Consider the following 230,686-nt stretch of genomic DNA (forward strand, 5'->3'; position numbering starts at 1 on the left):
GAACAATTTGAAGGACAAGTATTACCTGTACAAATGGATGTGCGCAATATTGAGGACATAAAAGGAATGATTGAAAAAATCGATAAAGAATTTGGACGCATCGATGTACTTGTAAATAATGCTGCGGGAAATTTTCTTTCTCCTGCTGAAGATTTATCGCCAAATGGTTGGAATGCTGTTATTAACATCGTGTTAAACGGTACATTTTATTGCAGTCAAGCTATTGGTAAATACTGGATTGAAAAAGAGATAAAAGGAACAATTATTAATATGGTTGCAACTTATGCATGGGATGCAGGTCCTGGTGTTATTCATTCCGCAGCAGCAAAAGCGGGTGTATTAGCGATGACGAGAACACTTGCTGTTGAGTGGGGACGTAAATATGGAATTCGTGTGAATGCAATTGCTCCAGGGCCAATTGAACGTACTGGGGGAGCTGATAAGCTTTGGATATCTGAAGAAGCAGCGAAGCGCACATTACACAGCGTGCCACTTGGCAGGCTTGGTACACCGGAAGAAATTGCTGGTCTTGCTTTTTATTTATGCTCTGAAGAAGCAGCGTACATAAATGGAGCTTGTATTACAATGGATGGTGGTCAACATTTGCATCAATATCCGTTTTAAAAGAGAGGGAATTTGTGACAGATTTGTGACATTTAGAAAGAGGACCTTTACAGAAAATTGTTTATAAGGTATATTTAAGACCTCTTTTTTCTTCATAGTAGAATTGCTAATTCCCCTTAGCATTTTACCCCTCTAATCCCTTCAGGAGAACTGAAGGGATTTTTTTATTATTTTTTCCACATAACGTGTTATAATCTTGAAAAGTAAAGGGGGGAGCACTATGGTAGATGCATTAGATGTGATGAGTAATTTGGATAAAGTCCTTCCTTATTATCAAGCTATTTTTAGTGCCGATGAACATACTGTAATTGGATATGAAGTAGTAGGACGTATACAAACAGAAGAAGGGATTCACAGTCTTGCTGCATTTTTTCACGATGATTCGATTCCATACGAGTTTCAACTTGAAGTTGATAATGTTATTTTAGGAAAAGCATTGGATCGGTATTTGGAAACAGATCAATCATTTTTATTATTTGTGCATCGTAATGCGCATATATTGATGAGTGATGAAAGTGAAAGTTTACTGCATTTATTATTAACGTATGAGAAGAAAGGGCTTTGTTTAAATCATATTGTGTTAGAAATAACAGAACATGATTTTAAAGAAGAAATTGAACAGTTTAACCATTTGCTTATGTATTACCGTACATATGGGATTCAAGTTGCGATTAATAAAGTAGGAACAGGCACAAGTAATCTCGAACGAATTAGTATGTTAACTCCTGATATTCTAAAAGTAGATTTAACAAACTTACGTCAAACGGCGTTGTTACAATCGTACCAGGATATTTTGTATTCATTATCACTCTTAGCGAGACGCATTGGAGCAACATTATTGTATGAAGATATTGATGCATTCTATCAGTTGCAATATGCGTGGAAAAATGGAGGGAGATACTACCAAGGGAATTATTTGAAAGAATCTTTGTCTAATTTTATTGATAAAGACATTTTGAAAGAGCGCCTTGGCAATGAGTGCCATCAATTTATTCAGCGTGAAAAACGAAAATTGCAGAAGGTTTATGAACTGACAGAAACGCTGCGAGAATATGTTGGGAATGTATTAGCAAAACAGAGAAAAATAGAAGATTTTAATAAATGGCTAATGAATTTTAGTCAACAAGTGACACATTGTAGCTTTCGTATTTTTATTTGTAATGAAGACGGATTTCAAAAATCAGGAAATGTTATGAAAAAAGATGGAGAATGGGTGTTAATGCCAGAGTATTATATGAAAAATTGGAGCTGGCGCCCGTACTTTTTAGAAAATATTATGAAGCTACGCGTTGAGCAAAAGGGGAGATTGTCTGATTTATACGGAGATCTTGAAACAGGTGAATTGGTTCGGACGTTTTCGTTTCCTATTGATGATGAACATTATTTATTTATTGACTTGTCTTATGAATTTTTATATGAAGAAGATGTTTTATTATGATGCACGAAATATTTCGTGCATTTTTTTGTTTGTTTTTATCATAAATTGGTAATAGTGACAACTATGATAAGAATGGTGTCTATCGTTGTAAACATTTTACGAACGAAAGCTACTCTTTCATTGCATAATCATTGCTACAATGAATAGTAGAAGGATAAGCTCTTTTTACAAGGAGGGTACGAAAATGAGGAAATACGGGATTTGGATTGTGCTATTTCTATTCGTTGCATTTGTAATTGGACAAAGTGTGACAACGGTTCTTGGAAAGGAAGAAACAAAAATTGATCAAAATGAAATATTTGAAACGATTCAAAAGGGATATGAGGCACAGTTTTCTATTCGTGATAAGAGACTACCAGTGGGAAAAATGTATGATATATTATCTCCTTATTTCACGGATAACTTTCTTCAAGTTTTTACGGACGAAAATAATCAGGATGTGAAACGGAGTGCTCAATATTTATTACCTACTAAAGAAGCACCATTTACTTTTTCATCAAAAACAAAAATTGTATACAATCAAGAGTATAATTTGTTATATGTGTATGAACGGAATATGAACACGGATGAGTATCAAATTATTACACTGCAAAAAAATGGTGATAAATGGAAGGTGGCGGGGTATCACGAAAATAAACAGCTCTTATCTGAAATTAAAAAATACGAAAAAGAGTAAAATGACAGGAGTTGCACTTTATGCTACCATTTTAGTGTCCTTCAAGTATTGAGATGAAGAATTTATCATTTGTGAATAGCGAAAAAAGTGACATATATACTGTCACTTTTTTTATTGTTCTAATTCTAAAAGCTGTTGTAATTTTTCAATTTGAAACCCAGCTACAACTTCCCCGTCTACAACAACAGTTGGGGTAGAATAGGACTCATAATCATAGAGAAGACGATTGCGAGCGGCAGCGTCCTTTTTGACATCGTATTCTGTAAAAATAACATGATTATGCTTTAAAAATTCTTTTATAATTTGACATGGTGGGCAATCAGGTTGTGTGTATATATCTACTTTCTTCATGGACTTCCTCCTCTTTAACTCATTTTCATTATATTCTCGTATATAAAAAACTTCAATAAAGTAAAATCTTCATTAACATGGAGATTTTTTTATCCCGCTATTCACGGGCAGTAAGACTCACACCTTAAGATTCGGCGAAAGCATTGTCCAGCTCTAGCGGCTAGAATCTCTGGTCGTTTCGCGCCCCCTCGGACGAGGAAAAAAGCGCCTCTCTGTCGGGTGCGTGGGCGTCCTGCGATTCTGAACGAGCCGCTACCGATTTTCTTAAGAAGAAAGGTGGAAGATAACTGCCCGTAAAAGCCCGACTGGTGAGGGCTAACCATCGGTGGGAGATGAAGAAAACCCCCGCCGATGGAAGTTTCACTTTATTGAATATGAATGTAATACCCCTTATATATCTTTATTTATAATATTGATATATAAATTCGTTTTGATATTTCAACATAAAGAGTGCTGCTATGTAGAAAAAGGAGCCTGTACTCGCTTTCTCTCTTTGTTTTTACTTCGCATGTGGCAGAAAAAGGACCTAACTGCTTCTATGCATAGCTAAATCTCCATCTAAAAAGAATGTTTTTATGTCGTTTTTGGCTATTGATATATATAATTTTTCTGTAAAATGTGCAAGAAAAGCAGTAGAAGTGTGTATTTCGGCTTTTTGTATGTTTTTTCGACAAATTTTAGTTGAGTTTCTTGCTCATAAGCATTATCCTAAGGTGTGTGACATTTTTTCAGTTATGACGGATAGAATGAGTATTGCTGTAAAACCTATTCGTAGGAACATTAGAGAAAGGGGAGATTTCATGTCTCTGCTCCAAGGAATTTTAACTCGTCTTGTTAGTCTAAAAGAACAAGCTGAAAGCGGCGAAGTAGCACAACGCTATTTTGAAGTGAACGGTGAACGCAAATGTAGCGTAAAATATTTTGATAAAAGCGATATGTATGAGCTAGAAGTGTATCAACAAGGAGAAAAACCACAAGTATATCAATTTGATAATATTGATATGGTTGCAATCGAAATTTACGACATTCTTTCTTGATACATAAAAAGAAGGTGCCTCAAAATGAAGGCACCTTCTTTTTTTTATGATGAATAAGATTCTCTCTCTGGCCCTAAACTGATAACACATTTTATAAAGTGTAGTTTTCATAAATCGAGCTCTTATGATCAGGTAGCTTTGAGGTAGAATCCTGCTCATAAGCAGTGACATGAAGAGGTGAGAAAAGTGGAAAAAATGCCTATTGTTGTGTGTCCAAAATGTCATAAACAGTCAGAGATTATACATGTGTTAACAGCGCAATCTAATCAAAATGTTATTTTCAAATGTCCATTTTGTACATATTTAATACGGAATATCGAAACGAGCAAAGGATAAGTAAGTCATATTTTGTTGCTTTGTCCCATACAATGATAATGCAAAAGTCTGTCTATGAGAAGGGACGTGACTGTATGGGCGGAGAATATCAATTTTATAATTTATCAGAGCGACACATGAGTTTCGAAACGGTATTCTCAAGAATTTGTCATTTTATTCAAAGCGCACCGCACAATATGTATCGATTGTCAATTGGAACAGATTCACAAGTACATCAAAAAGATACACGTTTTATTACAGCTATTCATCTGCATCGCGTTGGAAAAGGAGCTTGGGGGTGTTTATACCACCAAACGATAAAGCGAAAGCCCCCAAGTTTACGGGAAAAAATTTATTTAGAAACACAATTTAGTCAAGAGATTGCTTGTTTATTTACACCTGAGCGAATACAACAACTTTGGGATATTCTTTATCCATACTGCGAAGAAGGTGCTGAATTTGTTATGGAGATTCATCTAGATATTGGAAAATATGGTTTGACGAGAGAGTTTATTTCGGATATGACAAATAAGATTACAGCAATGGGATTAACACCTAAAATTAAACCTGATGCATATGCGGCGTCTAGCTATGCGAATCGGTACACGAAATGACTTTTGTAGTGAATTTTCAATCTATTAAATAAAGGGAATATTTTATATAATAAATAATAAGGACGGTTAAATAAGGGGAGGAAAAAATGAGTAGAGAAATTGATTTAACAAAAGAGGAGCAAAGCTTATTATTAGATGTGTTGTTTCGACAAAATTATGCGAGTGAAATACTTTCCGTTGAACTTTCTGATATCGAAAACGGGCGAAAGAAAGCAGATGTATCTCATTACAAACAAATTACAAGCTTATTTGCTCGTCTGAAAAACGAAGGATATTAAGGCTACCAGAATGGTGGTCTTTTCTTTTGTTTCTATGGTAAAATGAACTGTGATTATTTATTTTAAATAAGAAAATAAGGACAGATAATAATATGTAAACGCTGTCATAAACTGAAAATAGAAATGAGAAAGTAGAGCATTACTTGAACGAATTGTTTTTTTACGATTGGTTTACAATTGCTACTTGTTAGAATGAGTCAAAATGGGGGATATCAATATGATTAGCATTCCAAAAGAAGAGTTTCAGCAAGTTTTTGTAAAGGACTTAATGATTTCATCGGAAAAAGTAGCACATGTTCAAATTGGAAATAGTCTGGAGCACGCTTTGCTTGTTTTAGTAAAATCCGGCTATTCAGCAATTCCGGTATTAGATCCGATGTATAAATTGCATGGATTAGTAAGTACAGCGATGGTTTTGGATGGTATTTTAGGGCTAGAGCGAATTGAATTTGAAAAATTAGAGGATATGAAAGTAGAAAGTGTGATGAAGGAAGATATTCCACGCCTTAAGTTACAGGATTCATTTTCAAAAGCATTGGAGATGACGATTGATCATCCATTTGTATGTGTTGAAAACGAGGAAGGATGTTTTGAAGGGATTTTGACACGTCGTGCCATTTTAAAATTATTAAATAAAACAGTGAGACGATTTAATCGATAATGTTGGAAAAGGCGACTTCAACTGAAAAAAGAAGTCGCTTTTATCGTTCAGTTGTAACGAAAGAAGGGGAAAACATTGCAAATTGATGATTTTCAGATGATGGTTATCTTAGCACAAGAATTAAATATGAGGAAGGCTTCTGAGCGCTTATTTGTATCACAACCAGCGCTTAGTCAAAGGCTCCAATCGATGGAAAAACAATGGGGGATGAAATTTTTTATTCGCTCTCAAAAAGGATTAACGATTACACCAGAAGGTGAGAAAGTAGCGAATTATGCGAAAGATATGTTGGAAAGGGAGGAAGCAATTAAGAGTGAACTAGCAACTTTTCAAACGGAAACATATGGAACTTTAAAGATTGCTGTTGCCTCTGTTATTGGGCAATATTGGTTGCCACCGGTTTTAAAGATGTTTGTACAAAAGTATCCATTCGTAAAAATTTCTCTCTTTACAGGCTGGAGTAGTGAAGTGCAAAATCACTTTTACGAAGGCGATGTTCATGTAGCAATTTTGCGAGGAACACAGGAATATAAAGGGTATAAACAACAATTATTTGAAGATGAGTTGTATTTAGTTGATACAGAAATTAAGGATATTTCTATGTTAAAAGACACCAATAGGCCGTTTATTCAATTTAAAAGTGATTCAACATATTATGGACAAATCCAAAATTGGTGGTATGGTTTATTTTCTAATCCCCCTAAACGTACGATTGTTGTTGATCAGATTGAAACGTGTAAGCAACTTGTTTTAAATGGTATTGGTTATGCACTGTTGCCATCTACTGTTTTAAGAGAAGTAAGGGAAAAGACATATAAAACTCCGGTACAACTGACGAGAGAAACGTGGTTATTAACAAGTGAATCGGCTAGACAATTAAAACAAGTGCAGGCGTTTTTAGATATTATTGAAGAAATTCAAGCTGGAAAATAAGATTATTTTCTTGCGAGGAGTCTTCTCGTTTGGTAGAGTAACAGTATAAATGGATTTAGGAGGCAACAAGCATGAAAATGATGGATGCAAATGAGATTATCTCGTTTATTCAAAAAAGTGAGAAGAAAACTCCTGTAAAGGTATACATAAAAGGGGATTTAAAAGAAATTATATTCCCTGAAACAGTACAAGCATTTGTAAATAAAAAATCAGGCGTATTATTTGGGGAATGGTCTGAAATTAAGACGATCCTTGAAGAAAATAAAAAACATGTTGTAGATTACGTTGTAGAAAATGATCGTCGTAACTCTGCAATTCCAATGCTTGACTTAAAAGGCATTAAGGCACGTATTGAACCAGGTGCTATTATTCGTGATCAGGTTGAAATTGGTGATAATGCAGTTATTATGATGAACGCAACAATTAACATTGGTGCTGTAATTGGTGAAGGTTCAATGATTGACATGAATGCAGTTCTTGGCGGACGTGCAACAGTAGGTAAGAACTGTCACGTTGGTGCTGGAGCAGTGCTTGCAGGCGTTATCGAGCCGCCTTCTGCAAAACCAGTTATTGTTGAAGATGATGTTGTAATTGGTGCAAACGTAGTAGTTCTAGAAGGTGTTACAGTAGGTAAAGGTGCAGTTGTTGCAGCGGGTGCAGTTGTAACAGAAGACGTACCACCATATACAGTTGTTGCAGGAACACCAGCACGTGTTATTAAAGAAATTGACGAAAAGACTAAAGCGAAAACAGAAATTAAACAAGAGCTTCGTCAACTGAATCCAGAAGAATAAAATAAGAAAGCGTAAGGGCTTGTAGGCTCTTACGCTTTTTATCAATGGTGGTGAAACGATGATAATAAATAAATTTATTCAAATGCGTAGAGACTTACATCAAATCCCAGAGCTTGGTTTTCAAGAATGGAAAACACAACAATATATTATAAATTATATAGATACCCTTCCAAGTGAATATATGGAAGTAAAGACATGGAAAACAGGTGTCATTGTAAAAGTGCATGGCCGTAATCCCGAAAAAACAATTGGTTACCGTGCTGATATTGACGGACTTCCAATTACGGAAGAGACAGGGTATGAATTTGCCTCATTACATGAAGGGATGATGCACGCATGCGGTCATGATATGCATACAACAATAGGCCTTGGGTTATTAACAGGTTTTGTTACAGAGCGAATTGATGATGACCTCGTTTTTATTTTTCAACCAGCTGAGGAAGGACCGGGTGGTGCTCTTCCGCTATTACAAAGTGAGGAGTTACAAGCATGGAAACCAGATATGATCCTTGGACTTCATATTGCACCAGAATATCCAGTAGGGTCTATTGCGACAAAAGAGGGATTGCTTTTTGCAAATACATCCGAGCTATACATTGATTTGAAAGGGAAAGGTGGACATGCAGCATATCCGCATACAGCAAATGATATGATAGTTGCCGCAAGTCATCTTGTCACACAACTGCAATCTGTAATTAGTCGCAATGTCAATCCGCTAGATAGTGCAGTCATTACAATTGGGAAAATTACTGGTGGAACAGTACAAAATATTATTGCGGAAAAGGCTCGTTTAGAAGGAACAATTCGTACATTATCTGTTGAATCTATGAAACGAGTAAAGGAACGGATTGAAGCAATTGTTGCTGGAATCGAAATGTCTTTTGGGTGTACAGCGCATATTGATTACGGAGCGATGTATCATCAAGTATATAACGATGAAACGTTAACGAAGGAATTCATGTCGTTTACGGACGAACATACAGATATGAATGTGATCAATTGCACAGAAGCGATGACAGGAGAAGATTTTGGATATATGTTACGTGAGATTCCAGGTTTTATGTTTTGGCTTGGTGTCGAATCTGAATATGGCCTACATCATGCGAAATTACAGCCAGATGAATCAGTGATTGAAAAAGCGATTCTATTTTTAACAACATACGTAAAATGGAAAGGGAACAGAGCATAATGCTTGTCCCTTTTTTGTATAAGAAAATTTGTATAGTATTTCTATATATTCATTTTAATCTTGCATGTGTTAGAAAAAGAAACTGACCGGTTCTATGTATGGCCAGATGCTCTAACTCACTTAAGAAGAAAGAGGGTTTTTATATCCTTTTTTAACTTGTATATATAGTGCATTTTTTTTGAAATTCTAGCACAATGCTTTATAATGGTAGATGGGAGAAAGAGTTGATAGTTAGTTGTTTTGTATTAATTATTAAATGATATTGACTAAAAACCATTTTTTCCCATATAATATAAGAGTAGACAATATATGACTAAAAATTAACGGAGGTTGGTACATATGGCAGAACGTATGGTAGCAAAACAAGCTCCACGCTTTGAGATGGATGCTGTTATGCCAAACAAAGAATTTGGTAAGGTAAGCCTTGAAGAGGTTATGAAACAAGACAAATGGACAGTGCTTTTCTTCTATCCAATGGATTTCACTTTCGTATGTCCAACAGAAATCATCGCACTTTCTGATCGTTATGATGAGTTCGAAGATTTAGATGCAGAAGTAATTGGTGTATCAACTGACACAATCCATACTCATTTAGCGTGGATTAACACTGACCGTACGAAAAACGGTTTAGGCGAGTTAAAATATCCATTAGCTGCTGATACAAATCATGCGGTATCTCGTGATTATGGTGTATTACTTGAAGAAGAAGGAATTGCGCTTCGTGGTCTATTCATTATTAGCCCAGAAGGCGAATTAATGTATCAAGTTGTCCATCATAACAACATTGGACGGGAAGTTGACGAAGTACTCCGTGTTCTTCAAGCGCTTCAAACTGGCGGACTTTGTCCAGCAAATTGGAAACCAGGTCAAGAGACTTTAAACGTTTAATTTTTGAATGAGTGAACAAGGTCTAGCAAATTGTTGTTAGACCTTTCTCTACATATATAAGGGGGAAATGTTATGAAATTACGCGAACCAATGCCTTCCTTAGAAGGAGCAACGACTGTATTAAATGGAGAAGTAGTTAGAGAAGCGCTAATTGGCGATAAACCAACATTAATTCATTTTTGGTCTGTTAGCTGTCATTTATGTAAAGAAGCAATGCCGAGTATTAATGAATTCCGTGATAACTATAAAGATAAATTAAATGTAATTGCTGTACATATGCCGCGTTCAGAAGAAGATTTAGATCTTGAAAAAGTGAAAGCAGTGGCAGATGAGCATGGTATTGTACAACCTATTTTGGTGGACAATAAGCATGCGATTACAGACTCCTTTGAGAATCAATATGTACCAGCATATTATGTGTTTGATAAAAATGGTGTATTGCGCCATTTCCAAGCGGGCGGTAGCGGTATGCAAATGTTAACAAAACGAGTAAATCGCGTACTTGATGAAGCTGAAAAAGAAGCTGAATAAATAAAAACCTCCCTTGTAACAGGGAGGTTTTTATTTACATTTTATATGAAAATTGTGTAAAATCAATATGGTACATAGAGAAAAAAGGTAGGGGATAGTGTGCAGATTGGAAGTACTATACTATGTTTCTTTTTATATACATATGTAATTGTAGCAGCGATTTATTTTGGTGTTAGTTTTTATACATATTGTTTAGCAAAAAAAGAAAATTATACGAACACATATGAGTGGGTGAAAGAGTATTTATCACCTGTTGCCGAGATTATGAATGCATTTGCTCTATTCTTATTTGTTGGATTAATCGCTTTTTCGACGAGTTTAGTTGGAAATAAAATGACTTTATTTATCCTTGGCGCCATTCTTTTTATGCTATTAGGAATTCGAATTGGTAATATGGTATTTTGGAATAAGGCACTGGTGGAAGGTTATACTGGCATTTGTATTCCGGGATTGTTAGCTGCAATTGTTACTAATATAGAACATGAGTATTATCAGCTTCATTTTTGGTTAATTATTATTCTAACAATTGTCTCGCTCTTATACATAAGTGCGACTTTTTTAACGTATTGTGCACATAAACGAGAAGACAGGAATGCGGTATTACTCTTTCGAAAATGGGCTTTATTTTGGAGCGTTCCAACGATGGTTGTTATAGGAGCAATTGCAATTGCTGTGAACGGATATGAGCTAGTAAGCTGGCAAAAGATGATGGAAATGTGGTGGGTATTTATTGTTTCTTTTGCTGGTTTTTTAGGAGCAACTCATTATTTATTTCATCAGCATCACTATCAATTGGCGATATTATTTGCTTTTATAAATTTACTATTTGCTTTTTTTGGACAAGAAACATTAATGTTTGTATTTCAAACGTTTAGCTCGTTTGGAAATATATTCATCTTTGGTATGTTAGTATGTATGCTAGCTTTTTATTTACAACAATTTTTATATATTCAAAAACAAAAATAAGAGTGAAGGTGCGATTATTGCAGTGTTTGTCTGTTATACGCGTAGTGAAACTGCTGTTTTAGGAATGTGAGGAATTTTGAAAGTCCCAATGGGGGAATGATTTTATTTCTATTATTTGGAATTATATAGTAATGATGGAAGTTTCACTATATAAAATATGCTACAATGATAGTTGGTTCTGATGTATAGGGTACAAAGCCTTCGCATCAAGTTTTTGAAGAGTTAAAGAAGATGGGTGGAATATAAGGGAATTTCACTGATAAAAGTTTTACTTGATACGATTTGATATAACTGGAGGAATTTGTGTGAGCACGAGAGAAAAAGAATTTGCTATTATTGGTCTTGGGCGATTTGGTGGTAGTATTTGTCGAGAATTAGCGCAATTAGGAATGGAAGTTATGGCGATTGATATGGATGAAGATCGTGTAAATGAGTTTGCAAATATTGCATCTCATGCTGTAATCGCGGATTCTACAGATGAGATGGTATTAAAAAGTCTTGGTATTCGAAACTTTGAGCATGTAGTTATTGCAATTGGAGATAATATTCAGTCAAGTATATTAACAACGCTTATTTTGAAAGAGCTAGGTGTGAAAAATATTACTGTAAAAGCACAAAATGATTATCATGAAAAAGTTCTTCGTAAAATTGGAGCAGATCAAATTGTTCACCCTGAGCGTGATATGGGAAAAAGAATCGCCAATAATATTGCCTCAAGTAGCGTTTTGGACTATTTAGAGCTTTCAGATGAGCATAGTATTGTTGAGATTATTGCGAACGAAAAAATTAATGGTCATTCATTGATTGATTTAGATATTCGTGCAAAGTTTGGATTAAACATTGTAGCAATTAAGCGTGGGAAGGAAGTTCTTGTTTCACCGCGTGCCACAGAAAACATTCAAATGGGAGACATTTTAATCGTTATTGGTCACGATAATGACGTAGACCGTTTCGAAATGTTTTTAACGAAATGACAAAAAGGACAATGCCGACATAGCGGCATTGTCCTTTTTAGTTAAATTTCCATAATGATTGGTAAAATCATTGGTCGACGTTTCGTTTTTTCATATAAGAATGGAGCCAATGTATCTGTAATTTCATTTTTGATTTCAGACCACTGTGTCGTTTTGCGCTCCATTACTTTTTCTAAATGAGTTGTAATTAATGTTTGTGCATCGTTAATTAAATCGCTACTTTCGCGCATATAAACGAATCCGCGAGAAATGATATCTGGTCCAGCCGCTACTTTGAAATCCTTCATATCGATGCTAACAACAACGATAACAAGTCCCTCTTCAGAAAGAATACGACGATCGCGAAGTACGATGTTACCGATATCGCCGATGCCATTTCCATCGATATAAACAGAACCAGACGGAATTTTTCCTGCGATTGCTGCTTCATCTTCACGAAGTGCAAGTACATCACCGTTGTCAATTATGAAGCAATTTTCTTCAGGGATACCACAATCATTTGCTAATTTTGCATGCATACGTTGCATACGGTACTCACCGTGAATTGGCATAAAATATTTTGGTTTAATGAGACGTAACATTAGCTTCTGTTCTTCTTGTCCACCGTGTCCACTTGTATGAATATCAGTCAATGGTCCGTGAATGACTTCAGCGCCTGCACGATATAACATGTTAATAGTACGGCTTACGCTTACCGTATTTCCAGGGATTGGAGAAGAAGAGAATACAACAGTATCACCTGGGATGATTTGGATTTGGCGGTGTGTACCGTTAGCAATGCGAGATAATGCAGCCATCGGTTCCCCTTGACTCCCTGTACATAAAATCACAACCTGATTTGCTGGTATGCGATTTAGTTGTGCGGGTTCAATAATTGTCTCTTTCGGACAACGAATATAGCCAAGATTTTGTCCGATTTCCATTGCTGCTTCCATACTTCGACCAAAAACAGCAATTTTTCGATTGTTTGCTACTGCAGCTTCTACAACTTGCTGCAGCCTGTGAATATTAGAAGCAAATGTTGCGAATATAATGCGGCCTTCTACTTTACGGAAAATATCCTGAATGCTGTCACCAACGCGGCGCTCAGACATTGTAAAGTGAGGGACTTCGCTATTCGTGCTATCAGATAGCAAGCAAAGGACACCTTCTTTTCCGATTTCAGCCATCTTTGTTAAGTTTGCTGGCTCACCGACTGGTGTGAAATCAAATTTGAAATCCCCTGTATGCACAACCTGTCCTTGTGGTGTCTTTACGACGATACCATATGAATCAGGAATACTATGTGTTGTGCGGAAGAAGGAAACGGATGTTTTTTTGAACTTAATTACATCGTCTTCTTTAATTTCATGCAATTGTGCTTTTCGGAGTAATCCATGCTCTTCTAACTTATTTTTAATCAGTCCAAGCGCTAGTTTCCCTCCATAAATTGGAATGTTTACTTGGCGCAATAAATAAGGAATCCCACCGATATGATCTTCGTGACCATGTGTAATAAAGAGTCCTTTAATTTTTTCTTCATTACGTACGAGATACGTGTAGTCAGGGATGACATAATCAATCCCAAGAAGTTCGTCTTCTGGAAATTTGATTCCAGCATCAATAATAATAATTTCATCTTGAAATTGAACAGCATATGTATTTTTGCCGATTTCACCGAGTCCGCCAAGTGCGAAAACAGCAGTTTGGTCATTTTTTAAGAATTTCATAAATTAAACGTTCTCCGCTAATTTGAAATCTGCATATTGCTTTTCATATTCAAGATGAGCACCAGTAACAGACTGGACAAACTCAATATTATATGCGAACTTGTGTAATTTTGTGCGAACTTCTCTTTCAGACTCAGCTTCTAGATATAGCACCTTAGTATTTTCACGTACAGGTACTTCTAGCATTTTTTCTTGATAAAATACTTTAAAAATCATTAAAACAATCTCTCCTTGTCTATGTTTTAGGCTATCTTTTACCTATTATAAAGCAAACGGTTATGATTTTCATGTTTTTTCGAATAAGAATGAAGAAAAAAGCCCGAAATGGGCATGAGTTAAGCAATTGTTTTTTTTCGAAGTAAATCGTTCCAATATACTTTTAATTTTTTCTTCAATTTCTTTAGCACGGTTGTCCCTTCCTTTCTTCGCTCAAAACATGCAGATGGATCTTATTAGAATTTGAAAGAAGAATTAAGTTTCAAAAAAGAACTACTTGTAAGAAAATATCTCGTTCAACTTATAGTATGAGATAGAATAGAAAAGAAAATGCATATGTTGAACCGTAGTACTATTTTTATTTCAGTATATGCATAGTGAGGTAGGAAGGTTAGATAAGAAGCACCTTATACATCGATATGTTATACTTTTTTAGTATTTGAAAAAAATATTTAGGGTATAAAGCGATACGCTTGAATTGATGAAGTAGAGAGGGTTATGTAAATGAATGATAAAATTGTCTTTTTTGATATTGATGGAACACTACTAGATCATAACAAAGAAATACCAAAGTCCACAAAAGAATCTGTCCGTCGTTTGCAAGAAAAAGGTATACATGTAGCGATTGCAACAGGACGTGCCCCATTTATGTTTGAAGATATTCGTAAAGAGCTAAACATTCATAATTATATAAGTTTCAATGGACAGTATGTGGTGTTTGAAGATGAGGTTATATATAAAAATCCTCTACACGCTGATGCATTACGTGCTTTCACGAAATTTTCAGAGCAAGAAGGCTATCCGCTTGTGTACTTGAATCATAAAGAAATGAAGGCAACAGTAACATCGCATCATTATGTAACAGAAAGCTTTGCTAGCCTTCATATGGATCACCCTGCGTTTGAACCTAGCTTTTATGAGGAACGTGATGTTTACCAAACCCTTTTATTTTGCAGGGCAGGAGAAGAAGAAAAGTTTATTAACGACTATGCAAAGTTTCATTTTATTCGCTGGCATGCTTACTCTATGGACATTATTCCAATGGGAGGATCGAAAGCGAAAGGGATTGAAAAATTTATTGAAAAGCTTGGATTCACAAGGGAACAAGTGTATGCATTTGGAGATGGATTAAACGATTTAGAAATGATTGAAACTGTAGGTACAGGAATTGCTATGGGAAATGGACATGAAGATTTGAAAAAGCTTGCAAATTATGTAACTAAAGATGTTGCAGAAGATGGTATACTCCATGGACTGCAGTGGGCAGGGTTGTTATAAAGTGAAACTGGGAGTATTACTGCCAGTAAATAGCGGGATAAAGTATAAATATGAGATCCATTTTAATAAAAAGAGTCAGTTTTCACCAACTTCAGTGAAAACTGACTCTTTTTATCTTTCTAAAGGTGCTGCATTTTCTGGAGCCATAAATGGATTATCTTTATTTATATGGTCATAAAACATAACGCCATTTAAGTGATCAATTTCATGCTGGAATACAATTGCCGGTAATCCTTTTAAACGTAGCTTGACTTCTTGGCCATCCACTGTTGTTGCTTTTACAGTAATACGAGTGTAACGAGGTACATAGCCAGGGACTTCACGGTCCACTGACAGGCATCCTTCGCCCCCTGATAAGTATGTACGTTCAACAGAGTGGCTAATGATTTTTGGATTAAATAAAGCGTAGCTATATAATGTACCATCTCGATCTGTGACGTGAACAGCAATCATTCTTTTAGAAACACCGATTTGCGGCGCGGCTAAACCAATTCCAGGGCGTAAATTATATTTTTCAACCATTTCAGGGTTTTGACTGTTAATCACAAATTCGATCATCTTTCGTAATATATGAACATCTTCTTCGTTTGCAGGTAGAGCTATTTCTTCAGCCACTGCGCGTAAAATGGGATTTCCTTCACGAATTACATCATCCATTGTAAGCATATATAATCTCTCCTTTCATCATTAGTCTACCAAAGGTTATGAAAAAAGTCATGACAAAGAACAAGACGAACAAACGCCTTGTTCTTTTATAATTGTTTCATTTTACACTAACAGATGCAAGCAGCACCAACGATAATTAAAAGAATAAACAATACAACGATTAAAGCAAATCCGTGTCCAAAGCCTCCGCAACCACCACAACCACCGTAGCCATACGTAGGATATGCGCCAGTGCCAGTTGAGGGGTAACAAAAAGTGTATCCGTACATGGTGTGACCTCCTTTACCATTTCCGCGAATGCTGCGGTTAGTATAATGTATGGAACAAAGGAGAAAAATGTATAGTTATTCGCCTAAAAAGAAGGGAGATGCTGCATATTTTTATTAGGATGCGACAAAAGATAAGAGGGACATGAAACGTTTACATATTATTCTATGAGCAAAATATGTATGAAAAGGGAATAATATAACAGGAGGTTTTTGCTTACTGATACAGATAGTATTTTGAAAACTTGTATTTGTTAAGAAAATCTCTATAACCTTCGAAAAAAAACGGAATCAAAGTGATTGACATGATGATTAGAATAGTTGTAAACTTAAAAACGTGATCAAGATTGTATTAATTTGTTTAAATGAAAACATTAGTACAGATTGTTAGGTGCACAAATTATTCAATAACTGACGAATGATGCGTCAGTTTACAAACTTATGCTTTTATCATAGTGAAAGCGTTTAAGAATATGGTTCAAGAGAGGAAGAGGTGAACGGAATGGGTACTAAAACAAAAAAGGCCCTATTTAATGTTGATGAGCAAATGAAAGCTATCGCAGCTCAATTTGAAACATTACAAATTTTAAATGAAAAAGGCGAAGTTGTGAATAAAGCAGCTATGCCAGAATTAACTGATGAGCAATTAAAAGAATTAATGCGTCGTATGGTATATACACGTGTATTAGATCAACGTTCTATTTCTTTAAACCGTCAAGGTCGCTTAGGTTTCTATGCGCCAACAGCTGGACAAGAAGCTTCTCAATTAGCAAGTCATTTTGCTCTTGAAAAAGAAGACTTCATCTTACCAGGATACCGTGATGTTCCACAATTAGTTTGGCACGGCTTACCATTATATCAAGCATTCCTATTTTCTCGTGGACATTTCATGGGTAACCAAATGCCTGCTGATGTAAATGCACTTCCTCCACAAATCATTATCGGTGCACAAATCATCCAAACGGCTGGTGTTGCATTAGGTATGAAACTTCGTGGTAAAAAATCTGTTGCAATTACTTACACTGGTGACGGCGGTGCGTCTCAAGGTGACTTCTACGAAGGTATGAACTTTGCAGGTGCATTTAAAGCTCCAGCAATCTTCGTTGTTCAAAACAACCGTTATGCAATTTCTACTCCAGTAGAAAAACAATCTGCAGCAAAAACTGTAGCACAAAAAGCAGTTGCAGCTGGTATTTACGGTATTCAAGTAGATGGTATGGATCCATTAGCTGTATATGCAGCAACTGCTTTTGCTCGTGAGCGTGCAGTAAACGGTGAAGGTCCTACATTAATTGAAACTTTAACATTCCGTTACGGTCCACATACAATGGCTGGTGATGATCCAACTCGTTACCGTACAAAAGATATCGAAAATGAATGGGAACAAAAAGATCCAATCGTACGTTTCCGTGCATTCTTAGAAAATAAAGGCATCTGGTCTCAAGAAGAAGAAGAAAAAGTAATCGAACAAGCTAAAGAAGATATTAAAGAAGCGATTGCGAAAGCTGACCAAGCTCCAAAACAAAAAGTAACTGATTTAATGGAAATCATGTACGAAACAATGCCTTATAACTTAGCTGAACAATATGAAATTTATAAAGAAAAGGAGTCGAAGTAAGCCATGGCTCAATTGACAATGATTCAAGCAATCACTGATGCTTTACGCGTTGAAATGAAAAACGATCCAAACGTACTTGTATTTGGTGAAGACGTTGGTGTAAACGGCGGTGTATTCCGTGCTACTGAAGGATTACAAGCTGAATTTGGTGAAGACCGTGTAATGGATACTCCACTTGCAGAGTCTGGTATCGGCGGACTTGCAATCGGTTTAGCATTAGAAGGCTTCCGTCCAGTTCCTGAAATTCAATTCTTCGGTTTCGTATTCGAAGTAATTGATTCTATCTCTGGTCAAATGGCTCGTATGCGCTACCGTTCTGGCGGACGTTGGAATGCTCCAGTTACAATTCGTTCTCCATTCGGCGGTGGTGTTCATACACCAGAATTACATGCTGACAGCTTAGAAGGATTGATGACACAACAACCAGGTTTAAAAGTTGTAATTCCATCTACTCCATATGATGCGAAAGGTCTTTTAATTTCTGCAATTCGTGACAACGATCCAGTTGTTTACTTAGAGCATATGAAATTATACCGTTCTTTCCGTCAAGAAGTACCAGAAGGCGAATACACAATTGAAATTGGTAAAGCTGATGTGAAACGTGAAGGTACAGATGTATCTGTTATCACATATGGTGCAATGGTACATGCTGCATTAAAAGCTGCTGAAGAACTAGAAAAAGAAGGTATCTCTTTAGAGGTTGTGGACTTACGTACAGTTCAACCATTAGATATCGAAACAATTATCGCTTCTGTTGAAAAAACAGGCCGCGTTGTTGTAGTTCAAGAAGCTCAAAAACAAGCTGGTATTGCAGCTAATGTTGTAGCGGAAATCAATGACCGTGCAATCTTAAACTTAGAAGCTCCAGTTGTACGTGTTGCAGCTGCTGATACAATCTTCCCATTCTCTCAAGCTGAGAGCGTATGGTTACCAAACCATAAAGATATTGTTGAAGCTGTTAACAAAGTAATGAACTTCTAATTTGAATTTTATGTGCAAAAGAAATCAGCATGTGCTGACTTCTTTTGCAATTTCTAATAATAATGATATGAATCAGGGGGCTGAAATCCGTGGCATTTGAATTTAAACTACCAGATATTGGTGAAGGTATCCACGAAGGTGAAATCGTAAAATGGTTTATTAAACCAGGCGATGAAGTAAACGAAGACGATGTACTTCTTGAAGTACAAAATGATAAAGCGGTTGTAGAAATTCCTTCTCCAGTAAAAGGAAAAGTACTTGACATTCTTGTAGAAGAAGGTACAGTAGCAATAGTAGGAGATGTTCTTGTTAAATTTGATGCTCCTGGCTATGAAAACCTTAAATTTAAAGGTGACGATCATGACGAAGCTCCAAAAGCTGAAGAAGTAAAAGAGGAAGCTCCAGCAGCAGAGGCTACTCCAGCAGCCACTGAAGAAGTAGTGAATGAGCGCGTAATTGCTATGCCTTCTGTTCGTAAATATGCACGTGAAAAAGGCGTAGACATTCGTCTAGTAGCTGGCACTGGTAAAAACGGTCGTGTTGTAAAAGCTGACATCGAAGCATTTGCAAATGGTGGACAAGCAGCAGTAGCAGCAACTGAAGCTCCAGTAGTGGCAGAAACTCCAGCAGCTGCGAAAGAAGAAGCTCCAAAAGCACAACCAATTCCAGCTGGTGAATACCCAGAAACTCGTGAGAAAATGAGCGGTATTCGTAAAGCGATTGCAAAAGCAATGGTTAACTCTAAACATACAGCTCCTCACGTAACGTTAATGGACGAAGTAGATGTAACAGAACTTGTTGCTCACCGCAAGAAGTTCAAAGCTGTTGCAGCTGAAAAAGGTATTAAATTAACTTACCTTCCATACGTTGTAAAAGCGTTAACATCTGCATTACGCGAATACCCAATGCTGAACACTTCTTTAGATGATGCAAATCAAGAGATTGTTCACAAGCATTACTTCAACATCGGTATCGCAGCTGATACAGACAAAGGTCTATTAGTACCAGTTGTTAAAGATACAGATCGCAAATCTATCTTCACAATCTCTAACGAGATCAATGAACTTGCTGGTAAAGCACGTGAAGGTCGCTTAGCTCCAGCAGAGATGAAAGGTGCTTCTTGCACAATTACAAATATTGGTTCTGCAGGTGGACAATGGTTCACTCCAGTTATTAACCATCCAGAAGTAGCAATTCTAGGTATCGGTCGTATCGCTGAGAAACCAGTTGTGAAAAACGGTGAAATCGTTGCAGCTCCAGTATTAGCATTATCTTTAAGCTTTGATCATCGCTTAATCGACGGTGCAACAGCTCAGAAAGCATTAAACCAAATTAAACGTCTATTAAACGACCCACAATTATTAGTAATGGAGGCGTAATAAACAATGGTAGTAGGAGATTTCCCAATTGAATTAGATACAGTCGTTGTTGGTGCAGGTCCTGGTGGATATGTTGCAGCAATTCGTGCAGCACAATTAGGACAAAAAGTAGCTATTATTGAAAAAGCTAACCTTGGTGGTGTTTGCTTAAACGTTGGATGTATTCCTTCTAAAGCATTAATTAATGCAGGTCATCGTTATGAGAATGCAAAACATTCTGATGACATGGGTATTACTGCAGAAAACGTAAAAGTTGACTTCACAAAAGTTCAAGAATGGAAAAACGGCGTAGTTAAGAAATTAACTGGCGGTGTAGAAGGCCTTCTAAAAGGTAACAAAGTTGAAATCATTCGTGGTGAAGCTTACTTCGTAGATGCAAACACATTACGCGTAATGACTGAAGAAGCAGCTCAAACATATACGTTTAAAAATGCTGTTCTTGCAACTGGTTCTACACCAATTGAAATTCCTGGATTCAAATACTCTAAACGTGTTCTTAACTCAACTGGTGCTTTAAGCTTACCTGAAATTCCGAAAAAGCTTGTTGTAATCGGCGGTGGTTACATCGGTATGGAATTAGGTACTGCATATGCAAACTTCGGTACTGAAGTTACTGTATTAGAAGCTGGCGATGAAATTTTAGCTGGTTTTGAAAAAGCAATGAGCCAAGTTGTAAAACGCGCTCTTCAGAAAAAAGGCAACGTAACAATCCATACAAAAGCTATGGCTAAAGGCGTTGAAGAAACTGAAAACGGCGTAAAAGTTAGCTTCGAAGTAAAAGGCGAAGTACAAACTGTTGAAGCTGATTATGTATTAGTAACTGTAGGTCGTCGTCCAAATACGCAAGAAATCGGTCTTGAGCAAGTTGGAATTAAAATGACTGACCGTGGTGTAATCGAAATCGATGAGCAATGCCGTACAAATGTACCAAACATCTATGCAATTGGTGATATTGTTCCTGGACCACCATTAGCTCATAAAGCTTCTTACGAAGGTAAAGTAGCTGTTGAAGCAATTAGCGGTCATGCATCAGCAATCGATTACATCGGAATTCCAGCAGTATGCTTCACTGATCCAGAATTAGCATCTGTTGGTTATACGAAAAAACAAGCAGAAGAAGCTGGAATGGCAGTAGTGGTTTCTAAATTCCCATTCGCTGCTAACGGACGTGCATTATCGTTAAACAGCACAGATGGTTTCGTACAGCTTGTAACTCGTAAAGAAGATGGCCTTATTGTAGGTGCACAAGTTGCAGGTGCAGGCGCTTCTGATATTATTTCTGAGCTTGGTTTAGCTATCGAAGCTGGAATGACAGCTGAAGATATCGCTCAAACAATTCATGCTCATCCAACATTAGGTGAAATCACAATGGAAGCAGCTGAAGTTGCTCTTGGAATGCCAATTCACATTGTAAAATAATGATATACAAAAACAACCGTCTCCTATGTATTAGGAGGCGGTTGTTTTTATTTGGGAAAGGAATATGATAATGGAAATAGTAAACCAATTTGCTTCTTCTGTCAGTTTCCTCATATATATGTAATGATTTCTTTTAGCGCCCATATATTGTAATACAATAGGACGTGTGAAAGGAGGCAACAGCATGAAAATCACTTTCGTGGCTTTGTTTCATTTTATTATATGGAGCGGATTTTCCATTGTGTTATTGTTATCAAGTCGCGATAAATTTCATTACAAAGTACTGCTCTTTTTTGTGTTTTTTTATTTGGCTTATGTTATTGCTCATATGATGTTGCACTCCAGAAAAGAGGCAATTTTTTTCACTGTTACTAATAGTTTTCTCTTTTTTATGAGTAAGCTGCTCTTTTTTTAGTTAACGTTTATAAAAGTACATTGTTCTTCCATTGAAAAGCCGTAATTCTCCGTCTAATTTCTTTGCTATAAATCTGCAAAATTCATTGGCTTTTCCTTTATCTCCAAATGTTGCAGTGGACGGTAATGTAATTTGTACAAAATACTGTTCGTTTTCAACTCCTATTCCTAGATAAATAGAATGATAGCGTTCATGATTAGATTTCAAACAGAGTGTTGTATCGGAAGTATCAACGATTTCGTACGGAAAGGCAGTACTTGCATATGCAAAGCCGAGTTGTTGACCTGTTTGAGCTGTAATTGTTTTATAGTAATAAAATAGTTGTTTAACATCGTCTAGAGAAATAGATTGCTGTTTTGAATTTGGGACGAGTTTAATAAATGCATCTTGCATAATAAACCTCCTAAGGACATAATATATTACTATTTTAACATTGTTGTAAATTTTTTGACAATTAAAAGGAATCTTGTTTTTTTTGTTTAATATATACATTGTGGATAAATCAAGAAGAAAGGAGAGGGACGATGTTTGAAAAATTATATGATGAACATGAAAATACAAAAGTCCGCTTTCTTGGTTTTATGACAAATGAGACACGATATGATTTTGGTGTGGTGTACACAACTATGTTTTTTGGTAAACCGCTTGTTGTTTGTATGCAGACTGGTCGAGCAACTCTCCTTGGACAGGATGATATTGAAAATGTGCACTATTTACAAGATGTCTTTAAACTTAAAACGAGTGAAGAAGCAACGGATCTTGCACAGTTTTTTAAGTTTTTATTGCCAGCTACTTCTGTGCATGCTGAATATGAGGAATAATTGTGTAAAAGCAGTCGTAATAATAAATATACGACTGCTTATTACTTATAAATGTTTCATACTAATAAAATTTAAAAATAATTAATGTGTCACAATTAAAACTATTGACTAAAAAAGTATAACATATTAAAATAAAGACAGAAAGTTAAGCGGTTACAAAAGATTCTTTGGAATTACAATATTAGGGGGAATTAAAAAATGGGAACTATCGTATGTCAAATTTGTGAGAACACAATTGCGCATTTTGAGGATGAAAAAGTAACGGTATTATACGGAAAATGCGGTTCTAAATGTGAGTGTGAGCATAAAGAACATACTAAAGCCCAATAAATAAAAAAACGCCTGCATCAGCAGGCGTTTTTTAGTGGATTGAAGTCGTGTGGCCAATTGTTGCAATAATTGCATCATCTCGAATGGGAATGAGGTCAATTTCTGTTTGGATTTTCTTTGTAGAGGCAAATTGACTCATTATCCGACTATCTATTCGTGTTAGAAAATCTGTTAAATATGCTGTTAAAAAAGCGAAGGGAATACGTCGTTGATTGAGTACATCAATAATTTGACTTTCTGTTTTTACACCGACCCCATGCCCATAAAAAAAGAAATTTCCTAAATAAATTGCATTCTCTCCTTGCCATTCAATTGTTGCAGGGTTCACTTGTGGATTTTTAAAATAAACAAGGTCACCAGGAACAATTTCTCCTCCTGTTTTTGTAATGAGTTTCAAATCTTTATCATAGTCCCATGTATATAAGTAAAGATTTGCAAATAAACGATTAAAGGTTTCTTCATCATAAAATGCTAGTAGTGATTTATAGAAGAGAATAATCATTGCGGTTGCACATTCTGTTCCGTATTTTTTTCCGTTTAGAAAAATATCGCGAATAGCAAAAGAGGGTAACACATTAGGGCGAAGTTGAAAACCGCCTAAATGGGTTCTTTCCCAAAACTCAGGATTACAGTAAGATTGCTTAAATGTACGAAATTGTAGTCCGCTATTAAATAACTCTAAAGCAGAAGTAATAATATGAACACGGATATTTATATCAAAAGTTAACTCATGTAGTGATTGGAAATTGTATACTTCTTGGTTTCCAGTCATGATTTCTAAAATTTGTTGTTTTTCCGAAAAGAAAGGTTCGTTTTCATTTTTTATATATGGATGTACAATGGAACGGCCAATTACAATCATAAAATCCCACCTATATGTTTACATTCTTTTGATTTTGAATTAAAGGGCGTTGAGGCTCTCAGCTTAAAATTTAGAGGGAGTTAAGAAAAGTATTCTGAGATATCTAATTGATCATCACCAACTACTGTGACACGTATACGAACGTTTAGTGATTGCAAGGAGAGAACTATCCGTAAGAGCTGGGTTGGGCAGGCTTCTCACCTGATGGAAGTTTCACATTATATTGTATGAATAGGCGAATAAAGGGTGCATAGGAAAAAGAATATGAAGGCTGGAGAGGAATATTTGTGAATGAAAAGACCCACTCCAAAATATGAAGTGGGAAGGGAGTTATTCGCTAATCGCTTTATATTCTTTAATGACGCGTAAAGTTTGTAATGTCATATCTTCAGGACCTTGTACTGGTAGTCCTGCTTCTAAATTCTTTTGAATATAGTCTAAATTTTCTTTTGTAATAATTTCACCAGGAGCGAAAATTGGAATACCTGGTGGATAGACCATAACGAAATCGGCAATAATGCGGCCGGCAGCTTCCGCAAAAGGAACAACTTCTGTTTCAGAATAAAAGGCATCGCGCGGAGATAGCGCAAGCACAGGGATTTCTGGGATATCCACTTGCACTTGTACACCTTTTTCTGCTCTATGTTTAAAGGTAGCTGATAAATCACGCAGAGCGTGCACGAGTAGATTTGTTTCATCTTCTGTATCTCCAAGTGTAACAAGGCACAAAATGTTATATAAATCCGAAAGCTCAACCTCTATATTATAATGCTCTCTTAACCATAATTCTACATCGTGTCCTGTAATTCCTAATCTTTTTACAGAAATAATGAGCTTTGTTGGATCATAATCAAAAGTTGCATCTGTTCCTAGTAGTTCTTTACCAGGACAATAAAGATGTTCGATCTCATTTACTCGTTTTCGAACATCTTCTGCTAATTGAATGGTTTTTGCAATAAGTTCTCGTCCTTCTGTTGCAAGACGCTTCCTTGCAACGTCAAGTGAAGCTAATAAAATATAAGATGTTGAAGTTGTTGTCAGCATACTAATAATTGATTGAACATGCTTTACGTTTACAAGCCCTTCTTTTACATTCAAAATAGAGCTTTGTGTTAATGAACCACCTAGTTTGTGAACACTTGTTGCAGCCATATCGGCACCAGCCTGCATTGCTGACATTGGCATTTCGTCGTGAAAGTGAATATGAACACCGTGGGCTTCATCAACTAGTACCGGTATATTGTATGAATGAACTAACTTTACAATTTGCTCTAAATCAGCTGCAAATCCAAAATATGTTGGATTAATGACAAGGAGTCCTTTAGCATCAGGATGCTCTTCAAGCGCTTTTTTTACAGAAGGAATTGTAATTCCGTGTGAAATTCCTAATGTTGGATCAATTTCTGGATGAATAAAAATCGGTTTTGCGCCTGAGAAAATAATCGCTGACATAACAGATTTATGAACATTACGTGGTACAAGAATTTTATCTCCAGGACCACAAACGCTCATTACCATTGTCATAATTGCTCCACTGGTTCCTTGGACAGAAAAAAATGTATGATCCGCGTCGAAAGCTTTTGCTGCTAAATCTTGCGCTTGCTTAATCATACCTTTTGGATGATGTAAATCATCGAGCGGTGCAATATTAATTAAATCAATTGATAATGCATTATGCCCAATAAATTCGCGGAACTCAGGATCCATCCCTTGTCCTTTTTTATGACCTGGGATATGAAATTGAACTGGATTTCGCTTGCTGTGCTCTTTTAAAGCAGTAAACAATGGTGTTTCGTATTGGGACAATTTATACACCCCTTCTTTTGGTTAATATTTATTAGTTTTGTTTTATGTTTATTCTGTTCGACTAATCAATAGCAGAAGAGAAATTCTCACTACTATTCGAAGTATCACTTTATGTTCTATAAAACAAAAGCATTATATCACCTATAGGAGAAGATGTATAGAAAAATAATAATGGTAATTATCGTTTCTTCATGTTGGCAGGATTATTCGTAAAAAATGAATCACTGGATTGATGAGAATTCAAGGATAGGGCATCGACGAACGGAGCTTGAGCAAAATAAGTGACGGAAATAGTGAAAGCTATTTTGATTAACGGATGATATTTTTGCTGGATTCAAGAAAAATATTATTGATAAGATTTCGGATTGGTAAAACTATTAGTGAGTAAGCATACAGGTGGAAGTTTCACTCTATCTCGCGTATGATAATGAAGAAGAATAAATTAGAGTGTGCTGGAATAGATGAGGTGTTATTATGGAATATCAATATCCAATTCATTATGATTGGTCAACAGAAGAAATGATTGAAGTAATTAAATTTTATGAAGCGATTGAACAGGTTTATGAAAAAGGATTGAAAAGAGAAGATTTGATGAGTTTATATCGTCATTTTAAAGAAATTGTGCCAGGAAAAGCAGAAGAAAAGAAAATCGACAAAGAATTCCAAGAAGTGAGTGGTTATTCCATTTATCGCACAATTCAAAAGGCGAAAAATTTACAAGAAGAAGATGTTGTTAAAATGTAAAAATTTTTTGAAAAATCAAAATTGAAGTGTTATAATGGGATAACAACTAGAAACGGACAATACAAATATTGTCCGTTTTACTTTATCGATTACAAATTTTATATAAAGGAAGGAGTGAGTGCATCGTTTTTTCAATTTTTTGGATGAATTGTGCATCAGTAAGATTTGCAAATTCTTCTGGAGAAATGTGGATTCCTACTAATAATTCTGCTTTTTTAACAGTGCTTAACCGCTCAATCATTTTTTGTAGCTCTTCTAATTGAAGAGTGCTATGTAATTTTACATCAGGCTTAGTATGGTCAATGGACCAAACGAAATCATTTGGTATATTTGTTTTTAAATCATTTAAATGCTTTAAAAAGGCATGAGCCGCTTCCATTTTTTGTGGGCACTCATAAATTAATCCAAAGTATATAAAAGCATGTGTCCCCCATAGTCCAATTTGAAAATGTGGTAGCATTTTATATCCGCGTTTATTTGTTGAAAATGCAACCCAAGTATCGTTTGGTGGATTGACTTTACGACGTGCATGTTTCGCGACATGATAGAAAAAAGGTTCACCAGTTTCAGTTGTTAAGAAATGAGAAAATTGTTCGCCGAGAGCTTCTAACTTCGGGTGAATGTTCGTTTTAATTGCAGCCATTCTTTCTTCTAGACCATCCACAGAGAACACAGTGAAGTCTTTTTCTTTGAAAGTTTTTGATGTCATGGTTGTTCCTCCAACTCCTAGTTTGTTTTTATTCTAACATAGCTTGTACAATTCATAAAAAAGGACGTTTATAAAAAATTTTAAGATAAAAATGCAAATTAGTTGCATAGATGATTTATCCCACATAATATAGTATAAAACAAAAAATCAGAAAATTGAGTAAATTTAAAATCGAGGGCAAACGAATATTGGGAGGAGGCAAATGAATATGAGACAGGTAATTAACGCATTAAAAAGAACAGATGCGGAGAAGAGAATTCCGGTGTTACGTTTAGAATTAGATTATGAATTAGCAACGTTATATGATGCAATGATGGAAAAGGACGACATGAAAAAAGAAGAGTGTATGAAAAAATTAGAAGTGTTAAGACTTGAAATGATCCGGTTAGAGGCGTAATAATAGTGTATGTATAAAAAATTAGTTGGTGCGAACCTTATAAAGGGTTCGTTTTTTCTGTGAACTGTACAGATCGGAGTGTTTAAATATGCAAGAGGTATGGGAAGAAATTGATGCATACGCAAAACAATGGATAAAAGAAGCGGGGCAGCACCTTGTTTCATCAATGAAGCAGTCTCTTATTATCGAAACGAAGTCAAATGCCTCTGATTTAGTCACAAATATGGATCGAGAAGTTGAACAATTTTTTATTGAGAAAATTAAAGAGACATTTCCTAAACACTATATTCTCGGAGAAGAAGGATATGGCGATGAGTTGGCTTCAACGGATGGGATTTTGTGGTTAATTGATCCAATTGATGGAACGATGAATTTTGTTCATCAAAAGCGAAATTTTGCAATTTCAATTGGCATATATGAGAATGGTATTGGGAAAATTGGTCTCGTATATGACCCAGTTCATGATGAGTTATATCATGCGAAAATGGGTGCTGGGGCATTTTGTAATGAAATAAAAATCCCATCATTACAGCCGAGTGAAGTATCTTCAGGAGTTATTGCTGTAAATGCTATGTGGCTTACTGATAATCCTCGTCTTGATATGAGAAAAATGGCACAACTTGTAAAAAAAGCAAGAGGAACACGTTCGTATGGCTGTGCAGCACTTGAAATGGTATATGTAGCGACAGGACGATTAGATGCGTATGTGACGCCTCGTTTGTCTCCATGGGATTTTGGCGGTGGGAAGATTATTGTAGAAGAGGTTGGAGGGAAAGTAACCACTTTTACTGGAGAGCCGCTTCGAATTCTTGAGAAGAGCAGCGTTCTCGTTGCAAGACCAGGTGTGTATGAAGAGATGTTAGAATATGTACAATAGGTGTATAAAATCCATAGAAAAAACAAAAAAGTAAGAGGCATAGAAAATCGCTTCTTACTTTTTGCTGTTATTGTAGCTTACGCATTTTTCTTTTTGTTATAAATCCGTACCCGATTGTAAAAACTGTACCGACAATACAAATAATAACACCGACTGGGCTATTCTCAGCAATCATAATTCCAATGCCAATCATAAAAATAACGCCAATGATCGCTGTTAATAAAAAACGATATTGAATTTGTTCCATTTATTTCACCCTCCAATTTCATTGTACTTTCACAAAAGTTAGAATACAACTATATTTTCATTCTTGATTTTATTTTGATTGCTATTGCATCCCCATCGCTCTTATAATAGAGAAGGATTAAAAAGACACTAGGAGTTGGACATGTTGAAAAAACGAGAAGATTTACGAAATATAGCAATTATCGCCCACGTTGACCATGGTAAAACAACACTTGTTGACCAGTTATTACGTCAAGCGGGGACGTTCCGTGCAAATGAGCACGTGGAAGAACGTGCAATGGATTCAAATGATTTAGAAAGAGAACGCGGTATTACTATTTTAGCGAAAAATACAGCGATTCATTATGAAGATAAAAGAATTAACATTTTAGATACACCTGGACATGCTGACTTCGGTGGTGAAGTAGAACGTATCATGAAAATGGTTGATGGTGTTTTACTTGTTGTTGATGCATATGAAGGTTGTATGCCACAAACACGATTTGTGTTAAAGAAAGCACTTGAGCAAAACTTAACTCCAATCGTTGTTGTAAACAAAATTGACCGTGACTTTGCTCGTCCAGACGAAGTAGTTGATGAAGTAATCGACTTATTTATTGAACTTGGTGCAAACGAAAATCAATTAGAGTTCCCTGTTGTATTTGCTTCAGCAATGAACGGAACAGCGAGCTTAGATTCAAATCCAGCAAACCAAGAAGAGAATATGAAATCATTATTTGATACAATTATTGATCATATTCCAGCACCAATCGATAACAGTGAAGAGCCACTTCAATTCCAAGTAGCACTTCTTGATTATAATGATTATGTAGGTCGTATCGGAGTTGGTCGTATATTCCGCGGTACAATGAAAGTAGGACAACAAGTTGCATTAATGAAGGTTGATGGAAGTGTAAAACAATTCCGTGTAACAAAATTATTTGGTTACATGGGATTAAAACGTCAAGAAATTGAAGAAGCAAAAGCTGGAGACCTAGTAGCTGTTTCAGGTATGGAAGATATTAACGTTGGTGAAACGGTATGTCCAGTTGAACATCAAGAGGCATTGCCGTTATTACGTATTGATGAGCCGACACTACAAATGACATTCCTTGTAAATAACAGCCCATTTGCAGGGCGTGAAGGTAAGTATATTACATCTCGTAAAATTGAAGAACGTCTTCGTTCACAGTTAGAAACAGATGTGAGCTTACGTGTAGATAATACAGAATCTCCTGATGCATGGATTGTATCTGGACGCGGAGAATTACATTTATCAATCTTAATCGAAAACATGCGCCGTGAAGGATACGAATTACAAGTGTCAAAACCAGAAGTAATTATTAAAGAAGTTGATGGCGTAAGATGTGAGCCTGTAGAGCGCGTACAAATCGATGTGCCTGAAGAATACACTGGTTCTATTATGGAATCAATGGGTGCACGTAAAGGTGAAATGTTAGACATGGTAAATAACGGAAACGGCCAAGTTCGCCTTATTTTCATGGTTCCAGCACGTGGGTTAATTGGTTACACGACAGAATTCCTAACATTAACTCGTGGTTATGGTATTTTAAACCATACATTCGATTGCTACCAACCAGTACATGCTGGACAAGTTGGTGGACGTCGCCAAGGTGTTCTTGTTTCACTTGAAGCAGGAAAAGCATCACAATACGGTATTATGCAAGTTGAAGATCGCGGTGTAATCTTTGTTGAACCAGGTACAGAAGTATATGCTGGTATGATTGTTGGAGAACACACACGTGAGAATGATTTAACAGTTAACGTTGTAAAAATGAAACAACAAACTAACATTCGTTCTGCGACGAAAGATCAAACTTCAACAATGAAAAAACCACGCTTAATGACTTTAGAAGAGTCATTAGAGTACTTAAACGATGATGAGTTCTGTGAAGTAACTCCAGAATCAATTCGTCTTCGTAAAAAGATTCTTGATAAGAGTGAGCGCGAAAGAGCTGCTAAGAAAAAGAAATCTGTAGAAGCTTAAGTAATGTAGGGCTGCCTTTTAATAAAAGGCAGCTTTTTTATCGTGATTATTTTTTGAAAATTTGTTCTTTTTTGTGGACAGTATTTTTTTTGCAGGGTACTCTTATAGTAAGTAAATTGGAAATGAAATAGAAGGAGTTGTTATTCATTTGCGTGAGTAAGGGGGAGAAATGTAGTGCTTGAAAAAATGTCATTTTTTGCGAAGTTGTACAATGTAGATGTCAATCCAGAGGTGGGAATGTGGCTTCTTTACGGTACAATTATTATATTCAGCATTATTGTTTATAATTTAGGGTTTGCTAGAAAGTTATCTTTGTTAAAGAATGTAATAATTTATACTGTACTAATACTAGGTTGTACTATTTTAACCTTTTTTGCTGTTTTTCTGCCTGTAGGAGAAGGGCTCGTTGTAGCGATTATTATACTTGGTATATATAAATTACGTTTACGACAAGCGAAACATTCAAAAGCAAGCTAAAGGAGGAATGGAAGATGCATTCTGTGCAAGATGCATTATATAATTGGTTAACAATTAAAGTTGTTGCGGAGGCTCGTCCATATGATGAAGCTGCTCAAGAAACATATATGCTTTTTCATAATATGCTACATGAAGACCATCAGTTAAAACATATAACGGTAGAAAAAAGGGAAGATATGTATTTTGTTACATATGAAAGAGAAGGGGAAAAGAAAGCAGTTCGGTTTCCGCTTGAGCTAATTGATTGTTTTTTAGAACAGATAAATCGAGATCCAGAGAAATATAAATAAGCTCTTATCCTATTCGATAAGAGCTTATTTATACGTTACAATTATGTACATCATATCGTAGACGGCTGAATTTACTATACAGTAATATTTATTTGATTGCTTTCAGCGTTCAAATAAACGATATACCTATTAGCATATTACCATTCATCTTCAACCGTTTTATCACGATATAATCGGAAGTTACCAGTTGCGTGTCTTTCTAAAGTACGTTCTGAAATTCGATCCGTACATTGCTTACACATAAATGTATGAATAGGACGATTGCGAAGCCGTTTTGCAACGGGATTTTCGTCATTTAAATCTTCTCTTTTATCACAAAGAATACATTTAACTCTCATTTTGTCACCTCGGCACAAATTCTATCTTACTTTAGTATATCATGTGCTTTAGATATTTTTGAACTATAGGAGAAAAAATAAATATTTTCGCAATTCGAAAAATAGGTTATTATATAAGTGAAACTACTATCAACGTGGAATTATAATTTTTGCTGATGGTTAGTGGATCATAAGGGCAGGTTTCTTTTCTTAAGTTTTTACAGTTAAGTGCCTGGCAGAGCGAAAGTAATATAGATGCTTATGGAGGTGGAAACATGGCAAATATCGTAGAGCTAACATTAACAAATGCTTTAGTGAAAGCGCTGCGTGAAGAGCGTATTGTAACAATTGCAACGACTGATTTTGAGAAAGGCATTCCAAATGTAAGTGCGATTTCATGGGTATATGCAATAGATGAAAAAGTTATTCGTTTTGCAGTGGATCAACGCTCTCGCATTGTAGAAAATTTGCGTCATCATGCGGGGCTTGTTCTGACTGTTATGGCAGATGAGTCTGTATATTCTATAAGTGGTAAAGCGATTATAAAAACAGAGCGGATAGAAGGTGTTCCGCTGAAATTAACTTTAATTGAAGTTTCTGTGCAAGAAGTGCGTGACGTAATGTTTTATGGTGCGAAACTTGCTATTGAACCGAAATATGAAAAAACATATGATCTTCGTGCTGCGGCAAAGTTAGACAATCAAGTTGTATCTGCGATGAAGGATATGTGAAAAAGGATGGGCAGCAAAGAAAGTTGTTCATCCTTTTCTTTGTATTTTAAGTGATTTCTATTCTACCTCGTTTGTACAGTACATATAATTATAACAATGGTTCGTCCATAATCATGGATGAAACCCTTGTTCTACAAATTTAATGGTGGAGTCAGGGGGTAACAGGTTGAATAAAATTTATGTGCTAGACACGAATGTACTTTTGCAAGATCCGTTATCTATTTTTTCATTTGAAAATAACGATGTAGTCATTCCGGCTGTTGTGTTAGAGGAAGTAGATTCAAAGAAACGCTATATGGATGAGGTTGGCAGGAATGCACGCTATGTATCAAAACTAATAGATAAATTTCGTGAACTTGGGAAATTACATGATAGCATTCCTCTTGAGAATGGAGGGACATTTCGAATTGAATTAAATCATCGTTCATTTGTTCAATTACAAGATATTTTTGTAGAAAAAACAAATGATAATCGTATTTTAGCTGTGGCTAAAAATTTATCATTAGAAGAGCAAGAAAAAGAAAATGGAAAATCTGTCATCCTTGTGAGTAAGGATGTACTTGTACGAGTAAAAGCTGATGCTCTAGGTTTACAAGCTGAAGATTATTTGAGTGATCGTGTTACGGAAGTAGAAAACATATATACGGGCTTCTTAGAGTATTACATACAAAAAGAGATTTTAAACCGTTTTTATGAAAAAGGAGAGCTTCCTCTTTCTGAAATTGCGAATCATCCGTTTTATCCCAATCAATTTATTGTAATGAAAGATGCTTTAGGTGGATCAAGTTCGGCTCTTGGGATTGTAGATCATTCAGGGAAAAAGATAAAAAAGCTTATTTTTCCAAATGAGCAGATTTGGGGAATTCGTCCACGAAATGTACAACAAATTATGGGGATGGAATTGTTGTTACGTGAAGACATTCCTCTTGTAACATTGACAGGAAAAGCTGGAACGGGGAAAACATTAATAGCATTAGCTGCAGGACTAATGCAAACAGAAGATTTGGGAATGTTTAAAAAGTTACTCGTGGCAAGACCTATTGTTCCAGTTGGAAAAGACATTGGATATTTACCAGGAGAGAAAGAAGAAAAATTAAGACCTTGGATGCAACCGATTTATGATAATTTAGAATATTTATTCAATACAAAAAAGCCTGGTGAATTAGATGCAATCTTAGCGGGAATGGGTTCTATTGAAGTAGAAGCTCTAACATATATTCGTGGACGTAGTATTCCAGAGCAGTTTATTATTATCGATGAAGCACAAAATTTAACGAAACATGAAGTGAAGACAATTTTAACGCGTGTCGGAGAGAGAAGTAAAATTGTTTTAATGGGAGATCCACAGCAAATTGATCATCCATATTTAGATGAATATAATAACGGTTTAACATATGTGGTAGAGAAGTTTAAAGAACAAAAAATTAGTGGACATGTGAAGTTTGTAAAAGGTGAACGCTCTAACTTAGCGCAACTAGCAGCAGATTTATTGTAGGAAAGAGTGGCGATAAGCCACTCTTATTTGTTTTCTATGAACAAACAATAAGTTCTTTCACTAATAGAATATTCATTTTACACAATAGTAAATTTTCGAATATATCGAATAGGATTATTGACATTAGAGCCATCACCGAAATAAAGGTGAACAGGGCCATCTTCTTTTAGTGGCTTCCCTATACTAGAAAAACCGAGAATAGCATCCTTTGCTTCGTTTATTGAAATGGTTGTAATACCAGATTCAGTATGAATTTCTACAAGTGTTGCGTCATTAGAAATTTCTGCGTTTTCTAAAAAAGGTAAAAAAGGTATGCCGAATGTTCCGGTAATAATCTTTTCTTTTTCAAATCTTGCAACGCTTTTATTAACCGGTGGAAAAATAGCTCCTTCTCTAATTTCACGATCCCAATGTTTGGATGCTTCTTTAGTATATTGTGCTAACTCACTTATTTTTTCTTTTGGAGTTGTAAAGTATGTTGTTAAGTCAACTTTTCGATCATCAAAAATCCAGACACTTGGATCAATTGTAATTGGAAAGCGTACATTTCCGTTAATAAATAAGATTTCATTCATTGTTGTTCCCCCATTTGTCTTATACTCCCACTTTTCAGTATAATAGGACTAGGAACAATTGTCACAGAAAATGTTTCTATTGCAATTTATGAAAACTATCGCTAATATTAATAGATAGGATAGGAGAGTAGGACGGAAACGGAGGGAACCAATTTGGCGTCTGAGACAGTAACAAATCATCAGGAAAAGGCACTTGCCCTTCTACAAGCTGATGCAGAGAAAATTTTAAAACTTATTAAGGTGCAAATGGACCACCTTACGATGCCGCAGTGTCCATTGTACGAAGAGGTACTCGATACACAAATGTTTGGCTTATCCCGTGAAGTTGATTTTGCGGTTCGTCTTGGTCTCATTGCTGAAGAGCAAGGTAAAGAAATTTTAGGAGAATTAGAACGCGAGCTATCGGCGCTACATGATGCTTTTACAAACAAACAATAATAGCTGGTTCAAATAAGGGGCTCAAACTGAATCAGTTTGAGCTTTTTTTGTGGAAAAAAAACGATTTTTCCTGAAAAGCAGGAAGAATGCAAATATATATGGAATACAACTGTAAAAAAGAAGAGAGAAAGAGGATTTTGAATGAAAAGAGTCTGGAAGTCAATAGATTATTCTTTAGTGCTTCCTCTTGTTATCGTATGTGTGATCGGCGTTATTATGGTGTATAGTGCCAGCTCTATTGTTGCGATTACAAAATATTATCCGAAATACGGGTGGACGAGCGATCACTTTTTTCTATCACAGTTAAAAGCATTAATCGTCGGAACAATTGGATTGCTTATTGCTATGTTTGTTCCCTTTCAAGTTTGGCGAAAGCGTATCATTGCTGTTTTAATCGTTGTGGTTAGCGTAGGAATGCTGTTAATTGTTTTAAAATGGGGAATTGTTGTGAATCATGCGAAATCGTGGGTGTTTGGTGTACAGCCGTCGGAGTTTGTTAAATTAGGGATCATCATTGTATTAGCGCGTTTTTATGCAAAAAAGCAAGCAACAGATGGACCGATTTGGCATGGTGCTGGCCGAGTGTTTATTTTTTTATTGATTACAATTTATTTAATTTTAAAACAGCCTGATTTAGGGACAACATTATTAATTATATCAACGATTGGGATTATGACGTTCTGTTCAGGGATCCCCTTTCAAGTTTGGCTAAAACGAATTGTTCTTACATCTATTATATGGATTCCGCTCGGATATTTTATAGGGAAAAATGTTTTAACACCTGTTCAAATCGCACGGTTCACTACATTTTGGAATCCGTTTAGTGATGCGCAAGGAAAGGGATTTCAATTAATCAATTCGTTTGTTGGTATTGCTTCTGGTGGTGTAGGTGGTAGAGGTTTAGGAAATAGTATTCAAAAGTATGGGTATTTACCAGAACCGCATACAGACTTTATTATGGCAATTGTATCAGAGGAACTAGGGTTTGTTGGAGTGGCTATTATTTTAATAGGTTTACTAGTCATTGTCGTTCGTGCTTTTCGAATTGCACAAAAATGTAAAGATCCTTTTGGAAGCTTACTTGCGATTGGAATTGGGAGTATGATAGGGGTGCAATCTATTGTAAACTTAGGCGGCATTACGGGAATTATGCCACTTACTGGTGTGCCTCTGCCATTTGTTAGTTATGGTGGTACTTCTTTAGTGTCAACCTTAGCGGCAATGGGAATTTTATTAAATGTAGCTAGTTTTGTGAAACAGCAAGAAAAAAGAGAGCAGCGAGAGCGAGAGCAAGAGCAACAACAACAACCTAAACAAGAGAGACATCTTGTTATTGTTAAATAAAAGAAGCTTTGTACAAATGTACAAAGCTTCTTTTATTTGCATATCTTCAGAAAAAAGATGTTTATTTTGTTATTTTACAATAAAGAGTATGTCACATTTATTAAATGTGTTCTACAAAAAGAATGGTTGCTTCCTTCTTTTTATGCTATACTAATTTTGTCATATAATAATGGACAGAGTGCTTATCATTTGTCAAAAAATAAGGTATGATGAATAAAAATAAGGTGAAGCTTACACGCAGTGAAAAAGTACTGCTGAAAGTGAAATACTTACTCCCGCTAAAACGGGACAAATTTATAGTGTTTTGAATGGTAGGAAAATAGAGGGGGAAAATCATGAAAAGGCTGCAACGTATTCAGAAAGTATTAGTAGCTAACCGCGGAGAAATCGCAATTCGTGTGTTTCGTGCTTGTACAGAATTAGGGCTACGCACAGTTGCGATTTACTCGAAGGAAGATAGCGGCTCATATCATCGCTATAAAGCAGATGAAGCGTATTTAGTAGGAGAAGGTAAAAAACCAATTGATGCATATCTTGATATTGAAGGTATTATTGAAATTGCAAAAAGTAATCATGTTGATGCAATTCACCCTGGATACGGATTCTTGTCAGAAAATATCGAATTCGCAAAACGTTGCGAAGAAGAGGGGATTATTTTTATCGGTCCAAAGAGTAAGCATTTAGACATGTTTGGAGATAAAGTAAAGGCAAGAACGCAAGCGCAATTGGCGAATATCCCTGTTATTCCTGGTAGTGATGGTCCTATAAATGATCTTGAAGAAGTAGCCGATTTTGCGAAAAAGTATAGTTATCCGATTATCATTAAAGCAGCTCTTGGCGGTGGCGGACGCGGGATGCGGATTGTACGCAGTGCAGGGGAATTAAAGGAAGCGTATGATCGTGCGAAATCCGAGGCGAAAGCTGCATTTGGGAACGATGAAGTATATGTAGAAAAATTTGTTGAAAATCCAAAGCATATTGAAGTACAAATATTAGCAGATGAACAGGGAAATATTGTTCATCTATATGAACGCGATTGTTCTGTACAGCGTAGGCATCAAAAAGTGGTAGAAGTAGCACCAAGTGTGTCTCTTCCAGTTGAACTGCGCAATCGTATTTGTGAGGCTGCAGTTCAATTAACGAAAAATGTTAATTATGTGAACGCGGGAACAGTTGAGTTTCTAGTAAAAGGAAACGAATTTTATTTCATTGAAGTGAATCCACGTGTTCAAGTGGAACATACAATTACAGAAATGATTACAGGTATTGATATCGTTCAATCACAAATTTTAATTGCTGACGGATATGCTTTACATAGTGAAAAAATAAGTATTCCAAAACAAGAAGATATCATTACGCATGGATTTGCAATTCAATCTCGTGTAACAACAGAAGATCCGCTAAATAACTTCATGCCAGATACCGGGAAAATTATGGCGTATCGTTCTGGTGGCGGCTTTGGGGTGCGTTTAGATACAGGAAATAGCTTCCAGGGTGCAGTTATTACGCCATATTATGACTCATTACTTGTAAAAGTAACAACTTGGGCATTAACGTTTGAACAAGCAGCATCAAAAATGGTACGTAACTTAAAAGAATTCCGGATTCGTGGTATTAAAACAAACATTCCGTTTTTGGAAAATGTTGTAAAACACCAAAGCTTTTTATCGGGAGAATATGATACATCATTTATCGATTCCTCACCGGAACTATTCGTATTTCCAAAACGAAAAGACCGTGGTACAAAAATGCTATCGTATATTGGCACGGTAACGGTAAATGGATTCCCTGGAGTAGGAAAACAAGAAAAACCGATTTTTGCAGAAGCGCGCATTCCAAACATAATACATTCTGAACCAATCGAGGCTGGTACGAAACAAATTTTAGATGGGCGCGGAGCCGATGGATTAGTAAAATGGGTTCAAGAACAAAAACAAGTTTTATTAACCGATACTACATTTCGTGATGCGCATCAATCATTATTAGCAACGCGTATTCGTACAGAAGAGTTGAAACAAATTGCTGAACCAACAGCAAGAATGTTACCGAATTTATTTTCGACAGAAATGTGGGGCGGAGCAACATTTGATGTCGCGTATCGTTTCTTAAAAGAAGATCCATGGGAACGTTTATTACAATTACGTGAGAGTATGCCCAATGTATTATTTCAAATGCTTCTTCGCGCATCAAATGCAGTGGGATATAAAAACTATCCAGATAACTTAATTCAAAAGTTTGTAGAATGTTCTGCGCAGGCGGGTATTGATGTATTTCGTATTTTTGATAGCTTAAACTGGGTGGAAGGTATGCGTGTTGCAATTGATGCTGTGCGTCAAAGTGGTAAAATTGCAGAGGCAACAATGTGCTACACAGGTGATATCCATGATCCAATGCGCAGTAAATATGATTTAAATTACTATAAAAACTTAGCAAAAGAGTTAGAAGCATCGGGTGCTCATATTTTAGGGATTAAAGATATGGCAGGATTATTAAAACCAAATGCAGCATACGATCTAGTATCCGCATTAAAAGAAACGGTATCGATTCCGGTGCATCTTCATACGCATGATACTAGCGGGAACGGTGTATTAACATATGCGAAAGCAATTGAAGCTGGTGTTGATATTGTAGATGTTGCGGTAAGCTCTATGGCTGGTTTAACATCTCAGCCGAGCGCTAATACATTGTTCTATGCATTAGAAGGAAATGAAAGACAACCAAATGTGGACGTAAATTCATTAGAGAAACTCTCTCATTATTGGGAAGATGTTCGTAAATATTATTCTTCTTTTGAAAGTGGAATGAATGCACCGCATACAGAAGTTTACATGCATGAAATGCCAGGTGGCCAATACAGTAATCTACAGCAGCAGGCAAAAGCTGTCGGATTAGGAGATCGTTTTGATGAAGTGAAAGTAATGTATCGTCGTGTTAACGATATGTTCGGTGATATTGTGAAAGTAACTCCATCTTCAAAAGTGGTCGGTGATATGGCTCTATTTATGGTACAAAATCATTTAACAGAGAAAGATATTTATGAACGTGGTCATGCATTGGATTTCCCGGGATCAGTTGTGGAGATGTTTTCTGGTGATCTTGGACAACCATATGGTGGTTTCCCTAAAGAGTTACAAGAGATTATTCTAAAAGGAAAAGAGCCTTTAACAGTAAGACCAGGTGAATTATTAGAATCGATTGACTTTGAAGTATTAAAAGAAGAATTATTCCATAAACTTGGTCGTGAAGTAACGATGTTTGATATTGTAGCGTATGCGTTATATCCAAAAGTATTTATGGATTATCAAAAGGTTGCAGAGCAATATGGAGATATTTCTGTTCTTGATACACCAACATTCTTCTATGGGATGAGACTTGGCGAGGAAATTGGTGTGGAAATTGAACGCGGTAAAACGTTAATTGTGAAATTGATTTCGATTGGAGAACCACAATTAGATGGTACACGTGTTGTCTACTTTGAACTTAATGGACAGCCTCGTGAAATTGTTATAAAAGATGAAAGTGTTAAAGTGACGGTTTCGCAACGAGTGAAAGGGAATCGTGAAAATCCAAGTCATATTAATGCAACAATGCCGGGCACTGTAATTAAAGTGGTGGTAAAAGAAGGGGAGCAAGTGAAAAAAGGTGATACCATGGCAATTACAGAAGCGATGAAAATGGAAACAACTGTACAAGCTCCATTTACTGGCACGGTGAAAAAAGTGTATGTGAAAGACGGAGATGCAATTCAAACAGGTGATTTGCTGATTGAATTCGAGTGATAAAATAAGGCTATTACTCCAATTTTGGAAATAAAAAAGAGCTGCTTTTGTGCAGCTCTTTTGCTTTTTGAAAATAATAACTTGTCGAAGAGACAAGTTATTATGATAGTTTCGTTTGCTTAGTAGTACGATTTATTTCTGTGTTTTTCATGTTTGTTTTACTACGTGTTCCTAGCATCACTAAATAGCATAATACAGCAAATAAACATGATATAAAGAGTGAATGCAGAAGTGACATTGCTAAGCTTGCTTCTGTATATACAACTAAAATACCAGCGATTGCTTGACACGCGACAAGAATGAAAGCTGTAATCCATCCATAACAGACAACAGGTTGTTGCTTATAATGCCTAATAGCTATCAGCATTGCATATAAAATCCAAGCGGAAATTAATAGAGCTGCAATTCGGTGTCCCATCTGTACCCATTCATGAAACTGCATTGGAAGTGGGCTATTTTTACTGCATAATGGGAAACTCGGACATGCTAAACTCGCATGCTCATGACGCACTAACGCTCCAGTATAAACAACAAGATAACTGTAAATTGTTACACCGTAAATATGAAATTTCATCTTCTTATCAATAACAAGTGAATGGGCATCAAATTTCTTATCGATCTCAAAGATAAGAAGTGTTAATAAAATAACAGCAGCAAACGAAATAAGGGAAATACCGAAGTGAATTGCTAATACAGCCGGAACTTGCCCCCACACAACCGCAGCAGCGCCCATTAGCGCTTGCGCTATTAAAAACACAAAAGATAAAATAGCCAGTGCTTTTGTTTCACGAACGTGTCCATAATATTTCCAAGATAAGATACATAGTAGTGTAACGAGAATTCCTGCAGAACCTGAAGTAAGACGATGACTGAGTTCAATAATTGTTTCCATGGATAAATTCGAAGGAACAAGTTCTCCGTTACACAGCGGCCAAGATTTACCACAGCCTTGTCCAGAGCCAGTTTTAGTAACTAATGCTCCGCCAAGTAGTACAAATAATAAATCAAGACTTGTAATGACTGCTAACCATTTTATAAAGCGTTGCAATCTTTTTCACCAACTTTCAATTTCAAAGTTATTGTGCAATATTTTAATAAAATAAAGTAAAACTTCCCTCGCTGTTGTTTTTCATCCTAACCAAGGGCTAGTTAAACTAATTTGGCGCATACGAGCAGTTCCTAACCTATATTCTTTCTGTCTTTAGAATCTTGAGGTACAGGCTTAGCTACTTGTAAATAGCCATAAATGTTATAGAAACAGAAATGCACTACAGTCCTATGATATAGAAAATCTGATAAAATAGCAAAGGGGAGAGAAAGGGAGAAAGAAAGGAAAATAAATTGCTTATTTTAACAAAAAATAGTGAGTTTTATAAAGAAATACACGGAAATACATGCAGAATCTGACAAAATGGTTTATTATAAAAGATAATTACATTCTATACTTGATGAAGTAATGGGAAAACTTTTTAAGTCATAGACACAAAAAGTTCATGTTTTCTTCACAATTTCTTCGTGAAATATGTTTTAATATATTCTAGCAAGAAGTGTATATTAATAGTAAAATCATAAAACAACATTTCCACTGTAATAATATTGCTGTATAAAAGCATGCTGTTTTATTTTAAGTAAATAGGCAAAAGAAAGTATGGAAGTTTTAAGAGGGGGTTAAAGTGATGAACCATGCAACAAGTGAACTGCATGATGAGTCAGCTGTAACAAATGTACCGGAAACAACACGTGTACAAGATTTATTAGCGCTCGTTAAGATGGGGATTGTAAATTCAAATACACTTACTGTATTTACAGGATTATGGTTAGCTCTACATTTCAATGGATTGAATGTAATGGACCATTTAGATAAAATGTTTTTTACAATCGTCGGCTCTGCATTAATTATGGCGGGGGCATGTAGCTTAAATAACTATATTGACCGTGATATTGATCATTTAATGGAACGAACAAAAAATCGCCCAACAGTAACAGGGAAATATAAACCTGGATTCGCATTAACATTAGGTATTTCAATTGCGCTTCTGGGCTTTGTGTTTTTACTATTTACAACACCAATGGCAGCATTTATTGGTTTTATTGGTTTCTTTACGTATGTTGTTCTATATTCATTATGGACAAAGCGAAAATATACGTTAAATACAGTAGTAGGGAGTGTATCAGGTGCAGTTCCTCCTTTAATCGGTTGGGCAGCTATTGATCCTAGCTTGAATCATCCTATTGCTTGGATGCTATTCTTAATTATGTTTGTTTGGCAAATTCCACATTTCCTCGCACTTGCGATGAAACGTGTTGAAGAATATCGTAATGCAGGTATTCCAATGCTTCCTGTTGCGCATGGATTTGATATTACAAAACGTCAAATTATGATTTGGACAGTATGCTTATTGCCACTGCCATTTTATATGAATGCACTTGGAGTAACATTTATGGTAATTGCAACTTTGCTTAACATCGGTTGGATCGTGTTAGGGTTTTATGGCTTCCGTAAGAAAGATGACATCAAATGGTCCGTGCAAATGTTTGTATACTCCTTAAATTATTTAACAATCTTATTTATTTCAATGATTGTTGTAACTTTCTTCTAAGACAACGACAACAGGGGATTTCTTTACGTTGAGATTTACTTTACTTACTATAAAGTACAATCTAATTAACAAAGAAAGTGGGGGTTGTTTGCATGAAGAAACAGTGGCGATTGCTTTCGCTTGTTTCACTAGTGGCTTTACTGTTAGGGGGATGCGGTAAAGCCTTTCAATCTACTTTGATTCCACAAGGTGAAGTAGCAAAAATGCAATATGATTTATTGTTATTAGCTAGTGCAATCATGATTGGTGTCGTTCTTGTAGTTACGATTATTTTCTTGTATGTAATTGTGCGTTTCCGTCAAAGGAAAGGCCAGGAAAATTATATTCCGAAGCAAGTAGAAGGAAATCACAAGCTAGAAATTATATGGACAGTCATTCCGATTTTACTTTTATTGGTATTGGCTGTCCCTACTGTTACATATACGTTTAAACTTGCTGACGTAAGTGGAATGGAGAAAAAGAATATTGATAAAGATACAATCGTTGTTGATGTAACAGCGAATCTTTATTGGTGGGAATTTTCTTACAATAATGAAAAATTAGTATCTTCGCAAGATTTAGTCATCCCTACAGGTAAAAAAGTGTATTTAAATTTAAAAGGTGCTGATATCAAACACTCATTTTGGGTGCCATCTTTAGCTGGAAAAATGGATACAAATACAGATAATGTGAACAAGATGTGGATTAAAGCAGATAAGACCGGCACATATAATGGATTTTGTACAGAATTTTGCGGACCTTCTCATTCTTTAATGCAGTTTAAAGTGAAAGCTGTTAATGAAAGCGAGTACAGAAAATGGGTTGCTAGTATGAAAGAATTAGATGGTAAAAAGACTGTTGCTACTTCGAAAGAGCAAGAAGGAAAACAAATTTTTGAAAAGAGTTGTATCGGTTGTCATGCTGTTGGATCAAATGATAGCAGACCACCTTCTGCACGTATCGCACCTAATTTAGCAAATTTTGCAGACCGTGATATGGTTGCGGGAATTGCTGAAAATAATGACGAAAATGTAAAAAAATGGTTAAAAGACCCTGAAAGCATGAAACCAGGAAATAAAATGACTGGAAAATACGGTAATCTTACTGACGATCAAGTAGAGTCATTAAATGCTTACTTGAAAACATTAAAAGTTGAAAAGTAATGAGAAACTATTTGCGAAGGGGAGGTTGAAAACGTGAGTTCTGTAGCAAAAAAACAGGGAGTTGGCTCTGTGATTTGGGATTATTTAACAACAGTAGATCATAAAAAGATTGCCATTCTCTATTTAATTGCAGGTGGATTATTTTTTATCATCGGTGGAATAGAAGCAATATTTATTCGGTATCAGTTAGCGTTTCCAAACAATGATTTTCTTGTTGGAGATGCATATAATCAAGTTTTAACAATGCACGGAACAACAATGATTTTTTTAGCAGCAATGCCGCTTGTATTTGCAATGATGAACGCAGCTGTACCACTTCAAATTGGTGCACGCGACGTTGCGTTTCCATTTATTAATGCGCTTGGATTTTGGCTATTTTTCTTTGGAGGCGTATTTTTAAATTTAAGTTGGTTTTTAGGAGGAGCACCTGATGCAGGATGGACATCATATGCATCGTTATCACTTGCATCAAAAGGGCACGGCATTGATTTCTATGTTCTTGGTTTGCAAATTTCGGGTATTGGGACATTAATAGGTGGAATTAACTTTCTAGTTACCATCATTAATATGCGTGCACCTGGAATGACATATATGCGTATGCCGATGTTTACATGGACGACATTTGTAACATCTGCCCTTATTTTATTTGCATTTCCACCGCTCACAGTCGGTTTAGCTTTATTAATGTTAGATCGTTTATTTGGAACAAGCTTTTTTAACCCGGCCTTAGGAGGAAATACGATTATATGGGAGCATTTGTTTTGGATCTTCGGTCATCCAGAAGTATATATTCTTATACTCCCAGTTTTCGGAATATTCTCAGAAATATTTGCGACATTCTCTAAAAAAAGATTATTCGGATATTCATCTATGGTATTTGCAACGGTATTAATTGGATTTTTAGGATTCATGGTGTGGGCGCATCATATGTTCACAGTGGGTCTTGGACCGGTAGCAAATGCTATTTTTTCTGTAGCTACAATGGCAATTGCTGTTCCAACAGGGATTAAAATTTTCAACTGGCTCTTTACGATGTGGGGTGGAAGTATTCGTTTTACAACACCAATGATGTGGGCCGTTTCCTTCATTCCATCATTCGTTATGGGGGGGGTAACAGGGGTTATGCTTGCATCTGCTCCTGCTGATTATCAATTTCATGATAATTACTTTGTTGTCGCTCACTTCCATTACGTAATTGTAGGTGGGGTTGTGTTTGGATTATTCGCTGGGGCTCATTATTATTGGCCGCTTATGTTTAATAAAATCTTAGATGAGACACTTGGTAAAATTACGTTTTGGCTGTTCTTTATTGGTTTCCATTTAACGTTCTTTATTCAGCACTTCCTTGGTTTAATCGGTATGCCGCGCCGATATTTTACGTATTTGCCAGGCCAAGGATTAGAAACTGGAAACTTAATTAGTACAATAGGCGCAGCATTTATGGCTCTTGGAACAATTGTTCTTTTGGTTAATGTTGTAAAAACATCTTTTTCAAAAAAACAAGCCGGCTGCGATCCTTGGGATGGCCGCACGCTAGAATGGGCAATTCCTGCGCCGACACCTGAATATAATTTTAAACAATTACCATTTGTACGAGGGTTAGATCCATTATGGATTGAAAAAAGGGAAGGGAAAAATGAGATAACGCCAGCAGAGCCGATTGGTGATATTCATATGCCAAATTCATCGTTCTTACCGTTTGTTATCTCGTTAGGCCTGTTTATCGCAGCGTTTGGAGCGATGTATATGCAAGGTGGGAAAGAGAAAATGTGGTTAGTGGTAGCAATCGTTGGGCTTATTATTACGTTTGGAGCAATGTTCTTCCGATCTGTAATTGATGATCATGGATACCACATTCATAAAGAAGATTTAGATGATAAAGGGGGCAAGGCGTAATGCATGCAGAGGAAAAATTAACAAATGAAACCTTTCCAGCAGAGCCTGAAAAAGCAACCCTTGAAGGAAAGAATAAATTTATTGGATTTTGGTTGTTTCTAGGAGGCGAAACGGTACTGTTTGCTTCCTTGTTTGGAACATATTTAGCACTAAAAAATTCAACTAACGGCGGACCAACGTCACAAGAAATGTTTCAAATGCCGCTTGTGTTTATTATGACAATGCTTCTTTTAACAAGTAGTTTAACGAGTGTATATGCAATGTATCATATGAAGAATTTTAATTTTAAACAAATGCAGCTTTGGCTTATTATTACGGTCTTGCTGGGGATTGGCTTTTTAGGTTTTGAGATTTATGAGTTCAATCATTATACCCATGAATTTAAGCACACAATGAAAAGTAGTGCATTTGGTTCAGCGTTTTATGCATTAGTTGGTACGCATGGATTACACGTTTTATTTGGATTACTTTGGATTTTGACTCTAGTGGTTCGTAATGCGAAGCGTGGTTTGAATTTATACAATGCGCCAAAGTTTTACGTTGCATCAATTTACTGGCATTTTATCGACGTAGTTTGGGTGTTTATTTTCACTGTAGTATACTTAATGGGAATGGTGGGATAAACAATGGCGATAAAACAAACAAATATAAATAACCCTAAAGTGGATCTTGTTTACCGCAGAAAAAAAAGTGCAGAAGAAATGAAGCATCAAGTTGTTACTTTCGGATTAATGATTTTTTTGACAATTATCGCATTTGTAGCAGTTGCATATCCAAAAACATTTAGTCCACTTTTTTCTGTACCATTTATTTTACTGTTAGCTACCATACAAGTTATTTTTCAATTGTATTATTTTATGCATATGAGCCATAAGGGGCATGAAGCTCCGACATTTTTCTTATATGCTGGTTTACTAGTCGGATTAGTAACGATTTTAGCATTTATGACAATTGTTTGGGTTTAAAAAAAGAAAGGAGATTGAGGGTTTATCAATCTCCTTTTATTTATCCCGCTATTTGTGGGTAGTAAGCCCCCCCACCTCAAGATTGAGAAAGAAGCGTGTCCAACTCTAACGGCTAGAATTTCCGGTCGTTTCGCCCCCTCGGACGAGGCAAAAAGCGCCTCTCTGTCAGGGGCGCGGGCTTCCTGCGATTCTGACAGAGCCGCTTCCGCTTTTCTAAAGAAGATATGTGGGGGATAATTGCCCGTAAAAGCCCGATTGGTGAGGGCTGATAATCAGTGGAGGACACTGATTAAGGTTTCACTTTATGAAAGGGAGGGTGTGAAAAAAATGAACAACTTATGGATATTTAGTTTTGAAGCACTGTGGAGCCCAATCTTTTTTCTTTTTATACTAGCTGTCGTGATTAGTTATTTTTTAATTATTGGAAAATATCGATATCGTTTTCCGAACGGAGAGAAAGTAAGTAAACGGAAAATCTTTTATTTTACAAGTGGTATGCTCCTTTTATATTTGGTTAAAGGGGGCCCAATTGATTTACTTGGACATATTGTGTTTAGTGCACATATGTTAGAAATGGCAATCATGTATATTGCCGTACCTCCATTATTACTACTGGGGTTACCAATCTGGTTGTTTGAGTATATAACATCATTTCGATTGATTCATATCATGTTACGCATATGGGCAAATCCTATTATCGCATTAATTGTTTTTAATGGGGCATTTTCGATGTATCATTTACCAATTGTGTTTGATACGGTAAAGCAGAGTCAAATAGGACATCCGATTGTTCTTGCTGCATTGTTTTTTATGGCCATTATGTTGTGGTGGCCAATATTTAATCCGTTACCACAATATCAAACATTAAGTGATATTAAAAAGATTGGTTATATGTTTGCTAATGGGATGCTATTAACGCCGGCTTGTGCGCTTATCATTTTTGCGAATGAGCCGTTGTTTGTGACATATACAGATCCAAATGCATGGATGAAGGCGATGGAGCTTTGCGTGCCAGCTGGAACATTATCTAATTTAAATATTACAGGTCCTGATTTCTTACATTGGATTCCTGTTCTAGAGGATCAGAAAACAGGAGGGATTGTAATGAAGATTATACAAGAAATTGTATATGGCACGGTTATTGGATATGTTTTCTTCTCGTGGGCGCGTAAAGAGCGGAAAAAGGATGCTGAACAGATGCATGCATTACCTCCGTATTTGCAATCTCAATCACCCATGTCTGATGGAAAACTCTCATCTAAATAAAATGAAACTTCTCTCAGTAGGAAGGCTTACTGCGCTAAAGTAGCGGGATAAATTTACCAGACCAAAAGAAGGTGTACCATCGTGTACACCTTCTTTTGGTTTAGATAAATCCATTTTAATTTTTCGACATATAAGTCGCTGCTATGCAGAGTACATTATGATCGCTTCTATGTACGACTAGATGCTCTCGTCCTCTCTTAAAAAGAAAGTGATTTTTATGTCGTGTTTTAAATTGCATTTATAAAGGTTCTTTTTGAGAAGTACGATGTTCATAAAAGTATAGTAGTTTATCCCGGTGAAACTACTAGAAGTTTTCTTTATTCTATAATCGCTAAATCTTGCAACTCTTTTTCGATGTTTTGAAGTAACTGTTCGCTTTTTTGAAGAACATTTTTGGGGAAATTTTCGTTCTCTCCATACTCTACGCCATGTGGATAATAATGTTTACCAAGAAGAGGTTTTAATAACTTAATATGGGCATGTCGGCTGCCGATATCTCCTTCAATTGCAAAACCTTGTATACGTAAATAATATACATCTTTCAGCATTTCAAATTTATAGTCGTATGTTACTCGCTCGTAATCCCATTGCCCAGCTAGTACAAAGTGATGATTGTCCATTACCTCAGAAAGAAGTGTAAAGTCAACCACTAGGCCTTCAAGTTTCGTATTTGTAAATTGCATGAAATAACCTCCTTATTATAAACGTAGAACCGCTTGAATTTATAATAGTACGAATAGTGAGAAAACGCAATTCATTATAGAGAGAAAAGGGGGAATGTCTGATTTTATAAAAGAATTATGATATAGTGAACATAGTGTGGTACACACAAAATGGAGAAAACAGTTTTGTTTGTGTATACCTCAATTTCATGGTTATTCAGGAGGTATATAATTTGAAAAAGTTGTTTCGTATTATAGTAATTACTATTCTTATTTTAGCAATTGATTTATACGGGAAATTACTCGTTTCTCAATATATATTTCAATCTTCTCAGTTAAAAAAAGAGCATAAAATTGTGAAAACAAAAAAAGAAAAAGAGATTAAGGGAGTACCAGAAACAATTCCAGAGTTACTAGGTAGTGATTCTGAAATTTTATTAGCGAATTGGGGTGAACCGGCACGAATTGAGCCATCTGCATATGGTTATGAATGGTGGATATATAATCAAGACTTATCGAAATATGTGCAGTTTGGAGTTAAAGAGCACAAAATTGTTACGATTTATGTTGGCGGAGAGAAAGTGAGTGTTTCACCATTTCATATTGGTGAAAAGTATGAAGATATTTATAAAAAAAATCCATTTTCATATGAAATCTCACTTAAAATGGGAAAAAATAGCTATCAATTTGAATTATCTGATGTTGAACTAACAGAACAACCACTCGTTTCTAGCGAAGAGGGATGGGCGCAACTATATTTTGATCATTTTACACATAAACTTGTCGGTGTTCGTTATATGGATGATGAAACGTTAATCAAACAAAAACCGTATCAACTCGTTTCCTCTGGAGAATTAACGAATCCACAGCCGTTATCACCAGAACAAATGAAACAAGTGGAACAAGGAAATGCTCAGCAAATTTTAGATTTGACAAATGTTATTCGAATTCGTAATCATCTTCCATTATTAGTATGGGACCAGCAAACGGCGGTGGTAGCATATGAACATAGTAAAGACATGAAAGACAACAATTATTTTTCTCATGATTCACCTTCGTTTGGCACATTAGGAGATCGTTTGCACAAAGGAAATGTATCATTTCAGTTAGCTGGGGAAAACATTGCTGCGCAGCATAGTGATGCAATCGCGGCGGTTCAAGGATGGTTAAATAGTGAGGGGCATCGAAAGAATTTACTAAACGAACAATTCACTGGTTTAGGAATTGGCGTGTATGATAAATTTTATACGCAAAATTTTATTCAGAAGTAGGGTGTATGGATTGCCTAAAAATAGGCGAACCATGCGCCTTTTTTTTCTTACAATATAGTAAAAAGATACATCTGATGGGGTGGGTGATTGTAATGACAACAGTGAAAGGAGATTTACATCCTTCTATTCAAAAATTCAAAGAGTTTGTACGTCAGCATCCAAAGATGGTTCATGACGTTCGAAATGGAACGAAATCATGGCAACAGTTTTATGAAGAATGGTATTTACTTGGGGAAGGAGATGGTATATGGAATCGTTACAAAGTAAATGGAGAGATAGTTCCTCCTTCTGTACAAGAAGAGAGCGAAGAAAAGTCAGGGGATTTGATGGGACAAATGGTATCGTTTTTTAAAAAAATTGATGTGGAACAGGTGCAACAACATTTAGCGAATATGACGACAGCTATTGGGAGCGTACAGCAGGTTATTCAACAGTTTCAAGGGAATCAGACAACTAAACAACAGCGTAATGCCGAAAATAATCCGTTTTTCTTTCAAAAAGACTAGGAGGATGAGTGATGAGAGCAGAACTCATCGAATTTGTAAGGTCGAATGAAGATTTACAGAAATATATTCGCGAGCAGCCGTATTGGTATCGGAAGCTTTCTAGAAACCCAAGCGAAAAAGAAGCATTTGAATTAGCGGCCATGCAATATTTTAAAAAGACAATCCCAGATAAAGTGGCTAAATTTCAAAATCAATTATCCGTTGCTTCTCTTATGATAGACATGTTTCAATATATGAAACAACAAAACGTTGATTAAGTGGGAGGAAAAACTGTGTCCGTCATGCGAAACTTTTGTTACAATAAAAATGGATTATAGAAAAAGGAGTTGCAGCATGACGGAAATTTGTTTAGTACGACATGGACAAACTGATTGGAATTTTCAAGAAATTATTCAAGGAAGAGAAGATATTCCTTTAAATGAAATTGGGAAAAAACAAGCAAGTCAAAGTGCCGCAGCTTTAAAAGCTGAATCATGGGATATCATCGTTAGTAGTCCGCTAGTAAGAGCACACGAAACAGCACAAGCTATTGCTAATATGGTGAAAATAGACACTATTTACCTTGATGAACGTTTTATGGAACGGAATTTTGGAGTAGCATCAGGAAAGCCAGTTGCTGAAGTTAGACAGTTTATTGCAGATGGTAACGTAGAAGGAATGGAAACGGATCAAGAAATTGTTGAGCGGTGTTTTGCGGCATTAAAAGATGTTGCCCAAAATTATATGGGAAAACGTATTATTATTGTTGCACATTCCCATGCAATTAAAGCTATATTACATGCTATTTCTCCAAAAGAAATTACATTTCAAACTCCACTGCAAAATGCATGTATTAGTTATGTGAGAGAAATAGAAGGAACATGGGAAGTTGTAAAGTATAATATCGCTGAACATATTTGTTTGTAATTTATATCTGAATAAAGTCATAGAATTAGTAGTTCTGCTATAAATGTGATATGATTAATATTCGGAGGTGTCTCTCATGATTGTAGCGACGCTAGAGAGCGTAATGATTTTAGACAAGGCTGAACAACTTGCAAAGGCAGTTGTTCTTTCAGATATAGCAGAGCAGTACCGCAAGTGCTACCATACATTGCAACAAGACCCGGAAGTACAAATGCTAATAGGGCAATTTACAGCAATGAAAGAGCGTTATGAAGAAGTGCAGCGGTTTGGAAAATACCATCCTGACTATACAACTGTATCGAAACAAATGCGGGAGTTAAAACGAGCGATAGATTTGCATGAAAATATAGCTGCTTTTAAAAAAGCAGAAAATGATTTGCAAAAGTTATTGGATGAGATTAGTGTAATTATGGGAGCCGAAATCTCTCCTGCTATTAAAGTTCCGACAGGCAATCCATTCTTTGATGCAGGTGGTTGTGGAGGCGGTTGTGGCTCTGGAGGTAGTTGTGGGTGTAAAAAAACGGGGTAATCTGCCCCGTTTTTTAGAATATAGAAGAAAAAAGACTATAAGAAACGGCTTCCGTTTTTTTAAAATATTTGAAAATCGATAATGAAATTTTCAACGATGGGGGCTTAATATCAGTTAATACGGGATAAATTTCTGCGGCTTATTGTGAAATAAATGAATGATATTAAATAAAAGGAGAACATTATGTTTGGGCAACGACAAAGTATGATTGTCTATCTACATTCCTTAAAAAATGCTAAAATTTTAAGGAAATACGGAAACATTCACTACATATCAAAACGGTTTAAATATGCTGTTGTGTATTGTGATATGGAGCAATTAGAACATATGATGCAAAAATTAAATAAGCTTCCGTTTGTAAAAAAAGTCGATCCATCTTATCGGCCATTTTTAAAAACGGAGTTCGAAAATTCCAGACCAGATCGTGCAAAAGAATATGATTACAATAAGATGGATTAAAACCCCCACCAAATTGGTGGGGGTTTTTGTACTCTTCATCTTATCCCGCTATTTGAGGGCAGTAATACTCCCGCCTCAAAATTCAGCAAAATGTCCAGCTCCAGTGGCTAGAATGTTCGGTGGCTTCGCTTCTTCCTACGAGGTAAAGAACACCTCGTAGGAAGAAACTCCATTCCCCACACATTCTGGGCGAGCCACTTCCGCTTTTCTTAAGAAGTTAGGCAGGAGATAAATCGCTGGCATGCGCCCGATTGGGGAAGGCTGATAATCAGTGGGGGATGAAGAAACCCCCTGCTGATTAAAATTTCATTTTATTGCATCGGTGGAATAAAGTGATTCATTCGTAAAATACCGATGAGATGATTGAAGTATAGTTCATTTTCTGGAAATATTGTAGATGGTTTTACAGTAAAAGAAACTACTTTTTTTCCGATTTGTTCGGCGGTTTCTTCAAATAAAGTAATTCGTTTGCTTTTTTTATCTGTTAATAAAGGGATTCCTTCTCGACATATGTATAAAGGTTGAAAATCGCCTACTGTCGTAGGGTGAAGAACAACGACGAGAGAGCATACAGCTTTTTCGTTTTTCGAAGTATTAAATTGTAGCATATGCGATACTCGATGTTTGTTTGCTTTTGCAATTTCGAGTAATTCGTATAAATCGGAGTATCCCTCTCCTAGTTCAATAAAACGTTGAATCATGTCTTTTCCTCCTCTTTCTTCTACTGTATCATTTCATTTTCGAAATGAAAAGGAGACAAAGAAAAAACCCTGCCGAGGCAGGGCCCTTCTTATACTAGTATGACTAGCAAGAAGGAAAAGGGAGAGGAGAAACCGGAGGAAGAACTTATGGGGAAACGTAAGTCTTCTCCGCGGTTGGCAACAACATCGAAGGTGATGTTGTTATATTTATTTATCTCCAAACTGTGTGAAGATATACATTGTAAAATTAATTTTTCTCTTTTCCTTTTTATTTTTCTTTCGTATGTTTTATGATAGGATAAAAAAGGTGAATATACATAAAGTGAAACTTTCATCAGTGGAGGTATTACTGTCCATGAATAGCGGGATAAAGTTGAGCTTACATAAGAATTATTTATATGAACATTTGTTATATGAATCCATTTTGATTTTTCGACATATAGATTGCTGTTATGCAGAAAAAAAGGAGCCTGCACTTGCTTTCTTCCTTTTTTTGAACTTCGCATGTGGCAGAAAAAAGGCTCTGATCGCTTCTATGCATAGCCAGATGCTCTCGCCCGCCTAATAAGGATGGTTTTATGTCGTTTTTTATTTGGATTGATATAGAAAGAGATAAAGGTAGTGAAAAATTATGAGAGTAGTTTCGGGAAAGTGTAAAGGTCATCCTTTAAAAGCTGTACCAGGTAATACGACACGGCCGACAACAGATAAGGTGAAAGAGTCGATTTTTAATATTATCGGTCCTTATTTTGATGGTGGTTTAGCTCTTGATTTATTTGGTGGGAGCGGTGGACTTGGTATTGAGGCTCTTAGTAGAGGGATAGATAAAGCTATTTTTGTTGATCGTGATGGAAAAGCGATAAAGGTGATCTATCAAAATTTAGAAAGTTGCAAGTTAGAAGCGCAAGCAGAAGTATATAGAAATGATGCAGAACGTGCTGTAAAGGCGCTCATGAAACGTGAGATATCGTTCGATCTTGTATTATTAGATCCGCCGTATAAAGATCAAAAGATTATTTCTTTAATAAGTATAATGGATCAGCATAATCTATTGAAAGAAGATGGAATCATTATGGCTGAGCATGGGGTAGATATAGACCTACCTGAAACGATTGGTAGACTTGTGAAGGTAAGAGCTGAAAACTACGGTATTACAGCGATTTCGATTTATAAGTATGAAGGTGAGGGGAACGAATGGCAAGCATAGCAATTTCTTCGGGAAGTTTTGATCCGATTACGCTTGGGCATTTAGACATTATAAAAAGGGGGGCAAAAGTTTTTGATGAAGTATATGTTGTTGTTTTAAATAATTCATCAAAAAAACCACTTTTTACAGTAGAAGAGCGTTTAGAATTAATTCGTGAGGCGACAAAAGACATTCCGAATGTAAAGGTTGATTCGCATAGTGGATTATTAGTAGAGTATGCGAGGATGCACAATGCGAATGCGATTTTACGTGGTTTACGTGCGGTGTCTGACTTTGAATATGAAATGCAAATTACATCAATGAATCGTAAATTGGAAGAGAATGTAGAAACATTTTTTATCATGACGAATAATCAATATTCCTTTTTAAGTTCAAGTATTGTAAAAGAGGTAGCTCGTTATGGTGGGAATGTTTCTGGACTTGTTCCGCCAATTGTAGAACGTGCTTTAAAAGAGAAGTTTCAAACCCCGTTATGATGAACGGGGTTTTTTGTTCTGAATTAGGCGGACAACGAGTAATAAAACGTATAAATATAAACAAAATAGTGTAAAGGCCGGGCCAAACGTAACAAGATAATCCAAAGCTTTTGCAAACACGGTAGATTGTTTAGATAAAAAGACTGGAATATCGTATTGGGTAGGTGAAAAAGAATGTAATCTTTCATAAAGTGGTCCCCAAAATATGTATGTATAGATTGGAGCAAGGAAGCTTTGAATAATACGTGCAATAAAGTATGGTTTAAACCGTATATCTGTTTCTGCTAAAATACTGGCAACTTGAGCTTGAATAGAAAGGCCGCTAAAAGCTAAGACAAAACTTGTCATCATGGCTTGTTGTAAAATAGAAGTGTGTTCTGTTTGACTAATCATTTGACTCCCAAGTGTCATTTCTAAAAGGCCTGACAAAATAGGGGAACTAAAATAAGGCGAAAGTTGAAATGCGACCAATATTTGTTTCATAATAAAAGCAAGGAAAGTTGTAATATGAAAAACGGTTAACATTTTATTTAAAACAGAGAATAAAATAATAAACCCGCCAATCATAAGTAATGTTTGGACAGAGGAAGTAATGGCATCACCGATTAATTTTCCAATGGGACGTTTTTCTTGTAATCGAGTTTTATGAAGAATGGAAAAAGCATGTTGCAATGGAATTGGTGATGTATGTCTTTTTGATTCTTGTTGCTTGCGATTATCTTGGTAAAAGCGCATAAGTAGTCCAACTGTGAAATTACTAACATAATGGGAGGCTGCTAAAATCATTCCTAGTTTTGGATTATCAAAGAAACCGATTGCTACAGCGCCAAAAATAAATAATGGATTAGAAGAGTTTGTGAAAGATACGAGACGTTCTGCTTCAATTTGTGTCAGTTGGTTTTCCTGACGTAACCGAGCGCTTAATTTTGCGCCTGCTGGGAAACCTGATGCCATACCCATTGCCCATACAAAACCTCCGATGCCAGGTACACGAAAGAGTGGACGCATCAAAGGTTCTAATAGCACACCGATAAACTTTACAATTCCCAGTCCGATTAGAAGTTCGGCGATAATAAAAAAAGGTAGCAATGAAGGAAATACAACTTCCCACCATATATTTAAGCCCCGTATAGATGATTGGAGTGCTGCTTGGGGATGGAGTACGAGAGAAATTGTAAGGAAAGAAACCGATATGGTGAGAAAGCCTGTTTTCCATTTTTCGTACATTTTATACCCCCCTTTGTCCCAAATGTTCATTTCAGTATACGAGGATACATAGTGAAATTAGACCATAAGTATAAAAAGAGGGTGAAAAATTTTTGAGGGTGAAGAAGATGAAAGAACCGAAAATTGGGTTAGCGCTTGGATCAGGTGGTGCGAAAGGATTTGCTCATGTTGGTGTTATTAAAGTACTACGAGAAGCTGGTATACCTATTCATATGATTGCGGGAAGCAGTATGGGGGCGTTAATAGGTACGTTTTATGCAGCAGGATGTAATGTGGACCGATTGTATCGTTTAGCAACAGTATTTAAGCGGAAGTACTATTTAGACTTTACTGTACCCAAGATGGGATTTATTACTGGAAAACGTGTAAAAGATATGATTAAAATGTTTACATATAATAAAAAATTAGAAGAGCTAGATATTCCAACGGCGGTTGTAGCAACGGATATTTTAAATGGTGAAAAGGTTGTCTTTACAAAAGGCTCAATTGCAGATGCTGTAAGGGCAAGTATCTCTGTGCCCGGCATATTTGTTCCAGAGAAAATAAATGGAAGACTGCTCGTTGATGGAGGAGTGATCGATCGTATTCCGGTATCAGTAGTAAGAACATTAGGGGCTGATATTGTGATTGCTGTTGATGTATCCCCTATTAAGGTCAATGGAGAAGTTACATCCATTTATGATGTCATTATGCAAAGTATCGAAATTATGCAACATGAGCTTGTAGTAAATAGACAAATTGCATCAGATCTTATGATGCATCCAGCTGTAGAACAATTTAGTTCGCGATCCTTTACGAATATAGAAGATATTATTCGTGTCGGCGAAGAAGAAGCAAAGCAGCACATTCAAACAATTTACACATTGATTGAGCAGTGGAAGGAGAAGAAAGATGTTTAAAAAATTTCGGTATTTATATGCACTACTCATTGGAGTAATGATTGCAATGTTAATCGTGTTTGTCCCTCTGCCATACTATATTACAAAGCCAGGCATGGCAGAGAAATTAGAGCCGTATGTAAAAGTTGAGGGAGGGAATAAAGAGAAAGGAGATTTTATGCTCGTTACAGTTTCGATGGGGCGAGCGAATGTTGTGAACTATCTTTCTGCTAAATTTAACAAATATGACGAAATTTTTAAGAAGGAAGAAATTTTAAGAAAAGGCGAAAGTGATGAAGAGTATCAATTTCGCCAAGTATATGCCATGAAAGAGTCACAAGATGCGGCTATTTATAATGCATATAGAAGAGCGAATGCCTCTGTTACGTTTGAAAATCAAGGTGTGCTTGTAGTTGGTATTGCAAATGATATGCCAGCTGCTGAAAAATTAAAACTTGGGGATCGTATTCTTGCTGTTGATGGTCAATCATTGCAAACGGGAGAACAGTTTATTGCCTATATGAAAACAAAAAAACAAAATGATGAAGTAAGCGTTAAATATGTCCGTGAAAATACAGAAAAGGAAGACAAATTTGTACTGAAGCCAATTCCAGAAGATAAAAGTCGCGCTGGTATTGGAGTTTCTATTATTACAGATAAGAAGCTTACAGTAAGTCCTAATGTGAAAATTGATGCGCATAAGATTGGAGGACCTTCTGCTGGTCTTATGTTTACGTTAGAAATTTATAATCAGCTCGTGAAAGAAGATATAACGAAAGGTCACGAAATAGCTGGAACTGGAACGATAAATGAAAAAGGAGAAGTCGGTCCAATTGGAGGTATTTCTCAAAAGGTAGTTGCAGCTCATAATGCAGGTGCAGAAATATTCTTTGCTCCAAATGAGAATGGAAAAGAGAAGTCAAATTATAAAGATGCAGTGAAAACAGCTAAAGATATAAACACTAAAATGAAAATTATACCTGTAGATACGTTAGATGATGCTTTAATGTATTTGGATAAAATGTCAGAAAAAAAGTAAATCCTCTCGTTTAAGAGAGGATTTTTTTATAAAAATATATGTTGTATTTCATCATATCGAAAAGGGTGCTGCGTTATATCTCGCTTTATCATTTCACTGCAAAGGGTTCCTTGTAAAATAGAGAAATAAGCAGCGCTTGCTTTTCGATCTATATCTAGAAGCGGATGCTGAAACGTTTTTGTATGAGAAAGCAATGGAAGTGTTATTTGTTTTTTATTTGCTGATATATAGGCTTGTCCTTTTTGGGACATGCCGAGCAAACGAATATATTGTGCATGTTGTTCTACACGTGCTTTGTGCATCTCTTCTTTTGTTGTGTTCGTTAAAATATGTGTACAAATGCGCTGTAGTCGTGTCCATGTATAACGTTTTGTTTTTAATACTTCCATAAATTTTGTGAATGAAGTTGCTTCTTGAATAGAAGATAAAATCCGATGTTCCAACCCTTCCTCTACTTCATATATATTTTGTAATTGCGATGGTGACATTGTAAGAAGTTTATATTTTAGTAAGTGAAAATAACGCTCCCAATTATGTAATAGGTGATAGGAATGTGTATATTGCTCTAAAAGTAGTTTTGTCATTTTTGGAACAAAGGGAATAATTGTTGAAAAAGTTTCTGGATCATTAAATAATTGTTTGCGAATGCTTGTTGCGCTGGCAATTCGTTCATCTTGAAATGTTTCGTCATGATAATGCGAAGCGAAACGCTTAATTGTACTTGCTTTCATTAAACTTTTTTGTTTGATAATTGCTTCTATGTAATGCATTCCTAAAATATTATTAGGCTCTGAAATGTCGATAGTAGCTATGTTTTTTTGTAAGGATGAAAATGCCTCAGAAGTTGCTTTCGCATAGCTTATTCCTGTTTTTAAGTATTGTTGTACGAGGGAATGGAATGTGTCTTGCTCAGCTTGACGTAAAGTAATTGTATTGTAAAAATGATCGATATTACCACTTTCACTCCCAAAGCAAACCTCAGAGACACGAAGAGCATCTAATATTGAAATAGCACCGTCTGCAAATGTTTCAGCTTTTTGCGTTGCGAAGGCATATGGAAGTTCGACGATAATGTCTACACCATTTGCTAAGGCCATTTGTGTTCGTGCCCATTTCGAAACGAGAGCCGGTTCCCCGCGCTGTAAAAAGGGTCCGCTCATAACAGCAATGATAATATCTGCATTTGTTAACTTTTTGGTTTGTTGCACATGATAAGCATGACCATTGTGAAATGGATTATATTCAACAACAATGCCGCTAGCTTTTATAATAATCTCTCCTTTCAGTGTAGCATCTTTTTCTAAAACATGATAATCTATATATTATTTCCTATAATGACTCCATTATAGTGTAAAGAAAAAATATTGACAAATATACAATGGCTAGCTATAATTTTGTTTGTTGCCTTGAGGTGATATGATATGAAATGGTCCATCCATCAATTGAACAAATATCGACATAAAGGACTAACGTTAGATGAGATGGTAGATGTAAGTGAGCTGAAAAATGTTGAGAATGAAGTTCAAGACATTACTCCTGTTCATGTGACAGGTAGAGTTGATTTTAGCTCTAACAAATTTACGTTCCATCTACATATAACAGGAAGCATGGTATTACCATGTTCTAGAACTTTAGTAGATGTAACATTACCATTTGACATTGAAACAACTGAAGTGTTCTTAGTTTCGAAAGAAGATTATGAAACTGAAGCAGATTTTCATTACTTAGATGGAGAAGTACTTGACTTACTCCCTGTAATTAAGGAAAATATACTATTGGAGATTCCAATGCAAATTTTCAGTGAGGATGTTTCAGAAGGAACACCGATGCAAGGTCGAGACTGGCAAGTGATTTCGGAAAAAAGCGAAGAAAAGCCTGTTGATCCAAGATTAGCAGGACTTGCGAAGTTTTTTGACAAATAATCAAAAGACCAGTATGGACTTTCGTATGAAAATAACTCTCTCTTTTAAGGAGGTGGGAAGAATGGCAGTACCTTTTAGAAGAACTTCTAAAACAGTAAAAAGAAAGCGTCGCACGCATTTCAAATTATCAGTACCTGGTATGGTAGAGTGCCCAAGCTGTGGTGAAGCAAAATTAGCTCACCGTGTATGTAAAGCATGCGGTACTTACAAAGGTAAAGAAGTAATCAGCAAGTAATTGCAAAAATAAACGCAGGAGGGAAACCTCCTGCGTTTATTTTTTTCGTTTTTCTTTACATGTTATTCTTCTATCTTTTCTAGTAACTGCATATGTTTAATAAAAAATGCAAAAGGAGGACTAGAGAGATGGCAACAACAAGACAAGATGCATGGACTGATGACGAAGATTTACTTCTGGCAGAAGTAGTGCTCCGGCATATTCGTGAAGGGGGAACGCAGCTTTCTGCCTTCAAAGAAGTTGGAAGACATTTATCGCGGACACCTGCTGCTTGTGGATTTCGTTGGAATTCTTACGTGCGTAAACAATATAAAGAACGCATTGAAGAAGCGAAGCAAATACGGAAAGCTGAAAATTATGAAGTGCAAGAACAAAAGAAGGAGAAAGTGAGCTCTCTTTCAATCACGTTAGAAGATGTAATTGTCTTTTTACAAAGCTATAAAAAAGAAGAAGACAAAATGGAGTTATATAAAAAAATTGAGGTGTTGCAAAAGGAAAAGGAAGGGCTTTTGCAGCAATTGTCTTTGTATGAAGAAGAATACCGTACTTTATTCGATTATATTGACAGAAAACGAAACTCGATGGTATTAGAGCCTTCTGAAAGAGAGAGAAAGCGAGAAAAGGGAATACTTGAAAAAACATCAAAATAAAAACAGCTGTCACGCAGCTGTTTTTATTTTTAAGCAGATTCACTTTTTGTAACCGCATTCAAATTTGCGTTTGGATACCAAACGTAGAAATCACCATCATCAATGGTTACTTTTTCGAAGTGTAATTTCTCCCAAAAATCAGCAGATTGGACACGAGCAATCGTTTTGATAGGAAGATGCAGTTGTTTTACATAATTGACAAGCATCTTACCGAATCCTTGTTTTTGGAATGTTGGTAACACTTCAAGTTTAAAAAGTTCTACATAAGGTCCGGAAAACAAATTGTTGCTGGACTGTTCTTTCGTATACAAGCTCATGCGTGCGATAAGAGAACCGCCATAAAAAACTCCGTAAAAAGGGGATTCGCTATCGTTTTCGATGATATTTGTTTGTAAGTCCTCCAGCATAGATAATTCTTCAGCACCGCATCCTTTGAATTTTTTAAACTCTTCTAACGTTTTATAATTGATGAGCAAGCGCTCAACTTTCGGAAAATGCATAGAACCACATCCTTTTCTTGTTGTAAAATAAAGAAAAGTATAAATATTTACAATAATATTATAACGCATTTTTTAGTTTTTATGAAGAAAAGAGATCATTCTTTCAATATTTTTTTTAGAAGTTTGCTAAACTAATTTTATAAACTATAAAGTAAAGCTTTCGTTAGTAGAAATTTTTTTTATTAGTGGGAAGCTTTTAACAATTGGTTTTTGTAGAAAGTTATTCATAATGTATCTTTTAAATTTTGATGGATAGCGTGATGAAAATGGGGGTCTTTTTAAAGATGGAAATTGGAATTGTTGGGCCGGGAGCAATCGGACTTCTTTTTGCGTTTTATTTACAAAAAAATGAGCAGGATGTCACACTGTATACACGAACAGTAGAGCAATCTGATTGCTTGAATAAGTGCGGGGTTACATGTGTACAAAATGGTATTAGGGAAACTGTATTTCCTCGTGTTAGCCCTTTAGAGAATATAAAAAATGAAACACATGATTATACCTTTGTCGCTGTAAAGCAATATCATTTAGAAGAGATATTACCGTATTTGCAAGCGGAAAAACGAATTATTTTCTTACAAAATGGGATGGGACATCTTCATTTATTGCAACAAATTCAAGGTGCTAGCATTGCGGTAGGAATTGTAGAGCACGGAGCGAAAAAGGAAAATGTGAATATCGTTCATCATACTGGGGTAGGTAGTACGAAATTTGGACTCATAAATGGAGAAAATCAGCAATTTGAGCCTTTGTTTCCTGCATTTTCTTCGAGTCTATTCCCAGTAGCGGTTGAAAATGATTGGAAGCAAACAATGATAAATAAGCTTGTCGTTAATGCGTGTATTAACCCGTTAACTGCGCTGTTCGGTGTACAAAATGGAGAGTTATTGACAAATCCTTCGTTTCACCAAGTGATGAAGCAAGTGTTTTCAGAAGTAATGGAAATTGTCGGCGACTTACAATGTAAAGCGTATTGGGATCGTGTATGCACAGTGTGCGAAAATACAGCTCACAACACTTCCTCTATGTTAACGGATGTACGCAATAATAGAAAAACAGAAATTGATGCAATTGTCGGTTATTTAATTCAAGAAGCAGAGAAACAACAAAAATCAGTTCCGACACTGTCTTTTTTGTATCATTCGATAAAAGGATTAGAAAGATAAGAGATATTCTTTGCTTTTATAGCGAACATTGACTACAATTTGGTTGGTGAGAGATCAGGAGATGAAAGGAAGAAGTATATGGAGATAAAAGAAATCTCTGTCCCGCTTCAAGGAGTTGTTGCGGACTATTTAAACCATGAAAAAGACATTCAAGAATGCTTTGATTATCCAATAGCAGAAGAGAGTTTTGTAAGACGTATACAAGATTTACGAAATAGACAGTATCCAAGACAAGAGTTAGTATCACATTTATTACAATATAATCAAAAATTAAATGCAGGAGAAAAAACGCTTCAAAATATTCATGCTTTGTTAGAAGAAGATACATACGTTATTGTAGGGGGACAACAAGCTGGATTGTTAACAGGTCCTCTTTATACAATTCATAAAATTATATCTATTTTACAACTTGCAAAGGAAAAAGAAGCTTCGCTGGGAGTGCGAGTTGTTCCTGTTTTTTGGATTGCTGGAGAAGATCATGACATTGATGAAATTAACCATGCATTCGTTACGAAAAACGGTAAAATAAAAAAGACAATTTTTCATGAGCGTCACCTAAATAAAGCAAGTGCTTCTGAAATGGAGATTTCCATTGAGGATTGTAAACAATGGATCGAAGAAATATTTAAAACATATCCAGAAACAAAACATACAAAGGATGTACTTTGTTTTGTAGAAGAATGTTTACAGCAATCACGCACATATGTTGATTTTTTTGCGCGCTTTATTACAAAACTATTTGCGCATTCCGGTTTAATTCTTGTAGATTCTCATCATCCTATCCTTCGGAATATTGAAATTCCGTTTTTTAAAGAACTACTAGCGCGTTACAAGAATGTACAAGGAGCGCTTAATAATCAGCAGCGTGCATTACATGAGTTAGGATATAAACCGATTATTGAAACAAAACAGAATGTAGTTCATATTTTTATGGAAATGAATGGGGAGCGTCTTTTATTAGAGGAGGAAGAGGGACGTTTTATTTGTAAAGAGGGGATGTATTCGTTTTCGTATGAGGAGATTATAGAACGTATGGAGAGTCATCCTGAACAGTTTAGTAACAATGTTGTTACTCGACCTCTTATGCAAGAATATATGTTTCCAACGCTTGCATTTATTGGTGGTCCAGGGGAAATTGCGTACTGGAGTGAATTGCAGCAAGTATTTCATGCACTGGATTTTCAAATGCCGCCTGTCGTTCCTCGTTTGACAATTAGTTATTTAGAACGTGATATTGAAACTGATTTACGGGATTTGCAGATTCAAGAGAGCGAAGTGTTCCACAAAGGTATTGCTGCATTACGAGAAAAGTGGTTATCTATGCAAGTTGAAGAGCCGATGGATAGTCAATTTATGAATGCATCTGAACAAATTGGAGCAATTCATACATCTTTACAGCAATTTGTTCAAAAAGTGAGTCCAGGTCTTCGAAATTTTGCGAAGAAAAATGAGTTGAAAATTATGCAACAACTTGAATTGTTAGAGAGGACACTTCAAGCTGATTTAGAGAGAAAGCATGAAGTGCAGCTTAATAAATTCCGGAGAATTGAACACTCATTACAGCCATTAGGTGCGCCGCAAGAACGGATATGGAATATTTGTTATTATTTAAACGACTACGGTCTTGATTTTGTAGAGCGAGTCATGAAACAACCTTTTCAGTGGAATGGAAAACATCATATTATTAAATTATAAAATCTTGCTCTTGAGAGCAGGATTTTATTTTATTTTGTGGAATTACCTGTAAAATAAATTTATTTATTTATTGACTTTGTGAAATGTAAAGAATATGGATTGAAAGTAGTCTGTTTCTGAAGAACAGCACTTTTTTGCTAAAATGAAACAAAAAGAAGCGGATTATTATCTTTTTTCGACATGTTTTTATGAAATTTCCCGAAAAAGATGATAAAATTTAGTATATAATAAGATAAGACTATTATTTAGTAGGAAGTTGAATTCTTACTAATTACAAACCTCACCAATCGAACTCTTATGGGAAATGATTTCAATTCTTTATCGTTTTTGGAATTGACTTTTAAAGAGGAATAAACAGATGATTCAAGAGGATTATTTTGCAAAAAAGTAGGTGCAACTATGTTTAAACATGTAACAGTGCTTTTAAAAGAAACAGTAGACGGCTTAGAAATTAAACCAAACGGAACATATGTAGATTGTACGTTAGGAGGTGGCGGGCATAGTGCTTATTTACTATCTCAACTTTCTGAAGAAGGAAGACTAATTGCATTTGATCAAGATGAGGTTGCAATTCAAAATGCGCAAGAAAAATTCTCTTCTTATGACGGCCAATTTATAGCTGTGAAAAGTAACTTTCGCTATTTAAAGGAAAAGTTATTTGAATTAGGAATAACGGAAGTAGATGGTATTTTATTTGATTTAGGTGTTTCTTCCCCACAATTAGATACGCCAGAACGTGGATTTAGTTATCACCACGATGCTCCGCTTGATATGCGCATGGATCAAGATGCCCCACTAACAGCATATGACGTTGTAAATAGTTGGTCATATGAACAACTTGTAAGAATCTTTTTTCAATATGGTGAAGAGAAGTTTTCAAAGCAAATTGTAAGGAAAATTGAAGCGTACCGCGAAAAACAACCAATTGAAACAACCGGAGAACTAGTGGAGTTAATTAAAGAAGGGATTCCAGCTCCAGCAAGGCGGACTGGAGGGCATCCTGCGAAGCGAGTATTTCAGGCAATTCGTATAGCAGTTAATGATGAATTGAAGGTATTTGAGGAAGCGTTGGAAGCGGCGATTGACGTAACGAAAACAGGTGGCCGAATTAGTGTGATTACATTCCACTCGTTAGAAGATCGGATTTGTAAAACGACATTTAAAAGAAACAGTACAACACCACAGCTTCCACCAGGATTGCCAATTATTCCTGATGAATACAAGCCGAAGTTAAAACTAATTACAAGAAAGCCGATTTTGCCTTCTGATGAAGAGTTAGAAGAAAATAATCGAGCACGTTCTTCGAAGCTACGAATTGCTGAAAAATTATAAAAAGGAGAGAGAGGTATGACAAATTTAGCTGTTAAGTATAAAAAGCAACAAGTAGAAGTACAATCTCAAGCTCCGCAGCAAGTAGTACAGCCGGCTATAAAAACAAGAATTACAAGACTTGAAAAATTATTGTATGTTGCATTTATTGGTTTTTTACTATATGCATGCGTGGCTTTTATTGGTAATAAAGCGGCGTTATATGAAGCTGATGCTAAAGTAACAGACATGGAAAGCAATCTTATAAAACAACAAAAAGAAATTAAAGAGTTACAAGCGGAAACTGAAAAGCTAACACGTTATGATCGCATTGCAGAAGTCGCCAAAAAGCATGGATTTGAAATTAATGCGAAAAATGTAAAAGGCTTAAATTAATACAATAGGTGTGAAGAAAAGATGAATATACGTAAATTTCATACTAACAAAGGAGCAGGATTCTTCATTAAGGTGTTTCTCCTGCTCTTTTTTCTGTTGTTAGCACGCTTTCTTTATATTCAAGCAACAAAAACAGTGCATGGAGTAGATTTAAAGCCAATTGCAGAGCAAAAACATAGTAAAGATGGAGTACTTGAAGCAAATCGAGGTACGATTTACGATCAAAATGGTTACGTACTTGCCCAAGATACAAATTCATATAAGATGGTTGCTGCACTTAAAGGGCAAAAGTATGTGAAAGACAAAGAAGATGCTGCAGAGAAAATATCGAAAGTACTTGAAGTTGATAAAAATGAAATTTTACAGTATTTAAATAAAGATGCTGAACAAGTAGAGTTTGGAAAGATTGGAAAAAACATAACGAAAGAAAAGAAAGATCAAATTTATAATCTGAAGATAGATGGAATATCTTTTGTTACAGAAAAAGCAAGAATATATCCGAATGGAGATTTTGCATCTTACATACTTGGATTTGCAAAACCAAATGATGAAGGAATTGCAGAAGGGAAATTTGGACTTGAACAAAGCTTAGATAAATATTTACGAGCTTCTAACGGAAGTATGAAGTATACAGGAGATACAAAAGGTATCGCGTTAGAAGGCGGAAAACAGTCTATGAAGCCGCCTAAAAATGGAGATAATGTATATTTAACAATCGACCAACGGATTCAAGGTTTTCTAGAAGATGCGATGGAAGAGGCAGAAAAACATTATGAGCCGTCTATGTTAATTGGAGTCGTAGCAGATCCGAAAACAGGAAAGATTTTAGCGATGTCTAGCAGACCGAGTTTTGATCCGAATAAACGAGATATTCAATACTTTTTAAATGATCCGATTGCAAACGCTTATGAACCAGGTTCAACGATGAAAATTTTTACGTTGGCGTCTGCTATTAATGAGGGTGTATATAACGGACAAGATTACTATCAATCTGGTAGATACAAAGTCGGGAATGAGGAAATTAAAGACCATAATGGCGGTGCAGGATGGGGTTCTATTACGTTTGATGAAGGTGTTGAGCGTTCATCGAACGTTGCTTTTGCTATTTTAGGAAATGAAAAGTTAGGACCTGATCGTTTCCGTCAATATATTCATAAGTTTGGTCTAGATGAAAAAACAGGTATTGATTTACCTGGAGAAGGCGAAAATACAATTTTATTTGATAAGAAAATCCAACAAGTAACAACAGCATTTGGACAAGGGTCTACTGTAACTCCGATTCAACTTGTACAAGCAGCTACTGCAATTGCTAACGATGGGAAAATGATGAAACCCTATGTGATTGATCAGATTGTAGATCCGATGGATGATAAATTTGTCTTGAAACACCGTCCAGAGGAAGTAGGAAAACCAGTTACAAAAGAGACTGCAACACAAGTTAGGCAACTGTTAGAACGAGTTGTAACATCGCCCAAAGGGACTGGAACGATGTATAAACTCGATGGCTATTCCGTTGGTGGTAAAACAGGAACAGCACAAATTCCAGATGGAAAAGGCGGTTATATGACAGGGAAAAATAATTATATTTTCTCTTTCCTTGGTATGGCACCAATGGATGATCCACAGCTTGTCGTATATTTAGCAATTAAACAGCCTAAATTGAAAGACAATGAAAATGGTGCACAGCCGTTATCTGAAATGTTTAAATCTGTTACGAAAAATAGTTTGGAGTATTTAAAAATTAAGCCGAATGAAATAAAAGATGTGAAAAAACAAGTAAACCAGCAGCAAGCTACCATTCCAAATGTAACGGGTAAAACAATGGAAGAAGCAAAAGGAATATTGGAAAAGGAAAAATTCCGACCTGTAGTTTTAGGAGAGGAGAAAGTCGGACAACAAGTGCCAAAAGCGAATGAAAAAACGTTAACGGGTGATCGGGTATTTTTAGTAGGAAATCAACCGAAAATGCCGAATATTAATGGTTGGGCACTTCGTGATGTGATGAATTTAGCGAAAATATTAAATCTTGATTTGAAGCTTTCTGGTACAGGTTATGTAACAGAGCAAAGTGTCGCTGAAGGTACTCCTTTACAAGAAAGAACACAGGTAGAAGTAAAACTCGAACCCCCTCTTGAACCGCAGCAAGAAGCAGAGCAGCAACCAAATAAGAAGGAAAAGAAAGAGGGAACGTAACATAGGCAAAGTGAGTGTACGGGTTCTAATGAAACAAGTACAAGCATATATTGGAACAAGCTAGGCGTAAAGGAGGCTTGTTCCAATATGCGTGTATCAAATGTAACAGTAAGAAAAAGACTTATTTTTGTGCTGATTTTTGGTATACTTATTTTTACAATTATTGATATTCGTCTTGGATATGTGCAGTTTTTTCTTGGTAATATGTTAACAGATCGTGCGAAAGATTCATGGAGTCGTAATATTACATTTGAACCTGAACGTGGGAAAATTGTAGATCGTAATGGTGTGGAACTTGCAACAAATAAAAGTGCACCAACTGTCTTTGTGGTACCAAGGCAAATTGAAAAACCAGCAGAGACTGCAGAGAAATTAGCTGCAGTTTTAGGTGTGTCGAAAGAAGAGATTTATCAACGCCTCACGAAAAAAGAGTCTATAGTTAGATTAGACAAAGGCGGACGGAAAATTTCTCATGATAAGGCGAAAGAAGTTAGAGCTTTAAGTTTAAAAGGTGTATATATTGCTGAAGATTCAATTCGATACTATCCGTTTGGTAAGTATTTATCACATGTGCTTGGGTTTGCTGGGAGTGATAATCAAGGACTTATGGGACTGGAGTCATATTATGATAAAGAATTAAATGGTGACAAAGGATATGTCCGCTTTTTTGCTGATGCGAAAGGACAACGCATGCCGAACATTGGCGATGATTATAAAGAACCTGGTGACGGCTTGAATTTAAAGTTGACAATTGATGCGCGTATTCAGACAATTATGGAGAGAGAATTAAACATAGCAGAGTCTACGTATCATCCAGATGGAATCATCGCGATTGCTATGAATCCAAATAACGGTGAAATATTAGGTATGTCCAGTCGTCCGAGTTTTGATCCAACAGATTTCAAAAGTGTTTCACCAGAAGTGTTTAACCGAAATCTTCCAGTCTGGAGTACATATGAACCAGGGTCCACATTTAAAATTATTACACTTGCAGCTGCTTTAAATGAAAAATTAGTAGACTTGGAGAAAGATACGTTTTATGATGATGGAGCGGCAGAAGTTGGCGGTGCAAGATTGCGTTGTTGGAAAGCGGGAGGACATGGAAGCCAAACCTTTTTAGAGGTTGTTCAAAACTCTTGTAACCCAGGTTTTATAGAACTTGGAGACCGTTTAGGAAAAGAAAAGCTGTTTCAATATATCCGTGATTTTGGATTTGGACAAAAAACAGGTATTGATTTACAAGGAGAAGGTAGAGGGATTTTATTTGATCTAAAAAGAGTAGGACCTGTTGAACAAGCGACTACAGCGTTTGGTCAAGGAGTCTCTGTTACCCCGATTCAACAGGTAGCAGCAGTAGCGGCTGCTGTAAATGGAGGCACGTTATATCAGCCTTATATTGCGAAAGAATTCTTAGATCCAACTACGAACAAAGTAATTAGTAAAAAAACGCCAGTTGCAAAGAAACAAGTTATTTCCAAGGAAACTTCTGAAAAGGTACGTTATGCACTTGAGAATGTTGTTGCGAAAGGTTCAGGTAACAAAGCATATATTGATGGATATCGTGTTGGAGGGAAAACTGGTACAGCACAAAAAGTAAAAGATGGAAAATATTTAGATAACAACTATATCGTATCATTTATTGGGTTTGCACCAGCGGATGATCCACAAGTTGTTGTATATGTTGCTGTAGATAATCCAAAGGGAGTTACACAATTTGGCGGAGTTGTTGCTGCACCAATCGTTGGGAATATTCTTCGGGATGTTTTACCGGTTATGGGAGTAGAGCCTAGAAAAGAGCAAATTGAAAAGAAATTAACTTGGGATGAGACGCCTTTAGTAGAAGTCCCTAATATAGTAGGGATGGATCGAAAGGAACTACAAAGTCAACTTGTTGACCTACAAATTGATGCCAGCGGTGATGGAAACAAAGTGGTTGAACAGTCTCCAAAACCAGGTACGAAAGTAAAAGCAGGATCCAAGGTTCGAATATATTTTAATAAGTAAGTATGAAGACATGTGTGTACGATATAATAACACTCAACAAACTATATAAATACAAGTTGAAAAAACGACATAAAAGCCTCTCCTTTAAGGGAGAACGAGAGCACCTGACCGTGCATAGAAGCGGTAAGGTCCTTATCCTGCTACATCCGAGATTGAAAACAAAGGGAGCAAGCAAGTGCAGGTCATGTGTTGTTTTGCAAAGCAGAGGCTGATATGTCGAAAAATTTAAACATATTTATATATATAGATATAAATAAAGTGGCATAAAAACCCCTTTCCTCTTAGGGAGGGACGAGAGCATCTAGCCGTGCATAGAAGCGGTAAGGTCCTTATCCCACATCCGAGATTGAAAACAAAGGGAGCAAGCAAGTGTAGGTTATGTGTTGTTTTGCATAGTAATGATCTATATGCTGAAAAATCAAAATGGCTTTATATAGTAGTGAGTTGTTGGGTTCACACTGTCTGTTGGGTAAATATATGACGTTCTTATGTATGGAGCGTTTTGAACGCATCCATTTATAAGAGGTAAATAAAGAGTAGAGAGGATTTAAAGAAATGAAGTTGCATACACTCGTATCAAGTTTGCATGATTTTCCAGTCATTCCAAAAGAAAATCCAGAAATTACATCTATTGAAGCAGATTCACGTAAAGTGACAACTGGAAGTTTATTTGTATGTATAAAAGGTTTTACGGTTGATAGTCATGAATTTGCTATGCAAGCAGCCGCGCAAGGTGCGGCTGCTATTGTTGCGGAAAGGCCTATTGATGTTGACGTTCCAGTTGTACTTGTTAAAGATACAATACGTTCTTTAGCGGTGTTAGCTGATTATTTTTATGGACAGCCGACCCAAAAGTTACACTTAATTGGAATTACAGGTACAAATGGAAAGACAACAACATCGCATATAATGAACGAAATTATGCGCGCACATGGACATAAAACAGGACTAATTGGAACAATTAATATGAAAATAGGTGATGAAACGTATGAGGTGAAAAACACAACACCTGATGCATTAACATTACAAAAAACGTTCGCTAAAATGGTCGAACAGAATGTAAATAGCGCTGTTATGGAAGTATCTTCACATGCTTTGCATCTTGGAAGAGTGCATGGATGTGACTATGATGTAGCGGTGTTTACAAACTTAACGCAAGATCATTTAGATTATCATAAAACGATGGAAGAGTATAAATATGCAAAAGGATTGCTATTTGCACAGCTTGGTAATAGCTATCATCATAATCGTGTAAAGTACGCCGTATTAAATAATGACGATGCTGCAGCAATAGACTATACGAAAAATACAGCAGCAACAGTAATTACGTATGGGATTGATACAAAAAGTGATATTATGGCAAAAAACATTGAGATGACAAGTGCAGGTACGGCGTTTACACTCGTAACTCCAAGTGAAAGTATCGATATTACGATGAAATTAATTGGGAAGTTTAATGTATATAATGTATTAGCTGCAACAGCTGCATGTCTAATTTCTGGTGTAGCGCTGCAAACAATTATCGATGTTGTGAAAGAATTAAAAGGTGTGCCTGGCCGCTTTGAAGTTGTTGATAGAGGGCAAGATTTTACTGTCATTGTCGATTATGCACATACACCAGATAGTTTAGAAAATGTATTGTTGACAACGAAACAATTTGCAAAAGGAAATGTGTATTGCATTGTTGGTTGTGGCGGGGACCGGGATCGTACGAAACGACCAATTATGGCCAGTGTTGCAACGGAATATGCAACGCACGCGATCTATACATCGGATAATCCACGCAGCGAACAGCCGCAAGCAATTCTTGATGATATGATTGAAGGTATAAAAGGAAATAATTATGAAGTAATTGTTGATCGAAAAGAAGCGATATTTCATGCTGTATCAGAGGCAAAAGATGGAGACATTATTGTAATTGCGGGTAAAGGTCATGAGACATACCAAATTATAGGTACAGAAGTATATCATTTTGACGATCGCGAAGTTGCTGGAGAGGCAATTGTAAAACGTTTAAGCATGAAAGAATAACAACAAGAGAGGGGGACTAAATATGCTTGAACAAGGATTATTAATTACAGTAGGGGTGGCATTTTTAATTTCGGTTGCGTTGTCACCAATTTTCATTCCATTTTTACGTCGTTTAAAGTTTGGACAGAGCATTCGTGATGAAGGACCAAAATCACATCAAAAGAAATCGGGAACACCGACCATGGGCGGAATTGTTATTTTTATTTCAATTATGATTACATCTATTATTATGATGTTTAAGTTTCAAAAGGGTGCTGAGATGTACTTATTGCTACTTGTTACATTTGGTTATGGGTTAATCGGATTTTTAGATGATTACATTAAAGTTGTTAAAAAAAGAAATCTTGGTCTAACATCAAAACAAAAATTAGTAGGACAATTTATTATTGCGGTAGCTTTCTTTATCATTGCAAAAGGACAAGGATTTGACACACATTTAATGATTCCAGGGACGGAAATTAAGTTTGACTTACATTGGGCGTACTTTATTCTTGTGCTCTTTATGTTGATAGGAGCTTCAAACGCAGTGAACCTAACAGATGGTTTAGATGGATTATTAGCAGGAACAGCTGCCATCGCATTTGGTGCGTATAGTATTATTGCGTTTGCTCAGGAACATTATACAATTGCTATTTTTTGTATGGCAGTTGTGGGAGCTGTATTAGGATTTTTAGTATTTAATGCTCATCCAGCAAAAGTATTTATGGGAGACACAGGGTCTTTAGCCCTTGGTGGTGCTTTAGCGGCTGTTTCCATTTTAACGAAAACAGAATTATTATTAGTTATCATTGGTGGAATGTTTGTTATTGAGACACTCTCTGTTATTATTCAAGTTGTGTCGTTTAAAACGCGAGGAAAGCGTGTATTCAAAATGAGTCCGCTTCATCACCACTATGAATTATGTGGTTGGTCAGAATGGCGAGTGGTTGTAACATTCTGGTCAGTCGGACTTTTATTTGCAATGTTAGGAATTTATATCGGAGTGTGGATGTAATTGAAAACGATAACTGACTATCAAAATAAAAATGTTCTTGTATTAGGTATGGCAAAAAGCGGCTTTGCTGCAGCTGTTTTATTAAAGAAACTGGGTGCAAATGTGATTATAAATGATAGCAAACCGCTAGCTGAAAATCCGTTAGCGACAGAATTGCAAAATCAAGGTATGGAAGTTATATGCGGCGGTCATCCTTTAGAATTGTTAGAAAAAAATATTTCTGTCGTTGTAAAAAATCCAGGGATTCCGTATTCGAATCCGTTACTTGTAGCAGCAAAAGAAAAAAATATTCCGATTGTAACAGAGGTAGAATTGGCGTATCGCATTTCGGAAGCTCCGTTTATTGGGATTACAGGATCGAACGGGAAAACAACGACCACAACATTAACATTTGAAATGTTAAAAGAAGGAGAAAAACATCCTGTTATTGCTGGAAATATTGGCACGGTAGCATGTGAGGTTGCACAAGGTGTAACGAAACAAGAAGTGGTTGTAACAGAACTTTCTTCTTTTCAATTAATGGGTATTGAAACATTTCAACCGAAGATAGCAGTGTTGTTAAACTTATTTGAAGCACACTTAGATTATCATGGTACGAAGGAAGAATACGGTTTAGCAAAAGCGAATATTTTTAGAAATCAAACTGGAAATGACTATAGCATCATTAATGCTGACGATGAAGAAGTAATGATGTTGTCTGAGAAAAGTAAAGGAGAAAAGGTGTACTTTTCTACGACAAAAATAATTGAAGAAGGTGCTTGTGTAAAAGACGGTGCTCTTTACTTCAAAGGTGAAAAAGTGATTGATGTTCAAGATATCGTATTGCCGGGGAAACATAATTTAGAAAATATCCTAGCTGCTATGAGTACTGCGAAGCTCATGGGGGTTGCAAATGAAGCGATTATAACAGTTTTAAAACGGTTTACAGGTGTAAAGCATCGTTTAGAATATGTAACGACGATTCAAAACCGTAAGTTTTATAATGATTCGAAAGCAACAAATATGCTAGCGACAGAAAAAGCATTGTCTGCATTTACGAACCCAGTCATTTTATTAGCTGGTGGACTAGATCGTGGGAATGAATTTGACGATTTAATTCCATACTTTGAGCATGTGAAGGCGTTATTTACATTTGGACAAACTGCACCAAAGCTTGTCAAAGCTGCAGAAAAGGCTGGAATGAAAGTTATTAAATGTGTCGATAATGTGGAACAAGCGGTGCAAGAAGCGTTTGCTTTGTCTGAAGAAGGAGATGTAATTCTCTTATCTCCTGCATGTGCAAGTTGGGATCAATTTAAAACATTTGAAGAAAGAGGAGACATGTTTATACAGGCTGTGCATAAGCTAGTATAAAGTGAAAGAATCATCAGTGGATTATTTCTACTGATGATTCTTTTATAGGTAGGATAATGTGGAATTTCTATTAGTGGGAGATCTCAGCATCTACTGATGGAAACTTAACAGGCAGTTATTTCGCACATATCTTCTTTGATTTTGCACATTTTTGAGGTGGGAATCATGCTGCTAGATGGCTGAATAAATGGGCTTCGGTTGTGAAAAAAGTATGCTTAACGAAAAGCTGCATTCAAAGAGGTGATACTCATTGCCAACAAAGAAGACTCCTGACTTTATTCTTATTATTGTAACATTGTTGCTTTTAACAGTAGGGATGGTGATGGTGTACAGCGCTAGTGCTGTATGGGCTTCGTATAAAATGGGAGATTCATTCTTTTTTGCAAAGCGTCAATTGTTATTTGCTGGGATTGGTGTTGTTGCTATGTTTTTCATCATGAAGATTGATTATTGGGTGTGGCGTACATATTCCAAATTAATTTTACTTATCTGTTTTGTTCTCCTTATTTTAGTTTTGATTCCTGGCATTGGACTGGTGCGCGGCGGAGCACGAAGTTGGATTGGGATAGGAGCATTTTCTATTCAGCCTTCTGAGTTTATGAAGTTTGCGATGATTATTTTTTTAGCGAAATTTTTATCAGAAAAGCAAAAAATGATTACATCTTTTAAAAGGGGATTACTTCCCTCGCTTAGCTTTGTGTTTGTAGCATTTGGTATGATTATGCTGCAACCAGATTTGGGAACAGGAACTGTAATGGTTGGAACTTGTATTGTTATGATTTTTGTTTCGGGAGCACGGATTTTTCACTTTTCTATGCTAGGACTAATAGGAATAGCAGGATTTGTAGGGCTGATTGCATCAGCACCGTATCGAATAAAACGGATTACATCTTATTTAGATCCATGGTCAGATCCGCTTGGAAGTGGATTTCAAATTATTCAATCGCTACTTGCGATCGGGCCGGGAGGATTATTTGGTCTTGGTCTTGGACAAAGTAGACAAAAATTTCTTTACTTACCAGAGCCGCAAACAGACTTTATTTTTGCCATTCTATCTGAAGAATTAGGTTTTATTGGTGGTTCGTTTGTGTTATTATTATTTAGTCTGTTGTTATGGCGTGGGATTCGTGTAGCGTTAGGAGCGCCAGACTTATACGGTACGTTTTTAGCAGTCGGGATTGTGGCGATGATTGCGATTCAAGTTATGATTAACATCGGTGTTGTAACGGGATTAATGCCAGTTACAGGAATTACCTTACCATTTTTAAGCTATGGTGGGTCCAGCTTGACCCTTATGTTAATGGCGGTTGGAGTGCTACTAAATATAAGTCGTCATTCTCGCTACTAAACCCTGTTTCTATGACAGGGTTTTTCGTATGTAAAAATAGAAATTAAGCGATTGACATATGAACAGCATACAGTAAAATTTACGATCAATAAGGTTAGCTAAACAAATTGTACTATTATCCGCTATTGGCGGGATAATAGAAAAAAGAAGCGGAGGAATAGGCAGTGCGAGTATTAGTCAGTGGTGGCGGGACGGGTGGGCACATTTATCCAGCTCTTGCGTTAATTCGAGAAATCAAAAAAATTCATCCTGAAGCAAGGTTTTTATATATTGGTACAGAAAATGGTTTAGAAAGTAAAATTGTTCGCAAAGCTGGCATACCATTTCAATCTATTGTTATTAGTGGATTTAAGCGGAAATTATCAATGGATAATGTGAAAACGGTGATGCGTTTTGTAAAGGGGGTACAGGATAGTAAACGATATATACGTCGTTTTAATCCAGATGTTGTAATTGGCACAGGTGGTTATGTATGTGGTCCAGTTGTATACGCAGCAGCTAAAATTGGTATTCCAACAATTGTACATGAACAAAATAGTGTACCTGGTGTAACAAATAAATTTTTGAGCCGTTACGTGAATAAAGTAGCGGTGTGTTTTGAAGCGGCAGTAGAACATTTCCCGCAAAATAAAGTTGTGATGACAGGGAATCCTCGTGCTTCAGAAGTGATGAATCAAAATGGTATGAAAGGTAAGCGTTCGGTTGGTTTATCACTTTCAAAAAAATCAGTGTTAATTTTTGGAGGAAGTAGAGGCGCTAGACCAATTAATGATGCGTTTTTAGAGGCAATTGAACAATTTGGTAATAAATCTTATGAAGTATTGTACGTTACAGGTGAAGTGCATTATGATAAAGTAATGGAATTGGTGAAACAAAAAGGGAATCCACACAATGTCATAATTAAGCCGTTTATTGATAACATGCCAGAAGTACTTACTGGAGTGGATCTTGTTGTTTCACGTGCAGGTGCCACAACGTTAGCCGAGTTGACAGCTTTAGGTAAACCAAGTATCTTAATTCCAAGTCCATATGTAACAAACAATCATCAAGAAAAAAATGCTCTTTCTGTCGTTGAGAAAGGAGCAGCGAAGATGCTTCTTGAGAAAGAGTTAACAGGTGAAACACTTCTTGGTGATATTGATGAAATTTTATTGGATGCACAGAAATTACAAAATATGAAACTAGCTGCAAAAGAGTTAGGAATTCCAGATGCAGCAAACAAGTTATTTGAAGTGATGAAAAAACTTGTAGAAAATAACGTAAGGTGAATGCCCTGCATACTACTGTAGTACGGAGATTTAATATGGGGGAGAGCATCATGAAACAATTAGCAAACGAACTTATGGAAGCCAAGGTAGGAAAAGTATTAGAAAATGAACCATTAGCTCGTTATACAACGATGAAAATAGGTGGTCCAGCAGATATTTTAGTAATTCCAAGCAGCGTGGAAGGTGTAGAAAAATCATTAAAGCTTGTGAAGAAGCATGGAACAAAATGGACTGCAATCGGTCGCGGGTCTAATCTGCTTGTATCAGATAACGGAATTGAAGGTGTTGTTATTCGATTAGGAGAGGGTTTGGATCATTTAGAAGTGACAGGAACCAATGTCCGTGTAGGCGGAGGATACCCTCTTATTAAGCTTTCAACTTTACTAAGCCGTCAAGGACTCGCTGGATTAGAGTTTGCTAGTGGAATCCCAGGAAGTGTAGGCGGAGCCGTTTATATGAATGCAGGTGCCCATAAATCAGATATATCTGAAATTTTGAAGAGTGCTCGTGTGATGTTTGAAGACGGAAAAATTGATTGGTTAACGAAAGAAGAACTAGGATTTTCTTATCGTACATCTGTTTTACAAAAGAAGCGTCCTGGTATTGTACTAGAAGCAGAGTTGCAGTTGAAAGAAGGAAATCGTGACGAAATTATTGGGATTATGCAAAAAAATAAAGATTATCGTCGTGATACACAACCTTGGAATCATCCTTGTGCAGGAAGTATTTTTAGAAATCCACTACCAAACTATGCTGGTAATCTGGTGGAAAATGCTGGACTACGCGGTTATCAAATTGGTGGTGCGAAAATTTCAGAAATGCATGGGAATTTTATTGTAAATACGGGGACAGCATCAGCTCAAGATGTTCTTGATTTAATTGCTTATGTAAAGAAGACAATAAAAGAACAATTTGGAGTAGATATGCATACTGAAGTAGAAATCATTGGAAGATAACAGTTGTCCGTCCTGCTCTTTATTATTTATGATATAATAATAAGAAGAACGGCATGCATAACATGCCGTTCTTTACGTTACATAGGGGGAGCGTACATGAAGAATAGTAAAGTTATTAAGCTACAAGATCGTGTACCAAAATTAAAAAATCCAAAGAAGAAAAAGCAAGTAAATAAACGATTAATTTTATATGTATCGATTTTATTTTTATTGGTGCTTTTTTTAATTTATTTTCAATCTCCGCTTAGCAATATAAAGAAGATTACAATTCATGGTAATCATTATATGACGGATGAACAAATAATGGAACAATCAGGAATTACATATAAAACAAGCTATTTTCGTGTAATGAGTCATCAAGCGGAAGCGAATTTAAAAGAGCAAGAGGAAATTAAAAATGTCCATGTAAAAAAACAATTTCCAAACAACATTGTTATCGATATTGAGGAATATGTGACAATTGGCTACATTAATAAAGAGGACAAATTATATCCTCTTTTACAAAATGGAAAATCATTAAATGCTCTACCAAATGGGAAGTTGCCAGTTGCTGCACCGATTTTTGTTCCTTTTGAAGAAAAGAAAATGAAAGAATTGATTGCTGAATTAGAAAAGTTAACACCAGCTGTTCTTCGGTCCATTTCAGAAATTCAGTATAAACCAACAGATTTGTATGCGGATCATCTTACACTGTATATGAATGAGGGATACGAAGTAAGTACAGTTATTCAAGACTTCGCAAAACGAATGGAAGCTTATCCTCTTATTATTAAGAACTTGTCGCCAGATAAAAAAGCAATTATCCATCTAGAGGTAGGCGCTTATACTGAATATATAAATTAATAAATAAAAGCGTGGTAAAGAGGCTAATTTGAGTGTAAAATATGTTTTGTTAGAGAAAATAGGAATGTATTCTTGAAAATCATGTGATTATGTCATATTTTTCCCTATTTTCTTTTTTTTAATATATTCTTGGGTTCAAGTTTCACTTTGCTAGAAGTACATCTTAGTGTAGACTTATATTTGGCGACAATCTTTGTAGTTAGAAAAGATTGTTTCAAAAAATAACAGTGATTTGCATAGTACTGTTATAAAAGTGAATGAATGCCAAACAAAAATAAGAAAAATATATTGTTAAAAAAGGGAAACGCATAAATACGTTGAATATTTTTCTTATAACATAGTAAAACAACGATTGTTGTTCCATATATTGGATTTTGTGGTATAAATAAAGAAGGAGGTGCCAAAGAATGAACAGCAATGAAATATATGTTAGTCTTGACATCGGTACATCCAATGTTAAAGTTATTATTGGCGAGATGGTCAATGACGCTTTGAACATTATTGGTGTTGGAAATGTAAAGTCAAATGGTTTGAAAAAGGGCTCCATTGTTGACATAGATGAGACTGTACAATCGATTAAAAAGGCGATTGAACAAGCTGAACGCATGGTAGGAATACACATTGAACGAGTTGTTGTAGGTGTGAATGCAAATCAAGTGCAGCTTCTTCCTTGTCATGGAGTAGTCGCTGTTTCAAATGAAGACCGTGAAATTGGAAATGAAGATGTGCTTCGGGTACTTGATGCAGCACAAGTTGTGTCAATTGCACCAGAGCGCGAATTTATTGATGTGGTACCTCGACAGTTTATAGTAGACGGTCTCGATGAAATTAATGATCCGCGCGGAATGATTGGCGTACGTTTAGAAATGGAAGGTACATTAATTACAGGCTCGAGAACATTGTTACATAATTTACTTCGATGTGTAGAAAAAGCGGGTCTTGAAATAGTTGATATTTGCCTTCAGCCATTAGCAGCATCAGCAGTTGCTTTATCGAACGATGAAAAAAATCGAGGGGTTGCTCTTGTTGACATCGGTGGAGGTTCGACGACATTATCAATTTTCCAGGATGGAGAATTACAAACAACAAGTATATTACCGATTGGCGGAGATCATATAACAAAAGATATCGCTATCGGATTGAAAACATCAACTGAAAATGCCGATCAAATTAAGTTGAAATATGGACATGCTTTTTACGATACAGCATCTGAGGAAGAAATGTTTACTGTTTCCATGATGGGCAGTGATCAAACAGAGCAATATTCTCAATTAGAGCTAGCTGATATCATAGAAGCTCGTGTAGAGGAAATTCTTATGCTTGTACAAGATGAGGTACAAAAACTAGGCATCAAACACTTACCAGCTGGTTATGTACTTACTGGTGGTGTTGTTTCTATGTCTGGTATACTTGATCTTGCAAATGACATTCTACATCAAAATGTTCGTGTTGCAACGCCTGATTATATTGGTGTACGTGAACCACAATATACAATTGGTGTTGGACTTATTAAAAATGCATATCAAAAAGCTAAGTTGCGAGGAAAGAGTGTGCAGGAAAAACAGGAAAACTATGAATTACAGCATACACATGCGCCAATACCTGCTGCAGTGCAACAACCGGCAAAGCAAAAGTCTCGTAATAACAATAATAACAAGAATAACAATGATGACAATAATAACAATGAACGAATGATGTCAAAAGTGAAGCGTGTATTCCGATATTTATGGGATTAGATTTGAACGCGAAAAATGAGGTTCTAGGGGGATTTCGACATGTTAGAGTTTGATACTACACAAGATCAATTAGCAAATATAAAAGTTATTGGTGTAGGCGGCGGCGGAAACAATGCTGTCAATCGTATGATTGAAAATGGCGTACAGGGCGTAGATTTTATCGCTGTAAACACAGATGCACAAGCGCTAAATTTATCAAAAGCTGAAACAAGAATGCAAATCGGTGGTAAATTAACGCGTGGACTTGGTGCAGGAGCAAATCCAGAAGTAGGAAAAAAAGCTGCTGAAGAAAGTAAAGAACAAATTCAAGAAGCACTTCGTGGTGCGGATATGGTCTTTGTCACAGCTGGTATGGGCGGTGGAACTGGGACAGGAGCAGCTCCAGTTATTGCACAAATTGCAAAAGAATTAGGGGCATTAACAGTTGGTGTTGTAACTCGCCCATTTACATTTGAAGGTCGTAAGCGTGCAACACAAGCTACATCTGGAATTGCTGCGTTTAAAGAAAATGTAGATACAATCATTGTTATCCCAAATGATCGTATTTTAGAAATTGTGGATAAAAATACACCAATGCTTGAAGCATTCCGTGAAGCAGATAATGTATTACGTCAAGGTGTTCAAGGTATTTCTGACTTAATTGCAACGCCTGGTCTTATTAACTTAGACTTTGCAGACGTAAAAACAATTATGTCTAACAAAGGTTCTGCTTTAATGGGTATTGGCATTGGAACTGGTGAAAACCGTGCGACAGAAGCGGCAAAACGTGCGATTTCTAGTCCATTGCTAGAAACATCTATTGATGGTGCACAAGGTGTTATTATGAACATTACAGGTGGAACGAATTTAAGTTTATATGAAGTACAAGAAGCAGCTGATATTGTAGCTTCAGCTTCAGATCCAGAAGTAAATATGATTTTCGGTTCAGTAATTAATGAAAGTTTAAAAGATGAAATTGTTGTAACAGTGATTGCAACAGGTTTTGATGACAGCATTTCAATGCAACCACCTAAGCCAATTACTCGCCCTACAGCAACTTCTACTAAAAATGTACAGCAATCAGTACAACCGGTTAAACAACGTGAAGTAAAGCGTGAAGTTATGCGTGAAGAGCCAGTTGTGAATGATCGTCATACAGATGTAGATGATATCGATATCCCAGCGTTTTTACGTAATCGTCGTAGACGCTAAGGGAGCAATTATAAAGTGAAACTTTAAGCAGTGGGGACTCCCCACTGCTTATTATTTAAACCAATCAAGCTCGTCCTATTTATAGGTAGCGAGATGAACTTTCGTATATTATGGAACAAAAAAAAGGCAATCATCTACGCATAATAGATGGTTGCTTTTTTAATTCTTTTTATCCCACTATTTTTGGTTAGTAAAATCCCTACTGATAGTGGTTTGTATATATATACAAATTTCGTTATCTGCTTAAAGAAAGTCTTTTTTCTACATGACAAATTATTCCTCAAAGTTTCAAAATAACAAAAAATCCCTTCCGTGAATTGACACACTTTTCCATTGGATATGCATTATACTAGTCTCAACTTTATAAAAAAGAGGTGAACCGTTTGGTCGTTTACGCCGACATTATATGGTTATTAAATGTCTGCATTGATTTTCTTTTACTTTTATTAACAGCAATTGTTTTAAAACGGAAAGTGAAAAGATGGAGACTTGTGCTTGGCGCATGTATCGGTTCAACAATTGTTATTTTTGCATTCACGCCGTTAGCATCGTTGATGACACATCCTGTAATGAAATTAATATATTCATTTCTTATTGTTTATGCTGCGTTTGGCTTCATTCGTTTTCGGACATTTCTACAGAGCGTTTTAATGTTTTATTTTGTGACGTTTATGGTAGGTGGCGGTCTTGTTGGCACACACTTTTTTCTTCAAACAAATGACATGATGAATGGACTAATTTCAACAAAATCTATTTCGTATGGTGATCCTGTAAGTTGGTTGTTTGTTATCATTGGGTTTCCTGTTATTTATTATTTTTCTAAAAAGAGAATTGAGGATGTAGAAGTGACAAAAATTCACTATGAGCAAATTGTGAAAGTAGCTATCAAAATTGATATAAATGATATTCAGCTAGATGGATTGATTGATAGTGGAAATCAATTGCATGACCCGCTAACAAAAACACCAGTTATGATTATTCATGTTTCTTCTTTGGAACATGTTCTTCCGCAATGGCTAATAGAACAAGTTCAAATGAAAACAGCTATTCCTTATATACCAGATGAAGAATCAAAGTGGACAACTCGGTTGCGTTTAATTCCTTACCGAGCTGTAGGAATTAATCAACAATTTTTATGGGCGTTTAAACCTGACTATGTGCAAATTTATCATGAAGGCACAAAGGTTTCTGTAAGTAAAGTATTAATTGGTTTGAATGCACAGCAGTTATCGACGAATGGTGAGTATCAATGTATTTTACATCCAAAAATGTTATTGTCACAAAAAATAACAATTGCTTAATACAGGAACGGAGGGATTGGATTGAAATTGAAATTTCGGTTAACGTATCTTTGGTATAAATTATTATTAAAACTTGGAATTAAGACCGATGAAATTTACTATATCGGTGGAAGTGAAGCGTTGCCACCGCCATTAACGAAAGAAGAAGAAGAAATTTTGCTGCAAAAACTACCAAAAGGAGATGAGACAGCAAGGTCACTTTTAATAGAGCGCAATTTACGTCTTGTCGTATACATTGCTAGAAAGTTTGAAAATACAGGAATTAATATCGAGGATCTTATTAGTATTGGAACTATTGGTTTAATTAAAGCGGTTAATACATTTAATCCAGAAAAAAAGATTAAACTCGCAACGTATGCATCAAGATGTATTGAGAATGAAATATTGATGCATTTGCGAAGAAATAATAAAAATCGTTCAGAAGTATCATTTGATGAACCCCTTAATATTGATTGGGATGGAAATGAACTATTGTTATCAGATGTTTTAGGGACAGATGAAGACATTATTACAAAGGACTTGGAAGCAACTGTTGACCGGCATTTACTTATGAAAGCATTACATCAATTAAATGATCGAGAGAAGCAAATTATGGAACTTCGTTTTGGGTTAGATGGTGGGGAAGAAAAAACACAAAAGGATGTTGCTGATATGCTTGGGATTTCCCAGTCCTATATATCGCGTTTAGAAAAACGAATTATTAAAAGGCTTCGCAAAGAATTTAATAAAATGGTATGAGGCTAAGTGGTCGATTATTTCGTTATAAATAGTGTAAGTTTCATTTGAGAAAGTGAGATAAATGAATATATGCATAAAATTCCCTCCCAAGGAGATACTTTACACTGTACAGCAACTCCCGATAGGAGGGAACACTTTGACGAGAAACAAAGTAGAAATTTGCGGTGTTGATACATCTAAACTTCCAGTACTAAAAAACGAAGAAATGCGACGGCTATTTCGAGAAATGCAAAGCGGTGAAATAAGCGCTAGAGAGAAACTAGTAAACGGAAACTTACGTCTTGTACTGAGCGTCATCCAAAGATTTAACAACAGAGGGGAGTTTGTTGATGATTTATTTCAAGTTGGCTGCATTGGACTTATGAAATCCATTGATAATTTTGATTTAGGCCAAAATGTTAAATTTTCAACATATGCTGTACCGATGATTATCGGAGAGATTCGAAGATATTTACGTGATAATAATCCAATACGAGTATCGCGTTCCTTGCGAGATATTGCGTATAAAGCGTTGCAAGTACGTGAAAGACTCATTGCTGAAAATTCAAAGGAACCAACAGCGATGGATATAGCGAAAGTACTTGATGTGACGCACGAAGAAATTGTGTTTGCGCTTGATGCAATTCAAGACCCAGTTTCATTATTTGAGCCAATATACAATGATGGTGGAGACCCGATTTTTGTTATGGATCAGTTAAGCGATGATAAACAAAGGGACGAGCAATGGGTCGAAGAGCTGGCACTAAAAGAAGGAATGAAGCGATTAAATGAACGCGAAAAGATGATTATTCGTAAACGTTTCTTTCAAGGGAAAACACAAATGGAAGTGGCTGAGGAAATTGGGATTTCTCAAGCACAGGTGTCACGTCTTGAAAAATCAGCAATTAAACAAATGAATAAAACAATTCAAGGCTAAGGTCTCATCATTATAGATGAGGCCTTTTATCGTTTTGAGATTCTGTTCATAGGAAAGATGTCCAACTCATATAATGACTATAAAGAAAAGGTTTTGTACGTGAAGGATGTATTCTCTGAAATAGAAATTCCGCTTTATCTCACCATGGTATACGGTAGAACCTTCATCTTAAGATTTAAAGAAGAAGAAGGTGTGAGAAGAAAAAAGCACCTATTGATGGGGTGGGATTTTTTATTGAGGTTGTTAGTTAAATATGGGGAAAAGGAGAGGATGACAATGATACGTATTTCAGAATTTCAAATGAAAGATGTTGTCAATGTATCAGATGGGAAAAGGCTTGGAAACATTGGAGATATCGATATTGATATGAGAACAGGAAAGATTCAAGCAGTTATCATTACAAAGCAAGGGAAAATGCTAGGGTTATTTGGAAAAGAGGAGGAATTTGTAATTCCTTGGAAACAAATTGTAAAAATAGGGGAAGATGTTATTTTAGTTCGAGCAGATCATGTTCCTACTGTTACAGAAACAATACAAACACCGACAACTTCTTAAAGAATATTACAAATTTCACTTTTTTTTATGTTGTCATTATGGAAAAATAAAAGTATGGTAAAATAGACGGGAAGTACCATACTTTTTATGTTATTTTATTATAAGGAGCCTTTTTATGAGAGAACCATTTACATATAAGGACGGTATGTTACATTTACATATGTGGGAAGAACATGGACACATTATAGCAGGATTTACTACAAAAGAAGGTGGAGTGAGTACCGGCTCCTTTCATACAATGAATTTAGGATTACACGTTCACGACAAAGTAGAAGATGTTCATGAAAATCGACGGCTTTTAGCAGGGAAATTACACATTCCATTAGAAACTTGGGTTTGTTCGGAACAAGTTCATGATCGTCATGTTGTAAAAGTGGGCAAGCAAGAGAAAGGAAAAGGCGTCTTTTCTTATGAAGATGGTATCCCTAGTACGGACGGCATATATACGACAGATGCAGATGTGTTGTTAACATCTTGTTATGCGGATTGTGTGCCACTCTATTTTTATGCGCCATCTTATAGAATGATAGGACTTGCACATGCTGGCTGGAAAGGAACAGTCAAAGGAATTGCTAGTGAAATGATCGACAAGTGGAAAGAGGAAGGTATATCGCTTGATGATATACATGTGGCGATTGGTCCATCTATTGGTGCGTGTTGTTATGCTGTAGATGACCGTGTATTATCTGCTGCGAAACAAGTACTTCATGATACTGTTCCATATGAAATGATTTCTGAAGGACAATATACAATAGATTTAAAGGAAATAAATCGTTTGCTATGTTTACAAGCTGGGATAAAAGAAGAAAATATTGCGATGTCATCTTTTTGTACAAGCTGTGAAACGCAATTATTCTTCTCACATCGCCGCGACCAAGGAAAGACGGGGAGAATGCTTAGCTTTATTGGGTTTAAGGAGGAGGGGAAGCAGTGACCGTACAAGAGAATTTAGCATATGTCAAGCAAGAAGTTGAAAAAGCATGTCAGCGAGTGAATCGATTCTTAGATGAAATTACACTTGTTGCTGTTACAAAAACAGTAGGCATTGAAAAAACAAATGAAGTGTTACAAGCTGGGCTTGTACATCTTGGTGAAAATCGCAATGAAGGTTTTTTACAGAAATATGAGCATTTTGGAAACAAAGCGACATGGCATTTTATCGGGTCATTGCAAACTAGAAAAGTAAAAGAAATCATACATGAGATTGATTATTTACATTCACTTGATCGTCTTTCACTTGCAAAAGAAATTCAAAAACGAGCAACGAAACCCATTCGCTGCTTTGTTCAGGTAAAAACCTCAGCGGAAGAGTCTAAACAGGGGTTAGACGTAGATGAGATAATTGACTTTATTTACAACTTACAACAATTTGATAAAATTGAAGTTGTCGGACTGATGACAATGGCACCTTACACAGACGATGAAATGCAAATTCGCAGTTGTTTTCAAAGGTTGCGTAAGCTGCAAAAGCAGGTGCAAGATTTAAACCTATCATATGCTCCGTGTATGGAGTTATCAATGGGTATGTCAAATGATTATACAATTGCAATTGAAGAGGGCGCTACATTTATTCGTTTGGGAACGATTTTAGTGGGGAAAGAATAGAAGGAAGGAGAATTTTATTATGAGTTGGTCAAAAGTAAAGTATTTCTTTTTTGACACACCAGAAGAGCGAGAAGCACAATATGCTTACGAAAAGGAGCAAACTGAAATGACAAAAGAACAGGACCCAGAGCAGGATATTCCTTTTGCAAAGGTACAATCGAAACAAAACGTAGTAAGCATTGAAACAGCGAAACAACCTTCGAAAGTTGTTTTATTAGAGCCGCGTACGTACTCGGAAGCACAAGGGATTGCTGATCATTTGAAAGGTCGTCGTGCAGTCGTAATTAATTTACAACGCATGTCGACAGATCAAGCGCTACGTATCGTTGACTTTTTAAGTGGAACTGTATATGCAATCGGCGGGGATATTCAAAAGCTAGGTCCAAAAACATTTATATGTACGCCGGATAATGTAGATATTGTTGGAGCAATTTCTGAATTGTTTGGTGAAGAAGAAGAGAAAAATATCAAAAGGTGGTAGTGCGCTATGACGATGATTTTAACAATTTTGCTCTATCTATTCAGGTTTTATTCATATGCGCTTATTATTTATATCCTTTTATCTTGGGTTCCGGGAGCAAGAGAGTCTACATTTGGTGATTTCCTTGCCCGTATTTGTGAGCCGTATTTAGAACCGTTTCGGAGATTTATCCCACCAATTGGTGTAATTGATATTTCTCCAATCGTGGCAATACTTGTTCTAAATTTAGCAAGTTCAGGATTAGTACGTGTATTTGAGTTTTTTTTGAGGTAAGACAGTATAGATGAGCATTTATGAACATTTTAGGCCTGAAGAAACGGTTTTTGTTGATAAAGTATTAGAATGGAAGCATGCGGCAGAAGAATATCATCAAGTGAAACTTACTGATTTTCTTGATCCGCGTGAACAGCAAATTGTTTCGATGATTGTTGGATATCAAGGGGATGCTGCGTTTCAATTATATGGAGCTGCTCCCAGTGCAGAAAGAAAACGGGCGTTAATATATCCCAATTACCTTATGCCGAATGCAGAAGAATTTCAGATAGAAATATTAGAAATTGACTATCCTTCTAAATTTTATTCACTGGAGCATCGTCAAATATTAGGAGCATTTATGTCACTTGGTTTAAAGCGAGAGAAATGCGGAGATATTTGGCTCCAGAATGATCGTGCCCAAATTGTAGTTGCAAAAGAAGTCGCATCGTATATAGAAATAAATTTACAATCAATTGGAAAAATAAAAGTATCTTTATCGCCTGTACCAACTGATCATTCATTACATATAGAAAATCAGTGGAATGAAAAGTCAGGGACAGTATCATCGCTTCGATTAGATGTATTGCTAGCAGAAATATTTCATGTATCTCGTCAAAAGGTTCAGCCGTCCATTAAAAATGGTCTTGTGAAAGTGAATTGGAAAGTTGTTGAGCAATCTGCTTATGAATGCTTTCCAGGCGATGTATTTTCTGTGAGAGGTTATGGCAGAAGTAAATTACTTACTGTTGAGGGAAAAACAAAGCGTGATAAATGGAGAATTTTGTATGGAATCTTAAAATGATTTCTTTTTTTAGAAGGAAAGTCTCCCATTTTGTCGAAGAAAAGATATAATTAAAAGAGGAAATTTTAGATAACCTACTTGGAGGTGGCGTTTGTGCCGTTAACACCGTTAGATATTCATAATAAGGAATTTAGCCGTGGTTTTCGTGGCTATGATGAGGATCAAGTAAATGAATTTCTTGATCAAGTCATCAAAGATTATGAATTAGTAATTCGTGAGAAGAAGGCGTTAGAAGAAAAAGTCGCACAACTTGAAGGGAAATTAGAACATTTCTCTAATATTGAAGATACATTGAATAAATCTATTGTTGTAGCGCAAGAAGCAGCAGAAGAAGTTAAGCGTAATGCTCAAAAAGAAGCGAAATTAATTGTTCGTGAAGCAGAGAAGAATGCGGACCGTATTATTAATGAAGCACTTGTAAAATCAAGAAAAGTTGCATTTGATATTGAAGAATTAAAAAAGCAAGCAAAAGTGTTCCGTACACGTTTCCGTATGCTGTTGGAAGCGCAGCTTGAAATGTTAAACAATGATGATTGGGACAAGTTAATTGAGTTAGAAGAAGAAGTAGATGAGCTTCTTAAGAAAGAAGAAACAGTGTAAGCTTGACGTTTTTCGTATTATTACATATAATTCTATACAACATAATTTTTTAGAAAAACGAAGATAGGGATAAGTACTTTTTTCATACCTTATATAGCGAACTGAGGACGGTGGAAGCTCAGGATAAGGAGAGAATGGGAATATCACCCTGGAGTTCCTCGCTGAACAACCAAGTAAGTAGAGGCGTGTATTCGCGTTAAGAATATAAAGAGGATTACTATATGTAGTAGTCTACTAGGGTGGTACCGCGGGAGACCTTCTCGTCCCTTTTTGGGGATGAGAAGGTCTCTTTTTTATTCCATTTATTTAGAAAAAATGTCATTCTTTTATATATTCAAGGAGGAATTAAGCATGGAGTATAAAGACACATTATTAATGCCAAAAACAGAGTTTCCAATGCGTGGAAATTTACCGAAACGTGAGCCTGTCATGCAAGAGCAATGGGCTGAAATGAGCATTTATGAAAAGGTGCAAGAACGCACAAAGGGACGTCCACTATTTGTGCTACATGATGGACCGCCATATGCGAACGGCGACATTCATATGGGACATGCGTTAAATAAGGTATTAAAAGACTTTATTGTTCGCTTTAAATCAATGACGGGATACTGTGCACCATATGTACCAGGTTGGGATACACACGGATTACCAATTGAGCAAGCTTTAACAAATAAAGGTGTTAAGCGTAAAGAAATGACAGTTGCTGAATTTCGTAAACTTTGTGAAGAATATGCATACGAACAAGTAAATCGTCAGCGCGAGCAATTTAAACGTTTAGGTGTACGCGGTGATTGGGATAATCCATACATTACATTAAAACCAGCATATGAAGCACAGCAAATTAAAGTATTTGGTGAAATGGCGAAAAAAGGTTATATCTATAAAGGTCAAAAACCTGTTTACTGGTCTCCAACGAGTGAGTCTGCATTAGCTGAAGCAGAAATTGAATATAAAGATAAGAAATCTGCATCTATTTATGTGGCATTCCCTGTAAAAGATGGAAAGAATGTTTTAGAAGGAGACGAAAAATTCATTATTTGGACAACGACACCTTGGACGTTGCCAGCAAACTTAGGTATTTCTGTTCATCCAGAACTTGAATACAGCATTGTAAAAGTTGCAGATGCAAAGTATATCATTGCTTCTGAGTTATTTGAAACCGTTGCGAAAACATTAGAGTGGGAAAATGCTGAAGTTGTGAAAACAGTAAAAGGTAGCGAACTGGAATATACAACGGCAAAACACCCATTCTATGACCGTGATTCTCTTGTTATGCTTGGTGAGCATGTCACAACAGATGCTGGTACGGGTTGTGTACATACAGCACCTGGACACGGGGAAGATGATTTCCTTGTTGGAAAGCAATACGGTTTAGAAGTTCTTTGTCCAGTTGATGATAAAGGTGTATTAACAAGCGAAGCTCCTGGATTTGAAGGATTATTCTACGATAAAGCAAATAAACCAATCACAGAAAAATTAGAAGAGGTTGGCGCGTTATTAAAATTAACATTTATTACGCATTCTTATCCGCATGACTGGAGAACAAAACAACCAATTATTTTCCGTGCAACTGCACAGTGGTTTGCATCTATTGAAGCGTTCCGCAGTGAATTATTACAAGCTGTGGAAGAAACGAAATGGGTACCAGCTTGGGGTGAAACACGTCTTCATAACATGGTTCGTGATCGCGGTGACTGGTGTATTTCTCGTCAACGTGCATGGGGTGTTCCGATTCCTGTATTCTATGCAGAAAATGGTGATCCAATTATTACGGATGAGACAATTAATCATGTAGCAGGGTTATTCCGTGAACATGGTTCGAATGTATGGTTTGAACGTGAAGCGAAAGATTTATTACCAGAAGGTTTTACACACCCATCTAGTCCAAATGGCGAATTCCGAAAAGAAACAGACATTATGGATGTATGGTTTGATTCTGGTTCATCTCATCAAGCTGTATTAGAAGAGCGTGATGATTTGCAACGTCCAGCTGATTTATATTTAGAGGGATCTGATCAATATCGCGGTTGGTTTAACTCTTCACTCTCAACAGCAGTTGCGGTAACAGGAAAAGCACCGTATAAAGGGGTTTTAAGTCACGGCTTCGTATTAGATGGTGAAGGCCGTAAGATGAGTAAGTCTATTGGAAACATTGTTGTACCGAAGAAGATTATGGACCAATTAGGCGGCGATATTTTACGTTTATGGGTATCTTCAGTTGATTACCAATCTGACGTACGTATTTCTGATGATATTTTAAAACAAGTAGCGGAAGTATATCGTAAAATTCGTAATACATTCCGTTTCTTATTAGGAAACTTAGCTGATTTTGATCCAAGTAAAGATGCGGTATCTGCTACAGAACTTCGTGAAGTAGACCGCTACATGTTAGTGAAATTAAATGACTTAATTACAAAAGTAAAAGATGCTTATGAAACATATGAATTTGCTGCTGTATATCATGCGATTCATAACTTCTGTACAATTGATTTAAGTTCATTCTATTTAGATTTTGCAAAAGATATTTTATATATCGAATCAGAAAATAATCACGACCGTCGTGCAATTCAAACGGTACTATATGATGTACTGGTTGCATTAACAAAACTTGTAACGCCAATTTTACCGCATACAGCAGATGAAGTATGGCCATATATCCCTGGAGTAGTAGAAGAGAGCGTCCAATTAACTGATATGCCAGAAGCTGTAGAAGTAGAGGGTGCTGAAGAGTTAAAAGGAAAATGGGATGCATTTATGACACTTCGCGATGATGTACTAAAAGCGTTAGAAGATGCACGTAATGCAAAAGTAATTGGTAAATCATTAAATGCAAGTATCACACTTTACCCAACAGCAGAAATGAAAGAATTGTTACAATCCATAACAGAAGATGTGAAACAATTATTTATCGTTTCTGAGTACCATCTTGGTGGAACGATGGAAGAAGCACCAGCTGATGCACCGAAATATGAACATACAGCTGTTGTTGTAGCGCAAGCAACTGGTGAAACGTGTGAACGTTGCTGGGTTGTCTCTGAAACAGTAGGAAGTAATGCGGACCATCCAACACTATGTAAGCGTTGCGGAGAAGTTGTAACTGAACATTATGTAAAATAATGCAATGAGGAAAATCGACTGCATACAAGGCAGTCGATTTTTTTTCTTCCTTGGAAGGAAAAATGTGTGTGCGGTAATCGTGTGCGTTTCGGATAAACTAACGATACATTCCAGCCGGGAGGGACGCACTTGTGACTGACACATACATGGAGATTCAAGTAGAACTACAATTAATGCAGCGAGAATTACAGGAGAGATTAGCTAAAGAAGAGTTGTATGCATATGATGTAGAATTTGGTCAGGAATTGCTAGGTATGGCGAAAACAGATGTGAAAAATAAATTATTATTGCATGATATGAGAGAAGATTTAAAAGATATAGAGCGAGCACTTTGGAAAATGGAAATAGGTATGTATGGAATTTGTGAGGAAACCGGACAAAGAATGACACTTAAACAATTAAAGGGAATGCCAACAGCACGTACAATTTATGAGTGTTTTTATGAAAAGGTAAAAACAATTTAAAGATAACAATATTATATTACCTAATTCACTTTATTTTATGCTCCGATGCGATGCTTCATTGTGAAAACATAGCAGCTATGCTAAAATTTTGAGGTACACTGTCATTGTGGGGGAAACGAAAATGATATATTATTTAATAGCTTTAGTTGTGATTGCCGTTGATCAAGTATCAAAATGGATTATCGTGAAGGAAATGGAATTAGGTGAGAGCATTCCGATTATTGATAATGTACTGTATATAACGTCTCACCGCAATCGCGGAGCTGCATGGGGCATTTTAGAGAATAAAATGTGGTTCTTTTATGTTATTACAGTTATCTTTGTTATTTTTATTCTGTTTTATATGAAGAAATACGCAAAGACAGACAAGCTTCTCGGTATTTCGCTTGGGCTTATTCTAGGCGGAGCAATTGGTAATTTTATTGATCGTGTCGTGCGAAAAGAGGTTGTTGATTTTATTCATACATATATTTTTTCGTACAACTTCCCAGTATTTAACGTTGCAGACTCGGCATTATGTGTAGGTGTGGCGTTAATTATTATTCAAACATTACTAGAAGGAAAGAAAATAAAGGAGTAAATAATGAGCGAAGTAGTACAAGTAACAGTTTCAGAAGAGCAAAAGAGTGAACGGATTGACAAATTTGTTGCTGGAGTGAATAATGAATGGTCTCGTTCACAAGTACAACAATGGATTAAAGACGGTGTTGTAACGGTAAATGGAAAAGATGTTAAAGGGAACTATAAAGTAAAAACAAATGATGAAATTACAGTTACCATTCCAGAACCAGAGTCATTAGATATTCTTCCAGAAGATATGAATTTAGAGATTTATTATGAGGATAGTGATGTACTTGTAGTAAACAAACCGCGTGGTATGGTTGTGCATCCTGCACCAGGGCATACGAGCAGCACGTTAGTAAACGGCTTAATGTATCACTGTAAAGATTTATCAGGTATTAACGGTGTAATGCGCCCTGGGATTGTGCATCGCATTGATAAAGATACATCTGGGTTATTGATGGTGGCAAAAAATGATATGGCACATGAGGCGCTTGTTAACCAGCTTGTAGCAAAAACGGTAACAAGACGTTATCAAGCAATTGTTCATGGTGTTATTCCGCATGATAAAGGAACGATTGATGCACCAATTGGTCGTGATAAACAAGATCGTCAAAGTATGACCGTTGATGATAAGGGAAAACATGCTGTGACTCATTTCCGTGTATTAGAACGTTTTAATAACTTTACTCATGTGGAGTGTCAATTAGAAACAGGCCGTACGCATCAAATTCGTGTACATATGAAATATATTGGTTATCCACTTGCAGGTGATCCGAAATATGGTCCGAAGAAAACATTTGATATAAATGGTCAAGCACTACATGCAGGTATTTTAGGCTTTATTCACCCGCGCACAGGTGAATATTTAGAATTTGAAGCACCAGTCCCACAAATTTTTGTAGATCTTCTAAATGATTTGCGAAAATAAATATTGACAATCGTTATAAAAACTGACATAATAACAGCAGTTGAATAAGTCCTTTAACACAACCCCGTGAGGTTGAGAAGGTAACGGTTTGAAATACATAGGGTATATTTGTACCCTTTTTCAGAAGAACCTCTCGCACACGACGAGAGGTTTTTTTATACCATTCCTCTCATGCATGAAAAAAGCCTGGAGGTGAAGAACATGCAAGAAAAAGCAGTGGTACTAGATGATCAAATGATTCGCCGCGCTTTAACACGCATTAGTCATGAGATTGTAGAACGCAATAAGGGTGTTGAAAATTGTGTTCTAGTTGGGATTAAAACACGCGGTATTTTCATCGCACAGCGCTTAGCAGAACGAATTGGTCAAATTGAAGGAAAAGAAATGGCCGTCGGTGAATTAGACATTACGTTATATCGTGATGACTTAACTTTGCAATCTAAAAACAAAGAACCGCTTGTAAAAGGTTCAGACATTCCAGTTGACATCACAAATAAAAAAGTTATTCTTGTTGATGACGTATTATATACAGGAAGAACAGTGCGAGCTGCTATGGATGCGTTAATGGACATTGGTAGACCATCACAAATTCAGCTAGCTGTTCTTGTAGATAGAGGTCACCGTGAACTGCCAATTCGCGCTGATTATGTTGGGAAAAACATTCCAACATCAAGCGAAGAACGTATTGAAGTAGACCTTCAAGAAACAGATAAACAAGATCGAGTAAGCATATACGAAAAAAAATAAAGCCCTTTTAAATGTAGTCCCGTGAGGCTGCCAAAGGGTCTTGACTTTCATATGTCTATTTTGACATACGTAAGTATAGGACTCTTTGTGCATAGTCACAAAGAGTTTTTTTATTGCAAGTTTTCAGGTATTGGAGGAGGAGATATCAATGGAACAAAAGCCAGTGTTAGATATTCATGAAATACCGAAACCAGGAAAATGGTTATTGTTAAGTATACAACATTTATTCGCCATGTTCGGGGCAACGGTGCTTGTGCCATTTTTAACAGGGTTAAGCCCAGCAGTTGCTTTAATATCGAGTGGAGTAGGAACACTAGCATTCTTACTTGTGACGAAAGGGCAAGTACCAGCTTACCTTGGATCATCGTTTGCATTCATTGCACCGATTATTACAGCAAAAGCAGCAGGTGGCCCAGGAGCAGCTATGCTTGGCGGAATGATGGCAGGGCTTGTCTACATGTTGATTGCACTTGGAATTAAAAAGTCTGGATCAAACTGGATTATGAATCTCTTACCACCAATTGTAGTTGGTCCAGTTGTTATGGTAATTGGACTGGGGCTTGCACATACCGCGGTAAATATGGCAATGAATAATGCAGATGGAAAATATAGCTTTACACACTTTTCAGTTGCACTCGTAACATTAGCAATTACAATCATCTGCTCAATTTTTGGAAGAGGCTTCCTTAGCATCATACCAGTTTTAATTGGAATCATAGGTGGTTATATCTTTGCCTACTTCCAAGGCTTAGTTGATTTGAAACCAGTGGTAGAAGCAAAATGGTTCGATGTACCAGATTTCATAGTACCATTTGTCACATATACACCGGAGTTTTCGTGGAAATTAGTACTAGTAATGGTACCAGTTGCGGTCGTAACAATTTCAGAACATATTGGGCATCAAATTGTACTTGGAAATGTTATAAATAGAGATTTGATTCAAAAACCAGGTTTACACCGCTCTATTATGGGGGATGGCATTGCAACATTTATCGCATCAACAATTGGAGGACCACCAAATACAACATACGGTGAAAACATTGGGGTACTTGCGATCACAAGAGCATACAGTGTGTACCTATTCGTCGGATCAGCAATATGTGCAATTATCTTCGGATTTATTGGGAAAATCTCAGCGCTTATCCATTCGATTCCAACACCGGTAATGGGCGGTGTATCAATCTTACTCTTCGGTGTGATTGCATCAAGCGGTTTACGTATGTTAGTAGATGAGAAAACAGATTTCGGAGATAAACGTAATCTAATGATTGCGTCTGTCATATTAGTAATTGGCATTGGCGGTGCAGTACTTCATATTGGTCAATCTTTCCAAGTGGAGGGGATGGCTCTTGCGGCAATCGTGGGAGTACTGTTAAATCTCGTTTTACCTGAAATGAAAGAGAAAAAAAAATCAAAGCAGATTGCTTCATAAAGACAGCCTTTTAATTCAGTCCTGTGAGACGGAAAAGGGTGTGTAGTTTGTTACACCCTAGTCTCACAAGATTAGGGTGTTTTTATGCAGTTAATATTATATAAATTCACAAGTGCTATGATAAAAATCAGAAAGATGAGGGATGACAATGAACCATTTGTTAACGATGAGTGAGTTATCGGAGCAGGAGATTTCAGAAATTCTAAAAGATGCAGAAGATTTCGCAAGCGGAAAGGGCATAAAAGCGACAGAGCAAACGTTTGTCGCAAACTTATTCTTTGAGAATAGTACGAGAACACGTTTTAGCTTTGAAGTAGCAGAGAGACGTTTAGGACTTGATGTTCTCAACTTCTCAGCAGAGTCTTCTAGCGTGCAAAAAGGAGAAACATTGTACGATACGGTAAAAACACTAGAATCGATAGGAACAAGGGCTGTTGTCATCCGCCACGAGCAAGATCGATACTTCGATGAACTTAGAGAGCAAGTGAATATTCCAATTTTAAATGCAGGTGATGGATGTGGAAATCATCCAACACAATGTTTGCTTGATCTACTAACGATAAAACAAGAATTTGGAACATTTAAAGGACTGAAAATTGCAATTGTTGGAGATATCACTCATAGCCGAGTAGCACGTTCAAATGCAGAAGCGTTAACGAAATTAGGAGCAAGCGTTTATTTTGCAAGTCCAGAAGAATGGAAAGACGAAACGAACACATTTGGAACGTACAAAGCATTAGACGAACTAATTCCAGAAGTTGATGTAATGATGTTACTACGCGTGCAGCATGAGCGTCATGATCACTATGAAACAGACATTATGAAAGAGTATCATGAAGAACACGGTTTAACGATTGAACGTGAGAAACGCATGAAGCCAGGAAGCATTATTATGCACCCAGCACCTGTGAACCGTGATGTAGAAATTGCAAGTGAACTTGTCGAGTGTGAACGCTCACGTATCTTTAAACAGATGGAAAACGGTGTTTATGTAAGAATGGCTGTATTAAAACGCGCATTACCAAATGTATTAGGAGGAATGAAACATGAATTATTTGTTTAAAAATGGTCGCTATGTAAATGAAGAGGGAATTATCGTGACAACAGACCTTCTCGTACAAGACGGTAAGATTGCGAAAGTAGCAGAAAACATTACTGCTGAAAATGTAGAAGTGATTAATGTAAACGGAAAATTAATTGCACCTGGGTTAATTGATGTACACGTACATCTTCGCGAACCGGGTGGTGAGCATAAAGAAACAATTGAAACAGGTACACTTGCGGCAGCAAAAGGTGGATTTACAACAATTTGTGCAATGCCGAATACGCGTCCTGTACCAGATAGTAAAGAACATATGGAAGATTTACAAAAACGAATTCAAGAAAAAGCACACGTTAATGTATTACCGTACGGTGCTATTACAGTGCGTCAAGCAGGTTCTGAAATGACAGACTTTGAAACATTAAAAGAACTTGGTGCATTCGCATTTACTGATGATGGAGTAGGCGTACAAGATGCGAGTATGATGCTAGCAGCTATGAAGCGTGCAGCAAAATTAAATATGACAGTTGTTGCACACTGTGAAGAAAATACGTTAATTAATAAAGGTTGTGTACATGAAGGGAAGTTTTCTGAGAAACACGGATTAAACGGTATCCCATCAGTATGTGAATCTGTACATATTGCCCGGGATATATTACTTGCAGAGGCGGCGGATTGCCATTATCACGTATGTCACGTAAGTACAAAAGGATCTGTACGAGTGATTCGTGATGCAAAACGTGCTGGAATTAAAGTAACAGCAGAGGTAACACCGCATCACTTAATATTATGTGAAGATGATATCCCATCAGCTGATCCAAACTTTAAAATGAACCCACCGCTTAGAGGAAAAGAAGACCAAGAAGCGTTAATTGAAGGATTATTAGATGGAACGATTGATATAATAGCAACAGATCATGCACCGCATGCGGCGGAAGAAAAAGCACAAGGTATTGAAAGAGCACCGTTCGGAATTACTGGTTTTGAAACAGCATTCCCATTACTATATACAAACCTTGTGAAAAAAGGAATTATCACATTAGAACAGTTAATTCAATTCTTAACAGAAAAACCAGCTGACACATTTGGTTTAGAAGCAGGTCGCCTGCAAGCAGGAAGAGCAGCTGATATTACAATTATCGATTTAGAACAAGAAGAAGAGATTGACCCAGAAACATTCTTATCAAAAGGAAAAAATACGCCATTTACGGGCTGGAAATGTCAAGGATGGCCGATTATGACATTAGTTGACGGTAAGATCGCATGGCAAAAGGAGAGTGCATTAGTATGAAAAGACAGCTTATCTTAGAAGATGGAACAGTATTAATTGGAAAAGGTTTCGGAGGAGAAATCGAAAAGTCAGGTGAAGTTGTATTTACAACTGGAATGACTGGATATCAAGAAACGCTATCTGATCCATCATACTGCGGTCAAATTGTAACATTTACGTACCCATTAATCGGAAACTACGGCATTAACCGTGATGATTTCGAATCAATTCATCCATCTGTAAATGGTTTAATAGTAAACGAAATTTGTGATCACCCATCTAACTTCCGTAATGAAATTTTGTTAGATGATTATTTAAAAGAAAGAAACATTCCAGGATTAGCAGGAATTGATACAAGAAAATTAACACGAAAAATTCGTCAATATGGAACATTACGCGGACGTCTTTGCAACATGGATGTGGATGTAGAGTACATCGTTAGCCAATTAAAAGAGACAGTCTTTACAGATCATGTGAAAAGCGTATCAACAAAAGATCCATATCCAAGTCCAGGCCGTGGTCATCGCGTTGTACTTGTAGACTTCGGTATGAAGCATGGTATTTTACGAGAACTAAATAAACGTGACTGTGATGTAATTGTTGTACCATACAATACAACGGCTGAAGAGATTTTACGTCTTAGCCCAGATGGAATTATGTTAAGTAATGGACCTGGGGATCCAAAAGATGTACCAGAAGCAATTGAAATGCTAAAAGACATTATCGGAAAAGTACCATTATTCGGGATTTGTCTTGGCCATCAATTGTTCGCTCTAGCATCTGGTGCAAATACAAGCAAGTTAAAATTCGGTCACCGTGGTTTAAATCATCCAGTAAAACATCTTGCAACTGGAAAAGTAGCCATTACTTCTCAAAACCATGGTTACGCAGTAGAAGAAGAATCAGTTAAAAGTACAGATCTTGAAATTACACATGTAGCTTTAAATGATGGAACAGTAGAAGGTCTTCGTCATACGAAGTTCCCAGCATTTACAGTGCAATATCATCCAGAAGCATCAGCAGGACCAGAAGATGCAAACAATTTATTTGAAGACTTCTTAACAATGATCGAAAACTTTAAGAAAGAAGGGGAAGAGTTATGCCAAAACGCCTAGACATTAACACAATTTTAGTAATCGGATCAGGACCTATTGTAATCGGGCAAGCAGCTGAGTTTGACTACTCTGGAACGCAAGCTTGTCAATCTCTTAAAGAAGAAGGTTACAAAGTAATCCTTGTAAACTCTAACCCAGCAACAATTATGACTGATACTGCAACAGCAGATAAAGTATACATTGAACCTTTAACATTAGAATTTGTAAGCCGTATTATTCGTAAAGAGCGTCCAGATGCAATCTTGCCAACACTTGGCGGACAAACGGGACTAAACATGGCTGTTGAACTTGCGAAATCAGGTGTACTAGAAGAGTGCGGAGTTGAAATTTTAGGAACAAAATTATCAGCAATTGAGCAAGCGGAAGATCGTGATTTATTCCGTACATTAATGCAAGATTTAAAAGAACCAGTACCACCAAGTGAAATTATTCATACGCTTGATGAAGCATATGAATTTGTAAAAGTAATTGATTATCCAGTCATTGTTCGCCCTGCATTTACGCTAGGCGGAACTGGCGGTGGTATTTGCCATAATGAAGAAGAGTTAATTGAAATTGTAACAAGTGGTCTAAAACATAGTCCAGTAACACAATGTTTATTAGAAAAAAGTATCGCTGGTTTTAAAGAGATTGAATATGAAGTAATGCGTGATGCAAACGATAATGCGATTGTAGTATGTAACATGGAAAATATCGATCCAGTTGGTGTGCATACAGGAGATTCCATCGTTATTGCACCAAGCCAAACATTAAGTGACCGTGAATATCAAATGTTACGTAATACTTCATTAAGAATTATTCGTGCATTAGGAATTGAAGGTGGATGTAACGTTCAGCTTGCATTAGACCCACATAGTTTCCAATACTATGTAATCGAAGTAAATCCACGTGTAAGTCGTTCATCTGCATTAGCATCAAAAGCAACAGGATATCCAATTGCAAAATTGGCAGCGAAAATTGCAGTTGGCTTAACACTTGATGAGATTGTAAACCCGGTTACACAAAAAACATATGCATGCTTTGAACCAGCATTAGACTATGTTGTTTCTAAAATTCCACGCTGGCCATTTGATAAATTTGAATCGGCAAACAGAACGCTTGGCACACAAATGAAAGCGACTGGGGAAGTCATGTCAATCGGTCGTAATTTAGAAGAATCATTATTAAAAGCAGTTCGTTCTTTAGAGCTTGGTGTTTATCATTTAGAGCTTGATCACTTAAAAGAGCTGGATAAAGAAACAATGAAAAAACGTATTATAAAAGCAGATGATGAGCGTCTGTTCGTTGTAGCAGAAGCGATTCGTCAAGGTGTAACGCAAGAAGAAATTAATGCATGGTGTGAAATGGACTTCTTCTTCTTACAAAAAGTTGAAAACATCGTAAACATGGAGCGTAACATTAAAAATCATGTAGGCGATATGGAAGTATTACAAGAAGCAAAAGCAATGGGATTCAGCGATCATTACATCGCAGCTGCTTGGGGTAAAACAGAGCGTGAAATTTATGATATGCGTAAAGAAAACAGTATGACACCAGTATTCAAAATGGTAGATACATGTGCAGCAGAATTTGAATCCGCAACACCTTACTACTACAGCACATATGGTGATGAAAACGAATCAATCGTGACAGAGCGTAAAAGTGTAGTCGTTCTTGGTTCTGGTCCAATTCGCATCGGTCAAGGTGTCGAGTTTGACTATGCAACAGTTCATTCTGTATGGGCAATTAAAGAAGCTGGTTACGAAGCAATTATTATAAATAATAACCCAGAAACAGTTTCGACAGACTTTAGTATTTCAGATAAATTATATTTTGAACCACTTACAATTGAAGATGTAATGCACATCATCGATTTAGAACAACCAGAAGGCGTAATCGTTCAATTTGGTGGGCAAACAGCAATTAACTTAGCGGCAAAATTACAAGAGCGTGGCGTGAAAATTTTAGGTACATCGCTAGAAGATTTAGACCGTGCAGAAGATCGTGATAAGTTTGAAGCAGCTTTAACAGAGTTAGGCATTCCACAGCCAGTTGGAAAAACAGCAACGACTGTAGAACAAGCGGTAGAAATCGCTGAAGAAATTGGTTACCCAGTATTAGTAAGACCATCTTATGTACTAGGTGGACGTGCGATGGAAATCGTATATCGTCAAGAAGAACTACTACACTATATGAAAAATGCGGTTAAAGTTCATGCGGATCATCCAGTATTAATTGACCGTTACATGGTTGGTAAAGAAATTGAAGTAGATGCAATTTCAGACGGTGAAAATGTATTCATTCCAGGTATTATGGAACATATTGAACGCGCTGGAGTTCACTCTGGTGACTCAATTGGAGTATATCCACCGCAAAGCTTATCTGCAAAACTGAAAGAACAAATTATCGAAAATACAATCGCACTTGGAAGAGGATTAAACATTGTTGGATTACTGAATATCCAGTTTGTAGTATTCAAAGACGAAGTGTATGTAATTGAAGTAAACCCACGTGCGAGCCGTACAGTACCATTCTTAAGTAAAATTACAGGCGTACCGATGGCGAATATCGCAACAAAAGTTATTTTAGGTCAAAATCTTGTAGAACAAGGATATGAAACTGGATATCGTCCAGAAGAGAAAGAAGTGTATGTAAAAGCTCCGGTATTCTCTTTTGCAAAACTACGTTCTGTTGATACAACATTAGGACCTGAAATGAAATCAACAGGGGAAGTAATGGGTAAAGATTTAACGCTTGAAAAAGCATTATATAAAGGACTTGTTGCTGCCGGAATCAATATTCCAACGCACGGATCTGTAATCATCACAGTAGCAGATAAAGATAAAGAAGAAGCAATGGAAATTGCAAAGCGATTCCATGAAATTGGCTATAATTTATTAGCGACAGCAGGAACTGCGAAATCATTAACAGACCAAGGCGTTCCAGTTCAAGTTGTAAACAAAATTGATTCTGAAGACTACAATTTGCTTGATATTATTCGCCAAGGAAAAGCGCAATTTGTTATTAACACATTAACAAAAGGAAAACAACCAGCACGTGATGGCTTCCGTATTCGTCGTGAGTCTGTAGAAAATGGTGTAGCATGTTTAACATCACTTGATACAACAAGAGCGATTTTACGAGTACTAGAGTCTATGACATTTTCAGCTCACGCAATGAAAGAATTTGCGGGGGCTGAGCGTCACGAGGTGGTACATGCATGATGCAAAAGCAAAATATGATCGTCGTTAACCAAAAAGAAATCGCAAAAAATATTTACGAGCTCGTGCTTCAAGGTGATTTAGTACAGCACATGAACGAACCTGGGCAGTTTGTACACATTAAGGTAGCAGAGGGCATTACGCCCCTCTTGCGCCGCCCAATTAGTATTTGTAATGTAGATCAAGAGAAAAATGAATTTACAATGCTATACCGTGCAGAAGGACAAGGAACAAAAACATTAGCAAAGAGAAAACAAGGTGACCTTGTAGACGTATTAGGGCCATTAGGTCATGGATTTCCAGTAGAAGAAGCAGAGGTAGGACAAACAGCTTTATTAGTTGGGGGCGGGATTGGTGTGCCACCACTTTATGAATTATCACAACGCCTTGTTGCAAAAGGTATACGTGTCATTCACATCTTAGGCTTCCAAACGAAAGATGTCGTCTTCTACGAAGATAAATTTGCAGAACTTGGTGATACGTATGTTGCAACAGTCGACGGTACACATGGTACAAAAGGCTTTGTAACAGATGTAATTGATGCATATGGAATTGACTTTGACATTCTTTATTCATGTGGACCACTGGCAATGCTACGTGCATTAGAAGGCCGTTATAAAGAGAAAAAAGCCTATATTTCCCTAGAAGAACGTATGGGCTGTGGAATTGGGGCGTGTTTCGCATGTGTATGCCACTTGCAAGAAGATCCAAGCGGACATTCTTACAAGAAGGTGTGTAGCGACGGGCCAGTATTTCCAATCGGGGAGGTTGTACTATGAACAGATTGCAAGTTGAATTACCAGGATTATCATTGAAAAATCCAATCATCCCGGCTTCTGGTTGCTTTGGGTTTGGTCGTGAGTATGCACAATTTTACGATTTAAGTGTACTTGGATCAATCATGATTAAAGCAACAACAGAGCAACCTCGTTATGGAAATCCAACGCCTCGCGTTGCTGAAACACCAGGTGGAATGTTAAATGCAATTGGACTTCAAAATCCAGGTCTAGAAAAGGTAATGACTTCCGAATTACCTTTTCTAGAGCAATTCGATCTTCCTATTATTGCGAATGTTGCTGGGTCACAAGCTGAAGATTATGTAGCAGTTGCAAAGGAAATTTCGAAAGCACCAAATGTTCATGCGCTAGAATTAAATATTTCTTGTCCAAATGTGAAGACAGGTGGAATTGCTTTCGGTACAGTACCGGAAATTGCAGCAGATTTAACGAAACGTGTAAAAGAGGTATCTGAAGTTCCGGTATACGTAAAGCTATCACCGAACGTTGCAAACATTGTTGAGATTGCAAAAGCAATTGAAAACGCGGGGGCAGACGGATTAACGATGATTAATACATTGCTTGGCATGCGTTTAGATTTAAAAACAGCAAAACCAATTTTAGCAAATCGTACAGGTGGATTATCTGGACCAGCGATTAAACCAGTTGCAATTCGCATGGTGCACGAAGTGAGTCAAGCTGTTAACATTCCGATTATCGGAATGGGCGGTATTGAATCGGCGGAAGATGTAATTGAGTTCTTTTACGCTGGTGCAAGTGCAGTAGCAGTTGGCACAGCCAACTTCGTTGATCCGTTTGTATGTCCAACAATTATTGAAGAATTACCAGCACTTTTAGATGAATTAGGATTTGAACACATTTCGGAATGTCGTGGAAGGAGCTGGAAGTAAACATGTCACAATCTTTAATAGTTGCACTAGATTTTCCAGGTAAGGCAGAGGTAGAACAGTTTTTAAGTTACTTTGAAGGAGAACAATTATTTGTCAAAGTTGGTATGGAACTGTTTTATAAAGAGGGACCTGCCATTATCACGTATTTAAAAGAAAAAGGACATCAAATTTTTCTAGATTTGAAACTTCATGATATTCCGAATACAGTAAAAAGTGCAATGCGCAATATAGCTAGTTTAGAAGTTGATATGGTAAACGTTCATGCTGCTGGGGGAAGCAGTATGATGAAATATGCGCTTGAGGGATTAGAGGAAGGTAAGAAAGAAGGAAAAGAGAGACCGATTTGTATTGCAGTTACACAACTAACAAGCACATCGGAAGAAGTAATGAAAAAAGAGATCGGCATTGAGAAAACGTTAGAAGAAGCGGTTGCTCACTATGCGAAATTAACAAAAGAAAGCGGTTTGGACGGCGTTGTTTGTTCAACGCTTGAAGTACCAAAGTTACGCGAAGTATGCGGAGACGCTTTCGTAACAGTAACACCGGGGATTCGTCTTGCAAGCGACGATGTAAATGACCAAGTACGTGTGGCAACGCCAAAACGTGCGCGTGAACTAGGCTCTAGTTATATCGTAGTAGGACGTAGTATTACAAAAGCGGAAAACCCACGCGAGGCGTATCAAATTGTAAAAGAACAGTGGGAGGGTGTAACAGTATGAAAAAACAAATTGCATCTCATTTATTAGATATCGGAGCAGTATTTTTACAACCAAATGATCCATTTACATGGTCTTCTGGCATGAAATCACCAATTTATTGTGATAACCGTTTAACGTTATCATACCCAGAAGTACGCCAAGCGATTGCAGCAGGATTAGAAGAATTAATTCAAACTCACTTCGGAGATGTTGAAGTTATTGCAGGTACAGCAACAGCAGGTATTGCTCACGCTGCTTGGGTAAGCGATCGTATGAACTTACCAATGTGCTATGTACGCAGCAAGGCAAAAGGTCATGGCAAAGGAAACCAGATCGAAGGTAAAGCAGAAAAAGGCCAAAAAGTTGTCGTAGTAGAAGATTTAATCTCAACTGGCGGTAGTGCAATCACTTGTGTAGAGGCACTTCGCGAAGCTGGTTGTGAAGTATTAGGAATCGTATCAATCTTCACATACGAACTGGAAGCAGGAAAAGAAAAATTAGCAGCAGCAAACGTTGCATCATACTCTTTAAGTGACTACAGTGCACTTACAGAAGTAGCAGCAGAAAAAGGGATCATTGGCGAAGCAGAAACGAAGAAACTACAAGAATGGCGCAAGAATCCAGCTGACGAGGCTTGGGTTACAGCGTAATGATAAAGAAAACACGACCGTGGGGGGAAACTCGGTCGTGTTTTTTTCAATCTGTATTCATTTATGTAACGAGTATATATGAATACAGATTGAAAAAACGACAAAAACCTTTACTTTTTAGGTGGGAGGGAACATCTAGATATGAATAGAAGCGGTCAGGGCCTTTTTGTCACAGGCGAAGTGAAAACAAAGGGAGAAAGCGAGTAGAAGCTCCCTTTTTTCTGCATAACAGCAATCAATATGTCGGAAAATCAAAATGAATTCATATATTTTTAGTGCTAGTCTTCTTTTCTTATAATTTGGAATAACGGATTAAATAGTTAGAAAAATAGGATAATTGATAATTTTTGTTGAATTTTATTGAATAGTACTTTATATTTTGGATTGTAAGATATTTGAAATTTTAGCGAGGTGAAGTCATGAAAAAAAACGTAAAAATACATTTACGTACGATCCGTATGGCAACAAATCAAGTGAAACAGATGAAAAAGGAAATAAAAAGATCCTTCCCTATAAAGAAGATAATCAATTAACGAAAACAACACTCGTAAATGGAACGTCGTTCGTTATCAAGCCGGCAATAGCGCAGCGGCCCAATTTACGTATGACTATACAAAGAAACTGACAAACTTACAAATTGGCACAAAAGATTCACAGCGCATTTTAGAAGAAGTGTATACGTATGACGCAACAAGCAACCGTACCACAATTGAACGCAAAAACGGTGACAAAACAGAAAAAACAACATACGCCTATGATTCTATTAATCAACTAACAAAAGAAACATTGCCAAAAGGAAAAACATTGTCTAGAGTACAGAGTAAAGAAAATGCTAGGCAATTTCAGAAAGCAAGCATTCGCTTGGCTGGAAAAGTACGAAGAAAAACTTTATTAGGACCGATTGGGTGGGCACAGGATGCTTATGTATTTTCTAAAGGTTTTCGGAAAGGATGGAAATCCTATAAGAAAAGGTGATTACATGATAGATAGCGATGAAACAATAATTTGGATATATGGGATTATAATAGGAGTTATCTGTAGTGGAGGTTTCATACTAACAATAGTTAAACATAAAACATATATATTATTTTTATTTTTTATTCCTTTTATAATTCTATATTTACTATACTTCACATCATTATCTTTTATCCCCATATTATTTCGTTTGTTGATATTTGGAGGATCCTTTATCTTAGTTTACATTGTAGTATACTGGTTTGAAACACGTTAAGTATATAGAAAAATTATTAAAATAAAGAAATAAAGGATATAAAAAAGCCTATAAAAACTATGGTAAAAGTACTAAAAAGTCGAGAAAACGAAACTGGTGAATAAAATGTTAAAATATGTATCAGTGATAAATTTTAATTTTTTGAGGAAATGATTTCCATAAGTGTAAGGTATCCAATACGAGTAATTTTAGTATGTATAGCTCTTGAAGTTGTTTTTTGTTGTATAAAACAAAGGCTTTTCATGTCTGCTAGCTTACTTTGAATATTACTTGTATTCCTTATTATTGTAATGTTTACTAACTGGCTGACATTTTTTTTGAAAGAAATTCTGATTTTGTTGCAATATGTTGCTGTAATAATATATACAATATTATTTTGTATTGTATATGACTATGAGTCGTCTCTTGATTAAATAAAGGAAGATAGGATTCATGAAATCTATTTTTGTGTAACTGGATTTGAATCAATATTTTGAATACAAAAAGTTAATAAATCTGTTATTAAAAAATCTTGTAGTAAATGATGAGTTGTTGAATTTGCATAATGAAATAAAAAACAATTAGGGAGATTTAAATAACCTAATAGTAGCAATCTATATGTCGAAAAATTAAAATAGATTCATATAGTTATTGCTTTTTATCTACTTCCTTTTTACCCTTTACAAATAATAGTGTTATATAAGAAACAAGAAATGAAAAAATACTATACATCCCAACCCAAAAGAAAAATGATCGATTAAATAAGGTTACTGCCAAAATAAGAAAAATCGCAAATGTAATAATAGGCATCACATAATATGTTTTTGTAACCCGTGTACCAATAACAGAAAAAATAAAGATAAGTAATGGACAAACAAATAATACGAATATAAATTCACTCATGCGTTGTCCTCTTTTCTTACAAGTTTATTATTTTCCTGTTAAACGTTTTTCTGTACTCGTTTCTTTTCCTTCTAATCGCTTCTTAAATGTATTTCGCCAGCTACCTGATAAAGAATCAACTGCTAATATGCGTTGTATACCCTCAATATTTTGTTTATCGTGGTGCATGATTTCATTTGCGAAGGCTATTGTGATGCGATGTTTATTTTGTTCTATTAATTTTATTTCATCAGAAGGGGAAACAGTTCCTTCTGTTAGTACTCTTACATAAAAGCCAGTAAATCCCGTGTTTTGAACAAGAAGCGGGAAGTCTTTTAGATCGTAGCGATAAGATAGTTTATAGCAAGGTTGCCTCGGCTGTGTTACTTGTACGAGAGCTTCTCCTATTATATATATATCACCAATGCATACATCTGATTCCAGTAATCCTGTTACTGTTAAGTTTTCTCCGAATGCTCCGTATGGAAGTTGCTGCGTTAGCTCTTGTTCCCAATATGGATAATGTTCAATGGCATATATACAAACAGCTTTATCTTTCCCGCCGTGGTGTTTTAAATCAGCTTGACCGTCGCCTTCGAAGTTAAGTGTCGATAAATGTAACGGTTTGTTAACACTTTTTTTAAACAAACCAGTTTCAATTTCTTTCCCTTGAAACTGGAATTTTTGCGGTGTTCCGATATTGATAGAAATAATGTGTGGCATAAGTATAACTCCTTTCGGTCTTTATATATGGTTTATATTACCATAAAATGTGATAGGGATTACGATTTTTGTTAGAAAGTTCATGCAATTGCAAATTGATTATAGCAGAAGTCATAAATAGCATGAAGAAGTATGAATATCCTTCAGTATGGTTAACTGTTTAAAATAGGAGAACAATTTCACTCACCGTAATAGAATAAGGACGACATACAGAAAACATAATGAGTAAATGTTATAATAAAAGTAATTCTAAATATGGAAAATAAAGGAGGGGTTATGGCGAAAAAAATAGGTTTTTACGGCTTAATTGGTTGTTTTATTTTATCTATTATTTTAAATCATCGAATTGCAGGCAATTGGATAAACATTGTTTTTATTGTTGGAATTATTTTTTCTTTGCTATATAGGTGGGATGATATTCGAAATTTAAGTAAGAAAAAGAAACTAATTTTTACGATTGAATATATTATTCTAGTACCTACTGTAGCATTTTTATTATTAGAAGGTCAGAAAAAAATGGCTGTTATGTCACTTTTTCAAGAGTGGTTATTTTTAGCGAAATTCATTTATATATTTGTAATTTTAATCGTTTCTGGAATGATTGTTTCCACAGTTAATAGAAAGTTATTATTACATGACGATACATTTAATGTATAAAAAATATTGCTTTTTCACCTTATTTATTATAGGATAATCATTAAGTAAATAAGATAAGCGATGAATGGAATAAAGTAGTGTATGTTCTCCCTGTTAAAGAGAGCTGGCGGTTGGTGTAAGTCAGTACATAGAACAACATGAATTACGATCCAGGAGCATCTTCTTCGAGCGAATAGTAAGGGGAAGACGGTGAAGAGCCGTTATAGAGAATGAAGAGATTGGCATATAAAGTTTGCCAATAATTAGGGTGGTACCGCGAATAAAATCGTCCCTACTGATTAATTTCAGTAGGGATTTTTTGTATTTTCATAACAACAAAATAATAGATAAGCGATGAATGGAATAGAGTAGTGTATGTTCTCCCTGTTAAAGAGAGCTGGCGGTTGGTGTAAGTCAGTACATAGAACAACATGAATTACGATCCAGGAGCATCTTCTTCGAGCGAATAGTAAGGGGAAGACGGTGAAGAGCCGTTATAGAGAATGAAGAGATTGGCATATAAAGTTTGCCAATAATTAGGGTGGTACCGCGAATAAAATCGTCCCTACTGATTAATTTCAGTAGGGATTTTTTGTATTTTCATAATAACAAAATAATAGATAAGCGATGAATGGAATAGAGTAGTGTATGTTCTCCCTGTTAAAGAGAGCTGGCGGTTGGTGTAAGTCAGTACATAGAACAACATGAATTACAGTCCAGGAGCATCTTCTTCGAGCGAATAGTAAGGGGAAGACGGTGAAGAGCCGTTATAGAGAATGAAGAGATTGGCATATAAAGTTTGTCAATAACTAGGGTGGTACCGCGAATAAAATCGTCCCTACTGATTAATTTCAGTAGGGGCTTTTTATTCGCTTTTTAAATAGAAGTACCTAAATGTATGAATGATGATGTTTTTAAAAGGCTTAATTGTGGATAAGATTGACAGGCCGTTATTTAAAAAATGAATTTAGCTAATATAAATCAATTCATTCACCAAGTACAAATAGAAATGTAAAGGAGGTGAATAGCTATGGAAGATGGCTATTACTATGTAAAATCACTTGCAAAACAATTTGAAAAACTAGGAACAGAAAGAGGAGAACAGAATGAAGAAAGATGGTTTAAAGAAAGAGTTATTACCTAGACATGTGCAATTTTTAGCGTTAGCGGGAATGATTGGTACGGGTATTTTTAAAGGTAGTGGAGATACTTTAGGGATTGCTGGGCCTGGCGTAATTATTTCTTACTTACTTGGTGGATTATTAATGATGATTGTTATGGTGGCTTTAGCTGAAATGGCTGTTGTTTATCCAAATCAAAATGTTCAACATTTAGTTCATAAGGCTTTTGGGTTTCACGTATCATTTGTAGTTGGATGGCTATACTGGATTAACTGGACGCTTGTTACAATTGTAGAAATATTAGCTGCAGGATCTTTTTTACAATTTTGGTTTCCAAATGTACCTCTTTGGTTACTAAGTGCTATTTGTGCGCTTTTAGTTGTGGGAATTAACAGTTTTCAAGTGAAATTTTATGGCGAAATGGAATTTTGGTTTGCTAGTATAAAAATTTTGGCACTTGTATTATTCATCCTTTTAGGAGGAGCAGTCTTATTTGGACTAACGAGTTTTGCTCCGTCAACACCAACGGAACATTTACTTGGGCATGGTGGATTCTTTCCAAATGGTATTAAAGGGGTATTTAGTGCTTGTTTTATTGTAATGTTTTCGTTCGGAGGATCTGAATTAATAGGGGTAGCAATTTCTGAGACAAAAGACGTTGAAAAGGTGTTACCTAAAGTTATAAAGGGTGTTGTTTGGCGCGTAATCATATTTTATATCTTGCCCATTACAATTATTGCGGGATTAATACCTTGGAATGAAGTTGCAGGAAATGAAAGTCCATTTATACAAGTAATGAATGCCATTGGTATCCCAGGTGTTGCGCACATTATGAATTTTGTTTTATTAACTGCAGTTCTTTCAGCTGCGAATTCAGGAGTTTTTGCTACTTCCAGAACAATGGTTGCGTTAGCTGAAAAAGGAGAAGCGCCAAAAATATTGAAACAGACTGCGAAATCAGGTGCGCCAATCATTGCAATTGCTTTAAATGGCTTATTATTATTGATAGGGGCAGGACTAGCATTCTTTGCTCCAAATAGTATTATCGGAACAATGATGACAATTCCAGGGTTTACAATGTTATTGCTTTGGTTAAGTATTTGCTTTGCGCAACTTAAATTACGTCCTAACTATGCAACGATGCCTAATTTTAAAATGAAGTTATTTCCAACTACAACTATTATTGGAATCGTGGGATTATGTATTATTTTCATAGGCTCAACGTTTAGTAATGGAATTTCAGTCGGAACAGTGGTTTGTTTTACAACTTTAGCAATTTTAATTGGTTTTGCTTTATTTAAAGGGCGGAATAGAAAGAAAGAAGAAACACAATTAAAGCATATAAGCTAAATTTATGAGCGGAATAATATAGTATATTTTAAAACTTAATAGAGTAATGATCAGGGTACACTTCTATTGAATAAGTGTGCTCTGTCATGTTTGAAGATAAAAAGTGTAGTCTGGGGCAAAAAAATAATTTCATTTACTGAAATAAGAGTTTAATAAAATTAATCAAAGTCATAACAAAAAGCTGTATTACTTCACCTATAAAGTAATACAGCTTTTTTACATATTATTTTACGGATTGAGCCTGTTGCATTTTTTTAATCATGCGAATTTGTCCACGATGATTTAGTTCGTCTTCAAACACATGAAACCATTTGAAATAATTGTTTGCTGGCTTATCCTCCCAAAATGGAATTGTTTTAAATAACCATTCGTTTGGAAGTGATTGAAATGTAGCGATTGTTTTATCACGCACTTCTTGTAATGTGTTGATGTAGAAGTCTAACGGTTGGTTTTTTATTTTTTGGCGTCCAAGATTACCTAATTCAACGCCTGGTAGCCAGCGTTCTAGTTCTTCCTCCGTTGGCTCTCTTTCTTCAAAGGTATGAATTTGATAATAAAACTCGATAGCCGCCATATGATACAGAAGCATACCGATTGAATTTGCATTTTCATCATATAAGTAATCTAATTCTTCAGTTGTTAAATCTTGAATGGCACGTAGTGTTGAGAAGCGTGCATAATTCATCATCGAAACAAGTTTAGAAAAATCGTCGCTTAATCCGTCGATTTTATCAATTAAAAATAAATTCTCCATTGTAATCCCCCTATTATGGAATGTAGACCTTTATCCCGCTATTCGCGGGCAGTAATACTCCCGCCTCAAAATTCAGCGGTAGCATTGTCCAGTTCCAGTGGCTAGAATCTTGCCCACCTCGGACGAGGCAAAAAGCGCCTCTTTGTCGGGGGCTTCGACGTCCTACGATTCTGAACGAGCCACTTCCGCTTTTCTTAAGAAGCTAGGCGGGAGATAAACTGCCCGTAAAAGCCCGATTGGTGAGAACTGATTAAAGTTTCACTTTATTTCATTTCTTCAAATAGGAAGAGATTCCTTTTTTTGTAGGGGAATAAAAATGTAGTGATTGATCTTTAACTGCTATGATTTTGGGATTTAAATTATTCCTTCACGTTTTTTGTTGATAAATAATATGTTCAATTTCCTTTTCTAGAGAGGTCAGTAGATGAGAATCTAGTTTAGCATTGTTTTGCATAATGATGCTTAGTGTTCCTGTTTCTTTAGGGAAGAGACGGACAGTTTTTTTTTAGTCTGTAACTTTTATATTTTTTTCTATATACGAGACATAAAAGTGTAGAGAAATTGCTAATAAGTAATAGAAAAGAAAAAAATATATAATCGTATTATTTTGGAATACAAAGAAAAATAAAAGGAAAATAGAAATGGTTAATTTGAGAATATAATGTTGCAGGAAAAGGGGAACTACTTCGATATGTTGATTGTTCATTTATAACCTCCTGTTGCATTTTATTTTAAATTTGTGAGATGGCATACTATTTTGGTTATAAATACAAAAAATTCCGTTTGTTCAGAATTTTACAGGGGTAACTGAAAGGTATGAATCTCTATTAGAGTACAATTCTGTGTCAAAAATAATCTGGAGATAACTTTTATGTAATAAAAGTTTGGAGAGTCACACATTTATTTGAATTAAAGGAACAATCAGTTGAACGGTATAGACAAAATAACAAATGATATACATAAAGCCTTTTAGAGTTGAAAGAAATAAAAAAAGGACACCTTACAAAATGGATGTGAAAAAATAATAAGATTTTGTAAGATGCCCGGTGGAACAAGTGTTAGTCGGTGTTCTATTTATATATAATTAGAGACCTTTTGAACGATATATTGTATTGTAGATTCCATTTTTGAGTCGTCTACTTCGTCTTTATATTTATGATGAATGATTTGTTGCTTTTTAAGAACGTAATAATCAAAGAGTGCTTGATATAAAGTCATATTGTTTTGGATTAAGATTGTAGGTTCAAAAAGCTTTCGCAGTAGTATATCGTCTTGGAGCAGTATAAGTGCTGGATTGATATCGTTGAACACTTCTGTGTCTATATGTTCCTCATAGAATTTTTTTAATTTAGTATTTCGTTCGTTTTGAGCTTGTATGATTTGTTCATATAGTACAGGAGCATTATGTTTTAAGTCTGATAGAAAGGTATCAGATATGTAGAAAGCTATGAGTAATGACTGTTCAAATGTTTTTTGAAATCGCTCTCCAAATGGAACTGTCACTTCAAAAATTATTTGGTCAATGCTTGTAATATATTCGGCATAAATTTTGACGATGTATTGGATAATTTCTTCTTTTGATGAGAAATATTTGTACATAGTTGCTTTGCTAATATCCATATAACGGGCAATATCATCTGTTCGTAATGAGCTTATTCCATGTTTTTTTACGACTGGTAATAATTTGAAAATGAGCTTCTTTTTCATTTCTACTTGATTATCAACATTGTTATTTAACATAACAACCCTCCTTGCAATTCACTTTATTATAAATAAATTTATGAATTTATACAAATTGAACTAATTGAACTAAAAACGTTAAAATAGTTTACTTGTTCTTAGGTGTATGTTATTCTCTTGTTACATTATCTTTTCGAAAGAAGGCGTACTTATGAAAATGAGGAAACTAGGTTTACAAGGTTTAGAAGTGGCGGAAATGGGATTAGGTTGTATGGGAATGTCTGAATTTTATGGTCAAACAGATGAGATAGAGGCGATAAAAACAATTCATCGCGCTTTTGAACTTGGAATAACAATGTTCGATACAGCGGATATTTATGGATATGATGAAGATGGAATGGGAACAAATGAAAAGCTAGTAGGGAAAGCGTTACAGGGATTTCGGCATGATGTGAAAATTGCAACGAAGTTCGGAGCGCTGCGAAATGCCACAAAAGCATTAGGGTATAACGGATCACCTCAATATGTGAAGGAAGCATGCGAAGCAAGTTTAAGAAGATTAGGAACAGACTACATCGACTTATATTATTTACATCGCGTTGATCCGAATACACCAATTGAAGAAACTGTAGGTGCAATGGCAGAGTTAGTGCAAGAAGGAAAAGTACGTTATATCGGGCTGTCTGAAGTAACAGGTGAGCAATTAAAAAGAGCTCATGCAATTCATCCAATTTCAGCTGTTCAAATAGAATATTCTCTTTGGTCACGCGATCCAGAGAAAGATATTTTACAAATTTGTCGTGAATTAGGCGTTGGATTTGTTCCATATAGTCCACTTGGCCGCGGATTTTTAACGGGAAATTTAACAAGTCGTGATCAATTAACACCTAATGATTGGAGATACTATAATCCGCGTTTTTCAGAAGAAGCATTTACTTCGAATATGAAAATTGTTGAAGGGATTAAACAGCTTGCGATAGAGAAAGAATGTACAGCTGCACAATTAGCGCTTGCTTGGGTCGTTGCACAAGGTGAAGGAATCATACCAATTCCAGGTACAAAGCGAGTGAAGTATTTGGAGCAAAACGTAGCAGCTCTTGAAATAACTTTAACAAAGAAAGAGTTAGCGTATTTAAATATGATTGCACCTATTGGAGATACGTTTGGTAATCGATATTAAGATTAATAATCATATGAAAAATCAATTGAAAAGGTAAAGGATGGGATTATGTGCATACAGAAAGCAATCATTTGATAAATGAATCATTTGCTAGAACGTTAGTGAAATCATTACTAGGAGAACGCGGACATATTCCAATTAAAAATGCAATTACAGATATAGATTGGGAACTATCAGGAAAACAAGTAGAAAACATTCCGTATTCCATCTACCAACTTGTAATGCATATGAAATATTGGCAAGATTTCCTTTTACGTGGTTTACATGGAGAAAAATCACAACTGCCAGCGGACATAAAAGAGAGTTGGCCAGTTGAAAATATGGCGGAAAATCAAGAAGAATGGGCGGAGATTATAAAAGGATTTCTAGCGGGAATTGATATTGCTTGTACAATTGCTCAAACTACAAATCTTGATGAGCCTTTAGCACAGTATCCAGATGTAACGCGAGCTGATACGTTACGTAATATTGCTTCACATAATAGTTATCATTTAGGAGAGATTGTATTGCTTCGTCGTTTATTTGAGGCATGGCCTCCACTTGGTGGAGGTTATCCAGTTTAATAAAATAACTTCTCATATTAAGTTATAGTTAAAGGAAATGGATTATGATTGTTAGCGTAGAATGAAAACAAGAGGCTTCTTCATGTTGAAAGAAGTCTCTTGTTTTTTCAACTATTTCCTCTAGTGTTTATTATATGCAAAACTCCATCATCTCAAAGTCATGAAAAAAGGTTTATAAGAGCACATCCAATAGACAGTGGGATAGAGCGGTAATATTGTTCAATGTTCTATTCTATCCTAAAACAATAAGTTCTCTATTCGCATGTGTAATTACTTCATGCCCAGTTTTTGTCACGACAATATCATCTTCAATTCTGCAGCCGCCCCAATTTGGGATATAAATACCTGGCTCTACAGTGACAACCATTCCTTCTTTCAGTGTGTCTGTACTGTCTTTTGATAATCGAAGAGGTTCATGCAGTTCTAACCCTAGTCCATGGCCTGTCGAATGACCGAAATATTCACCGTATCCATGCTCAGTAATGTAATTTCTTGTAATGTCATCGATTGTTTTTGCTGATTCACCTGGACGAATTGCTTCGGTGCCTCGTTTTAAAGCTTCAAGTATTATGTTGTATATTTTTACGAATTCTTCGGAACAGCTACCGATTGCAACAGTACGTGTTAAATCAGAGCAATACCCGTTATAAAGTGCACCAAAATCTAATGTAACAATGTCCCCGTCTTCAATGATTTTACTTGTGGCTACTCCGTGTGGAAGAGAAGAGCGAGTACCGGACGCTATGATAATGTCAAATGATGAAGAGGAAGCACCTTGTTTTCGCATAAAAAATTCTAATTCATCTCTTACATCGCGTTCGGATACGCCAGGTTTTAGGAAAGTTGTAATATGCTCAAAAGCATCATCTGCGATGCGAGCGGCAATCCTAATCATTTCGATTTCGAAGTCTTCTTTTACAGTACGAATTGTCTCAATTATTTCATTTACATGAACCAATTCGATATTTGTATATTTTTTTAACGCTGTGTATTGTTTCAGCGTCATATTATTTTCTTCTATGCCTAGTTTTTTTATTTGTAATCTGTCTACTTGGGCTGCAATTTCTTGTTCGATGTTTCCTTTATGCATCATAATTTCTGCTTCGTGTATTTGTGCTTTCGCTTGATCTGTATAACGGAAATCTGTAATAAATACGGCATTTGTAGGAGAGATTAAGACAACTCCAGCAGTACCTGTAAATCCAGTAGCGTACCTACGGTTTTCTTTTTTTGTAATAAGTAATCCGTCTATTCCAAATTGATGTAGCTGTTCTTGAATTTTTTTTATTCTTGAATTCATTTTAATTCCTCCCTTTCATCTCCTTATTCTAAAGCAAGAATAATGCCAACATTTTGCATAAGAAGAAAAATTGTTTATTCAGCATGGATTGGGAGTAAAGATCTGCTGTGAAAAGAGTTTCGTTATATCCCTGTCAAATAATATAGACACACGAGATGAATTTGTGTCTATATTATTTGACAGAAAAATGATTGTGTAAAAAAGGAAAGAGATGATTACCCGATTGTAATCATCTCTTTCCTTTAAGCTTTTAATTTCATCACTGTGTCTGTATCCGGTGTTACATATATTGTTTGCTGATTATCGTATGTCACAAATCCAAGCTTTGCTCCGCTCGGCTTTTTCACATGACGAATTTTTGTATAATCGACTGGAACTGAACTCGATTCTTTTGCTTTACTAAAGTAGGCAGCGAGCTTTGCTGCTTCAATTAATGTCTCTTCGCTTGGCTCTAATGAACGAATGACTACGTGTGATCCTGGAATGTCTTTCGTATGAAGCCAAATTTCATCCCGGCGTGCAAGTTTATTTGTTAAATAATCATTTTGTTTGTTATTTTTCCCGACTAAAATCTCTGTTCCGTCACTTGCGATATATTTGTCTAATATAGGTTTCGTAGGTTTCTTCTTTACATTTTTTGCCTTGCGATTCCGCATATATCCTTCTTCAGCTAGTTCTTCGCGAATTTCTTCAATATCTTTAGAAGAAGCAGCTTCCATTTGTTGGAGTAAGCTGTCAAAGTAAAAGATTTCTTCGTTTGTTTTTTCGATTTGTTCTTCAACGATTGCGATAGAATTTTTCGCTTTTTGATATTTTTGGAAATAACGCTGTGCATTTTCTGATGGTGTGCGTAGCGGATCTAAAGTAATTTTTACAGTGCCGCTATATTCATCATAGTAATTGATAACTTCAATTTCTTTGTCGCCTTTTTTCATGGCGTACATATTAGCTGTAAGCAATTCACCAAATAGTTGATATTTATCTGCTTTGCCCGCGTCTTCTAACGTTTTTTGTAATTTAATTACTTTCTTTACATTTTTCGCTTTTTCATTTTGCATAAACCGCTCTAAATCATGGGCCTGTTGCTTTACGCGGTCACGCTCTGCTTTCCCAAAGAAGAAGCGATCTAGTAATTCACTGACAGATGAGAATGTCTTTTCTTCACCTTTTAAGTGTGAAAGTGGGAATAAATAAAAGAATTCTTTCCCATTTGCTACAATCATCGAAGGCGTATACTGATGTTGTAAGAGCGGTTTTTGCACTGTGAAAAATGCTTCAGATAATGCATGCTCATTCACCATGCCAGCCTTTGCAACTACTTCTTTTGCAAATAATGGAGAGATTCCTGTAAAAGCTCCTACGAGTTGTTTATCCATATTTCCTGATAAAAAGTCGAGCGGCCTGATAAATTCTTCTTGCGTTTCAATTTGCAAGGGATTGATTTTCTGTTGTGTTGGCGGTGCAATATATTCAGACCCGGCATATACAGTGCGATGACGGTTTACCGCTAAAGAAACGTGTTTTAAGCTGTCCAAAATTATATTTGTTTTGGAGTCTACTAAAATGATATTGCTATGACGCCCCATGATTTCAATGATTAATGTTTTGAATGATTCATCACCAATTTCATTGCGGCTACGAATTTTAATTTGAACCATTCGTTCTAAATCAATTTGTTCAATCTTTTCAATGAATCCACCTTCTAAATGTTTGCGAAGAAGCATACAAAACATTGGCGGTAATGCCGGGGAGTCATAATTTTGTGCCGTTAGATGCATCCGTGCATATGTTGGGTGAGCGGAAAGAAGTAATTTTTGATTTTTTCCGTTTGCCCGAATATGTAATAAAATTTCATATTTTGACGGTTGATATATTTTTGAAATTCTTCCTGTTTGAAGAGAGTTTGCAATTTCATGTGTGATTGCTCTTGTAAATAATCCATCGAATGCCACGTTGAACACTCCTTTCTCACTAAAAGTTAATTATAGCATTTTTTCGGACGAGGCTGAATAAGCTTTCATTAGAGCATGTCTGCAATCAGGAGGTAGGTGGCGAGATGAATTGGTATGAACTGCGTGCACATGAAGTAGAAGAGCGAACGAATACAAATGTAAAAACAGGATTAACTGAGCAAGAGGTGGACATTCGGCTGAAAAAACTTGGCCCAAACGAGTTACAAGAAGCAAAACGGCCTTCTGCACTTGTTGTGTTCTTGGCGCAATTTAAAGATTTTATGGTACTTGTTTTATTTGGTGCAACGATTATTTCTGCTTTTTTAGGGGAATATGTGGACGCAATTGCGATTGTGGCAATTGTTATTATCAATGGTATTCTCGGTTTTTTTCAAGAGAGAAAAGCAGAAAAATCACTGGAAGCATTAAAAGAGCTGGCCGCCCCACAAGTAACTGTACTTCGGAATGGGAAATGGATGAAAATTCCTTCGAAAGGCCTTGTACTTGGAGATGTTATTAAATTTTCAAGCGGGGATCGTATCGGTGCAGATATACGGCTCGTTGAAGCTTCAAGTCTATATATTGAAGAATCAGCGTTAACAGGAGAATCAGTGCCGGTCCAAAAGAAAATTGATGTTCTGCATGGTGTTGATGTTTCAATTGGTGACCAAACAAATATGGCATTCATGGGAACGATGATTACGAGAGGATCCGGTATTGGAGTTGTTATTGGAACAGGAATGAATACAGCAATGGGACAAATTGCAAATATGCTGCAAAATGCACAGCAAAATGAAACACCGCTGCAGAGAAGACTTGAGCAGCTTGGAAAAATTTTAATTATTGTTGCATTAATTTTAACGGCGCTCGTTGTATTGGTTGGTGTTTATCAAGGGAATGAAACATATCATATGTTTTTAGCAGGTGTTTCACTTGCTGTTGCTGCGATTCCTGAAGGATTGCCAGCCATTGTGACAGTAGCACTCTCACTTGGTGTTCAACGGATGATTAAGAAAAAAGCAATTGTAAGAAAGCTGCCTGCAGTTGAAACATTAGGGTGCGCATCCGTTATTTGTTCAGACAAAACAGGGACAATGACGCAAAATAAAATGATGGTCACACATGTATGGTCGAGTGGCGAAACGTGGAATGTAACGGGGCAAGGCTATGAACCAAAAGGCGAATTTATGAAAAGTGATAAGAAAATAAATCCGACAGCAGCTCGCTCTTTATATCAGCTACTTACATTTGGGTGCCTATGTAACAACGCAAATATTGTGAAAAAGAAAAAATCATATGTATTAGATGGTGATCCGACAGAAGGTGCACTCGTTGTAGCAGCGATGAAGGCTGGTATTTCAAGAGAAGGGATAAAGGATCAATTTGAGGTTATTCACGAGTTTCCGTTTGATTCAACGCGGAAAATGATGAGTGTCATTGTTCGTGATAAGGCAGGAAAAAGATTTGTAGTAACAAAGGGAGCGCCTGACGTTTTATTACAAATGAGCCAAACCATTTTATGGGGAAATAAACAGCAGCCATTAACAGAATTGTATCGAAATGAAGTGCAAACAGCAATTCATCATTTAGGAAGTCAAGCACTTCGTACAATTGCAATTGCTTTTAAGCCATTAAAAACAACAGAGCAATTGCAAAGTGAAAGAGAAGCAGAACAAGATTTAATGTTTATTGGATTACAAGGAATGATTGATCCGCCAAGACCGGAAGTAAAACAAGCAGTGCAAGAGTGTAAAGAGGCGGGAATTAAAACAATTATGATTACAGGAGACCATAAAGTAACAGCGATGGCAATTGCAGAGCAACTTGGGATTTTACCATCTGGTGGCCGCGTTGTGGAAGGAATCGAACTTGCAAACATGTCGGTTGAAGAGTTAGAAGGTATTGTGGATGAAACTTATGTTTTTGCACGTGTTTCTCCGGAACATAAATTAAAAATTGTGAAGGCGCTGCAAAATAAAGATCATATTGTGGCAATGACCGGCGACGGCGTGAATGATGCGCCTGCTATAAAAGCAGCTGATATTGGTGTGGCGATGGGAGTTACAGGGACGGATGTTGCAAAAGAAGCATCATCTCTTGTGTTATTAGATGACAATTTTGCTACCATAAAAGCGGCAATTAAAGAAGGAAGAAATATTTACGAAAACATTCGTAAGTTTATTCGTTATTTATTAGCGTCTAATGTTGGCGAAATTTTAGTTATGCTATTTGCAATGATATTAGCATTGCCATTGCCGCTCGTACCCATTCAAATCTTATGGGTGAATTTAGTAACAGATGGTTTGCCAGCGATGGCGCTCGGACTTGATGCGGCAGAGGGTGATGTGATGCGAAGAAAACCACGTCATCCAAAAGAAGGGGTATTTGCGAGAGGGCTTGCATGGAAAATTGTAAGCCGAGGCTTTTTAATCGGTGCGATGACACTCTTAGCATTTATCATTGCATACAATCAACATCCAAATGAATTAAAGTATGCGCAAACAGTTGCCTTTGCAACACTTGTGTTAGCTCAGCTTATTCATGTGTTTGATTGCCGTAGTGAGCATTCTGTCTTTCACCGTAATCCATTTGGAAATATATACTTAGTAGGAGCAGTTATTATCTCGATTTTACTCATGCTAGTAGTGATATATTATCCGCCGTTGCAACCGATTTTTAGTACGATGCCAATTCAAGCGAGAGATTGGCTCTTAATTGTTGGGCTTTCTTCTATTCCAACATTTTTATTAGTAGGGTCTTTACTAACTGGGAAGTCCGAAAAGAAGAAAACAATTGTATATAAAAGAGGGATAAACTTGAAATAGTAAATGACATAAAAGTATGCTATAATCTGAAAAGGTAGTAGAGTAGAGTCTCTATTACCTTTTTCATTGAGTAAGATCATGGCTTGGATGTGATAAAATGATTTCGAGTATGACAGGTTTTGGACGCGCAAAAGTAGAAAGTGATGCGTTTCAAATTACAGTAGAAATGAAGTCGGTCAACCATCGTTTTTTAGAGATGAATATTCGTCTTCCAAAGCAAATGATGGTGTTCGAGGATAAAATCCGCAAATTAATTGCAGAACAAGTGGGCCGCGGACGTATTGAAGTATCGATTATTGTTGAAGGGGAAGGACTCGTTGAACGGAAATTACGCGTGGATTGGTCCCTTTTAGAGCAATATAAGCTCATTATGGAAGAAGCGAAGGGGAAATTTCAATTACAGGATTCGATTACATTACAGCAGCTTATTGCTATGCCGGAAGTGACAGCAATTGAAGAAGTTGAAAATGTAAATGAAGCGTTTGAACATAATTTGTATGAAGCAGTTCACCGCGCTGCTAGTATGTTGAAAACGATGCGTGATGGTGAAGGAGAACGACTGCATAAGGATTTGGAGCATCGTTTACAAGGGATTTACACGTGTGTGCGTTCCATTGTTCCGTATGCACCGTCAGTTATTCAAAAATATCGTGAGCGCTTAGAAAACCGATTGAAAGAATTACATAATCAAGAATTAGAAGAACAACGATTACTTACAGAGATAGCGGTGTTTGCAGACCGCTGTGATATTCATGAAGAATTAGTTCGTTTGCAAAGTCATTTAGAACAATTTCAAGAGGCGCTGCAAAGTAAAGAACCAGTTGGAAGGAAATTGGATTTTATCGTGCAAGAAATGCATCGTGAAATTAATACAATTGGTTCAAAAGCAAATGACTTAACAATTTCAAAATATGTTGTTGAAATGAAAAATAACCTTGAAAAAATTCGTGAACAAGTACAAAATATTGAGTAGCTGTCAAATGTATACAAAGTTATACGAGAGAGAGAAATCGGATAGACTTACTAGGAGGCGCAAATTATGGCCATGCGGTTTTTAAATATTGGATATGGAAATATCGTATCTGCACATCGAATTATTTCCATTGTAAGTCCGGAATCAGCACCGATTAAAAGGTTAGTCCAGGAAGCTCGCGAACAAAATGTGCTACTTGATGCTACCTATGGTCGAAAAACACGAGCTGTAATTGTTATGGATGATGGACATATTGTATTAAGCCCGATACAACCGGAAACAATTGCACATCGGTTAAACAATAAAGAAGATTTAAGTGACGAAGGGTAGGTTTAATATATATATGAGAAGTAGAAGAGGGTTGCTCATTGTTCTTTCAGGGCCTTCTGGTGTTGGAAAAGGAACAGTTCGAAAGGAATTGTTCGGTCAAGAAGATACAAATTTACAATATTCTATTTCTGTAACAACGCGTAAACCGCGTGAAGGAGAAGTAGACGGTGTTGATTATTTCTTTAAAACGAGAGAAGAGTTTGAAGAGATGATTCAAAATAATAAACTGCTTGAATGGGCGGAGTTTGTTGGAAACTATTACGGAACACCAATTGATTATGTTGAGCAAACATTACAACAAGGGAAAGATGTTTTCTTAGAAATCGAAGTGCAAGGTGCAATTCAAGTAAAGAAAGCTTTTCCAGAAGGAGTATTTGTCTTTTTAGCTCCTCCAAGTTTATCGGAACTAAAAAATCGAATTGTGGGCCGTGGTACCGAAACAGAAGAGGTAATTCAAAATCGTTTAACAGTAGCAAAAGAAGAAATCGAAATGATGGATGCTTATGACTACGTAGTAGAAAACGATGAAGTAGAACTTGCTTGCGAACGTATTAATGCAATTGTGATAGGTGAACATTGTCGCCGTGAGCGAGTAGCAAAATATTATAAAGAGATGACGGAGGAAATATAATATGTTAAACCCATCTATTGATTCATTGTTACAAAAAATCGATTCTAAATATACGCTAGTAACAGTAGCGGCAAAGCGCGCTCGTGAAATGCAAGAGCATGACGATTGTGGTGTTGAGCAACCGGTATCTCATAAATTTGTAGGGAAAGCATTAGAAGAAATTAATGCACAATTATTAAACTACGAACCAAGTGAAGATAACAACCATAAGTAAAGCTTTCTTTTCGACAAATAGAGGCATAGATACTATACTTTTCTATGTAACAGTAACAACCTATTTACAAGTAGGTTGTTATTTTTTTACGATGTAGATAAAGTGAAACTTTAATCAGGGGGGCTTCATCCCTCACTGATTATCAGCCCTCACCAGTCGGGCGCATGCCAGCAGTTTATCTCCCACCTAACTTCTTAAGAAAAGCGGAAGTGGCTCGTTCAGAATGTGAGGGGGAGTATTACTGCCCGCAAATAGCGGGATAAATTAAAAAACGACATAAAAGCTTTCTTTTAGGTGGACGAGAGCATCTGACCATGCATAGAAGCGGGTCAGGGCCTACTTCGCCACATACGAAGTTCAGACAGAGGGAGAAAGCAAGTGCGGACTTCTTATTTCTGTAAAGTAGCATTGGATATGTCGAAAGATCAAAAAGGATTTATATAGGATACAGGGAAGCGACAGCTTCTATTTGTATGTAATGAGTATGAATGGTTTGAAGTTCGAAAAAGACTCAGTGTCATGAAAGAAAGAGGACGAGACGTATGCTAAAAGGAAAAAAAATACTTTTATGTGTCACAGGAGGCATTGCTGTATTTAAAGCAGCTGCGCTAACAAGTAAATTAACACAGGCAGGTGCGCTAGTAAAAGTAATAATGAGCGAGTCGGCAATGAAGTTTGTTACACCGCTTACATTTCAAGCGCTTTCTCGCCATGATGTATACACAGATACATTTGATGAAAAAGATTCAGCGGTTATTGCTCATATTGATTTAGCAGACTGGGCTGATATTGTACTTGTTGCACCGGCAACAGCAAATATCATTGGTAAATTTGTAAATGGTCTTGCAGATGATATGATTTCAACGACACTTCTTGCAGCAACAGCTCCAGTGTGGATTGCACCTGCAATGAATGTTCATATGTACGAAAATCCAGTTGTCCAAAAAAATATGCAAACGCTAAAACAGTTAGGATATACATTTATTGAGCCTGGAGAAGGCTTTTTAGCTTGTGGATATGTTGCCAAAGGCCGGTTAGAAGAACCAGAAAACATTGTAGCAATGTTAGAAAAGCATTTTTCAGAAGAGAAGCCGCTGCAAGGCAAACGAATATTGGTGACGGCGGGACCGACACGTGAAAAAATTGACCCAGTTCGTTTTATGACGAACTTTTCTTCAGGGAAAATGGGATATGCACTTGCGGAAGTTGCGGCAAATCTTGGTGCGGAAGTCATTCTTATTTCCGGTCCGACGGCGCTAGCACCGCCTTCAAATGTAACGACAATACAAGTGGAATCAGCACAAGATATGTTAGAAGCAGTTTTACATCATTATGCCAATATGGATGTTGTAATCAAAACAGCGGCAGTAGCGGATTACCGTCCAAAGGTTGTATACGATGAGAAGATGAAAAAGAAAAGCGGCGATACAGTTATTGAATTAGAAAGAACGACAGATATTTTGAAAGCATTAGGTGAGAAAAAGGAACATCAATTACTCATTGGCTTTGCGGCAGAAACAACAAACGTTGAAGAGTATGCAATGAAAAAATTACGCGAAAAAAATGCTGACATGATTGTTGCGAATGATGTAAAAGCAGAAGGAGCAGGATTTGGTACGGACACAAATATTGTGACAATGTATAAACGAAATGGCTCCGTGGTTGATTTGCCACTACTAACAAAGCAGGAAGTAGCGCGAGAAATTTTACTACATGTTGAAAAAATGCTGGAAGAGGATCCAGCATGAAATTTGCAAGTGTAATTGTCGATGTTCCAGCAAGGCAAACGGATAGGCCATTCGATTATATTATTCCTAAACGTTGGGAAGGTTTTGTTCAAACGGGTATGCGAGTTGTTGTTCCTTTTGGACCGCGAAAATTACAAGGATTTGTCATTGGGATAAAGGATACAGTAGATGTAGATGTAAATAAGTTGAAAACATTACATGAATTATTAGATGTAACACCTGTATTAAATGAGGAATTACTACAGCTTGGAAATTGGCTTACAGAAGAAACACTTTGTTTCACAATTTCAGCGTTCCAAGTTATGTTGCCAACAGCAATTAAAGCGACATATAAAAAACAGCTACGTCTTCATCGGCCCGAAGACGTAGCGATCAATGTGAAGCAGCTCTTTCAAGGAAAAGAAAGTATCGATTGGAATGTACTTGATGAATGGCCGCAGTTGTATCGTGCAGTGCAAACAGAAATTGCAAAAGGGACTGTTGAAGTTGTTTATGAAGTAAAAGATAAGGCGCAAAAGAAAAAACAAAAAATGATTCAACCTGTTTTGCCTTTTGAAGAATTAGAGGAAACGGCTTTTCATCTAAAGAGTAAAAAGCAGCAGGATGTATTGTATTATTTCATGGAACACTATCAGCCTGTACCGTTAAAAATAGTAATGGAAGAATTGCAAATGACGGATGCTCCCATTAAATCACTTGTGAAAAAAGGTTTGTTAGCTGAAAAATATGTGGAAGTATATCGAAATCCTTATGATGATGATGCTTTCGAACGCACAAAGCCATTCCCGCTTACAGAAGAGCAACGACAAGTAATTGCACCAATCTTAACCACCATTACTGAAGAGCAGCATGAGACGTTTTTACTGTACGGTGTCACAGGGAGCGGAAAAACAGAAGTTTATTTACAGTCAATTGAAGAAGTACTTAGCAGAGGAAAAGAAGCCATAGTACTTGTGCCTGAAATTTCGTTAACGCCGCAAATGGTGGATCGTTTTAAAGGGCGTTTTGGCTCGCAAGTGGCAGTTCTTCATAGTGCATTGTCTGTTGGTGAAAAATATGATGAATGGCGTAAGATTTTACGGAAAGAAGTCAAAGTAGTTGTAGGGGCGCGTTCAGCAATTTTTGCACCATTTGAGAATTTAGGAATTATAATTATTGATGAAGAACATGAATCGAGTTACAAACAGGAGGATAATCCACGCTACCATGCACGTTCTGTTGCGATTCGGCGGGGAGAATATCACAATTGTCCTGTTGTGTTAGGAAGTGCTACGCCTACACTAGAATCGTTTGCTCGCTCTCAAAAAGGTGTATATAAACTGCTTACAATGGCGAAGCGGATGAATGAAAAGGATTTGCCTGCAGTTGAGATTATTGATATGAGAGAAGAGCTTCGTGATGGTAATCGTTCTATGTTTTCTCAGCTTCTTCATGAGAAGATAGCGGATCGATTAGAGAAAAAAGAACAAATGGTGCTTTTTTTAAATCGAAGAGGGCATTCGACATTTGTTATGTGTCGTGATTGCGGATATGTCGTACAATGTCCACACTGTGATATTTCGCTTACATATCACAGAATGAATAACCGTTTGAAATGTCATTACTGTAGTTATGAGGAACATTTACCGAATGCTTGTCCTGCTTGTAATAGCTCCCATATCCGCTTCTTTGGGACGGGGACACAAAAGGTTGAAGAAGAAATTACAAAATTGTTTCCAGAAGCACGCGTTATTCGAATGGATGTGGATACGACAAGTCGTAAAGGGATGCATGAAAAGCTCCTGAAGTCATTTGGGGCAGGAGAAGCTGATATTTTACTTGGGACGCAAATGATTGCGAAAGGTCTTGATTTTCCAAATGTGACGCTTGTAGGTGTATTAACAGCAGATACAATGTTGCATTTGCCGGATTTCCGGGCAAGTGAAAAAACATATCAGCTTTTAACGCAAGTAAGTGGCCGAGCTGGACGTCACGAGCTTCCAGGAGAAGTAGTCATTCAAACGTATACACCTGAACATTATAGTATAGAATTAGCAAAAAAGCAGAAGTATGATTTGTTTTTTGAGCGTGAGATGTATATGAGGAAAATGCGGCAATATCCACCATATTATTATGTTACGTTAGTTACAGTATCTCACCCGGAATTATTAAAGGCAGTGCAGGTAACAGAAAAAATTGTTGATTTTTTACGACAACATTGCTCACAGCAAACGATGATCTTAGGTCCAGTTGCTTCGGCAATTCCTCGTATAAAAGATAGATATCGATACCAATGCATGATAAAATACAAACGGGAACCAAACTTAAAGTACGTGCTTAAAATGGTAAATGAACATTATCAGGCAGAAATGCAAAAAGACTTGCAAATCTCAATTGATTTTAATCCAACTATGTTGATGTAGTAGAGCTGAATTTAGAGGCAAATGGATAAAATAAAGTGGAACATTTACACGTAGGGAGACTAATCATCAGTGGGGGCCTCATTGATGGGAGTTTCACTTTATTTCAATCTGATTTTATGTTGAAAAGGAGAGCAGTATGGCAACATTAGAGATAGTAAAACATCCAAATGAAGTATTAGAAACGCCGTGTGAACGTGTAATAAATTTTGATAAAAAGTTAGTAAAGCTTTTAAAAGATATGCACGAAACAATGTTAATTGCGGATGGTGTTGGATTAGCAGCACCGCAAGTTGGTGTAAGTCTGCAAGTTGCTGTTGTGGACATTGATGATGATAACGGGAAAATTGAATTAATTAATCCTGTTATTTTAGAACAACGTGGTGAACAAGTGGGTCCCGAAGGCTGCTTAAGTTTTCCGGGGCTTTTTGGTGATGTAACACGTGCTGAGTATATTAAAGTACGTGCCCAAAATCGCCGCGGGAAAGTATTTTTATTAGAAGCAGACGGCTTTTTGGCCCGTGCAATCCAACATGAAATCGATCATTTACATGGTGTGTTATTTACATCTAAAGTAACGCGATATTATGAGGAAAATGAATTAGAAGAGATGTAAAAGGAGAGTTTTTTAAATGGTGAAAGTTGTATTTATGGGAACACCGGACTTTTCAGTGCCGGTGCTTCGTCGTCTTATTGAAGATGGATATGATGTGATTGGTGTCGTGACGCAGCCAGATCGTCCAGTAGGTAGAAAAAAGGTGTTAACTCCAACACCTGTTAAAGTTGAAGCAGAAAAACATGGTATTCCGGTGTTACAACCGTTAAAAATTCGTGAAAAAGAGGAATATGAACAGGTGTTGGCATTAGAGCCGGATTTGATTGTGACAGCTGCATTTGGACAAATTGTACCAAATGAAATTTTAGAAGCACCGAAATATGGATGTATTAATGTTCATGCTTCATTACTTCCAGAACTTCGCGGCGGTGCACCTATTCATTATTCTATTATGCAAGGAAAAGAAAAAACAGGCATTACGATTATGTATATGGTTGAAAAGTTAGATGCTGGTGATATTTTAACGCAAGTAGAAGTAGAAATTACAGAATGTGAAACAACCGGCTCGTTATTTGATAAATTAAGCGTGGCTGGAGCTCATTTATTATCCCAAACAGTTCCGCTGTTAATACAAGGAAAATTAGAACCAATTAAACAAAATGAGCAAGAGGCGACATTTGCTTATAATATTAAACGTGAGCAAGAAAAGATTGACTGGACGAAAACAGGAGAAGAGATTTACAATCACATTCGTGGTTTAAATCCGTGGCCAGTTGCTTATACGACGTTAGCAGGACAAGTTGTAAAAGTATGGTGGGGAGAAAAAGTTCCTGTAACAGAGAAAGCTGAAGCGGGGACAGTTGTTGCAATTGAAGAAAATGGTTTCGTTGTGGCAACAGGAAATGAAACAGCAATTAAAATTACTGAGTTGCAACCATCTGGTAAAAAACGCATGGATTGTTCACAATTTTTACGTGGAACAAAACCTGAAATAGGTACGAAGTTAGGAGAAGACGCATGAAACAAAACGTTCGTGAATTAGCTCTTGACGGTTTAATGCAAGTAGAAAAAAGCGGCGCATATAGCAATTTGCTTTTAAACAACCTTATTGAAAAAAATAGTATTGATAAAAAAGATGTTGGATTGTTAACTGAAATTGTATACGGAACAATTCAACGATGTGATACACTTGATTATTATTTACAGCCGTTTTTAAGAAAAAAGATTGAACTGTGGGTAAAAGTATTGCTTCGCCTCTCTTTATATCAAATGTTGTACTTAGATCGCGTTCCGGAGCGGGCGGCTATTCATGAAGCAGTTGAAATTGCGAAGCGTCGTGGACATAAAGGAATCGCCGGACTTGTGAATGGAGTACTTCGTTCGATTCAGCGTGAAGGTGTTCCATCGCTAGATGAGATTAAAAATCCGGAAAAGCGTCTTGCTATTGCAACAAGTCATCCAGAATGGCTTGTAAAAGAATGGATAAAAGCATATGGAATTGAAACGGCAAGGCAAATGTGTGAAGTAAACTTACTCCCACCAGTTCCGACAGCCAGGGTTAACATAGCAAAAGGGTCTGTAGAAGCTGCACTCAAAATGTTAGAAATAGAAGGAATTCAGGCAAAGCATGGCGATTTATCGGAAGACGCAATTCAAATTGAAAAAGGGAATGTAGCTCATACAGAAGCATTTCAAGAAGGAATGTTATCTATTCAAGATGAAAGTTCAATGCTTGTAGCTCGTGCGCTTGATCCAGAGGCAGGAGATATAGTTCTGGATAGCTGCGCTGCCCCTGGTGGGAAAACGACGCATATCGCAGAACGTTTGGGAGGAACGGGAAAAGTTATTTCTCTTGATCTACACCCACATAAAGTGCGTTTAATTCAGCAGCAAGCAAAGCGCCTTGAACTAGAAAATGTAGAAGCAAAAGCTCTTGATGCACGGAAAGTGCAAGAGCATTTTGAACAAGAAAGCTTTGATAAAGTATTAGTAGATGCACCGTGTTCTGGATTTGGAGTAATTCGCCGTAAACCAGATATTAAAATGGGGAAACAAAAAGAAGATAGTGAAAGACTTGCCAATATTCAACTATCTATTTTAGAAAAGGTGGCTCCTTTGTTGAAAAAGGGAGGACGTCTTGTTTATAGTACGTGTACAATTGAGAAAGTAGAAAATGAACAAGTAATAGAGCAGTTTTTACAATCACATTCTGAATTTGAATGGGATGTAACAATGAAAGACCGATTGCCAAAAGCTGTACATCCTTATGTAGTAAAAGGTGGAGTGCAAATTTTGCCGCATTATTTTGCAACAGATGGATTTTATATTGCTTGTTTAAGAAAGAAGGTGTAGCATCATGGAAACTACTGTGAAAAAACAAATAAAAGAATTGAAAGAAAAAAAGCCATCCATTTATTCCTTGCAGCTTCATGATATGGAACAATGGTTAAAAGAACAAGGGGAACCTAAATTCCGTGCCGGTCAAGTTTTTGATTGGCTATACAAAAAAAGAGTAACGACTTTTGAGGATATGTCAAACCTTTCTAAAGGATTGCGTGAAAAATTGTCGAATTCCTTTGATATTACAACTTTAAAAACATTAGTAAAACAAACGTCTTCAGATGGTACAATTAAATTTTTATTTCAACTGCATGATGGTTATTCTATTGAAACAGTATTAATGCGCCATGAATACGGAAATTCAATTTGTGTGACAACACAAGTCGGCTGCCGAATTGGCTGTACGTTTTGTGCATCAACACTTGGGGGTCTAAAACGTAATTTAGAAGCTGGTGAGATTGTTGCACAAGTTGTCGAAGTACAACGTGAGTTAGATGCTACAGATGAGCGTGTCAGCTCTCTTGTTGTGATGGGAATCGGAGAACCATTTGATAATTATGATAGTTTAATGGCGTTTTTACGCATCGTGAATCATGAAAAAGGACTTCACATTGGAGCGCGTCATATGACGGTATCAACAAGTGGAATTATTCCGAAAATTTATAAGTTTGCTGAAGAAAATATACAAATTAACTTTGCGGTTTCTTTACATGCCCCAAATACAGAGCTGCGCTCAAAATTAATGCCAATTAACCGTGCGTACAAGTTACCAGATTTAATGGAAGCTATCAAATACTACATTGAAAAAACAGGACGCCGCGTTACATTTGAATATGGCTTATTTGGAGGGGAAAACGACCAAGTCGAACATGCTGAAGAGTTAGCTCAGCTGTTAAAAGGTGTAAAATGTCATGTTAACTTAATTCCAGTTAACTATGTACCAGAACGCGATTATGTGAGAACGCCGCGTGAACAAATTTTCTTGTTTGAAAAAACATTAAAAGATCGTGGTGTTAACGTAACAATTCGTCGCGAACAAGGTCATGATATTGATGCAGCCTGCGGTCAATTGCGTGCAAAGGAGCGCAAAGAAGAGACGAGGTGAGATGATGAAAACCGTGTTTCTATCAGATAAAGGAAAAGTTCGTCAACATAATGAAGATAGTGCAGGAGTATTTTGTAATTTAGATGGAGATATTTTAGCGGTTGTAGCAGATGGAATGGGAGGTCATCGAGCAGGCGATGTTGCTAGCTCGATGGCGATCCAATTGTTCCATGACTACTGGAAACAAACGTATAATATGGATACCCCTAAAAAAGCAGAACAGTGGTTACATAATCATGCACAAATTATTAATGAACGAGTATACAAATATTCTGGAGAACATCCAGAGTGTAGTGGAATGGGAACAACAATCGTTGCTGCTATATGTACGGATACTTTTGTGACGATTGGTCACATAGGAGATAGTCGCTGTTATATGTTATCAGATGATTATATGTCACTTGTTACAGAAGATCATTCCCTCGTAAATGAACTCGTTCGGCATGGGGAAATCTCCAAAGAAGATGCTGAGTATCATCCAAGAAAAAATGTTTTACTTAGAGCGCTTGGAACGGAAGAAACCGTTATATTAGATGTGAAAACCTTAGTATTAGAAGAGGGAGACCAGTTGTTACTCTGTTCAGATGGATTATCTAATAAAATTGCGATGAGTAATATGCAAGAAATTTTACAGTCTGCTGAGCCTTTGCAAACAAAAAGTCAACAGCTTGTGCAGCTTGCAAATGATTTTGGAGGAGAAGACAATATTACTCTTGTCATTATTGATTATGCGGACTTGGCGAACGAAAGTAGGTGAATGACAACGTGATGATTGGAAGACGCCTAAATGACCGTTACAAGCTACTTAAAATGATTGGCGGCGGGGGAATGGCCAATGTATATTTGGCGCATGATGATATACTCGATCGCGATGTAGCTGTAAAAATGTTGCGGCTTGATTATTCAAATAATGAGGAATTTATTAAGCGTTTCCATCGAGAAGCACAGTCGGTTACAACGTTATCGCACCCTAATATTGTGAATATGTATGATGTTGGAGAAGAAGATGGAATCTATTATCTTGTTATGGAATATGTACCAGGTCAAACGTTAAAACAATACATACAACAGCGAGGCATTCTTCCTGTAGAAGAAGCAATTGATATTATGGAACAATTAACTGCAGCAATGGCTCATGCGCATCATTTTGAAATTGTCCACCGTGATATTAAGCCTCACAATATTTTAATTCGAGATGATGGTGTTGTAAAGGTTACAGATTTTGGAATTGCAACCGCGACAAGTGCAACCACTATAACACATACAAATTCTGTTCTTGGTTCTGTTCATTATTTATCTCCTGAACAGGCAAGAGGTGGTGTTGCAAATAAGCAATCCGACATTTATTCTCTTGGAATTGTAATGTTTGAACTATTAACTGGAAGGCCGCCATTTTCCGGAGAATCTGCTGTTTCAATTGCACTTAAACACTTACAAAATGAAACACCATCTCCCAAAAGATGGAATCCTGATATTCCGCAAAGTGTAGAAAACATTATTTTAAAAGCAACAGCGAAAGATCCGTTTCATCGTTATCAGTCTGTAAATGCAATGAAACGTGACATTGAAACGGCGTTATATCCAGAGCGAATAAATGAACAACCTTTTCGTATACCAGAAGATATGGAAGCCACAAAAGCAATTCCTATTATTCAGCAGGAACAGTTAATAAATACAAATACTGAAGAAACAATTATTTTACCTGGAAAGTTAAAAGAAGAAAAGCAACAGGACAAACCAGAAGAAGAACAAAAAAAGAAAAAGAACAATCGTTGGCTTAAAATTTTGTTGACGACATTCCTATTTTTAGTTGTTTGTGGAATATTGGCAGTGACGGTGATTCCGGGTTTCTTTATTCCAAAGGAAGTCAAAGTGCCAGATGTGTCTGGAATGACATATGAAAAAGCAGTGAATACACTTAAAGGATTCGATTTGACGTCACCTCAAGTTATATATACAAATGAAGTGGAAGAAGGTAAGGTTATTAAAACAAGTCCAGCGGCAGGACGAGTTGTACGAGAAGGTACAAAAATTACGATTTTCAAATCAGGTGGAAAGCAAAAGAAAAAAATGCCTAATTTGATAGGGAAAGATTATGAAAAGATTAAGGATGAATTGACTCCATATAAAGGGGTTGTTCCTGATTATATTGAAAGTGAAAAGCCGCAAGGTGAAATTGTGTTACAAAGTCCAGAAGCAGGACAATCTATTATAGAAGAAGAGCAAGAGGTAAAAGTATGGATTAGTAAAGGGCCAAAACAAATCCAACTCGTTGATTTTTCTGGTTGGGCAGAAAATAGCGTAAATAGCTATTTAAATGAAAAAAAACTTATTCCGGAAATAAAGAGAGAATATTCCGATACAGTGGATAAAGGGCTTGTTATTTCACAATCACCAAAGCCAGATACGAATTTAAAAGAAGGGGCAAAAGTAACGATTACTGTCTCTGAAGGACAGAAAGAAAAACCAACAAAAATTGTAAAAATTGACAATATTCCAATTCAGTATCAAGGGCCAGTAACTGGAGAAAAAACGCCGCAAAAGATTGAAATATATAAAGAAGATATGCAAAACACTATGGATAAACCGTTTGAAACGAGAACAATAACGGAGTCAACGACAGTCTCTCTTGAGTTTATTATTCAAGAAGGAAAAAAAGGGCGTTACAAAATTGTTCGTGATGGAACGACCTTAATTGAAAAAGAAGTTTTGTACCCGACGCAATAAAGTGAAACTCCTATTAAAAATAATTATAAATGGTGAGTTGAGCGAATCTCGTTCTAAATTGTATTATGAATAGCTATTTTTATGTCTTTTAGAACAAGGTAAAAAAGGAGAGAATGTATGCCAGAAGGGAAAATTATAAAAGCTTTAAGTGGGTTCTACTATGTGCAGCATGAAGAAGGGATAACACAGTGTCGAGGACGTGGTGTATTTCGTAAACATAAGATTACACCGCTTGTTGGTGATCAAGTTGTATTTCAAGCTGAGAACCCGAGTGAAGGATATGTTCTAGAAATATTAGAACGAAAAAATGAGCTTGTGCGTCCACCGATTGCGAATATCGATCAAGCACTTCTTGTGTTTTCAGCTGTAGAGCCAGAATTCAATCCATTACTATTAGATCGGTTTTTAGTGTTAATTGAGTTTCATAATATTAAGCCAATTATTTGTATTAGTAAGATGGATTTAGTGGATGTGAAAACACGTGAAAAGATTGAAGCATATGCAAAGGATTACAGGGGAATTGGATATGATGTTATATTCACTTCAACGACAACATCAGAAAGTATAGAAGTGTTAAAGCCATTTTTAGAAGGATGCGTTTCCGTTGTAGCTGGGCAATCTGGTGTAGGGAAATCTTCGCTTTTAAATGTATTACGTCCAGATTTGGCGCTAAAAACGAGTGGGATTTCAGCTCATTTAGGGCGAGGTAAGCATACGACAAGACATGTAGAATTAATTGAAGTAGGGAGTGGGCTTGTTGCGGATACACCTGGATTTAGTTCACTCGATTTCATCGATATAGAAGTAGAAGATCTCACATATTGTTTTCCAGAGTTGAAAGAACAGAGTCAATACTGTAAATTTAGAGGTTGTACACATCTTTCTGAACCGAAGTGTACGGTGAAAGAAGCGGTAGAAGAAGGGAATATTACAAACTATCGTTATGAGCACTATGTGCAATTTATTGAAGAAATTAGAGAGAGAAAGCCGAGGTATTAATTATGATTAAAATTGCACCATCGATTTTATCAGCAGATTTTTCAAGATTGGGAGAAGAAATTAAAGATGTAGAAAAAGGCGGAGCAGATTATATACATGTCGATGTAATGGACGGACATTTTGTTCCAAACATTACAATTGGACCGTTAATTGTGGAAGCTATTCGCCCGATTACTTCTTTACCATTAGATGTTCATCTTATGATTGAAAATCCGGATCAGTATATTGAGGCTTTTGCTAAAGCAGGTGCGGACATTATTACGGTACATGTAGAAGCTTGCCCGCATTTACATCGGACGATTCAATTAATTAAATCACAAGGCATTAAAGCAGGTGTTGTTTTAAATCCACATACACCAGTTTCCATGATTGAACACGTATTAGAAGATATCGATATGGTTCTGCTTATGACTGTAAATCCAGGATTTGGTGGACAAAAATTCATTCATTCTGTATTGCCAAAAGTTAAACAAGTTGCTGATATGATTCGTGAACGTAATTTGGAAGTAGAGATTGAAATTGATGGCGGCGTAAATGTAGAAACAGCAAAACTATGTGTAGAAGCAGGAGCGAATGTTCTTGTTGCTGGATCTGCCGTATATAATGAAAAAGATCGCGGAGCAGCAATTGCTGCGATTCGCGGATAAGAATAAAGCGGTAGATAGTAAATTATTTAAAAGAAAAGGTAATCTAGCTATTAGCAGATTGCCTTTTTTCTATAGGAGGAGAGAGAACATGATTATTCATATTTTAGCTGGAGGTCCAGTAGAGTGCTGGGCAGATTTTTCTAAATATGAGAGTGAAGACGTTGTATGGGCAGCTGTTGATCGCGGAGTATACCATTTGTTGCAGTTTGGAATTATGCCAAAAGTAGCGTTTGGTGATTATGATTCTGTTACAAAAGAGGAACTAGAGTGGATGCAAAAGCAGAAACATGATTTGCATATTGTACCGAAAGAAAAGGATCAAACTGATTTAGAGATTGCGATTAACTGGGCCTTAGAGCAACAACCAGAACAAATTCGTATTTTTGGTGCAACAGGTGGAAGGTTGGATCATAGTTTAGCAAACATTCAAATGTTAATAAAAGGTTTGCAATCCAATACCAATATAAGCATTGTAGATTATAAAAATGAAATTTCAGTTAGAGAATCGGGCACATATATAATTGAAAAAAATCCATCATTTCCTTATATATCTTTTGTTCCAGTGACAGAAATAGTAACGGGAATTACACTTCGAGGCTTTAAATATCTTCTTACTGATAAAACGATAAAATGGGGATCGACACTTTGTATTAGTAATGAACTCGTTGCGGAAAAAGGTACTTTTTCATTTACTTCTGGCATATTAATGGTGATAAGAAGCACTGATTGAAGAAATGCTTTTGTTGCGACGTCTATAGTAAACAAGTGGAGTAATGGGGATTAGGAGGGAAACCATGAGATTTTATACAATTAAGTTACCGAAATTTCTTGGTGGAATTGTTCGCGCGGTATTGAATACCTTTAAAAAAGGATAAAAAGCACCTATTACCGGTGCTTTTTTCATGAGCATAATAAAAAAAGAGCCAACGGGCTCTCTTTTTTATTATTAAACACGTTCGATTTTGCCAGATTTTAATGCTCTAGCAGAAACGTAAACACGTTGAACTTTACCGTCAATGCGTACGCGAACTTTTTGAAGGTTAGCGCCCCATTTACGTTTTGTAGCGTTCATTGCGTGAGAACGAGAGTTACCAGAACGAGCTTTTCTTCCAGTAATAGCACAAACACGAGCCATCTATATTTCCCTCCCTTATCTACCGTAACCTACGTAATTTTCAATGTTAGTCTTTTATGCGATGCTAAAAACACTACTATAATTTAACACAACTAAAAAGAGAATGCAACACTGTATAAAAAAGAAATCAAGAAAAATTACTTGACACTATATGTAAGAAATCAAAAGCTGAAATCAAGAAAAATCACTTGACATATTGTAGTGGTATATGTTGTATAATAACAATGGACTATTTTGCTCACCATAAAAAAGTGCTATTTTATTATATAAATGTAAGAGCGAAAAGAAAGAACGATGGAATTTTCTTTGAAAAGATTATATGATAGTAAATAGAGTAGTCTAGCTCACTTTCACCATTTCAGAAGGGGGAAACGAGATGTCAATTGAAATTAAGACAAAGTACGGTCAAATTGATATTAGTACAGATGTAATTGCAACAATTGCTGGAGGCGCTGCAGTAGACTGTTACGGCATCGTCGGTATGGCTTCTAAAAACCAATTAAAAGATGGGTTAACAGAAATTTTACGAAAAGAAAACTTCACTAGAGGCGTTATTGTTCGTAAAGACGAAGATGAAGTACATATTGATATGTATATTATCGTTAGCTATGGTACAAAAATTTCAGAGGTAGCACATAACGTCCAAACGAAAGTGAAATATACACTAGATCAAACGGTAGGACTAGCAGTAGATTCTGTAAACATCTACGTACAAGGAGTTAAAGTTATAAACTTGTAAAGTGCATTAAGGAGGAAGAACTGTGTCAATTCAAAAAATTGATGGAAAACGTTTGTCACAAATGATCATACAAGGAGCAAATAATTTAACAAACAATGTTCAACTTGTTGATGCTTTAAACGTTTTTCCAGTTCCAGATGGCGATACCGGTACAAATATGAACTTATCGATGACTTCAGGTGCGCGCGAGGTGAAAGGAAATCTTTCACAACACGCTGGTAAAGTCGGAGTAAGTTTAGCTAAAGGATTATTAATGGGAGCGCGTGGTAACTCAGGTGTTATTTTATCTCAGTTGTTCCGTGGCTTTTCGAAATCCATTGAACAAAAAGAAGAATTAACAACAACTGATTTTGCCGATGCGTTAGAAGCGGGTGTAGAAACGGCATATAAAGCAGTTATGAAGCCGATTGAAGGAACAATTTTAACTGTTGCAAGGGAAACGAGTAAACATGCAGTCACAGTTGCGAAAAAACAGCGCGACTTCGTTTTGTTTATGGAAGAAGTTGTGAAAGAAGCGAATGCATCATTAAATCGTACACCTGATTTATTACCTGTATTAAAACAAGTTGGTGTTGTAGATAGCGGTGGGAAAGGTCTTGTTGTTGTATATGAAGGATTTCTAGCAGACTTAAAAGGTGAAACAATCGCCTCTAATGAGCCAACACAACCATCTATGAATGAAATGGTACGTGCAGAGCATCACCGTAGTGTACAAAGCCAATTAAGTACAGAGGATATTAAATACGGTTACTGCACAGAATTTATGGTTAAGTTAGACGAAGAGAAAATGCAAGAACATAATTTCTCTGAGCAAAAATTCCGTGAAGAGATTAGTGTGTATGGTGATTCATTGCTTGTTGTATCTGATGATGAAATCGTAAAAGTTCATATTCATGCAGAGCATCCTGGAGATGCGATGAATTATGGACAACGTTATGGAAGTTTAATCAAGATTAAAGTAGAGAATATGCGTGAACAACATACTGCTTTATTAGATGAGCCTGCGGCGATGCATGTAGAAGTAAAACGACCTGCAGAAAAACAGCCTTATGGAATTGTAACAGTGGCAATGGGTTCTGGTATTAAAGAATTGTTTGAAAGCATCGGTGCGACGGTTGTTATTGAAGGCGGTCAAACGATGAATCCAAGTACAGAAGATATTGTAAAAGCGATTGAAGAAGCGAATGCAGAAAAAGTTATTATATTACCGAACAATGGTAATATTGTAATGGCTGCAGAGCAAGCGGCTTCTGTAGTGGATCAAGAAGTAATTGTTGTTCGATCAAAAACAGTTCCTCAAGGTATGGCAGCTATGCTTGCATTCAATCCAGCAGGAACTCTTGAAGAAAACGAAGCGCAAATGAACGAAGCGCTTGCTCATGTAAAAACAGGCCAAATCACGTATGCGGTTCGTGATACAGAAATTGATGGTGTAACAATTAATAAAGATGACTTCATGTGCATTGCGGATGGGAAAATTGTATCAACAGATGCAGAAAAAATTTCAGCTGCGAAAAAATTGTTAGAAAATATGCTTGATGAAGATGCGGAAATTTTAACAATTCTACAAGGTGAAGATGCATCGGAAGAAGAAGTGGATGCATTAGTAACATTTGTAGAAGAAAAATTTGAAGATGTAGAAGTGGAAGTTCATAATGGAAACCAACCCCTATATTCATTCATTTTTTCTGTTGAATAAAGTGAACACTTTATTATGAAGTTTTATTTCTGGTTAAAATGTGATTACTCTATAATGAGATGAACTAATATAAATGATGAGAGGGCCTTGCTAGCAGAAGTAGTGAGGTTCTCTTTTTTTTTTGGGGAATAAAGTAAAACTTCCATCAGTAGGGTTTTCTTCATCCCTGGCATAGAAACGGTTCGTCTTTTTCACATGCAAAGTTTAAAGCAAAAAGAGAAAGCGAGTATAGATTTATAGTAGAACTTACGTGTCGGAAAATTCAAATGAATACATATAAGATTAGGAAAGCTGAAATGACTACTATGCTTTCTTGATGCTATGGTAGAATAGGAGAGGTAGCGATTGTGTATTCAACGTGAAAACGGAAATACGTAATCCATTGTTGAGATATAACCTACAAGTAAAGAAGATGTGTGTTATATATGAAAGGTTAGGAATAAGATTTGACGGGGCGTGAAGATCTTGAATGAAGTGGTGCAAATTCCAATTACGGATGTGAAAGGGATTGGGGAAGAAACAGCTGTATTACTAAATGAGATGGGGATTTTTACGGTTTCTGATTTACTAGAGCATTTTCCGTATCGTTATGAAGACTATGCGATGAAAGATTTGGCTGAAGTTAAACATGAAGAACGAGTAACTGTAGAAGGGAAAGTACATAGCGCACCTCTTTTACAATATTATGGAAAAAAGAAATCTCGTCTTACTGTACGTGTTCTCGTGGGTCGTTATTTAATTACAGCTGTATGCTTTAACAGACCCTACTATAAGCAGAAATTAAATATTGATGAAACGGTAACGATATCTGGGAAATGGGATCAACATCGTCAAATGATTTCGGTATCTGAACTTCACTTTGGGCCGGTTGTTCGTCAGCAAGAAGTGGAACCGGTATATTCAGTTAAAGGGAAATTGACGGTAAAACAAATGCGTCGTTTTATTGCGGGGGCGTTTAAAGAGTATGGTTCTTATGTGAAAGAAGTATTGCCAGAAGGATTGTTGTCGCGTTACAAGTTATTATCCCGTTATGAAGCACTGCATGCCTTGCATTTTCCTAGTGGACAAGAAGATATGAAACAGGCGCGTCGCCGCTTCGTATATGAAGAATTTTTCTTGTTCCAATTGAAGATGCAAGCACTTCGGAAAATGGAGCGGGAAAGTTCGAAGGGAACAAAAAAAGATATATCTCTTGAACAATTAGAAGAGTTTATAAGTAATCTTCCTTTTCCGTTAACAAATGCGCAGCAGCGTGTTGTTACAGAAATTATGAAAGATTTGCAGTCCCCATATCGAATGAATCGTTTACTACAAGGTGATGTAGGTTCTGGGAAAACGGTAGTGGCTGCAATTGCTTTGTATGCTGCAAAATTAGCTGGATATCAAGGGGCATTAATGGTACCGACAGAAATTTTAGCGGAGCAGCACTATCAATCTTTAGTATCTACATTTTCTCATTTTAATATGAATATTGAATTATTAACAAGTTCTGTAAAGGGAGCGCGTCGTCGCGAGATACTAGCAAGGCTAGAACAAGGGGAAATTGATATTCTCGTTGGAACACATGCTTTAATTCAAAATGAAGTCATATTTCACAGGCTTGGGCTTGTAATTACGGATGAACAACATCGCTTTGGTGTAGCGCAGCGTCGTGTGTTAAGGGAAAAAGGAGAAAATCCAGATGTTTTATTTATGACAGCAACACCAATTCCTCGTACATTAGCAATTACTGCGTTTGGTGAAATGGATGTATCCATTATTGATGAGATGCCGGCAGGTCGTAAAGTCATTGAAACGTACTGGGCGAAACATGATATGTTTGAACGTGTTCTTGGATTTGTAGAGAAAGAAGTGAAAAAAGGACGACAAGCATACGTAATTTGTCCATTAATTGAAGAATCAGAGAAACTGGATGTGCAAAACGCAATTGATTTGCATAGTATGCTAACTCATCATTATCAAGGCAAATTTCAAGTTGGTCTGATGCATGGTCGTCTTTCTTCTCAGGAGAAAGATGAAGTAATGCATCAATTTAGTGAAAATAAAGTGCAAATTCTCATTTCAACAACGGTTGTAGAAGTTGGTGTGAACGTACCGAATGCAACAACGATGGTTATTTATGATGCAGAACGTTTTGGTTTATCACAACTTCATCAACTTCGTGGTCGTGTGGGACGTGGAAGTGAACAATCTTATTGTATTTTAATTGCTGATCCGAAATCGGAAACAGGAAAAGAACGCATGCGTATTATGACAGAGACAAATGATGGATTTGTTCTATCAGAAAAAGATTTGGAATTACGTGGTCCTGGAGATTTCTTTGGGAGCAAGCAAAGTGGTTTACCTGAATTTAAATTAGCTGATATGGTACATGATTATCGAGCATTGGAAACAGCAAGGCAAGATGCTGCGTTACTTGTTGAATCGACTGCTTTTTGGCAAAGCGAACAGTATGAAATGCTGCGAAGATATTTAGAGAAATCAGGTGTTTTTCAAGGAGAAAAACTGGATTAAAGCGCAAGAAGTAAAAAAATGTTGCATTCTGTATTTAATGCTTATATACTACTATTAGTACCTAGTCATAAAAATGGATGGTGCGGAATGAAAAAGAGAAGAAAAAAAGAAAGACAAGAGTTGTTACAACAAACAATAGAAGCGAATCCGTTTATTACGGATGAAGAATTAGCTGAACAATTTCAAGTGAGTATTCAAACAATTCGTCTTGATCGAATGGAACTTTCGATTCCGGAATTACGAGAACGAATAAAACATGTGGCAACGAAACAACATGAAGAAGATGTAAAATCTTTACCGCTTGATGAAGTGGTAGGAGAAATTATTGATATAGAATTAGATAGACATGCGATTTCTATTTTTGAAGTGAAAGTAGAACATGTCTTTAAACGTAATCAAATTGCTCGTGGACATCATTTATTTGCGCAAGCAAACTCATTAGCTGTTGCGGTTATTGATGAAGAATTAGCTTTAACTGCGAAGTCTACCATTCGATATATTCGTCCTGTAAAATTAGGAGAGCGTGTTGTTGCAAAAGCGCGTGTTGAAGATGTAGAGAATGATAAAGGACGGACGGTTGTCAAAGTGCAAAGTTTTGTTGGAGATGAACTTGTTTTTGCTGGCACTTTTGAAATGTATCGATCTAGTAACTATAGTGAGGAAGGTAACAACCTATGAGAATCGCAATTGATGCAATGGGCGGCGATCATGCTCCGAAATCTGTCGTACTCGGAGCAATGAAAGCAATTAAGCAATATTCAGATTTACATATTATTTTAGTCGGAAAAGAAGATGAAATTCGCAAATATTTAACAAGCGAAGAGCGTATTACAGTGCTGCACACAGATGAAGTAATTGAAGGGACAGATGAGCCGGTGCGAGCAGTACGCCGGAAAAAACAAGCTTCTATGGTACTTGCTGCGCAGCAAGTAAAAGAAGGTGCAGCTGATGCTTGTATTTCAGCTGGGAATACAGGGGCTCTTATGGCAGCTGGATTATTTGTAATAGGACGTATAGAAGGGATAGAGCGCCCTGCTCTTTCTCCTACGATGCCAACAGTAGATGGAAAAGGCTTTGTTATGCTGGATGTTGGTGCAAATGTCGATGCGAAAGCAATTCATTTGTATCAATATGCTGTAATGGGATCTGTATATGCAGAGAAAGTAAGAGGAATTTCTAATCCTCGTGTAGGGCTTTTGAATGTTGGAACTGAGGATGGAAAAGGAAACGAGCTTTCTAAACAAGTCTTTGCAATGCTAAAAGATGCACCACTTAACTTTGTTGGAAATGTAGAATCACGAGATTTGTTACAAGGTGTAGCGGATGTAGTTGTTTGTGACGGATTTACTGGAAATGTGGCTCTTAAAACGTTAGAGGGAACTGCAATATCTTTATTCTCGATGCTAAAAGAGCAATTAATGAGTTCATTTACAAGCAAACTAGCGGCAGCGGTATTAAAACCAAAATTAATGGTATTAAAAGATAAAATGGATTATTCAGAGTATGGAGGAGCAGCTTTATTTGGATTGAAAGCTCCTGTCATCAAAGCACATGGTTCTTCAAATGATCAATCAATTTTTAGCGCGATTCGTCAAACACGGGAAATGGTAGCGAAGGAAGTTATTCCTACTATTAAGAGTGTAATGGAGGAAGAACCGCTTCAATAATGAGGAGGGTTTGAAATGGGAAAACTGGCATTTCTTTTTCCGGGACAAGGTTCACAAGCAGTTGGAATGGGAAGACAATTAGCAGAAAGTTATGAAGAGGCTACAAAAGTATTTCGTCAGGCTGATGAAATTTTAAAGGATTCTCTTTCATCGCTTATTTTTGAAGGACCTCAAGAAGCATTGACGTTAACGACCAATGCACAACCAGCATTGGTAACGACAAGTATTGCAATTTTAAAGGTATTGGAGCAGTACGATATTACACCTGATTATGTTGCAGGACATAGTTTAGGTGAGTATAGTGCACTAGTAGCAGCAGGTGCTCTATCATTTGAAGATGGTGTATATGCTGTTAGAAAACGTGGTGAATACATGGAAGAGGCTGTGCCAAATGGCGAAGGTGCCATGGCGGCTATTTTGGGAGCAGATCCTGATATGTTAAAGCAGGTAACTGAGGAAGTGACGAATGAAGGTTATCCTGTTCAAATTGCGAATATGAATAGCACAAAGCAAATTGTAATTTCTGGTACAAAGCAAGGTGTAGAATTGGCTTCAGAAAAAGCGAAAGAAAACGGCGCAAAGCGTGCGATTCCGCTACGAGTTAGCGGTCCGTTTCATTCATCACTTATGAAACCAGCGGCTGAGAGGTTTCGAGACGTGCTAAATGAAATTGAGATTGAAGATGCAAAAATTCCGGTAATTGCAAATGTAACAGCAGATTGTACTTCGCGTAAAGAAGACATTCAAGAAAAATTAATTGAACAACTCTATTCCCCTGTACTATGGTATCCATCAATTGAACGTATGGTAGAACTAGGTGTAGATACATTTATTGAAATTGGACCTGGAAAAGTCTTAGCTGGTCTTATGAAATCAATTGCTCCGTCTGCGAAAGTATATGCGATATACGATGAGGAGACAATGAAAGATACCATTTCGAAACTGAGAGGAGAAGGCTAATGTTATTAAAAGACAAAGTTGCGTTAGTAACGGGAGCATCTCGCGGAATTGGCCGTGCAATTGCATTAGATTTGGCAAAACAAGGTGCAAAAATAGTTGTAAACTACGCAGGAAACGAATTGAAAGCAAATGAAGTTGTTGATGAGATTAAAAATTTAGGTTCAGAAGCAATTGCAGTAAAAGCAAATGTTGCAAGTGGCGAAGAAGTCGCTGACATGGTAAAACAAACTGTAGATACATTTGGTCAAATCGACATTCTTGTAAATAACGCTGGCATTACGAAAGATAATTTGTTAATGCGTATGAAAGAGGAAGAATGGGATGCGGTTATTAATACAAACTTAAAAGGTGTCTTTTTATGTACAAAGGCTGTATCTCGTTATATGATGCGCCAACGTCATGGACGCATTATTAATATCGCTTCTGTTGTCGGTGTTACTGGAAATCCAGGACAAGCAAACTACGTTGCAGCAAAAGCTGGTGTAATTGGATTAACAAAGACTTCAGCAAAAGAGCTAGCAAGTCGTAATATTACAGTGAATGCGATTGCTCCTGGATTTATCGTAACAGATATGACAGGTGTATTAGCGGAAGATGTGAAGAACGAAATGCTAAAATTAATTCCAATTGCAAAATTTGGAGAAGCTGAAGATATTTCAAATGCAGTTGCCTTTTTAGCATCAGATGCAAGTCGTTATATTACTGGACAAACACTTCATGTTGATGGCGGCATGGTGATGTAAGCAAGAAACTATAGAAATAGGTTGATTTCATTTCGTTTTTCTGTACAATATTAAATATGATGTCTTGAGGAGAGCGAATGAATTAAAAACAGTAATGGTTTGTCTATACTTTTTAAAGGAGGTGAATGAATATGGCAGACGTTTTAGAGCGTGTAACGAAAATCATCGTAGATCGTCTAGGAGTAGACGAAACAGAGGTAACACCAGCTGCGAACTTTAAAGAAGATTTAGGTGCTGATTCCTTAGATGTAGTAGAACTTGTGATGCAATTAGAAGATGAGTTTGAAATGGAAATTTCTGATGAGGAAGCAGAAAAGATTGCTACTGTTGGCGATGCTGTGACTTACATAGAGAGTCATCTATAATGCTTGATAAAGTCCCGTTTATATACGGGGCTTTCTCAGCATATATACCTGGAGGGACCTATGCCGTACAGAAAGTATAGAGATAAGAAGCATGAAACTAAATATCGAGAGGCTTTTAAAAAGTTTCAAGAGAAAATAGGGATTACATTTACAAATGAAAAGTTGTTGATTCAAGCATTTACGCATTCATCGTATGTGAATGAGCATCGCAAAAAGCCACATGAAGATAACGAGCGTCTTGAATTTCTTGGAGATGCGGTATTAGAACTGACAGTTTCGCAATACTTGTTTCAAAAATATCCGACAATGAGTGAGGGCGAATTAACAAAACTTCGCGCTGCTATTGTATGTGAACCTTCTCTCGTTCGTTTTGCAAATGAGCTATCATTTGGAAATCTTGTCCTTTTAGGAAAGGGAGAGGAAATGACAGGTGGGCGTGAACGTCCAGCATTATTAGCGGATGTCTTTGAAGCGTTTGTTGGCGCACTTTACCTCGACCAAGGTTTGGAAAAGGTATGGGGATTTTTAAAAACAGTTGTTTATCCAAAAATAAATGAAGGTGCTTTTTCTCATGTGATGGATTTTAAAAGTCAACTACAAGAGTTAATTCAGCGTGATGGTAGCGGGAACATAGAATATCAAATTCTACAAGAAAAAGGGCCGGCTCATAATCGAGAATTTGTATCGCGCGTTACATTAAACGGCGAATCATTAGGTCTTGGAAGTGGGAAGTCTAAGAAAGAGGCAGAACAACATGCTGCCCAAGAAGCGTTGGAAAAATTAAAAGAGCACTTATAGCGAATCCCCCTTATACTTAGGGGGATTCCTTGTGCATAAAGGGGGAAGGCCTTTCGTGTTTTTAAAACGATTAGAAATAGTAGGATTTAAATCCTTTGCAGAACGTGTGTCGATCGACTTTGTGCCAGGTGTAACGTCTGTCGTAGGACCAAACGGAAGTGGGAAAAGTAATATTACAGATGCAATACGTTGGGTGCTTGGTGAACAATCTGTAAAATCGCTTCGTGGTGCGAAAATGGAAGACATTATTTTTTCAGGCAGTGATACACGTAAAGCATTAAATATTGCTGAAGTCACATTAACATTAAATAATGAGGATCAGCGTCTACCAATTGAATATAACGAAGTAAGTGTAACGAGACGAGTATATCGTTCAGGAGACAGTGATTTTCTTATTAATAAACAGTCTTGTCGCTTAAAAGATATCGTTGATTTATTCATGGACTCAGGTATGGGGCGTGAAGCGTTTTCGATTATTAGTCAAGGTAAAGTGGAAGAAATTTTAAGCAGCAAAGCAGAAGATCGCCGCAGTGTTTTTGAAGAAGCGGCTGGTGTGTTGAAATATAAAATTCGCAAGAAGAAAGCGGAAGGAAAATTAGCGGAGACGCAAGAAAATTTAAATCGTGTAGAAGATATTATTCATGAATTAAGTGCACAAATTGAGCCTCTTGAAAGACAAGCTTCTATCGCAAAAGATTATCTTGAGAAAAAAGATGAACTAGAAAAAGTTGAAGCCGCATTAATTGTGTATGAAATTGAAGAATTACATGAAAAATGGGAAGCGCTTCGTCAGCAATTTAAGCATAACAAAGATGAAGAAGTGAATGTTTCGACGCATCTTCAAAAGAATGAAGCGGATTTAGAAGAGATACGCGGAAATGTACAAGCTATTGATGAGTCTATTCAATCTTTACAAGAAGTTCTTCTTCTTTCTAGTAAAGAACTTGAAAAATTAGAAGGGCAACGTGAACTGTTGAAAGAAAGAAAGCACAACGCAACAACACATTGTGCGCAGTTAGAAGCATCCATTCATGAATTAACGGAAAAAGTTTCTGTATATGAAGGAAGTGTCCTGCAAGGAACAGAAGCATTGATGAAATTAGCAAGTCATGTGAAAGAGTTAGATCAGAAACTGCATGATAGCGAACAATTGTTGTCTACATATGAACGAAATTTAGATGGAAAAATCGAACATTTAAAAGGGGATTATATTGAACTTTTAAATCAACAAGCAAGCTATCGAAATGAACTTTCTATGTTAGAGGAACAATTTAAACAGCGAGATTTCAAAAATCAGCGCCTTGACGAAGAAAATGAAAAATATGTACAGATGCGGATAGGTATTGCGCAGAAAAAATCAACCTTCGTTGAAAAATATGAACATATAAAAGAACAAGTCACAAATCTGTTGTCAAGCATGCAACAAACGGAAACTGCGCTTGGAAAATGTAAAGAACAATATAGTGAAAATGAAACCAAGTTGTATCAAGCATATCAGTATGTTCAGCAAGCTCGTTCTCGTAAAGAAATGCTTGAAGAAATGCAAGAAGATTATTCAGGGTTTTATCAAGGTGTTCGTGAAGTGTTAAAAGCCCGCGATAGCCAGTTACATGGTATTGAAGGTGCAGTTGCAGAGCTTCTTACTGTACCGAAAAAATATGAAGTAGCGATGGAAATCGCACTTGGGGCAGCAATGCAACATGTGGTTGTACAAACAGAAGAACATGCACGCAGAGCTATTGCATTCTTAAAGCAAAACCGCCATGGCCGTGCGACATTTTTACCACAAAGTGTCATAAAGGGAAGAGCGCTTAATATAGAGCAACTTCGCATGATAAGCCAGAATCCGGCATTTATAGGAATAGCTGCAGAGCTTGTACAGTACGATAATAAATATGAAAAAGTAATTACAAATTTATTAGGTACAGTAATAGTTGCTCATGATTTAAAAGGTGCAAATGAATTAGCGAAGCAACTGCAGTATCGTTATCGGATTGTTACATTAGAAGGGGATCTTGTGAATCCTGGTGGTTCAATGACAGGTGGTGCGGTGAAGCAAACAAATTCTTCTTTATTAGGACGTCAACGGGAATTGGAAGAGTGGAATGAAAAGTTGACAGATATGGAAGGAAAGACTGAGAAGCTAGAGAACTTTGTTAAAGCACTAAAACAAGAAATACAAGAAAAAGAAGTAAAGTTGAAGGAACTGCGACAAAACATTGATGAAAAGCGTGTAGACGAACAAAAGTACAAAGAAGAAATAAATCAGTTAGAGTTAGAAGAACATCGCATTAATGAGCGCTTATCTATTTATGATTTAGAGCTAGAAGGATTTTTGCAAGATCAAGCGAAGATACAAGGGCGAAAAACTGAGCTAGAAGAAACGCTTACTGAGCTGCAAGGAAAAATTACGGAACTCGATATGACGATTACAGAGTTAACAAAACAAAAGAACGAGCAGCATTCTTCGAAGGAAAAGGTTCAGAAAGAGATTACCGAGCTAAAAGTACAAGGGGCTGAAAAGCATCAACGATTATCAAATCAAAAAGAAACAGTAGAACGCTTAACAAAAGAACGAGATGAAACGAAAAAGAATCTTATAAAGACAAAAGAAGACTTAGCATTCTTAAAACAAGAAATGACATCGAATTCTAGCGGCGAAGAGCAAATTACAAGTATGATTGAAAAGAAAACGCACGATAGAAATCAAACTGTGGAATTAATTAGCTCACGCCGTGAACAACGTCTTGGTTTACAAGGGCGATTAGAACATCTAGAGTTAGAAGTGAAAGAAGCGAAACGTCAATATAAATACTTGCTAGATGTATTAAAAGATCAAGAAGTGAAAATAAATCGTTTGGATGTGGAGTTAGAAAATCGCTTGCAACACTTACGGGAAACATATACTATTTCTTTTGAATCGGCGAAACAAAAATATACGATGACAATGTCTAGCGAGGAAGCTCGTAAAAAAGTGAAATTAATTAAACTATCCATTGAAGAACTCGGCACAGTAAATATAGGTGCTATTGATGAATTTGAGCGCGTATCTGAGCGTCATACGTTCTTGTTAGAGCAACGTGATGATTTACAAGAGGCAAAAACAACAATGCATCAAGTAATTGACGAGATGGATGAAGAAATGAAAAAGCGTTTTTCTTATACGTTCCAAGCAATTCGTACAGAATTCCAGCTAGTATTTAGTGAATTATTCGGCGGTGGGCGTGCAGACTTGGTTATGACTAACCCGAAAGATTTATTAAATACAGGGATTGATATTGTTGCGCAACCACCAGGGAAAAAGTTGCAAAACTTAGGTCTTCTTTCTGGAGGAGAACGAGCATTGACGGCTATTGCGTTGCTATTTGGTATTTTAAAAGTTCGTCCTGTACCGTTTTGTGTGCTAGATGAAGTTGAAGCTGCGTTAGATGAAGCGAACGTTGCTCGGTTTGCGCAGTATTTGAGAAGATTTAGTAATGAAACGCAGTTTATCGTTATTACGCACCGAAAAGGTACGATGGAAGAATCTGATGTATTATATGGTGTGACGATGCAAGAGTCTGGTGTGTCCAAGCTTGTTTCCGTGCGTTTAGATGATGGGGAAGAGCTTGTTACGAGCAAATAGAAAGGATGGGAAAGAATGAGTTTTTTTAAAAAATTAAAAGAAAAAATTTCGAAGCAAACAGATACGGTAACAGAGAAGTTTAAACAAGGTTTAGAGAAAACGAGAAACTCTTTTTCAGAAAAAGTAAATGATTTAGTATATCGTTATCGTAAAGTTGATGAAGAGTTCTTCGAAGAGTTAGAGGAAATTTTAATTGGTGCTGATGTGGGTGTATCCACAGTAATGGAGTTAATTGACCAATTAAGAGATGAAGTGAAACGTCGTAATATTCAAGATCCAAAAGAAGTGCAGGATGTTATTTCTGAAAAATTAATTGAGATTTATAAAGGTAACGGTAATTTTAATAATGAATTAAATATCCAAGATAACGCATTGACAGTTATTTTATTTGTTGGGGTAAACGGTGTTGGAAAAACAACAACGATTGGAAAAATGGCACATAAATTTAAAGCGGACGGGAAATCTGTATTATTAGCAGCTGGCGACACATTCCGTGCTGGTGCAATTGAGCAGTTAGAAGTGTGGGGAGAACGTGTTGATGTAGAGGTAATTAAACAAGGATCAGGTTCTGACCCAGCGGCTGTTATGTACGATGCAATTCAGGCTGCAAAATCGCGAAAAGTTGATGTTTTGTTATGTGATACGGCAGGTCGTTTGCAAAATAAAGTCAACTTGATGAAAGAGCTAGAGAAAGTAAAACGTGTAATCGAACGTGAAGTTCCTGGAGCTCCTCATGAAGTATTACTTGTCATTGATGCAACAACAGGTCAAAATGGTTTAAGCCAAGCGAAGACATTCCGCGAGGCGACAAATGTAACGGGAATTGTCTTAACGAAATTGGACGGAACTGCCAAAGGTGGAATTGTATTAGCAATTCGTAATGAAATGGATGTACCGGTGAAATTTGTTGGTCTAGGAGAACAAATGGATGACTTGCAAGCATTTGATCCAGAACAATATGTATATGGATTATTTGGGGACCTTGTAGAAAAGGAAGCAGAGTAAAGTGAAACTTCCAACAGTGGGGGGACTTACTGTCCGTTAATACGGGATAAAGTTAAGGTTTAATTCGTGATAGTTTATATATATAAATATAAGTTGAAAACTAATACAAAAATCAGTTTCGGTTTAAGTGTGCGAAAGCATCCGAATCATAGGAGCGGTCAGAGGTTTTTCTTGCTACGTGCAAGAGTTTAAAACATATGTAGAAAAAGAAGGAGCAGTGTTTATCGCTTCTTCTTTTTGGATTTAAATTAAGATGTTAAGAAAAAAACTTGACACACATTTCCTCTCCATGTAAACTAATTCATGTAAAGGTAATTCACTTAACAAAGGGTGATTCAACATGCTCGAAAAAACAACGCGAATGAATTATTTATTTGATTTTTATCAATCGTTGTTAACGCCAAAACAAAGAAGTTATATGTCACTTTACTATCTTGATGATCTATCGCTTGGTGAAATTGCCGAAGAATTTGAAGTAAGTCGCCAGGCAGTGTATGATAACATTAAACGGACAGAAGCGATGCTTGAAGAATATGAAGAAAAGTTATTATTACTTCAAAAGTTTCAAGAAAGGCAGCAACTTGTTGCAAAGTTAAAGCAGCTAATCAGCGAAGAAGAGCATGTAGATGAACAAGTTAAACAAGTTGTTGAAGCTATCGAAAATTTAGATTAGGAGGGCGGCAATATGGCATTTGAAGGATTAGCCGACCGACTTCAACAGACAATGCAAAAAATTCGCGGCAAAGGGAAAGTATCTGAAGCCGACGTAAAAGAAATGATGAGAGAAGTTCGTCTTGCACTTTTAGAAGCAGACGTTAACTTTAAAGTAGTAAAAGATTTTGTAAAGCGTGTGTCTGAACGTGCTGTCGGACAAGATGTAATGAAAAGTTTAACACCTGGACAGCAAGTTATTAAAGTAGTACAGGAAGAACTTACAGAATTAATGGGTGGGGAACAGAGTAAAATTGCTGTCTCTAACCGTCCGCCAACTGTTATTATGATGGTAGGCTTGCAAGGTGCGGGGAAAACGACGACAACAGGGAAGCTTGCGAATTTACTTCGTAAAAAGCATAATCGGAAACCAATGCTTGTTGCAGCTGATATTTATCGTCCAGCGGCAATTAAACAGCTTGAAACACTCGGTAAGCAATTGGATATGCCGGTTTTCTCATTAGGAGACAAAGTAAGTCCTGTTGAAATCGCAAAACAAGCAATTGCAAAAGCGAAAGAAGATCACCATGATTATGTTCTTATCGATACAGCAGGTCGTCTGCATATTGATGAAGAGCTTATGGATGAATTAGCACAAGTTAAAGAAGTAGCGAAACCGGATGAAATTTTCCTTGTTGTTGATGCAATGACAGGACAAGATGCGGTTAACGTTGCGCAAAGTTTCCATGAACAGCTTGGTTTAACAGGTGTGGTATTAACGAAATTAGATGGTGATACGCGCGGAGGTGCAGCACTATCTATTAAAGCTGTTACAAACACACCAATTAAATTTGCTGGTATGGGTGAGAAATTAGATGCACTAGAGGCATTCCATCCAGAACGCATGGCATCGCGTATTCTAGGTATGGGTGATGTTCTAACGTTAATTGAAAAGGCGCAGGCGACAGTTGATGAAGAAAAAGCAAGAGAACTTGAGCAAAAAATGCGCACACTTTCCTTTACGTTGGATGATTTTCTAGAGCAACTAGGACAAGTGCGTCAATTAGGACCACTTGATGAGCTACTAAATATGCTTCCTGGTGCTGGGAAAATTAAAGGATTAAAAAATGTCCAAGTTGATGAAAAGCAAATTGGACACATTGAAGCGATAATTCGCTCAATGACGAAATTAGAGCGTGAGCAACCGGAAATGATTAACGCTAGTCGTAAGAAACGTATTGCTAAAGGTAGCGGTACAACTGTACAAGAGATCAATCGTCTTTTGAAGCAATTTGAAGATATGAAAAAGATGATGAAAACGATGTCTGGTATGCAAAAAGGTAAGAAAAAAGGACTAGGTGGTTTGAAGTTTCCATTTATGTAAGGAAAAAAAGATGGCTCTGTTAAGAAATTATACTTTACAAAGGGTCACTCTTTTTGCTAATATTATTATCTGTGTGAAATATATTCGGAGGTGCTTTATAAATGGCAGTTAAAATTCGTTTAAAACGTATGGGAGCTAAAAAATCTCCTTTCTATCGTGTAGTTGTTGCAGATTCTCGTTCTCCTCGTGACGGACGTTTCATCGAGGAAATCGGAACTTATAACCCAGTTGCTCAGCCAGCTGAAGTTAAAATCAACGAAGAAGCAGCATTAAAATGGTTAGGAAACGGTGCGAAACCATCTGATACAGTTCGCAACCTTTTCTCTAAGCAAGGCATCATGGAGAAATTCCATTTAGCTAAACAAGGTAAGTAATTGAAGCAATGGCTATGTCAGGGTTAATCGAAACAATTGTTAAACCCCTTGTGGATCATCCTGAAGATGTAAAGGTTACACAGGAACTGTACAACGGAGAGATGAAGTATCGATTAACCGTACATCCTGAGGATGTGGGTAAAGTCATTGGGAAACAAGGGCGAGTTGCAAAAGCAATTCGAACGATCTTATATGCAGCGGGACATCATCAAAATGAAAAAGTTACGCTGGAAATTCAATAAGTACAAAAAGGGCGAGGATCTGTTCCTCACCCTTTTTTAACATTTTAAGATATATCGCATCTTCAGCAAAGAGAATGGAGATGCTAATGACATATAACGAACAGGGGTGACGTGCTGTTTATGACGAAATGGTTTAATGTAGGGAAAATTGTAAATACTCACGGTGTTAGAGGAGAAATACGTGTAGTTTCACGTACAGATTTTCCGGAAGAGCGTTATAAAGTAGGAAACACATTATACATATGGCAAGAGAAAGCTACTGCGCCATTATCTGTAAAGATTACTTCTCATCGTCAGCATAAGTCTTTTGATTTATTGACATTCGAAGGCTATAACAATGTAAATGAAGTAGAACAATTGAAAGGTTCTTTATTAAAAGTCCCAGAGGACCAGCTTGGAGAATTGGCTGAAGGGGAGTATTATTATCATGAAATTATTGGTTGTACCGTTGTAACGGAAGACGGAGAGACAATTGGTACAATTAAAGAAATTCTTTCTCCTGGCGCAAATGACGTTTGGGTCATCAAACAACCAAAAGGTCAAGATGTTTTAATCCCATATATTGAGGAAGTTGTCTTACAAGTAAACATTAACGAACAGCTTGTAATCATTCACGTGATGGAAGGATTACTGTAATGAAAATTGATATTTTGACATTGTTTCCAGAAATGTTTACAGGTGTCTTTGGTTCTTCTATATTAAAAAAAGCACAAGAAAAAGAAGCAGTGCAGCTAAGAGTTGTTAATTTTCGTGATTATTCAACTAATAAGCATAATAGTGTGGATGATTACCCATACGGCGGAGGAGCTGGAATGGTATTAACACCACAGCCTATTTTTGATGCTGTAGAAGAGTTAACGAAGGAAACGGAGCGTAAACCACGCGTTGTGTTAATGTGTCCGCAAGGAGAACGTTTTACACAAAAGAAAGCTGAAGAATTAGCTGAAGAAGAACATATAATTTTCATTTGTGGCCATTATGAAGGATATGATGAGCGTGTACGTGAACATCTTGTAACCGATGAAATTTCAATAGGTGATTATGTATTAACAGGCGGAGAATTGGCATCTATGGTTATTACAGATAGTGTTGTCCGCTTATTACCTGATGTTTTAGGAAATCAACAATCACAAATAGAAGATTCGTTTAGTACAGGCTTACTAGAACATCCACATTATACAAGACCAGCGGATTTTCGTGGAATGAAAGTACCGGATATACTTCTGTCCGGAAATCATAAATATATTGAAGAATGGCGCCATAAAGAATCATTGCGCCGTACCTTCATGCGCCGCCCTGATTTATTAGGGGAACGTAGTTTATCTAAACAAGAGGAAAAATGGTTAACAGAATTTAAAGAAGAGAAGTAAAAAAATGCTATTGCAACAAACTGAGCAATATGCTATTATAACACTTGTGCTACTTATAGAGAGTAGCCGTTAACAACGGTGTTCCGCTGTAATTTACGATATGACTTTGCATGAGCATCTGTTTGGAAGGAGAGAATTGAATATGCAACAATTAATCGCAGAAATTACAAAAAGCCAATTAAAAGCTGATTTACCTTCATTCCGTCCTGGTGATACTTTACGTGTACACGTAAAAGTAGTAGAGGGTACTCGTGAGAGAATTCAGATTTTTGAAGGTGTTGTAATTAAACGTCGTGGTGGCGGAATTAGCGAAACATTCACAGTTCGTAAGATTTCTTACGGTGTAGGTGTTGAACGTACATTCCCAGTTCACACGCCAAGAATCGCGAAAATCGAAGTACTTCGCCGTGGTAAAGTACGTCGTGCTAAGTTATACTACTTACGCAACCTTCGCGGTAAAAAAGCACGTATTAAAGAAATTCGATAAGACATGTATGGGAGCTTGTATTTGCAAGCTCCCTTTTTCCAATCTAGCTGTGTCTTTACTTACATACTAACAGCTTACATAATCGTGGAGGGGAATCGCATGACAAAACAAAAAAGTACGCTTTGGGAATGGACAAAAGCTATTTTGATTGCTGTTGTCTTAGCTTGGATTATTAGACAGTTTTTCTTTGCGCCAATTCTTGTAGATGGTGTATCTATGTCACCGACTCTTCATGATCGTGATCGTATGATTGTCAATAAAATAGGTTATCACATTGGAGATCCAAAACGCTTTGATATTATTGTGTTTCAAGCGACAGAAGATAAAGATTACATTAAACGTATCATTGGTTTGCCAGGTGATCAGATAGAATATCGAAACGACACACTCTATATTAATGGAAAACCGTATGAGGAGCCGTATTTAGATAAACAGAAAAAGCAGCTTGCTGATGGTCCGTTAACATATGATTTTAAGCTTGAAGAAATTACAGGGAAGACAACAGTTCCAAAAGGAGAGCTATTTGTATTAGGAGATAATCGCCGTTTTAGTAAGGATAGTCGTACAATTGGAACGATTTCAATAGACCAAGTAATTGGAAAAGCTAATATATTGTATTGGCCGTTCAAAGATGCGCAAATTGTAAAATGAATGTAGAAAAGAAGGTGTAAGTATGGTAATTCAATGGTTTCCTGGTCATATGGCCAAAGCAAGGCGCCAAGTAACAGAGAAATTAAAATTAATCGATGTGGTAATTGAACTTGTTGATGCAAGGTTGCCATTATCATCACGAAATCCAATGATTGATGAAATTATTACGCATAAGCCAAGACTTGTTGTTTTAAATAAAGCGGATATGGCAGATGATCGTGTAACAAAAGAATGGATTGCTTATTTTGGAGAAAAAGGCCATAAAGCAATTTCTATCAATGCTCAGGCAGGACAAGGTATGAAAGAAATTACAGCAGCTTGTAAAGATCTTGTTAAAGAAAAATTTGATAAAATGATTGCAAAAGGTATTAAACCAAGAGCGATTCGCGCTTTAATTGTCGGTATTCCAAATGTTGGGAAATCGACATTAATTAATAAATTAGCGAAGAAAAATATTGCGAAAACGGGCGATCGACCAGGTGTAACGACAGCGCAGCAATGGATTAAAGTTGGGAAAGAAATGGAACTATTAGATACGCCTGGTATTTTATGGCCGAAGTTTGAGGATGAAATGGTTGGACTTCGTCTCGCGACAACTGGAGCGATTAAAGATTCTATCTTAAATTTGCAAGATGTGGCTGTGTATGCACTTCGCTTTATGGAGAAACAGTATCCAGAACGTTTGGAAGAGCGTTATAAGTTAAATGAGATTCCAGAAGATATTGTAGAGTTATTTGATGCGATTGGGAAAAATAGAGGCTGTTTAATGGGTGGAGGACTTGTTGATTATGATAAAACGTCAGAACTTGTTCTTCGTGAGCTTCGCGGTGGTAAACTTGGGAAAATGACATTTGAAACACCAGAAGAAATAGTAGAAGAAGCATAGAGAGACACTTCTATTTAGTTCGTTTCATTCGATGAATTTTTTTGCCTGGCGTCTTTCATTTTTTCAGATGCAAAGATAAGGCATGTTATTGTTAAATGGGAGAGAAGAGGCACGCTATTGCGCGCCTTTTCTTACTTGTAGGAGGAACTACGTATGTCTAAAAAACAAACAATTCAAGAAATCGAAACTTTATTGCAGGAAATTGAACGAGAAGACGACGAGCGTTTTAGTATGTTATTAGAAGATGAACGAAAAGGCGTGCAGAGACTTATTTTAAAATGGAAAAAGCAGCAAGAGGATAAAGAAAAAGAAAGACGAAAATTCACTGAGATGTCAATATATGAGAATGCACTTCGTCAAAAGGGAATTGAATCTATTGTTGGTATTGATGAAGTCGGAAGAGGGCCATTAGCAGGACCTGTTGTTGCGGCTGCTGTAGTGCTTCCAGAAGAATTCTATATGCCTGGTTTGAATGATTCAAAAAAACTGAGTGAGGCAAAGCGTGAGCAGTTTTATGATGGAATTAAAGAGCAGGCGTTAGCAATTGGGATTGGAATTATTCCATCTCACGTTATTGATGAGATAAATATTTATCAAGCAACGAAACAAGCGATGTTAGAGGCTGTAAGCAATTTATCATGTGAACCAGAACATTTGCTAATTGATGCAATGGAACTTCCGATTTCTACTCCGCAAACGTCTATTATTAAGGGAGATGCGAAAAGTATTTCGATTTCAGCTGCATCTATCATCGCGAAAGTCACGAGAGATCGCATGATGAAGGAACTTGGAAAACGGTATCCCCAGTATGGATTTGAGCAACATATGGGTTATGGAACAAAACAACATTTACAAGCGATTGAAATTTATGGTGTGTTAGATGAACACCGAAAAACATTTGCTCCAATTAAAGATATGATTGAACAATAAGTTGTGAATTCGCAACTTATTTTTTTATTTTTGTATATTAACATTATTATTTTTAAAAAAGAATAAAGCGATTTCAGTTTTCAGACACTTTATTGTAGACAGCATCGCAATCATTTTATACAATGACAATGTAGTGTTTAAAAACATTAAAAAACTTTTCGAGAAAAACAGGAAAATAGGGGAGGATGGGACCATGAATATCCACGAGTATCAGGGTAAAGAAGTCCTTAGAAACTATGGGGTAAGCGTTCCGAACGGGAAGGTTGCCTTTACAGTAGAAGAAGCTGTAGAAGCAGCGCAAGAATTAGGAACAAGCGTATGTGTAGTAAAAGCGCAAATTCATGCTGGCGGACGCGGCAAAGCTGGCGGTGTAAAAGTAGCAAAGAACTTAGATGAAGTTCGTACATATGCAGAAGAAATTCTAGGGAAAACACTTGTAACCCATCAAACGGGTCCTGAAGGTAAAGAAGTAAAGCGCTTACTTATCGAAGAAGGATGCGACATTAAAAAAGAGTATTATGTTGGTCTTGTATTAGATCGAGCGACTTCTCAAGTTGTGTTAATGGCGTCTGAAGAAGGCGGAACAGAAATTGAGGAAGTAGCAGAGAAAACACCAGAAAAAATCTTTAAAGAATATATTGATCCTGCTGTAGGCCTACAAGGCTTCCAAGCGCGTCGTATTGCGTTTAATATCAATATTCCAAATGAGCTTGTTGGACAAGCTGTAAAGTTTATGATGGGCTTATACCGTGCGTTTATTGAAAAAGACTGTTCTATCGCAGAAATTAACCCGCTTGTTACAACAGGTGACGGAAAAGTAATGGCGTTAGATGCGAAATTAAACTTTGATTCTAATGCTTTATATCGCCATAAAGATATTTTAGAGCTTCGTGATCTTGATGAAGAAGATCCGAAAGAAGTAGAAGCTTCTAAATATGACTTGAACTATATTTCATTAGACGGAAATATTGGTTGTATGGTAAATGGTGCAGGACTTGCAATGGCAACGATGGATATTATTAAACATTATAACGGTGATCCAGCTAACTTCTTAGATGTTGGTGGCGGTGCTACAGCTGAAAAAGTTACTGAAGCCTTCAAAATTATTCTTTCTGACAAAAATGTAAAAGGTATTTTCGTTAACATTTTTGGCGGTATTATGAAATGTGATGTAATTGCAGAAGGTGTTATCGAAGCGACAAAACAAGTAGGTCTTGAATTACCGCTTGTTGTTCGTTTAGAAGGTACAAATGTAGAGCTAGGAAAGAAAATTTTAAATGAATCTGGCTTAAATATTGTTGCAGCAGAATCTATGGCAGACGGTGCACAAAAAATTGTTTCACTAGTAGGCTAATAGAAAGCGGGGGAGAAAAAATGAGCGTATTAGTTAATAAAGATACAAAAGTTATTGTACAAGGTATTACAGGTTCTCAAGGTTTATTTCATACAAAACAAATGATTGAATACGGTACGAAAATTGTCGGTGGTGTAACGCCTGGTAAAGGTGGTACTGAAATCGAAGGTGTACCAGTATTTAATACAGTAGAAGACGCTGTAAAAGCGACAGGTGCAAATGCTTCTGTTGTATACGTTCCACCTGCTTTTGCTGCGGATGCAATTATGGAAGCTGTTGATGCAGAACTTGATCTAGTAGTCTGTATTACAGAAGGTATCCCTGTATTAGATATGGTAAATGTTAAGAAATATATGGATGGCAAAAAGACACGTCTTCTTGGACCGAACTGTCCAGGTGTTATTACGCCAGATGAGTGTAAGATTGGTATTATGCCAGGATACATTCATAAAAAAGGTCATGTTGGTATCGTATCTCGTTCAGGTACGTTAACTTATGAAGCTGTACATCAATTAACACAAGAAGGAATCGGTCAATCAACTGCAGTTGGTATCGGCGGAGACCCTGTTAATGGTACAAACTTCATCGATGCTTTAAAAGCATTCAATGAAGACGAAGAGACACATGCTGTTATTATGATTGGTGAAATCGGTGGAACGGCAGAAGAAGAAGCTGCTGAATGGGTAAAAGTAAACATGACAAAACCTGTTGTTGGCTTTATTGGTGGCCAAACAGCACCTCCTGGAAAACGTATGGGCCATGCTGGTGCGATTATTTCTGGTGGTAAAGGTACAGCTGCTGAAAAGATTAAAACAATGGAAGCATGCGGTATTAAAGTTGCTGAAACACCAGCTGTTATGGGCGAAACTTTAATTTCTGTTTTAAAAGAAAAAGGCTTATTTGAAACTTGTAAAAATTATTAATTATTAAGAAAGACACCTTCTGTAAAAGAGGGTGTCTTTTATCCCTTTTGTAGTTAACATAATAATAATTATGGGTAAGGAGAATGAGTATGAAACGTGAAAGATTATTACATCTTCACTACTTCTTGGCAGATCAGTGGAAAGTACTGAGACGCTTATTGGCTATTGATCCTCAGTTAACAGAAATTTATTCCTTTCAAGCTCCTCAAATTGAAAAACACCTTGGGTTATCTATCCAAAAAGCTGCTACACTTGTTTCTTACCTGCAAAAAACAACGCCTTCTTTCTACATTCAACAATTACAAGATGAACACGTTTTTTACATGACGATATGGGATGACGATTATCCGAGTTTATTACGAGAAATCCCTGATCCACCATATGTTTTATATGGAAAGGGGAAGAAAGATTTATTGCAATGGTCAAAAAAATTAGCTGTTGTTGGAACGCGAAATCCGTCTTTATACGGAAAAGGAAGCATACAATCTATTTTACAACCGCTTATGAATAATCAATGGCTAATCGTGAGTGGTCTAGCAAATGGAATTGATACAATTGCGCATGAAATTGCAGTAGAACACTCCTTTGCGACAATTGCAGTATTAGGACATGGTTTACAATATATGTATCCAAAGAGAAATCAAGGTTTTCATGAGAAATGGAAAGATCAAGTTTTGCTTGTAACGGAGTATCCTCCGCATTATGCACCACAAAAATGGTATTTTCCGAGACGAAACCGTATTATAAGTGGACTTTGCCAAGGTGTTCTCGTAGTAGAGGCGAAAGCGCGGAGTGGTTCTCTTATAACAGCGGATTGCGCCTTAGAGCAAAATAGAGAGGTGTTTGCCATGCCGGGGCCTAATTATATTGAGAGTGCGGTTGGAACGAATCAGCTCATCCAACAAGGAGCAAAATTAGTTCAATGTGCCGAAGATGTGATACAAGAACTTTCAAATTATAAAATGAATCCATTTTAATTTATTGACATATAGATTACTTCTATACAGAAAAAAAGGAGTATGCACCCGTTTTCTTCTTTTGTTTTCACTTCGCGTTTGGCAGAAAAAGGCCCCAATCGCTTCTATGCACGGCCGGATGCTCTCGCCTGTCTAAAAAGAAAGGGCTTTAAGTCGTTTTTAAACTTGAATTTATATAGTATATTTCATGTTTTTTATTAAACAATTATTGACAAATAGTAGATAGTCACTGTATGTTATATTCATTGTTGATTGACAAAAGCGAGAGAAATCAATAATATTAGTCAATAATCCGTCCAAAAAGTTTTAGAAACTTTGAGGAAGGAGCTTTTGTGTGAATAAAGATGAAGACTTGAATCCACCTCTTAAGGAGGCACTAGCATGTCAGATTACCTTGTAATCGTGGAGTCGCCTTCTAAGGCGAAAACCATTGAAAAATATTTAGGGAAAAAATACAAAGTAGTCGCGTCAATGGGCCATGTTCGCGATTTACCTAAAAGCCAAACGGGGATAGATGTGAAAAATAATTTTACCCCGAAGTATATTACCATTCGTGGTAAAGGGCCTGTTTTAAAAGATTTGAAAACAGCGGCAAAAAAAGTAAAAAAAGTGTATCTTGCAGCCGATCCAGATCGCGAAGGAGAAGCGATTGCTTGGCATTTAGCAAATACGCTGAACGTAGATGTGGAGTCGGATTGCCGAGTTGTATTTAATGAAATTACCAAAGATGCTATTAAAGAATCTTTTAAACATCCTCGTGCAATTAATATGGATTTAGTGGATGCACAGCAAGCAAGACGCGTACTTGATAGACTTGTTGGTTATAATATTAGTCCTTTATTATGGAAGAAAGTAAAAAAAGGATTAAGTGCAGGTCGTGTGCAGTCTGTTGCAGTTCGCTTAATTATAGAACGCGAAAAAGAAATTCAAGCGTTTATACCAGAAGAATTCTGGACAATTAAAACTGAATTTGTAAAAGGGAAAGAGACGTTTGAAGCGGCCTTTTATGGAATAAACGGGGAAAAAGTTGAATTAACAAATGAACAACAAGTAAATGAAATCATTGAAAAAATGCGAGAAAACGCGTTTTCAGTTGAAAATGTAACGAAAAAAGAGCGTAAACGTAATTCGGCATTACCGTTTACGACATCTTCTCTGCAACAAGAAGCTGCAAGAAAGTTAAATATGCGAGCAAAGAAAACGATGATGCTTGCACAGCAGCTTTATGAAGGTATTGATATTGGAAAGCAAGGAACAGTTGGATTAATTACTTATATGAGAACGGATTCAACGAGAATTTCAGAAACGGCACAACAAGAAGCACGTTCTTATATTGAAGAAGCATTTGGTGCAGACTACATAGGAGCACAAAAAAAGAAAGAATCGAAAAAAGCGAAAGCACAAGATGCGCATGAAGCAATTCGTCCGTCATCTGTTTTGCGTAAGCCTGATGAACTAAAAAGTTACTTGAGCCGTGACCAATATCGTTTATATAAACTGATTTGGGAGCGATTTGTTGCAAGTCAAATGGCATCAGCTATAATGGATACCGTTACAGCTACACTGATAAACAATTCTGTTCAATTTCGTGCACATGGATCTGTTGTGAAGTTCCCAGGATTTATGAAGGTATACGTGGAATCGAAAGATGACGGGACAGAAGAGAAGGATAAAATGTTACCGCATCTAGATATAGGAGAAACGGTCTTCTCTAAAGATGTTGAACCGAAACAGCACTTTACACAGCCGCCACCGCGTTATACAGAGGCACGTTTAGTAAAAACGTTAGAGGAACTTGGAATTGGTAGGCCGTCTACATATGTACCGACGCTAGAAACAATTCAAAAACGAGGGTATGTAGGATTAGACAATAAGCGATTTGTTCCGACTGAACTTGGCGAAATTGTAACCGAACTTATTTTAGAGTTTTTCCCTGAAATTATTAACATTGAGTTTACAGCTAATATGGAGAAAAATCTTGATGAAGTGGAAGAGGGAAACGCAAATTGGGTACAAATTGTCGACGATTTCTACCAAGAGTTTGAGCCGCGTTTGGAAAAAGCGGAGAAAGAAATGCGCGAAGTAGAAATTAAAGATGAACCTGCTGGGGAAGACTGTGAACTGTGTGGTCACCCAATGGTCTTCAAAATGGGTAAATTCGGAAAGTTCATGGCTTGTTCTAATTTCCCAGATTGCCGAAATACAAAGCCGATTGTAAAAGAAATCGGTGTTACATGTCCAAAATGTAATGAAGGACAAATTATTGAACGACGAAGCAACAAAAAGAAACGTCTTTTTTACGGCTGTGGTACATACCCAGAGTGTGACTTTGTTTCTTGGGATAAACCGATTGGTCGAAAGTGTCCAAAGTGCGAAGGTATGCTTGTTGAGAAGAAGTTGAAAAAGGGCGTTCAAGTACAGTGTATTTCTTGTGATTATGAAGAAGAACAACAAATGTGAGCCTACCAGCTCACATTTTTTTCGGGAAATGCAAAAAGAAAGGTGAGATACATGACAACACAAGTAGTAAACGTAATTGGCGCAGGTCTTGCGGGAAGTGAAGCGGCTTATCAAATTGCAAAGCGCGGGGTTCAAGTAAGGCTATATGAAATGCGACCAGTAAAACAAACACCAGCTCATCATACAGATAAATTTGCCGAGCTTGTATGCAGTAACTCGCTTCGTGCAAATACATTAACAAACGCGGTCGGCGTAATTAAAGAAGAGATGCGCCGTATGGATTCTGTTATTATTCGCGCGGCAGACGAATGTTCTGTGCCAGCAGGCGGTGCGCTAGCTGTAGACCGTCATGAATTTGCGTCCAAGGTAACGGAATATGTGAAAAATCACCCGAACGTGACGGTAATGAATGAAGAAATTACAGAAATTCCAGAAGGACCTACTGTAATTGCGACGGGCCCTCTTACTTCAGCAAATCTAGCGGCGCAACTGAAAGAGCTAACAGGTGAGGATTATTTTTACTTCTATGATGCGGCAGCGCCAATTTTAGAAAAAGATAGCATTGATATGGAGAAAGTATATTTAAAATCCCGTTATGACAAAGGGGAAGCAGCATATTTAAACTGTCCGATGACAGAGGAAGAATTTAATCGTTTTTACGATGCGTTAATTGCCGCAGAAACAGTGCCATTAAAAGAATTTGAGAAGGAAATTTTCTTTGAAGGGTGTATGCCGGTAGAAGTCATGGCAAGCCGTGGTAGACAAACGTTATTATTTGGACCGATGAAACCAGTCGGATTAGAAGATCCGAAAACAGGGAAAACACCGTATGCTGTTGTTCAATTGCGTCAAGACGATGCAGCAGGAACGTTGTACAATATTGTTGGCTTCCAAACACACTTGAAGTGGGGACCACAAAAAGAAGTGTTACAATTGATTCCTGGATTAGAAAATGCAGAAATCGTACGTTATGGTGTGATGCATCGTAATACATTTATTAATTCACCGAAATTACTTCGTCCAACGTACCAATATAAAAATCGCGATGATTTATTCTTTGCGGGACAAATGACTGGGGTAGAGGGATACGTAGAATCAGCTGCTTCGGGCTTATTAGCAGGTGTAAATGCAGCGCGGCTTGTGAAAGGTGAAGAACCGATTGTTTTACCAGCAGTAACAGCAATGGGGAGTATGGCGAATTATATTACAACGACGAATGTGAAAAACTTCCAACCGATGAACGCGAATTTTGGGCTATTTGCACCGCTAGAAAAGAAAATAAAAAAGAAGCAAGAACGTAATGAAGCATATGCGAATCGTGCATTAGAAACAATTCAAAATTTTGTAAATATTTAGTCAAATTTCTTGCAAAGGCTACTAAATTGTGATACGATTTAGTAGCCTTTATTGAGGTGAAGAGAATGAATGAAGATGTGAATAAAATGTTACAATTATTCGTCGGATATTTACAAATTGAAAGAAATTATTCAAAATATACAATTGCAAGTTATCAAAACGATGTAGAACATTTTATACAATTTATGAAGCGAGAAGGTATTTTGACTTTTGAGGATGTTACGTATACTGATGTTCGTTTATATTTAACAACTTTGCATACTGAAAAGTTAGCAAGGAAGTCTGTATCGCGAAAAATCTCGAGTTTGCGTAGTTTGTATCGCTTCTTGATGCGTGAAGGATATCGGGAAGATAATCCATTTGCACTTGCCACGCTTCCGAAAAAAGAATGGTCAATTCCAAAATTTTTGTACGATGAAGAGTTAGAAAAGTTATTTGAAGTTTCGGATACTTCTGAACCACTAGGGCAAAGAGATCAAGCTCTATTGGAACTTATGTATGCGACAGGTATTCGTGTAAGCGAATTCGTGAATATGCAGCTTGCGGATATTGACTTTTCAACAGGTACGATTTTGGTGACAGGGAAAGGAAAGAAACAACGTTATGTTCCCTTCGGTAGTTATGCACAAGATGCTTTACTAACTTACATAGAAAACGGGAGGAAACAATTGGAGAAAAAATCGCAAGAACACTCTCAAATGGTGTTTTTAAATGCGAAAGGTACGCCGCTAACTGATCGAGGTGTTCGATATATTTTAAATGAACTAATAAAAAGAACATCCCTTACAATGCATATAAGTCCGCATATGTTAAGACATACATTTGCAACCCATATGTTAAATGAAGGGGCAGATTTAAGAGCTATACAAGAATTATTAGGACATGAAAATTTATCGGCGACACAAATTTATACGCACGTCTCAAAAGAAAGATTACGCTCGGTTTACATGATGCACCATCCTCGCGCATAAATTGCTTTTAAAAGTTATAAAGTGAAACTACTACCAGTGAAGAAGAATCTTCTTCTTTCTCACTAATAGTTAGTTGTACCAATCGAGCGCTTGCGGGTAGTTAACTCCCAAGTACCTTTTTTGATTTATCAGAATTTTGAAGTTGGAGTCTAAGTGCCTGTTAGCAGCAGGATAAAAACAAATAAAGGAGTTTTTTTATGGGAAACTTCCATGCTACAACGATATTTGCGATTCACCATAATGGAGAATGTGCAATGGCTGGTGACGGGCAAGTTACGCTTGGAAATGCTGTTGTTATGAAGCATACAGCTCGTAAAGTTCGAAAATTATTTCATGGTAAAGTGTTAGCTGGTTTTGCGGGTTCTGTTGCAGATGCTTTTACACTATTTGAGATGTTCGAAGGAAAGCTTGAGGAATACAATGGCAATTTACAACGAGCTGCGGTAGAAATGGCAAAGCAGTGGCGGGGAGATAAGATGCTTCGCCAATTAGAGGCAATGTTAATTGTTATGGATAAAAATACGCTGTTGCTTGTTTCAGGAACTGGTGAAGTGATTGAACCTGATGATGGCATTTTAGCAATTGGTTCTGGTGGGCATTACGCACTTGCGGCAGGACGCGCTTTAAAACAACATGCAGGTTCCCATTTTACAGCAAGAGAAATTGCGAAGGCGAGTTTAGAAATCGCTAGCAATATTTGTGTATATACAAACGAAAATATTATTGTGGAAGAACTGTAGAACTGTAAGGGAGGCATTTTATATGCATTTACATTTTACTCCGCGACAAATTGTAGAAAAATTAGATCAATATATTATTGGTCAAAAAGATGCGAAAAAAGCAGTGGCAGTGGCACTTAGAAATCGTTATCGCCGCAGTAAATTGGCAGAAGGACTTCGCGATGAAATTGCACCAAAAAACATTTTAATGATTGGACCGACAGGGGTCGGAAAAACAGAGGTAGCGCGTCGTATTGCAAAGCTTGTTGGTGCTCCCTTTATTAAAGTAGAGGCAACAAAGTTTACGGAAGTAGGCTATGTTGGTCGTGATGTTGAATCTATGGTTCGTGATCTTGTGGAAACGTCTGTTCGGATTGTAAAAGAAGAAAAAATGATTCATGTTAAAGACAAAGCGGAAGAGCAAGCTAATCAACGAATTGTAGAAATTTTAGTACCGCATAAACAAAAAGAATCAGGGTTTAAAAATCCGTTAGAAATGTTATTTGGCGGATATCAGAACCAAAACACCGCTCCGACATCGGAAAAGCAGGATGAGAGAGAAGTGGAGCAAAAACGAAAAGAAGTAGAAAAGCAACTCGCTTCTGGTTTACTCGAAGATGAAATGATTACAATTGAAGTGACAGAACAGCAATCATCTATGTTCGATATGTTTCAAGGTACAGGAATGGAACAGATGGGCATGAATTTTCAAGATGCACTTGGAAGTTTTATGCCGAAAAAAACGAAAAAACGTAAACTTTCTGTAAAAGAAGCAAGAAAAGTCTTGACAAATGAAGAGGCACAGCGCTTAATTGATATGGATGAAGTTACACAAGAAGCCGTTTATCGTGCTGAACAACTTGGGATTATTTTTATTGATGAGATTGACAAAATTGCTGGTAAACAATCGAATAGCGTTGATGTATCACGTGAAGGCGTGCAGCGAGACATCTTACCCATTGTGGAAGGATCGACTGTTGTGACGAAATATGGACCGATAAGAACGGATTATGTTTTATTCATTGCAGCAGGCGCTTTTCATATGTCAAAGCCGTCAGATTTAATTCCAGAATTGCAAGGAAGATTCCCGATTCGCGTAGAGTTGACGAAATTGACAGCGGACGATTTTGTGAAAATCCTTGTTGAGCCAGATAATGCTTTAGTAAAACAATATATAGCATTATTGGAAACTGAAGGTATAGAAATTGAATTTTCTGACGAAGCTATTCGTAAGATTGCCGAGATTGCCTATCAAGTCAATCAAGACACAGATAATATTGGAGCAAGAAGGCTCCATACCATTATGGAAAAACTTCTTGAAGATTTATCGTTTGAAGCATCTGAAATTACGTTAGAAAAGGTAACGATAACACCTCAGTATGTAGAGGAAAAATTAGCGACGATTGCTAAAAATAAAGATGTGAGCCAGTTTATTTTGTAATAGTATCATCAGGTGACTCGCCCTAGTTTCCAAGTGATTAAAACTATGTGAATAATGTGTAGGAGGAAATTTAGAAATGGAATTATTAGCAAAAACAAGAAAATTAAATGCGTTATTACAGAGCGCAGCAGGAAAACCAGTAAACTTTAGAGAAATGGCTGACACAATGTGTGAAGTAATCGAGGCGAACGTGTTTATTGTAAGTCGTCGTGGGAAATTATTGGGATATGCAATTCACCAACAAATTGAAAACGAACGCATGAAACAAATGCTTGCTGAGCGTCAGTTCCCAGAAGAATATACAAAGAACTTATTCAATGTAACTGAAACATCTCCAAACCTAGAAGTAAACAGTGAGTATACAGCGTTCCCTGTAGAAAACAGAGAGCTATTTGGTCAAGGTTTAACAACTATCGTGCCAATCGTTGGTGGTGGTGAGCGTCTAGGTACATTAGTATTAGCGCGTCTTGGTCAAGAATTTTTAGATGATGATTTAATTCTTGCTGAATATAGTGCTACTGTAGTAGGTATGGAGATTCTACGTGAAAAAGCAGAGGAAATTGAAGAAGAAGCACGTAGTAAAGCCGTTGTACAAATGGCGATTAGCTCATTATCATACAGTGAACTAGAAGCAATTGAACATATTTTCGAAGAGTTAAATGGAACAGAAGGTTTACTTGTTGCAAGTAAAATTGCTGATCGTGTAGGTATTACACGTTCTGTAATTGTAAACGCACTTCGTAAGTTAGAAAGTGCTGGTGTAATTGAATCTCGTTCTTTAGGTATGAAAGGAACTTACATCAAAGTATTAAATGACAAGTTTTTACATGAGCTTGCGAAATTAAAAACAAACTAATTTTTATAAATGAAGAACCCTTCTGCAACATACAGAAGGGTTCTTTTTTGTTGGTAACAGAAAAGAAGAGTTTGTTATTGGAAGCTTCACTGTATCATTAAATAGCTTAAAGATAGTAAGGAATGGTAATACTATATATAAGTTAAATAACAACATACCCCCCCTTTTTTAGGAGAGATTGTGTATAGAAGCGGTCAAGGCCCTTTCCTGCCACGTGCGAGATTTAAACAAAAGAGAGCAAGTAAGTATAGATCATGTTGTATTCTGCATAGCAGCCACTTATAAGTCGAAAAATGAAAATGGGTTTATAGATAAAGAGTGTGCATATCATTTAGTAATTAAAAATAGAGAAACGAAAAAGAAAGTTTGACAATGTATGTATTTTCGACTTGATTGTGATATTTTGTTGTGATATAGTTGTCAGTGGTGTCAGTACAAAGTACACACGTTCATTGATTTAAGTGTTGGTGCTACGCTTGTAGTTTCGCTTAAAGATGAAGTGAACGGAGGATATCAAAAACCATTTAGGAGGAACTAAATTATGTCAGTAATTTCTATGAAGCAATTGCTTGAAGCTGGTGTTCACTTCGGACATCAAACTCGTCGTTGGAACCCAAAAATGAAACGTTACATTTTCACAGAGCGTAACGGTATCTACATCATCGACTTACAAAAAACTGTGAAAAAAGTTGAAGAAGCATTCAACGTAATGAGAGACATCGCTGCTAACGGCGGTAACGTATTATTCGTAGGTACAAAAAAACAAGCACAAGATGCTATTAAAGAAGAAGCAACTCGCGCTGGTATGTACTTTGTTAACCAACGTTGGTTAGGTGGTACGTTAACAAACTTCCAAACAATTCAAAAGCGTATTAAACGCCTTAAAGACATCGAAAGAATGCAAGAAGATGGCACTTTCGAAGTACTTCCTAAGAAAGAAGTTGTACAACTTAAGAAAGAATTAGAGCGTCTTGAAAAATTCTTAGGCGGCATTAAAGATATGAAAGGTCTTCCAGATGCATTATTCGTAGTAGACCCTCGTAAAGAGCGTATCGCTGTTGCTGAAGCACGCAAATTAAACATTCCAATCATCGGTATCGTTGATACAAACTGTGATCCAGATGAAATCGATCATGTAATCCCAGCAAACGATGATGCTATTCGTGCTGTAAAACTTCTTACATCTAAAATGGCAGACGCGATCCTTGAAGCAAAACAAGGTGAAGAAACTGTTACTGCGTAACAAATTTAGAAAGGTGATAAGGGGGTAGGCCTTTTATCACCTTTTTTAAGGTATATACATATTCTAGGAGGATGAAAAGCATGGCAATTACTGCACAAATGGTAAAAGAACTTCGTGAAAAAACTGGCGCAGGTATGATGGACTGCAAAAAAGCGTTAACAGAAACTAACGGTGACATGGAGAAAGCAATTGACTTCCTACGTGAGAAAGGTATTGCGAAAGCTGCGAAAAAAGCAGACCGCATTGCTGCTGAAGGTTTAACTTACATCGAAACAAACGGTAACGACGCTGTAATCTTAGAATTAAACTCTGAAACTGATTTCGTTGCGAAAAACGAAGGTTTCCAAACATTAATTAAAGAATTAGCTGCTCACTTATTAGCTAGCAAACCTGCTAACGTTGAAGAAGCTATGGCTCAAACAATTGCAAACGGCAAAACAGTAGAAGAGCACATCAACGAAGCAATCGCTAAAATTGGTGAAAAACTTACACTTCGTCGTTTCGAAATCGTATCAAAAACTGATGCAGATGCATTCGGTGCTTACCTACACATGGGTGGACGCATTGGTGCATTAACAGTTCTTGAAGGTTCTACAGATGAAGCAGCTGCTAAAGATGTAGCAATGCACATTGCAGCAGTTAATCCTAAATACATCGACCGCGATGCTGTAACAGCTGAAGAAGTTGAGCATGAGCGTCAAGTATTAACACAACAAGCTTTAAACGAAGGCAAGCCAGAAAAAATCGTTGCAAAAATGGTTGAAGGTCGTCTTGGCAAATTCTTCGAAGAGATTTGCTTACTTGACCAAGCATTCGTTAAAAACCCTGATATGAAAGTTCGTCAGTTCGTTGAGTCTAAAGGCGGAACATTAAAAGGATTAGTTCGCTACGCTGTTGGTGAAGGAATCGAAAAACGCGAAGACAACTTTGCTGAAGAAGTAATGAACCAAGTAAAAGGTAACAACTAATAAAGATTGGGGAACACATTGTGTTCCCTTTTTTAAAATAAAGATGCAAGTACTGGAGGTTCATTATGAGTAAGCCAAAATATAATCGTGTTGTATTAAAGCTAAGCGGTGAAGCTTTAGCTGGAGATAAAGGGTTTGGAATTAACCCATCTGTTATTAAATCTGTTGCACAGCAAGTAAAAGAAATTGCTGAGCTTGATGTAGAAGTTGCAGTCGTTGTTGGTGGCGGTAACATTTGGCGTGGAAAAATCGGGAGCGAGATGGGAATGGATCGTGCAACAGCTGACTATATGGGCATGTTAGCAACAGTAATGAATTCTTTAGCTCTTCAAGATAGCTTGGAGAATTTAGGAGTTCAAACACGTGTGCAAACTTCTATTGAAATGCGCCAAGTAGCAGAGCCTTACATTCGTCGTAAAGCAAATCGTCACTTAGAGAAGAAGCGTGTTGTAATTTTTGCAGCAGGTACAGGTAACCCTTACTTCTCCACTGATACCACAGCGGCATTACGCGCAGCTGAGATTGAGGCAGATGTTATTTTAATGGCCAAAAATAATGTAGATGGCGTATATAGTGCAGATCCAACTGTTGATGAAACAGCGACAAAGTATGAGACACTTACATATTTAGATGTCTTAAAAGAAGGTTTAGGTGTAATGGATTCTACAGCTTCTTCTTTATGTATGGACAATGATATTCCACTAATTGTATTCTCAATTATGGAAGAAGGAAATATTAAGCGTGCCGTTCTCGGCGAAAATATTGGAACAATTGTAAGGGGGAAATAAAATGGCACAACAAGTAGTGAATAATGCAAAAGAAAAAATGGAAAAAGCAGTTGCGGCATATTCTCGTGAACTTTCAACAGTTCGTGCAGGTCGTGCAAGCGCTTCTGTATTAGATAAAGTACAAGTAGATTACTACGGTGCACCGACGCCGGTTGTACAATTAGCAAATATCACAGTGCCAGAGGCACGTTTACTAGTTATTCAACCGTATGATAAGACATCTATCGGTGATATTGAGAAGGCGATTTTAAAAGCTGATTTAGGGTTAAATCCTTCTAATGATGGTACTGTTATTCGTATCGCATTCCCTGCGCTAACAGAAGAACGTCGTCGTGAACTTGTTAAAGTTGTGAAGAAATATTCTGAAGATGCAAAAGTAGCTGTTCGTAACGTACGCCGCGATGCAAATGATGATTTAAAAAAACTTGAGAAGAACGGCGACATTACAGAAGATGACTTAAGAGGATATACAGAAGATATCCAAAAAGAAACAGATAAGTATATCGTAAAAGTTGACGAAGTTACAAAAAACAAAGAAAAAGAAATTATGGAAGTGTAATCGCGAAACTTTCGCAAATATGACCCTCTTCTTAAGGGGGTCTTTTTACACTTTTAGGCATATGTCTGCTCGTTGGAGGGTTTGAATGATGTTTAGAAAACTTCCTTTTTTTAAAGGCAATAAGATTGCGTCGTTTGATCATCTCGTAGAAGAAGCAAAAAAAGGAGAAATTCCAGCACATATTGCAATCATTATGGATGGCAATGGAAGATGGGCGAAAAGGAGAGCGATGCCTCGTATTGCAGGTCATCATGAAGGGATGCAAGTCGTAAAGAAAATTACGAAGTTTGCCAGTAAGCTCGGTGTCAAAGTGTTGACTCTTTATGCCTTCTCTACAGAGAACTGGAAAAGACCAAAATTAGAAGTGGATTATTTAATGAAACTTCCTGAAGAGTTTCTAGGTACATTTTTACCAGAGCTTGTTGAAGAAAATGTACAAGTACGTGTGATAGGACAAAAGGATCGCCTGCCAACTCATACGCGAAGAGCGATGGAAAAAGCAATTGAAGATACAAAAGATAACACGGGGTTAATTTTAAATTTTGCGTTAAACTATGGAAGTCGTGATGAAATTGTGACTGCTGTACAAAATATGGTGAAGGATAGTGAGGAAGGAAAACTTCATTCTGAAGACATAACAGAAGAAACGATTTCTTCGTATTTAATGACAAGAACATTGCCCGATCCTGATTTGCTAATCCGAACAAGTGGTGAGCTTCGTATAAGTAATTTTATGTTGTGGCAAATTGCTTATACAGAGTTTTGTTTTACTGATGTATTTTGGCCAGATTTTACAGAAGAACATTTATTACAGTCTATTACTGACTTCCAAAATAGAGGCCGCAGATTTGGAGGCGTGTAGAAAGAGAGGGTTTGGTAGTGAAACAGAGAATAATTACTGGAGTGATTGCTGCCGCGCTATTCATCCCCATCGTATTTTACGGTGGCGTGCCTTTTGCAATTTTAGTGTATGCATTAGCTTCTGTTGGATTATATGAATTAATTCGAATGAATAAACTTACGATTATTTCTGTACCAACAATTTTAGCAGCATTATTGTTATGGGTTAGTTTAGTTCCAAGTAATGTATCTGACGTATTTGAAACAATAGGTTTATCAAAAGGAGAAATTACATTTGTAATTGTCCTATTACTTTTATCATATACGGTCCTTTCTAAGAATACATTTACTTTTGACAATGCTGCATTTTTATTAATGGCAACAACGTATGTTGCAATGGGTTTCTTTTATTTAAATGAAACGCGTATTGCTGGAATTCAATTTGTGTTTTATGCACTATTTGTTGTATGGGCAACAGATTCAGGAGCATATTTCATCGGAAAAGCGATGGGAAAAAGAAAACTATGGCCTGAAATTAGTCCAAATAAAACGATTGAAGGATCTCTTGGCGGTATTGTATGCGGTATTGTAGTAGCTGTTGTGTACAATATATTTTTTCCAGTCGAGGAAAATATCGTTGTGCTAATTGGAGTAACAATTGCGATTTCTGTATTTGGACAAATTGGAGACTTAGTAGAGTCAGCGTTTAAGCGTCATTACGGTGTGAAAGATTCGGGGACAATTTTGCCAGGACATGGCGGTATACTCGATCGCACTGATAGTTGGCTATTTGTATTACCGCTATTACATTTCTTACATTTCATTTAATGAATGGACGAGGAGTAGAAGTAATGAAAACCATTAGTTTATTAGGTGCAAGCGGCTCAATTGGAACGCAAACATTAGATGTATTGCGCACGCACCAAGACCAATTCCGTCTCGTTTCTTTTTCTGTTGGAAGAAATATTGAGTTTGCTCAGCAGATGATTCAAGAATTTTCTCCTGAGATTGTTTCTGTACAAGAAAAAGAAGATGCTTTGAAATTACAAACGGTTTCTGGAAATACGAAAGTTGTATATGGAGAGGAAGGGTTGCTTGCAGTTGCACTTCATCCAGATGCAGAAATAGTTGTAAACGCAGTTGTTGGGAGTGTCGGATTATTACCGACATTGCGAGCAATTGAAGCGAAAAAAACGATTGCAATTGCAAATAAAGAAACATTAGTAACAGCAGGACATTTAGTTATGGAAGCTGCAAAGAAACATAACGTACCTTTGCTTCCGGTAGATAGTGAACATTCTGCTATTTTCCAATGTTTGAATGGGGAAAATGAGAAGCGCATTTCTAGATTGATTTTAACGGCATCAGGTGGAAGTTTTCGAGATAAAACGAGGGATGAGCTTAAACATGTAACAGTGGAAGATGCACTTCGTCATCCAAACTGGTCTATGGGTTCGAAAATTACTATTGATTCTGCTACAATGATGAATAAGGGATTAGAGGTTATTGAAGCGCATTGGCTTTTTAATATTCCTTATGAGCAAATCGATGTTGTATTACATAAAGAAAGTATCATTCACTCTATGGTTGAGTTTGAAGATCGCAGTGTAATGGCGCAGCTTGGTACACCTGATATGCGTGTTCCAATTCAATATGCACTTACTTACCCTGATCGTTTTTCACTTCCAAACGCTAAACAGCTGAATTTATGGGAAATTGGGACGTTACATTTTGAAACGATGGATATGGAGCGTTTCCGTTGTCTTCAATTTGCATATGAAGCTGGAAAAATGGGGGGAAGTATGCCAACTGTGATGAATGCAGCTAATGAGGCTGCTGTAGAAGCTTTTCTGCAAAAGAAAATCAGTTTCTTAACAGTGGAAGAACTCATTGAAAAAGCAATGCACCATCACAATGTCATTGCGCGTCCAAGCTTAGAAGAAATTCAGGAAATTGATGCTGCCACAAGACGGTTTGTGATGGAACAAATTTAGCAAAGGTGGTTATGAGAATTGAATACAGCGATTGCCTTTATTTTAATTTTCGGTGCACTTGTATTTTTCCATGAACTTGGACATTTGTACTTTGCCAAACGTGCTGGCATTTTGTGTCGTGAATTTGCCATCGGTTTTGGTCCGAAATTGTACTCATTTGAAAAAAATGAAACAGTTTATACAATTCGTTTACTTCCGCTTGGCGGCTATGTACGAATGGCTGGAGAGGATCCAGAAACAGTTGAACTAAAACCTGGGACAAAAGTGGGTCTTGTTCTAAATGAAAAAGAAGAGGTTACGAAAATTGTTTTGGATAATCGTGAAAAATATCCAAATGTTCGTGTCGTTGAAGTAGAACAAGCTGACTTGGAACATAAGCTGACCATATCTGGCTATGAAGAGTACGAAGAAGAGTTACAAACATTTCGAGTACATGAGAAAGCTCACTGCATTTCCGCAGGAGAAGAGACACAAATTGCTCCGTTTAACCGACAATTTGGTTCGAAAACACTAGGGCAACGAGCGCTTGCTATTTTTGCTGGTCCTGCTATGAACTTTGTACTTGCCTTTGTTATCTTTGTTATCATTGGTTTTGTACAAGGGATTCCAGTAGATAAGTCGATGATTGGAAAAGTAGTATCTGGCAGCGTGGCAGAGAAAGCAGGCTTACATGAAGATGATATTATTACGTCAATTAATAATAAGCCGACAAATAGTTGGAAAGATGTTACGAGTATTGTCCGTGAAAATCCAGGAAAAGAAATTACAATGGATGTAACACGTGATAGTAAAAAAGTAACAATTCAAGTTACTCCAGCTGCTGAAAAAGAGGGCGAGGTTACAGTTGGTAGACTCGGTGTACAATCGCCTGTTGAAAAATCAGTATTAGGTTCAATCAAATTGGGTTTTGAAGAAACATACAGATGGACAAAGCTCATATTTGTCTCACTTATCCAGCTCGTTACAGGACATTTTTCTATTAATGATTTATCTGGTCCAGTAGGAATTTATAATTTAACTGACCAAGTTGTAGAGTATGGCACGATTCGTGTCATGAGCTTAGCAGCTGTTTTAAGTATAAATCTTGGTTTATTTAACTTATTACCGGTTCCTGCACTTGATGGCGGACGTCTTTTCTTCTTCTTAATTGAAGCGCTTCGCGGGAAGCCGATTGACCGTCAAAAAGAAGGAATGGTTCACTTTATTGGTTTTGCTTTATTAATGTTACTGATGTTAGTTGTAACATGGAATGATATACGGAAGTTTTTCTTATAAAAGAGGTGCTATAGAATGAAACAAAGTATGATATTTAGTCCTACACTGCGTGAAGTGCCAGCTGATGCGGAAATAAAAAGTCATCAGCTTCTATTGCGCGCAGGATTTATGCGTCAAAACGCTTCAGGTATATATAGTTTTTTACCGCTTGGTCTGAAAGTGCTGCATAAAGTAGAACGTATTGTTCGTGAAGAAATGGAGAAAGCTGGTGCTGTAGAATTGCTAATGCCAGCTCTTCAAGCAGCTGAATTATGGCAAGAATCTGGACGCTGGTACTCATATGGTTCAGAATTAATGCGTATGAATGATCGTAATAATCGTGAGTTTGCTTTAGGAGCAACGCATGAAGAGGTGATTACGGATCTTGTCCGCGACGAAATTAAGTCATATAAGAAGTTACCTTTGACACTTTATCAAATTCAAACAAAATTCCGCGATGAGCAAAGACCTCGTTTTGGTTTGTTGCGCGGAAGAGAATTTTTAATGAAGGATGCATATTCTTTCCACGCAACGCAAGAAAGTTTAGATGAAGTGTATAACCGTCTGTTCCAAGCGTACTCTAATATTTTCACACGTTGCGGCTTAAATTTCCGTGCTGTTATCGCAGATTCTGGAGCGATGGGCGGAAAAGATACACATGAATTTATGGTATTATCAGATGTAGGAGAAGATACAATTGCATATTCTGATACATCTGACTATGCTGCAAATATTGAGATGGCACCTGTTCTTTCTACTTATGAGAAGAGTGAGAAGCAAGAAAAGTCGCTTGAAAAAGTAGCTACGCCAAATCAAAAAGCAATTGAAGAAGTATGTGCGTTCTTAAATATTGAAGCAACAAATTGTATTAAGTCTATGGTCTTTAAAGTAGACGAGAAGTTTATTGTTGCTCTTGTTCGCGGAGATCATGAAGTAAACGATATTAAGTTGAAAAATTTATACGGTGCTTCTGTTGTTGAACTTGCAACACATGAAGAAGTAAAAGAATTGTTAAACTGTGAAGTAGGTTCTTTAGGCCCAATTGGCACAGCAGAAGTGGAAATCATTGCTGATCATGCAGTGCAAGCTATCGTAAATGGATGCTGCGGAGCAAATGAAGAAGGATTTCATTATGTGAATGTTAATCCAGAACGTGACTTTAAAGTAAGCCAATATACAGATTTACGTTTTATCCAAGAAGGGGACCTTTCTCCAGACGGCGAGGGAACAATTCGTTTTGCTCGTGGTATTGAAGTGGGACATGTATTTAAGCTTGGCACTCGTTATAGTGAATCAATGAATGCAACGTTCTTAGATGAAAACGGTAAAACACAGCCGATCATTATGGGCTGCTACGGAATTGGTGTATCTCGTACAGTTGCGGCTATTGCTGAGCAATTTAATGATGAGAATGGTTTAGTATGGCCAAAAGCAGTTGCACCATTCCATGTACACGTAATTCCAGTAAATATGAAATCAGATGCACAGCGTGAAGTGGGCGAAAATATATACAGTTCGTTAAAAGAGCACGGATATGAAGTGTTATTAGACGATCGTGCAGAGCGTGCTGGTGTAAAATTTGCTGATGCAGATCTATTCGGTCTTCCAGTCCGAGTAACAGTTGGTAAAAAAGCAGATGAAGGCATTGTTGAAGTAAAAGTACGTGCAACAAATGAATCTGCAGAAGTGAAAGTCGAAGAACTTCACACATACATTGCAAATATTTTAAAATAAGAAGAGGTACCTCGTGATGAGGTACCTTCTCTTTCTTTGTGGAACGTTTCAATTTATAATAGCAGATGGAAGGAGGTTGCTTATGTCATTAACAAACGAACAACAAGAGCGATTTCAAATTTTGCTTGAGCAGTTACAAATGCCTGAAGACCTTATCAATCAATATTTACAAGGTGGTGGCATTCAAAGGTTAGTTGTTGATAAAGCAAATAAGAGTTGGCATTTTGATTTACAAGTACCACGTATTTTACCAACAGAATTATATGAATTGCTTGAAACACAGCTTAAGCAGTCATTTTCTCATATTGCAAAAACATCATTTTCACTAGAAACAGAGAATAAGCAATTTACGGAAGAAGAGGTCAAGGCGTATTGGCCGCTCTGTACAGATCGAATTACTTTCTCACCTATGTTTGCATATTTAAAAAAGCAACTTCCGCATGTGAACGGAGTGAAGTTGTTACTTGATGTGAATAATGATTTAGAATCTACTGCGCTAAAGAAAAATCTTGCGAAGCCAGTCGGAGATCAATATGAAGTTTTTGGATTTCCTCGTTTTCAGCTAGAAACAAATATAAAACAAAATGAAGAGGAAGTTCAGAAGTTTCGTGAACAAACACAGCAAGAGGATCGTCAGCGCGTTATACAAGCCATGGAAGAAATGGCCAAGAAACAAGCGGAAGAAAGTGATGTTGTACACGAAGGGCCGATTGTACTCGGTTATCTTATTAAGCCTGATGAGGAGATTACACCACTTCGTGAAATTCAAGATGAAGAAAGAAGAAAAACTGTTCAAGGTTATGTCTTCCATGTGGAAACAAAAGAACTTCGTAGTGGACGTACATTATTGACATTAAAAATAACGGATTACACCGATTCCATTATGATTAAAATGTTTTCACGCGATAAAGAGGATATTCCGCTCTTACAATCATTGAAAAAAGGAATGTGGGTGAAAGCGCGCGGATCCGTTCAAAATGACACGTTCGTTCGGGACTTGGTTATGATTGCAAATGATATTAATGAAATAACAGGTCCGTCCCGAAAAGATAAAGCACCAGAAGGAGAAAAAAGGGTAGAGCTTCATATGCATACACCGATGAGCCAAATGGATGCTGTAACTTCTGTATCTACACTTGTGAGCCAAGCGGCAAAATGGGGACATGAAGCGGTAGCAGTAACAGATCATGCTGTTGCACAGGCTTTTCCTGAAGCGTATTCTGCAGGAAAAAAAGCAGGAATTAAAGTGATTTTTGGCGTAGAAGCAAACCTTGTGAATGACGGTGTGCCAATTGCTTATAATGAGCAACATCGATTACTTGCAGACGAAACATATGTTGTATTTGACGTTGAGACAACTGGATTATCAGCTGTATATGATACAGTTATCGAGCTTGCTGCAGTAAAAGTAAAAGGTGGAGAAATTATCGATCGTTTTGAATCCTTTGCAAATCCACATCAGCCATTATCAGCAACAATCATTGAATTAACAGGTATTACAGATGATATGCTAACGGATGCCCCAGAGGTAGAAGAAGTATTTAAAAAGTTTGAACATTGGATGGGTAATCATACACTTGTCGCCCATAATGCAAGCTTTGATATGGGATTTTTAAACGTTGGATTTAAGAAGAGCGGATTAGAAAAAACGAAAAATCCAGTTATTGATACGTTAGAATTGGCTCGTTTTTTATTTCCAGAGATGAAAAACCATCGTTTAAATACGTTATGTAAAAAGCTTGATATCGAATTAACACAACATCACCGTGCGATTTATGATACAGAAGCAACAGGCTATTTACTTGTGAAAATGCTCAAAAATGTCATTGAAAAAGGCTATGAATATCATGATCAGTTAAATGACAGTATGGGACAAGGAGATGCGTATAAACGTGGACGTCCAAGTCATGTGACACTTCTTGCAACGTCAGATGAAGGATTGAAAAATTTATATAAACTTGTTTCTTACGCGCATCTTCAATATTTTTATCGTGTCCCGCGTATTCCGCGTTCTTTATTAAAGAAGTATCGCGAAGGTATTTTAGTTGGTACGGCTTGCGATAAAGGTGAAGTATTTGAAGCGATGATGCAAAAGGCACCAGAAGAAGTGGAGGAAATTGCTCAGTTTTATGATTACATTGAGGTAATGCCTCCAGAAGTGTTACGACATTTGGTAGAGCTTGAGCTTGTTCGTGATGAAGGTCAATTAAAAACAATTATTTCTAACTTAGTAAAGTTAGGTGAAACGTTAGATAAGCCTGTTGTTGGAACTGGAAATGTTCATTATTTAAATCCAGAAGATGCAATGTATAGAAAAATTTTAGTGAGTTCGCAAGGCGGAGCGAATCCATTGAATCGTCATTCATTGCCGCCTGTGTATTTCCGAACAACAGATGAAATGTTAGAATGCTTCTCTTTCTTAGGTGAAGAGAAAGCAAAAGAAATTGTTGTAACAAATACACAAAAAGTCGCATCGATGATTGGGGAAGTAAAGCCTGTAAAAGATGATCTTTACACGCCAAAAATTGAAGGTGCAGATGATGAAACGCGAGATATGAGTTACGTAATGGCTCGGAGTATTTACGGAGATGAACTTCCAGAAATTGTAGAAGCCCGCTTGGAAAAAGAATTGAAAAGTATTATTGGACATGGATTTGCTGTTATTTACTTGATTTCTCATAAACTTGTAAAAAAATCACTTATCGATGGCTATCTTGTTGGTTCACGTGGTTCAGTTGGTTCATCATTTGTTGCGACAATGATGGAAATTACAGAGGTAAACCCTTTACCGCCGCATTATGTTTGTCCAAATTGTAAGCAATCGCAGTTCTTTAATGATGGATCGGTCGGTTCTGGATTTGATTTACCTGATAAAGATTGTCCAAGCTGTGGAACTGCATATAAAAAAGATGGTCATGATATTCCGTTCGAAACGTTTCTTGGTTTTAAAGGAGATAAAGTTCCGGATATTGATTTGAACTTCTCAGGAGAATACCAACCTCGTGCTCATAACTATACGAAAGTACTGTTCGGTGAAGATAATGTATATCGTGCTGGAACAATAGGTACTGTTGCCGAAAAGACTGCGTATGGATATGTGAAAGGCTATGCTTCAGACCATAATTTAACGATACGAGGGGCAGAGGTAGATCGTCTTGTATCAGGATGTACTGGTGTTAAGAGAACGACAGGGCAACATCCAGGTGGTATTATCGTAGTGCCGGATTACATGGATGTCTTTGATTTTACACCGATTCAATATCCAGCAGATTCTTTAGAGGCAGAATGGCGAACGACACATTTTGATTTCCATTCTATTCATGATAACTTATTAAAACTTGATATACTTGGACACGATGATCCGACAGTGATTCGTATGCTTCAAGATTTAAGTGGAGTTGATCCGAAGACGATTCCAACAGATGATCCAGAAGTAATGAAAATTTTCTCAGGTACAGAATCACTTGGCGTAACAGAAGAACAAATTAACTGTAAAACAGGTACACTTGGTATCCCGGAATTTGGTACAAAATTCGTTCGCCAAATGTTAGAGGAAACGAAGCCGACGACATTCTCAGAGCTTGTCCAAATTTCTGGACTATCTCACGGTACAGATGTATGGCTTGGAAATGCAAATGAACTCATTTATGATGGCACATGTACACTGAGTGAAGTAATCGGTTGTCGTGATGACATTATGGTGTATTTAATTTACCAAGGTTTAGAACCATCTTTAGCGTTTAAAATTATGGAATCTGTACGTAAAGGGAAAGGTGTACCTCCAGAGTGGGAAGAGGAGATGCGCAATAATAATGTGCCGGGATGGTATATTGATTCATGTAAAAAGATTAAGTATATGTTCCCAAAGGCGCATGCAGCAGCATATGTACTCATGGCAGTGCGCATTGCCTATTTTAAAGTGCATTTTGCGCTCTTATTCTACGCAGCATACTTTACCGTTCGTGCCGATGATTTTGATGTAGATGCGATGGTAAAAGGCTCAGCAACTATTCGTACTAAAATTGATGAAATTACGCAAAAGGGATTAGATGCTTCGCCAAAAGAAAAAAGTTTACTAACAGTATTAGAAATGACACTCGAAATGTGTGAACGTGGTTATTCATTCCAAAAAGTTGATTTATATCGCTCTAGTGCAACAGATTTCATTATTGATGGGAATACATTGATTCCACCGTTTAATGCAATACCCGGTCTTGGTACAAATGCTGCATTAAACATTGTAGCAGCACGTGAAAATGGCGAGTTTTTATCGAAAGAAGATTTACAACAGCGCAGTAAGATTTCCAAAACAATTATTGAGTATTTAGATAGCCAGGGCTGTCTAGGAGATCTACCCGATCAAAACCAGTTATCGTTGTTCTAATAGGCAGGAAAAGTCTTTGCAAAACAATGGTTACTATGCTATACTTGATAGCGAGATAACCATGTCGTGTATATTTTGTGAAAAAAAGAGTGGGGAAACCCACTCTTTCGTTTTACTATCTACGTTTCTGCGTCTAAAATTTACGTAGACGTTTCTGTCGTATATACATATTTTGTTACAAGTTTTACTTCTTAAATTTGGTAATACTAAGACAGATATTCCCTGCTTATTAGCAGGGGCTTTTGTTAGCTAACGAGAAAGAATATACAAACTGCATTGGTTAAAAGTACGCAGGATGAAGTCTTTCAACTGTTACATGGCGGCAGAAAGGAGGCTGTTTATGGATAAGAAAGTTACAGAAGTTGTTGAAGCACTTGCGCAGCCAATTGTCGAAGAGCTTGGTCTTGAGCTTGTAGATGTAGAGTATGTGAAAGAAGGAAAAGATTGGTTTTTACGCGTAGCCATTGACTCTGATACAGGAGTAGATATTGAGGAATGTGGTGCGGTAAGTGAGCGGTTAAGTGAAGCTTTAGATAAAGAGGATCCAATTCCTCATCTTTACTTTTTAGATGTATCCTCTCCAGGAGCGGAGCGTCCATTAAAGAAAGAAAAAGATTTCCACCAAGCAGTAGACAAACAAGTCGCAATTAAAACATACGAGCCAATTGATGGTGAGAAAATGTTTGAAGGCAAACTACTTGCATATGATGGAACAACAATCACATTACTATTAACAATTAAAACACGTAAAAAAGAAATCCAAATTCCAATGGATAAAGTTGCCAACGCGCGACTTGCAGTTACGTTTTAGTAAGAAGGGGGATCTTCATGAGCACTGAGTTGTTAGATGCTTTGCTCGTATTAGAACAAGAAAAAGGTATTAGCAAAGATATTATTATTGATGCTATTGAAGCAGCTTTAATTTCTGCTTACAAACGAAATTTCAACCAAGCGCAAAATGTTCGCGTTAGCTTCAATCCTGAAGTTGGTACTATTCAAGTATTAGCACGTAAGGATGTAGTGGAAAGTGTGTTTGACCCACGTCTTGAAATTTCTGTTGAAAAGGCAAGACATATTAATCCAAACTACCAAGAGGGCGATGTATTAGAGATTGAAGTAACGCCAAAAGATTTCGGCCGTATTGCAGCGCAAACAGCAAAACAAGTTGTAACGCAGCGAGTACGTGAAGCTGAACGTGGCGTGATTTATTCTGAGTTCAGCGACCGTGAAGAAGACATTATGGTTGGTATTGTACAACGCCAAGATGCTCGCTTTATTTATGTAAGTTTAGGGAAAGTAGAAGCACTTTTACCAGTAAGCGAGCAAATGCCAAATGAACAGTACAAACCTCATGATCGCATCCGTGTTTTCATTACAAAAGTAGAGAAAACAACAAAAGGACCGCAAATTTATGTATCACGTACGCATCCAGGTCTTTTAAAGCGTTTGTTTGAGATTGAAGTGCCAGAAATTTATGATGGAACTGTAGAAATTCGTTCTGTAGCACGAGAAGCAGGAGATCGCTCAAAAATCTCTGTCTACTCTGAAAATGTAGATGTAGATCCAGTAGGTTCTTGTGTAGGACCGAAAGGACAACGTGTACAACGCATCGTAGATGAACTAAAGGGTGAAAAGATTGATATTGTTCGTTGGTCAGATGATCCTGTTGAATATGTAGCAAATGCACTGAGTCCATCACAAGTTGTAAAAGTGCTTGTAAACGAAGAAGAAAAGGCAACTACTGTAATTGTTCCAGATCATCAGCTTTCCTTAGCGATTGGTAAACGTGGACAAAATGCGCGACTTGCAGCAAAATTAACAAATTGGAAAATTGATATTAAAAGCGAGTCTGATGCGAAACAACTAGGACTTTTAACAGAAGAAGATATGATGATCGCATTCGATTCTGCTGAAGATGAAATCGAATAGAGGTGATGAACATGAGCAATCGAAAAGTTCCGTTACGAAAATGTGTGGTAACACAAGAGATGAAATCAAAACGCGAGCTCATTCGCATTGTTCGTTCCAAAGAGGGAGTCGTGTCAATTGATTTAACAGGTAAACAATCAGGACGCGGTGCATATTTGTCAAAAGATAAAGAATGCATTTCTCAAGCGAAAAAGAAAAATGTTTTGGAACATCACCTAAAAGCGAAAATTGATGACTCTCTTTATGAAGAGCTAATCGAGCTTGTTGAGAAGGAGTCGAAGTAAGTGTCCAATTGGAAATCGTTTTTAGGGCTGGCTAATCGGGCCCGAAAGATTATATCGGGCGAAGAACTTGTTTTAAAAGAAGTTCGAAGTGGTAAAGCAAAGCTCGTATTGCTTTCTGAAGATGCGTCAGCAAATACAACAAAGCGCATTACAGACAAAACAACGTTCTACAACGTACCAATGAGAAAGGTCGAAAATCGACAAGAATTAGGGCATGCGATTGGGAGAGAAGAACGAGTCGTTGTAGCGGTGTTAGATGACGGCTTTGCTAAGAAGCTGCTTAGCATGCTCGATACAACTTACCGGGGGTGAAGGTATGAGTAAAATTCGAGTATATGAATATGCAAAAAAACGCAATATCTCAAGTAAGGATATTATTACAAAACTAAAAGAAATGAATATAGAGGTTTCTAATCATATGGCGATGTTAGATGATGAAGTAGTAAATAAGTTAGATAATCAATATAATGATGGAACAGAAAAACCTTCTGTTGCAGATGAGTTTGAAGTAGAGGAAAAAGTTGTTCGCAGCAAAAAGAACAGCAATAAGAATAAGAAAAAAGGCAAAGGAAATCAAGACAAACGTCAAGAAAACTTTGCTGGAAGACAACAAACACAAGTAGTAGAAACACCAGATAAAATTACTTTCTCTGGCACGCTCTCAGTAAGTGAACTTGCGAAAAAATTAGGCAAAGAGCCGTCTGAAATTATTAAAAAGCTCTTTATGCTTGGAATCATGGCAACAATTAACCAAGATTTAGATAAAGATACAATTGAGCTAATTGCTAGTGATTACGGTATTGAAGTGGAAGAAGAAGTAATTGTTAGTGAAACAGAATTTGAAACGTTTATGGACGAGCAAGACGATGAAGAAAACTTAAAAGAACGTCCAGCTGTCGTTACAATTATGGGACACGTTGACCATGGTAAAACAACATTACTTGACTCTATTCGTAATTCAAAAGTAACTGCTGGTGAAGCAGGCGGAATTACGCAGCATATCGGTGCATACCAAGTTGAAGTAAATGACAAAAAAATTACATTCCTAGATACACCAGGTCACGCAGCATTTACAACAATGCGTGCGCGCGGTGCGCAAGTTACGGATATTACAATTCTAGTTGTAGCAGCTGATGACGGTGTTATGCCACAAACAGTTGAAGCGATTAACCATGCGAAAGCAGCTGGAGTACCAATTATCGTTGCTGTGAATAAAATGGATAAACCATCAGCAAATCCAGACCGTGTAATGCAAGAGTTAACTGAGTACGAATTAGTTCCAGAAGCTTGGGGCGGCGATACAATCTTCGTACCAATCGCAGCTATTAAAGGTGAAGGAATTGACAACTTGTTAGAAATGATTCTTCTTGTAAGTGAAGTAGAAGAATATAAGGCAAATCCAAATCGCTATGCAACTGGTACAGTAATCGAAGCGCAGCTTGATAAAGGTAAAGGAACAATTGCGACATTACTTGTTCAAAACGGTACACTTCGAGTAGGAGACCCAATCGTTGTTGGTACATCATTCGGCCGTGTTCGTGCGATGGTAAACGATATTGGTCGTCGTGTCAAAGTTGCTGGTCCATCTACTCCTGTTGAGATTACAGGTTTAAATGAAGTACCACAAGCTGGAGACCGCTTCATGGCATTTGCCGATGAGAAGAAAGCGCGTCAAATCGGTGAAGAACGTGCACAACAAGCATTGCTTGCACAGCGCGGTGAAAAATCTAAATTGAGCCTTGAAGATTTATTCCAACAAATTAAAGAAGGCGATGTAAAAGAAATTAACTTGATTGTGAAAGCAGACGTACAAGGTTCTGTGGAAGCAATGGCAGCATCACTTCGTAAAATTGATGTTGAAGGCGTAAAAGTAAAAATCATCCATACTGGCGTAGGTGCAATTACAGAATCTGATATTATTTTAGCTTCTGCATCTAATGCAATTGTAATCGGATTTAACGTACGTCCTGATGTCAATGCGAAGCGTACAGCAGAATTAGAAAACGTTGATATTCGTTTGCACCGCATTATTTATAAAGTAATTGAAGAGATCGAAGCTGCAATGCAAGGTATGCTAGATCCTGAATTTGTAGAAAAAGTAATTGGCCAAGCGGAAGTTCGTCAAACGTTCAAAGTAACGAAAGTTGGAACAATTGCAGGATGTTACGTAACAGACGGTAAAATTACACGTGATAGCGGCGTGCGTATCATTCGTGACGGCGTAGTTATTTACGAAGGCCAACTTGATACGTTAAAACGTTTCAAAGATGACGTAAAAGAAGTTGCCCAAAACTATGAGTGTGGTATTACAATTGAGAAGTATAATGATCTTAAAGAAGGGGACATTATTGAAGCGTACATTATGGAAGAAGTGAAGCGATGATTATCGCTTCACTCTCATTCGAATGTATAGTCTATGATGTGCATTCTTTAAAAGAGAAACGAGCAATTTTACAGCGTGTTTTAACTCGTGTGAAACAGCGTTATAATGTATCTGTTTCAGAAGTTGGGCATCAAGATGTATGGCAACGTACAGAAATTGCGATTGTTTCCGTATCCTCAAATCGTGTTATCTGCGAAAAAGAAATGAATCGTGTACTTGCCTACATTGATTCATTTCCTGAAATTGAACGTACGATAACACAATTGGAATGGTATTGAATGAGGTGATTAGTTATGAAGCTACGTGCAAATCGCGTGGGCGAGCAAATGAAGAAAGAATTAGGCGAAATTATCAGTCGCAAAATTAAAGATCCACGTATCGGTTTTGTGACGGTAACAGATGTGCAAGTAAGTGGGGATTTACAGATTGCCAAAGTATATATTTCTGTTTTAGGAGACGAAGAACAGAAAGAAAATACATTAAAAGGTTTAGCGAAGGCAAAAGGCTTTATTCGTTCCGAAATTGGACAACGTATTCGTCTTCGGAAAACACCTGAAATCTCCTTTGAATTTGATGAGTCGATTGGATACGGTCATCGAATTGATACACTTTTACATGAAATTAATAAAGACGATAAACGTGAAGAATAATGGATAGACATTTGTCTATCCATTTTTTCAATCTGAAGTAAGTTCGGCGTACAAAAGTATAACGATGAGGTGAATATATGGAAGGTGTAGTACTATTACATAAACCAAAAGGGATGACATCACATGATTGTGTATTTAAATTAAGAAAAATATTAAGAGAGAAACGTATAGGGCACACAGGGACTTTAGATCCAGATGTGACAGGGGTATTACCAATTTGTGTAGGACGTGCTACGAAAATTGCACAATTTTTAACGAGTGAAACAAAAACGTACGAAGGGGAAGTTACGTTAGGATTTTCGACCACTACAGAAGATGCTTCAGGTGAAGTGGTTGAAAAGCAAGATGTTAATCGTGTTATTACGCGTGAAGAAGTAGAATCTGTATTAGCGGGCTTAACAGGAACAATTGAACAAGTACCACCAATGTATTCGGCTGTAAAAGTAAATGGAAAGAAGCTATATGAATATGCGAGGGCGGGAATAGAAGTAGAGCGTCCTGTTCGTACAATTACGATTCATGAAATTACTTTACTTGATAACCGTGAATTATTTGAAGGAGAGACAATTTCCTTCCGTTTTCGTGTGACTTGTAGTAAAGGAACATATGTAAGAACATTAGCTGTGATGATTGGGGAAAAACTTGGATTTCCGGCGCATATGTCTGATCTTGTGAGAACGGCATCAGGCGAGTTTAAATTAGAAGATTGCATATCATTTGAAGAAATTGAACAAAACGTGCAAAATGGAACAGTGGAGTCTATCTTCATTTCGATTGATGAAGCATTATGTAAGTTTCCAAAAATGATTGTAAGTAGGGAACAAGCAGAAAAAGTGAAGAATGGTATGTTTTTACCGAATAAAGAACAAATAACAGCACCGTTCATTACAGTTTTTGATGAAAAGGAACGCTGTTTAGCGATTTATGAACATCACCCAAAACATCAAGGTATGTTGAAACCGATGAAAGTACTTGTGAATAATCAAGAATTACAGCTATAATGAATAATTGGAAGGATTATTACAGAAAAAGGTGAATTCAAGCGTGAAACTCATTCATTTAACTCATCCACACGAACAAAATAAAATAGAATTACCATCTACTGTAATGGCATTAGGATTTTTTGATGGTATTCATTTAGGGCATCAACGTGTGATTCGAACAGCAAAAAAAATAGCGGATGAAAGAGGATATAAAAGTGCTGTCATAACATTTCATCCACACCCATCTGTTGTGTTAGGGAAAAAAGAAGCGCATGTGGAGTATATTACACCGTTATCTATTAAAGAAAAAGTAATTGCAGATTTAGGGATTGATATGTTATATGTGGTGAAATTCGATAAATCATTTGCTGGATTACTGCCACAACAGTTTGTAGATGAATATATTATTGGGCTAAATGTAAAGCATGTAGTAGCAGGTTTTGACTATTCATATGGACGTTTAGGAAAAGGGACGATGGAAACTTTACCGTTTCATGCAAGAGGGGAGTTTACACAGACCGTGATCGAAAAAGTTGAATTTCAAGAAGAAAAAGTAAGTTCCACGGCATTACGAAAACTGATTCGAAATGGAGAAATGGAACAAATTCCATCTATTTTAGGTAGAGCTTATACAGTAGAAGGAACGGTTGTGCACGGAGATAAACGTGGACGTCAAATTGGCTTTCCAACAGCTAATGTGGCTTTAAGTGATGAATATCTTTTGCCGCCTGTTGGTGTATATGCTGTTAGAATGAACGTGAATGATGAGTGGCATGAAGGTGTATGTAATATCGGATATAAACCTACTTTTAAGGAAAATGAAAAGCAGCTTTCTATTGAAGTGCATCTTTTTGAATTTCAGCGCGATATATATGATGAGTCTGTTGTTGTAGAGTGGCATATACGCATTCGTGAGGAAAAAAGGTTTAACGGAATTGATGAATTAGTTGCACAAATTGCAAAAGATAAGAGAACGGCAGAAGATTATTTTAGCCATACAAATAATATACTTGCTTTTTCTAATGAAAAGTAGTATTCTATCTTATGTACTTTACAATAACCATTGCTTGGCATTACGACTCACCGACGTTTGCTAGGTAACTGGGGATATATTACTTAGGAGGTGAAATAGGATGGCTTTAACACAAGAGCGTAAAAATGAAATCATTGCACAATTTAGAACTCATGAGACTGATACTGGTTCTCCAGAAGTTCAAGTTGCTGTCCTAACGGAGCAAATTAACACTCTAAATGAGCACTTACGTACTCACAAGAAAGATCATCATTCACGTCGCGGTCTTTTAAAGATGGTTGGTAAACGTCGTAACTTACTTACTTACCTTCGTAACAAAGACATCACTCGCTACCGTGAACTAATCACAAAGCTTGGATTACGTCGATAGTCAAAAAAAGCGGGAATATTCCCGCTTTTTTGTTAGGTAAAAATATATCTTCTACTCTTGATAGCCTACTGTATTTTCGGTAATACTAGAGGAAGAATATTGTGATATATTATCCATTTACATAGAAGAATTGAATATTTTAAATTGAGAGGGGCACTTAAATGAGTCAGGAAAAGCAAGTCTTCTCGATAGATTTGGCTGGTCGCCAGCTAACAATTGAAACAGGTCAGCTTGCAAAACAAGCAAACGGAGCAGTTTTAGTAAGATATGGCGACACAGCGGTTCTATCTACAGCAACTGCATCAAAAGAGGCAAAAAGTGTAGATTTCTTCCCACTAACAGTAAACTATGAAGAACGTTTATATGCAGTAGGGAAAATTCCAGGTGGCTTTATTAAACGTGAAGGTCGTCCAAGTGAGAAGGCGATTTTAGCGAGTCGTTTAATCGATCGTCCAATTCGTCCACTTTTTGCTGATGGTTTCCGTAATGAAGTACAAGTTGTCAGCATTGTTATGAGTGTAGACCAAGATTGTTCTTCAGAAATGGCAGCTATGCTTGGTTCTTCATTAGCATTATCGATTTCGGATATTCCATTTGAAGGTCCGATTGCTGGTGCGACAGTTGGTCGTATTGATGGTGAATTTATTATTAATCCAACAGTTGAACAACAAGAGAAGAGTGATATTCACCTTGTTGTTGCTGGAACAAAAGATGCGATTAACATGGTAGAAGCTGGTGCAGACCAAGTGCCTGAAGAGACAATGTTAGAAGCGATTATGTTTGGTCATGAAGAGATTAAACGTTTGATCGCATTCCAAGAAGAGATTGTACAAGCAGTTGGAAAAGAAAAAACAGAAGTTCAATTATATGAAGTGAACGCTGAGCTTGATCAAGCTGTACGTGAAATGGCAGAGCAAGATATGCATGCAGCGATTCAAGTGCATGAAAAACATGCGCGTGAAGATGCAATTAATGCAGTGAAAAAACGTGTTATCCAGTACTATGAGGCGCAAGAAGCTGATACTGAAACATTAGGACAAGTAAATGAAATCTTATATAAAATTGTAAAAGAAGAAGTACGTCGTCTTATTACAGTTGAAAAAATCCGCCCAGATGGACGTAAAAGCGATGAAATTCGTCCTTTAGCATCAGAAGTAGGGATTTTATCTCGTACACATGGTTCTGGTTTGTTTACACGTGGACAAACACAAGCATTAAGTATTTGTACATTAGGTGCATTAGGCGATGTGCAAATTTTAGATGGTCTTGGTGTAGAAGAGTCAAAACGCTTCATGCATCATTATAATTTCCCATCCTTTAGTGTTGGTGAAACAAGACCAATGCGTGGACCAGGACGTCGTGAAATTGGTCACGGTGCATTAGGTGAACGTGCTCTTGAACCTGTTATCCCATCTGAAAAAGATTTTCCATATACAGTTCGTCTTGTATCAGAAGTATTAGAATCAAATGGTTCTACTTCTCAAGCAAGTATTTGCGGTAGCACTTTAGCGATGATGGATGCAGGTGTTCCGCTTAAAGCACCAGTTGCTGGTATTGCAATGGGACTTGTGAAGTCTGGTGAACACTATACAATTTTAACAGACATTCAAGGTATGGAAGATCACTTAGGTGATATGGACTTTAAAGTAGCTGGTACAGCTAAAGGTGTAACAGCACTTCAAATGGATATTAAAATTGAAGGTTTATCTCGTGAAATTTTAGAAGAGGCATTGCAACAAGCTAAGCTTGGTCGCATGCACATCTTAGATCATATGTTATCTGTTATTGCTGAACCTCGTAAAGAGTTATCCAAATATGCTCCAAAGATTGTTACAATGACAATCAATCCGGACAAAATCCGTGATGTGATTGGGCCAAGTGGAAAGCAAATTAACAAGATTATCGAAGAAACAGGCGTGAAAATTGATATTGAACAAGATGGTACAGTCTTTATTTCATCTATTGATCAAGAGATGAACGAAAAAGCGAAGAAAATTATCGAAGATATCGTTCGTGAAGTGCAAGTAGGTGAAATTTACTTAGGAAAAGTAAAACGAATTGAAAAATTTGGTGCTTTCGTTGAATTATTCAGTGGTAAAGACGGTCTTGTTCATATTTCTGAACTAGCACTTGAACGTGTAGGGAAAGTAGAAGATGTTGTGAAAATCGGTGATGAGATTTCAGTAAAAGTTATCGAAATCGATAAACAAGGTCGTGTAAACTTATCTCGAAAAGTATTGCTTAAAGAAGAGCAGGAAAAAGAAGCTGCAAAACAAGAGCAAGAGCAAGAGCAAAAACAAGAGCAAAAACAAGAGCAAGAATAAGCAAAAGCAAAAGCAAAAGCAAAAGTAAAAGCTAAGGGATTCCCTTAGCTTTTTTATTATGTAAAAAACCTTGGGATATATCTCAAGGTTTTTTTGTATATAACAGAGTATAGTTTTAATGAGAACGTTTAAATTAACAATGATAAGGAAAGAAACTGTTGACTATTTTAGTTTAACGAGGTGTACATCAAAAGAATAGAAGGGAAATCAGACTAACTATTAGTCAGCGAATGAAAGGTCCTTGACTGATGGGAGTTTTACTTTATTGGAGGTTGCTTTATGAAAATTCGCATTATTTTACTTATAGTTATATTATGGTTCTCCGCTATGCATGTTTCAAATATATCATATGCAAAAGACCGTTTGTATGAGGAAATTGAAGAAAAAGCAAAAGTGTATGCGATTCCAGCGCAAGATGCATGTATTGATAAAGTGTGGAAAGCGACGCCAGGGTATAATGGGAAAGAAGTAGATATACAAACTTCTTATGAGAACATGAAGAAGCGGGGACGTTTTGATGAGAAACAATTGGTATATCGAGAAGTATCGCCAAAAGTACATTTAAGAGATCTATCACCTGCACCTATTTATAGGGGGAATCCGAGCAAAAAAATGATTGCACTTACCATTAATGTTGCTTGGGGGAATGAATATCTTTCACGAATGTTAGAAGTACTGCAAAAGCATAATGTGAAAGCAACTTTTTTTCTAGAGGGAAGATGGGTTAAAGAAAATTTACGTTTTGCAAAAATGATCGCAGATGCTGACCAGGAAGTGGGAAATCATTCGTATACGCATCCTGATATGAAAACTTTGTCGGTATCTGCAATTCATGAACAATTACAAAAAACGAATCAAGTTATTGAAGCAGCAACAAATCAAAAAGTGCGTTGGTTTGCACCACCAAGTGGTAGTTTTCGTGACGATGTTGTTCATGCTGCTGCAAAATTGCGCATGGGGACAATTATGTGGACAGTGGATACAATTGATTGGAAGCATCCAGAACCGCACGTATTACTACAGAGAGTGTTAAATAAAGTACATCCCGGTGCCATTATTTTGATGCATCCAACTTCTTCTTCGGCAGAATCGCTTGATGCATTGATTTCAAAGCTAAAAGAAAAAGGATATACTGTAGGGAACGTATCTGCTTTAGTAGATGAAAAGCGTATTGATTAAACACATTTGCATGACATTCGTCTTTAAACTTGTTATGATTATATAATAGAATCTTTTAACAGAAAAATTGTTAATAGGAGGAAGGCTTTTGATCAAAAAATATACGTGTAAAAATGGAGTAAGAATCGTAATGGAACATATTCCAACAGTACGTTCTGTTGCAATTGGAGTATGGATTCATGCGGGATCACGAAATGAAAACGAAAAAAATAATGGGATTTCTCACTTTTTAGAACACATGTTTTTTAAGGGGACGAAAACACGTAGTGCTAGAGAAATTGCAGAATCCTTCGACAGCATTGGCGGGCAAGTTAATGCGTTTACATCAAAGGAATATACATGTTACTATGCGAAAGTGTTAGATGAGCATGCGAAATACGCACTTGATATTTTAGCGGATATGTTCTTTAATTCAACGTTTGTTGAAGAAGAATTGAAAAAAGAAAAAAATGTTGTGTTTGAAGAAATTAAAATGTATGAAGATACGCCAGATGATATTGTACATGATATGTTAACAAAAGCAACGTATGAGACGCACCCGCTCGCATATCCTATTTTAGGAACAGAGCAAACGCTTGAAAAGTTTACAGGCGATACACTTCGTGAATATATGAAGGATCATTATACGCCAGAAAATGTCGTTGTTTCCATTGCTGGTAACATTGATGAATCATTCGTTCAAATCGTTGAACAATATTTTGGAAGTTATGAAGGAACGACAAATCGTGAACAAGTACATAACCCTATATTTCATCCAAATAAAGTAGCACGCAAAAAAGAAACAGAACAAGCTCATTTATGTTTAGGATTTAAAGGATTGCAGATGGGCGATGAAAGTATTTATAATCTGATTGTATTGAATAATATTCTAGGCGGCAGTATGAGTAGTCGTTTGTTCCAAGAAGTGCGTGAGCAACGCGGGTTAGCATACTCTGTATTTTCGTATCATTCTTCTTATGAAGATTCAGGTATGTTAACAATTTACGGAGGAACGGGCAATCAGCAACTAGATATGTTGTACGAAACAATTCAGCAAACACTTGATACATTAAAAAATACAGGTATTACAGAAAAAGAATTACTTAACAGTAAAGAGCAACTAAAAGGAAATCTTATGTTAAGTTTAGAAAGTACAAATAGTCGAATGAGCCGCAATGGTAAAAATGAATTACTTCTAAAAAAACACCGTTCTTTAGATGAAATTATCGAAAGTGTAAACAGTGTTACAAAAGCAGATGTAGACACATTGATTCGTAATATGTTCACAGATGAGTTTTCTGCGGCGCTGATTAGTCCAAATGGAGAGCTTCCAAAAGGGATAAAAAAATAAAGTGAAACTTCCATCAGTGGGGATTTTACTGCCCGTTAGTGCGGGATAAATATCTATAAAAAGCCGTTTCTTCATAATAAGAAACGGCTTTTTAATTTGCATTTATATATCCATTTTAATCTCTCGGCATATAAGTCGCTGCTATGGAGAACTCAACATGGTCGCTACGGGCTTTCTTCTTTTGTGTTAAACCTTGCATCTGACCGTTTCTATGCACGACCAGATGCTCTCGTTCCTTTGAAAAGAAAAGAGGTTATTAACTTTTATATAGGTATTTTTTTCTAAAGTCTAGAATAGGTACTTAATATAAAAGATATCTTCTAATTAAAGTGTTATGTAAGGAGAGGATGGAATGCGATTAAGTGAACTAAGCGGAAAAGAAATTGTTGATCTACAGCGCGCGGAACGAATGGGAGTACTAGGGCATGCCGACTTAGAGATTGACGAGAAAGATGGAAAGATTCAAGCGCTCATTATTCCAGTTGGAAAATGGGGTGGATTTAAACGAGGTCAACAAGAGGTTAGGGTAGAGTGGAGTAGAATTAAAAAAGTGGGGCAAGATATGATCATTTTTGATCTTGCTAATTATTCTGATTTTAATTAAAAGATGACCATTACGGTCGTCTTTTTTATTATGGAAATCTATAGATATAAGTCATTCTTACTTTATTGTTTTCAATCACCTTATACTCGTACAGTACATATGATGTGGAGGAAAACGAAAAAGTAGGCACTTTTCTTATATTGAGAGAAAAAGAAGGTGAAGAAAAGAATGTTGACTGATACTCATATCGCTGTCATAGGAGGAGATGCAAGGCAGCTTGAAGTCATTCGTAAGCTAGTTGAGCTTGATGCAAAACTCTCATTAGTAGGCTTTGATCAGTTGGATCATGGGTTTACAGGATCAGCAAAAGAGAGTATGCAAAATCTCGATTTTACTTCTTTAGACGCCATTATTTTGCCGGTAGCTGGAACTGATGCAAACGGAAAGATTGATACAATTTTTTCTAATGCAAAAGTTATGATTACAAAAGAGCAGATTGAAAATACACCAGCACATTTTACGATATATTCAGGTATTAGCAACACTTACTTAGATACAATTGCTTCTTCAACGAATCGAAAACTTGTCAAATTGTTTGATCGTGATGATGTAGCGATTTATAACTCAATACCAACTGTTGAAGGGACTATAATGATGGTTATTCAACATACCGATTATACAATTCATGGGTCTACGGTAATGGTATTAGGTTTTGGAAGAACTGGAATGAGTGTAGCAAGAGCATTTCAGTCACTAGGAGCGAAAGTGAAAGTAGGTGCTCGGCGATCCGAACATATTGCTCGTATTACAGAGATGACATTTACGCCATTTCAAATGCGAGATATAGAGCAAGAAGCACAGGATGTTGACATTGTTATTAATACAATTCCCCATCTTGTTGTAACGGCAAGTGCCATTTCAAAAATGCCTGCTCATACATTAATTATTGATTTAGCCTCTAAACCGGGAGGGACAGACTTCCGCTATGCAGAAAAGCGAGGAATTAAGGCTTTGTTAGCGCCTGGACTTCCAGGGATTGTTGCACCAAAAACAGCAGGACAAATACTTGCAAATGTCCTTTCTAATTTATTAATGGCAGATGTAGACGTAAGAAAGGAGAATAAAAAATGAGTGTAAAAGGTAAACGAATTGGTTTTGGATTAACAGGATCACATTGTACCTATGCAGAAGTCATGCCACACTTAGAAAAACTTGTTGCGGATGGAGCGGAAGTACGCCCTGTTGTATCGTATACATTACAAACGACAAACACAAGATTTGGTGAAGGTGCAGAGTGGATTGAAAAGATAGAAGCTATTACGGGTTATAAAGTAATTGATTCTATTGTGAAGGCAGAACCGCTTGGTCCGAAAATTCCATTGGATTGTATGGTTATAGCACCATTAACAGGAAATACAATGAGTAAATTTGCGAATGCTATGACAGATTCACCTGTATTAATGGCTGCTAAAGCCACCCTGCGAAATGGTAAACCTGTTGTATTAGCTGTTTCAACGAACGATGCTCTTGGATTAAATGGTGTGAACCTAATGCGCCTAATGGCAACAAAAAATATCTATTTTGTGCCATTTGGGCAAGATTCACCGCACAATAAGCCCAATTCTATGGTAGCGCGTATGGAATTACTGCAAGATACAATTGTTGAATCGCTGGAAGGGAAACAACTCCAACCTGTAGTTGTAGAAAAATTCAAGTATATGAATTAACAATCAAAAAACGGACAATTTTTTTCATGAAACCATCATTCTTATCGCAGAATATGATAAAATTAATTCTATTAAGAATGAGAAGGAGTATTTGTTACTCCTTTTTATTCTAAGTATAGAAGGATTGGTACCTAGAAAGGGGCATAGTGATGGAAAAGAAAAAATCTTTTCATGTCGCTGTAGTTGGAGCAACCGGCGCAGTTGGTGAACAAATGTTAAATACTTTAGAGAAACGTAATTTTCCTATTGGAAAGTTATCGTTACTTTCATCTAAACGTTCTGCAGGTAAAACGCTTTTATTTAAAGGAGAAGAAGTAACTGTACAAGAGGCTACTCCTGAAAGTTTTGAAGGAGTGGATATTGCACTCTTCAGTGCGGGTGGATCTGTATCAAAACAATTAGCACCAGAAGCAGCAAAACGCGGTGCAATCGTTGTCGATAATACGAGTGCGTTTCGCATGACAGAAAATGTCCCGCTTGTTGTACCAGAAGTAAACGAAAAAGATTTATTAGAGCATAATGGAATTATTGCAAATCCAAATTGTTCTACCATTCAAATGGTAGTTGCTCTTGAACCAGTTCGTCAAAACTTTGGTTTAAAACGAGTAATCGTTTCCACATATCAAGCTGTATCAGGAGCAGGAGCGGCTGCAATTGAAGAGCTACATGAACAATCACAAGCCATTTTAAACGGTGAAGAAGCAAAAGCAAATATTTTACCAGTAAAAGGTGATGAAAAGCATTATCAAATTGCATTTAATGCGATTCCGCAAATTGATAAGTTTGAAGATAATGGCTTTACATTTGAAGAAATGAAAATGATTAATGAAACAAAGAAAATTATGCATATGCCAGAACTTGAAGTAGCGGCAACGTGTGTTCGCTTGCCAGTTGTATCAGGTCATTCTGAATCTGTGTATATTGAAGTGGAAAAAGAAGGTGTGACAGTAGAAGAGCTGCGTACCCTGTTAGCGAATGCAGAAGGAGTTGTACTGCAAGATAATCCAGCAGAACAAGTATACCCAATGCCAGCAACTGCAGTTGGTAAAAATGAAGTATTTGTTGGTCGCATTCGTAAAGATCTAAACAATGATAAAGGATTCCATCTTTGGGTCGTATCTGATAACTTATTAAAAGGTGCTGCATGGAACTCTGTTCAAATTGCAGAACGATTAGTGAAATTACAATTAGTGTAAACGGCTAAAAGAAGGTGCAAAAATGAAAATTATTGTCCAAAAATTTGGTGGTACATCTGTACGTGATGAAAATGGTCGAAAACACGCCCTTCACCACATTAAAAGATCGTTGAAAGAAGGCTATAAAATTGTAGTTGTTGTATCTGCGATGGGGCGCAAAGGTGAGCCATACGCGACTGATACATTATTAGGCCTTGTAAATGAAAAACAATCGTTTATTTCAAAACGTGAACAAGATTTATTGTTGTCTTGTGGTGAGCTGATTTCGGCAATTGTGTTTTCCAATATGTTAAATGAAAATGAAATTAAATCGGCAGCATTCAATGGTGCGCAAGCAGGCTTTATTACAAATGATGATTTTACAAACGCTAAAATTATTGAAATGGACTGTGAACGTATCCGAAAAGAGTTAGAAGAAGTAGATGTAATTGTCGTAACAGGATTCCAAGGACAAACAAAAGAAGGTGATACGACAACACTTGGTCGCGGTGGAAGTGATACATCAGCGTCAGCATTAGGCGTTGCGCTTCATGCCGAATATATTGATATCTTTACAGATGTAGAAGGTGTGATGACAGCTGATCCACGTATCGTAAAAGATGCGCGTCATCTTGAAAATGTAACATATAATGAAATCTGTAATATGGCATATCAAGGTGCAAAGGTTGTTCATCCGCGTGCGATTGAAATTGCGATGCATGCTAAAGTACCATTGCGTGTACGTTCTACGTATTCTGACAGCGAGGGAACTTTAATTGCAGCGTATGATGGGGCACGCGACGTACAAGAGCGTCCTGTAACTGGTATTGCTCATTCTTCAAGTGTCACGCAAATTAAAGTGTTGGCCAAGGACGGAGCATACGATCTACAAACAGAAGTGTTCAAAGAAATGGCAAAAGAAAAGATTAGCGTAGATTTAATCAATATTTCTCCTACGGGTGTAGCATACACAGTTAGTGATGATGTTGCAGATCGAGCGGTTGAAGTACTTCATAAACTTGGATATAATCCACTTGTAACGGAGCACTGTGCAAAAGTATCTATTGTTGGAGCTGGTATCGCAGGTGTTCCAGGTGTTACTGCAAAAATTGTGACAGCGTTAGCTGAAAATGGAGTTCAAATATTGCAATCAGCAGATAGTCATACAACAATATGGGTACTTGTGAAAGAAGAGAAACTTGTAGATGCTGTAAATGCACTTCATCGTGCATTTGAGCTTTCAAAAGAAAAGCAACTGGAATTATAAGGAGTGAGACCATGAGAGATTTTGGGACAATTGCAACTGCGATGGTCACACCGTTTGATAAAAATGGGAACATCGATTTTGCAAAGACAACAAAATTGGTAAACTATTTGATTGATAACGGGACAACATCAATTGTTGTAGGAGGAACAACAGGTGAATCTCCTACATTAACATCTGAAGAAAAAGTAGCGTTATATCATCATGTCGTATCTGTTGTCGATAAAAGGGTGCCCGTGATAGCTGGAACTGGTAGCAACAATACACATGCTTCTGTGGAGCTTACGAAAAAAGCGGAAGAAGTAGGCGTAGACGCGATTATGTTAGTTGCACCATATTATAATAAACCGAGTCAGGAAGGTATGTATCAGCACTTTAAAATGATTGCTGAAAGTACAAAACTTCCAATCATGCTATATAACGTTCCAGGTCGATCTATTGTACAGATTTCTGTTGATACAGTTGTTCGTTTATCGCAAATTCCAAACATTGTTGCAATCAAGGATGCGGGCGGCGACGTATTAACGATGACAGAAATCATAGAAAAAACAGATGATGATTTTGCTGTATACAGTGGTGATGACGGATTAACATTGCCAGCGATGGCAATTGGAGCAAAAGGGATTGTATCTGTTGCTTCTCATGTTATTGGTAATGAAATGCAAGACATGATTGTAGCATTCCAAACTGGTGATATGAAAACAGCACAAACGCTTCATCAATTGTTAGTAAGAGTGACAAATGCATTATTTATGGCGCCGAGTCCAACTCCTGTGAAGACGGCATTGCAAATCGTAGGATTAGACGTTGGTTCTGTTCGTTTACCTCTTCTACCATTAACTGAAGCAGAACGAACGCAATTACTTGAAGTTATACAATCTATTCCTCGCTAAAAGGAAAGTGACTTAGTGGTATGTGCTAAGTCACTTTTTGTATTTTATCCCGCAATTCGCGGGCAGTCATATTCCCACCTCAAAATTCGGCGAAAGCACTGTCGAGTTCCAGTGGCTAGAGTGTTCGGTCCTACGAGATAAAAAGCGCTTCTACGTCAGAAGCTCCATCCCCTTCACATTCTGGACGAGCTGCTTTCACTTTTCTTAAGAAGTTAGGTGGAAGATAAACTGCTGGCATGCGCCTGATTGATGAGGGCTGATAATTAGTGGAGTCCACTGATTAAAGTTTCACTTTGCTTCTTAAATGAAGTAGTGAAATAAATCCAGTTCATCCTCTTATACATATTCTTCTCTTTTCTTTCTTATAATTTAACTTGTGTTCTATTTCTTATATCAGTTATAATATGGCTAAGTAGCTTAGTACGGGTATGCTTAGCAAAAATGGAAAAACTTTACGGGTTATCGGATTTTGTATGAATTTACATAAAATATTTGATTTATATAATGAAAGAGAGGTGGAACCTGGTTTAAAAACAAAAAACGTGATAAGACCTTCGTTTTAGATGTTGAAAATGATGGTGGAGTTTCCCCTGGTTTCTCTACAATGTTAGTGGGGTCAGTTTTTATACTATTTTTAAACCAGGCAACAACATGAAGAAGAAAGAGATAGATACAGTAAAAGTATTCGCTCTCGGCGGAGTGGGCGAAATTGGAAAGAATATGTACTGCGTAGAAATTGATTCTGAAATTTTTATTGTGGATGCAGGACTTATGTTTCCAGAAGAAGAGATGTTTGGAATAGATATTGTTATTCCTGATATCACATATTTAGTGGAAAATAAAGAGCGCGTAAAAGGACTATTTTTAACGCATGGTCATGAAGATCATATTGGTGGTATTGTTTATGTGCTAAGAAAATTGGATATTCCAGTTTATGGAACGAAATTAACGAATGGTCTTGTGAAAGAAAAGTTAGGAGAAGCGGGCATGTTAGGCCGTGTTGATTTAAAAACAATCGATTCTAATGCTACTGTAGAATTCGATACAACAACGGTTTCTTTCTTTAAAACAACACATAGTATTCCAGATGCAGTGGGTGTTTGTTTCCAAACTTCACAAGGTGCAATTGTATATACTGGTGATTTTAAATTTGATCAAACTCCTATTGGGAATAATGGTGCGGATATTGGAAAAATGGCACAAATCGGCAATGAAGGTGTACTTTGCTTACTATCTGATAGTACAAATGCAGAGCGACCTGGATATACAGGATCTGAGAGAGAAGTCGGTGTAGAGATTTCTAAAGTATTTTATAACTCAGAAGGTCGTATTATTGTAGCTTCATTTGCGTCTAATGTTCATCGTATTCAACAAGTTTTCGATGCGGCTTATGAAACTGGTCGTAAGGTAGCGGTAGTTGGCCGAAGTATGGTAAAGGTAGTTGATATTGCATATAATCTTGGCTATTTGAATATTCCAGACGGTATGTTAATTTCACTGCAGGATGTTGATAACTATCCTGAGAAAAAGGTGGCAATTTTAACGACTGGAAGCCAAGGTGAGCCAATGGCTGCCCTTTCTAGAATGGCAAGACAAGCTCATAAACAAATTACAATTCGTAAAGGTGATACAGTCATTATTGCAGCATCCCCAATTCCAGGGAATGAAACATCTGTCTCAAGAACAATTGATTTATTATTTAGAGCAGGTGCGGATGTAGTATATTATGGGGAAAAGAAAGTTCATGTTTCGGGGCACGGTAGTCAAGAAGAATTGAAGTTAATGTTGAATTTAATGAAACCGAAATATTTCTTGCCTGTACATGGTGAATTTCGTATGCAAAAGGCGCACGCCCGTTTAGCTCAAGATGTTGGAATTCAGTCGGATCGTATTTTTATCACAGAAAAAGGTGAAGTAATCTCCTTTATAAATGGTGAAGCGAAACCGGCAGGGAAGGTTCCAGCTGGAAATGTATTGATTGATGGATTAGGCGTTGGTGATGTTGGGAATATCGTGTTACGTGATCGGAAAATGTTATCGCAAGACGGTATTCTGGTCGTTGTTGTGACGCTTGGAAAAGATGAGAAAAAAATTATTTCTGGACCAGAAATAATTTCGCGAGGCTTTGTTTATGTTCGTGAATCTGAAGCGTTGATTGAAAAATCAACGGATATCGTACGTACAATTGTAGAACAATCTATTAAAGAATATTCTATTGAATGGTCAACGTTAAAACTAAATATTCGTGAGTTACTTGGACAATTTTTATTTGAAAAAACGAAGAGAAAACCGATGATTTTACCAATTATCATGGAAGTATAAGAGATGGCTGCCTATATAGGCAGCTTTTTCTTTTATCCTCTGTCGAATGAAATTTATAACTTAAGAAATAATAGTTGTATACGAGCGAAAGGGGATACGATATGGTAGAACGTGATGAAATAAAAAATGAAGAAAAAAAGACCGAGACAAAAGAAGAAATAAAAGAAGGTTCTGTGCTAGAGAAAATTCAGCAGCTTGGACAGACGAATGTTCCGCAATTAAATGAATCACGTATTCATTGTTTAACAATTGTAGGGCAAATTGAAGGTCATGTGCAATTGCCACCACAAAATAAAACGACGAAATATGAGCATGTTATTCCGCAAATTGTAGCAATTGAACAAAATCCTAAAATTGAAGGATTATTAATTTTGTTAAATACAGTTGGTGGGGATGTGGAAGCTGGGCTTGCGCTTTCTGAAATGATTGCTTCGCTTTCGAAACCGACTGTATCGATTGTTCTTGGCGGTGGCCATTCTATTGGTGTGCCGATTGCAGTATCAACAGATTATTCATTCATTGCAGAAACAGCAACAATGACAATTCACCCTATTCGTCTTACAGGTCTTGTAATTGGTGTTCCGCAAACATTTGAGTATTTAGATAAAATGCAAGAGCGTGTCATTCGTTTTGTAACAAAGCATTCCAAAGTAACAGAAGATCGTTTTAAGGAATTAATGTTTGCAAAAGGGAATTTAACACGAGATATTGGTACAAATGTTGTAGGTATGGACGCGGTGAAATATGGTTTAATTGATGATGTTGGAGGGATTGGCCAAGCAATCAAAAAATTAAATGAATTAATTGATGCGAATACATCAGCTGAACAAGGCGGGGCGTTGTTGCAATGATTTTATATACGATTATGCCAGAACAACTTGTGTATCCGATAGATCATACAGAATTTGCGAAACAGAAAATTGTACATGTAGATGGTATTGAGATGGTTGTGGATATGGGAAATGAAAATAATTATTCTGTTGTACGTGTATTAAGTACAAACCCCCAACATTTTTTACAATATGAACCTGGACAGAAAATATCCTTTTCGTAAAAGAAGGATTTTGTTTATGAGCTATGGTATAATATAAAAAACAAGAGGGTGAAGCAGCCGTGTGTATAGGCTGCTTTCTTCAGTTTATTCTGTAAAACCCTGTTTGCGTGGGACTATATTGGTTCTGCGAAAGTTCTATTTTTGAATGAGAATTTGAGGTGAAGAAATGGCAAAACAAAAGCAAAGAGGGACGAAAACAAAAGCAAGACGTACCATAAAGCCAACTTTGTACTACGAAATCGTCGGTTTGACTCTTTTTGCGCTCTCCATCATTACAATTATGCAACTAGGTGTTGTCGGAAAAGCATTCGTGCTATTTTTTCGCTTTTTCTTTGGAGAATGGTACATACTTGGAGTACTTGGAGTTATTGCACTTTCTATAGCGTTTGTTATAAAACGAGAGTGGCCGAATTTAGTAAACAAACGATTGATAGGTTTATATTTAATCGTATTAGCTATATTGATGTTTAGTCACATTACATTAGTCAACCTTTTAACAAAAGATGGAGCAGTACAAAGTACATCTGTTATTGTAACGACAAAAGATTTGTTCTTTCATGAAATGAAAAAAGGAGTCGACTCGGTACATTTAGGCGGAGGAATGTTTGGGGCCATTATGTTTGCGACATGCTACTTTTTATTTGATGAGGTTGGCGCGTACATAATTGGAATGATTCTCATTTTGCTTGGTGTATTATGTATTACAAATAAACATATAGGAGAAGTGCTTGCGCCAATTGGGCGTATACTTAGACGGCAATTTCAAGTGATGCAAGGTGATTATAAAGATTGGCAAACGAAACGGGCTGCTGAAAAAACTGAAAAGAAAAAGACTGCTCGTACGCGAAGTGAACGTCATGAGCCAGAAGCGCCGGAGTTAGTAGAGTATATTGAAGAAGTGGATGTGGCGCCGCCAATTATATCAAACTTTACTGAAAACTATACAACGCCGGATTCAATCAGTGAAGAACCTCCGAAAGCAATTCAAGAAGACCCTTTGCCGATGCAAGAAGAACAGTCGAAGCGGAATAAAGGTGAAAAAATTGTTGAATCACTTTCCGGAGAGACGACAGCACCGCCAATGCATTTTTCCGATGTTGAAAATAAAGACTATAAGTTGCCGTCTTTAGAGCTATTAAAGTTTCCGAACAATAAGCAAGTGACAAATGAGAATGAAACGATTTATGAAAATGCTCGTAAGTTGGAACGAACATTCCAAAGCTTCGGTGTGAAAGCAAAAGTAACAAAGGTTCATAGAGGACCAGCAGTTACAAAATATGAAGTGTATCCTGATATGGGAGTTAAGGTTAGTAAAATTGTTAGTTTAAGCGACGATTTAGCACTAGCTTTAGCGGCGAAAGATATTCGAATTGAAGCGCCGATCCCAGGGAAATCAGCTGTTGGTATTGAAGTGCCCAATTCAGAAGTTGCCGTGGTTACGCTAAGAGAAGTATTGGATTCGAAAGCAAATAATCATCCGGAAGAAAAGTTATTAATTGGACTTGGACGCGATATTACTGGTGAAGCTGTATTAGCACGTCTAAATAAAATGCCTCACTTACTCGTAGCAGGGGCAACTGGTAGCGGAAAGAGTGTATGTATAAATGGGATTATTACAAGTATTTTAATGCGCGCTAAACCACATGAAGTAAAACTCATGATGATTGATCCGAAAATGGTAGAATTAAATGTATACAATGGTGTCCCGCATTTATTAACACCTGTTGTGACAGACCCGAAAAAAGCGTCACAGGCATTAAAAAAGGTTGTCAATGAAATGGAACGGCGTTATGAATTGTTTGCACATAGTGGAACGCGGAATATTGAAGGCTATAATGAATATATTAAACAGAATAATGAACAATCCGAAGCGAAGCAACCAGAACTTCCGTATATTGTTGTTATTGTGGACGAGTTGGCAGATTTAATGATGGTTGCTTCTTCTGATGTAGAGGATGCGATTATGCGTTTGGCACAAATGGCACGTGCAGCTGGCATTCATTTAATTATCGCAACGCAGCGTCCATCTGTAGATGTAATTACTGGTGTTATTAAAGCGAATATTCCATCGCGAATAGCTTTTGCAGTTTCCTCTCAAACTGACTCAAGAACGATTCTTGATTCAGGTGGAGCAGAGAAATTGTTAGGACGTGGTGATATGCTGTTTGTACCAATTGGTGCTTCTAAGCCAGTTCGTGTACAAGGTGCATTTTTATCAGATGATGAGGTAGAGAAAGTAGTAGAATATGTTGTTGCACAGCAAAAAGCGCAATATCAAGAGGATATGATTCCGCAAGATGTACAAGAAACGAGGCAAGAGGTAGAGGATAATTTATATGATGAAGCTGTGCAGCTCATTGTAGAAATGCAAACTGCCTCAGTCTCTATGTTACAGCGCAGGTTTCGTATTGGATATACACGCGCCGCTCGATTGATTGATGCAATGGAAATGAACGGTGTTGTCGGTCCATATGAAGGAAGCAAGCCTCGTGAAGTGCTAGTAAAAGATATTCAAGAGAAAAGTTCGTGATAAAGTGAAACTTTAATCAGTGGGACTATTACTACCCACGAATAGTGGGATCAAGAAACCGACTAGGAAGGATTCTAGTCGGTTTCTTTATTAAACAAAAATGATAACGCTTACTATTTATGTATTTTAATGAGAATACGAATGGTTGTATTTATTTTTATTTCAACGTTCGATTTTTTTGTTTGATTGTATTGACAGTAATCATTTCAAGTGGTACGATTACTTCGAAATCAAAATAAACCTCATATAATCTTGGTAATAAGGTCCATAAGTTTCTACCTAGCAACCATAAATTTGCTAGACTATGAGGAAAAAGTGTCAATACAAGGTGTATAGCAACTTTGTTCCTAACTTTTTCATCATATGAGAAATGTAAGGTGCAAAGTTTTTTTTATGGATTAAAGAAAGAAAATTTCATTTAACGAAATTATTAGCACTTATTCGACAAATTGCAACTTTCTTATTTTTATTTAGGGGAATTCATGTTATATTAATTGTGGAAAAAAGAGAAAAGAGGTCTTACATCAGAGGTCGAATAAGTGAAGTGCGAGGGGAGTCTTATGTCAGTAAAGTCAGATAGTCGACACTTGTATTTACGAGTGATTGACCACATTAAAGGAAAGATTAAAAGCGGGGTATATAAAGAGAAGCAAAAGCTACCGTCCGAATTTGATCTAGCAAAAGAGTTGGGCGTTAGTAGAGCGACTTTGCGAGAAGCACTTCGAATTTTAGAAGAAGAAAGCGTTGTCATTCGTCGGCATGGTGTAGGAACGTTTGTAAATGCAAAGCCATTGTTTTCTTCAGGGATTGAACAATTATCTAGTATTACAGATATGATTACTAGTGCAGGCAAAAAGCCAGGTACAGTATTTCTATCATCAGCAGTAGGAAGCTTAACGGAAGAAGAAAAAGAAAAATTTAATAGTGAAGATGGTTTTGAAACACTTATGATTGAACGCGTTCGTACAGCAGATGGGGAACCTGTTGTTTATTGCGTTGATAAGTTACCGAAAGAAGTTCTTCCTGATTTGTCAGAATACAAAGAGGAATCATTACTTACGGTCATACATAGAAATACACATAAACGCATTACATATGCTGTTGCTCATATTGAACCACTTGGTTATCACTCTAAAATATCACCAATTTTAGAATGTGGACCGGAAACAGCATTACTTGTGTTAAAGCAAATGCACTATGATCAAAACGATGAACCGATCTTATATTCTATTAATTATTTTCGAGCAGACAAATTTAGCTTCCATGTGTTAAGAAAACGTATGTAGATTGTGCCCATTTTAGGGAGGTGACAGCAAGAAAATAGGGACATGGTTTTGTAAGGAACTAGATACATATTTTAGGAGGGGTTTTTAGTATGAAGAAAAAAGCGGGAATTTTATTATCATTAACGTTAGCAGCAAGCACAATTTTAGGAGCTTGTGGAAACACTGATAAGTCAAGCGAGAAAAAAGAGGGAAAAGACAGCAAAAACTTTAAAGTTGGTATGGTTACAGACGTTGGTGGAGTAGATGATAAATCATTTAACCAATCTGCTTGGGAAGGTTTAAAAAAGTTTGGTAAAGATAACAAACTAAAAGAAAATGAAGGATATCGCTATCTTGAATCTGCTAAGGATGCAGACTATATTCCGAACTTAGCAAAATTTGTAGACACTAACTACAATTTAACATTTGGAATCGGTTATAAAATGCAAGAGGCTATCCAAGAAACAGCAGTAAAAAATCCGAAAAAACAATTTGCACTTGTTGATGCAGTAGTTGATAAGCCGAATGTAACAAGTATTACATTTAAAGACCATGAAGGCTCTTTCCTTGTAGGTGCGGTTGCGGCAATGACAACAAAATCAAATAAAGTAGGATTTATTGGAGGGATTAAAAGTCCTCTAATTGAAAAATTTGAATCTGGTTTCAAGGCTGGTGCGAAATTTGTAAATCCGAATATTGAAGTTGTATCTCAATATGCAGAAGCATTTGATAAACCAGAAAAAGGTTCTGTATTAGCTTCAGCTATGTACGGTGGAGGCGTTGACGTAATTTATCATGCATCTGGTGCAACTGGTAACGGTGTATTTACAGAAGCGAAAAACCGCAAGAAAAAAGGTGAAAATGTTTGGGTAATCGGGGTTGACCGTGACCAAAACCAAGAAGGTATGCCAGAAAATGTAACATTAACTTCAATGGTAAAACGTGTTGACGTTGCAGTAGAAAAAGTTTCACAAAAAGCAAAAGACGGTAAACTTGAAGGCGGTAAAACAGAAGCGTTCGGTTTAGAAGATGATGGTGTTGGAATTGCAAAAACAACTGATAACGTGAAAAAAGTAAATCCAGAAATCTTAACAAAAGTAGAAGAATTGAAAAAGAAAATTGTAAGTGGTGAAATTAAAGTACCTTCTACTCCAAATGAGTACAAAACATTTGAAGCTTCTCTTAAAAAATAATGGTAGATCAATAGCAAAGGTTAGTTCTAAGAACTAACCTTTGCATATATAAAGAACTTTATCCTGTTAGGAGGATTAATATGGAATACGTAATTGAGATGAATAATATTACAAAAGTATTCCCAGGAATTGTGGCGAATGATGATATTACGCTGCAAGTGAAACAGGGAGAAATTCATGCTTTACTTGGAGAAAATGGTGCTGGGAAATCCACACTTATGAATGTTTTGTTTGGGTTGTATCAACCAGAACAAGGTGAAATTAAAATAAAAGGAGAATCTGTAAAAATTACCAATCCTAATGTAGCGAATGATCTTGGAATTGGCATGGTACATCAGCACTTTATGCTAGTACATAATTTTACAGTTACAGAAAATATTATTCTCGGAAATGAACCGAAGAAAAGCGGGAAAATTGCAATTGACGAAGCTGCTAAAGAAATTAAAGCATTATCTGAGCAATACGGATTGTCGGTAGATCCATATGCGAAAATAGAAGATATTTCTGTTGGAATGCAGCAACGTGTAGAAATTTTGAAAACGCTCTACCGCGGAGCGGAAATTTTAATTTTTGACGAACCGACAGCTGTTTTAACGCCGCAGGAGATTCAAGAACTTATTCATATTATGAAAAAGCTTGTGCAAGAAGGGAAATCTATTATTCTTATCACACATAAGTTGAAAGAAATTATGGAAGTATGTGATCGTTGTACAATTATTCGTAAAGGAAAGGGAATTGGAACGGTAGACGTTGCAAATACAGATGAAAACAAGCTTGCAGAATTAATGGTCGGACGTCAAGTGAATTTTAAAACAGAAAAGTCAGACGCCAAACCACGTGAAAATGTACTTGAAATTTCCAATCTTGTTGTGCACGATGCACGTCATTTACCTACCGTAAAAGGACTTGACTTAACTGTTCGTGCAGGAGAAATTGTTGGTATTGCAGGAATCGATGGGAATGGACAAAGTGAATTAATAGAAGCGATTACTGGTTTACGAAAAGTTGAGTCAGGCTCTATTACGTTAAGAGAGAAAGACGTAACAAATTGGCCAGTTAGACGGATTACAGAGGAAGGTGTTGGACACATTCCTGAAGATCGTCATAAGCACGGGCTTGTTCTTGATTTTTCTATCGGAGATAACATGGTACTGCAAACGTACTATAAAAATCCATATTCTAAAAAAGGTATTTTAAATTTTACAAAGGTTTATGAAAAAGCAAAATCGTTAATTCAACAGTTCGATGTTCGTACACCGAGTGAGCATACGCCAGCACGAGCATTATCTGGAGGAAATCAGCAAAAGGCAATTATTGCTCGTGAAGTAGATCGTGATCCGGATTTATTAATTGCTGCACAGCCAACACGCGGTTTAGATGTTGGGGCCATTGAGTTTATTCATAAAAAATTAATTGAACAGCGTGATAAAGGAAAGGCAGTTCTGTTACTTTCGCTAGAGCTTGACGAAATTATAAATGTAAGCGACCGCGTCGCTGTCATTTATGAAGGGAAAATTGTTGATATTGTAAATGCAAAAGAAACAAATGAGCAACAGCTAGGTCTGTTAATGGCTGGGGGAAAGAAGAAAGAGAAGGTGAACACAAATGGCTAAAAAATTTTTAACGGAGCGAACAATTAACATTTTAGTACCTGTATTATCCGTTATTTTTGGTTTACTTGTTGGAGCCATTGTCATGATTACGAGTGGATACGATCCAATAGTCGGCTATACCGCATTATGGGATGGTATGGTTGGGAATCCACGTGCAATAGGTGAAACACTCCGTACGATGATTCCGCTTGTTCTTGCTGGTTTATCAGTAGCGTTTGCCTTCCGTACAGGCTTGTTTAATATCGGGGTAGAAGGACAATTGTTAGTAGGGTGGCTTGCTGCTGTTTGGTTCGGTTATGCTGTTTCTTTACCAGCTTTCCTCCATGTTCCGTTATCGATATTATTTGCAGCGCTTGTTGGTGGACTGTGGGGATTTATTCCTGGATATTTAAAAGGGAAGTTTAAGGTAAATGAAGTTATCGTCACAATTATGATGAACTATATCGCGCTTTATGTAACTTATTACATCATTAGGAATTTTCTACATGAAGCAAATGAAAAATCGTATGATATAAAAGCGAGTGCGTCTTTAGCTTCTTCTTGGTTATCCTCTTTAACAGATGGCTCTCGCCTGCACTGGGGAATCGTTGTCGCGATTGTTGTAGCACTTATTATGTGGTTTATATTAGATCGTACAACATTAGGTTACGAGCTGAAATCGGTTGGATTTAATGAGCACGCTTCTAAATATGCTGGAATGAAAGTGTCACGTAATGTTGTATTATCAATGACAATAGCTGGTGCATTTGCTGGAATTGGTGGTGCAATGGAGGGACTTGGAACATTCCAAAGTATGACAGCGATGTCTTCTTTTACAGGAATAGGATTTGATGGTATTGCCGTGGCTCTTCTTGGTGCAAATAATGCATTTGGTATTTTGCTATCAGCACTATTATTTGGCGGATTGAAAAGTGCTGCACCGCAAATGAACTTTGAAGCGAACGTTCCATCTGAACTCATTAATGTTATTATTGCATGTATTATTTTCTTTGTAGCTTGTAGTTACATTTTACGATGGGCACTTTCTCGTTTTAGCAAGGAGGGGAAATAAATGAGTTTCCTAGATATTGTAGCCATTCTTGTCACAGGTACGTTATATACGTCAGCACCGCTTATTTTTACAGCACTTGGGGGCGTGTTTAGTGAACGTTCTGGTGTTGTTAACATTGCATTAGAAGGTTTAATGTTGTTTGGTGCATTTATTGGTGTTGTTACAACTCTATTAATGGGAGATACATGGGGAGCGATGACACCGTGGATTGCGCTTATTTTTGCAGCGATTGGCGGAGGATTATTTGCACTTCTTCATGCGGTTGCATCTATTACATTCCGTGCTGATCAAGTTGTCAGCGGAGTAGCGATTAACTTTTTAGCATTAGGGTTATCAGTGTTTGCGATTAAAAAGATTTTTGGAAAAGGTCAAACTGATTTTATCCAATATCGTATTGAAAAAATTGATATTCCGGGCCTTTCTGATATTCCTGTTATTGGAAAAGTGTTTTTCTCTGATGTACCATTAACTTCTTATATTGCAATTATTTTAGCATTCGTAGTTTGGTATGTGATTTATAAAACACCGTTTGGTTTACGATTACGTGCTGTTGGGGAACATCCGATGGCAGCTGATACAATGGGTATTAATGTTTATAAAATGCGCTATATCGCAGTTTGTTTATCGGGTATGTTTGCTGGTGTTGGCGGTGCTGTATTTTCAACGTCTATCTCAAATAACTTTTCTGGGGCTACAATTACAGGGCAAGGATTTTTAGCGTTAGCAGCAATGATTTTTGGGAAATGGCATCCAATTGGAGCTCTAGGTGCAGCGTTATTTTTTGGATTTGCACAGTCACTTGGTGTTACAGGTGGTACAATTCCTGTTATAGATCAAATTCCAAGTATCTTTTTAACGATATTACCATATGTATTAACAATATTTGCACTTGTCGGTTTTGTTGGACGTTCCGAAGCTCCGAAAGCGCTTGGAACACCATATGAAAAAGGAAAACGATAAAAGCTAAAAAGCTCGCACATTAGTGCGAGTTTTTTTACATACAATAACGTTAATACATGAGAAAATTTGCATTTTCTTTTGTGAAAACTGTATATTGAAGAAGAAAATTCCTTTTTAGAGGAGGGTTACAAATGGATCTTATAAAACAAGAAACACATGAATTAGGTGGATTACGTGTACATATGATTCCAACAGAAAAATATAAAACGAATACATTTGTGTTACGGTTAAAGTCACCGTTATGTGAAGAAACAGTAACAGAACGCGCTTTGCTGCCTTATGTATTACAAAGTGCTACAGAAACACACCCGTCTGTCATTCGAATTCGTCAATATTTAGAGGAGTTATATGGTTCGTCATTAGCTGTTGATGTAAGCAAAAAAGGTGAGGATCATGTTATTTCTATTTATATAGACATTGCCAATGAAACATATTTACAAGAAGCACCGCCTCTCTTTGAAAAAGCAATTGCTATGCTTGCTGATATTTTATTAAGACCAGCAACAGAAGGAAATGGTTTTTTACAAACGGTTGTAGAAAGTGAAAAACGTGCACTGGTGCAGCGTATTGAATCTACGTTTGATGATAAAATGCGCTATGCAAATGAACGTCTCATCGAAGAAATGTGTAAAGTAGAACCGTACCGTTTAAGTGCAAATGGTCAAAAAGAGCGTGTTTCTAATATTACAAACGAAACGTTGTATCAATATTATAAAAAAGTATTAAATGAAGATGAAATGGATTTATATATTATAGGTGATATTGAAGAAGGTGCTCTTGAACTTGTGAAACGATACTTTTCTGTTTCTAAACGTGAACCGAAAGAAAGAAGTGTATTGCTTCATAAGAAAAATGAAGAAGAACAAGAGGTTGTAGAAAAACAAGAACTAAAGCAAAGTAAATTAAATATTGGATATCGCACATATATTACGTATCGCGACGAAGATTATTTTGCGCTGCAGTTATTTAATGGCTTGTTTGGTGGTTTTTCGCATTCAAAATTATTTGTGAATGTACGTGAAAAAAACAGCTTGGCATATTATGCTGCCTCTCGTTATGAAAGTCATAAAGGACTTCTGTTCGTAATGTCTGGAATTGAGGGGAAAAATTATGAAAAAGCTGTAACGATTATTAAAGAACAAATGATAGCAATGCAAAATGGTGATTTTACGGATGAGGAAATTGTACAAACAAAAAGTGTGATTAAGAATCAAGTTTTAGAGACAATTGATACGCCGCGCGGTCTTGTAGAACTTTTGTACCATGAAGTGATTGCAAATTATGGCCGTCCTGTAGAAGAATGGTTAACAGAGATTGAACGAGTAACGAAAGAGGAAATCGTCAAAGTAGCTAATAATATTCAGCTAGATACAATTTACTTCTTACATGGGACGGAGGGAGTTTAAGATGGAAAAAATCGTTTATGAACAATTAAAAGAAACGCTGTATTACGAAAAACTGCCCAATGGTCTAGAAGTATACATTCTCCCAAAACAAGGTTTTAATAAAACGTATGCAACATTTACGACAAAGTATGGTTCTATTGATAATACGTTTGTGCCGCTTGGAAAAAATGATATGCTTCGTGTACCAGATGGAATTGCACATTTTCTAGAGCATAAATTGTTTGAAAAAGAGGATCACGATGCGTTCCAATTATTTAGTAAGCAGGGAGCTTCTTCAAACGCATTCACATCGTTTACAAGAACTGCATATTTATTTTCTTGCACATCAAACGTTGAAAAGAATTTAGAAACATTGTTAGATTTCGTGCAAGATCCATACTTTTCTGAACAAACGGTCGAGAAAGAGAAGGGGATTATTGGGCAAGAAATTCAAATGTATCAAGATAATGCCGATTGGCGTTTATATTTTGGATTAATTGACAGTTTATATAGGGAACATCCTGTAAAGATTGATATCGCAGGAACAATTGATTCAATCAGTAAAATTACGAAAGATTTGTTGTATGAGTGTTATCATACATTTTATCACCCAAGCAATATGTTACTATTTGTTGTTGGTTCGATTGATCCAGAGAAAACGATGGATTTAGTGCGTCAAAATCAAGCGAAAAAAAATTATACTGCTCAATCTGAAATAGCTCGGTCTTTTGATGAAGAACCAGAACAAGTAAATGAGAAAAAAATGGTGATTACAATGCCGGTACAAACACCGAAATGTTTAGTTGGTGTGAAAACGCAAGACTTGAAGCGACAAGGAAAAGACTTGTTAAAGCAAGAAATTGCTTTAACTCTTATGTTAGATTATTTATTTGGAAAAAGTTCTACCCATTATGAAACATTGTATAATGAAGGTTTAATTGATGATACGTTTTCGTACGATTATACAGAAGAAAGCAGTTTTGGTTTTGCGATGATTGGTGGAGATACGAAACATCCAGATGAATTAGCAAAGCGAATAACAGATATTTTACTACAAACGAATTATGATGAGTTATGCGCGGAAACGTTAGAACGTGTGAAAAAGAAGAAAATAGGTGGTTTTTTACGTTCGCTAAATTCCCCAGAATATATTGCAAATCAATTCACACGATATGCATTTAACGGTTCTAGTTTGTTTGACGCATTATCTATATTGGAAAGTTTATCAATTCAAGATTTACAAACAGTTGTGAAGAACTTTTTAAAAGAAGAACGAGTAAGTATTTGCCAGGTACTTCCGAAGAAATAATGAAGTAGAGAGAGGAAAAAGATGAAGAAGTTTGCATTAGTTACCGGGGGAAGTGGGGGAATCGGCTCTGCCATTGTAAGACGGTTAGTAAAAGATGGCTACGCGGTGTATGTTCATTATAATCAAGGCGAAAAGAGAGTTCAGCAATTAGAACAAGAACTTAAAGATATTATTCCCGTTCAGGCTAACTTATCAGAAATAGATGGTGCTTCGCAATTATGGTCGCAAATTCAGCATCCAATTGAGGCGATTGTATATGCGGCTGGGCAGAGTGTTTTTGGATTGACGACAGATGTTACAGATGAACAATTAAATGAGATGGTGGAGTTGCAAGTGAAAAATGTATATAAACTTGTTTCATTTGCACTTCCCTCCATGGTTCGAAATCGAAGTGGGAATATCGTTGTGATTTCTTCCATTTGGGGACAAATAGGTGCTTCATGTGAAGTGTTGTATTCAATGGTGAAAGGAGCGCAAAATTCATACGTAAAAGCATTGGCGAAAGAGGTTGCATTAAGCGGTGTACGGGTGAATGCGATTGCTCCAGGTGCAATTGAAACAGAAATGCTGCGTGTATTTTCGAATGAAGAAAAGCAAGAGATTGCAGAAGAAATTCCGCTTGGCCGATTAGGAATGGCAGAGGAAGTTGCAAATACAGTTGCATTTGTAGTTTCTTCTCAAGCATCTTATATAACAGGTCAAATCATTGGAGTAAATGGGGGCTGGCATTGTTAATCGCTTAAAGTAAGGAGTAGTGTGTTTTACTCATACATAAAAAAAAGCATAGTGGCAAATAGTAAATATGACTCCATTACTTTATAGTGAGGTGCATAACAATGTCAGTATTAGATAACTTTGAACAATGGAAAGGCTTTTTAGGAGAACGTTTAGACCAAGCGCAAGGAAAAGGTTTAGACGGCGGTGCAATTTCTGATATGGCTTATCGTATTGGGGATTATTTAGCAAATGAAGTAGAAGCGCGTAATGACCAAGAAAAATTATTGGCGGAGCTATGGAAAGTTGCAGATGAACAAGAGCAACATACAATTGCAAATTTAATGGTAAAAATGGTCAATCATAAGTAATGAAAAGAGAGGAAGAATCCTCTCTTTTTTTGTCGATTTTGAGAATCATTCAATTAAATCGAGTTTTCGATTGTACATTTCACTTTCCTATTAGGGGAAAATCATATAATATAGTACGTAGGTGTAGAGTAAGCAAGGGGGGGGCATCAAATGATTGAATGGTATTTTGAGTATGAAATACATAAAAACCGACCTGGCTTGCTTGGTGATGTTTCTTCGTTAATCGGTATGCTTGGTATTAATATTGTAACAATTAATGGGGTAGACAATGCTAGGCGCGGACTATTATTAATGTGTGAAAATCAAGAACAAATTTCTAGACTTGAATCAATTTTAAATACGATGGATAATATAACTGTAACGAAATATCGTCCACCGAAGCTTCGCGATCGATTAGCAGTTCGTCACGGAAGATATATACAGCGAGATGCGGATGATAAGAAAACATTTCGTTTCGTTCGTGATGAATTAGGTTTACTTGTCGATTTTATGGCGGAACTGATGAAAAAAGATGGCCATAAATTAATTGGAATTCGTGGAATGCCGCGCGTTGGAAAAACAGAATCCATCGTTGCTGCAAGTGTTTGTGCAAATAAACGTTGGCTTTTTGTATCGTCGACTCTTATTAAACAGACGGTACGCAGTCAGTTAATTGAAGATGAATATAATGATAATAATATCTTTATTTTAGATGGAATTGTTTCAACGAAGCGCGCAAATGAACGACACTGGCAGCTTGTTCGCGAAATTATGAGATTGCCAGCAACAAAGGTTGTAGAGCATCCAGATGTATTTGTGAGTCAGTCAGAATATACACTTGATGATTTTGATTACATTATTGAGTTGAGAAATGATTACGATGAAGAAATTCAATACAGTCTAGTAGATGAAATTGAACAAGGAAATCAAAATAATTTTTCTATGTTCGACTTTTAAAGAAATATTGAGGTGTTAGCATTGACAGAATTAGGACAAAAGCTGAAAGAAGCACGAGAATTGAAAGGTTTTTCCATCGATCAGCTGCAGGAAATTACGAAAATTCAAAAACGTTATTTGATTAGTATTGAAGAAGGAAATTATAGTATATTGCCTGGAGATTTTTACGCGCGTGCCTTTATAAAACAATATGCAGAAGCAGTTGGGTTAAATGGAGAGGCACTACTTGAAGAATATCGACACGAAATACCGCAGTCGATTTCTCAGGATGTCCCGCAATTTTCCACGGGACAAAAGGCGCAGGAAACTGTACAAAAAGCAGCGTCATCACAAATTGCAGACCATATGCCTAAAATTTTAATTACATTGCTTGTTATTGCTGTTGGTGTTGCAATTTGGTTCGTGTTTCAGTTTGTTTTAGGTAAAAATGACGATAGTCAAGTAAAACAAACGAAAAATGCACAAACAGAAGTGGAAAAAGCAGAAAATTCTCCTCTTGATCAAAAGAAAGAAGAGAAAAAACAAGAGAAGAAACAAGAAGTACCTCAACAACCTGGGCAGCAACAAAATCCAGCTCAACAAGAGATTAAAGTTGTTGAAAAGAACGGGAAAGAATCTACATTGGAACTTCGTCATAATAAAGAATTGAAAGTAGAAATAACTGCAAAAGGTACAAGCTATGTAGATATTAAAAACGAAGATGGTAAAGAACTTTATACAGGTACTTTAAATAAGGATGAAAAACAACAACAGGATTTGTCATCAGAACATGTTGTGCGTTTAAACATTGGTAATGCATCAAATGTTGAAATTAAAATTAACGGTCAACCTGTTGAATTTCCACAAAATGCAGAGGAAATGTATCATCAAATTTTAGTGATTAAAAACCTAGGAGAACAACCTGCACAATAATAGTCATCGTTCCGATGACTTTTTTCAATGCATAAACCGTTTTTGACATGATGGAGGAATAGCTGTGAATTTACCAAATAAAATTACTGTATCAAGAATTTGCTTAATTCCTATATTTTTAATTATTATGCTCGTTCCGTTTGATTGGGGAGTATATACAATTGGAGATGTAGAATTGCCAATTCAGCACTTAGTCGGGGCTCTTGTTTTTATTATTGCTTCTGCGACAGATTGGATTGATGGCCATTATGCAAGAAAACATAATCTTGTAACGAATCTAGGGAAATTTTTAGATCCTTTGGCGGATAAATTATTAGTATCTGCAGCATTAATTACGCTTGTAGATTTACATTATGTAGCGACTTGGATGGCAGTTGTTATTATAAGCCGAGAATTTGCAGTTACAGGTTTACGTCTTGTATTAGCTGGTACAGGAGAAGTGGCTGCTGCGAAAATGCCTGGGAAAATTAAAATGTGGATGCAAGTTATTGCAATTTCTGCCTACTTACTTCACGATGTTCCGTTTAATTTAATTAATGTCCCAATTGCAGATATTTCAATATGGGTTGCACTTATTTTCACGATTATTTCAGGATGGGATTATTTCTGGAAAAATAGAGGAGTATTTGTTGATTCGAAATAACGGCTTATGGGGGAATGGAAGATGAATGCAGAGATTATCGCGGTTGGTACAGAGCTATTGCTTGGGCAAATTGCGAATACGAATGCTAAGTTTTTATCAGAAAAACTAGCATCAATCGGAATCGATGTATATTATCACACAGTTGTAGGAGATAATAATAATCGCTTACGCCAAGCAATTGAAATTGCTCAAAAGCGTGCCGATATATTGATTTTCACAGGTGGCTTAGGACCGACAAAAGATGATTTAACGAAAGAAACAATTGCTTCCTCCTTGCAGGAAGAGCTTGTATATGATGAAATAGCACTTGATTCCATTGCTGATTATTATAAAAGAACGGGAAGAGAGTTTACAGAAAATAATAAAAAACAAGCTCTTGTTTTAAGGGGAGCAACTGTGTTTGCAAATGATCATGGTATGGCTCCGGGTATGGGATTATGTAAAGATAACAAGGTGTATATTTTACTTCCAGGACCACCTAAAGAAATGAATCCAATGTATACAAGTTATGTAGAGAATTGGCTTCTTCCTTTTACATCTGGTGAGAATCTATATTCTCGTACTCTTCGATTTTTTGGAATTGGAGAATCACAATTAGAGGCAACGATTCAAGATTTAATAGATGCTCAAACGAATCCGACCATTGCTCCTCTTGCTTCTGAAGGAGAAGTAACGCTTCGCTTGACAGCAAAGCACCATGATGCAAAAGAAGCTGAATCTTTGATAAATCATGTAGAAGAATTGATTTTACAAAGAGTAGGGCAATTTTTTTATGGATATAATCAAGATCTTCTTCATAAAAAAGCAATTACTTTGCTTAAACAAAAGTGTTTAACGATTGCATGTGCTGAAAGTTTAACGGGTGGCTTATTTGGTGATCGTATTACTGAAGTTGCCGGTGTATCTTCTCTGTTTAAAGGTGGCGTAATTTGTTATAGCAATGATGTAAAACAACATGTACTAGATGTGCCAGAAAAGACTTTACAAACAGATGGAGCTGTTAGTGAAGATTGTGCCCGTTATCTTGCTGAAAGTGTGAAAAAACTAATGCAAACGAATGTCGGAATTAGCTTCACTGGAGTAGCAGGGCCGGATGCATCTGAAGGAAAAGAACCTGGAACAGTGTTTATTGGCTTAGCAATAGATGAACAACCGACAGTAGTTATTCCCCTTGCATTAAGTGGAAGTCGTCAACAAATTCGTGAACGAACTGTCAAATACGGATTTTATCATCTGTATAAGAAGCTAGAAGAGATATAAATCTCTTCTAGCTTTTGTTATTTTATATAGAAAAATAGAGGTTTTCCTCTACTGGAAAATAAAAAAACGAATAAACGTTCGATTTTTGTTGGCATAATGGGAAGAAAATATGTATAATAAGATTAGCATTTAAGTTAAGGAGGAATTTTTGAATGAGTGATCGTCAAGCGGCATTAGATATGGCGTTAAAACAAATAGAAAAACAATTCGGTAAAGGCTCTATTATGAAACTAGGAGAGCAAGCGGAACGTAAGATTTCAACTATACCAAGTGGCTCATTGGCACTTGATGTAGCCCTTGGAGTTGGCGGTTATCCACGAGGTCGTATTATTGAAATTTATGGACCTGAAAGTTCAGGTAAAACAACGGTTTCCTTACATGCGATTGCAGAGGTACAGCGTCAAGGCGGACAAGCGGCGTTTATTGATGCAGAACATGCAATGGATCCTGTATATGCACAAAAACTAGGTGTTAACATTGATGAATTATTATTATCTCAACCAGATACAGGAGAACAAGGATTAGAAATTGCTGAAGCATTAGTACGAAGCGGTGCAATTGATATTATTGTTATTGACTCGGTAGCAGCACTTGTTCCAAAAGCAGAGATTGAAGGAGAAATGGGTGACTCTCATGTCGGTTTACAAGCACGTTTAATGTCACAAGCTCTTCGTAAATTATCTGGTGCAATTAACAAGTCAAAAACAATCGCAATTTTCATTAACCAAATTCGTGAAAAAGTTGGGGTAATGTTTGGAAATCAACAAATGGTTGCTTAATCTTTATAGATTAAGGAGTTTACTATGGGTTTCCCTTGCTAGTGATAGCAAGTTCAAAAAACCTTGTGAACCTTATTGCCTAAGGGTGTAGCTATATAGCTGCTAACGGTGAAGCCCTCCAAATAATAGGGTAATACCGTGCCAAGCTTCAGACGGATTTGAAGAAGGTGTAGAGACTACCGAAAAGGACTTTTAAAGTTAACTGAGTAGGGTACGGCAGAAGATAGGCTCCTGCTGGAAGTGCAAGGCTCTCTGTAAAGAGATGAAGAGATAGTCCGCGCTATAGAGATGGAAAATCTATAGAATTTTGCCAGAAACAACTCCAGGTGGACGTGCGTTGAAGTTCTATTCAACTGTACGTTTAGAAGTACGTCGTGCTGAGCAGTTAAAGCAAGGTAACGATATTGTTGGTAATAAAACAAAAGTGAAGGTAGTAAAAAATAAAGTAGCGCCTCCTTTCCGCGTTGCAGAGGTTGATATTATGTACGGAGAAGGGATCTCGAGAGAAGGCGAAATTTTAGATATGGCTTCTGAACTTGATATCGTTCAAAAGAGCGGAGCTTGGTATTCTTATAATGAAGAACGCTTAGGACAAGGGCGTGAAAATGCGAAGCAATTTTTAAAAGAAAATCCAGAGATTACAGACGAAATAGCATTCTTTATTCGTGAGCATCATGGTATTGGTGAAGAGGGTGCATCTGGAAGCGGAGAAGATATGACTCTTCTTGAAGATTAAAAGACACGGTTTCGTGTCTTTTATTTTTTAGCCTGCTAATTATGAACGGTATTAATCTATTTTAAATGAGTTTGTTTTGTTCAACTAATAATCGGCAAGAGGTAAAGAAACCTCACTAATGGAAGTTTCACTTGACTGTAGGTAAAGAAAGTAAAGGTAGACAATGCTTGACAATGAAAATAGCGGTAGATACAATGATAATGTATATTTTTTCTTATATTATATACGACACACTCTTCTCAAGAAGAGAAGTAACATTCGGAGAGGACGTATACTTTCCGAAATAAGCATATGTCTAGTTTAATTGTGAATTGAAGAAAGTCCCTTAAAAAGGCGGGACGACGGTCATCGCTGTACGTTGTAGGTGCAAACAATGTACATCCATGCAGTCTTTTTTCATTCATAGCAAGAGGAGGTGAAATAATGGGTAATGAATTTTGGATACTCATCTCCATTTTGCTGGCCATCGTCAGTGCAGTTGTTGGGTTTTTTGTTCGAAAGTCCATTGCGGAAGCGAAGATTAACGGTGCGACCAATGAAGCGAAGCGCATTGTAGAAGATGCAAATCGTCAAGCAGAAGCACTGAAAAAGGAAGCGCTATTAGAAGCAAAGGATGAAATTCATACACTTCGTACAGAAGCGGAATTAGAAATTCGTGACCGAAGAAGCGAGTTACAAAAACAAGAAAATCGTTTAATGCAAAAAGAAGAGAACCTTGATCGAAAAGATGAATCGCTTGAGAAAAGTCAGCAATTATTAGAAAAGAAAGAGGAATCTCTTGTAGCAAGACAACAGCAGATTGAAGATTTGGAAAGCAAAGTGGGAGAGTTAGTACAAAAACAGCAAGATGAATTAGAGCGTATTTCTAACCTAACACGTGAGCAAGCAAGAGCTATTATCTTAGAAAAAGTTGAAAATGAAATTTCGCATGAAATCGCTGTTATGGTAAAAGAAACTGAAGTACGTGCAAAAGAAGAAGCGGATAAGAAAGCGAAAGAGATTTTATCTTTAGCTATGCAAAGATGTGCTGCTGATCACGTTGCCGAAACAACGGTTTCAGTTGTAAATCTTCCAAATGACGAAATGAAGGGTCGTATTATCGGGCGTGAAGGACGAAATATTCGTACGTTAGAAACATTAACGGGTATTGATCTAATTATTGATGATACACCAGAAGCAGTAATATTATCAGGTTTTGACCCAATTCGTCGTGAAACTGCTCGTATTGCTTTGGATAAACTTGTACAAGACGGACGTATTCACCCAGCCCGTATTGAAGAAATGGTTGAAAAATCAAGACGTGAAGTGGATGAGTATATTCGTGAAGTTGGAGAACAAACGACATTTGAAGTAGGTGTACATGGATTACACCCAGACTTAATTAAGATTTTAGGTCGTTTGAAATTTAGAACAAGCTACGGTCAAAACGTCCTAAAACACTCTATGGAGGTTGCTTACTTAGCTGGGCTAATGGCAGCAGAACTTGGTGAGGACGAAAAACTGGCTCGTCGTGCTGGTTTATTGCATGACATCGGAAAGGCAATTGACCATGAAGTTGAAGGTAGCCACGTTGAAATTGGCGTCGAGCTTGCGACAAAATATAAAGAGCATCCAGTTGTTATTAATAGTATTGCATCTCATCATGGGGATACAGAACCTACTTCTATTATCGCAGTTCTTGTGGCCGCGGCAGATGCATTGTCAGCAGCAAGACCTGGAGCGCGAAGTGAGACACTTGAAAATTATATTCGTCGTCTTGAGAAGCTTGAAGAGATTTCTGAGTCTTATGATGGTGTTGAGAAATCCTATGCAATTCAAGCTGGACGTGAAGTTCGTATCTTAGTGAAACCAGATACAATTGATGACTTAGAGGCTCATCGTTTAGCACGTGATATTCGAAAACGTATTGAAAATGAACTGGATTATCCAGGACATATTAAAGTTACCGTTATTCGGGAAACTCGTGCAGTTGAATATGCAAAATAAAGTGGTGGTGTTGCACCACTTTATTTTTTTGTGCTGAGAATGGACACAATATAAGAAAGCTTGTAGAATCGGAAATGACTCATGAAATAGGATAATGTGAGCAAATCCGTATTTTCATAAGTGAAGGTTGTAATTTATCCCGCTATTCGTGGGCAGTAATACTCCCACCTTACAATTCGGCGAAAGTAATGTCTAGCTCTAGCGGCTAGAATCTCCGGTCGTTTCGCCTTCTCGGACGAGGCAAAAAGCGCCTCTTTATCGGGGGCTCCAACGTCCTGCGACTCTCAGCGAGCCGCTTCCGCTTTTTTGAAGAAGTTAGGTGGCAGATAAAAGATAAACTGCCGGCATGCGCCCAATTGGTGAGGGGTGATTAAAGTTTCACTTTATGAGAATAAACTACGAAGAATGTATAGATGGAAAGGGTAAGAACAATGAGAATTTTATTTGTTGGGGATGTAGTAGGCTCGCCAGGAAGAAAGATGATTCAAGATTACGTGCCTGCGTTAAAGAAAAAATATACACCTACAGTTACGATTATTAACGGAGAAAATGCTGCAGGTGGACGTGGTATTACAGAGAAAATTTATCGTAATTTTTTAGAGTGCGGTGCACAAGCAGTTACACTTGGAAATCATGCATGGGATAACCGTGAAATTTTTGAATTTATTGATGATGCAAAGTACCTTGCAAGACCAGCAAATTTCCCGGAAGGAACGCCAGGAAAAGGACTTATTTTTGTAAATTGTAATGGCGTAGAAGTAGCGGTAATTAATTTACAAGGTCGTACATTTTTACCACCAATTGATTGTCCGTTCCGAAAAGTGGACGAATTGATTAAGATCGCAAAAAAACGTACGAACATTATTTTTATTGACTTTCATGCGGAAACAACGAGTGAAAAGCAAGCGCTAGGATGGTATGTAGATGGACGTGCTACAGCAGTTGTTGGTACGCACACACACGTTCCAACAGCGGATAATCGTATTTTACCAGATGGAACAGCTTATATTACAGATGTTGGGATGACAGGTCCATATGATGGGATTTTAGGAATGGATCGTGAAGCAGTGCTGAAGAAATTTTTAACAAACCTTCCAGTACGTTTTGAAGTAACCAATGGAAGAACGCAGTTAAGTGCCGTGTTAATTGATGTAGATCCTAATACAGGGAAAGCTAAAAAAATTGATCGTATTTTAATTAATGATGATCAACCATTTTTTGAATAAAACACAAAAAGTTGGAAAAGAAAATATATTTTAATTTTTTAGAAAAATTACGAATTTTTAGCAGGAATATGAATCATTGCTCGTGAATATAAGTTAAAAGTGAACTCAATCGCTAATATTTTTTAAAGAAACGAGGAGGAAACGAGCAATGGAAATATTAAAAGTTAAAGCAACTTCAGTACCTAACTCTGTAGCTGGTGCACTTGCTGGAGTCATTCGTGAGCGTGGCTCAGCAGAAATGCAAGCAATTGGTGCAGGTGCATTGAATCAAGCCGTAAAGGCAGTAGCAATTGCGAGAGGATTTGTGGCGCCGAGTGGTGTGGATTTGATATGTATCCCAGCTTTCACAGATATTATGATTGATGGTGAAGAACGTACAGCAATTAAATTAATTGTAGAGCCTCGTTAAATTGGATGACCTGTTTGCATTTGCAAACAGGTCATTTTTATCCATCTATTTGTGGACAGTCATAAGGGGCAAGCTAATGATTATTGCAAGAAGATTTTGGTTGCCAGCTGTAACAATACAATAAAACATAAGAATATTTCAGGAAGAAAGGATGAAGAGCATTGAAAATTTTTGATGCGCACTGTGATGTATTGTGGCAGTTATGGATGGGGAAAGGAAAGCGAACTTTTCAAAATGATTCTTCTTTACATATTACATATGATCAGTTAACACAAAAGGGTGGTAGTATTCAATGTTTTGCAATTTATGTACCGGAAGAAGTTTCATATGAACAACGATTTGCAGTTGCATTAGAGATGGCAAATATATTTCATGAACAAATTTTGGCTCTTCCGAATATAAAATGGATTCGGACAAAAGAAGATATTCTGAAATTGGAAACGAATGATATAGGAGCGCTTTTAACTTTAGAAGGATGCGATGCAATTGGAAAAGAATTAACGAAGCTAAAAACGTTGTATTATCTTGGTGTTCGTTCTGTTGGCCTTACTTGGAACTATGCGAACTTAGTTGCTGATGGAGCGTTAGAGTCTCGAGATGGCGGTTTAACACTGTTTGGCGAAAAAGTAGTTGATGATTTAAATCGCTACAAGATATGGACAGATGTTTCTCATCTGTCAGAGAAAGGGTTTTGGGATGTGATGGAACTTGCCGATTATCCAATTGCATCGCATTCAAATAGTTATGAGTTATGTTCGCATCCAAGAAATATAACGAATGAACAAATAAGAGCATTAATTCAAAAAAACGGAATGATTGGGATAACATTCGTCCCAATGTTTTTAGCTGCAAACAAGTCTGTTTGTACTGATGATATATTAAGGCACGTAGAGCATGTGTGTATGCTTGGCGGCGAGAGGAATGTAGGATTCGGATCAGATTTTGATGGGATTACGGAAACAGTCGTAAATGTGGAAAGGTATGAGCACTATGATTATGTCATAAATGAACTATTAAAACGCTATAAAGAAGAGCAAGTCAATAATTTCATATATCGTAATTTTATACATCATATTCCATTTTAGAACATGGCTATAAAAGTGTTTGTAGAAAAGTTAGAAAATTTGAAAAATAAGTAATAAAATTATATCAAATTGTTGCATTTTTACTGTTGTAGAGCTAGAATTGTAAACGAATTAAGATTATGCGAAACATTCGCTGGAATCAGAAGAGGTATAATTTGTGTCCATTGTAGTTTCTTGTCTTAAAAAGTGCTAAACTAGTACTGTAAAAAAATACACTACAATGTATGCAGTTAAAGGGGTGTAGGAAATGATTAGTCAACTTTCATGGAAAGTTGGAGGCCAACAAGGTGAAGGAATTGAAAGTACAGGAGAAATCTTCTGTATTGCATTAAACCGACTAGGTTATTATTTATATGGTTATCGCCATTTTTCATCACGAATTAAAGGTGGTCATACAAACAATAAAATTCGCGTAAGTACAACAGAGGTACGTGCGATATCAGATGATTTAGATATTTTAATTGCATTTGATCAAGAAACGATTGATTTTAACTTCCATGAACTACGTCCTGGTGGAATTGTTGTTGCAGATGCAAAATTTAATCCAAGCATTCCTGAAGGAACAGATGTAACTTTATATGCAATTCCATTTACGGATATTGCTTCTGAGCTAGGTACATCTTTAATGAAAAACATGGTTGCAGTTGGAGCGTCTAGTGCGGTATTAGGGCTAGATGAAAAAGTGTATTTAGAAGTTGTAGATGAAATTTTCGGTCGTAAAGGAGAGCAAGTTGTTCAGAAGAACATGGACGCAATTCAGCGCGGCTCTCAATATATGAAAGAATTGCTTGGCGAAAAAGTAAATATGATGCAACTTGAAAAAGCAGATGGAAAAAAACGTATGTTTATGATTGGGAACGATGCAATCGCATTTGGTGCAGTAGCTGGCGGTGCACGTTTTATGTCTGCTTATCCAATTACACCTGCTTCTGAGATTATGGAATACTTAATTAAGAAGCTTCCAAAAGTAGGAGGAACGGTTATTCAAACTGAGGATGAAATCGCTGCTTGTACGATGGCAATTGGTGCAAACTATGCTGGTGTGCGAACATTAACAGCTTCAGCAGGTCCTGGTTTATCTCTCATGATGGAAGCAATTGGATTAGCTGGGATTACAGAAACACCTCTTGTAATCATTGATACACAGCGTGGTGGACCAAGTACGGGGTTACCAACAAAACAAGAACAATCTGATTTAATGGCAATGATTTATGGTACGCATGGTGAGATTCCGAAAATCGTTATGGCACCAAGTACTGTTGAAGAGGCATTCTATGATATTGTCGAAGCATTTAACTTAGCTGAAGAATATCAAGTTCCTGTTATCTTTTTAACAGATTTACAACTTTCTTTAGGGAAACAAACGGTAGAACCACTTCAATTAGAAAAAGTTGAAATTCGCCGTGGTAAACTGGATTTACATGCTGAGTTACCAGAGCGTGAAAATAAAGCATACTTCAAACGATATGCAGTAACAGAAGATGGTATTTCCCCACGTGTTGTACCTGGTATGAAAAATGGTATTCATCATGTAACAGGCGTAGAGCACGATGAAACAGGGAAACCATCTGAATCAGCACTGAACCGCAGTGCACAAATGGACAAACGTTTCCGTAAAATGGAGAATATTAAGTTTAAAACCCCAGTATACAAAAATGCCAAAAATGCTGATGCTGATATATTATTAGTAGGCTTTAACTCAACTCGTGGTGCAATTGAAGAAGCGATGGAACGTTTAGAGCAAGAAGGATTAAAAGTAAATCATGCTCATGTTCGCTTAATTCATCCATTCCCAACGGCTGAAATGTTGCCGCTTGTGAAAGAAGCAAAACGTGTTGTCGTTGTAGAAAATAATGCAACTGGACAGCTTGCTAATATTATGAGGATGAATCTTGGCTATGGTGAGAAAATTTCTAGTCTGCTGAAATATGACGGAAACCCATTCTTGCCAAAAGAAATTTACAACGAATGCAAAAAAGGGGTTGTTTTAAATGGCAACATTTAAGGACTTTCGTAATAGTGTAAAACCAAACTGGTGTCCAGGTTGCGGTGACTTCTCAGTACAAGCAGCAATTCAACGTGCTGCTGCAAATGTAGGTTTAAATCCTGATGAATTAGCGGTTATTTCTGGTATCGGTTGCTCTGGTCGTATCTCTGGTTACATTAACTCTTACGGTGTTCATAGTATTCATGGACGTGCCCTTCCAATTGCACAAGGTGTAAAAATGGCAAATCGTGATTTAACAGTTATTGCATCAGGTGGTGACGGTGACGGGTTTGCAATCGGTATGGGACATACGATTCATTCTATTCGTCGTAATATTGATATTACGTACATTGTTATGGATAACCAAATTTATGGTTTAACGAAAGGTCAAACTTCACCACGTAGTGAAGCGGGCTTTAAAACGAAAAGTACGCCGCAAGGATCGATTGAGCCAGCGCTATCTGTAATGGAGATGGCATTAACTGCTGGAGCAACGTTCGTAGCTCAAAGTTTCTCTAGTGATTTAAAAGAATTAACACAGCTAATTGAAGCTGGTATTCAACATAAAGGCTTCTCTCTCATCAACGTATTTAGTCCATGTGTAACATATAACAAGGTAAACACCTACGATTGGTTTAAAGAGAATTTAACAAGACTTAGCGAAGTAGAAGGATATGATCCATCTAATCGTATGATTGCTATGCAAACATTAATGGAAAACAAAGGTCTAGTAACAGGTTTAATTTATCAAAATAAAGAACAACCTTCTTACCAAGAGCTTGTAAAAGGTTATAGTGAAGAACCATTAGTTCATGCTGATCTGCAAATGGACCAAAAAATGTTTGATGAGCTTGTAGCAGAGTTCATGTAATAG

220 protein-coding genes, 3 pseudogenes, 1 riboswitch and 4 other annotated features (1 of these 228 cut by a window edge) are annotated in these 230,686 nt (G+C 36.8%); of the genes and pseudogenes, 198 read left to right on the forward strand and 25 right to left on the reverse strand.

Going from position 1 to position 230,686, the window contains the following annotated elements; all coding sequences use genetic code 11:
* The 3 genes from fadH to AB1280_RS01925 all read left to right on the forward strand — a co-directional run.
* Positions 1 to 624: the 3' portion of a 2,4-dienoyl-CoA reductase gene (fadH, locus tag AB1280_RS01915; protein WP_272188303.1), read on the forward strand. Its footprint begins 141 nt before the window's first position; 624 of the gene's 765 nt are visible here — the last part of the coding sequence; its start codon lies off the left edge, out of view; its stop codon occupies positions 622 to 624.
* A gap of 220 nt (positions 625 to 844) precedes the next feature.
* Positions 845 to 2,062, forward strand: coding sequence for an EAL domain-containing protein (locus AB1280_RS01920; protein WP_272188302.1), 1,218 nt, complete (start codon positions 845 to 847; stop codon positions 2,060 to 2,062).
* A 184-nt stretch (positions 2,063 to 2,246) separates the two neighbouring features.
* A complete protein-coding gene (locus tag AB1280_RS01925) occupies positions 2,247 to 2,738 on the forward strand; it encodes a DUF3993 domain-containing protein (protein ID WP_429754729.1) in 492 nt (163 codons plus the stop codon).
* A gap of 111 nt (positions 2,739 to 2,849) precedes the next feature.
* Here the strand turns inward: AB1280_RS01925 and AB1280_RS01930 are convergent, their stop codons facing one another.
* Positions 2,850 to 3,089, reverse strand: coding sequence for a glutaredoxin domain-containing protein (locus AB1280_RS01930; RefSeq protein ID WP_429754730.1), 240 nt, complete (start codon positions 3,087 to 3,089; stop codon positions 2,850 to 2,852).
* 800 nt (positions 3,090 to 3,889) lie between these two features.
* Between AB1280_RS01930 and AB1280_RS01935 the strand changes: the two genes are divergently transcribed.
* The 12 genes from AB1280_RS01935 (at position 3,890) to AB1280_RS01990 (ending at position 12,269) form a co-directional block, all read left to right on the forward strand.
* Positions 3,890 to 4,126: a YkuJ family protein gene (locus AB1280_RS01935; RefSeq protein ID WP_020059327.1), complete on the forward strand. Its 237-nt coding sequence runs from the start codon at positions 3,890 to 3,892 to the stop codon at positions 4,124 to 4,126.
* A 186-nt stretch (positions 4,127 to 4,312) separates the two neighbouring features.
* Positions 4,313 to 4,462, forward strand: coding sequence for a hypothetical protein (locus AB1280_RS01940; protein ID WP_429754731.1), 150 nt, complete (start codon positions 4,313 to 4,315; stop codon positions 4,460 to 4,462).
* Positions 4,463 to 4,536: 74 nt separating this feature from the next.
* The gene (locus tag AB1280_RS01945) at positions 4,537 to 5,055 is read left to right on the forward strand and encodes a ribonuclease H-like YkuK family protein (RefSeq protein WP_429754732.1); all 519 of its coding nucleotides are present in this window, start codon (positions 4,537 to 4,539) and stop codon (positions 5,053 to 5,055) included.
* Between the two features lie 86 nt (positions 5,056 to 5,141).
* Complete coding sequence (gene abbA / locus AB1280_RS01950; protein ID WP_272188299.1) at positions 5,142 to 5,333, forward strand: antirepressor AbbA; 192 nt, start codon at positions 5,142 to 5,144, stop codon at positions 5,331 to 5,333.
* 217 nt (positions 5,334 to 5,550) lie between these two features.
* Complete coding sequence (gene cbpB / locus AB1280_RS01955) at positions 5,551 to 5,994, forward strand: cyclic-di-AMP-binding protein CbpB (protein ID WP_272188298.1); 444 nt, start codon at positions 5,551 to 5,553, stop codon at positions 5,992 to 5,994.
* 96 nt (positions 5,995 to 6,090) lie between these two features.
* On the forward strand, positions 6,091 to 6,927 hold the full coding sequence (locus tag AB1280_RS01960) for a LysR family transcriptional regulator (protein ID WP_090994990.1): 837 nt from the start codon (positions 6,091 to 6,093) through the stop codon (positions 6,925 to 6,927).
* Positions 6,928 to 6,998: 71 nt separating this feature from the next.
* On the forward strand, positions 6,999 to 7,721 hold the full coding sequence (gene dapD, locus AB1280_RS01965; RefSeq protein WP_272188297.1) for a 2,3,4,5-tetrahydropyridine-2,6-dicarboxylate N-acetyltransferase: 723 nt from the start codon (positions 6,999 to 7,001) through the stop codon (positions 7,719 to 7,721).
* 58 nt (positions 7,722 to 7,779) lie between these two features.
* Complete coding sequence (locus tag AB1280_RS01970; RefSeq protein WP_272188296.1) at positions 7,780 to 8,910, forward strand: N-acetyldiaminopimelate deacetylase; 1,131 nt, start codon at positions 7,780 to 7,782, stop codon at positions 8,908 to 8,910.
* 339 nt (positions 8,911 to 9,249) lie between these two features.
* Positions 9,250 to 9,798 carry a peroxiredoxin gene (locus AB1280_RS01975; protein WP_272188295.1) on the forward strand — a complete coding sequence of 183 codons (549 nt, stop codon included), beginning with the start codon at positions 9,250 to 9,252 and terminating at the stop codon, positions 9,796 to 9,798.
* A gap of 72 nt (positions 9,799 to 9,870) precedes the next feature.
* Positions 9,871 to 10,329, forward strand: coding sequence for a TlpA disulfide reductase family protein (locus AB1280_RS01980; RefSeq protein ID WP_272188294.1), 459 nt, complete (start codon positions 9,871 to 9,873; stop codon positions 10,327 to 10,329).
* A gap of 99 nt (positions 10,330 to 10,428) precedes the next feature.
* The gene (locus AB1280_RS01985) at positions 10,429 to 11,295 is read left to right on the forward strand and encodes a cytochrome C oxidase assembly protein (RefSeq protein ID WP_272188293.1); all 867 of its coding nucleotides are present in this window, start codon (positions 10,429 to 10,431) and stop codon (positions 11,293 to 11,295) included.
* Positions 11,296 to 11,600: 305 nt separating this feature from the next.
* Complete coding sequence (locus AB1280_RS01990; RefSeq protein WP_272188292.1) at positions 11,601 to 12,269, forward strand: potassium channel family protein; 669 nt, start codon at positions 11,601 to 11,603, stop codon at positions 12,267 to 12,269.
* 41 nt (positions 12,270 to 12,310) lie between these two features.
* Here AB1280_RS01990 and rnjA read toward each other — a convergent pair whose 3' ends face one another.
* Both rnjA and AB1280_RS02000 read right to left on the reverse strand, forming a co-directional pair.
* Complete coding sequence (rnjA, locus tag AB1280_RS01995) at positions 12,311 to 13,978, reverse strand: ribonuclease J1 (RefSeq protein ID WP_272188291.1); 1,668 nt, start codon at positions 13,976 to 13,978, stop codon at positions 12,311 to 12,313.
* 3 nt (positions 13,979 to 13,981) lie between these two features.
* Positions 13,982 to 14,194 (reverse strand): DNA-dependent RNA polymerase subunit epsilon, encoded by a 213-nt coding sequence (locus tag AB1280_RS02000; protein WP_272188290.1) that lies wholly within the window; start codon positions 14,192 to 14,194, stop codon positions 13,982 to 13,984.
* Positions 14,195 to 14,698: 504 nt separating this feature from the next.
* On the opposite strand from AB1280_RS02000, the gene AB1280_RS02005 reads away from it, so the two are divergent.
* On the forward strand, positions 14,699 to 15,472 hold the full coding sequence (locus tag AB1280_RS02005) for a Cof-type HAD-IIB family hydrolase (protein ID WP_429754733.1): 774 nt from the start codon (positions 14,699 to 14,701) through the stop codon (positions 15,470 to 15,472).
* A 111-nt stretch (positions 15,473 to 15,583) separates the two neighbouring features.
* Here the strand turns inward: AB1280_RS02005 and def (AB1280_RS02010) are convergent, their stop codons facing one another.
* Both def (AB1280_RS02010) and AB1280_RS02015 read right to left on the reverse strand, forming a co-directional pair.
* Positions 15,584 to 16,138, reverse strand: coding sequence for a peptide deformylase (gene def, locus AB1280_RS02010; protein WP_429754734.1), 555 nt, complete (start codon positions 16,136 to 16,138; stop codon positions 15,584 to 15,586).
* 107 nt (positions 16,139 to 16,245) lie between these two features.
* Positions 16,246 to 16,326, reverse strand: a pseudogene (locus AB1280_RS02015) (YjcZ family sporulation protein); the annotation flags it as partial.
* 580 nt (positions 16,327 to 16,906) lie between these two features.
* Between AB1280_RS02015 and pdhA the strand changes: the two are divergent.
* From pdhA to AB1280_RS02040, 5 genes are all read left to right on the forward strand, one after another.
* Complete coding sequence (gene pdhA / locus AB1280_RS02020; RefSeq protein ID WP_272188287.1) at positions 16,907 to 18,022, forward strand: pyruvate dehydrogenase E1 component subunit alpha; 1,116 nt, start codon at positions 16,907 to 16,909, stop codon at positions 18,020 to 18,022.
* Positions 18,023 to 18,025: 3 nt separating this feature from the next.
* Entirely contained in the window at positions 18,026 to 19,003 is a 978-nt protein-coding gene (pdhB, locus tag AB1280_RS02025) for a pyruvate dehydrogenase complex E1 component subunit beta (protein ID WP_272188286.1), read from the forward strand.
* An 89-nt stretch (positions 19,004 to 19,092) separates the two neighbouring features.
* Positions 19,093 to 20,382 carry a dihydrolipoamide acetyltransferase family protein gene (locus AB1280_RS02030; protein WP_272188285.1) on the forward strand — a complete coding sequence of 430 codons (1,290 nt, stop codon included), beginning with the start codon at positions 19,093 to 19,095 and terminating at the stop codon, positions 20,380 to 20,382.
* 6 nt (positions 20,383 to 20,388) lie between these two features.
* Positions 20,389 to 21,801, forward strand: a complete 1,413-nt coding sequence (gene lpdA / locus AB1280_RS02035) for a dihydrolipoyl dehydrogenase (protein WP_429754735.1) — start codon at positions 20,389 to 20,391, stop codon at positions 21,799 to 21,801.
* A gap of 184 nt (positions 21,802 to 21,985) precedes the next feature.
* Positions 21,986 to 22,216, forward strand: coding sequence for a hypothetical protein (locus AB1280_RS02040; RefSeq protein WP_272188283.1), 231 nt, complete (start codon positions 21,986 to 21,988; stop codon positions 22,214 to 22,216).
* Here the strand turns inward: AB1280_RS02040 and AB1280_RS02045 are convergent, their stop codons facing one another.
* Complete coding sequence (locus AB1280_RS02045) at positions 22,217 to 22,609, reverse strand: DUF1885 family protein (protein WP_429754736.1); 393 nt, start codon at positions 22,607 to 22,609, stop codon at positions 22,217 to 22,219.
* A gap of 131 nt (positions 22,610 to 22,740) precedes the next feature.
* Here AB1280_RS02045 and AB1280_RS02050 point away from each other — a divergent pair, with 131 nt between their 5' ends.
* Both AB1280_RS02050 and AB1280_RS02055 read left to right on the forward strand, forming a co-directional pair.
* Positions 22,741 to 23,037, forward strand: a complete 297-nt coding sequence (locus AB1280_RS02050; protein WP_429754737.1) for a DUF3055 domain-containing protein — start codon at positions 22,741 to 22,743, stop codon at positions 23,035 to 23,037.
* A 198-nt stretch (positions 23,038 to 23,235) separates the two neighbouring features.
* Positions 23,236 to 23,367, forward strand: a complete 132-nt coding sequence (locus tag AB1280_RS02055) for a GapA-binding peptide SR1P (RefSeq protein ID WP_020059303.1) — start codon at positions 23,236 to 23,238, stop codon at positions 23,365 to 23,367.
* Between the two features lie 31 nt (positions 23,368 to 23,398).
* On the opposite strand, the gene AB1280_RS02060 is transcribed toward AB1280_RS02055, so the two are convergent.
* Together AB1280_RS02060 and AB1280_RS02065 are read right to left on the reverse strand one after the other, a co-directional pair.
* Positions 23,399 to 24,229: a protein-glutamine gamma-glutamyltransferase gene (locus AB1280_RS02060; RefSeq protein WP_429754738.1), complete on the reverse strand. Its 831-nt coding sequence runs from the start codon at positions 24,227 to 24,229 to the stop codon at positions 23,399 to 23,401.
* A gap of 330 nt (positions 24,230 to 24,559) precedes the next feature.
* A complete protein-coding gene (locus AB1280_RS02065; RefSeq protein WP_272188279.1) occupies positions 24,560 to 26,044 on the reverse strand; it encodes an aminotransferase class I/II-fold pyridoxal phosphate-dependent enzyme in 1,485 nt (494 codons plus the stop codon).
* 465 nt (positions 26,045 to 26,509) lie between these two features.
* On the opposite strand from AB1280_RS02065, the gene AB1280_RS02070 reads away from it, so the two are divergent.
* On the forward strand, positions 26,510 to 26,779 hold the full coding sequence (locus tag AB1280_RS02070) for a UPF0223 family protein (protein ID WP_272188278.1): 270 nt from the start codon (positions 26,510 to 26,512) through the stop codon (positions 26,777 to 26,779).
* Positions 26,780 to 26,861: 82 nt separating this feature from the next.
* Here the strand turns inward: AB1280_RS02070 and AB1280_RS02075 are convergent, their stop codons facing one another.
* Positions 26,862 to 27,488, reverse strand: coding sequence for a YktB family protein (locus AB1280_RS02075; protein ID WP_429754739.1), 627 nt, complete (start codon positions 27,486 to 27,488; stop codon positions 26,862 to 26,864).
* Between the two features lie 208 nt (positions 27,489 to 27,696).
* On the opposite strand from AB1280_RS02075, the gene AB1280_RS02080 reads away from it, so the two are divergent.
* Both AB1280_RS02080 and AB1280_RS02085 read left to right on the forward strand, forming a co-directional pair.
* Entirely contained in the window at positions 27,697 to 27,885 is a 189-nt protein-coding gene (locus AB1280_RS02080; protein ID WP_020059298.1) for a hypothetical protein, read from the forward strand.
* 88 nt (positions 27,886 to 27,973) lie between these two features.
* Positions 27,974 to 28,762 (forward strand): inositol monophosphatase family protein, encoded by a 789-nt coding sequence (locus tag AB1280_RS02085; RefSeq protein WP_429754740.1) that lies wholly within the window; start codon positions 27,974 to 27,976, stop codon positions 28,760 to 28,762.
* A gap of 67 nt (positions 28,763 to 28,829) precedes the next feature.
* Here AB1280_RS02085 and AB1280_RS02090 read toward each other — a convergent pair whose 3' ends face one another.
* A complete protein-coding gene (locus AB1280_RS02090) occupies positions 28,830 to 29,009 on the reverse strand; it encodes a DUF5325 family protein (protein ID WP_272188275.1) in 180 nt (59 codons plus the stop codon).
* Positions 29,010 to 29,150: 141 nt separating this feature from the next.
* On the opposite strand from AB1280_RS02090, the gene typA reads away from it, so the two are divergent.
* The 3 genes from typA to AB1280_RS02105 all read left to right on the forward strand — a co-directional run bounded on the left by typA (position 29,151) and on the right by AB1280_RS02105 (position 31,762).
* Complete coding sequence (gene typA, locus AB1280_RS02095; protein ID WP_272188274.1) at positions 29,151 to 30,995, forward strand: translational GTPase TypA; 1,845 nt, start codon at positions 29,151 to 29,153, stop codon at positions 30,993 to 30,995.
* Between the two features lie 174 nt (positions 30,996 to 31,169).
* Positions 31,170 to 31,472, forward strand: coding sequence for a YlaH-like family protein (locus AB1280_RS02100; RefSeq protein WP_429754741.1), 303 nt, complete (start codon positions 31,170 to 31,172; stop codon positions 31,470 to 31,472).
* 14 nt (positions 31,473 to 31,486) lie between these two features.
* On the forward strand, positions 31,487 to 31,762 hold the full coding sequence (locus tag AB1280_RS02105; protein ID WP_429754742.1) for a hypothetical protein: 276 nt from the start codon (positions 31,487 to 31,489) through the stop codon (positions 31,760 to 31,762).
* Positions 31,763 to 31,899: 137 nt separating this feature from the next.
* On the opposite strand, the gene AB1280_RS02110 is transcribed toward AB1280_RS02105, so the two are convergent.
* Positions 31,900 to 32,100, reverse strand: a complete 201-nt coding sequence (locus AB1280_RS02110; RefSeq protein WP_272188271.1) for a YlaI family protein — start codon at positions 32,098 to 32,100, stop codon at positions 31,900 to 31,902.
* A gap of 254 nt (positions 32,101 to 32,354) precedes the next feature.
* On the opposite strand from AB1280_RS02110, the gene AB1280_RS02115 reads away from it, so the two are divergent.
* Positions 32,355 to 32,810, forward strand: coding sequence for a pyridoxamine 5'-phosphate oxidase family protein (locus AB1280_RS02115; RefSeq protein ID WP_272188270.1), 456 nt, complete (start codon positions 32,355 to 32,357; stop codon positions 32,808 to 32,810).
* Positions 32,811 to 32,976: 166 nt separating this feature from the next.
* The gene (locus AB1280_RS02120; RefSeq protein ID WP_272188269.1) at positions 32,977 to 34,305 is read left to right on the forward strand and encodes a PhoH family protein; all 1,329 of its coding nucleotides are present in this window, start codon (positions 32,977 to 32,979) and stop codon (positions 34,303 to 34,305) included.
* 77 nt (positions 34,306 to 34,382) lie between these two features.
* Here the strand turns inward: AB1280_RS02120 and AB1280_RS02125 are convergent, their stop codons facing one another.
* On the reverse strand, positions 34,383 to 34,880 hold the full coding sequence (locus tag AB1280_RS02125; protein ID WP_272188268.1) for a peptidyl-prolyl cis-trans isomerase: 498 nt from the start codon (positions 34,878 to 34,880) through the stop codon (positions 34,383 to 34,385).
* A 153-nt stretch (positions 34,881 to 35,033) separates the two neighbouring features.
* On the opposite strand from AB1280_RS02125, the gene AB1280_RS02130 reads away from it, so the two are divergent.
* From AB1280_RS02130 to pyc, 3 genes are all read left to right on the forward strand, one after another.
* Positions 35,034 to 35,318 (forward strand): YlaN family protein, encoded by a 285-nt coding sequence (locus AB1280_RS02130; RefSeq protein WP_020059288.1) that lies wholly within the window; start codon positions 35,034 to 35,036, stop codon positions 35,316 to 35,318.
* Positions 35,319 to 35,459: 141 nt separating this feature from the next.
* Entirely contained in the window at positions 35,460 to 36,662 is a 1,203-nt protein-coding gene (locus AB1280_RS02135; RefSeq protein ID WP_429754743.1) for an FtsW/RodA/SpoVE family cell cycle protein, read from the forward strand.
* Between the two features lie 335 nt (positions 36,663 to 36,997).
* Positions 36,998 to 40,441 carry a pyruvate carboxylase gene (gene pyc / locus AB1280_RS02140; RefSeq protein WP_429754744.1) on the forward strand — a complete coding sequence of 1,148 codons (3,444 nt, stop codon included), beginning with the start codon at positions 36,998 to 37,000 and terminating at the stop codon, positions 40,439 to 40,441.
* Positions 40,442 to 40,541: 100 nt separating this feature from the next.
* On the opposite strand, the gene AB1280_RS02145 is transcribed toward pyc, so the two are convergent.
* A complete protein-coding gene (locus AB1280_RS02145) occupies positions 40,542 to 41,489 on the reverse strand; it encodes a COX15/CtaA family protein (protein WP_429754745.1) in 948 nt (315 codons plus the stop codon).
* A 628-nt stretch (positions 41,490 to 42,117) separates the two neighbouring features.
* Between AB1280_RS02145 and cyoE the strand changes: the two genes are divergently transcribed.
* From cyoE to ctaG, 6 genes are all read left to right on the forward strand, one after another.
* A complete protein-coding gene (gene cyoE, locus AB1280_RS02150; RefSeq protein WP_272188264.1) occupies positions 42,118 to 43,041 on the forward strand; it encodes a heme o synthase in 924 nt (307 codons plus the stop codon).
* 92 nt (positions 43,042 to 43,133) lie between these two features.
* Positions 43,134 to 44,183 (forward strand): cytochrome c oxidase subunit II, encoded by a 1,050-nt coding sequence (gene coxB, locus AB1280_RS02155; RefSeq protein ID WP_272188263.1) that lies wholly within the window; start codon positions 43,134 to 43,136, stop codon positions 44,181 to 44,183.
* Between the two features lie 33 nt (positions 44,184 to 44,216).
* A complete protein-coding gene (gene ctaD / locus AB1280_RS02160) occupies positions 44,217 to 46,079 on the forward strand; it encodes a cytochrome c oxidase subunit I (RefSeq protein ID WP_272188262.1) in 1,863 nt (620 codons plus the stop codon).
* Positions 46,079 to 46,702, forward strand: coding sequence for a cytochrome (ubi)quinol oxidase subunit III (locus AB1280_RS02165; protein WP_272188261.1), 624 nt, complete (start codon positions 46,079 to 46,081; stop codon positions 46,700 to 46,702). Before ctaD ends, AB1280_RS02165 begins: the two co-directional genes overlap by 1 nt.
* A 3-nt stretch (positions 46,703 to 46,705) precedes the next feature.
* Positions 46,706 to 47,044 carry a cytochrome c oxidase subunit IVB gene (gene ctaF / locus AB1280_RS02170; protein ID WP_429754746.1) on the forward strand — a complete coding sequence of 113 codons (339 nt, stop codon included), beginning with the start codon at positions 46,706 to 46,708 and terminating at the stop codon, positions 47,042 to 47,044.
* 327 nt (positions 47,045 to 47,371) lie between these two features.
* Positions 47,372 to 48,310, forward strand: a complete 939-nt coding sequence (gene ctaG / locus AB1280_RS02175; protein ID WP_272188259.1) for a cytochrome c oxidase assembly factor CtaG — start codon at positions 47,372 to 47,374, stop codon at positions 48,308 to 48,310.
* A gap of 317 nt (positions 48,311 to 48,627) precedes the next feature.
* Here ctaG and AB1280_RS02180 read toward each other — a convergent pair whose 3' ends face one another.
* Positions 48,628 to 48,993, reverse strand: a complete 366-nt coding sequence (locus AB1280_RS02180; protein WP_429754747.1) for a YugN family protein — start codon at positions 48,991 to 48,993, stop codon at positions 48,628 to 48,630.
* A 212-nt stretch (positions 48,994 to 49,205) separates the two neighbouring features.
* Here AB1280_RS02180 and AB1280_RS02185 point away from each other — a divergent pair, with 212 nt between their 5' ends.
* The 6 genes from AB1280_RS02185 (at position 49,206) to AB1280_RS02210 (ending at position 52,643) form a co-directional block, all read left to right on the forward strand.
* Complete coding sequence (locus AB1280_RS02185; RefSeq protein WP_429754748.1) at positions 49,206 to 50,243, forward strand: CAP domain-containing protein; 1,038 nt, start codon at positions 49,206 to 49,208, stop codon at positions 50,241 to 50,243.
* Positions 50,244 to 50,335: 92 nt separating this feature from the next.
* A complete protein-coding gene (locus AB1280_RS02190; protein ID WP_429754749.1) occupies positions 50,336 to 50,749 on the forward strand; it encodes a YlbD family protein in 414 nt (137 codons plus the stop codon).
* A gap of 11 nt (positions 50,750 to 50,760) precedes the next feature.
* Positions 50,761 to 51,006, forward strand: coding sequence for a YlbE-like family protein (locus AB1280_RS02195; protein ID WP_272188255.1), 246 nt, complete (start codon positions 50,761 to 50,763; stop codon positions 51,004 to 51,006).
* A 76-nt stretch (positions 51,007 to 51,082) separates the two neighbouring features.
* A complete protein-coding gene (locus AB1280_RS02200) occupies positions 51,083 to 51,655 on the forward strand; it encodes a histidine phosphatase family protein (RefSeq protein ID WP_429754750.1) in 573 nt (190 codons plus the stop codon).
* Between the two features lie 76 nt (positions 51,656 to 51,731).
* Entirely contained in the window at positions 51,732 to 52,184 is a 453-nt protein-coding gene (locus AB1280_RS02205) for a YlbF family regulator (RefSeq protein ID WP_429754751.1), read from the forward strand.
* A gap of 183 nt (positions 52,185 to 52,367) precedes the next feature.
* Complete coding sequence (locus AB1280_RS02210) at positions 52,368 to 52,643, forward strand: YlbG family protein (protein WP_272188252.1); 276 nt, start codon at positions 52,368 to 52,370, stop codon at positions 52,641 to 52,643.
* Positions 52,644 to 52,954: 311 nt separating this feature from the next.
* On the opposite strand, the gene AB1280_RS02215 is transcribed toward AB1280_RS02210, so the two are convergent.
* Positions 52,955 to 53,344, reverse strand: coding sequence for a DUF7147 family protein (locus AB1280_RS02215; protein ID WP_429754752.1), 390 nt, complete (start codon positions 53,342 to 53,344; stop codon positions 52,955 to 52,957).
* Between the two features lie 631 nt (positions 53,345 to 53,975).
* Between AB1280_RS02215 and rsmD the strand changes: the two genes are divergently transcribed.
* Both rsmD and coaD read left to right on the forward strand, forming a co-directional pair.
* Entirely contained in the window at positions 53,976 to 54,551 is a 576-nt protein-coding gene (rsmD, locus tag AB1280_RS02220; protein ID WP_429754753.1) for a 16S rRNA (guanine(966)-N(2))-methyltransferase RsmD, read from the forward strand.
* Positions 54,539 to 55,027 (forward strand): pantetheine-phosphate adenylyltransferase, encoded by a 489-nt coding sequence (gene coaD / locus AB1280_RS02225; protein WP_429754754.1) that lies wholly within the window; start codon positions 54,539 to 54,541, stop codon positions 55,025 to 55,027. Before rsmD ends, coaD begins: the two co-directional genes overlap by 13 nt.
* Here coaD and ylbJ read toward each other — a convergent pair.
* The gene (gene ylbJ, locus AB1280_RS02230) at positions 55,022 to 56,254 is read right to left on the reverse strand and encodes a sporulation integral membrane protein YlbJ (protein ID WP_429754755.1); all 1,233 of its coding nucleotides are present in this window, start codon (positions 56,252 to 56,254) and stop codon (positions 55,022 to 55,024) included. The two genes, coaD and ylbJ, sit on opposite strands and share 6 nt — an antisense overlap.
* A gap of 107 nt (positions 56,255 to 56,361) precedes the next feature.
* Here ylbJ and AB1280_RS02235 point away from each other — a divergent pair, with 107 nt between their 5' ends.
* Together AB1280_RS02235 and AB1280_RS02240 are read left to right on the forward strand one after the other, a co-directional pair.
* Positions 56,362 to 57,153, forward strand: coding sequence for a patatin-like phospholipase family protein (locus AB1280_RS02235; RefSeq protein WP_272188247.1), 792 nt, complete (start codon positions 56,362 to 56,364; stop codon positions 57,151 to 57,153).
* The gene (locus AB1280_RS02240) at positions 57,146 to 58,171 is read left to right on the forward strand and encodes a SepM family pheromone-processing serine protease (RefSeq protein WP_429754756.1); all 1,026 of its coding nucleotides are present in this window, start codon (positions 57,146 to 57,148) and stop codon (positions 58,169 to 58,171) included. The genes AB1280_RS02235 and AB1280_RS02240 overlap by 8 nt, the downstream gene beginning before the upstream one ends.
* A 26-nt stretch (positions 58,172 to 58,197) precedes the next feature.
* Here AB1280_RS02240 and AB1280_RS02245 read toward each other — a convergent pair whose 3' ends face one another.
* The gene (locus AB1280_RS02245; protein ID WP_429757254.1) at positions 58,198 to 59,439 is read right to left on the reverse strand and encodes a nucleotidyltransferase; all 1,242 of its coding nucleotides are present in this window, start codon (positions 59,437 to 59,439) and stop codon (positions 58,198 to 58,200) included.
* A gap of 153 nt (positions 59,440 to 59,592) precedes the next feature.
* Between AB1280_RS02245 and AB1280_RS02250 the strand changes: the two genes are divergently transcribed.
* The 3 genes from AB1280_RS02250 (at position 59,593) to AB1280_RS02260 (ending at position 60,978) form a co-directional block, all read left to right on the forward strand.
* Positions 59,593 to 60,093 carry a YceD family protein gene (locus AB1280_RS02250; RefSeq protein WP_429754757.1) on the forward strand — a complete coding sequence of 167 codons (501 nt, stop codon included), beginning with the start codon at positions 59,593 to 59,595 and terminating at the stop codon, positions 60,091 to 60,093.
* Positions 60,094 to 60,154: 61 nt separating this feature from the next.
* Positions 60,155 to 60,328 carry a 50S ribosomal protein L32 gene (gene rpmF / locus AB1280_RS02255; protein ID WP_001984764.1) on the forward strand — a complete coding sequence of 58 codons (174 nt, stop codon included), beginning with the start codon at positions 60,155 to 60,157 and terminating at the stop codon, positions 60,326 to 60,328.
* A gap of 128 nt (positions 60,329 to 60,456) precedes the next feature.
* Positions 60,457 to 60,978 (forward strand): RsfA family transcriptional regulator, encoded by a 522-nt coding sequence (locus AB1280_RS02260; RefSeq protein ID WP_272188244.1) that lies wholly within the window; start codon positions 60,457 to 60,459, stop codon positions 60,976 to 60,978.
* Between the two features lie 29 nt (positions 60,979 to 61,007).
* Here AB1280_RS02260 and AB1280_RS02265 read toward each other — a convergent pair whose 3' ends face one another.
* The gene (locus AB1280_RS02265) at positions 61,008 to 61,478 is read right to left on the reverse strand and encodes an N-acetyltransferase (protein WP_272188243.1); all 471 of its coding nucleotides are present in this window, start codon (positions 61,476 to 61,478) and stop codon (positions 61,008 to 61,010) included.
* Positions 61,479 to 61,762: 284 nt separating this feature from the next.
* On the opposite strand from AB1280_RS02265, the gene AB1280_RS02270 reads away from it, so the two are divergent.
* The 40 genes from AB1280_RS02270 (at position 61,763) to AB1280_RS02465 (ending at position 107,102) form a co-directional block, all read left to right on the forward strand.
* Positions 61,763 to 62,644 (forward strand): 2-dehydropantoate 2-reductase, encoded by an 882-nt coding sequence (locus tag AB1280_RS02270; protein ID WP_429754758.1) that lies wholly within the window; start codon positions 61,763 to 61,765, stop codon positions 62,642 to 62,644.
* Between the two features lie 78 nt (positions 62,645 to 62,722).
* Positions 62,723 to 64,339, forward strand: a complete 1,617-nt coding sequence (bshC, locus tag AB1280_RS02275) for a bacillithiol biosynthesis cysteine-adding enzyme BshC (protein ID WP_272188241.1) — start codon at positions 62,723 to 62,725, stop codon at positions 64,337 to 64,339.
* A gap of 399 nt (positions 64,340 to 64,738) precedes the next feature.
* Positions 64,739 to 65,671 carry a 16S rRNA (cytosine(1402)-N(4))-methyltransferase RsmH gene (rsmH, locus tag AB1280_RS02280; RefSeq protein ID WP_272188240.1) on the forward strand — a complete coding sequence of 311 codons (933 nt, stop codon included), beginning with the start codon at positions 64,739 to 64,741 and terminating at the stop codon, positions 65,669 to 65,671.
* A 15-nt stretch (positions 65,672 to 65,686) separates the two neighbouring features.
* The gene (gene ftsL / locus AB1280_RS02285) at positions 65,687 to 66,043 is read left to right on the forward strand and encodes a cell division protein FtsL (RefSeq protein WP_272188239.1); all 357 of its coding nucleotides are present in this window, start codon (positions 65,687 to 65,689) and stop codon (positions 66,041 to 66,043) included.
* A gap of 21 nt (positions 66,044 to 66,064) precedes the next feature.
* Positions 66,065 to 68,236, forward strand: a complete 2,172-nt coding sequence (locus AB1280_RS02290) for a penicillin-binding protein (protein ID WP_429754759.1) — start codon at positions 66,065 to 66,067, stop codon at positions 68,234 to 68,236.
* Between the two features lie 87 nt (positions 68,237 to 68,323).
* Positions 68,324 to 70,240, forward strand: a complete 1,917-nt coding sequence (locus tag AB1280_RS02295; RefSeq protein WP_272188237.1) for a stage V sporulation protein D — start codon at positions 68,324 to 68,326, stop codon at positions 70,238 to 70,240.
* Between the two features lie 555 nt (positions 70,241 to 70,795).
* Complete coding sequence (locus AB1280_RS02300; RefSeq protein ID WP_429754760.1) at positions 70,796 to 72,271, forward strand: UDP-N-acetylmuramoyl-L-alanyl-D-glutamate--2,6-diaminopimelate ligase; 1,476 nt, start codon at positions 70,796 to 70,798, stop codon at positions 72,269 to 72,271.
* Positions 72,272 to 72,293: 22 nt separating this feature from the next.
* Positions 72,294 to 73,265, forward strand: coding sequence for a phospho-N-acetylmuramoyl-pentapeptide-transferase (gene mraY / locus AB1280_RS02305; RefSeq protein WP_272188235.1), 972 nt, complete (start codon positions 72,294 to 72,296; stop codon positions 73,263 to 73,265).
* Positions 73,266 to 74,618, forward strand: a complete 1,353-nt coding sequence (gene murD / locus AB1280_RS02310; RefSeq protein ID WP_429754761.1) for a UDP-N-acetylmuramoyl-L-alanine--D-glutamate ligase — start codon at positions 73,266 to 73,268, stop codon at positions 74,616 to 74,618.
* A 250-nt stretch (positions 74,619 to 74,868) separates the two neighbouring features.
* The gene (gene spoVE, locus AB1280_RS02315; RefSeq protein ID WP_272188233.1) at positions 74,869 to 75,966 is read left to right on the forward strand and encodes a stage V sporulation protein E; all 1,098 of its coding nucleotides are present in this window, start codon (positions 74,869 to 74,871) and stop codon (positions 75,964 to 75,966) included.
* A gap of 164 nt (positions 75,967 to 76,130) precedes the next feature.
* Positions 76,131 to 77,234, forward strand: coding sequence for an undecaprenyldiphospho-muramoylpentapeptide beta-N-acetylglucosaminyltransferase (gene murG, locus AB1280_RS02320; RefSeq protein WP_272188232.1), 1,104 nt, complete (start codon positions 76,131 to 76,133; stop codon positions 77,232 to 77,234).
* A gap of 50 nt (positions 77,235 to 77,284) precedes the next feature.
* Positions 77,285 to 78,190: a UDP-N-acetylmuramate dehydrogenase gene (gene murB, locus AB1280_RS02325; protein WP_429754762.1), complete on the forward strand. Its 906-nt coding sequence runs from the start codon at positions 77,285 to 77,287 to the stop codon at positions 78,188 to 78,190.
* A 96-nt stretch (positions 78,191 to 78,286) separates the two neighbouring features.
* Positions 78,287 to 79,033, forward strand: a complete 747-nt coding sequence (locus tag AB1280_RS02330) for a cell division protein FtsQ/DivIB (protein ID WP_429754763.1) — start codon at positions 78,287 to 78,289, stop codon at positions 79,031 to 79,033.
* Positions 79,034 to 79,440: 407 nt separating this feature from the next.
* Positions 79,441 to 80,769, forward strand: coding sequence for a cell division protein FtsA (gene ftsA / locus AB1280_RS02335; protein ID WP_429754764.1), 1,329 nt, complete (start codon positions 79,441 to 79,443; stop codon positions 80,767 to 80,769).
* 39 nt (positions 80,770 to 80,808) lie between these two features.
* Positions 80,809 to 81,960 (forward strand): cell division protein FtsZ, encoded by a 1,152-nt coding sequence (ftsZ, locus tag AB1280_RS02340; RefSeq protein WP_272188228.1) that lies wholly within the window; start codon positions 80,809 to 80,811, stop codon positions 81,958 to 81,960.
* 383 nt (positions 81,961 to 82,343) lie between these two features.
* A complete protein-coding gene (gene spoIIGA, locus AB1280_RS02345; protein ID WP_429754765.1) occupies positions 82,344 to 83,261 on the forward strand; it encodes a sigma-E processing peptidase SpoIIGA in 918 nt (305 codons plus the stop codon).
* Positions 83,262 to 83,282: 21 nt separating this feature from the next.
* On the forward strand, positions 83,283 to 83,999 hold the full coding sequence (gene sigE, locus AB1280_RS02350; RefSeq protein WP_020059244.1) for an RNA polymerase sporulation sigma factor SigE: 717 nt from the start codon (positions 83,283 to 83,285) through the stop codon (positions 83,997 to 83,999).
* 136 nt (positions 84,000 to 84,135) lie between these two features.
* Positions 84,136 to 84,915, forward strand: coding sequence for an RNA polymerase sporulation sigma factor SigG (sigG, locus tag AB1280_RS02355; protein ID WP_272188226.1), 780 nt, complete (start codon positions 84,136 to 84,138; stop codon positions 84,913 to 84,915).
* Between the two features lie 276 nt (positions 84,916 to 85,191).
* Positions 85,192 to 85,470 carry a YlmC/YmxH family sporulation protein gene (locus tag AB1280_RS02360; protein ID WP_272188225.1) on the forward strand — a complete coding sequence of 93 codons (279 nt, stop codon included), beginning with the start codon at positions 85,192 to 85,194 and terminating at the stop codon, positions 85,468 to 85,470.
* A gap of 115 nt (positions 85,471 to 85,585) precedes the next feature.
* Complete coding sequence (pgeF, locus tag AB1280_RS02365; RefSeq protein WP_429754766.1) at positions 85,586 to 86,404, forward strand: peptidoglycan editing factor PgeF; 819 nt, start codon at positions 85,586 to 85,588, stop codon at positions 86,402 to 86,404.
* Positions 86,401 to 87,075 (forward strand): YggS family pyridoxal phosphate-dependent enzyme, encoded by a 675-nt coding sequence (locus AB1280_RS02370; RefSeq protein WP_429754767.1) that lies wholly within the window; start codon positions 86,401 to 86,403, stop codon positions 87,073 to 87,075. Before pgeF ends, AB1280_RS02370 begins: the two co-directional genes overlap by 4 nt.
* A 19-nt stretch (positions 87,076 to 87,094) precedes the next feature.
* Positions 87,095 to 87,556, forward strand: a complete 462-nt coding sequence (locus AB1280_RS02375; RefSeq protein ID WP_429754768.1) for a cell division protein SepF — start codon at positions 87,095 to 87,097, stop codon at positions 87,554 to 87,556.
* Positions 87,557 to 87,562: 6 nt separating this feature from the next.
* The gene (locus tag AB1280_RS02380) at positions 87,563 to 87,829 is read left to right on the forward strand and encodes a YggT family protein (protein ID WP_272188220.1); all 267 of its coding nucleotides are present in this window, start codon (positions 87,563 to 87,565) and stop codon (positions 87,827 to 87,829) included.
* A gap of 10 nt (positions 87,830 to 87,839) precedes the next feature.
* Positions 87,840 to 88,613 (forward strand): RNA-binding protein, encoded by a 774-nt coding sequence (locus AB1280_RS02385; RefSeq protein ID WP_272188219.1) that lies wholly within the window; start codon positions 87,840 to 87,842, stop codon positions 88,611 to 88,613.
* A 93-nt stretch (positions 88,614 to 88,706) separates the two neighbouring features.
* Complete coding sequence (gene divIVA / locus AB1280_RS02390; RefSeq protein ID WP_098916275.1) at positions 88,707 to 89,213, forward strand: septum site-determining protein DivIVA; 507 nt, start codon at positions 88,707 to 88,709, stop codon at positions 89,211 to 89,213.
* Between the two features lie 51 nt (positions 89,214 to 89,264).
* Positions 89,265 to 89,484 (forward strand) — a binding site (T-box leader).
* Between the two features lie 80 nt (positions 89,485 to 89,564).
* A complete protein-coding gene (ileS, locus tag AB1280_RS02395; protein ID WP_429754769.1) occupies positions 89,565 to 92,330 on the forward strand; it encodes an isoleucine--tRNA ligase in 2,766 nt (921 codons plus the stop codon).
* 131 nt (positions 92,331 to 92,461) lie between these two features.
* Positions 92,462 to 92,794: a molecular chaperone DnaK gene (locus AB1280_RS02400; RefSeq protein ID WP_272188217.1), complete on the forward strand. Its 333-nt coding sequence runs from the start codon at positions 92,462 to 92,464 to the stop codon at positions 92,792 to 92,794.
* A 121-nt stretch (positions 92,795 to 92,915) separates the two neighbouring features.
* A complete protein-coding gene (gene lspA / locus AB1280_RS02405) occupies positions 92,916 to 93,374 on the forward strand; it encodes a signal peptidase II (protein WP_429754770.1) in 459 nt (152 codons plus the stop codon).
* 3 nt (positions 93,375 to 93,377) lie between these two features.
* Entirely contained in the window at positions 93,378 to 94,286 is a 909-nt protein-coding gene (locus AB1280_RS02410) for an RluA family pseudouridine synthase (protein ID WP_429754771.1), read from the forward strand.
* A gap of 201 nt (positions 94,287 to 94,487) precedes the next feature.
* Complete coding sequence (pyrR, locus tag AB1280_RS02415) at positions 94,488 to 95,033, forward strand: bifunctional pyrimidine operon transcriptional regulator/uracil phosphoribosyltransferase (protein WP_242222055.1); 546 nt, start codon at positions 94,488 to 94,490, stop codon at positions 95,031 to 95,033.
* Positions 95,034 to 95,181: 148 nt separating this feature from the next.
* Positions 95,182 to 96,465: a solute carrier family 23 protein gene (locus AB1280_RS02420; protein WP_429754772.1), complete on the forward strand. Its 1,284-nt coding sequence runs from the start codon at positions 95,182 to 95,184 to the stop codon at positions 96,463 to 96,465.
* 148 nt (positions 96,466 to 96,613) lie between these two features.
* On the forward strand, positions 96,614 to 97,528 hold the full coding sequence (locus tag AB1280_RS02425; protein WP_429754773.1) for an aspartate carbamoyltransferase catalytic subunit: 915 nt from the start codon (positions 96,614 to 96,616) through the stop codon (positions 97,526 to 97,528).
* Positions 97,512 to 98,798 (forward strand): dihydroorotase, encoded by a 1,287-nt coding sequence (gene pyrC / locus AB1280_RS02430; RefSeq protein ID WP_429754774.1) that lies wholly within the window; start codon positions 97,512 to 97,514, stop codon positions 98,796 to 98,798. The genes AB1280_RS02425 and pyrC overlap by 17 nt, the downstream gene beginning before the upstream one ends.
* Positions 98,795 to 99,892 carry a carbamoyl phosphate synthase small subunit gene (locus tag AB1280_RS02435; RefSeq protein ID WP_429754775.1) on the forward strand — a complete coding sequence of 366 codons (1,098 nt, stop codon included), beginning with the start codon at positions 98,795 to 98,797 and terminating at the stop codon, positions 99,890 to 99,892. The genes pyrC and AB1280_RS02435 overlap by 4 nt, the downstream gene beginning before the upstream one ends.
* Positions 99,877 to 103,095, forward strand: a complete 3,219-nt coding sequence (carB, locus tag AB1280_RS02440; RefSeq protein WP_429754776.1) for a carbamoyl-phosphate synthase large subunit — start codon at positions 99,877 to 99,879, stop codon at positions 103,093 to 103,095. The genes AB1280_RS02435 and carB overlap by 16 nt, the downstream gene beginning before the upstream one ends.
* Positions 103,092 to 103,871 carry a dihydroorotate oxidase B electron transfer subunit gene (gene pyrK / locus AB1280_RS02445; RefSeq protein WP_272188208.1) on the forward strand — a complete coding sequence of 260 codons (780 nt, stop codon included), beginning with the start codon at positions 103,092 to 103,094 and terminating at the stop codon, positions 103,869 to 103,871. Before carB ends, pyrK begins: the two co-directional genes overlap by 4 nt.
* Positions 103,868 to 104,779 carry a dihydroorotate oxidase B catalytic subunit gene (gene pyrD / locus AB1280_RS02450; RefSeq protein ID WP_020059222.1) on the forward strand — a complete coding sequence of 304 codons (912 nt, stop codon included), beginning with the start codon at positions 103,868 to 103,870 and terminating at the stop codon, positions 104,777 to 104,779. The genes pyrK and pyrD overlap by 4 nt, the downstream gene beginning before the upstream one ends.
* Before the next feature lie 2 nt (positions 104,780 to 104,781).
* Positions 104,782 to 105,498: an orotidine-5'-phosphate decarboxylase gene (gene pyrF / locus AB1280_RS02455; RefSeq protein WP_429754777.1), complete on the forward strand. Its 717-nt coding sequence runs from the start codon at positions 104,782 to 104,784 to the stop codon at positions 105,496 to 105,498.
* The gene (pyrE, locus tag AB1280_RS02460) at positions 105,495 to 106,127 is read left to right on the forward strand and encodes an orotate phosphoribosyltransferase (RefSeq protein WP_429754778.1); all 633 of its coding nucleotides are present in this window, start codon (positions 105,495 to 105,497) and stop codon (positions 106,125 to 106,127) included. The genes pyrF and pyrE overlap by 4 nt, the downstream gene beginning before the upstream one ends.
* Positions 106,128 to 106,799: 672 nt before the next feature.
* Positions 106,800 to 107,102, forward strand: coding sequence for a hypothetical protein (locus AB1280_RS02465; protein ID WP_429754779.1), 303 nt, complete (start codon positions 106,800 to 106,802; stop codon positions 107,100 to 107,102).
* A gap of 883 nt (positions 107,103 to 107,985) precedes the next feature.
* Here AB1280_RS02465 and AB1280_RS02470 read toward each other — a convergent pair.
* Entirely contained in the window at positions 107,986 to 108,240 is a 255-nt protein-coding gene (locus AB1280_RS02470) for a YbeF family protein (RefSeq protein WP_272188201.1), read from the reverse strand.
* Between the two features lie 27 nt (positions 108,241 to 108,267).
* Complete coding sequence (locus AB1280_RS02475; RefSeq protein ID WP_429754780.1) at positions 108,268 to 108,942, reverse strand: MOSC domain-containing protein; 675 nt, start codon at positions 108,940 to 108,942, stop codon at positions 108,268 to 108,270.
* 276 nt (positions 108,943 to 109,218) lie between these two features.
* Here AB1280_RS02475 and AB1280_RS02480 point away from each other — a divergent pair, with 276 nt between their 5' ends.
* Complete coding sequence (locus tag AB1280_RS02480; protein ID WP_272188199.1) at positions 109,219 to 109,599, forward strand: YoqO family protein; 381 nt, start codon at positions 109,219 to 109,221, stop codon at positions 109,597 to 109,599.
* A gap of 51 nt (positions 109,600 to 109,650) precedes the next feature.
* Positions 109,651 to 109,875, forward strand: a binding site (T-box leader).
* Between the two features lie 48 nt (positions 109,876 to 109,923).
* Positions 109,924 to 110,148 (forward strand) — a binding site (T-box leader).
* A gap of 48 nt (positions 110,149 to 110,196) precedes the next feature.
* Positions 110,197 to 110,421, forward strand: a binding site (T-box leader).
* Between the two features lie 263 nt (positions 110,422 to 110,684).
* On the forward strand, positions 110,685 to 112,049 hold the full coding sequence (locus AB1280_RS02485; protein ID WP_429754781.1) for an amino acid permease: 1,365 nt from the start codon (positions 110,685 to 110,687) through the stop codon (positions 112,047 to 112,049).
* A gap of 223 nt (positions 112,050 to 112,272) precedes the next feature.
* Here AB1280_RS02485 and AB1280_RS02490 read toward each other — a convergent pair whose 3' ends face one another.
* Both AB1280_RS02490 and AB1280_RS02495 read right to left on the reverse strand, forming a co-directional pair.
* Complete coding sequence (locus tag AB1280_RS02490) at positions 112,273 to 112,803, reverse strand: DinB family protein (protein WP_429754782.1); 531 nt, start codon at positions 112,801 to 112,803, stop codon at positions 112,273 to 112,275.
* Between the two features lie 1,074 nt (positions 112,804 to 113,877).
* Entirely contained in the window at positions 113,878 to 114,543 is a 666-nt protein-coding gene (locus AB1280_RS02495) for a TetR/AcrR family transcriptional regulator (protein ID WP_429754783.1), read from the reverse strand.
* A 151-nt stretch (positions 114,544 to 114,694) separates the two neighbouring features.
* Here AB1280_RS02495 and AB1280_RS02500 point away from each other — a divergent pair, with 151 nt between their 5' ends.
* On the forward strand, positions 114,695 to 115,663 hold the full coding sequence (locus AB1280_RS02500; RefSeq protein WP_429754784.1) for an aldo/keto reductase: 969 nt from the start codon (positions 114,695 to 114,697) through the stop codon (positions 115,661 to 115,663).
* A 50-nt stretch (positions 115,664 to 115,713) separates the two neighbouring features.
* On the forward strand, positions 115,714 to 116,226 hold the full coding sequence (locus tag AB1280_RS02505) for a DinB family protein (RefSeq protein ID WP_429754785.1): 513 nt from the start codon (positions 115,714 to 115,716) through the stop codon (positions 116,224 to 116,226).
* A gap of 232 nt (positions 116,227 to 116,458) precedes the next feature.
* Here the strand turns inward: AB1280_RS02505 and AB1280_RS02510 are convergent, their stop codons facing one another.
* Positions 116,459 to 117,526 carry a M24 family metallopeptidase gene (locus AB1280_RS02510; protein ID WP_429754786.1) on the reverse strand — a complete coding sequence of 356 codons (1,068 nt, stop codon included), beginning with the start codon at positions 117,524 to 117,526 and terminating at the stop codon, positions 116,459 to 116,461.
* A gap of 242 nt (positions 117,527 to 117,768) precedes the next feature.
* Positions 117,769 to 119,478, reverse strand: a complete 1,710-nt coding sequence (locus AB1280_RS02515) for an Rqc2 family fibronectin-binding protein (RefSeq protein ID WP_429754787.1) — start codon at positions 119,476 to 119,478, stop codon at positions 117,769 to 117,771.
* Positions 119,479 to 119,582: 104 nt separating this feature from the next.
* On the opposite strand from AB1280_RS02515, the gene AB1280_RS02520 reads away from it, so the two are divergent.
* The 17 genes from AB1280_RS02520 (at position 119,583) to spoVM (ending at position 137,847) form a co-directional block, all read left to right on the forward strand.
* Positions 119,583 to 122,303, forward strand: a complete 2,721-nt coding sequence (locus AB1280_RS02520; protein WP_429754788.1) for a calcium-translocating P-type ATPase, SERCA-type — start codon at positions 119,583 to 119,585, stop codon at positions 122,301 to 122,303.
* A gap of 97 nt (positions 122,304 to 122,400) precedes the next feature.
* On the forward strand, positions 122,401 to 123,276 hold the full coding sequence (locus tag AB1280_RS02525) for a YicC/YloC family endoribonuclease (RefSeq protein WP_272188190.1): 876 nt from the start codon (positions 122,401 to 122,403) through the stop codon (positions 123,274 to 123,276).
* Positions 123,277 to 123,342: 66 nt separating this feature from the next.
* Complete coding sequence (remA, locus tag AB1280_RS02530) at positions 123,343 to 123,606, forward strand: extracellular matrix/biofilm regulator RemA (protein ID WP_020059206.1); 264 nt, start codon at positions 123,343 to 123,345, stop codon at positions 123,604 to 123,606.
* Positions 123,607 to 123,619: 13 nt separating this feature from the next.
* Positions 123,620 to 124,237, forward strand: coding sequence for a guanylate kinase (gmk, locus tag AB1280_RS02535; protein WP_272188188.1), 618 nt, complete (start codon positions 123,620 to 123,622; stop codon positions 124,235 to 124,237).
* A gap of 1 nt (position 124,238) precedes the next feature.
* Positions 124,239 to 124,451, forward strand: a complete 213-nt coding sequence (rpoZ, locus tag AB1280_RS02540; RefSeq protein WP_272188186.1) for a DNA-directed RNA polymerase subunit omega — start codon at positions 124,239 to 124,241, stop codon at positions 124,449 to 124,451.
* Between the two features lie 542 nt (positions 124,452 to 124,993).
* Positions 124,994 to 126,199 carry a bifunctional phosphopantothenoylcysteine decarboxylase/phosphopantothenate--cysteine ligase CoaBC gene (gene coaBC, locus AB1280_RS02545; protein WP_429754789.1) on the forward strand — a complete coding sequence of 402 codons (1,206 nt, stop codon included), beginning with the start codon at positions 124,994 to 124,996 and terminating at the stop codon, positions 126,197 to 126,199.
* On the forward strand, positions 126,196 to 128,601 hold the full coding sequence (priA, locus tag AB1280_RS02550) for a primosomal protein N' (RefSeq protein WP_429754790.1): 2,406 nt from the start codon (positions 126,196 to 126,198) through the stop codon (positions 128,599 to 128,601). The genes coaBC and priA overlap by 4 nt, the downstream gene beginning before the upstream one ends.
* Before the next feature lie 136 nt (positions 128,602 to 128,737).
* Complete coding sequence (gene def / locus AB1280_RS02555; protein ID WP_090912690.1) at positions 128,738 to 129,214, forward strand: peptide deformylase; 477 nt, start codon at positions 128,738 to 128,740, stop codon at positions 129,212 to 129,214.
* Positions 129,215 to 129,230: 16 nt separating this feature from the next.
* Positions 129,231 to 130,175: a methionyl-tRNA formyltransferase gene (fmt, locus tag AB1280_RS02560; RefSeq protein ID WP_272188183.1), complete on the forward strand. Its 945-nt coding sequence runs from the start codon at positions 129,231 to 129,233 to the stop codon at positions 130,173 to 130,175.
* The gene (gene rsmB / locus AB1280_RS02565) at positions 130,172 to 131,506 is read left to right on the forward strand and encodes a 16S rRNA (cytosine(967)-C(5))-methyltransferase RsmB (RefSeq protein ID WP_272188182.1); all 1,335 of its coding nucleotides are present in this window, start codon (positions 130,172 to 130,174) and stop codon (positions 131,504 to 131,506) included. The genes fmt and rsmB overlap by 4 nt, the downstream gene beginning before the upstream one ends.
* Before the next feature lie 4 nt (positions 131,507 to 131,510).
* The gene (gene rlmN / locus AB1280_RS02570) at positions 131,511 to 132,599 is read left to right on the forward strand and encodes a 23S rRNA (adenine(2503)-C(2))-methyltransferase RlmN (RefSeq protein ID WP_272188181.1); all 1,089 of its coding nucleotides are present in this window, start codon (positions 131,511 to 131,513) and stop codon (positions 132,597 to 132,599) included.
* Between the two features lie 4 nt (positions 132,600 to 132,603).
* Positions 132,604 to 133,356 carry a Stp1/IreP family PP2C-type Ser/Thr phosphatase gene (locus AB1280_RS02575; RefSeq protein ID WP_272188179.1) on the forward strand — a complete coding sequence of 251 codons (753 nt, stop codon included), beginning with the start codon at positions 132,604 to 132,606 and terminating at the stop codon, positions 133,354 to 133,356.
* Positions 133,357 to 133,364: 8 nt separating this feature from the next.
* The gene (gene pknB / locus AB1280_RS02580) at positions 133,365 to 135,326 is read left to right on the forward strand and encodes a Stk1 family PASTA domain-containing Ser/Thr kinase (RefSeq protein WP_429754791.1); all 1,962 of its coding nucleotides are present in this window, start codon (positions 133,365 to 133,367) and stop codon (positions 135,324 to 135,326) included.
* Between the two features lie 117 nt (positions 135,327 to 135,443).
* Positions 135,444 to 136,325 carry a ribosome small subunit-dependent GTPase A gene (rsgA, locus tag AB1280_RS02585; RefSeq protein ID WP_429754792.1) on the forward strand — a complete coding sequence of 294 codons (882 nt, stop codon included), beginning with the start codon at positions 135,444 to 135,446 and terminating at the stop codon, positions 136,323 to 136,325.
* 2 nt (positions 136,326 to 136,327) lie between these two features.
* Entirely contained in the window at positions 136,328 to 136,972 is a 645-nt protein-coding gene (gene rpe, locus AB1280_RS02590) for a ribulose-phosphate 3-epimerase (protein WP_272188176.1), read from the forward strand.
* A gap of 88 nt (positions 136,973 to 137,060) precedes the next feature.
* On the forward strand, positions 137,061 to 137,702 hold the full coding sequence (locus tag AB1280_RS02595) for a thiamine diphosphokinase (protein WP_429754793.1): 642 nt from the start codon (positions 137,061 to 137,063) through the stop codon (positions 137,700 to 137,702).
* A gap of 64 nt (positions 137,703 to 137,766) precedes the next feature.
* Entirely contained in the window at positions 137,767 to 137,847 is an 81-nt protein-coding gene (gene spoVM, locus AB1280_RS02600; RefSeq protein WP_020059192.1) for a stage V sporulation protein SpoVM, read from the forward strand.
* Positions 137,848 to 137,918: 71 nt separating this feature from the next.
* On the opposite strand, the gene rpmB is transcribed toward spoVM, so the two are convergent.
* Positions 137,919 to 138,107 (reverse strand): 50S ribosomal protein L28, encoded by a 189-nt coding sequence (gene rpmB / locus AB1280_RS02605; RefSeq protein WP_000124776.1) that lies wholly within the window; start codon positions 138,105 to 138,107, stop codon positions 137,919 to 137,921.
* Between the two features lie 376 nt (positions 138,108 to 138,483).
* On the opposite strand from rpmB, the gene AB1280_RS02610 reads away from it, so the two are divergent.
* The 84 genes and pseudogenes from AB1280_RS02610 (at position 138,484) to AB1280_RS03025 (ending at position 230,683) form a co-directional block, all read left to right on the forward strand.
* Complete coding sequence (locus tag AB1280_RS02610; protein WP_000021111.1) at positions 138,484 to 138,846, forward strand: Asp23/Gls24 family envelope stress response protein; 363 nt, start codon at positions 138,484 to 138,486, stop codon at positions 138,844 to 138,846.
* Positions 138,847 to 138,868: 22 nt separating this feature from the next.
* The gene (locus AB1280_RS02615; RefSeq protein WP_272188171.1) at positions 138,869 to 140,545 is read left to right on the forward strand and encodes a DAK2 domain-containing protein; all 1,677 of its coding nucleotides are present in this window, start codon (positions 138,869 to 138,871) and stop codon (positions 140,543 to 140,545) included.
* Positions 140,546 to 141,010: 465 nt separating this feature from the next.
* On the forward strand, positions 141,011 to 143,059 hold the full coding sequence (recG, locus tag AB1280_RS02620) for an ATP-dependent DNA helicase RecG (protein WP_429754794.1): 2,049 nt from the start codon (positions 141,011 to 141,013) through the stop codon (positions 143,057 to 143,059).
* Between the two features lie 87 nt (positions 143,060 to 143,146).
* Positions 143,147 to 143,737, forward strand: a complete 591-nt coding sequence (gene fapR / locus AB1280_RS02625) for a transcription factor FapR (protein ID WP_272188169.1) — start codon at positions 143,147 to 143,149, stop codon at positions 143,735 to 143,737.
* Entirely contained in the window at positions 143,734 to 144,726 is a 993-nt protein-coding gene (plsX, locus tag AB1280_RS02630; protein ID WP_429754795.1) for a phosphate acyltransferase PlsX, read from the forward strand. Before fapR ends, plsX begins: the two co-directional genes overlap by 4 nt.
* A gap of 15 nt (positions 144,727 to 144,741) precedes the next feature.
* Positions 144,742 to 145,686 carry an ACP S-malonyltransferase gene (gene fabD / locus AB1280_RS02635; protein ID WP_429754796.1) on the forward strand — a complete coding sequence of 315 codons (945 nt, stop codon included), beginning with the start codon at positions 144,742 to 144,744 and terminating at the stop codon, positions 145,684 to 145,686.
* Complete coding sequence (gene fabG / locus AB1280_RS02640) at positions 145,686 to 146,429, forward strand: 3-oxoacyl-[acyl-carrier-protein] reductase (protein ID WP_429754797.1); 744 nt, start codon at positions 145,686 to 145,688, stop codon at positions 146,427 to 146,429. Before fabD ends, fabG begins: the two co-directional genes overlap by 1 nt.
* A gap of 131 nt (positions 146,430 to 146,560) precedes the next feature.
* Positions 146,561 to 146,794: an acyl carrier protein gene (gene acpP / locus AB1280_RS02645; protein ID WP_020059185.1), complete on the forward strand. Its 234-nt coding sequence runs from the start codon at positions 146,561 to 146,563 to the stop codon at positions 146,792 to 146,794.
* A gap of 60 nt (positions 146,795 to 146,854) precedes the next feature.
* The gene (rnc, locus tag AB1280_RS02650; protein WP_098916233.1) at positions 146,855 to 147,592 is read left to right on the forward strand and encodes a ribonuclease III; all 738 of its coding nucleotides are present in this window, start codon (positions 146,855 to 146,857) and stop codon (positions 147,590 to 147,592) included.
* Positions 147,593 to 147,647: 55 nt separating this feature from the next.
* Positions 147,648 to 151,217, forward strand: a complete 3,570-nt coding sequence (smc, locus tag AB1280_RS02655; protein WP_429754798.1) for a chromosome segregation protein SMC — start codon at positions 147,648 to 147,650, stop codon at positions 151,215 to 151,217.
* 15 nt (positions 151,218 to 151,232) lie between these two features.
* Positions 151,233 to 152,222: a signal recognition particle-docking protein FtsY gene (ftsY, locus tag AB1280_RS02660; RefSeq protein ID WP_272188164.1), complete on the forward strand. Its 990-nt coding sequence runs from the start codon at positions 151,233 to 151,235 to the stop codon at positions 152,220 to 152,222.
* Between the two features lie 340 nt (positions 152,223 to 152,562).
* Positions 152,563 to 152,895: a putative DNA-binding protein gene (locus tag AB1280_RS02665; RefSeq protein WP_020059181.1), complete on the forward strand. Its 333-nt coding sequence runs from the start codon at positions 152,563 to 152,565 to the stop codon at positions 152,893 to 152,895.
* 12 nt (positions 152,896 to 152,907) lie between these two features.
* Entirely contained in the window at positions 152,908 to 154,257 is a 1,350-nt protein-coding gene (gene ffh / locus AB1280_RS02670; protein WP_272188163.1) for a signal recognition particle protein, read from the forward strand.
* Between the two features lie 101 nt (positions 154,258 to 154,358).
* Positions 154,359 to 154,631, forward strand: a complete 273-nt coding sequence (rpsP, locus tag AB1280_RS02675) for a 30S ribosomal protein S16 (RefSeq protein WP_272188162.1) — start codon at positions 154,359 to 154,361, stop codon at positions 154,629 to 154,631.
* Positions 154,632 to 154,645: 14 nt separating this feature from the next.
* A complete protein-coding gene (locus AB1280_RS02680; RefSeq protein ID WP_090913677.1) occupies positions 154,646 to 154,873 on the forward strand; it encodes a KH domain-containing protein in 228 nt (75 codons plus the stop codon).
* A 120-nt stretch (positions 154,874 to 154,993) separates the two neighbouring features.
* Positions 154,994 to 155,509: a ribosome maturation factor RimM gene (gene rimM, locus AB1280_RS02685; RefSeq protein ID WP_272188161.1), complete on the forward strand. Its 516-nt coding sequence runs from the start codon at positions 154,994 to 154,996 to the stop codon at positions 155,507 to 155,509.
* Positions 155,509 to 156,243, forward strand: a complete 735-nt coding sequence (trmD, locus tag AB1280_RS02690; RefSeq protein WP_272188160.1) for a tRNA (guanosine(37)-N1)-methyltransferase TrmD — start codon at positions 155,509 to 155,511, stop codon at positions 156,241 to 156,243. Before rimM ends, trmD begins: the two co-directional genes overlap by 1 nt.
* A 142-nt stretch (positions 156,244 to 156,385) precedes the next feature.
* Complete coding sequence (rplS, locus tag AB1280_RS02695; protein ID WP_272188159.1) at positions 156,386 to 156,730, forward strand: 50S ribosomal protein L19; 345 nt, start codon at positions 156,386 to 156,388, stop codon at positions 156,728 to 156,730.
* A gap of 99 nt (positions 156,731 to 156,829) precedes the next feature.
* Complete coding sequence (gene lepB, locus AB1280_RS02700; RefSeq protein WP_272188158.1) at positions 156,830 to 157,381, forward strand: signal peptidase I; 552 nt, start codon at positions 156,830 to 156,832, stop codon at positions 157,379 to 157,381.
* 22 nt (positions 157,382 to 157,403) lie between these two features.
* The gene (ylqF, locus tag AB1280_RS02705; RefSeq protein WP_429754799.1) at positions 157,404 to 158,267 is read left to right on the forward strand and encodes a ribosome biogenesis GTPase YlqF; all 864 of its coding nucleotides are present in this window, start codon (positions 157,404 to 157,406) and stop codon (positions 158,265 to 158,267) included.
* A 153-nt stretch (positions 158,268 to 158,420) separates the two neighbouring features.
* The gene (locus tag AB1280_RS02710) at positions 158,421 to 159,197 is read left to right on the forward strand and encodes a ribonuclease HII (RefSeq protein ID WP_272188156.1); all 777 of its coding nucleotides are present in this window, start codon (positions 158,421 to 158,423) and stop codon (positions 159,195 to 159,197) included.
* A 193-nt stretch (positions 159,198 to 159,390) separates the two neighbouring features.
* Positions 159,391 to 160,551 (forward strand): ADP-forming succinate--CoA ligase subunit beta, encoded by a 1,161-nt coding sequence (sucC, locus tag AB1280_RS02715; RefSeq protein ID WP_429754800.1) that lies wholly within the window; start codon positions 159,391 to 159,393, stop codon positions 160,549 to 160,551.
* A gap of 20 nt (positions 160,552 to 160,571) precedes the next feature.
* Positions 160,572 to 161,474 carry a succinate--CoA ligase subunit alpha gene (gene sucD, locus AB1280_RS02720; RefSeq protein WP_272188155.1) on the forward strand — a complete coding sequence of 301 codons (903 nt, stop codon included), beginning with the start codon at positions 160,572 to 160,574 and terminating at the stop codon, positions 161,472 to 161,474.
* An 89-nt stretch (positions 161,475 to 161,563) separates the two neighbouring features.
* Positions 161,564 to 162,451, forward strand: a complete 888-nt coding sequence (gene dprA / locus AB1280_RS02725; protein WP_429754801.1) for a DNA-processing protein DprA — start codon at positions 161,564 to 161,566, stop codon at positions 162,449 to 162,451.
* Positions 162,452 to 162,832: 381 nt separating this feature from the next.
* Positions 162,833 to 164,911 (forward strand): type I DNA topoisomerase, encoded by a 2,079-nt coding sequence (gene topA, locus AB1280_RS02730; protein WP_272188153.1) that lies wholly within the window; start codon positions 162,833 to 162,835, stop codon positions 164,909 to 164,911.
* A 51-nt stretch (positions 164,912 to 164,962) separates the two neighbouring features.
* On the forward strand, positions 164,963 to 166,267 hold the full coding sequence (gene trmFO, locus AB1280_RS02735) for an FADH(2)-oxidizing methylenetetrahydrofolate--tRNA-(uracil(54)-C(5))-methyltransferase TrmFO (protein WP_429754802.1): 1,305 nt from the start codon (positions 164,963 to 164,965) through the stop codon (positions 166,265 to 166,267).
* A 65-nt stretch (positions 166,268 to 166,332) separates the two neighbouring features.
* Complete coding sequence (gene xerC, locus AB1280_RS02740; protein ID WP_429754803.1) at positions 166,333 to 167,238, forward strand: tyrosine recombinase XerC; 906 nt, start codon at positions 166,333 to 166,335, stop codon at positions 167,236 to 167,238.
* Between the two features lie 197 nt (positions 167,239 to 167,435).
* Complete coding sequence (gene hslV, locus AB1280_RS02745) at positions 167,436 to 167,978, forward strand: ATP-dependent protease subunit HslV (RefSeq protein WP_098916215.1); 543 nt, start codon at positions 167,436 to 167,438, stop codon at positions 167,976 to 167,978.
* Between the two features lie 22 nt (positions 167,979 to 168,000).
* The gene (gene hslU / locus AB1280_RS02750; RefSeq protein ID WP_429754804.1) at positions 168,001 to 169,398 is read left to right on the forward strand and encodes an ATP-dependent protease ATPase subunit HslU; all 1,398 of its coding nucleotides are present in this window, start codon (positions 168,001 to 168,003) and stop codon (positions 169,396 to 169,398) included.
* A gap of 76 nt (positions 169,399 to 169,474) precedes the next feature.
* The gene (codY, locus tag AB1280_RS02755; protein WP_429754805.1) at positions 169,475 to 170,254 is read left to right on the forward strand and encodes a GTP-sensing pleiotropic transcriptional regulator CodY; all 780 of its coding nucleotides are present in this window, start codon (positions 169,475 to 169,477) and stop codon (positions 170,252 to 170,254) included.
* 541 nt (positions 170,255 to 170,795) lie between these two features.
* Entirely contained in the window at positions 170,796 to 171,497 is a 702-nt protein-coding gene (gene rpsB / locus AB1280_RS02760; RefSeq protein WP_090912758.1) for a 30S ribosomal protein S2, read from the forward strand.
* Positions 171,498 to 171,577: 80 nt separating this feature from the next.
* A complete protein-coding gene (tsf, locus tag AB1280_RS02765; protein WP_272188149.1) occupies positions 171,578 to 172,465 on the forward strand; it encodes a translation elongation factor Ts in 888 nt (295 codons plus the stop codon).
* A 65-nt stretch (positions 172,466 to 172,530) separates the two neighbouring features.
* Positions 172,531 to 173,253, forward strand: a complete 723-nt coding sequence (gene pyrH / locus AB1280_RS02770) for a UMP kinase (protein WP_272188148.1) — start codon at positions 172,531 to 172,533, stop codon at positions 173,251 to 173,253.
* A 1-nt stretch (position 173,254) separates the two neighbouring features.
* Positions 173,255 to 173,812, forward strand: coding sequence for a ribosome recycling factor (frr, locus tag AB1280_RS02775; protein WP_272188147.1), 558 nt, complete (start codon positions 173,255 to 173,257; stop codon positions 173,810 to 173,812).
* Positions 173,813 to 173,897: 85 nt separating this feature from the next.
* A complete protein-coding gene (locus AB1280_RS02780) occupies positions 173,898 to 174,674 on the forward strand; it encodes an isoprenyl transferase (RefSeq protein WP_272188146.1) in 777 nt (258 codons plus the stop codon).
* 17 nt (positions 174,675 to 174,691) lie between these two features.
* Complete coding sequence (locus AB1280_RS02785; RefSeq protein ID WP_272188145.1) at positions 174,692 to 175,480, forward strand: phosphatidate cytidylyltransferase; 789 nt, start codon at positions 174,692 to 174,694, stop codon at positions 175,478 to 175,480.
* Positions 175,481 to 175,503: 23 nt separating this feature from the next.
* Positions 175,504 to 176,646 carry a 1-deoxy-D-xylulose-5-phosphate reductoisomerase gene (gene dxr, locus AB1280_RS02790; RefSeq protein WP_429754806.1) on the forward strand — a complete coding sequence of 381 codons (1,143 nt, stop codon included), beginning with the start codon at positions 175,504 to 175,506 and terminating at the stop codon, positions 176,644 to 176,646.
* Between the two features lie 18 nt (positions 176,647 to 176,664).
* The gene (gene rseP / locus AB1280_RS02795; RefSeq protein ID WP_429754807.1) at positions 176,665 to 177,921 is read left to right on the forward strand and encodes an RIP metalloprotease RseP; all 1,257 of its coding nucleotides are present in this window, start codon (positions 176,665 to 176,667) and stop codon (positions 177,919 to 177,921) included.
* A 15-nt stretch (positions 177,922 to 177,936) separates the two neighbouring features.
* On the forward strand, positions 177,937 to 179,634 hold the full coding sequence (locus tag AB1280_RS02800) for a proline--tRNA ligase (RefSeq protein WP_272188141.1): 1,698 nt from the start codon (positions 177,937 to 177,939) through the stop codon (positions 179,632 to 179,634).
* A gap of 82 nt (positions 179,635 to 179,716) precedes the next feature.
* Positions 179,717 to 184,018 (forward strand): PolC-type DNA polymerase III, encoded by a 4,302-nt coding sequence (locus AB1280_RS02805; protein ID WP_429754808.1) that lies wholly within the window; start codon positions 179,717 to 179,719, stop codon positions 184,016 to 184,018.
* A gap of 340 nt (positions 184,019 to 184,358) precedes the next feature.
* Positions 184,359 to 184,829 carry a ribosome maturation factor RimP gene (gene rimP / locus AB1280_RS02810; RefSeq protein ID WP_429754809.1) on the forward strand — a complete coding sequence of 157 codons (471 nt, stop codon included), beginning with the start codon at positions 184,359 to 184,361 and terminating at the stop codon, positions 184,827 to 184,829.
* 17 nt (positions 184,830 to 184,846) lie between these two features.
* The gene (gene nusA / locus AB1280_RS02815; protein ID WP_272188138.1) at positions 184,847 to 185,947 is read left to right on the forward strand and encodes a transcription termination factor NusA; all 1,101 of its coding nucleotides are present in this window, start codon (positions 184,847 to 184,849) and stop codon (positions 185,945 to 185,947) included.
* A gap of 11 nt (positions 185,948 to 185,958) precedes the next feature.
* Complete coding sequence (rnpM, locus tag AB1280_RS02820; RefSeq protein ID WP_020059150.1) at positions 185,959 to 186,231, forward strand: RNase P modulator RnpM; 273 nt, start codon at positions 185,959 to 185,961, stop codon at positions 186,229 to 186,231.
* Complete coding sequence (locus AB1280_RS02825; RefSeq protein WP_272188137.1) at positions 186,232 to 186,543, forward strand: YlxQ family RNA-binding protein; 312 nt, start codon at positions 186,232 to 186,234, stop codon at positions 186,541 to 186,543.
* A gap of 4 nt (positions 186,544 to 186,547) precedes the next feature.
* Entirely contained in the window at positions 186,548 to 188,614 is a 2,067-nt protein-coding gene (gene infB, locus AB1280_RS02830) for a translation initiation factor IF-2 (RefSeq protein ID WP_429754810.1), read from the forward strand.
* Complete coding sequence (locus tag AB1280_RS02835; RefSeq protein WP_242219474.1) at positions 188,611 to 188,892, forward strand: DUF503 domain-containing protein; 282 nt, start codon at positions 188,611 to 188,613, stop codon at positions 188,890 to 188,892. The genes infB and AB1280_RS02835 overlap by 4 nt, the downstream gene beginning before the upstream one ends.
* 15 nt (positions 188,893 to 188,907) lie before the next feature.
* Positions 188,908 to 189,264, forward strand: coding sequence for a 30S ribosome-binding factor RbfA (gene rbfA / locus AB1280_RS02840; RefSeq protein ID WP_429754811.1), 357 nt, complete (start codon positions 188,908 to 188,910; stop codon positions 189,262 to 189,264).
* Between the two features lie 77 nt (positions 189,265 to 189,341).
* Positions 189,342 to 190,265: a tRNA pseudouridine(55) synthase TruB gene (gene truB / locus AB1280_RS02845; protein ID WP_429754812.1), complete on the forward strand. Its 924-nt coding sequence runs from the start codon at positions 189,342 to 189,344 to the stop codon at positions 190,263 to 190,265.
* 43 nt (positions 190,266 to 190,308) lie between these two features.
* Entirely contained in the window at positions 190,309 to 191,280 is a 972-nt protein-coding gene (ribF, locus tag AB1280_RS02850) for a bifunctional riboflavin kinase/FAD synthetase (RefSeq protein ID WP_272188134.1), read from the forward strand.
* Positions 191,281 to 191,380: 100 nt separating this feature from the next.
* Positions 191,381 to 191,650 (forward strand): 30S ribosomal protein S15, encoded by a 270-nt coding sequence (rpsO, locus tag AB1280_RS02855; protein WP_035428957.1) that lies wholly within the window; start codon positions 191,381 to 191,383, stop codon positions 191,648 to 191,650.
* Between the two features lie 161 nt (positions 191,651 to 191,811).
* Positions 191,812 to 193,974, forward strand: coding sequence for a polyribonucleotide nucleotidyltransferase (gene pnp, locus AB1280_RS02860; protein ID WP_429754813.1), 2,163 nt, complete (start codon positions 191,812 to 191,814; stop codon positions 193,972 to 193,974).
* Positions 193,975 to 194,253: 279 nt separating this feature from the next.
* Positions 194,254 to 195,153, forward strand: a complete 900-nt coding sequence (locus tag AB1280_RS02865; RefSeq protein WP_429754814.1) for a polysaccharide deacetylase family protein — start codon at positions 194,254 to 194,256, stop codon at positions 195,151 to 195,153.
* A gap of 88 nt (positions 195,154 to 195,241) precedes the next feature.
* Positions 195,242 to 196,483 carry a M16 family metallopeptidase gene (locus AB1280_RS02870; protein ID WP_272188132.1) on the forward strand — a complete coding sequence of 414 codons (1,242 nt, stop codon included), beginning with the start codon at positions 195,242 to 195,244 and terminating at the stop codon, positions 196,481 to 196,483.
* Positions 196,484 to 196,835: 352 nt separating this feature from the next.
* Positions 196,836 to 197,087, forward strand: coding sequence for a YlmC/YmxH family sporulation protein (locus tag AB1280_RS02875; RefSeq protein WP_272188131.1), 252 nt, complete (start codon positions 196,836 to 196,838; stop codon positions 197,085 to 197,087).
* A gap of 168 nt (positions 197,088 to 197,255) precedes the next feature.
* Positions 197,256 to 198,158: a dipicolinic acid synthetase subunit A gene (dpaA, locus tag AB1280_RS02880; RefSeq protein ID WP_429754815.1), complete on the forward strand. Its 903-nt coding sequence runs from the start codon at positions 197,256 to 197,258 to the stop codon at positions 198,156 to 198,158.
* Positions 198,155 to 198,754 (forward strand): dipicolinate synthase subunit B, encoded by a 600-nt coding sequence (dpaB, locus tag AB1280_RS02885; protein WP_429754816.1) that lies wholly within the window; start codon positions 198,155 to 198,157, stop codon positions 198,752 to 198,754. Before dpaA ends, dpaB begins: the two co-directional genes overlap by 4 nt.
* A 149-nt stretch (positions 198,755 to 198,903) precedes the next feature.
* A complete protein-coding gene (asd, locus tag AB1280_RS02890) occupies positions 198,904 to 199,950 on the forward strand; it encodes an aspartate-semialdehyde dehydrogenase (protein WP_429754817.1) in 1,047 nt (348 codons plus the stop codon).
* A gap of 22 nt (positions 199,951 to 199,972) precedes the next feature.
* A complete protein-coding gene (dapG, locus tag AB1280_RS02895) occupies positions 199,973 to 201,196 on the forward strand; it encodes an aspartate kinase (RefSeq protein WP_272188076.1) in 1,224 nt (407 codons plus the stop codon).
* 11 nt (positions 201,197 to 201,207) lie between these two features.
* Positions 201,208 to 202,086: a 4-hydroxy-tetrahydrodipicolinate synthase gene (gene dapA, locus AB1280_RS02900; RefSeq protein ID WP_272188075.1), complete on the forward strand. Its 879-nt coding sequence runs from the start codon at positions 201,208 to 201,210 to the stop codon at positions 202,084 to 202,086.
* A 651-nt stretch (positions 202,087 to 202,737) separates the two neighbouring features.
* Positions 202,738 to 204,408, forward strand: a complete 1,671-nt coding sequence (locus AB1280_RS02905; protein ID WP_429754818.1) for a ribonuclease J — start codon at positions 202,738 to 202,740, stop codon at positions 204,406 to 204,408.
* A gap of 101 nt (positions 204,409 to 204,509) precedes the next feature.
* Entirely contained in the window at positions 204,510 to 205,259 is a 750-nt protein-coding gene (locus AB1280_RS02910; RefSeq protein WP_272188073.1) for a ClpP family protease, read from the forward strand.
* Positions 205,256 to 205,462, forward strand: coding sequence for a YlzJ-like family protein (locus tag AB1280_RS02915; protein WP_272188072.1), 207 nt, complete (start codon positions 205,256 to 205,258; stop codon positions 205,460 to 205,462). The genes AB1280_RS02910 and AB1280_RS02915 overlap by 4 nt, the downstream gene beginning before the upstream one ends.
* 166 nt (positions 205,463 to 205,628) lie before the next feature.
* Positions 205,629 to 207,992, forward strand: coding sequence for a DNA translocase FtsK (locus tag AB1280_RS02920; RefSeq protein ID WP_429754819.1), 2,364 nt, complete (start codon positions 205,629 to 205,631; stop codon positions 207,990 to 207,992).
* Between the two features lie 222 nt (positions 207,993 to 208,214).
* Positions 208,215 to 208,317: riboswitch (purine riboswitch) on the forward strand.
* Positions 208,318 to 208,552: 235 nt separating this feature from the next.
* Positions 208,553 to 209,278, forward strand: coding sequence for a GntR family transcriptional regulator (locus tag AB1280_RS02925; RefSeq protein WP_272188070.1), 726 nt, complete (start codon positions 208,553 to 208,555; stop codon positions 209,276 to 209,278).
* Positions 209,279 to 209,367: 89 nt separating this feature from the next.
* A complete protein-coding gene (locus AB1280_RS02930; RefSeq protein ID WP_272188069.1) occupies positions 209,368 to 210,450 on the forward strand; it encodes a BMP family lipoprotein in 1,083 nt (360 codons plus the stop codon).
* A gap of 80 nt (positions 210,451 to 210,530) precedes the next feature.
* The gene (locus AB1280_RS02935) at positions 210,531 to 212,063 is read left to right on the forward strand and encodes an ABC transporter ATP-binding protein (RefSeq protein ID WP_272188068.1); all 1,533 of its coding nucleotides are present in this window, start codon (positions 210,531 to 210,533) and stop codon (positions 212,061 to 212,063) included.
* Positions 212,056 to 213,114 (forward strand): ABC transporter permease, encoded by a 1,059-nt coding sequence (locus tag AB1280_RS02940; RefSeq protein WP_429754820.1) that lies wholly within the window; start codon positions 212,056 to 212,058, stop codon positions 213,112 to 213,114. The genes AB1280_RS02935 and AB1280_RS02940 overlap by 8 nt, the downstream gene beginning before the upstream one ends.
* A complete protein-coding gene (locus AB1280_RS02945; protein ID WP_272188066.1) occupies positions 213,115 to 214,074 on the forward strand; it encodes an ABC transporter permease in 960 nt (319 codons plus the stop codon).
* A 131-nt stretch (positions 214,075 to 214,205) separates the two neighbouring features.
* Positions 214,206 to 215,480, forward strand: a complete 1,275-nt coding sequence (gene yfmF, locus AB1280_RS02950; protein WP_429754821.1) for an EF-P 5-aminopentanol modification-associated protein YfmF — start codon at positions 214,206 to 214,208, stop codon at positions 215,478 to 215,480.
* A 1-nt stretch (position 215,481) separates the two neighbouring features.
* Positions 215,482 to 216,768: an EF-P 5-aminopentanol modification-associated protein YfmH gene (gene yfmH, locus AB1280_RS02955; RefSeq protein ID WP_429754822.1), complete on the forward strand. Its 1,287-nt coding sequence runs from the start codon at positions 215,482 to 215,484 to the stop codon at positions 216,766 to 216,768.
* Positions 216,769 to 216,789: 21 nt separating this feature from the next.
* Positions 216,790 to 217,503 (forward strand): elongation factor P 5-aminopentanone reductase, encoded by a 714-nt coding sequence (gene ymfI, locus AB1280_RS02960; protein WP_272188063.1) that lies wholly within the window; start codon positions 216,790 to 216,792, stop codon positions 217,501 to 217,503.
* A 101-nt stretch (positions 217,504 to 217,604) separates the two neighbouring features.
* A complete protein-coding gene (locus AB1280_RS02965; protein ID WP_272188062.1) occupies positions 217,605 to 217,853 on the forward strand; it encodes a DUF3243 domain-containing protein in 249 nt (82 codons plus the stop codon).
* A 150-nt stretch (positions 217,854 to 218,003) separates the two neighbouring features.
* Positions 218,004 to 218,789, forward strand: a complete 786-nt coding sequence (locus AB1280_RS02970) for a DUF3388 domain-containing protein (protein WP_098917275.1) — start codon at positions 218,004 to 218,006, stop codon at positions 218,787 to 218,789.
* A gap of 21 nt (positions 218,790 to 218,810) precedes the next feature.
* Positions 218,811 to 219,701, forward strand: a complete 891-nt coding sequence (locus AB1280_RS02975) for a helix-turn-helix domain-containing protein (protein WP_429754823.1) — start codon at positions 218,811 to 218,813, stop codon at positions 219,699 to 219,701.
* Positions 219,702 to 219,765: 64 nt separating this feature from the next.
* Positions 219,766 to 220,344 (forward strand): CDP-diacylglycerol--glycerol-3-phosphate 3-phosphatidyltransferase, encoded by a 579-nt coding sequence (pgsA, locus tag AB1280_RS02980; RefSeq protein ID WP_429754824.1) that lies wholly within the window; start codon positions 219,766 to 219,768, stop codon positions 220,342 to 220,344.
* 21 nt (positions 220,345 to 220,365) lie between these two features.
* A complete protein-coding gene (locus AB1280_RS02985; RefSeq protein ID WP_429754825.1) occupies positions 220,366 to 221,604 on the forward strand; it encodes a competence/damage-inducible protein A in 1,239 nt (412 codons plus the stop codon).
* Positions 221,605 to 221,756: 152 nt separating this feature from the next.
* A pseudogene (recA, locus tag AB1280_RS02990) lies at positions 221,757 to 222,371 on the forward strand (recombinase RecA); the annotation flags it as partial.
* 322 nt (positions 222,372 to 222,693) lie between these two features.
* Positions 222,694 to 223,119 (forward strand): annotated as a pseudogene (locus AB1280_RS02995) (recombinase RecA); the annotation flags it as partial.
* A 423-nt stretch (positions 223,120 to 223,542) separates the two neighbouring features.
* The gene (rny, locus tag AB1280_RS03000) at positions 223,543 to 225,105 is read left to right on the forward strand and encodes a ribonuclease Y (protein WP_272188058.1); all 1,563 of its coding nucleotides are present in this window, start codon (positions 223,543 to 223,545) and stop codon (positions 225,103 to 225,105) included.
* Between the two features lie 431 nt (positions 225,106 to 225,536).
* A complete protein-coding gene (locus AB1280_RS03005) occupies positions 225,537 to 226,331 on the forward strand; it encodes a TIGR00282 family metallophosphoesterase (protein ID WP_272188057.1) in 795 nt (264 codons plus the stop codon).
* A 148-nt stretch (positions 226,332 to 226,479) separates the two neighbouring features.
* Entirely contained in the window at positions 226,480 to 226,740 is a 261-nt protein-coding gene (spoVS, locus tag AB1280_RS03010; protein ID WP_020059065.1) for a stage V sporulation protein SpoVS, read from the forward strand.
* A gap of 161 nt (positions 226,741 to 226,901) precedes the next feature.
* On the forward strand, positions 226,902 to 227,825 hold the full coding sequence (locus AB1280_RS03015) for a dipeptidase (RefSeq protein WP_429754826.1): 924 nt from the start codon (positions 226,902 to 226,904) through the stop codon (positions 227,823 to 227,825).
* Between the two features lie 247 nt (positions 227,826 to 228,072).
* The gene (locus AB1280_RS03020; RefSeq protein WP_429754827.1) at positions 228,073 to 229,830 is read left to right on the forward strand and encodes a 2-oxoacid:acceptor oxidoreductase subunit alpha; all 1,758 of its coding nucleotides are present in this window, start codon (positions 228,073 to 228,075) and stop codon (positions 229,828 to 229,830) included.
* On the forward strand, positions 229,817 to 230,683 hold the full coding sequence (locus AB1280_RS03025; protein ID WP_272188054.1) for a 2-oxoacid:ferredoxin oxidoreductase subunit beta: 867 nt from the start codon (positions 229,817 to 229,819) through the stop codon (positions 230,681 to 230,683). The genes AB1280_RS03020 and AB1280_RS03025 overlap by 14 nt, the downstream gene beginning before the upstream one ends.
* The last annotated feature ends 3 nt before the right edge of the window (positions 230,684 to 230,686 follow it).

This window comes from Bacillus sp. S10(2024), assembly GCF_050473865.1.
Classification (GTDB): domain Bacteria; phylum Bacillota; class Bacilli; order Bacillales; family Bacillaceae_G; genus Bacillus_A.

What these genes read in the sequence shown, in the direction of transcription:
- AB1280_RS01920 (WP_272188302.1), top strand. Translation starts at nt 845, where the DNA reads ATGGTAGATGCATTAGATGTGATGAGTAATTTGGATAAAGTCCTTCCT.
- AB1280_RS01925 (WP_429754729.1), top strand. Translation starts at nt 2,247, where the DNA reads ATGAGGAAATACGGGATTTGGATTGTGCTATTTCTATTCGTTGCATTT.
- AB1280_RS01930 (WP_429754730.1), bottom strand. Translation starts at nt 3,089, where the DNA reads ATGAAGAAAGTAGATATATACACACAACCTGATTGCCCACCATGTCAA.
- AB1280_RS01935 (WP_020059327.1), top strand. Translation starts at nt 3,890, where the DNA reads ATGTCTCTGCTCCAAGGAATTTTAACTCGTCTTGTTAGTCTAAAAGAA.
- AB1280_RS01945 (WP_429754732.1), top strand. Translation starts at nt 4,537, where the DNA reads ATGGGCGGAGAATATCAATTTTATAATTTATCAGAGCGACACATGAGT.
- abbA (WP_272188299.1), top strand. Translation starts at nt 5,142, where the DNA reads ATGAGTAGAGAAATTGATTTAACAAAAGAGGAGCAAAGCTTATTATTA.
- cbpB (WP_272188298.1), top strand. Translation starts at nt 5,551, where the DNA reads ATGATTAGCATTCCAAAAGAAGAGTTTCAGCAAGTTTTTGTAAAGGAC.
- AB1280_RS01960 (WP_090994990.1), top strand. Translation starts at nt 6,091, where the DNA reads ATGATGGTTATCTTAGCACAAGAATTAAATATGAGGAAGGCTTCTGAG.
- dapD (WP_272188297.1), top strand. Translation starts at nt 6,999, where the DNA reads ATGAAAATGATGGATGCAAATGAGATTATCTCGTTTATTCAAAAAAGT.
- AB1280_RS01970 (WP_272188296.1), top strand. Translation starts at nt 7,780, where the DNA reads ATGATAATAAATAAATTTATTCAAATGCGTAGAGACTTACATCAAATC.
- AB1280_RS01975 (WP_272188295.1), top strand. Translation starts at nt 9,250, where the DNA reads ATGGCAGAACGTATGGTAGCAAAACAAGCTCCACGCTTTGAGATGGAT.
- AB1280_RS01980 (WP_272188294.1), top strand. Translation starts at nt 9,871, where the DNA reads ATGAAATTACGCGAACCAATGCCTTCCTTAGAAGGAGCAACGACTGTA.
- rnjA (WP_272188291.1), bottom strand. Translation starts at nt 13,978, where the DNA reads ATGAAATTCTTAAAAAATGACCAAACTGCTGTTTTCGCACTTGGCGGA.
- AB1280_RS02000 (WP_272188290.1), bottom strand. Translation starts at nt 14,194, where the DNA reads ATGATTTTTAAAGTATTTTATCAAGAAAAAATGCTAGAAGTACCTGTA.
- AB1280_RS02005 (WP_429754733.1), top strand. Translation starts at nt 14,699, where the DNA reads ATGAATGATAAAATTGTCTTTTTTGATATTGATGGAACACTACTAGAT.
- def (WP_429754734.1), bottom strand. Translation starts at nt 16,138, where the DNA reads ATGCTTACAATGGATGATGTAATTCGTGAAGGAAATCCCATTTTACGC.
- pdhA (WP_272188287.1), top strand. Translation starts at nt 16,907, where the DNA reads ATGGGTACTAAAACAAAAAAGGCCCTATTTAATGTTGATGAGCAAATG.
- pdhB (WP_272188286.1), top strand. Translation starts at nt 18,026, where the DNA reads ATGGCTCAATTGACAATGATTCAAGCAATCACTGATGCTTTACGCGTT.
- lpdA (WP_429754735.1), top strand. Translation starts at nt 20,389, where the DNA reads ATGGTAGTAGGAGATTTCCCAATTGAATTAGATACAGTCGTTGTTGGT.
- AB1280_RS02040 (WP_272188283.1), top strand. Translation starts at nt 21,986, where the DNA reads ATGAAAATCACTTTCGTGGCTTTGTTTCATTTTATTATATGGAGCGGA.
- AB1280_RS02045 (WP_429754736.1), bottom strand. Translation starts at nt 22,609, where the DNA reads ATGCAAGATGCATTTATTAAACTCGTCCCAAATTCAAAACAGCAATCT.
- AB1280_RS02050 (WP_429754737.1), top strand. Translation starts at nt 22,741, where the DNA reads ATGTTTGAAAAATTATATGATGAACATGAAAATACAAAAGTCCGCTTT.
- AB1280_RS02055 (WP_020059303.1), top strand. Translation starts at nt 23,236, where the DNA reads ATGGGAACTATCGTATGTCAAATTTGTGAGAACACAATTGCGCATTTT.
- AB1280_RS02060 (WP_429754738.1), bottom strand. Translation starts at nt 24,229, where the DNA reads ATGATTGTAATTGGCCGTTCCATTGTACATCCATATATAAAAAATGAA.
- AB1280_RS02070 (WP_272188278.1), top strand. Translation starts at nt 26,510, where the DNA reads ATGGAATATCAATATCCAATTCATTATGATTGGTCAACAGAAGAAATG.
- AB1280_RS02075 (WP_429754739.1), bottom strand. Translation starts at nt 27,488, where the DNA reads ATGACATCAAAAACTTTCAAAGAAAAAGACTTCACTGTGTTCTCTGTG.
- AB1280_RS02080 (WP_020059298.1), top strand. Translation starts at nt 27,697, where the DNA reads ATGAGACAGGTAATTAACGCATTAAAAAGAACAGATGCGGAGAAGAGA.
- AB1280_RS02085 (WP_429754740.1), top strand. Translation starts at nt 27,974, where the DNA reads ATGCAAGAGGTATGGGAAGAAATTGATGCATACGCAAAACAATGGATA.
- AB1280_RS02090 (WP_272188275.1), bottom strand. Translation starts at nt 29,009, where the DNA reads ATGGAACAAATTCAATATCGTTTTTTATTAACAGCGATCATTGGCGTT.
- typA (WP_272188274.1), top strand. Translation starts at nt 29,151, where the DNA reads ATGTTGAAAAAACGAGAAGATTTACGAAATATAGCAATTATCGCCCAC.
- AB1280_RS02105 (WP_429754742.1), top strand. Translation starts at nt 31,487, where the DNA reads ATGCATTCTGTGCAAGATGCATTATATAATTGGTTAACAATTAAAGTT.
- AB1280_RS02110 (WP_272188271.1), bottom strand. Translation starts at nt 32,100, where the DNA reads ATGAGAGTTAAATGTATTCTTTGTGATAAAAGAGAAGATTTAAATGAC.
- AB1280_RS02115 (WP_272188270.1), top strand. Translation starts at nt 32,355, where the DNA reads ATGGCAAATATCGTAGAGCTAACATTAACAAATGCTTTAGTGAAAGCG.
- AB1280_RS02125 (WP_272188268.1), bottom strand. Translation starts at nt 34,880, where the DNA reads ATGAATGAAATCTTATTTATTAACGGAAATGTACGCTTTCCAATTACA.
- AB1280_RS02135 (WP_429754743.1), top strand. Translation starts at nt 35,460, where the DNA reads ATGAAAAGAGTCTGGAAGTCAATAGATTATTCTTTAGTGCTTCCTCTT.
- pyc (WP_429754744.1), top strand. Translation starts at nt 36,998, where the DNA reads ATGAAAAGGCTGCAACGTATTCAGAAAGTATTAGTAGCTAACCGCGGA.
- cyoE (WP_272188264.1), top strand. Translation starts at nt 42,118, where the DNA reads ATGAACCATGCAACAAGTGAACTGCATGATGAGTCAGCTGTAACAAAT.
- coxB (WP_272188263.1), top strand. Translation starts at nt 43,134, where the DNA reads ATGAAGAAACAGTGGCGATTGCTTTCGCTTGTTTCACTAGTGGCTTTA.
- AB1280_RS02165 (WP_272188261.1), top strand. Translation starts at nt 46,079, where the DNA reads ATGCATGCAGAGGAAAAATTAACAAATGAAACCTTTCCAGCAGAGCCT.
- ctaF (WP_429754746.1), top strand. Translation starts at nt 46,706, where the DNA reads ATGGCGATAAAACAAACAAATATAAATAACCCTAAAGTGGATCTTGTT.
- ctaG (WP_272188259.1), top strand. Translation starts at nt 47,372, where the DNA reads ATGAACAACTTATGGATATTTAGTTTTGAAGCACTGTGGAGCCCAATC.
- AB1280_RS02180 (WP_429754747.1), bottom strand. Translation starts at nt 48,993, where the DNA reads ATGCAATTTACAAATACGAAACTTGAAGGCCTAGTGGTTGACTTTACA.
- AB1280_RS02190 (WP_429754749.1), top strand. Translation starts at nt 50,336, where the DNA reads ATGACAACAGTGAAAGGAGATTTACATCCTTCTATTCAAAAATTCAAA.
- AB1280_RS02195 (WP_272188255.1), top strand. Translation starts at nt 50,761, where the DNA reads ATGAGAGCAGAACTCATCGAATTTGTAAGGTCGAATGAAGATTTACAG.
- AB1280_RS02200 (WP_429754750.1), top strand. Translation starts at nt 51,083, where the DNA reads ATGACGGAAATTTGTTTAGTACGACATGGACAAACTGATTGGAATTTT.
- AB1280_RS02205 (WP_429754751.1), top strand. Translation starts at nt 51,732, where the DNA reads ATGATTGTAGCGACGCTAGAGAGCGTAATGATTTTAGACAAGGCTGAA.
- AB1280_RS02210 (WP_272188252.1), top strand. Translation starts at nt 52,368, where the DNA reads ATGTTTGGGCAACGACAAAGTATGATTGTCTATCTACATTCCTTAAAA.
- AB1280_RS02215 (WP_429754752.1), bottom strand. Translation starts at nt 53,344, where the DNA reads ATGATTCAACGTTTTATTGAACTAGGAGAGGGATACTCCGATTTATAC.
- rsmD (WP_429754753.1), top strand. Translation starts at nt 53,976, where the DNA reads ATGAGAGTAGTTTCGGGAAAGTGTAAAGGTCATCCTTTAAAAGCTGTA.
- coaD (WP_429754754.1), top strand. Translation starts at nt 54,539, where the DNA reads ATGGCAAGCATAGCAATTTCTTCGGGAAGTTTTGATCCGATTACGCTT.
- ylbJ (WP_429754755.1), bottom strand. Translation starts at nt 56,254, where the DNA reads ATGTACGAAAAATGGAAAACAGGCTTTCTCACCATATCGGTTTCTTTC.
- AB1280_RS02235 (WP_272188247.1), top strand. Translation starts at nt 56,362, where the DNA reads ATGAAAGAACCGAAAATTGGGTTAGCGCTTGGATCAGGTGGTGCGAAA.
- AB1280_RS02240 (WP_429754756.1), top strand. Translation starts at nt 57,146, where the DNA reads ATGTTTAAAAAATTTCGGTATTTATATGCACTACTCATTGGAGTAATG.
- AB1280_RS02250 (WP_429754757.1), top strand. Translation starts at nt 59,593, where the DNA reads ATGAAATGGTCCATCCATCAATTGAACAAATATCGACATAAAGGACTA.
- rpmF (WP_001984764.1), top strand. Translation starts at nt 60,155, where the DNA reads ATGGCAGTACCTTTTAGAAGAACTTCTAAAACAGTAAAAAGAAAGCGT.
- AB1280_RS02260 (WP_272188244.1), top strand. Translation starts at nt 60,457, where the DNA reads ATGGCAACAACAAGACAAGATGCATGGACTGATGACGAAGATTTACTT.
- AB1280_RS02265 (WP_272188243.1), bottom strand. Translation starts at nt 61,478, where the DNA reads ATGCATTTTCCGAAAGTTGAGCGCTTGCTCATCAATTATAAAACGTTA.
- AB1280_RS02270 (WP_429754758.1), top strand. Translation starts at nt 61,763, where the DNA reads ATGGAAATTGGAATTGTTGGGCCGGGAGCAATCGGACTTCTTTTTGCG.
- bshC (WP_272188241.1), top strand. Translation starts at nt 62,723, where the DNA reads ATGGAGATAAAAGAAATCTCTGTCCCGCTTCAAGGAGTTGTTGCGGAC.
- rsmH (WP_272188240.1), top strand. Translation starts at nt 64,739, where the DNA reads ATGTTTAAACATGTAACAGTGCTTTTAAAAGAAACAGTAGACGGCTTA.
- ftsL (WP_272188239.1), top strand. Translation starts at nt 65,687, where the DNA reads ATGACAAATTTAGCTGTTAAGTATAAAAAGCAACAAGTAGAAGTACAA.
- AB1280_RS02290 (WP_429754759.1), top strand. Translation starts at nt 66,065, where the DNA reads ATGAATATACGTAAATTTCATACTAACAAAGGAGCAGGATTCTTCATT.
- AB1280_RS02295 (WP_272188237.1), top strand. Translation starts at nt 68,324, where the DNA reads ATGCGTGTATCAAATGTAACAGTAAGAAAAAGACTTATTTTTGTGCTG.
- AB1280_RS02300 (WP_429754760.1), top strand. Translation starts at nt 70,796, where the DNA reads ATGAAGTTGCATACACTCGTATCAAGTTTGCATGATTTTCCAGTCATT.
- mraY (WP_272188235.1), top strand. Translation starts at nt 72,294, where the DNA reads ATGCTTGAACAAGGATTATTAATTACAGTAGGGGTGGCATTTTTAATT.
- murB (WP_429754762.1), top strand. Translation starts at nt 77,285, where the DNA reads ATGAAACAATTAGCAAACGAACTTATGGAAGCCAAGGTAGGAAAAGTA.
- AB1280_RS02330 (WP_429754763.1), top strand. Translation starts at nt 78,287, where the DNA reads ATGAAGAATAGTAAAGTTATTAAGCTACAAGATCGTGTACCAAAATTA.
- ftsA (WP_429754764.1), top strand. Translation starts at nt 79,441, where the DNA reads ATGAACAGCAATGAAATATATGTTAGTCTTGACATCGGTACATCCAAT.
- ftsZ (WP_272188228.1), top strand. Translation starts at nt 80,809, where the DNA reads ATGTTAGAGTTTGATACTACACAAGATCAATTAGCAAATATAAAAGTT.
- AB1280_RS02360 (WP_272188225.1), top strand. Translation starts at nt 85,192, where the DNA reads ATGATACGTATTTCAGAATTTCAAATGAAAGATGTTGTCAATGTATCA.
- pgeF (WP_429754766.1), top strand. Translation starts at nt 85,586, where the DNA reads ATGAGAGAACCATTTACATATAAGGACGGTATGTTACATTTACATATG.
- AB1280_RS02375 (WP_429754768.1), top strand. Translation starts at nt 87,095, where the DNA reads ATGAGTTGGTCAAAAGTAAAGTATTTCTTTTTTGACACACCAGAAGAG.
- AB1280_RS02380 (WP_272188220.1), top strand. Translation starts at nt 87,563, where the DNA reads ATGACGATGATTTTAACAATTTTGCTCTATCTATTCAGGTTTTATTCA.
- AB1280_RS02385 (WP_272188219.1), top strand. Translation starts at nt 87,840, where the DNA reads ATGAGCATTTATGAACATTTTAGGCCTGAAGAAACGGTTTTTGTTGAT.
- ileS (WP_429754769.1), top strand. Translation starts at nt 89,565, where the DNA reads ATGGAGTATAAAGACACATTATTAATGCCAAAAACAGAGTTTCCAATG.
- lspA (WP_429754770.1), top strand. Translation starts at nt 92,916, where the DNA reads ATGATATATTATTTAATAGCTTTAGTTGTGATTGCCGTTGATCAAGTA.
- AB1280_RS02410 (WP_429754771.1), top strand. Translation starts at nt 93,378, where the DNA reads ATGAGCGAAGTAGTACAAGTAACAGTTTCAGAAGAGCAAAAGAGTGAA.
- pyrR (WP_242222055.1), top strand. Translation starts at nt 94,488, where the DNA reads ATGCAAGAAAAAGCAGTGGTACTAGATGATCAAATGATTCGCCGCGCT.
- AB1280_RS02420 (WP_429754772.1), top strand. Translation starts at nt 95,182, where the DNA reads ATGGAACAAAAGCCAGTGTTAGATATTCATGAAATACCGAAACCAGGA.
- AB1280_RS02425 (WP_429754773.1), top strand. Translation starts at nt 96,614, where the DNA reads ATGAACCATTTGTTAACGATGAGTGAGTTATCGGAGCAGGAGATTTCA.
- pyrC (WP_429754774.1), top strand. Translation starts at nt 97,512, where the DNA reads ATGAATTATTTGTTTAAAAATGGTCGCTATGTAAATGAAGAGGGAATT.
- AB1280_RS02435 (WP_429754775.1), top strand. Translation starts at nt 98,795, where the DNA reads ATGAAAAGACAGCTTATCTTAGAAGATGGAACAGTATTAATTGGAAAA.
- carB (WP_429754776.1), top strand. Translation starts at nt 99,877, where the DNA reads ATGCCAAAACGCCTAGACATTAACACAATTTTAGTAATCGGATCAGGA.
- pyrK (WP_272188208.1), top strand. Translation starts at nt 103,092, where the DNA reads ATGATGCAAAAGCAAAATATGATCGTCGTTAACCAAAAAGAAATCGCA.
- pyrD (WP_020059222.1), top strand. Translation starts at nt 103,868, where the DNA reads ATGAACAGATTGCAAGTTGAATTACCAGGATTATCATTGAAAAATCCA.
- pyrF (WP_429754777.1), top strand. Translation starts at nt 104,782, where the DNA reads ATGTCACAATCTTTAATAGTTGCACTAGATTTTCCAGGTAAGGCAGAG.
- pyrE (WP_429754778.1), top strand. Translation starts at nt 105,495, where the DNA reads ATGAAAAAACAAATTGCATCTCATTTATTAGATATCGGAGCAGTATTT.
- AB1280_RS02470 (WP_272188201.1), bottom strand. Translation starts at nt 108,240, where the DNA reads ATGAGTGAATTTATATTCGTATTATTTGTTTGTCCATTACTTATCTTT.
- AB1280_RS02475 (WP_429754780.1), bottom strand. Translation starts at nt 108,942, where the DNA reads ATGCCACACATTATTTCTATCAATATCGGAACACCGCAAAAATTCCAG.
- AB1280_RS02480 (WP_272188199.1), top strand. Translation starts at nt 109,219, where the DNA reads ATGGCGAAAAAAATAGGTTTTTACGGCTTAATTGGTTGTTTTATTTTA.
- AB1280_RS02485 (WP_429754781.1), top strand. Translation starts at nt 110,685, where the DNA reads ATGAAGAAAGATGGTTTAAAGAAAGAGTTATTACCTAGACATGTGCAA.
- AB1280_RS02490 (WP_429754782.1), bottom strand. Translation starts at nt 112,803, where the DNA reads ATGGAGAATTTATTTTTAATTGATAAAATCGACGGATTAAGCGACGAT.
- AB1280_RS02495 (WP_429754783.1), bottom strand. Translation starts at nt 114,543, where the DNA reads ATGTTAAATAACAATGTTGATAATCAAGTAGAAATGAAAAAGAAGCTC.
- AB1280_RS02500 (WP_429754784.1), top strand. Translation starts at nt 114,695, where the DNA reads ATGAAAATGAGGAAACTAGGTTTACAAGGTTTAGAAGTGGCGGAAATG.
- AB1280_RS02510 (WP_429754786.1), bottom strand. Translation starts at nt 117,526, where the DNA reads ATGAATTCAAGAATAAAAAAAATTCAAGAACAGCTACATCAATTTGGA.
- AB1280_RS02520 (WP_429754788.1), top strand. Translation starts at nt 119,583, where the DNA reads ATGAATTGGTATGAACTGCGTGCACATGAAGTAGAAGAGCGAACGAAT.
- AB1280_RS02525 (WP_272188190.1), top strand. Translation starts at nt 122,401, where the DNA reads ATGATTTCGAGTATGACAGGTTTTGGACGCGCAAAAGTAGAAAGTGAT.
- remA (WP_020059206.1), top strand. Translation starts at nt 123,343, where the DNA reads ATGGCCATGCGGTTTTTAAATATTGGATATGGAAATATCGTATCTGCA.
- gmk (WP_272188188.1), top strand. Translation starts at nt 123,620, where the DNA reads ATGAGAAGTAGAAGAGGGTTGCTCATTGTTCTTTCAGGGCCTTCTGGT.
- rpoZ (WP_272188186.1), top strand. Translation starts at nt 124,239, where the DNA reads ATGTTAAACCCATCTATTGATTCATTGTTACAAAAAATCGATTCTAAA.
- coaBC (WP_429754789.1), top strand. Translation starts at nt 124,994, where the DNA reads ATGCTAAAAGGAAAAAAAATACTTTTATGTGTCACAGGAGGCATTGCT.
- priA (WP_429754790.1), top strand. Translation starts at nt 126,196, where the DNA reads ATGAAATTTGCAAGTGTAATTGTCGATGTTCCAGCAAGGCAAACGGAT.
- def (WP_090912690.1), top strand. Translation starts at nt 128,738, where the DNA reads ATGGCAACATTAGAGATAGTAAAACATCCAAATGAAGTATTAGAAACG.
- fmt (WP_272188183.1), top strand. Translation starts at nt 129,231, where the DNA reads ATGGTGAAAGTTGTATTTATGGGAACACCGGACTTTTCAGTGCCGGTG.
- rsmB (WP_272188182.1), top strand. Translation starts at nt 130,172, where the DNA reads ATGAAACAAAACGTTCGTGAATTAGCTCTTGACGGTTTAATGCAAGTA.
- rlmN (WP_272188181.1), top strand. Translation starts at nt 131,511, where the DNA reads ATGGAAACTACTGTGAAAAAACAAATAAAAGAATTGAAAGAAAAAAAG.
- AB1280_RS02575 (WP_272188179.1), top strand. Translation starts at nt 132,604, where the DNA reads ATGAAAACCGTGTTTCTATCAGATAAAGGAAAAGTTCGTCAACATAAT.
- rsgA (WP_429754792.1), top strand. Translation starts at nt 135,444, where the DNA reads ATGCCAGAAGGGAAAATTATAAAAGCTTTAAGTGGGTTCTACTATGTG.
- rpe (WP_272188176.1), top strand. Translation starts at nt 136,328, where the DNA reads ATGATTAAAATTGCACCATCGATTTTATCAGCAGATTTTTCAAGATTG.
- AB1280_RS02595 (WP_429754793.1), top strand. Translation starts at nt 137,061, where the DNA reads ATGATTATTCATATTTTAGCTGGAGGTCCAGTAGAGTGCTGGGCAGAT.
- spoVM (WP_020059192.1), top strand. Translation starts at nt 137,767, where the DNA reads ATGAGATTTTATACAATTAAGTTACCGAAATTTCTTGGTGGAATTGTT.
- rpmB (WP_000124776.1), bottom strand. Translation starts at nt 138,107, where the DNA reads ATGGCTCGTGTTTGTGCTATTACTGGAAGAAAAGCTCGTTCTGGTAAC.
- AB1280_RS02610 (WP_000021111.1), top strand. Translation starts at nt 138,484, where the DNA reads ATGTCAATTGAAATTAAGACAAAGTACGGTCAAATTGATATTAGTACA.
- fapR (WP_272188169.1), top strand. Translation starts at nt 143,147, where the DNA reads ATGAAAAAGAGAAGAAAAAAAGAAAGACAAGAGTTGTTACAACAAACA.
- plsX (WP_429754795.1), top strand. Translation starts at nt 143,734, where the DNA reads ATGAGAATCGCAATTGATGCAATGGGCGGCGATCATGCTCCGAAATCT.
- fabD (WP_429754796.1), top strand. Translation starts at nt 144,742, where the DNA reads ATGGGAAAACTGGCATTTCTTTTTCCGGGACAAGGTTCACAAGCAGTT.
- fabG (WP_429754797.1), top strand. Translation starts at nt 145,686, where the DNA reads ATGTTATTAAAAGACAAAGTTGCGTTAGTAACGGGAGCATCTCGCGGA.
- acpP (WP_020059185.1), top strand. Translation starts at nt 146,561, where the DNA reads ATGGCAGACGTTTTAGAGCGTGTAACGAAAATCATCGTAGATCGTCTA.
- rnc (WP_098916233.1), top strand. Translation starts at nt 146,855, where the DNA reads ATGCCGTACAGAAAGTATAGAGATAAGAAGCATGAAACTAAATATCGA.
- ftsY (WP_272188164.1), top strand. Translation starts at nt 151,233, where the DNA reads ATGAGTTTTTTTAAAAAATTAAAAGAAAAAATTTCGAAGCAAACAGAT.
- AB1280_RS02665 (WP_020059181.1), top strand. Translation starts at nt 152,563, where the DNA reads ATGCTCGAAAAAACAACGCGAATGAATTATTTATTTGATTTTTATCAA.
- ffh (WP_272188163.1), top strand. Translation starts at nt 152,908, where the DNA reads ATGGCATTTGAAGGATTAGCCGACCGACTTCAACAGACAATGCAAAAA.
- rpsP (WP_272188162.1), top strand. Translation starts at nt 154,359, where the DNA reads ATGGCAGTTAAAATTCGTTTAAAACGTATGGGAGCTAAAAAATCTCCT.
- AB1280_RS02680 (WP_090913677.1), top strand. Translation starts at nt 154,646, where the DNA reads ATGTCAGGGTTAATCGAAACAATTGTTAAACCCCTTGTGGATCATCCT.
- rimM (WP_272188161.1), top strand. Translation starts at nt 154,994, where the DNA reads ATGACGAAATGGTTTAATGTAGGGAAAATTGTAAATACTCACGGTGTT.
- trmD (WP_272188160.1), top strand. Translation starts at nt 155,509, where the DNA reads ATGAAAATTGATATTTTGACATTGTTTCCAGAAATGTTTACAGGTGTC.
- rplS (WP_272188159.1), top strand. Translation starts at nt 156,386, where the DNA reads ATGCAACAATTAATCGCAGAAATTACAAAAAGCCAATTAAAAGCTGAT.
- lepB (WP_272188158.1), top strand. Translation starts at nt 156,830, where the DNA reads ATGACAAAACAAAAAAGTACGCTTTGGGAATGGACAAAAGCTATTTTG.
- ylqF (WP_429754799.1), top strand. Translation starts at nt 157,404, where the DNA reads ATGGTAATTCAATGGTTTCCTGGTCATATGGCCAAAGCAAGGCGCCAA.
- AB1280_RS02710 (WP_272188156.1), top strand. Translation starts at nt 158,421, where the DNA reads ATGTCTAAAAAACAAACAATTCAAGAAATCGAAACTTTATTGCAGGAA.
- sucC (WP_429754800.1), top strand. Translation starts at nt 159,391, where the DNA reads ATGAATATCCACGAGTATCAGGGTAAAGAAGTCCTTAGAAACTATGGG.
- sucD (WP_272188155.1), top strand. Translation starts at nt 160,572, where the DNA reads ATGAGCGTATTAGTTAATAAAGATACAAAAGTTATTGTACAAGGTATT.
- dprA (WP_429754801.1), top strand. Translation starts at nt 161,564, where the DNA reads ATGAAACGTGAAAGATTATTACATCTTCACTACTTCTTGGCAGATCAG.
- topA (WP_272188153.1), top strand. Translation starts at nt 162,833, where the DNA reads ATGTCAGATTACCTTGTAATCGTGGAGTCGCCTTCTAAGGCGAAAACC.
- trmFO (WP_429754802.1), top strand. Translation starts at nt 164,963, where the DNA reads ATGACAACACAAGTAGTAAACGTAATTGGCGCAGGTCTTGCGGGAAGT.
- xerC (WP_429754803.1), top strand. Translation starts at nt 166,333, where the DNA reads ATGAATGAAGATGTGAATAAAATGTTACAATTATTCGTCGGATATTTA.
- hslV (WP_098916215.1), top strand. Translation starts at nt 167,436, where the DNA reads ATGGGAAACTTCCATGCTACAACGATATTTGCGATTCACCATAATGGA.
- hslU (WP_429754804.1), top strand. Translation starts at nt 168,001, where the DNA reads ATGCATTTACATTTTACTCCGCGACAAATTGTAGAAAAATTAGATCAA.
- codY (WP_429754805.1), top strand. Translation starts at nt 169,475, where the DNA reads ATGGAATTATTAGCAAAAACAAGAAAATTAAATGCGTTATTACAGAGC.
- rpsB (WP_090912758.1), top strand. Translation starts at nt 170,796, where the DNA reads ATGTCAGTAATTTCTATGAAGCAATTGCTTGAAGCTGGTGTTCACTTC.
- tsf (WP_272188149.1), top strand. Translation starts at nt 171,578, where the DNA reads ATGGCAATTACTGCACAAATGGTAAAAGAACTTCGTGAAAAAACTGGC.
- pyrH (WP_272188148.1), top strand. Translation starts at nt 172,531, where the DNA reads ATGAGTAAGCCAAAATATAATCGTGTTGTATTAAAGCTAAGCGGTGAA.
- frr (WP_272188147.1), top strand. Translation starts at nt 173,255, where the DNA reads ATGGCACAACAAGTAGTGAATAATGCAAAAGAAAAAATGGAAAAAGCA.
- AB1280_RS02780 (WP_272188146.1), top strand. Translation starts at nt 173,898, where the DNA reads ATGATGTTTAGAAAACTTCCTTTTTTTAAAGGCAATAAGATTGCGTCG.
- dxr (WP_429754806.1), top strand. Translation starts at nt 175,504, where the DNA reads ATGAAAACCATTAGTTTATTAGGTGCAAGCGGCTCAATTGGAACGCAA.
- AB1280_RS02800 (WP_272188141.1), top strand. Translation starts at nt 177,937, where the DNA reads ATGAAACAAAGTATGATATTTAGTCCTACACTGCGTGAAGTGCCAGCT.
- AB1280_RS02805 (WP_429754808.1), top strand. Translation starts at nt 179,717, where the DNA reads ATGTCATTAACAAACGAACAACAAGAGCGATTTCAAATTTTGCTTGAG.
- rimP (WP_429754809.1), top strand. Translation starts at nt 184,359, where the DNA reads ATGGATAAGAAAGTTACAGAAGTTGTTGAAGCACTTGCGCAGCCAATT.
- nusA (WP_272188138.1), top strand. Translation starts at nt 184,847, where the DNA reads ATGAGCACTGAGTTGTTAGATGCTTTGCTCGTATTAGAACAAGAAAAA.
- rnpM (WP_020059150.1), top strand. Translation starts at nt 185,959, where the DNA reads ATGAGCAATCGAAAAGTTCCGTTACGAAAATGTGTGGTAACACAAGAG.
- infB (WP_429754810.1), top strand. Translation starts at nt 186,548, where the DNA reads ATGAGTAAAATTCGAGTATATGAATATGCAAAAAAACGCAATATCTCA.
- AB1280_RS02835 (WP_242219474.1), top strand. Translation starts at nt 188,611, where the DNA reads ATGATTATCGCTTCACTCTCATTCGAATGTATAGTCTATGATGTGCAT.
- rbfA (WP_429754811.1), top strand. Translation starts at nt 188,908, where the DNA reads ATGAAGCTACGTGCAAATCGCGTGGGCGAGCAAATGAAGAAAGAATTA.
- truB (WP_429754812.1), top strand. Translation starts at nt 189,342, where the DNA reads ATGGAAGGTGTAGTACTATTACATAAACCAAAAGGGATGACATCACAT.
- rpsO (WP_035428957.1), top strand. Translation starts at nt 191,381, where the DNA reads ATGGCTTTAACACAAGAGCGTAAAAATGAAATCATTGCACAATTTAGA.
- pnp (WP_429754813.1), top strand. Translation starts at nt 191,812, where the DNA reads ATGAGTCAGGAAAAGCAAGTCTTCTCGATAGATTTGGCTGGTCGCCAG.
- AB1280_RS02865 (WP_429754814.1), top strand. Translation starts at nt 194,254, where the DNA reads ATGAAAATTCGCATTATTTTACTTATAGTTATATTATGGTTCTCCGCT.
- AB1280_RS02875 (WP_272188131.1), top strand. Translation starts at nt 196,836, where the DNA reads ATGCGATTAAGTGAACTAAGCGGAAAAGAAATTGTTGATCTACAGCGC.
- dpaA (WP_429754815.1), top strand. Translation starts at nt 197,256, where the DNA reads ATGTTGACTGATACTCATATCGCTGTCATAGGAGGAGATGCAAGGCAG.
- dpaB (WP_429754816.1), top strand. Translation starts at nt 198,155, where the DNA reads ATGAGTGTAAAAGGTAAACGAATTGGTTTTGGATTAACAGGATCACAT.
- asd (WP_429754817.1), top strand. Translation starts at nt 198,904, where the DNA reads ATGGAAAAGAAAAAATCTTTTCATGTCGCTGTAGTTGGAGCAACCGGC.
- dapG (WP_272188076.1), top strand. Translation starts at nt 199,973, where the DNA reads ATGAAAATTATTGTCCAAAAATTTGGTGGTACATCTGTACGTGATGAA.
- dapA (WP_272188075.1), top strand. Translation starts at nt 201,208, where the DNA reads ATGAGAGATTTTGGGACAATTGCAACTGCGATGGTCACACCGTTTGAT.
- AB1280_RS02905 (WP_429754818.1), top strand. Translation starts at nt 202,738, where the DNA reads ATGAAGAAGAAAGAGATAGATACAGTAAAAGTATTCGCTCTCGGCGGA.
- AB1280_RS02910 (WP_272188073.1), top strand. Translation starts at nt 204,510, where the DNA reads ATGGTAGAACGTGATGAAATAAAAAATGAAGAAAAAAAGACCGAGACA.
- AB1280_RS02915 (WP_272188072.1), top strand. Translation starts at nt 205,256, where the DNA reads ATGATTTTATATACGATTATGCCAGAACAACTTGTGTATCCGATAGAT.
- AB1280_RS02920 (WP_429754819.1), top strand. Translation starts at nt 205,629, where the DNA reads ATGGCAAAACAAAAGCAAAGAGGGACGAAAACAAAAGCAAGACGTACC.
- AB1280_RS02925 (WP_272188070.1), top strand. Translation starts at nt 208,553, where the DNA reads ATGTCAGTAAAGTCAGATAGTCGACACTTGTATTTACGAGTGATTGAC.
- AB1280_RS02930 (WP_272188069.1), top strand. Translation starts at nt 209,368, where the DNA reads ATGAAGAAAAAAGCGGGAATTTTATTATCATTAACGTTAGCAGCAAGC.
- AB1280_RS02935 (WP_272188068.1), top strand. Translation starts at nt 210,531, where the DNA reads ATGGAATACGTAATTGAGATGAATAATATTACAAAAGTATTCCCAGGA.
- AB1280_RS02940 (WP_429754820.1), top strand. Translation starts at nt 212,056, where the DNA reads ATGGCTAAAAAATTTTTAACGGAGCGAACAATTAACATTTTAGTACCT.
- AB1280_RS02945 (WP_272188066.1), top strand. Translation starts at nt 213,115, where the DNA reads ATGAGTTTCCTAGATATTGTAGCCATTCTTGTCACAGGTACGTTATAT.
- yfmF (WP_429754821.1), top strand. Translation starts at nt 214,206, where the DNA reads ATGGATCTTATAAAACAAGAAACACATGAATTAGGTGGATTACGTGTA.
- yfmH (WP_429754822.1), top strand. Translation starts at nt 215,482, where the DNA reads ATGGAAAAAATCGTTTATGAACAATTAAAAGAAACGCTGTATTACGAA.
- ymfI (WP_272188063.1), top strand. Translation starts at nt 216,790, where the DNA reads ATGAAGAAGTTTGCATTAGTTACCGGGGGAAGTGGGGGAATCGGCTCT.
- AB1280_RS02965 (WP_272188062.1), top strand. Translation starts at nt 217,605, where the DNA reads ATGTCAGTATTAGATAACTTTGAACAATGGAAAGGCTTTTTAGGAGAA.
- AB1280_RS02970 (WP_098917275.1), top strand. Translation starts at nt 218,004, where the DNA reads ATGATTGAATGGTATTTTGAGTATGAAATACATAAAAACCGACCTGGC.
- AB1280_RS02985 (WP_429754825.1), top strand. Translation starts at nt 220,366, where the DNA reads ATGAATGCAGAGATTATCGCGGTTGGTACAGAGCTATTGCTTGGGCAA.
- rny (WP_272188058.1), top strand. Translation starts at nt 223,543, where the DNA reads ATGGGTAATGAATTTTGGATACTCATCTCCATTTTGCTGGCCATCGTC.
- AB1280_RS03005 (WP_272188057.1), top strand. Translation starts at nt 225,537, where the DNA reads ATGAGAATTTTATTTGTTGGGGATGTAGTAGGCTCGCCAGGAAGAAAG.
- spoVS (WP_020059065.1), top strand. Translation starts at nt 226,480, where the DNA reads ATGGAAATATTAAAAGTTAAAGCAACTTCAGTACCTAACTCTGTAGCT.
- AB1280_RS03020 (WP_429754827.1), top strand. Translation starts at nt 228,073, where the DNA reads ATGATTAGTCAACTTTCATGGAAAGTTGGAGGCCAACAAGGTGAAGGA.
- AB1280_RS03025 (WP_272188054.1), top strand. Translation starts at nt 229,817, where the DNA reads ATGGCAACATTTAAGGACTTTCGTAATAGTGTAAAACCAAACTGGTGT.